This is a genomic window from Burkholderia sp. F1 (genome assembly GCF_050813845.1).
Taxonomy (GTDB): domain Bacteria; phylum Pseudomonadota; class Gammaproteobacteria; order Burkholderiales; family Burkholderiaceae; genus Burkholderia; species Burkholderia ubonensis.
On the sequence record NZ_CP172422.1, the window covers coordinates 905,263 to 1,127,825 of the forward strand.

Annotated in this window: 218 protein-coding genes and 3 pseudogenes (1 of these 221 running past the window's edge); 109 read left to right on the forward strand and 112 right to left on the reverse strand. The window is 67.4% G+C overall.

All coding sequences use genetic code 11. The features are described 5' to 3' along the window. Positions 1-87 precede the first annotated feature (87 nt). Positions 88-978: a beta-lactamase transcriptional regulator PenR gene (gene penR / locus ACFIMZ_RS23100; RefSeq protein ID WP_431824627.1), complete on the reverse strand. Its 891-nt coding sequence runs from the start codon at positions 976-978 to the stop codon at positions 88-90. Between the two features lie 114 nt (positions 979-1,092). On the opposite strand from penR, the gene blaPEN-bcc reads away from it, so the two are divergent. Beyond that, positions 1,093-1,986: a PEN family class A beta-lactamase, Bcc-type gene (gene blaPEN-bcc / locus ACFIMZ_RS23105; RefSeq protein WP_431824628.1), complete on the forward strand. Its 894-nt coding sequence runs from the start codon at positions 1,093-1,095 to the stop codon at positions 1,984-1,986. A gap of 748 nt (positions 1,987-2,734) precedes the next feature. Here the strand turns inward: blaPEN-bcc and ACFIMZ_RS23110 are convergent. The 4 genes from ACFIMZ_RS23110 to ACFIMZ_RS23125 all read right to left on the reverse strand — a co-directional run bounded on the left by ACFIMZ_RS23110 (position 2,735) and on the right by ACFIMZ_RS23125 (position 6,059). Beyond that, entirely contained in the window at positions 2,735-2,938 is a 204-nt protein-coding gene (locus tag ACFIMZ_RS23110) for a hypothetical protein (RefSeq protein WP_431824629.1), read from the reverse strand. Positions 2,939-3,417: 479 nt separating this feature from the next. Beyond that, positions 3,418-4,788, reverse strand: a complete 1,371-nt coding sequence (locus tag ACFIMZ_RS23115) for an ATP-binding protein (protein WP_431824630.1) — start codon at positions 4,786-4,788, stop codon at positions 3,418-3,420. Beyond that, positions 4,785-5,447 carry a response regulator gene (locus ACFIMZ_RS23120; protein WP_431824631.1) on the reverse strand — a complete coding sequence of 221 codons (663 nt, stop codon included), beginning with the start codon at positions 5,445-5,447 and terminating at the stop codon, positions 4,785-4,787. The genes ACFIMZ_RS23115 and ACFIMZ_RS23120 overlap by 4 nt, the downstream gene beginning before the upstream one ends. Before the next feature lie 93 nt (positions 5,448-5,540). After that, positions 5,541-6,059: a PDDEXK nuclease domain-containing protein gene (locus tag ACFIMZ_RS23125; RefSeq protein ID WP_431824632.1), complete on the reverse strand. Its 519-nt coding sequence runs from the start codon at positions 6,057-6,059 to the stop codon at positions 5,541-5,543. Positions 6,060-6,149: 90 nt separating this feature from the next. On the opposite strand from ACFIMZ_RS23125, the gene ACFIMZ_RS23130 reads away from it, so the two are divergent. The 5 genes from ACFIMZ_RS23130 (at position 6,150) to ACFIMZ_RS23150 (ending at position 10,288) form a co-directional block, all read left to right on the forward strand. Continuing rightward, a complete protein-coding gene (locus tag ACFIMZ_RS23130) occupies positions 6,150-6,503 on the forward strand; it encodes a NirD/YgiW/YdeI family stress tolerance protein (RefSeq protein WP_431824633.1) in 354 nt (117 codons plus the stop codon). Positions 6,504-6,558: 55 nt separating this feature from the next. Then, on the forward strand, positions 6,559-7,419 hold the full coding sequence (locus ACFIMZ_RS23135; RefSeq protein ID WP_431824634.1) for a MurR/RpiR family transcriptional regulator: 861 nt from the start codon (positions 6,559-6,561) through the stop codon (positions 7,417-7,419). A gap of 113 nt (positions 7,420-7,532) precedes the next feature. Then, positions 7,533-8,393, forward strand: coding sequence for an isocitrate lyase/PEP mutase family protein (locus ACFIMZ_RS23140; protein WP_431824635.1), 861 nt, complete (start codon positions 7,533-7,535; stop codon positions 8,391-8,393). Positions 8,394-8,727: 334 nt separating this feature from the next. Further along, positions 8,728-8,994 carry a YodC family protein gene (locus ACFIMZ_RS23145; protein WP_029226212.1) on the forward strand — a complete coding sequence of 89 codons (267 nt, stop codon included), beginning with the start codon at positions 8,728-8,730 and terminating at the stop codon, positions 8,992-8,994. A gap of 115 nt (positions 8,995-9,109) precedes the next feature. Beyond that, positions 9,110-10,288: a cytochrome P450 gene (locus ACFIMZ_RS23150; protein ID WP_431824636.1), complete on the forward strand. Its 1,179-nt coding sequence runs from the start codon at positions 9,110-9,112 to the stop codon at positions 10,286-10,288. A gap of 21 nt (positions 10,289-10,309) precedes the next feature. Here ACFIMZ_RS23150 and ACFIMZ_RS23155 read toward each other — a convergent pair whose 3' ends face one another. Next, positions 10,310-10,636 (reverse strand): superinfection immunity protein, encoded by a 327-nt coding sequence (locus ACFIMZ_RS23155; RefSeq protein ID WP_431824637.1) that lies wholly within the window; start codon positions 10,634-10,636, stop codon positions 10,310-10,312. 90 nt (positions 10,637-10,726) lie between these two features. Further along, the gene (locus ACFIMZ_RS23160; protein ID WP_431824638.1) at positions 10,727-11,146 is read right to left on the reverse strand and encodes a rhodanese-like domain-containing protein; all 420 of its coding nucleotides are present in this window, start codon (positions 11,144-11,146) and stop codon (positions 10,727-10,729) included. Between the two features lie 106 nt (positions 11,147-11,252). Here ACFIMZ_RS23160 and ftrA point away from each other — a divergent pair, with 106 nt between their 5' ends. Continuing rightward, positions 11,253-12,221, forward strand: a complete 969-nt coding sequence (gene ftrA, locus ACFIMZ_RS23165) for a transcriptional regulator FtrA (RefSeq protein WP_431824639.1) — start codon at positions 11,253-11,255, stop codon at positions 12,219-12,221. 4 nt (positions 12,222-12,225) lie between these two features. Here the strand turns inward: ftrA and ACFIMZ_RS23170 are convergent, their stop codons facing one another. After that, positions 12,226-13,086, reverse strand: a complete 861-nt coding sequence (locus ACFIMZ_RS23170) for a DUF1460 domain-containing protein (RefSeq protein ID WP_431824640.1) — start codon at positions 13,084-13,086, stop codon at positions 12,226-12,228. 325 nt (positions 13,087-13,411) lie between these two features. On the opposite strand from ACFIMZ_RS23170, the gene ACFIMZ_RS23175 reads away from it, so the two are divergent. From ACFIMZ_RS23175 to ACFIMZ_RS23195, 5 genes are all read left to right on the forward strand, one after another. After that, on the forward strand, positions 13,412-14,440 hold the full coding sequence (locus ACFIMZ_RS23175; protein ID WP_431825343.1) for an NAD(P)H-dependent flavin oxidoreductase: 1,029 nt from the start codon (positions 13,412-13,414) through the stop codon (positions 14,438-14,440). A gap of 78 nt (positions 14,441-14,518) precedes the next feature. Beyond that, positions 14,519-15,973: a M20 family metallopeptidase gene (locus tag ACFIMZ_RS23180; RefSeq protein ID WP_431824641.1), complete on the forward strand. Its 1,455-nt coding sequence runs from the start codon at positions 14,519-14,521 to the stop codon at positions 15,971-15,973. 21 nt (positions 15,974-15,994) lie between these two features. After that, positions 15,995-17,101 carry a malate/lactate/ureidoglycolate dehydrogenase gene (locus ACFIMZ_RS23185; protein ID WP_431825344.1) on the forward strand — a complete coding sequence of 369 codons (1,107 nt, stop codon included), beginning with the start codon at positions 15,995-15,997 and terminating at the stop codon, positions 17,099-17,101. Continuing rightward, positions 17,098-17,484: a TfoX/Sxy family protein gene (locus ACFIMZ_RS23190; RefSeq protein ID WP_431824642.1), complete on the forward strand. Its 387-nt coding sequence runs from the start codon at positions 17,098-17,100 to the stop codon at positions 17,482-17,484. The genes ACFIMZ_RS23185 and ACFIMZ_RS23190 overlap by 4 nt, the downstream gene beginning before the upstream one ends. A 173-nt stretch (positions 17,485-17,657) precedes the next feature. Then, positions 17,658-18,236, forward strand: coding sequence for an NnrU family protein (locus ACFIMZ_RS23195; RefSeq protein ID WP_431824643.1), 579 nt, complete (start codon positions 17,658-17,660; stop codon positions 18,234-18,236). Between the two features lie 45 nt (positions 18,237-18,281). Here ACFIMZ_RS23195 and ACFIMZ_RS23200 read toward each other — a convergent pair whose 3' ends face one another. From ACFIMZ_RS23200 to ACFIMZ_RS23215, 4 genes are all read right to left on the reverse strand, one after another. Continuing rightward, positions 18,282-19,019: a sulfite exporter TauE/SafE family protein gene (locus tag ACFIMZ_RS23200; protein WP_431824644.1), complete on the reverse strand. Its 738-nt coding sequence runs from the start codon at positions 19,017-19,019 to the stop codon at positions 18,282-18,284. A 150-nt stretch (positions 19,020-19,169) separates the two neighbouring features. Next, entirely contained in the window at positions 19,170-19,760 is a 591-nt protein-coding gene (locus ACFIMZ_RS23205) for a DUF488 family protein (RefSeq protein ID WP_431824645.1), read from the reverse strand. Between the two features lie 132 nt (positions 19,761-19,892). After that, positions 19,893-21,431 (reverse strand): FAD-dependent oxidoreductase, encoded by a 1,539-nt coding sequence (locus ACFIMZ_RS23210; protein ID WP_431824646.1) that lies wholly within the window; start codon positions 21,429-21,431, stop codon positions 19,893-19,895. A gap of 158 nt (positions 21,432-21,589) precedes the next feature. Then, complete coding sequence (locus ACFIMZ_RS23215) at positions 21,590-22,771, reverse strand: MFS transporter (protein WP_431824647.1); 1,182 nt, start codon at positions 22,769-22,771, stop codon at positions 21,590-21,592. Positions 22,772-22,872: 101 nt separating this feature from the next. Between ACFIMZ_RS23215 and ACFIMZ_RS23220 the strand changes: the two genes are divergently transcribed. Continuing rightward, a complete protein-coding gene (locus ACFIMZ_RS23220) occupies positions 22,873-23,796 on the forward strand; it encodes a LysR family transcriptional regulator (RefSeq protein ID WP_431824648.1) in 924 nt (307 codons plus the stop codon). 77 nt (positions 23,797-23,873) lie between these two features. Here the strand turns inward: ACFIMZ_RS23220 and ACFIMZ_RS23225 are convergent, their stop codons facing one another. Then, the gene (locus ACFIMZ_RS23225) at positions 23,874-26,003 is read right to left on the reverse strand and encodes a hypothetical protein (protein WP_431824649.1); all 2,130 of its coding nucleotides are present in this window, start codon (positions 26,001-26,003) and stop codon (positions 23,874-23,876) included. Between the two features lie 73 nt (positions 26,004-26,076). Next, the gene (locus tag ACFIMZ_RS23230; protein ID WP_431824650.1) at positions 26,077-26,331 is read right to left on the reverse strand and encodes a hypothetical protein; all 255 of its coding nucleotides are present in this window, start codon (positions 26,329-26,331) and stop codon (positions 26,077-26,079) included. 737 nt (positions 26,332-27,068) lie between these two features. On the opposite strand from ACFIMZ_RS23230, the gene ACFIMZ_RS23235 reads away from it, so the two are divergent. From ACFIMZ_RS23235 to ACFIMZ_RS23250, 4 genes are all read left to right on the forward strand, one after another. Further along, a complete protein-coding gene (locus ACFIMZ_RS23235; RefSeq protein WP_431825345.1) occupies positions 27,069-28,304 on the forward strand; it encodes a peptidoglycan DD-metalloendopeptidase family protein in 1,236 nt (411 codons plus the stop codon). 210 nt (positions 28,305-28,514) lie between these two features. Beyond that, positions 28,515-29,804 (forward strand): NAD(P)/FAD-dependent oxidoreductase, encoded by a 1,290-nt coding sequence (locus ACFIMZ_RS23240; RefSeq protein WP_431824651.1) that lies wholly within the window; start codon positions 28,515-28,517, stop codon positions 29,802-29,804. An 18-nt stretch (positions 29,805-29,822) separates the two neighbouring features. Continuing rightward, positions 29,823-30,380 carry a helix-turn-helix domain-containing protein gene (locus tag ACFIMZ_RS23245; protein WP_042588360.1) on the forward strand — a complete coding sequence of 186 codons (558 nt, stop codon included), beginning with the start codon at positions 29,823-29,825 and terminating at the stop codon, positions 30,378-30,380. 139 nt (positions 30,381-30,519) lie between these two features. After that, the gene (locus ACFIMZ_RS23250; protein ID WP_431824652.1) at positions 30,520-31,866 is read left to right on the forward strand and encodes a glutamine synthetase family protein; all 1,347 of its coding nucleotides are present in this window, start codon (positions 30,520-30,522) and stop codon (positions 31,864-31,866) included. 18 nt (positions 31,867-31,884) lie between these two features. On the opposite strand, the gene murI is transcribed toward ACFIMZ_RS23250, so the two are convergent. From murI to ACFIMZ_RS23275, 5 genes are all read right to left on the reverse strand, one after another. Further along, on the reverse strand, positions 31,885-32,718 hold the full coding sequence (gene murI, locus ACFIMZ_RS23255) for a glutamate racemase (protein WP_431824653.1): 834 nt from the start codon (positions 32,716-32,718) through the stop codon (positions 31,885-31,887). Positions 32,719-32,805: 87 nt separating this feature from the next. After that, a complete protein-coding gene (locus tag ACFIMZ_RS23260; protein WP_431824654.1) occupies positions 32,806-33,195 on the reverse strand; it encodes a lysozyme inhibitor LprI family protein in 390 nt (129 codons plus the stop codon). Positions 33,196-33,245: 50 nt separating this feature from the next. Continuing rightward, entirely contained in the window at positions 33,246-33,998 is a 753-nt protein-coding gene (locus ACFIMZ_RS23265; protein ID WP_431824655.1) for an N-acetylmuramoyl-L-alanine amidase family protein, read from the reverse strand. Positions 33,999-34,170: 172 nt separating this feature from the next. Beyond that, the gene (locus ACFIMZ_RS23270; RefSeq protein ID WP_431824656.1) at positions 34,171-35,787 is read right to left on the reverse strand and encodes an FAD-dependent oxidoreductase; all 1,617 of its coding nucleotides are present in this window, start codon (positions 35,785-35,787) and stop codon (positions 34,171-34,173) included. Then, positions 35,787-37,301 (reverse strand): polyamine aminopropyltransferase, encoded by a 1,515-nt coding sequence (locus ACFIMZ_RS23275; protein WP_431824657.1) that lies wholly within the window; start codon positions 37,299-37,301, stop codon positions 35,787-35,789. The genes ACFIMZ_RS23270 and ACFIMZ_RS23275 overlap by 1 nt, the downstream gene beginning before the upstream one ends. 121 nt (positions 37,302-37,422) lie before the next feature. Between ACFIMZ_RS23275 and ACFIMZ_RS23280 the strand changes: the two genes are divergently transcribed. The 5 genes from ACFIMZ_RS23280 to speD are packed head-to-tail and all read left to right on the forward strand — an operon-like array spanning position 37,423 to position 40,897. Continuing rightward, positions 37,423-37,809, forward strand: a complete 387-nt coding sequence (locus tag ACFIMZ_RS23280) for a DUF350 domain-containing protein (RefSeq protein ID WP_084909236.1) — start codon at positions 37,423-37,425, stop codon at positions 37,807-37,809. A gap of 27 nt (positions 37,810-37,836) precedes the next feature. After that, positions 37,837-38,856, forward strand: coding sequence for an SPFH domain-containing protein (locus tag ACFIMZ_RS23285; protein WP_431824658.1), 1,020 nt, complete (start codon positions 37,837-37,839; stop codon positions 38,854-38,856). 9 nt (positions 38,857-38,865) lie between these two features. After that, a complete protein-coding gene (locus ACFIMZ_RS23290; RefSeq protein ID WP_431824659.1) occupies positions 38,866-40,380 on the forward strand; it encodes a DUF4178 domain-containing protein in 1,515 nt (504 codons plus the stop codon). Beyond that, the gene (locus ACFIMZ_RS23295; protein WP_231716738.1) at positions 40,377-40,523 is read left to right on the forward strand and encodes a hypothetical protein; all 147 of its coding nucleotides are present in this window, start codon (positions 40,377-40,379) and stop codon (positions 40,521-40,523) included. Before ACFIMZ_RS23290 ends, ACFIMZ_RS23295 begins: the two co-directional genes overlap by 4 nt. After that, on the forward strand, positions 40,520-40,897 hold the full coding sequence (speD, locus tag ACFIMZ_RS23300) for an adenosylmethionine decarboxylase (protein ID WP_431824660.1): 378 nt from the start codon (positions 40,520-40,522) through the stop codon (positions 40,895-40,897). Before ACFIMZ_RS23295 ends, speD begins: the two co-directional genes overlap by 4 nt. Before the next feature lie 25 nt (positions 40,898-40,922). On the opposite strand, the gene ACFIMZ_RS23305 is transcribed toward speD, so the two are convergent. Together ACFIMZ_RS23305 and ACFIMZ_RS23310 are read right to left on the reverse strand one after the other, a co-directional pair. Further along, a complete protein-coding gene (locus tag ACFIMZ_RS23305) occupies positions 40,923-41,714 on the reverse strand; it encodes a lysozyme inhibitor LprI family protein (protein WP_431824661.1) in 792 nt (263 codons plus the stop codon). 71 nt (positions 41,715-41,785) lie between these two features. Next, complete coding sequence (locus ACFIMZ_RS23310; RefSeq protein WP_431824662.1) at positions 41,786-42,238, reverse strand: type II toxin-antitoxin system RatA family toxin; 453 nt, start codon at positions 42,236-42,238, stop codon at positions 41,786-41,788. Between the two features lie 184 nt (positions 42,239-42,422). Between ACFIMZ_RS23310 and ACFIMZ_RS23315 the strand changes: the two genes are divergently transcribed. Together ACFIMZ_RS23315 and ACFIMZ_RS23320 are read left to right on the forward strand one after the other, a co-directional pair. Continuing rightward, the gene (locus tag ACFIMZ_RS23315; protein ID WP_431824663.1) at positions 42,423-43,463 is read left to right on the forward strand and encodes a bifunctional nicotinamide-nucleotide adenylyltransferase/Nudix hydroxylase; all 1,041 of its coding nucleotides are present in this window, start codon (positions 42,423-42,425) and stop codon (positions 43,461-43,463) included. A gap of 74 nt (positions 43,464-43,537) precedes the next feature. Further along, positions 43,538-44,971, forward strand: coding sequence for a nicotinate phosphoribosyltransferase (locus tag ACFIMZ_RS23320; RefSeq protein ID WP_431824664.1), 1,434 nt, complete (start codon positions 43,538-43,540; stop codon positions 44,969-44,971). 558 nt (positions 44,972-45,529) lie between these two features. Here the strand turns inward: ACFIMZ_RS23320 and ACFIMZ_RS23325 are convergent. Continuing rightward, positions 45,530-45,694: a hypothetical protein gene (locus ACFIMZ_RS23325; protein ID WP_431824665.1), complete on the reverse strand. Its 165-nt coding sequence runs from the start codon at positions 45,692-45,694 to the stop codon at positions 45,530-45,532. A gap of 820 nt (positions 45,695-46,514) precedes the next feature. Between ACFIMZ_RS23325 and ACFIMZ_RS23330 the strand changes: the two genes are divergently transcribed. Beyond that, on the forward strand, positions 46,515-46,874 hold the full coding sequence (locus ACFIMZ_RS23330) for a glyoxalase superfamily protein (RefSeq protein ID WP_431824666.1): 360 nt from the start codon (positions 46,515-46,517) through the stop codon (positions 46,872-46,874). A 1-nt stretch (position 46,875) separates the two neighbouring features. Here the strand turns inward: ACFIMZ_RS23330 and ACFIMZ_RS23335 are convergent, their stop codons facing one another. Further along, positions 46,876-48,351, reverse strand: coding sequence for a PLP-dependent aminotransferase family protein (locus ACFIMZ_RS23335; RefSeq protein ID WP_431824667.1), 1,476 nt, complete (start codon positions 48,349-48,351; stop codon positions 46,876-46,878). 125 nt (positions 48,352-48,476) lie between these two features. Here ACFIMZ_RS23335 and ACFIMZ_RS23340 point away from each other — a divergent pair, with 125 nt between their 5' ends. Then, a complete protein-coding gene (locus tag ACFIMZ_RS23340; protein ID WP_431824668.1) occupies positions 48,477-49,364 on the forward strand; it encodes a DMT family transporter in 888 nt (295 codons plus the stop codon). A 103-nt stretch (positions 49,365-49,467) separates the two neighbouring features. Here ACFIMZ_RS23340 and ACFIMZ_RS23345 read toward each other — a convergent pair whose 3' ends face one another. The 13 genes from ACFIMZ_RS23345 to ACFIMZ_RS23405 all read right to left on the reverse strand — a co-directional run bounded on the left by ACFIMZ_RS23345 (position 49,468) and on the right by ACFIMZ_RS23405 (position 60,016). Further along, a complete protein-coding gene (locus tag ACFIMZ_RS23345; protein WP_431824669.1) occupies positions 49,468-49,812 on the reverse strand; it encodes a DUF3088 domain-containing protein in 345 nt (114 codons plus the stop codon). A gap of 87 nt (positions 49,813-49,899) precedes the next feature. Further along, entirely contained in the window at positions 49,900-51,081 is a 1,182-nt protein-coding gene (gene metC / locus ACFIMZ_RS23350) for a cystathionine beta-lyase (RefSeq protein ID WP_431824670.1), read from the reverse strand. Positions 51,082-51,142: 61 nt separating this feature from the next. Further along, positions 51,143-51,868 (reverse strand): amino acid ABC transporter ATP-binding protein, encoded by a 726-nt coding sequence (locus tag ACFIMZ_RS23355; RefSeq protein WP_174960902.1) that lies wholly within the window; start codon positions 51,866-51,868, stop codon positions 51,143-51,145. Positions 51,869-51,908: 40 nt separating this feature from the next. Further along, a complete protein-coding gene (locus ACFIMZ_RS23360; protein WP_431824671.1) occupies positions 51,909-52,568 on the reverse strand; it encodes an amino acid ABC transporter permease in 660 nt (219 codons plus the stop codon). Between the two features lie 70 nt (positions 52,569-52,638). Continuing rightward, on the reverse strand, positions 52,639-53,445 hold the full coding sequence (locus tag ACFIMZ_RS23365; protein ID WP_431824672.1) for a transporter substrate-binding domain-containing protein: 807 nt from the start codon (positions 53,443-53,445) through the stop codon (positions 52,639-52,641). Between the two features lie 612 nt (positions 53,446-54,057). Then, positions 54,058-54,675, reverse strand: a complete 618-nt coding sequence (locus ACFIMZ_RS23370; protein WP_431824673.1) for a hypothetical protein — start codon at positions 54,673-54,675, stop codon at positions 54,058-54,060. 65 nt (positions 54,676-54,740) lie between these two features. Further along, on the reverse strand, positions 54,741-55,358 hold the full coding sequence (locus ACFIMZ_RS23375) for a hypothetical protein (RefSeq protein WP_431824674.1): 618 nt from the start codon (positions 55,356-55,358) through the stop codon (positions 54,741-54,743). A 128-nt stretch (positions 55,359-55,486) separates the two neighbouring features. Continuing rightward, a complete protein-coding gene (locus ACFIMZ_RS23380; RefSeq protein WP_431824675.1) occupies positions 55,487-56,107 on the reverse strand; it encodes a hypothetical protein in 621 nt (206 codons plus the stop codon). Beyond that, positions 56,104-56,646: a hypothetical protein gene (locus tag ACFIMZ_RS23385; protein WP_431824676.1), complete on the reverse strand. Its 543-nt coding sequence runs from the start codon at positions 56,644-56,646 to the stop codon at positions 56,104-56,106. Before ACFIMZ_RS23385 ends, ACFIMZ_RS23380 begins: the two co-directional genes overlap by 4 nt. A gap of 65 nt (positions 56,647-56,711) precedes the next feature. Beyond that, positions 56,712-57,830 carry an extracellular catalytic domain type 2 short-chain-length polyhydroxyalkanoate depolymerase gene (locus ACFIMZ_RS23390; RefSeq protein ID WP_431824677.1) on the reverse strand — a complete coding sequence of 373 codons (1,119 nt, stop codon included), beginning with the start codon at positions 57,828-57,830 and terminating at the stop codon, positions 56,712-56,714. Positions 57,831-57,980: 150 nt separating this feature from the next. Further along, positions 57,981-58,427, reverse strand: coding sequence for a lysozyme (locus ACFIMZ_RS23395; protein ID WP_431824678.1), 447 nt, complete (start codon positions 58,425-58,427; stop codon positions 57,981-57,983). Further along, complete coding sequence (locus ACFIMZ_RS23400) at positions 58,411-58,896, reverse strand: DUF2589 domain-containing protein (RefSeq protein WP_431824679.1); 486 nt, start codon at positions 58,894-58,896, stop codon at positions 58,411-58,413. The genes ACFIMZ_RS23395 and ACFIMZ_RS23400 overlap by 17 nt, the downstream gene beginning before the upstream one ends. 427 nt (positions 58,897-59,323) lie before the next feature. Next, positions 59,324-60,016, reverse strand: a complete 693-nt coding sequence (locus ACFIMZ_RS23405; RefSeq protein WP_431824680.1) for a DUF2589 domain-containing protein — start codon at positions 60,014-60,016, stop codon at positions 59,324-59,326. A 267-nt stretch (positions 60,017-60,283) separates the two neighbouring features. Between ACFIMZ_RS23405 and ACFIMZ_RS23410 the strand changes: the two genes are divergently transcribed. Then, positions 60,284-60,970 (forward strand): response regulator transcription factor, encoded by a 687-nt coding sequence (locus ACFIMZ_RS23410; protein WP_431824681.1) that lies wholly within the window; start codon positions 60,284-60,286, stop codon positions 60,968-60,970. A gap of 120 nt (positions 60,971-61,090) precedes the next feature. Here the strand turns inward: ACFIMZ_RS23410 and ACFIMZ_RS23415 are convergent, their stop codons facing one another. Then, positions 61,091-62,143 carry a hypothetical protein gene (locus ACFIMZ_RS23415; protein WP_431824682.1) on the reverse strand — a complete coding sequence of 351 codons (1,053 nt, stop codon included), beginning with the start codon at positions 62,141-62,143 and terminating at the stop codon, positions 61,091-61,093. 1 nt (position 62,144) lies between these two features. Further along, positions 62,145-63,233 (reverse strand): hypothetical protein, encoded by a 1,089-nt coding sequence (locus ACFIMZ_RS23420; protein WP_431824683.1) that lies wholly within the window; start codon positions 63,231-63,233, stop codon positions 62,145-62,147. Between the two features lie 214 nt (positions 63,234-63,447). Between ACFIMZ_RS23420 and ACFIMZ_RS23425 the strand changes: the two genes are divergently transcribed. Continuing rightward, positions 63,448-63,894 (forward strand): hypothetical protein, encoded by a 447-nt coding sequence (locus ACFIMZ_RS23425; RefSeq protein WP_431824684.1) that lies wholly within the window; start codon positions 63,448-63,450, stop codon positions 63,892-63,894. 80 nt (positions 63,895-63,974) lie between these two features. Here the strand turns inward: ACFIMZ_RS23425 and lysA are convergent, their stop codons facing one another. Continuing rightward, positions 63,975-65,213, reverse strand: a complete 1,239-nt coding sequence (gene lysA, locus ACFIMZ_RS23430; protein ID WP_431824685.1) for a diaminopimelate decarboxylase — start codon at positions 65,211-65,213, stop codon at positions 63,975-63,977. 102 nt (positions 65,214-65,315) lie between these two features. Between lysA and ACFIMZ_RS23435 the strand changes: the two genes are divergently transcribed. Further along, on the forward strand, positions 65,316-66,251 hold the full coding sequence (locus ACFIMZ_RS23435) for a LysR family transcriptional regulator (RefSeq protein ID WP_431824686.1): 936 nt from the start codon (positions 65,316-65,318) through the stop codon (positions 66,249-66,251). Positions 66,252-66,298: 47 nt separating this feature from the next. Continuing rightward, positions 66,299-66,898 carry a GNAT family N-acetyltransferase gene (locus ACFIMZ_RS23440; protein WP_431824687.1) on the forward strand — a complete coding sequence of 200 codons (600 nt, stop codon included), beginning with the start codon at positions 66,299-66,301 and terminating at the stop codon, positions 66,896-66,898. A 100-nt stretch (positions 66,899-66,998) separates the two neighbouring features. Here the strand turns inward: ACFIMZ_RS23440 and ACFIMZ_RS23445 are convergent, their stop codons facing one another. Both ACFIMZ_RS23445 and ACFIMZ_RS23450 read right to left on the reverse strand, forming a co-directional pair. Next, the gene (locus ACFIMZ_RS23445) at positions 66,999-67,577 is read right to left on the reverse strand and encodes a DUF4142 domain-containing protein (protein ID WP_431824688.1); all 579 of its coding nucleotides are present in this window, start codon (positions 67,575-67,577) and stop codon (positions 66,999-67,001) included. Between the two features lie 224 nt (positions 67,578-67,801). Then, positions 67,802-68,425 carry an HAD hydrolase-like protein gene (locus tag ACFIMZ_RS23450; protein WP_431824689.1) on the reverse strand — a complete coding sequence of 208 codons (624 nt, stop codon included), beginning with the start codon at positions 68,423-68,425 and terminating at the stop codon, positions 67,802-67,804. A gap of 187 nt (positions 68,426-68,612) precedes the next feature. Here ACFIMZ_RS23450 and ACFIMZ_RS23455 point away from each other — a divergent pair, with 187 nt between their 5' ends. The 7 genes from ACFIMZ_RS23455 (at position 68,613) to arsH (ending at position 74,708) form a co-directional block, all read left to right on the forward strand. Beyond that, entirely contained in the window at positions 68,613-69,560 is a 948-nt protein-coding gene (locus ACFIMZ_RS23455; RefSeq protein WP_431824690.1) for an aldo/keto reductase, read from the forward strand. Between the two features lie 164 nt (positions 69,561-69,724). Continuing rightward, entirely contained in the window at positions 69,725-70,657 is a 933-nt protein-coding gene (locus ACFIMZ_RS23460) for a LysR family transcriptional regulator (protein WP_431824691.1), read from the forward strand. After that, on the forward strand, positions 70,654-71,934 hold the full coding sequence (gene dctA / locus ACFIMZ_RS23465) for a C4-dicarboxylate transporter DctA (RefSeq protein WP_431824692.1): 1,281 nt from the start codon (positions 70,654-70,656) through the stop codon (positions 71,932-71,934). The genes ACFIMZ_RS23460 and dctA overlap by 4 nt, the downstream gene beginning before the upstream one ends. A gap of 74 nt (positions 71,935-72,008) precedes the next feature. Then, on the forward strand, positions 72,009-72,344 hold the full coding sequence (locus ACFIMZ_RS23470) for an ArsR/SmtB family transcription factor (RefSeq protein WP_431825346.1): 336 nt from the start codon (positions 72,009-72,011) through the stop codon (positions 72,342-72,344). Beyond that, positions 72,341-72,835 (forward strand): arsenate reductase ArsC, encoded by a 495-nt coding sequence (locus ACFIMZ_RS23475; RefSeq protein WP_431824693.1) that lies wholly within the window; start codon positions 72,341-72,343, stop codon positions 72,833-72,835. Before ACFIMZ_RS23470 ends, ACFIMZ_RS23475 begins: the two co-directional genes overlap by 4 nt. 27 nt (positions 72,836-72,862) lie before the next feature. Further along, entirely contained in the window at positions 72,863-73,933 is a 1,071-nt protein-coding gene (gene arsB / locus ACFIMZ_RS23480; protein ID WP_431824694.1) for an ACR3 family arsenite efflux transporter, read from the forward strand. Between the two features lie 52 nt (positions 73,934-73,985). Continuing rightward, complete coding sequence (arsH, locus tag ACFIMZ_RS23485) at positions 73,986-74,708, forward strand: arsenical resistance protein ArsH (protein ID WP_431824695.1); 723 nt, start codon at positions 73,986-73,988, stop codon at positions 74,706-74,708. A gap of 36 nt (positions 74,709-74,744) precedes the next feature. Here arsH and ACFIMZ_RS23490 read toward each other — a convergent pair whose 3' ends face one another. Next, on the reverse strand, positions 74,745-75,536 hold the full coding sequence (locus tag ACFIMZ_RS23490) for a substrate-binding domain-containing protein (RefSeq protein WP_431824696.1): 792 nt from the start codon (positions 75,534-75,536) through the stop codon (positions 74,745-74,747). A gap of 70 nt (positions 75,537-75,606) precedes the next feature. Beyond that, positions 75,607-76,896, reverse strand: coding sequence for an MFS transporter (locus ACFIMZ_RS23495; protein WP_431824697.1), 1,290 nt, complete (start codon positions 76,894-76,896; stop codon positions 75,607-75,609). Between the two features lie 219 nt (positions 76,897-77,115). Between ACFIMZ_RS23495 and ACFIMZ_RS23500 the strand changes: the two genes are divergently transcribed. The 8 genes from ACFIMZ_RS23500 to ACFIMZ_RS23535 all read left to right on the forward strand — a co-directional run bounded on the left by ACFIMZ_RS23500 (position 77,116) and on the right by ACFIMZ_RS23535 (position 83,740). Further along, a complete protein-coding gene (locus tag ACFIMZ_RS23500; protein WP_431824698.1) occupies positions 77,116-78,093 on the forward strand; it encodes a chromate resistance protein ChrB domain-containing protein in 978 nt (325 codons plus the stop codon). After that, complete coding sequence (locus ACFIMZ_RS23505; protein ID WP_431824699.1) at positions 78,090-79,268, forward strand: chromate transporter; 1,179 nt, start codon at positions 78,090-78,092, stop codon at positions 79,266-79,268. Before ACFIMZ_RS23500 ends, ACFIMZ_RS23505 begins: the two co-directional genes overlap by 4 nt. Before the next feature lie 22 nt (positions 79,269-79,290). Further along, positions 79,291-79,617 (forward strand): chromate resistance protein ChrB domain-containing protein, encoded by a 327-nt coding sequence (locus tag ACFIMZ_RS23510; RefSeq protein ID WP_431824700.1) that lies wholly within the window; start codon positions 79,291-79,293, stop codon positions 79,615-79,617. Further along, positions 79,604-80,872 (forward strand): MFS transporter, encoded by a 1,269-nt coding sequence (locus ACFIMZ_RS23515; protein ID WP_431824701.1) that lies wholly within the window; start codon positions 79,604-79,606, stop codon positions 80,870-80,872. Before ACFIMZ_RS23510 ends, ACFIMZ_RS23515 begins: the two co-directional genes overlap by 14 nt. A gap of 179 nt (positions 80,873-81,051) precedes the next feature. Continuing rightward, positions 81,052-82,128, forward strand: a complete 1,077-nt coding sequence (locus ACFIMZ_RS23520; RefSeq protein ID WP_431824702.1) for a TIGR03118 family protein — start codon at positions 81,052-81,054, stop codon at positions 82,126-82,128. An 86-nt stretch (positions 82,129-82,214) separates the two neighbouring features. Next, positions 82,215-83,054 carry a Fic family protein gene (locus ACFIMZ_RS23525; RefSeq protein WP_431824703.1) on the forward strand — a complete coding sequence of 280 codons (840 nt, stop codon included), beginning with the start codon at positions 82,215-82,217 and terminating at the stop codon, positions 83,052-83,054. Next, entirely contained in the window at positions 83,027-83,470 is a 444-nt protein-coding gene (locus ACFIMZ_RS23530; RefSeq protein WP_431824704.1) for a GNAT family N-acetyltransferase, read from the forward strand. The genes ACFIMZ_RS23525 and ACFIMZ_RS23530 overlap by 28 nt, the downstream gene beginning before the upstream one ends. 51 nt (positions 83,471-83,521) lie before the next feature. Beyond that, a complete protein-coding gene (locus ACFIMZ_RS23535) occupies positions 83,522-83,740 on the forward strand; it encodes a DUF1653 domain-containing protein (RefSeq protein ID WP_084909184.1) in 219 nt (72 codons plus the stop codon). Between the two features lie 48 nt (positions 83,741-83,788). Here ACFIMZ_RS23535 and atpC read toward each other — a convergent pair whose 3' ends face one another. Both atpC and atpG read right to left on the reverse strand, forming a co-directional pair. Next, the gene (gene atpC, locus ACFIMZ_RS23540) at positions 83,789-84,253 is read right to left on the reverse strand and encodes an ATP synthase F1 subunit epsilon (RefSeq protein WP_431824705.1); all 465 of its coding nucleotides are present in this window, start codon (positions 84,251-84,253) and stop codon (positions 83,789-83,791) included. 12 nt (positions 84,254-84,265) lie between these two features. Next, entirely contained in the window at positions 84,266-85,132 is an 867-nt protein-coding gene (gene atpG, locus ACFIMZ_RS23545) for an ATP synthase F1 subunit gamma (RefSeq protein ID WP_431824706.1), read from the reverse strand. 181 nt (positions 85,133-85,313) lie between these two features. On the opposite strand from atpG, the gene ACFIMZ_RS23550 reads away from it, so the two are divergent. The 3 genes from ACFIMZ_RS23550 to ACFIMZ_RS23560 are packed head-to-tail and all read left to right on the forward strand — an operon-like array spanning position 85,314 to position 88,627. Next, a complete protein-coding gene (locus ACFIMZ_RS23550; protein ID WP_431824707.1) occupies positions 85,314-86,294 on the forward strand; it encodes a phosphate acetyltransferase in 981 nt (326 codons plus the stop codon). Further along, on the forward strand, positions 86,291-87,478 hold the full coding sequence (locus tag ACFIMZ_RS23555) for an acetate/propionate family kinase (protein ID WP_431824708.1): 1,188 nt from the start codon (positions 86,291-86,293) through the stop codon (positions 87,476-87,478). Before ACFIMZ_RS23550 ends, ACFIMZ_RS23555 begins: the two co-directional genes overlap by 4 nt. A gap of 27 nt (positions 87,479-87,505) precedes the next feature. Further along, positions 87,506-88,627: an alpha/beta fold hydrolase gene (locus tag ACFIMZ_RS23560; RefSeq protein ID WP_431824709.1), complete on the forward strand. Its 1,122-nt coding sequence runs from the start codon at positions 87,506-87,508 to the stop codon at positions 88,625-88,627. Between the two features lie 66 nt (positions 88,628-88,693). Here the strand turns inward: ACFIMZ_RS23560 and ACFIMZ_RS23565 are convergent, their stop codons facing one another. Both ACFIMZ_RS23565 and ACFIMZ_RS23570 read right to left on the reverse strand, forming a co-directional pair. Beyond that, complete coding sequence (locus ACFIMZ_RS23565; protein WP_431824710.1) at positions 88,694-89,905, reverse strand: winged helix-turn-helix domain-containing protein; 1,212 nt, start codon at positions 89,903-89,905, stop codon at positions 88,694-88,696. A gap of 358 nt (positions 89,906-90,263) precedes the next feature. Next, positions 90,264-91,652, reverse strand: coding sequence for an MFS transporter (locus ACFIMZ_RS23570; protein WP_431824711.1), 1,389 nt, complete (start codon positions 91,650-91,652; stop codon positions 90,264-90,266). A gap of 234 nt (positions 91,653-91,886) precedes the next feature. Here ACFIMZ_RS23570 and ACFIMZ_RS23575 point away from each other — a divergent pair, with 234 nt between their 5' ends. Continuing rightward, positions 91,887-92,534 (forward strand): TetR/AcrR family transcriptional regulator, encoded by a 648-nt coding sequence (locus ACFIMZ_RS23575; protein WP_431824712.1) that lies wholly within the window; start codon positions 91,887-91,889, stop codon positions 92,532-92,534. Positions 92,535-92,671: 137 nt separating this feature from the next. Further along, complete coding sequence (treA, locus tag ACFIMZ_RS23580) at positions 92,672-94,354, forward strand: alpha,alpha-trehalase TreA (protein WP_431824713.1); 1,683 nt, start codon at positions 92,672-92,674, stop codon at positions 94,352-94,354. A 59-nt stretch (positions 94,355-94,413) separates the two neighbouring features. Here the strand turns inward: treA and ACFIMZ_RS23585 are convergent, their stop codons facing one another. After that, positions 94,414-95,898, reverse strand: a complete 1,485-nt coding sequence (locus ACFIMZ_RS23585; RefSeq protein WP_431824714.1) for a carbohydrate porin — start codon at positions 95,896-95,898, stop codon at positions 94,414-94,416. Between the two features lie 105 nt (positions 95,899-96,003). Further along, positions 96,004-96,273 carry a hypothetical protein gene (locus ACFIMZ_RS23590; RefSeq protein ID WP_431824715.1) on the reverse strand — a complete coding sequence of 90 codons (270 nt, stop codon included), beginning with the start codon at positions 96,271-96,273 and terminating at the stop codon, positions 96,004-96,006. A gap of 1,070 nt (positions 96,274-97,343) precedes the next feature. On the opposite strand from ACFIMZ_RS23590, the gene ACFIMZ_RS23595 reads away from it, so the two are divergent. Both ACFIMZ_RS23595 and ACFIMZ_RS23600 read left to right on the forward strand, forming a co-directional pair. After that, entirely contained in the window at positions 97,344-97,481 is a 138-nt protein-coding gene (locus ACFIMZ_RS23595) for a hypothetical protein (protein WP_431824716.1), read from the forward strand. A gap of 110 nt (positions 97,482-97,591) precedes the next feature. Then, positions 97,592-99,238, forward strand: coding sequence for an NRAMP family divalent metal transporter (locus ACFIMZ_RS23600; RefSeq protein ID WP_431824717.1), 1,647 nt, complete (start codon positions 97,592-97,594; stop codon positions 99,236-99,238). A gap of 122 nt (positions 99,239-99,360) precedes the next feature. Here ACFIMZ_RS23600 and ACFIMZ_RS23605 read toward each other — a convergent pair whose 3' ends face one another. Beyond that, positions 99,361-100,257, reverse strand: coding sequence for a helix-turn-helix transcriptional regulator (locus ACFIMZ_RS23605; RefSeq protein WP_431824718.1), 897 nt, complete (start codon positions 100,255-100,257; stop codon positions 99,361-99,363). Positions 100,258-100,549: 292 nt separating this feature from the next. On the opposite strand from ACFIMZ_RS23605, the gene ACFIMZ_RS23610 reads away from it, so the two are divergent. Further along, positions 100,550-101,383, forward strand: a complete 834-nt coding sequence (locus ACFIMZ_RS23610) for an autoinducer binding domain-containing protein (RefSeq protein ID WP_431824719.1) — start codon at positions 100,550-100,552, stop codon at positions 101,381-101,383. 395 nt (positions 101,384-101,778) lie between these two features. Continuing rightward, positions 101,779-103,746 (forward strand): asparagine synthase (glutamine-hydrolyzing), encoded by a 1,968-nt coding sequence (gene asnB / locus ACFIMZ_RS23615; RefSeq protein ID WP_431824720.1) that lies wholly within the window; start codon positions 101,779-101,781, stop codon positions 103,744-103,746. A gap of 24 nt (positions 103,747-103,770) precedes the next feature. Here the strand turns inward: asnB and ACFIMZ_RS23620 are convergent, their stop codons facing one another. From ACFIMZ_RS23620 to ACFIMZ_RS23630, 3 genes are all read right to left on the reverse strand, one after another. Next, complete coding sequence (locus ACFIMZ_RS23620; protein ID WP_431824721.1) at positions 103,771-104,169, reverse strand: winged helix-turn-helix domain-containing protein; 399 nt, start codon at positions 104,167-104,169, stop codon at positions 103,771-103,773. A 355-nt stretch (positions 104,170-104,524) separates the two neighbouring features. After that, positions 104,525-106,732: a molybdopterin cofactor-binding domain-containing protein gene (locus tag ACFIMZ_RS23625; protein ID WP_431824722.1), complete on the reverse strand. Its 2,208-nt coding sequence runs from the start codon at positions 106,730-106,732 to the stop codon at positions 104,525-104,527. A 2-nt stretch (positions 106,733-106,734) separates the two neighbouring features. Further along, positions 106,735-107,196 (reverse strand): (2Fe-2S)-binding protein, encoded by a 462-nt coding sequence (locus tag ACFIMZ_RS23630; protein WP_431824723.1) that lies wholly within the window; start codon positions 107,194-107,196, stop codon positions 106,735-106,737. A 203-nt stretch (positions 107,197-107,399) separates the two neighbouring features. Between ACFIMZ_RS23630 and ACFIMZ_RS23635 the strand changes: the two genes are divergently transcribed. Then, positions 107,400-108,323, forward strand: coding sequence for an AraC family transcriptional regulator N-terminal domain-containing protein (locus ACFIMZ_RS23635; RefSeq protein ID WP_431824724.1), 924 nt, complete (start codon positions 107,400-107,402; stop codon positions 108,321-108,323). A 43-nt stretch (positions 108,324-108,366) separates the two neighbouring features. Here ACFIMZ_RS23635 and ACFIMZ_RS23640 read toward each other — a convergent pair whose 3' ends face one another. Next, the gene (locus ACFIMZ_RS23640; protein WP_431824725.1) at positions 108,367-108,567 is read right to left on the reverse strand and encodes a hypothetical protein; all 201 of its coding nucleotides are present in this window, start codon (positions 108,565-108,567) and stop codon (positions 108,367-108,369) included. Between the two features lie 98 nt (positions 108,568-108,665). On the opposite strand from ACFIMZ_RS23640, the pseudogene ACFIMZ_RS23645 reads away from it, so the two are divergent. After that, positions 108,666-108,857 (forward strand): annotated as a pseudogene (locus ACFIMZ_RS23645) (transposase); the annotation flags it as partial. Positions 108,858-108,990: 133 nt separating this feature from the next. Here ACFIMZ_RS23645 and ACFIMZ_RS23650 read toward each other — a convergent pair. Beyond that, a pseudogene (locus tag ACFIMZ_RS23650) lies at positions 108,991-109,788 on the reverse strand (alpha/beta fold hydrolase); the annotation flags it as partial. A 65-nt stretch (positions 109,789-109,853) separates the two neighbouring features. Beyond that, positions 109,854-111,740, reverse strand: coding sequence for an SAM-dependent methyltransferase (locus ACFIMZ_RS23655; RefSeq protein ID WP_431824726.1), 1,887 nt, complete (start codon positions 111,738-111,740; stop codon positions 109,854-109,856). 325 nt (positions 111,741-112,065) lie between these two features. On the opposite strand from ACFIMZ_RS23655, the gene ACFIMZ_RS23660 reads away from it, so the two are divergent. Continuing rightward, positions 112,066-112,587, forward strand: coding sequence for a hypothetical protein (locus tag ACFIMZ_RS23660; RefSeq protein WP_431824727.1), 522 nt, complete (start codon positions 112,066-112,068; stop codon positions 112,585-112,587). Positions 112,588-112,647: 60 nt separating this feature from the next. Here the strand turns inward: ACFIMZ_RS23660 and acs are convergent, their stop codons facing one another. The 4 genes from acs to ACFIMZ_RS23680 all read right to left on the reverse strand — a co-directional run bounded on the left by acs (position 112,648) and on the right by ACFIMZ_RS23680 (position 121,594). Continuing rightward, complete coding sequence (gene acs / locus ACFIMZ_RS23665; RefSeq protein WP_431824728.1) at positions 112,648-114,708, reverse strand: acetate--CoA ligase; 2,061 nt, start codon at positions 114,706-114,708, stop codon at positions 112,648-112,650. Positions 114,709-114,914: 206 nt separating this feature from the next. Further along, on the reverse strand, positions 114,915-115,493 hold the full coding sequence (locus ACFIMZ_RS23670; protein WP_431824729.1) for an acetate uptake transporter: 579 nt from the start codon (positions 115,491-115,493) through the stop codon (positions 114,915-114,917). A gap of 218 nt (positions 115,494-115,711) precedes the next feature. Next, on the reverse strand, positions 115,712-118,429 hold the full coding sequence (locus ACFIMZ_RS23675; protein WP_431824730.1) for an efflux transporter outer membrane subunit: 2,718 nt from the start codon (positions 118,427-118,429) through the stop codon (positions 115,712-115,714). Positions 118,430-118,447: 18 nt separating this feature from the next. Further along, on the reverse strand, positions 118,448-121,594 hold the full coding sequence (locus tag ACFIMZ_RS23680) for an efflux RND transporter permease subunit (protein ID WP_431824731.1): 3,147 nt from the start codon (positions 121,592-121,594) through the stop codon (positions 118,448-118,450). Between the two features lie 103 nt (positions 121,595-121,697). On the opposite strand from ACFIMZ_RS23680, the gene ACFIMZ_RS23685 reads away from it, so the two are divergent. Beyond that, on the forward strand, positions 121,698-122,348 hold the full coding sequence (locus ACFIMZ_RS23685) for a TetR/AcrR family transcriptional regulator (protein ID WP_431824732.1): 651 nt from the start codon (positions 121,698-121,700) through the stop codon (positions 122,346-122,348). Between the two features lie 29 nt (positions 122,349-122,377). Here the strand turns inward: ACFIMZ_RS23685 and ACFIMZ_RS23690 are convergent, their stop codons facing one another. After that, positions 122,378-122,866, reverse strand: a complete 489-nt coding sequence (locus ACFIMZ_RS23690; protein ID WP_431824733.1) for a hypothetical protein — start codon at positions 122,864-122,866, stop codon at positions 122,378-122,380. A gap of 254 nt (positions 122,867-123,120) precedes the next feature. On the opposite strand from ACFIMZ_RS23690, the gene ACFIMZ_RS23695 reads away from it, so the two are divergent. Continuing rightward, the gene (locus ACFIMZ_RS23695) at positions 123,121-124,005 is read left to right on the forward strand and encodes a patatin-like phospholipase family protein (protein WP_431824734.1); all 885 of its coding nucleotides are present in this window, start codon (positions 123,121-123,123) and stop codon (positions 124,003-124,005) included. Positions 124,006-124,260: 255 nt separating this feature from the next. Next, the gene (locus ACFIMZ_RS23700) at positions 124,261-124,953 is read left to right on the forward strand and encodes a LuxR C-terminal-related transcriptional regulator (protein WP_431824735.1); all 693 of its coding nucleotides are present in this window, start codon (positions 124,261-124,263) and stop codon (positions 124,951-124,953) included. A gap of 66 nt (positions 124,954-125,019) precedes the next feature. Here ACFIMZ_RS23700 and ACFIMZ_RS23705 read toward each other — a convergent pair whose 3' ends face one another. The 4 genes from ACFIMZ_RS23705 to ACFIMZ_RS23720 form a co-directional block, all read right to left on the reverse strand. Continuing rightward, positions 125,020-126,573, reverse strand: a complete 1,554-nt coding sequence (locus tag ACFIMZ_RS23705; RefSeq protein ID WP_431824736.1) for a methyl-accepting chemotaxis protein — start codon at positions 126,571-126,573, stop codon at positions 125,020-125,022. Positions 126,574-126,945: 372 nt separating this feature from the next. Further along, complete coding sequence (locus ACFIMZ_RS23710; protein ID WP_010089444.1) at positions 126,946-127,095, reverse strand: hypothetical protein; 150 nt, start codon at positions 127,093-127,095, stop codon at positions 126,946-126,948. Between the two features lie 92 nt (positions 127,096-127,187). Next, positions 127,188-127,790: a nucleotidyltransferase family protein gene (locus tag ACFIMZ_RS23715; protein WP_431824737.1), complete on the reverse strand. Its 603-nt coding sequence runs from the start codon at positions 127,788-127,790 to the stop codon at positions 127,188-127,190. 139 nt (positions 127,791-127,929) lie between these two features. Further along, positions 127,930-128,610, reverse strand: coding sequence for a M15 family metallopeptidase (locus tag ACFIMZ_RS23720; RefSeq protein WP_431824738.1), 681 nt, complete (start codon positions 128,608-128,610; stop codon positions 127,930-127,932). 315 nt (positions 128,611-128,925) lie between these two features. On the opposite strand from ACFIMZ_RS23720, the gene ACFIMZ_RS23725 reads away from it, so the two are divergent. From ACFIMZ_RS23725 to ACFIMZ_RS23740, 4 genes are all read left to right on the forward strand, one after another. Continuing rightward, positions 128,926-129,348, forward strand: a complete 423-nt coding sequence (locus ACFIMZ_RS23725; RefSeq protein ID WP_431824739.1) for an ACT domain-containing protein — start codon at positions 128,926-128,928, stop codon at positions 129,346-129,348. 59 nt (positions 129,349-129,407) lie between these two features. Further along, on the forward strand, positions 129,408-130,052 hold the full coding sequence (locus tag ACFIMZ_RS23730) for a TetR/AcrR family transcriptional regulator (protein WP_431824740.1): 645 nt from the start codon (positions 129,408-129,410) through the stop codon (positions 130,050-130,052). A 98-nt stretch (positions 130,053-130,150) separates the two neighbouring features. Continuing rightward, positions 130,151-130,921, forward strand: coding sequence for an MBL fold metallo-hydrolase (locus ACFIMZ_RS23735; RefSeq protein ID WP_431824741.1), 771 nt, complete (start codon positions 130,151-130,153; stop codon positions 130,919-130,921). A 159-nt stretch (positions 130,922-131,080) separates the two neighbouring features. Next, positions 131,081-132,340: an IS256 family transposase gene (locus ACFIMZ_RS23740; protein ID WP_431822130.1), complete on the forward strand. Its 1,260-nt coding sequence runs from the start codon at positions 131,081-131,083 to the stop codon at positions 132,338-132,340. Positions 132,341-132,399: 59 nt separating this feature from the next. Here ACFIMZ_RS23740 and ACFIMZ_RS23745 read toward each other — a convergent pair whose 3' ends face one another. The 3 genes from ACFIMZ_RS23745 to ACFIMZ_RS23755 are packed head-to-tail and all read right to left on the reverse strand — an operon-like array spanning position 132,400 to position 136,076. Next, positions 132,400-133,083: a Fe2+-dependent dioxygenase gene (locus ACFIMZ_RS23745; protein WP_431824742.1), complete on the reverse strand. Its 684-nt coding sequence runs from the start codon at positions 133,081-133,083 to the stop codon at positions 132,400-132,402. Then, entirely contained in the window at positions 133,080-133,835 is a 756-nt protein-coding gene (locus tag ACFIMZ_RS23750) for a tetratricopeptide repeat protein (RefSeq protein WP_431824743.1), read from the reverse strand. Before ACFIMZ_RS23750 ends, ACFIMZ_RS23745 begins: the two co-directional genes overlap by 4 nt. A gap of 3 nt (positions 133,836-133,838) precedes the next feature. Then, entirely contained in the window at positions 133,839-136,076 is a 2,238-nt protein-coding gene (locus tag ACFIMZ_RS23755; protein WP_431824744.1) for a TonB-dependent receptor, read from the reverse strand. Positions 136,077-136,383: 307 nt separating this feature from the next. On the opposite strand from ACFIMZ_RS23755, the gene ACFIMZ_RS23760 reads away from it, so the two are divergent. Then, complete coding sequence (locus tag ACFIMZ_RS23760; protein ID WP_431824745.1) at positions 136,384-136,623, forward strand: FitA-like ribbon-helix-helix domain-containing protein; 240 nt, start codon at positions 136,384-136,386, stop codon at positions 136,621-136,623. After that, positions 136,620-137,033, forward strand: a pseudogene (locus tag ACFIMZ_RS23765) (type II toxin-antitoxin system VapC family toxin); the annotation flags it as partial. The gene ACFIMZ_RS23760 and the pseudogene ACFIMZ_RS23765, both read left to right, overlap by 4 nt. Positions 137,034-137,160: 127 nt before the next feature. Here ACFIMZ_RS23765 and ACFIMZ_RS23770 read toward each other — a convergent pair. Next, entirely contained in the window at positions 137,161-137,478 is a 318-nt protein-coding gene (locus ACFIMZ_RS23770; RefSeq protein WP_431824746.1) for a hypothetical protein, read from the reverse strand. Positions 137,479-137,655: 177 nt separating this feature from the next. Then, complete coding sequence (locus tag ACFIMZ_RS23775; protein WP_431824747.1) at positions 137,656-138,951, reverse strand: aspartate carbamoyltransferase; 1,296 nt, start codon at positions 138,949-138,951, stop codon at positions 137,656-137,658. 231 nt (positions 138,952-139,182) lie between these two features. Here ACFIMZ_RS23775 and ACFIMZ_RS23780 point away from each other — a divergent pair, with 231 nt between their 5' ends. Continuing rightward, entirely contained in the window at positions 139,183-139,317 is a 135-nt protein-coding gene (locus ACFIMZ_RS23780) for an entericidin A/B family lipoprotein (protein ID WP_029226154.1), read from the forward strand. Positions 139,318-139,419: 102 nt separating this feature from the next. Here ACFIMZ_RS23780 and ACFIMZ_RS23785 read toward each other — a convergent pair whose 3' ends face one another. The 3 genes from ACFIMZ_RS23785 to ACFIMZ_RS23795 all read right to left on the reverse strand — a co-directional run bounded on the left by ACFIMZ_RS23785 (position 139,420) and on the right by ACFIMZ_RS23795 (position 141,992). Then, positions 139,420-139,992, reverse strand: a complete 573-nt coding sequence (locus ACFIMZ_RS23785) for a permease (RefSeq protein WP_431824748.1) — start codon at positions 139,990-139,992, stop codon at positions 139,420-139,422. A 189-nt stretch (positions 139,993-140,181) separates the two neighbouring features. Beyond that, the gene (locus ACFIMZ_RS23790; RefSeq protein ID WP_431824749.1) at positions 140,182-141,105 is read right to left on the reverse strand and encodes a DMT family transporter; all 924 of its coding nucleotides are present in this window, start codon (positions 141,103-141,105) and stop codon (positions 140,182-140,184) included. An 86-nt stretch (positions 141,106-141,191) separates the two neighbouring features. Continuing rightward, positions 141,192-141,992 (reverse strand): AraC family ligand binding domain-containing protein, encoded by an 801-nt coding sequence (locus tag ACFIMZ_RS23795; protein WP_431824750.1) that lies wholly within the window; start codon positions 141,990-141,992, stop codon positions 141,192-141,194. Between the two features lie 169 nt (positions 141,993-142,161). Here ACFIMZ_RS23795 and ACFIMZ_RS23800 point away from each other — a divergent pair, with 169 nt between their 5' ends. Both ACFIMZ_RS23800 and ACFIMZ_RS23805 read left to right on the forward strand, forming a co-directional pair. Then, on the forward strand, positions 142,162-142,995 hold the full coding sequence (locus tag ACFIMZ_RS23800; protein ID WP_431824751.1) for a MoaF C-terminal domain-containing protein: 834 nt from the start codon (positions 142,162-142,164) through the stop codon (positions 142,993-142,995). Then, positions 142,992-143,795 (forward strand): SDR family oxidoreductase, encoded by an 804-nt coding sequence (locus ACFIMZ_RS23805; RefSeq protein ID WP_431824752.1) that lies wholly within the window; start codon positions 142,992-142,994, stop codon positions 143,793-143,795. The genes ACFIMZ_RS23800 and ACFIMZ_RS23805 overlap by 4 nt, the downstream gene beginning before the upstream one ends. A 20-nt stretch (positions 143,796-143,815) precedes the next feature. Here ACFIMZ_RS23805 and ACFIMZ_RS23810 read toward each other — a convergent pair whose 3' ends face one another. Beyond that, on the reverse strand, positions 143,816-144,490 hold the full coding sequence (locus tag ACFIMZ_RS23810) for a dihydrodipicolinate reductase (protein ID WP_431824753.1): 675 nt from the start codon (positions 144,488-144,490) through the stop codon (positions 143,816-143,818). Between the two features lie 218 nt (positions 144,491-144,708). Here ACFIMZ_RS23810 and ACFIMZ_RS23815 point away from each other — a divergent pair, with 218 nt between their 5' ends. Further along, positions 144,709-145,422, forward strand: a complete 714-nt coding sequence (locus tag ACFIMZ_RS23815; protein ID WP_431824754.1) for an SDR family NAD(P)-dependent oxidoreductase — start codon at positions 144,709-144,711, stop codon at positions 145,420-145,422. Between the two features lie 55 nt (positions 145,423-145,477). Here the strand turns inward: ACFIMZ_RS23815 and ACFIMZ_RS23820 are convergent, their stop codons facing one another. Continuing rightward, the gene (locus ACFIMZ_RS23820; protein WP_431824755.1) at positions 145,478-145,657 is read right to left on the reverse strand and encodes a hypothetical protein; all 180 of its coding nucleotides are present in this window, start codon (positions 145,655-145,657) and stop codon (positions 145,478-145,480) included. Between the two features lie 156 nt (positions 145,658-145,813). Here ACFIMZ_RS23820 and ACFIMZ_RS23825 point away from each other — a divergent pair, with 156 nt between their 5' ends. From ACFIMZ_RS23825 to ACFIMZ_RS23850, 6 genes are all read left to right on the forward strand, one after another. Next, positions 145,814-146,791 (forward strand): hypothetical protein, encoded by a 978-nt coding sequence (locus ACFIMZ_RS23825; protein ID WP_431824756.1) that lies wholly within the window; start codon positions 145,814-145,816, stop codon positions 146,789-146,791. Between the two features lie 120 nt (positions 146,792-146,911). After that, a complete protein-coding gene (gene creB, locus ACFIMZ_RS23830; protein ID WP_431824757.1) occupies positions 146,912-147,613 on the forward strand; it encodes a two-component system response regulator CreB in 702 nt (233 codons plus the stop codon). A gap of 16 nt (positions 147,614-147,629) precedes the next feature. Then, positions 147,630-149,084, forward strand: a complete 1,455-nt coding sequence (creC, locus tag ACFIMZ_RS23835) for a two-component system sensor histidine kinase CreC (protein WP_431824758.1) — start codon at positions 147,630-147,632, stop codon at positions 149,082-149,084. 111 nt (positions 149,085-149,195) lie between these two features. Beyond that, entirely contained in the window at positions 149,196-150,587 is a 1,392-nt protein-coding gene (gene creD / locus ACFIMZ_RS23840; RefSeq protein ID WP_431824759.1) for a cell envelope integrity protein CreD, read from the forward strand. Positions 150,588-150,794: 207 nt separating this feature from the next. Beyond that, the gene (locus ACFIMZ_RS23845; protein WP_431824760.1) at positions 150,795-151,232 is read left to right on the forward strand and encodes a hypothetical protein; all 438 of its coding nucleotides are present in this window, start codon (positions 150,795-150,797) and stop codon (positions 151,230-151,232) included. 71 nt (positions 151,233-151,303) lie between these two features. Beyond that, a complete protein-coding gene (locus tag ACFIMZ_RS23850) occupies positions 151,304-151,501 on the forward strand; it encodes an oxidoreductase-like domain-containing protein (RefSeq protein ID WP_232442680.1) in 198 nt (65 codons plus the stop codon). Between the two features lie 9 nt (positions 151,502-151,510). Here ACFIMZ_RS23850 and ACFIMZ_RS23855 read toward each other — a convergent pair whose 3' ends face one another. Beyond that, the gene (locus ACFIMZ_RS23855; RefSeq protein WP_431824761.1) at positions 151,511-152,971 is read right to left on the reverse strand and encodes an MFS transporter; all 1,461 of its coding nucleotides are present in this window, start codon (positions 152,969-152,971) and stop codon (positions 151,511-151,513) included. A gap of 116 nt (positions 152,972-153,087) precedes the next feature. Here ACFIMZ_RS23855 and ACFIMZ_RS23860 point away from each other — a divergent pair, with 116 nt between their 5' ends. Together ACFIMZ_RS23860 and ACFIMZ_RS23865 are read left to right on the forward strand one after the other, a co-directional pair. Further along, entirely contained in the window at positions 153,088-153,960 is an 873-nt protein-coding gene (locus ACFIMZ_RS23860; protein ID WP_431824762.1) for a LysR family transcriptional regulator, read from the forward strand. A 50-nt stretch (positions 153,961-154,010) separates the two neighbouring features. Beyond that, positions 154,011-154,331, forward strand: a complete 321-nt coding sequence (locus ACFIMZ_RS23865) for a DUF7660 family protein (RefSeq protein ID WP_431824763.1) — start codon at positions 154,011-154,013, stop codon at positions 154,329-154,331. Between the two features lie 152 nt (positions 154,332-154,483). On the opposite strand, the gene ACFIMZ_RS23870 is transcribed toward ACFIMZ_RS23865, so the two are convergent. Together ACFIMZ_RS23870 and ACFIMZ_RS23875 are read right to left on the reverse strand one after the other, a co-directional pair. Further along, on the reverse strand, positions 154,484-155,743 hold the full coding sequence (locus tag ACFIMZ_RS23870; protein ID WP_431819397.1) for an IS256 family transposase: 1,260 nt from the start codon (positions 155,741-155,743) through the stop codon (positions 154,484-154,486). Between the two features lie 76 nt (positions 155,744-155,819). Further along, a complete protein-coding gene (locus ACFIMZ_RS23875) occupies positions 155,820-156,719 on the reverse strand; it encodes a LysR family transcriptional regulator (protein ID WP_431824764.1) in 900 nt (299 codons plus the stop codon). A gap of 98 nt (positions 156,720-156,817) precedes the next feature. On the opposite strand from ACFIMZ_RS23875, the gene ACFIMZ_RS23880 reads away from it, so the two are divergent. Beyond that, positions 156,818-157,798, forward strand: coding sequence for an NAD-dependent epimerase/dehydratase family protein (locus ACFIMZ_RS23880; protein ID WP_431824765.1), 981 nt, complete (start codon positions 156,818-156,820; stop codon positions 157,796-157,798). Between the two features lie 208 nt (positions 157,799-158,006). Next, positions 158,007-159,398 (forward strand): RtcB family protein, encoded by a 1,392-nt coding sequence (locus tag ACFIMZ_RS23885; RefSeq protein WP_431824766.1) that lies wholly within the window; start codon positions 158,007-158,009, stop codon positions 159,396-159,398. A 27-nt stretch (positions 159,399-159,425) separates the two neighbouring features. Here ACFIMZ_RS23885 and ACFIMZ_RS23890 read toward each other — a convergent pair whose 3' ends face one another. The 12 genes from ACFIMZ_RS23890 to gspG all read right to left on the reverse strand — a co-directional run bounded on the left by ACFIMZ_RS23890 (position 159,426) and on the right by gspG (position 170,015). Continuing rightward, positions 159,426-160,217, reverse strand: coding sequence for an SDR family NAD(P)-dependent oxidoreductase (locus ACFIMZ_RS23890; RefSeq protein WP_431824767.1), 792 nt, complete (start codon positions 160,215-160,217; stop codon positions 159,426-159,428). A gap of 86 nt (positions 160,218-160,303) precedes the next feature. Continuing rightward, positions 160,304-160,798: a type II secretion system protein gene (locus tag ACFIMZ_RS23895; protein WP_431824768.1), complete on the reverse strand. Its 495-nt coding sequence runs from the start codon at positions 160,796-160,798 to the stop codon at positions 160,304-160,306. Further along, the gene (locus ACFIMZ_RS23900; RefSeq protein ID WP_431824769.1) at positions 160,792-161,175 is read right to left on the reverse strand and encodes a type II secretion system protein; all 384 of its coding nucleotides are present in this window, start codon (positions 161,173-161,175) and stop codon (positions 160,792-160,794) included. The genes ACFIMZ_RS23895 and ACFIMZ_RS23900 overlap by 7 nt, the downstream gene beginning before the upstream one ends. Further along, on the reverse strand, positions 161,175-161,654 hold the full coding sequence (locus ACFIMZ_RS23905; RefSeq protein ID WP_431824770.1) for a type II secretion system protein: 480 nt from the start codon (positions 161,652-161,654) through the stop codon (positions 161,175-161,177). Before ACFIMZ_RS23905 ends, ACFIMZ_RS23900 begins: the two co-directional genes overlap by 1 nt. 1 nt (position 161,655) lies before the next feature. Then, a complete protein-coding gene (locus tag ACFIMZ_RS23910) occupies positions 161,656-164,001 on the reverse strand; it encodes a hypothetical protein (RefSeq protein ID WP_431824771.1) in 2,346 nt (781 codons plus the stop codon). A gap of 10 nt (positions 164,002-164,011) precedes the next feature. Beyond that, positions 164,012-164,647 carry a hypothetical protein gene (locus ACFIMZ_RS23915; protein ID WP_431824772.1) on the reverse strand — a complete coding sequence of 212 codons (636 nt, stop codon included), beginning with the start codon at positions 164,645-164,647 and terminating at the stop codon, positions 164,012-164,014. Beyond that, positions 164,644-165,210: a hypothetical protein gene (locus ACFIMZ_RS23920; RefSeq protein WP_431824773.1), complete on the reverse strand. Its 567-nt coding sequence runs from the start codon at positions 165,208-165,210 to the stop codon at positions 164,644-164,646. The genes ACFIMZ_RS23915 and ACFIMZ_RS23920 overlap by 4 nt, the downstream gene beginning before the upstream one ends. Next, positions 165,207-165,776 carry a PilN domain-containing protein gene (locus tag ACFIMZ_RS23925; protein WP_431824774.1) on the reverse strand — a complete coding sequence of 190 codons (570 nt, stop codon included), beginning with the start codon at positions 165,774-165,776 and terminating at the stop codon, positions 165,207-165,209. The genes ACFIMZ_RS23920 and ACFIMZ_RS23925 overlap by 4 nt, the downstream gene beginning before the upstream one ends. A gap of 1 nt (position 165,777) precedes the next feature. Then, a complete protein-coding gene (locus ACFIMZ_RS23930; protein ID WP_431824775.1) occupies positions 165,778-166,650 on the reverse strand; it encodes a hypothetical protein in 873 nt (290 codons plus the stop codon). After that, the gene (locus ACFIMZ_RS23935) at positions 166,601-168,283 is read right to left on the reverse strand and encodes a GspE/PulE family protein (protein WP_431824776.1); all 1,683 of its coding nucleotides are present in this window, start codon (positions 168,281-168,283) and stop codon (positions 166,601-166,603) included. Before ACFIMZ_RS23935 ends, ACFIMZ_RS23930 begins: the two co-directional genes overlap by 50 nt. Further along, positions 168,280-169,536 (reverse strand): type II secretion system F family protein, encoded by a 1,257-nt coding sequence (locus tag ACFIMZ_RS23940; protein ID WP_431824777.1) that lies wholly within the window; start codon positions 169,534-169,536, stop codon positions 168,280-168,282. Before ACFIMZ_RS23940 ends, ACFIMZ_RS23935 begins: the two co-directional genes overlap by 4 nt. Before the next feature lie 50 nt (positions 169,537-169,586). Then, entirely contained in the window at positions 169,587-170,015 is a 429-nt protein-coding gene (gspG, locus tag ACFIMZ_RS23945; protein ID WP_431824778.1) for a type II secretion system major pseudopilin GspG, read from the reverse strand. Positions 170,016-170,293: 278 nt separating this feature from the next. On the opposite strand from gspG, the gene ACFIMZ_RS23950 reads away from it, so the two are divergent. The 6 genes from ACFIMZ_RS23950 (at position 170,294) to ACFIMZ_RS23975 (ending at position 178,997) form a co-directional block, all read left to right on the forward strand. Then, positions 170,294-170,566, forward strand: coding sequence for an RHS repeat domain-containing protein (locus ACFIMZ_RS23950; protein WP_431824779.1), 273 nt, complete (start codon positions 170,294-170,296; stop codon positions 170,564-170,566). Between the two features lie 210 nt (positions 170,567-170,776). Continuing rightward, on the forward strand, positions 170,777-177,049 hold the full coding sequence (locus tag ACFIMZ_RS23955) for an RHS repeat-associated core domain-containing protein (RefSeq protein WP_431824780.1): 6,273 nt from the start codon (positions 170,777-170,779) through the stop codon (positions 177,047-177,049). 17 nt (positions 177,050-177,066) lie between these two features. After that, the gene (locus ACFIMZ_RS23960; RefSeq protein WP_431824781.1) at positions 177,067-177,609 is read left to right on the forward strand and encodes a suppressor of fused domain protein; all 543 of its coding nucleotides are present in this window, start codon (positions 177,067-177,069) and stop codon (positions 177,607-177,609) included. Between the two features lie 145 nt (positions 177,610-177,754). Further along, positions 177,755-177,934, forward strand: coding sequence for a hypothetical protein (locus tag ACFIMZ_RS23965; RefSeq protein ID WP_431824782.1), 180 nt, complete (start codon positions 177,755-177,757; stop codon positions 177,932-177,934). 48 nt (positions 177,935-177,982) lie between these two features. Next, positions 177,983-178,267 (forward strand): DUF3144 domain-containing protein, encoded by a 285-nt coding sequence (locus ACFIMZ_RS23970; protein ID WP_431824783.1) that lies wholly within the window; start codon positions 177,983-177,985, stop codon positions 178,265-178,267. 457 nt (positions 178,268-178,724) lie between these two features. Further along, complete coding sequence (locus ACFIMZ_RS23975; protein ID WP_431824784.1) at positions 178,725-178,997, forward strand: hypothetical protein; 273 nt, start codon at positions 178,725-178,727, stop codon at positions 178,995-178,997. Between the two features lie 152 nt (positions 178,998-179,149). On the opposite strand, the gene ACFIMZ_RS23980 is transcribed toward ACFIMZ_RS23975, so the two are convergent. Further along, a complete protein-coding gene (locus ACFIMZ_RS23980; protein ID WP_431824785.1) occupies positions 179,150-179,482 on the reverse strand; it encodes a hypothetical protein in 333 nt (110 codons plus the stop codon). Positions 179,483-179,583: 101 nt separating this feature from the next. On the opposite strand from ACFIMZ_RS23980, the gene ypfJ reads away from it, so the two are divergent. After that, the gene (gene ypfJ, locus ACFIMZ_RS23985) at positions 179,584-180,459 is read left to right on the forward strand and encodes a KPN_02809 family neutral zinc metallopeptidase (RefSeq protein WP_431824786.1); all 876 of its coding nucleotides are present in this window, start codon (positions 179,584-179,586) and stop codon (positions 180,457-180,459) included. Between the two features lie 25 nt (positions 180,460-180,484). Here the strand turns inward: ypfJ and ACFIMZ_RS23990 are convergent, their stop codons facing one another. After that, on the reverse strand, positions 180,485-181,099 hold the full coding sequence (locus tag ACFIMZ_RS23990; protein WP_431824787.1) for a DJ-1/PfpI family protein: 615 nt from the start codon (positions 181,097-181,099) through the stop codon (positions 180,485-180,487). 178 nt (positions 181,100-181,277) lie between these two features. Between ACFIMZ_RS23990 and ACFIMZ_RS23995 the strand changes: the two genes are divergently transcribed. Continuing rightward, positions 181,278-182,021: a helix-turn-helix transcriptional regulator gene (locus tag ACFIMZ_RS23995; RefSeq protein ID WP_431824788.1), complete on the forward strand. Its 744-nt coding sequence runs from the start codon at positions 181,278-181,280 to the stop codon at positions 182,019-182,021. Positions 182,022-182,072: 51 nt separating this feature from the next. After that, the gene (locus ACFIMZ_RS24000) at positions 182,073-182,735 is read left to right on the forward strand and encodes a hypothetical protein (protein WP_431824789.1); all 663 of its coding nucleotides are present in this window, start codon (positions 182,073-182,075) and stop codon (positions 182,733-182,735) included. A 66-nt stretch (positions 182,736-182,801) separates the two neighbouring features. Here the strand turns inward: ACFIMZ_RS24000 and ACFIMZ_RS24005 are convergent, their stop codons facing one another. Next, positions 182,802-184,331 (reverse strand): PLP-dependent aminotransferase family protein, encoded by a 1,530-nt coding sequence (locus ACFIMZ_RS24005; protein WP_431824790.1) that lies wholly within the window; start codon positions 184,329-184,331, stop codon positions 182,802-182,804. A gap of 113 nt (positions 184,332-184,444) precedes the next feature. On the opposite strand from ACFIMZ_RS24005, the gene ACFIMZ_RS24010 reads away from it, so the two are divergent. The 10 genes from ACFIMZ_RS24010 (at position 184,445) to ACFIMZ_RS24055 (ending at position 196,689) form a co-directional block, all read left to right on the forward strand. Further along, on the forward strand, positions 184,445-185,869 hold the full coding sequence (locus ACFIMZ_RS24010; RefSeq protein WP_431824791.1) for an MFS transporter: 1,425 nt from the start codon (positions 184,445-184,447) through the stop codon (positions 185,867-185,869). A 180-nt stretch (positions 185,870-186,049) separates the two neighbouring features. Beyond that, on the forward strand, positions 186,050-187,552 hold the full coding sequence (locus ACFIMZ_RS24015) for an aldehyde dehydrogenase family protein (RefSeq protein ID WP_431824792.1): 1,503 nt from the start codon (positions 186,050-186,052) through the stop codon (positions 187,550-187,552). A 44-nt stretch (positions 187,553-187,596) separates the two neighbouring features. Beyond that, positions 187,597-188,937 carry an aspartate aminotransferase family protein gene (locus ACFIMZ_RS24020; protein ID WP_431824793.1) on the forward strand — a complete coding sequence of 447 codons (1,341 nt, stop codon included), beginning with the start codon at positions 187,597-187,599 and terminating at the stop codon, positions 188,935-188,937. A 121-nt stretch (positions 188,938-189,058) separates the two neighbouring features. Further along, positions 189,059-190,561 carry an APC family permease gene (locus ACFIMZ_RS24025; protein WP_431824794.1) on the forward strand — a complete coding sequence of 501 codons (1,503 nt, stop codon included), beginning with the start codon at positions 189,059-189,061 and terminating at the stop codon, positions 190,559-190,561. Then, positions 190,558-191,145 carry a DUF3156 family protein gene (locus ACFIMZ_RS24030; protein ID WP_431824795.1) on the forward strand — a complete coding sequence of 196 codons (588 nt, stop codon included), beginning with the start codon at positions 190,558-190,560 and terminating at the stop codon, positions 191,143-191,145. The genes ACFIMZ_RS24025 and ACFIMZ_RS24030 overlap by 4 nt, the downstream gene beginning before the upstream one ends. Positions 191,146-191,219: 74 nt before the next feature. Further along, on the forward strand, positions 191,220-192,188 hold the full coding sequence (locus ACFIMZ_RS24035; protein WP_431824796.1) for a helix-turn-helix domain-containing protein: 969 nt from the start codon (positions 191,220-191,222) through the stop codon (positions 192,186-192,188). Positions 192,189-192,315: 127 nt separating this feature from the next. Then, the gene (locus tag ACFIMZ_RS24040; RefSeq protein ID WP_431824797.1) at positions 192,316-193,527 is read left to right on the forward strand and encodes a porin; all 1,212 of its coding nucleotides are present in this window, start codon (positions 192,316-192,318) and stop codon (positions 193,525-193,527) included. A 156-nt stretch (positions 193,528-193,683) separates the two neighbouring features. Beyond that, entirely contained in the window at positions 193,684-194,922 is a 1,239-nt protein-coding gene (locus ACFIMZ_RS24045) for an ABC transporter substrate-binding protein (RefSeq protein WP_431824798.1), read from the forward strand. Positions 194,923-194,956: 34 nt separating this feature from the next. Continuing rightward, positions 194,957-195,826 (forward strand): carbohydrate ABC transporter permease, encoded by an 870-nt coding sequence (locus tag ACFIMZ_RS24050; RefSeq protein WP_431824799.1) that lies wholly within the window; start codon positions 194,957-194,959, stop codon positions 195,824-195,826. Next, on the forward strand, positions 195,796-196,689 hold the full coding sequence (locus tag ACFIMZ_RS24055; protein WP_431824800.1) for a carbohydrate ABC transporter permease: 894 nt from the start codon (positions 195,796-195,798) through the stop codon (positions 196,687-196,689). Before ACFIMZ_RS24050 ends, ACFIMZ_RS24055 begins: the two co-directional genes overlap by 31 nt. Positions 196,690-196,732: 43 nt before the next feature. On the opposite strand, the gene ACFIMZ_RS24060 is transcribed toward ACFIMZ_RS24055, so the two are convergent. Beyond that, positions 196,733-197,764 (reverse strand): LacI family DNA-binding transcriptional regulator, encoded by a 1,032-nt coding sequence (locus ACFIMZ_RS24060; RefSeq protein ID WP_431824801.1) that lies wholly within the window; start codon positions 197,762-197,764, stop codon positions 196,733-196,735. 7 nt (positions 197,765-197,771) lie between these two features. On the opposite strand from ACFIMZ_RS24060, the gene ACFIMZ_RS24065 reads away from it, so the two are divergent. Further along, positions 197,772-198,650 carry a phosphatidylinositol-specific phospholipase C gene (locus ACFIMZ_RS24065; protein ID WP_431824802.1) on the forward strand — a complete coding sequence of 293 codons (879 nt, stop codon included), beginning with the start codon at positions 197,772-197,774 and terminating at the stop codon, positions 198,648-198,650. Positions 198,651-198,672: 22 nt separating this feature from the next. Here ACFIMZ_RS24065 and ACFIMZ_RS24070 read toward each other — a convergent pair whose 3' ends face one another. Continuing rightward, positions 198,673-200,589 (reverse strand): potassium transporter Kup, encoded by a 1,917-nt coding sequence (locus tag ACFIMZ_RS24070; protein WP_431824803.1) that lies wholly within the window; start codon positions 200,587-200,589, stop codon positions 198,673-198,675. Positions 200,590-200,901: 312 nt separating this feature from the next. Here ACFIMZ_RS24070 and ACFIMZ_RS24075 point away from each other — a divergent pair, with 312 nt between their 5' ends. Next, entirely contained in the window at positions 200,902-201,474 is a 573-nt protein-coding gene (locus tag ACFIMZ_RS24075) for a GNAT family N-acetyltransferase (protein ID WP_431824804.1), read from the forward strand. Here the strand turns inward: ACFIMZ_RS24075 and ACFIMZ_RS24080 are convergent. From ACFIMZ_RS24080 to ACFIMZ_RS24120, 9 genes are all read right to left on the reverse strand, one after another. Then, positions 201,447-202,508: an alkene reductase gene (locus tag ACFIMZ_RS24080; RefSeq protein WP_431824805.1), complete on the reverse strand. Its 1,062-nt coding sequence runs from the start codon at positions 202,506-202,508 to the stop codon at positions 201,447-201,449. The genes ACFIMZ_RS24075 and ACFIMZ_RS24080 overlap by 28 nt on opposite strands. A 45-nt stretch (positions 202,509-202,553) precedes the next feature. Then, complete coding sequence (locus ACFIMZ_RS24085) at positions 202,554-202,862, reverse strand: ArsR/SmtB family transcription factor (protein WP_431824806.1); 309 nt, start codon at positions 202,860-202,862, stop codon at positions 202,554-202,556. Between the two features lie 151 nt (positions 202,863-203,013). Further along, complete coding sequence (locus ACFIMZ_RS24090) at positions 203,014-203,793, reverse strand: IclR family transcriptional regulator (RefSeq protein ID WP_431824807.1); 780 nt, start codon at positions 203,791-203,793, stop codon at positions 203,014-203,016. Positions 203,794-203,812: 19 nt separating this feature from the next. Further along, the gene (locus ACFIMZ_RS24095; protein ID WP_431824808.1) at positions 203,813-204,565 is read right to left on the reverse strand and encodes an IclR family transcriptional regulator; all 753 of its coding nucleotides are present in this window, start codon (positions 204,563-204,565) and stop codon (positions 203,813-203,815) included. Between the two features lie 288 nt (positions 204,566-204,853). Continuing rightward, positions 204,854-205,261: a UTRA domain-containing protein gene (locus ACFIMZ_RS24100; RefSeq protein ID WP_431825347.1), complete on the reverse strand. Its 408-nt coding sequence runs from the start codon at positions 205,259-205,261 to the stop codon at positions 204,854-204,856. Then, entirely contained in the window at positions 205,189-205,701 is a 513-nt protein-coding gene (locus ACFIMZ_RS24105; RefSeq protein WP_431824809.1) for a GntR family transcriptional regulator, read from the reverse strand. Before ACFIMZ_RS24105 ends, ACFIMZ_RS24100 begins: the two co-directional genes overlap by 73 nt. After that, complete coding sequence (gene murQ, locus ACFIMZ_RS24110; protein ID WP_431824810.1) at positions 205,667-206,590, reverse strand: N-acetylmuramic acid 6-phosphate etherase; 924 nt, start codon at positions 206,588-206,590, stop codon at positions 205,667-205,669. Before murQ ends, ACFIMZ_RS24105 begins: the two co-directional genes overlap by 35 nt. Beyond that, positions 206,503-206,895 carry a hypothetical protein gene (locus ACFIMZ_RS24115; RefSeq protein WP_431824811.1) on the reverse strand — a complete coding sequence of 131 codons (393 nt, stop codon included), beginning with the start codon at positions 206,893-206,895 and terminating at the stop codon, positions 206,503-206,505. The genes murQ and ACFIMZ_RS24115 overlap by 88 nt, the downstream gene beginning before the upstream one ends. A 12-nt stretch (positions 206,896-206,907) precedes the next feature. After that, positions 206,908-207,393, reverse strand: coding sequence for a GNAT family N-acetyltransferase (locus ACFIMZ_RS24120; RefSeq protein ID WP_431824812.1), 486 nt, complete (start codon positions 207,391-207,393; stop codon positions 206,908-206,910). Positions 207,394-207,532: 139 nt separating this feature from the next. Here ACFIMZ_RS24120 and ACFIMZ_RS24125 point away from each other — a divergent pair, with 139 nt between their 5' ends. Both ACFIMZ_RS24125 and ACFIMZ_RS24130 read left to right on the forward strand, forming a co-directional pair. After that, positions 207,533-208,183, forward strand: a complete 651-nt coding sequence (locus tag ACFIMZ_RS24125; RefSeq protein WP_431824813.1) for a GntR family transcriptional regulator — start codon at positions 207,533-207,535, stop codon at positions 208,181-208,183. Continuing rightward, a complete protein-coding gene (locus ACFIMZ_RS24130; protein WP_431824814.1) occupies positions 208,180-209,427 on the forward strand; it encodes a dicarboxylate/amino acid:cation symporter in 1,248 nt (415 codons plus the stop codon). Before ACFIMZ_RS24125 ends, ACFIMZ_RS24130 begins: the two co-directional genes overlap by 4 nt. A 496-nt stretch (positions 209,428-209,923) precedes the next feature. On the opposite strand, the gene ACFIMZ_RS24135 is transcribed toward ACFIMZ_RS24130, so the two are convergent. Beyond that, entirely contained in the window at positions 209,924-210,199 is a 276-nt protein-coding gene (locus ACFIMZ_RS24135) for a DUF4148 domain-containing protein (protein ID WP_431824815.1), read from the reverse strand. Positions 210,200-210,258: 59 nt separating this feature from the next. Further along, positions 210,259-210,603, reverse strand: a complete 345-nt coding sequence (locus ACFIMZ_RS24140; RefSeq protein ID WP_431824816.1) for a DUF4148 domain-containing protein — start codon at positions 210,601-210,603, stop codon at positions 210,259-210,261. A gap of 201 nt (positions 210,604-210,804) precedes the next feature. Here ACFIMZ_RS24140 and ACFIMZ_RS24145 point away from each other — a divergent pair, with 201 nt between their 5' ends. Both ACFIMZ_RS24145 and ACFIMZ_RS24150 read left to right on the forward strand, forming a co-directional pair. Then, the gene (locus ACFIMZ_RS24145) at positions 210,805-211,341 is read left to right on the forward strand and encodes a sigma-70 family RNA polymerase sigma factor (RefSeq protein WP_059612620.1); all 537 of its coding nucleotides are present in this window, start codon (positions 210,805-210,807) and stop codon (positions 211,339-211,341) included. Beyond that, on the forward strand, positions 211,341-212,126 hold the full coding sequence (locus ACFIMZ_RS24150) for an anti-sigma factor family protein (RefSeq protein WP_431824817.1): 786 nt from the start codon (positions 211,341-211,343) through the stop codon (positions 212,124-212,126). Before ACFIMZ_RS24145 ends, ACFIMZ_RS24150 begins: the two co-directional genes overlap by 1 nt. Before the next feature lie 74 nt (positions 212,127-212,200). On the opposite strand, the gene ACFIMZ_RS24155 is transcribed toward ACFIMZ_RS24150, so the two are convergent. The 3 genes from ACFIMZ_RS24155 to ACFIMZ_RS24165 form a co-directional block, all read right to left on the reverse strand. Then, a complete protein-coding gene (locus ACFIMZ_RS24155; protein ID WP_431824818.1) occupies positions 212,201-212,542 on the reverse strand; it encodes a cupredoxin domain-containing protein in 342 nt (113 codons plus the stop codon). A 17-nt stretch (positions 212,543-212,559) separates the two neighbouring features. After that, the gene (locus ACFIMZ_RS24160; protein ID WP_431824819.1) at positions 212,560-213,504 is read right to left on the reverse strand and encodes a metallophosphoesterase family protein; all 945 of its coding nucleotides are present in this window, start codon (positions 213,502-213,504) and stop codon (positions 212,560-212,562) included. 157 nt (positions 213,505-213,661) lie between these two features. Then, positions 213,662-214,540 carry a MurR/RpiR family transcriptional regulator gene (locus tag ACFIMZ_RS24165; protein ID WP_431824820.1) on the reverse strand — a complete coding sequence of 293 codons (879 nt, stop codon included), beginning with the start codon at positions 214,538-214,540 and terminating at the stop codon, positions 213,662-213,664. A gap of 363 nt (positions 214,541-214,903) precedes the next feature. Here ACFIMZ_RS24165 and ggt point away from each other — a divergent pair, with 363 nt between their 5' ends. Both ggt and ACFIMZ_RS24175 read left to right on the forward strand, forming a co-directional pair. Next, the gene (ggt, locus tag ACFIMZ_RS24170) at positions 214,904-216,655 is read left to right on the forward strand and encodes a gamma-glutamyltransferase (protein WP_431824821.1); all 1,752 of its coding nucleotides are present in this window, start codon (positions 214,904-214,906) and stop codon (positions 216,653-216,655) included. Between the two features lie 138 nt (positions 216,656-216,793). Then, a complete protein-coding gene (locus ACFIMZ_RS24175) occupies positions 216,794-218,128 on the forward strand; it encodes a dicarboxylate/amino acid:cation symporter (RefSeq protein ID WP_431824822.1) in 1,335 nt (444 codons plus the stop codon). 2 nt (positions 218,129-218,130) lie between these two features. Here the strand turns inward: ACFIMZ_RS24175 and ACFIMZ_RS24180 are convergent, their stop codons facing one another. Together ACFIMZ_RS24180 and ACFIMZ_RS24185 are read right to left on the reverse strand one after the other, a co-directional pair. After that, positions 218,131-218,517 (reverse strand): DUF3331 domain-containing protein, encoded by a 387-nt coding sequence (locus ACFIMZ_RS24180; protein WP_431824823.1) that lies wholly within the window; start codon positions 218,515-218,517, stop codon positions 218,131-218,133. 44 nt (positions 218,518-218,561) lie between these two features. After that, positions 218,562-219,863 (reverse strand): NAD(P)/FAD-dependent oxidoreductase, encoded by a 1,302-nt coding sequence (locus ACFIMZ_RS24185; RefSeq protein WP_431824824.1) that lies wholly within the window; start codon positions 219,861-219,863, stop codon positions 218,562-218,564. 145 nt (positions 219,864-220,008) lie between these two features. Here ACFIMZ_RS24185 and ACFIMZ_RS24190 point away from each other — a divergent pair, with 145 nt between their 5' ends. Further along, complete coding sequence (locus ACFIMZ_RS24190; RefSeq protein ID WP_431825348.1) at positions 220,009-220,680, forward strand: TetR/AcrR family transcriptional regulator; 672 nt, start codon at positions 220,009-220,011, stop codon at positions 220,678-220,680. 183 nt (positions 220,681-220,863) lie between these two features. Here the strand turns inward: ACFIMZ_RS24190 and soxR are convergent, their stop codons facing one another. Continuing rightward, positions 220,864-221,334, reverse strand: a complete 471-nt coding sequence (gene soxR, locus ACFIMZ_RS24195) for a redox-sensitive transcriptional activator SoxR (protein WP_431824825.1) — start codon at positions 221,332-221,334, stop codon at positions 220,864-220,866. 79 nt (positions 221,335-221,413) lie between these two features. On the opposite strand from soxR, the gene ACFIMZ_RS24200 reads away from it, so the two are divergent. Beyond that, a protein-coding gene (locus ACFIMZ_RS24200) for an efflux RND transporter periplasmic adaptor subunit (protein ID WP_431824826.1) crosses the window boundary here: on the forward strand, positions 221,414-222,563 show its 5' portion. The gene runs 44 nt beyond the window's last position; the window shows 1,150 of its 1,194 coding nt (coding positions 1-1,150); the start codon lies at positions 221,414-221,416; its stop codon lies off the right edge, out of view.

Below are 222,563 nucleotides of genomic sequence, written 5' to 3' on the forward strand. Positions count from 1 at the left end.
CAGGATATCCACATCCTTGCCAACACAAACTGTGGACAAGCGGGTGCGGATGCGGCCTCGCGGCGGCGCCATCGCGCCATCGCGCGATCACTCGACCGCCGCCGCGCCGGCCGCTTCGCTCGCGATCCAGTCGCGAAACAGCGTCATCGCCGGCGTGAGCGGCTTCGATTTCAGCGATGTGAGCCAGTAGCCGCCCGCCTGCACGTCGATGTCGAACGGTCGCGCGAGCAGGCCGAGCTGCAGCTCGCGCGCGAACATGCAGGCCGGCGCGAGCGCGACGCCCGCGCCCTGCATCGCCGCCTCGACCATCAGCCGCGACGAGTCGAACACGGGGCCGTTGACCGGCCACGGTTCGAGCTGCGCGGCCGCGAACCAGCCGAGCCATTCGTCGGTGCGGTACGAGCGCAGCTGCGTTTCGTGCGCGAGATCGCCGGGCTGCGCGACCCGCGTGGCGATCTCCGGCGTGCACAGCGCGGTGAGCGGCGCATCGAGCAGCCGTTCGTTGCGCGTCGCCGGCCAGTTGCCAACGCCAAAGCGGATCGCGAAATCGAGCCCCTCGGCCGCCAGGTCGACGACGTTGTTGTTGGTCCGCAGGCGCAGCTCGACGAACGGATGAACGTCGCCAAAGCGCTTCAGACGCGGCATTAGCCAACCTAGGGCAAACGTGCCGACGACCCCGATCGACAGCACCTCGTGGAAGCGCCCGCCGTCGAACTGCTTGAGCACCGTCTCGATGCGGCTGAACGCGTCGCTCAGCACGGGCAGCAGCGCGCGCCCTTCGTCGGTGAGCCCGAGCCCGCGCGGCAGGCGCGTGAACAGCATGCAGCCGAGCCGCTCCTCGAGCGCGCGAACTTGCTGGCTGACCGCGGCCTGGGTCACGCTCAGCTCGAGCCCGGCGCGCGTGAAGTTCAGGTGGCGCGCCGACGATTCGAAGGCGCGCAACGCATTCAGTGGAAGGTGGGGGCGGAGCTTTGTCATAAGAAATTCTTTCGTCAGCGCTCAATTATCATTGCTTGTCAGACAAACGTAAAGCCGGGATATTGCGTCTCGCCGGGCCGGCATCCTGATCCCATCCACCACGAGACAAACAACATGACCTACTCATCGCAACGTCGAACCCTGCTGCTGGCCGCCGCGACGGCGCCGCTCGCGCTGACCCTGAACGCGTGTGCGTCGCCGCGGGCGAATGCGTCCTCCGTGGGTTCGGCGACATCGCTCGCGGAACTCGAGCGCGCCGCGGGCGGGCGCCTCGGCGTGTACGCGCTCGACACCGCGACCGGCCGGCGCGTGCAGCATCGCGCCGACGAGCGGTTCCCGTTCTGCAGCACGTTCAAGGCCATCCTGATTGCGGCGGTGCTCGCGGAGTCCGTCGCGCGTCCGGCGCTGTTCACGCAGCGCGTGACGTATCGGCAGGCCGATCTCCTGGAGTGGTCGCCGGTGACGGAGAAGCACGTCGACGCGGGCATGACGGTCGGCGAGCTGTGCGAGGCGACGGCCCAGTACAGCGACAATGCGGCCGCGAACCTGCTGATGAAGCTGATCGGCGGGCCGGCGGCGGTGACCGCGTTCGCACGCTCGATCGGCGACGATACGTTCCGGCTCGACCGTTGGGAACCCGAACTGAATACCGCGCTGCCGGGCGACGCGCGCGATACGACGACGCCCGCCGCGATGGCGGCGAGCCTGCGCGCACTGGCGCTCGGCAATGCGTTGCCGGCGCCGCAGCGTGCGCAGTACGCGCAATGGCTGCGCGGCAACAAGACGGGCGACAAGCGGATTCGCGCGGGCGTGCCGACGGGATGGCAGGTCGGCGACAAGACCGGCACCGGCGACTACGGGACGGTCAACGACATCGGCGTGCTCTGGCCGCCCGCGCGCGGGCCGATCGTGCTGACCGTGTACTACACGCAGACGCGCGCCGATGCGAAGAGGAAGGACGACGTGATCGTGGCGGCGACGCGCATTGCGATCGCGGCGCTCGGTTGAGCGAAGCGTGACGCGGCGCAACGCCGTGCCGCATGTGTGGCGCGTGTGCCGAAGCGTTGTGAGATCAACCACTTGCGTCACGCATGCTCAGGATATCCACACGCTTGCCAACAAAATCTGTGGACAAGCGGCCGGCTTGCGCCGGCATGCGTGGCGTGGCGCGTGAACGGATGGCGGGCGCATCGCGTCGACACGCTGCGTGCCTCATTCGCGACGACGCGAGGAAAGTCTTTCGGATCAAGCGCTTGATCGGGGTATGCGCAGGCTATCCACATGCTTGCCAACAAAAACTGTGGACAAGCGGTCGGCTTGCGCCGGCATGCGTGGATTGTCGTATGAGCGGATGGCGAGCACGTCGCGTCGACACGCGGCGTGCCTCATTCGCAACCGTACGAGGAAAGCCTTTCGGATCAAGCGCTTGATTGCGGTATGCGCAGGCTGTCCACATGCTTGCCAACAAAATCTGTGGACAAAGGCGACCGGCCTGCGCCTGCCCGCGACGGGTTGCGTCTCGTGGATCGGCGGCGTATCGCCGCGTATCGACCTGCCGACTGCCTCATTCGCGACAACGCAAGGAAAGCCTTTCGGATCAAGCGCTTGACCGCGGTATGCGCAGGCTATCCACATCGTTGCCAACAAAATCTGGGGAAAAGTCGGGCCGCACGCGATCGTGCGATCGCGTGGCGGCGGACGGCGAGGGCGAGCGAAGCGCCGCGAACCGGGCGGCCGCTTCGCGATGCGGCGACGGTCAGTTGCTCCGCTGATCGTCGACGGCTGGCCAGCGCACGAACGCGAACACCCAGAGCATGACGAAGTTCAGGATCGGCACGATCATCGTCAGCACCCACCAGCCCGAGTGGCCGGTTCGGCGGACGATGCGGACATACGGATAGAAGCAGGCGGCGAAGACGACGAGTGCGGCGAGCAAATTCAGCGTGCTGAAATGATGCATGGCCTTCCCCTCGGACACGTTGATGGTCGTTGTGCTGCGCGGACAGGGTGCCGCTTTGCGTGTGTCGCGCGAAGCCGGCGCCCGCCGGTCTCATGCGGCACGCTCGATCTTGAGGCGTCGCGCGCGCGGGCGTCAAGCCGCCGGCGCGCCGCGGTGCCGCATCCGTGACGCGCAACGTGTTTCGCTGCGCGATCAAAGGGTTATCGCAGGCTTGCGCAGGATATCCACAAGCTTGCCAACAAAAACTGTGGGTAAATGGCGCGATGCGGCGCGCGCACCGGAAGCGGCATTGGCAGGCGGCGCGCGGAACGGGCATGGTGCGGGCGGCGAAACAATCGCACGCGGCGCGCCGCTTTCGCGCGCCCGCCCTGCATCACGCATGCCAAAGCCCGCCGGATCAAGGGCTTAGCGCGATGATGCGCAGGATATCCACAAGCTTGCCAACAAAATCTGTGGACAAGCCGGGCATCGCGACGGCTTCAGGCTGGTGCATTGAAGCGCACCGTAACGGTGAGCCCGTGGCCGCCCGCGCTCGTGCCGAGCGCGACCGTCGCGCGATGCTGCTCGGCGATCCGCTTGACGATCGACAGGCCGAGCCCGCTGCCCGACGACGTCGCCGCCTGCGCGCCGGCGCCGCGATAGAACCGCTCCCACACGTCCGCGCGCTCCGCTTCCGGAATGCCGGGGCCGTCGTCCGACACTTCGAGCACGGGCGTCGCGCCGTCGACGCGCGCGCTCACGTCGATGCACGCACCGTCGCCGGCATAGCGGATCGCGTTGTCGACGAGATTGTTCAGCAGCACGCGCAACGTATCGGCGTTGCCGGCGACCGTGACGGGCGACGTGCCGATCGCGCCGAGGTCGACGCGATGCGCGTCGGCGACGCGCGCGCGATCCGCGACCACGGCGCGGCATAGCGCGGCGAGATCGACCGGCGCGAGGGCCGCCGTCTGCGCGTCCGGCTCGAGGCGCGCGAGCGTGAGCAGCTGTTCGGCGAGATGGCCGAGCCGTGTCGTCCCGGCGTGGATCTGCGCGAGGATGCGCTCGCGTTCGTCGGGCGTCGCCGCGCGACGCAGCAACTGCGACTGGATCGACAGGCCCATGATCGGCGTGCGCAGCTCGTGCGCGGCGTCGGCGATGAAATGGCGCTGCAGCGTGAACGAGCGGTCGAGGCGGGCGAGCAGGTCGTTGATCGCTTCGGCGAGCGGACGCACTTCGTTCGGCATCGACGCGACGTCCACCGGTTCGAGATTGTTCGCATTGCGGCGCTTGAGGCCGGCGGCGATCAGGCGCAGCGGCCGCAGCCCCGCGCCGATGCCGAACCACAGCCCGATCGCCAGCACGGGCAGCATCGACAGCACCGGCCACAGCAGATGCACGGCGATGCCGGCGATCGCTTCCCAGCGCGCGTGGCGCGCCTGCGCGACGCGAATCGTCGTGCCGCCGCGTTCGGTCACGTAGGTGCGCCACGACTGGCCGCCGACGTCGACGCTCGCGATGCCCGTCTGCGCCGGCGGCGGCAGCGTCAAATCGCGGTCGGTCGAATAGACGAGCGCGCCGTTGCGCCACACCTGCAGCAGCACCGCGTCGGGATCGTCGACCTTGAAGCCGTGCTTGCCGCCGGCGTCGCTGCTGAACGACAGCTCGCCGCTCGGGCCGACGACGATTTGTTTCGTCATGCTGCGCATCTGGTCGTCGAGCAGGTCGTCGAGTTCGCGCAGCGCGCCCCAGTAGGTGCCCGCGCTCGCGAGCAGGCCGATCACGCAGGCGGCGGGCAGCAGCCAGAACAGCAGGCGCCGCCGCAGCGATGCGCCGCGCCAGCGCATGAGCGCGCGTCGCAGGCCCGTCATGCCGCGTCACCGATCCGGTAGCCGACGCCGCGCACCGTGCGGATCATGTCGTGACCGAGCTTCTTGCGCAGGTTGTGGATATGCACCTGCACCGCGTTGCTTTCGATTTCCTCGCCCCAGCTGTACAGGCGCTCCTCGAACTGCTCGCGGGAAATCACCGCGCCCGGCTCGCGCATCAGCTCGTGCAGCAGCACGAATTCCTTCGGCGACAGCGTCACTTCGGCGTCGTCGAGCCAGACCTGATGCTTGACGGGATCGAGCCGCAGCGGGCCGACCGCGAGCGTGGTCTGCGCGCGCCCGGCGTGACGCCGGTTGACCGCGCGGATGCGCGCGAGCAGCTCCTCGAGCGCGAACGGCTTCACGAGGTAATCGTCGGCGCCGCTGTCGAGTCCGGCGATGCGGTCGGACAGGCCGTCGCGCGCGGTGATGACGATCGCCGGCAGGTTCTCGTCGCGGCGGCGCAGCGCGGCGAGCACCGACAGGCCGTCGCGGTTGGGCAGGCCGAGGTCGAGCAGCAGCAGGCCGTAGCCGGTCGTGCGCAGTGCGAGCGACGCGGCGTCGCCGTCCTTCACCCAGTCGACCGCGAAGCCTTCCTGCTTCAGACCCTGTTCGAGCCCGCTGCCGATCAGCGGATCGTCTTCGACGAGCAGTACGCGCATGGGTTCGTGTTTCTCCGTGAGGGCGCAAGGCCGCGCCCGATGCGCCCATGATAAGCGCGTGCGGCTTAGGGGGAGCTTAAGCGGGGTGCGCCGTCATTCGGCGGCCGGCAGATCCGGGCCCGGTTCGGCCTCGATCCGGTCGATCGACGGCAAGCCCGATTCGAGCGATGCCGGGATTTGTCGGAGGCGTTGAGATTCGGCGACGCCCATCGGATTGGCCATGCCGCGCAGCGCATATTCGGCGACGGGGCGATTCTTTTCCCGGCAAGGCAGCAGGCCGATCGTCGGCTGATCTTGTGGCGCGCTCAACCGGGCATCGACCGCGGACAGATAGAAGTTGAGCTGGCCGGCATAGTCGGGCTGAAAGGGCGTCGCCTCGAGTTCGACCACGACGTAGCGGCGCGGCTTCAGGTGATGGAACAACAGGTCGATGAAGAATTCGTCGCCGCCGACCTCGAGCAGGAACCGCGTGATATTCCAGGATGTCGCAGACCGATCTGCCAGTACAGCGTGACAAGCTCGCGGTTCGCGCTTGCGGCGGCGCGTTGCCGTGCGTGCTCCGCGCGCGGCCCAGGAGATTCGTCCTCGTCCAATGCGACGCCACGCTTTCACAACCTTCAGCTTTGCTTAATCTTACGTTCCGTAATCTGCGGGCGTCGCGTTCATCGGGAACGTGGCGTCAACAAGAAGAGGAACGACATCATGAAGCAACTGGCCAGAATCCTGACGATCGCGCTCGCCGCACTGCCGGCCGCCGTTTACGCGCAGTACACGGGGCCGTCCGCACTGACGACCACCACCGTGAAAGACCTGCTCGCGAACGGCAAGGACGATCAGCACGTGCAGCTGCAGGGCCGCATCGTCAAGCACGCCGGCGGCGAGGACTACGAGTTCGCCGATGCGACCGGCACGATCCGCGTCGAGATCGACGACAAGCTGTGGGCCGGCGGCCAGCCCGTCAGCGACAAGAGCGAAGTGAAGCTGACCGGCGAATTCGAGCGCAAGTGGTCGGGCCGCGTGAAGGTCGACGCCGACCGGATCGACGTGGTGCGCTGACGGGCGCGTGCGGGGCCGGTGATACCATGAGCGACCGGTTCCCGCTCCCACCAAGATGGCCGCCAATTTCGACGAACTCGCGTCCCGGATCCGGACGCAATTTTCCGAGCTGAGCCCGCAATTCCAGGCGGGCGCGGCATTTCTGCTCGACCATCCCGACGAAGTCGCGGTGTCGTCGATGCGCAAGGTCGCGCAGCGCGCGCAGGTGCAGCCCGCGTCGCTCGTGCGGCTCGCGCAGCAATTCGGGTTTCCCGGCTGGAACGAGTTGCGCGACCTGTGCGTCGCGCGCGTGCGCACGCGCCCCGAGCCGCTGACGCAGCGCGCGCGCTCGCTCGTGCGGCCCGACGCGAAGGCGTCGCTCGCGCACGACCTGCTCGCCGCGCAGCAGCACAACCTCGCCGCGACCGCCGCGCAGAACGCGCAGGCGCTTGCCGAAGCGGCGAAGCTGATCCGCAAGGCGCCGCACGTGCACGTCGCGGGATTCCGCTCGTGCTATCCGGTCGCGTTCGGGCTCGTGTACGGCTACCGGCTGTTCCGGCCGACCGTGTCGCTGCTCGCCGGCGTCGCCGGCTCGCTCGAAATGGAACTGCGCTCGATCGCGAAGCACAGCGCGACCGTGATCGTCAGCTTCGCGCCGTACTCGGCGGAGGCGACGCGCGTCGCGCAGGCCGCGAAGGAGCAGGGCAGCCGGATCGTCGCGATCACCGACAGCGCGGTGTCGCCGATCGCGCTGCATGCCGATGCGCAACTGATCTTCACGCACGACAGCCCGTCGTTCTTCCCGTCGCTCGTCGCCGCCCATGCGCTCGCCGAAGCGCTCGTCGCGCAGCTGCTGGCGCTCGAAGGCAGCGACGCGATCGCCGCGCTCGAGCGCGCGGAAGCCGAACTGCACGCGAAGGGCGCCTACGTGGTCTGATGGATCGCGAAGCGCGGCCGCCCGCTTCGCGCACCCACATTTCAGCGCACGCCGTATCGTCGCTGCACGCCACGCGCGTATGCTGGGGCCTCCCCATTCCGACGGAGCCCGCGATGACCCATCCTGACCTTCAGTCCCGCCACGCGCACGCATTCCGCGCGCTGCATGCGCAGCCCGGCGCGTTCATCCTGCCGAATCCGTGGGACGCCGGCACCGCGCGCCTGCTCGCGATGGCCGGCTTCCGCGCGCTGGCGACGACGAGCGCCGGCTACGCCTATGCGCGCGGCCTGCCGGACAACGCGGTCGGCCGCGACGCGATGCTGGCGCATATCGCCGAGATCGCCGCGGCAGGCGGCTTGCCGGTGAGCGCCGACCTCGAGAACGGCTTCGGCGACGCGCCGGACACGGTCGCCGAGACGATCCGGCTCGCTGCCGGGGCCGGCGCGGTCGGCGGCTCGATCGAGGACGCGACGGGCCGTCCCGACGCGCCGATCTATCCGCACGACGCGGCGGTCGAGCGCATCGCGGCGGCGGTCGCCGCGGCGCGCGCGCTGCCGTTTCCGTTCACGCTGACCGCGCGTTGCGAGAACTACCTGCACGGCCGGCGCGACCTGGCCGACACGATCGCGCGCCTGGTCGCCTATCGCGACGCGGGCGCCGACGTGCTGTACGCGCCGGGCCTGACCGATCCCGACGAGATCGCCGAGCTCACGCGCGCGGTCGACGCGCCGGTCAACGTCGTGATGGGGCTGCAGGGCGTGTCGCTCAGCGTCGATGCGCTCGCGGCGCTCGGCGTGAAGCGCGTGAGCGTGGGCAGCGCGCTGGCGCGGGCCGCGCTCGGCGCCTTCCTGCGCGGCGCGACGGAAATGATGCGGGACGGCACGTTTTTGTTCGCGAATGCGGCGATACCGTCGCGCCAGCTCGATCATTGGTTCGCCGCGGAGAATAATCTGCCGCTATCGTTCGAAAACTGACGCCGAAATAAAGCCTGGGATCGTTTCCAGCCGAAATTCCGATTGACGTTAATCAATCGTGACGGATTTCGATTAAATTACCGTTCGCCAACAGGGGGGGATGCCGAAATCAAGACCCCCTGTCTTTTCGATCGCGATTTATAAGCGGATGCTGTAAATTCCCACCGATCATTCCGGGAAATCGTCCATCTGACGGGCGTTTGCGGGATGCATTTTGTATTTTTTTCGCACGTGGCAGTTGCCGGTTTTTATTGTGATTGATAGTCTTCATGGCGACGTAAAAATACCGGCGGAAGGGCGCCGGAAAATGAATATATAAATTTCTGAGAGAGCCATGACGATCCGAGATATGCACCGTACCCGGTTTCGCGTCGGCGATGTCGTGACGTTGAAAACCGGCGGGCCGCGCATGACGGTGATTTATGCAGGCCCGGTCGTGTTTGACGACGCCGACTGGTTGATTTGCCAGTGGTTCGACGACAGCGGGCACTTCCGGCAGGAGATGTTCCATCACGAGACGGTCGTGCCGGAGCCGCGCGCGATTTCGGCCGGCCGGGTGCGCGTGCGGATGCAGGCGCAGCGCTACCGGTCCGCCGCATAACGCGCACCAGGGCGGTTCGCGCAGTCGGCGGCCCGGCGAGGGAGCGTCGCCGGCTGCATCGACGTTTCACGCCGGCCGGAAACATGCGGCGCGCGGCCGGGCCGATACTGCGTGCATGAACCCGACCGATCCGATTGCCGCGGTCACGCACCGCGATCCCTATCCGTACTATGCAGCGCTCGTCGACGGGCCGCCGCTCGCGTTCGACGCCACGCTCGGCCTGTGGGTGGCGAGCCGCGCCGCGACCGTGAGCGCCGTGCTTGGCCACCCGGCGTGCCGGGTCCGGCCGCTCGCCGCGCCGGTGCCGCCCGCGTTGCGCGGCACGACGGCGGGCGAGCTGTTCGGCCAGCTGATCCGCATGAACGATGGCGCGCTGCGGCACGACGCGCCGAAACGGGCGATGCAGGCGGCGCTCGCGTCGGTCGACGCGGGCGCGTTGCGCCGCCGCACGGCCACGCTCGCCGCGCGGCGCTGGCCGGCGCACGCGGCGCCCGATGCGCTGAATGCGTGGTGCATGACGGTGCCGGTATGCGCGGTGGCCGATCTGCTCGGTTTCGACGACGCGCGGCTCGACGACGTTGCCGCGTGGGTGGCCGACTTCGTCGCCGCGCTGTCGCCGCTGTCGACGGCGGCGCAACTGGCCGGTGCAAGCGACGCGGCCGCGCGGCTGCTCGACCGGATGACGGCACTCGTCGCCGCGACGCGCGCGGACGACGGCAGCCTGGTTGCGGCGGTGCAATGCGCCGCAGGCGAGGCCGGCTGGCACGCGAGCGGCGCGCTGATTGCGAATCTGGTCGGGCTGCTGTCGCAGACGTGCGAGGCGACGGCCGCGTGGCTCGGCAACACGGTGGTCGCATGGCTCGATCCGGCCAAGCGTCCCGCCGGCGAACCTCCGGCGACGGACGACGCGACGCTCGATGCGTTTGTCGCGGAAGTCGCGCGCTTCGACGCGCCGGTGCAGAACACGCGCCGCTTCGTCGCGGCGCGCACGACGCTGGACGGCGTGACCGTCGACGCGGGCGACGCGATCCTGGTCGTGCTCGCGGCGGCGAACCGCGATCCGGCCGCGCAGCGCGATCCGCACCGTTTCGTGCCGGGCCGGCCGCCGGGGCCCGCGTTCGGCTTCGGCGCGGGGCCGCACGGCTGTCCCGGCGAGCGGATCGCGCGGGCGGTGACGGTGGGGGCGGTCGGGGCGCTGTTGCGCGGCGGCGGCTTGCCGCCGGGCGATGCGCCGGGCTGGCGCTACCGCGACTCGACCAACGTCAGGATGCCGAAGTTCGAGGCGGCGCGATGAGAAAACGACAGGGGATGAGGCTCAGCGGCAACCCTGCTTCTGCGCCCATTCCTCCTGGGCGGCGACGCGGCGCTGCACGCGTTCGATCAGGCCGGTCGAGAAGGTGCGCATGCTGATGCCGCGGCGCTGGGCGAGGATCGTCTGCGCGACGTCGGCCTTCGGATTCGGCTGGCAGGCCCAGTACAGGGTCATCAGCCAGCCGATGCCGGTCCACGCGAACAGCGCGTTGAACAGCGCGACCGTCAGCTTGTCGTGGCGGCGGCGCCGGTCGGCGATGATCGCCGGGAGAAAATAGAGCGCGATCGCGGCGACTGAGCCGGCGACTTGAATCAGGACTTCGGTCTGCATGTTGCTGCTCCATCCGGACTGCAATGGGACCGATTGTCGCGCTTTTCCCGTTGACGTGCAGACAATTGATTGTTGCGTTTTTGGATTCGATCAGGCGGCCGGATGGTCTGCCGGGCCGGCTTCGTTACACAACGCGAAACCTTCGTCGTGCCAGCCGGTGACGCCGCCGATCATCAGCTTGACCGGCCGGCCGAGCCGCGCGAGGCGGATCGCGGCGCGGGCGGCGCCGTTGCAGTGCGGCCCGGCGCAGTAGACGACGAACAGCGTCTCGGCCGGGTAGCCGGCGAGCTTGCCCGCGACGATCTTGCGATGCGGCAGGTTGCGGGCGCCGGGCACGTGGCCGGCGGCGAACAGGTCGGGACCGCGGACGTCGAGCAGCACGAAATCGGGCGCGCCGGACGCGAGCGCGTCGTGAACGTCCCAGCAATCGGTCTCGAAGCGCAGCGACGCTTCGAAATGTGCGAGGGCGGCAGGGCTGTCGGCGGCGGGAACGTCGGTGACGTAGGACATGCGAGGTTTCTCCAGGTGGCGATGCGCAATGAACGTGGGGCCAGTATCGCGGTTCGGCGCAGCGCGCGGCAGTGGCGCGATCGACAAGTTCCGGTAACATCGCGCCATGCAAAACCATCTCGTCGTCGCGCTCGCCTACGATCGCCTCTGCACATTCGAATTCGGCTGCGTGGTCGAACTGTTCGCGCTCGAACGCCCGGAGCTGGGCGTCGACTGGTATCGCTTCGCGGTGTGCGCGAGCGAGCCGGGCCCCGTGCGCGCGGCCGGCGGCATCACGGTCGCCGCGCCGTACCGGCTCGCGATGCTCGATCGCGCGGACACGATCGTGATCCCCGGCTGGCGCGATCCGGACGAACTGCCGCCCGAACCGCTGCTGAAGAAACTGCGCGCCGCGCATCGGCGCGGCGCGCGCCTCTGCTCGATCTGTTCCGGCGTGTTCGTGCTGGCCGCGGCGGGCGTGCTCGACGGCCTGACCGCGACCACCCACTGGCGCTACGCGGAGCGCCTGCAGGCGCGCTATCCGGCGTTGCGCGTGAATCCGGACGCGCTGTACGTCGACGAAGGGCAGGTCATCACGTCGGCCGGATCGGCGGCGGGGCTCGACATGCTGCTGCATCTCGTGCGCCGCGACCACGGCGGCGCGATCGCCAATCGCGTCGCGCAGCGTCTCGTGCTGCCGCCGCATCGCGACGGCGGGCAGGCGCAGTTCGTGCCGCGTCCGGTGGCGCCGGGCGGCAGCGACCGGCTCGCCAGGCTGATCGACTGGATGCGCGCGCACGCGGCGCAGCCGCATACGCTCGCGTCGCTCGCCGCGCAGGCCGCGATGAGCCCGCGCACGCTGCAGCGGCAGTTCGCCGATGCGACCGGGATGTCGCCGGTCGCGTGGCTGGTCCGCGAGCGCGTGAACGTCGCGAAGGACCTGCTCGAGGCGAATCCGGCGCTGCCGCTCGCGCAGGTCGCGGCGCGCGCGGGCTTCGGGTCGGAGGAGTCGCTGCGCCGGCATTTCCGGCGCATCGCGGCGACGAGTCCCGCCGCGTACCGGCGCAGCATGGATCGTGGCGTGACGGCGCGCTGACGTCTCACGCGCGCGGTCGCAGCACCACGATGCCCGGCGTGTTCTTCACGTACGCGAGAAACGGCGAATCGACGACTTTCATGTTGGCCCTTTTCGACGACGCATTGCGCAGCATCGGCCCGTCGCGCGTTTCGACGAAGAAGCCGACGTGCGTGACGTCGAGGCCGTCCGCCTTCGCGTAGATGCCGATGAAGTCGCCGGTCCGAAGCCGGCTGACGACGTAGTCGTCGACGAATTCGCTCGGGATATGCACGACGTCGCGCCGGACGACCGGCAATCCCGGCAGGTACGCGCCGCCGTCGGCTTTCCGGTTGAGCTGCTTCGTGACCGTGGCGGCGCGAGCGCTGATCGACGCGGTCACGTCGTCGGCCAGCACCTGCGGCGTGGCGGCCCAGTCCGTGAAGAAATGACGGCGGTGCCGGAAGCCGATGTCGCCGTTCACGTAGCGCGTGCGCACGAGCCGGCTCGCGTAATCGGTTCTCGTCGTCGCCGTCCTCGCGGCCTCGACATAGTCGAGATAGGTGAAGCAATCGAGTCCGCTGAAGTCGATCACCAGGCGTTCCGGCGTGGTTGCCGATCCCTCGAGCATGCCGTCGCGATAAGGTGTGCCAATGAATTCGCGGGAAAGCGCTTCGACGAGCCGGCCGGCATCGCCGTCCCGATGCGCCGTGCGTATCGCCAGCAACGCGTCGAGCTTGCCCGAGGTCGCTTCGTTCAGGTTCGCCAGCGCGGCTTGTTGCCGCGTCGTCGTTTCATCCGGCTGCGGCAAGGACGAAACGGACGGGTCTGGGCCGCAGCCGGCCAAGGCCAGGGTCAGCGCCAACACGAGCGGCGCCAGTTTTCCGAGCGTCATTTCAATCGTCATGAGCGGGTTCGTTCCGAAAGGTGCGGTTCATCGGGGGCGGTCGCCGGATGCGGCCGCGCTGCACGATATTGAATGGACGAACGAGCCGCGAGAATTCTCAAGAAAATTTGAATTCACCCGGGTGCCGCGCCGGCTTTGCGGGCTGCGCAAACACCGCCAGCGCCGAATTGCCCCGCGGCGTATCATCGTGCGTTCCTTGACCGCGATTCCGATTTCACCCATGAACATCGTCGATTCCGCTGCTCCCGGCCACGACACGCGCACCGCGTTCGGCGCGCCGCTGCCTTCCCCGCTGCCTTCGCGCTTGCCGCTGGTTCAGGCGCCGATGGTCGGTTCCTTCAGCCCGCTCGCGATCGCCGTCTGCGAAGCGGGCGGGCTCGGCTCGCTGGCCTGCGCGGCGCTCGGCCCGCAGCAGCTGCGCGACGAGATCGCGGCGATCCGCGCGCACACGCCGGCGCCGTTCAACGTCAATTTCTTCTGTCATACGCCGCCCGCGCCGGATGACGCGGTGGACGCGCGCTGGCGCGCGGCGCTCGCGGGCTACTACGCCGAGGCAGGACTCGATCCGTCAACGGGGAAGGGCGGGCCCGGGCGCGCGCCGTTCGACGATGCGATGTGCGCGGTCGTCGAGGACTTGCGGCCGGCCGTCGTGAGCTTCCATTTCGGCCTGCCGGAGGCGACGCTGCTCGAGCGGGTGCGGCGCACGGGCGCGCGGGTCGTCTCGTCCGCGACGACCGTCGAGGAAGCGCGCTGGCTCGACGCGCGCGGCGTCGACGCGATCATCGCGCAAGGCGCCGAGGCGGGCGGCCATCGCGGGATGTTCCTGACCGATGACATCCACGGGCAGCCGGGCCTGTTCGCGTTGCTGCCGCAGATCGTCGATGCGGTGCGCGCGCCGGTGATCGCGGCGGGTGCGGTCGCCGACGGCCGCGGCATCGCGGCCGCGTTCGCGCTCGGCGCGCGCGCGGTGCAGATCGGCACCGGCTACCTGCTGACGGCGCAGGCCGGCCGCTCGGCGCAGCATCGCGCGGCGGTGCGCGCGGCGCGCGACGACGGCACGCGCATGACCAACCTGTATACCGGCCGCCCCGCGCGCGGCCTGCTGACCCGCTTCATGCGCGAGCAGGGGCCGATGAGCGCGCTCGCGCCCGCGTTTCCGCTCGCGACGGCCGCCGTCGATCCGCTGCGCCAGGCGTTCGAGCGGCAGGGCCGCGACGACTTCTCGCTGCTGTGGGCGGGCGAGGCCGCGGCGCTTGCGCGCGACGAGGACGCGGGTGGGCTGACGCGCCGCCTGTGGGACGATGCGCTGGCCTGCGCGGCGGGGCTTCGCGCCGCGTTTCCGCAGACCGACTGAGCGGCGCGGAAAGGGGCGCGGGCAGGAGGTCATCGGCGTATCATCTGGGTTTTCGTCAGCCCGATCCAGGCACCCGCCATGACCTCCGTCGACACTACCCCCGTCCTCGACCATGACAAGCTCGTCACCTTCATCGAGCGCAAGTGGAACGATGAAATCCTCCATGCGCTGACCGACTACATCGCGATTCCCGCGAAAAGTCCCGCATTCGATCCCGACTGGGCAACGCGCGGCTATCTCGAGCGCGTCGTCACCGATGCCGCCCAATGGGCCGAGCGCCAGCCGGTCAAGGGCCTGAAGCTCGAGATCGTGCGCCTGCCCGGCCGCACGCCGGTGATCTTCTTCGAGACGCCCGCGACGCGCTCGGGCAGCACCGACACGATCCTGTTGTACGGCCACCTCGACAAGCAGCCCGAATTCGACGGCTGGCGCGCGGATCTCGGCCCGTGGACGCCGAAGCTCGAGAACGGCAAGTTGTACGGCCGCGGCGGCGCGGACGACGGCTATGCGATCTACGCGAGCCTCGCGGCGCTCGGCGCGCTCGACGAGCAGGGCGTCGAGCGGCCGCGCTGCGTCGGCCTGATCGAGACCTGCGAGGAGTCGGGCAGCTACGACCTGCTGCCGTACGTCGACGCGCTGCGCGACCGGCTTGGGCAGGTGTCGCTCGTCGTGTGCCTCGATTCCGGCGCCGGCAACTACGACCAGATGTGGCTCACGACGTCGCTGCGCGGGCTCGTGTCCGGCGACCTGCAGGTCGAGGTGCTCGAAGAGGGCGTGCATTCGGGCGTGTTCGGCGGCATCGCGCCGTCGAGCTTCCGCGTGATGCGCCAGCTGTTCGAACGGCTCGAGGACGCGAAGAACGGCAACCTGCTGCCGGGCGCGTTCCATTGCGAGATTCCCGCGAGCCGCCTGCGCGAAGCGGAGGCGACCGCCGCGATTCTCGGCGACACGGTGTGGAAGGGGCTGCCGTGGGCGTGCGGCGCGGACGGCAAGCCGGTGCTGCCGACCACGACCGACCCGCGCGAGGCGCTGCTCAACTCGACGTGGCGGCCGTCGCTGTCGGTGACGGGCGCAGCGGGCATGCCGGCGCTCGCCGACGCGGGCAACGTGCTGCGCCCGCGCACCGCGTTCAAGCTGTCGCTGCGCCTGCCGCCGCTCGTCGATGCCGCGCAGGCCGTGCAGCAGCTGAAGGAGCTGCTCGAAGTCGACCCGCCGTACAACGCGAAGGTCACGTTCAAGCCCGACGCGGGCGCGGCGACCGGCTGGGCGGCGCCCGATGTCGCGCCGTGGCTGGCGGCGTCGCTCGACGCCGCGTCGCGCCGCCACTTCGGCGCGGACTGCGCGTACATGGGCCTCGGCGGCACGATCCCGCTGATGAACGTGCTGCAGGAAGGCTTCCCGGCCGCGCAGTTCATGGTGTGCGGCGTGCTCGGGCCGAAGTCGAACGCACATGGCCCGAACGAGTTCCTGCACGTGCCGTACGCGAAGAAGCTGACCGCGGCGGTGGCCGACGTGATCGCCACCGCGCGCTGACCACGAGGAGACGCGCCGATGATCGAGCCGCTGCCGCCCGAAACCGACCGGCTGCGCGTGCGCGCCGAACCGCTGCACGCGTTCGTCGCCGCGATCTGGGCGCGGGCGGGCAGCAGCGAGCGCGAGGCGCGTCTCGTCGCCGATCACCTGGTCGGCGCGAACCTCGCGGGCCACGATTCGCACGGGGTCGGCATGATCCCGAACTACGTCGCGTCGTGGCGCGAAGGGCAGCTGCAGTTGAACCGCCATGCGGCGCTCGTCCGCGACGCGGGCGCGGTGCTGACGCTCGACGGCGGACGCGGCTTCGGCCAGGTGATCGCGTTCGAAGCGATGGTCGAAGGGATCGAGCGCGCGCGGCGGATGGGCATCTGCGCGGTCGGCCTGCGCGACGTCCATCACCTCGGCCGCATCGGCCACTGGGCCGAGCAGTGCGCGCGCGCGGGCCTCGTGTCGTTCCACTTCGTCAACGTGCCGGGCGACCTGCTGGTCGCGCCGCTGCATGGCGCCGATCCGCGCTTCGGCACGAATCCGTTCTGCGCCGCGTATCCGCGCACCGGCAAGCCGCCGCTCGTGCTCGATTTCGCGACGAGCGCGATCGCGTACGGCAAGACGCGCGTCGCCTACAACCAGCGCAAGCGCGTGCCCGCCGGTTCGCTGATCGACCATCGCGGCCGGCCGACCGACGATCCGGCCGTGATGCACGAGCAGCCGTTCGGCGCGCTGCTGCCGTTCGGCCTGCACAAGGGCTATGCGCTCGCGGCGATGTGCGAGATCTTCGGCGGCGCGCTCGTCGGCGGGCATACGACGCACGACGGCACGCTGCAGAAGACGAGTGCGATCGTCAACGGCATGCTGTCGGTGCTGATCGATCCGAACGCGTTCGATGCGGCCGACGCCGAGCGCGAGGCCGACGCGTTCGTCGCGTGGGCGAAGGCGTCGCCGCAGGCGGGCGGCGAGCCGGTGCGGATGCCCGGCGAACCGGAAGAGGCGAGCCGCGCCGCGCGCGGCGCCGACGGCATTCCGGTCGATCGCGCGACGTGGCGGCAGATTCGCGACAGCGCGGCGGCGGTCGGGTTCGCCGACGCGGAGCTCGACGCGTGGACGCGGCGCTGCACGGAGCACGCGTGAGCTGGCAGGCGGAGAAGGCGCACGGCGACGAGATCGCCTGTCGGCTCGGAGCGCTCGGCGCGGTCGAGGTCGCGCGATTCTTCAGCGGCGCGGCGTTGCGGATCGACGGCGTGATGGTCGGGTTCATGTCGCGCGGGTCGCTGTTCCTGCGCGTCGACGACGTGAGCCGGCCCGCCTTCGTCGCGGCCGGGATGAGGCCGTTTTCCTATTCGGGACGCACGCGCACGGTCAATCTCGAGGGGTATTACGAAACGCCGGCCGACGTGCTCGAGGATGCGGGCGCGCTGTTCGACTGGTGCCGCGGCGCGTATCGGGCCGCGTTGCTGGCGGGGCCGCCGAAGCGCATGACGAAGCGCGGCGCGGCGGCGTCGCGCGCGCGGTAGTTATTCTCCTGTCACTTTCCTGTCTCCAACCGGCGAACGGTGTTGCCGTGACGACGGACAGGGGTGGTAGCTTGCCGCACCGCGCACGCTTCACAACGGCCGGCCCGGCGTTTATGATCGGCGCGTTTGTCCTGACGCACGCTTCCCCACTCACGTCCAGACGGAGACAGCCGATGCTCGTCCTGATTCTCGGTTTAGTGATCTTTCTTGGTGTGCATTCGATCCGCATCGTCGCGGACGGCTGGCGGTCCGCGCAGATCGCGCGGCTTGGCGAAAAAGGCTGGAAAGGAGGCTATGCGATCGCGTCGATCGTCGGCTTCGTGCTGATCGTCTGGGGCTACGGGCTCGCGCGCGCCGGCGCCAGCTTCCTGTGGGTGCCGCCGGTCGGCGTGCGGCACCTGACCGGCGTGCTGACCGCGCTCGCGTTCGTGCTGATCGCGGCGGCGTATGTGCCGGGCAACCGCATCAAGGGGCTCGTGGGGCACCCGATGCTGGCCGGCGTGATGGTGTGGGCCATCGCGCACCTGCTCGCGAACGGCACGCTGCACGCGGTCGTGCTGTTCGGCGCGTTCTTCGCCTGGTCGCTGGTCGACTTCCTCGCATCGCGTGCGCGCGATCGCCGCGACGGCGTGCGCTATCCGGCGGGCAACACGCCCCGCAACGTGGTCACCGTTGCCGCCGGGCTCGTGGCCTGGGCCGTGTTCGCGCTGTTCCTGCACGGCTGGCTGATCGGCGTGCGGCCGTTCGGCTGACCGGGCGGGGCGCGGCATACGCGGCGCGCGTCGCGCCAGCGGCCGTCACAGCGGCCTGACGAACAGCCCGATGGTCAGCGCGACGCCGATGCACACGATGCCGATCCGCAGCACCCGCTCGTTGACGCGGTGCAGCGCCCACGACCCGCACAGCCCGCCGACGACGGCGCCGCCGCCGAGCGCGAGCGCGGCGGGCCAGTGCAGGTGCGGCGAGGTCAGGAACAGCACGACCGCCGACGCGTTCATCACGCCCGCGAGCGCGTTCTTGGTCGAGGCCGCGTGACGCGGCGACAGGCCCGCCATCGTCAGCGCCGCCATCATCAGGAAGCCGATGCCCCCGCCGAAATAGCCGCCATAGATCGCGATCGCGAACTGCGCGACGGCGGTCGTGACGGGGCCGAGATGGACCGTCTCCTCGCTCGGCTTGCGCAGGAAGCTGCCCCACGCGAACACGGCTGTCGCGAACAGTACGAGCCACGGCACGAGCCGCGAGAAGATCGACGACGGCGTCTTCAGCAGCAGCAGGCCGCCGAGCGCGCCGCCGACGATGCTGATCAGGAACAGCGCGCGAAACGGCAACTGGCCCGCGCCGCGCACGTGGTGGCGGCTGGCCCAGCCGGTCGTCACCTGCGCGGGAAAGAGCGCGACCGTCGACGTGATGTTGGCGGAGAGCGGCGACAGGCCCGACACGATCAGCGCGGGCAGCGTGACGAACGAGCCGCCGCCCGCGAGGGAGTTCTGCAGGCCGGCCCAGAGGCCGGCGAGGATGACGAGGGTGAGCATCGGTGCGGGAGCGGAAGGTTGGCCTGGGTGTCGGCTGCGATGCGGGGCCGGGCGCAGCGGACGCGAGATGGTAATGCAGGACCGCGGGCGCCGGAAGCCCCGGCTGCGGCGGGTTGGCGCGCGCGTCGTGCGGCCGGACGCGCGCCGGATTCATTCGGTCCGGCGCGCATCCGCGTCCGGCGCTTCGACGTCGATATCGGCGCTGGCGTCGGTGCGTGGATAGACGATCGTTCCGTCCGGTTGAACGGCGGCGCCCGGCGTGAGGCGCGCGGGCTCGATCCGGTTCGGCCCGATGATGTGGAAGACCGTCTCGCCGCGCGCGATCAGGTAGTCGGCGACGATGCGCCGGTGACAGCGCCACCACACGGCTTCCGCGCACATGACGGCGCAGCGCCGCCGATGTCCCTGTTCGACCAGGTGATCGAGGCCCGCGCGAAATGCCGCGGACAGCGCGTAATCGGCGTAGCGATGGAAGCTGTCGTTGGTCCAGAAGCCGTTGACGTCGTCCGGCACGGCCCGCGATGGGCCGCGCAGGCCGCCGAGCGCGGCGACGTGTTCATAGGCGATGTCGAACGGCGCCAGCGCGACCGGCAGCGTCGCTTCGTTGAACTGCGGATTGGTGCGCGACCTCGGCATCTTCCTGACGTCCGCGAGCAGCGCGATGTCGGCGTCGTTCAGCAGGCCGATGAAGTCTTCGAGCGAGCGGTCGGAATGGCCGACCGTGAAGAACGGGAGCTTCATGCGTCGTCCTCGCCGGCGATGCGCGCGAGCGCGCGGCCCCGATGCGCGGCAACGTGATCGGCCCGGCGGGCCAGGTCCCGCAGCTTGAACCGCGTCGTCATCATGCGCGTCCTCCTGTCGTCCATGTCGCGATCATGCCGGCGTCGCCTGCTCGAACGCGGCTTCCGCTTCGAGACTCGCCCGATCGCGTCCGACGGTGGCGACCGCGAGCCGCCTGCCGTTGCGCCAGTAGGTGACCGTGCAGTCGTGCGCGGCCGGATCGCCGTCGACGTCGACGCGATCCCAATGCTCCGCGTGGCCGACGTAGTTGATCGCCACGTCGTAGTGCTGGCTCCAGAAGAACGGCACCGCCGCGAAGCGCTGCCGCTCGCCGAGGATGTTCCGCGCGGCCGCCGCGCCCTGGCGCTCGGCGACCACCCAGTGTTCGACGCGGATGCGCTCGCCGGTGCGCGGGTCCGGCCAGCGGGCGATGTCGCCCGCGGCGTAGATGCCCGGTACGCTGGTCTGAAGGAATTCGTCGACCGTCACGCCGCGATCCGTCGCAAGGCCGGCATCCTCGGCGAGCGCGAGGTCGGGGCGCACGCCGATTCCGGCCACGACCAGGTCGGCGGGCAGCGCGACGCCGGTCGACAAGGTCACGCGATCCACTTCGATGGCGGCGACCGTTGCCCCCAGATGGAACACGACGCCGTGCGCTTCATGCAGCGCCCTGACCATGTCGCCGAGCGCCGCGCCGAGGATCCGCTCCATCGGACGCGCTTCAGGGGCGACCACATGCACGTCGAGCCCGCGGGTCCGCAACGCGAACGCGACCTCGAGCCCGATGAAGCTCGCGCCCACCACCACGCATCGGCGTGCAGCGCCAACCTGCGCGATCAGCGCATTGCAGTCGGCCAGCGTGCGGAGCATCGCGACGTGCGCCAGCGTGGCGCCGGGGACCGTGAGGTGCACCGGTTCGGCGCCGGTGGCGAGCAGCAACGCGCCGTACTCGACCTCGCTGCCGTCCGACAACGCGAGGGTTTTCCGGCTGGGCTCGAGACTGACCGCGCGCAGGCCGCAGTGCACGGAGATGTCGTGATCCGCGTAGAACGCCGGAGGATGCAGCGGCAGCCAGTCGGGCTGCGCGGTGCCGGCGAGATAGTCTTTCGACAGGTTCGGCCGGTCGTACGGCAACGCGCGATCGGCGCTCAGCAGCGTAATGGGGCCCTGATACCCTTGCCGCCGCAACGTGCTGGCCGCCGAGTTGCCGGCCGCACCGCCGCCGACGATCACCACCGATTTGGGGTGCGCCGCGGCCGACGCTGCCGACGGGATCGGCGCCTGCGCCGCCGGCAGCGCGTCGCGCACGAACACCTTGCCGTTTTGCTGCTCGACGCGCCAGCATGTCAGGTCGGTCAGCGCTGGCGCGCCGAGCACCTCGCCGGTGCGAACGCTGAAGCACGCGTGATGCCACGGGCAGCGGAGCGTGTCGCCGACCAGCAGGCCGTCGGCGAGCGGGGCGCCGTAATGCGTGCAGGTTGCGCCGACCGCGAAGCATGCGTTCGCCTGCCTCACGAGCAGCACCGGTTTATCGCCGACATGGCCCGCGATCATGCCGCCTTCGGGAACATCGGCCAACGGCACGCCCTGGGCAAGATCGGGGTCGTCGGGGGACGGAGCGCGCTCGGTCATGGCGTCTCTCCTGGCTGGTCAGGAACAGCATCATTATCGACCTCGATTTCGCCGGAGGAAAGGTACAGTCGGCGGGGCCGTCGGGACGGGCTTCGGCCTGCGATCCGGTGCCGGCGCCGTCGAAACGGCACCGGCTGCCGCGCCGCCGCCGTGCGCCTTCACGCGTGTCCGCCACGCAGCAAGCGGAGATAGGCCGGCAGCGCCAGCGACCCGATCAGGCTGGCCCACAGAAGCGGCGCGATGCCGGCGAGCGTGACCGTGTGGCCGCCGAGCAACCACGCGCTCAGCGCGAACGCGACGGTCGTGCCGAAATGGGTCGCCGCCGTTTGCAGCGCGCTGAACCCGGCGCGGCGCTCCGGCGCGGGAAAGGCCGCACTCACGCTCGAGGTCGCGACGAGGCGCACGTAGGTCGATGCCATGAACGCGATCATGAAACCCTCCGCGCCGACTGCGTGACACATCAGCAGCACGATGTCGATCGCGATTGCGGCCGTTGCGAGCCACGCGAGCCGCCGTTCGCCGAGCCGGCGCGTCAGGCGGCCGGCCGCAAGCGACGCGACGAAGCCGGCGACGCCGCCCGCGAAGAAGAGCCGCGGCAGGCTGCCCGGATCGTCGGAAAGCAGCGCGAGCAGCGGCGCCAGCACGGGCACGATCAGCAGCGACGGCAATTGCGAGACGGCGTTCGCGGCGGCATGCAGGACCGTCCCGGCGTCGAGGTCGAGCGTGCGCGGCCGGATGGCCGGCGGCGCGATCGCGGGTATCCTCGTCGCCGCGACGAGCGCGCATCCGGCGCAGCATGCGGCGATCAGCCGGAACGCCGCCGGCCAGCCGGCCCGTTCGGCCGCATGCAGCACCATCGGGATGCCGACGATGCTGACGAGCGAAAACGACGCGACGACCGTCGCGAGCAGGCGCGGCCGTTCGGCAGCGGATGCGCTGGCCAGCAACACGCCGAGCGCGGAGCCCATCGTGATGCCGCCGGCGATGCCGGCCAGCGCGCGCAGCACGAGCAGCCATGCGAAGCTGTGCGTTTCGGCGATGGCGAGCGTCGTCACGGCGAGCGTCGACAGCGTGACGATCAGCATGCGTCGCGGATCATGGCGGTTCAGCCGGAAATACGCGGCGAGCCCCGACAGGATCGCCGTCAGCGTATAGATGCCCGTGGCGTAGCCCGCGTACGAGTCGGGTACGCCGAAGTCGGGCGCCATCCGCCGGAACAGCGGGCCGACTGCCATGTATTCGAGCGCGTTGGTGAACTGGATCGCCGCGACGACGACGGCGATGCCGCGTGCGGAAGGGGGCGGACGGTGCGGTCCGGTTGACGGATTCGGTGCGGCCATGGGTGTCTCTCGTGCGCAAAAGCCGCGATGGTCGCCTCGGGCGACGCGCGTCGCCTAGTCGCTGAAATGGAACACGCGATGATCAAAAGGAGAACGTTGGAATGGCGCGGTTGAATCTCAATGCGGTTCGGGTCTTTGCGACGGTGGCGGCGAAAGGCAGCTTCACCGCGGCCGGGCGGGAATTGCAGATCCCGACTTCCAACGTGAGCCGGCATGTCGCGCAACTGGAGGCGAGCCTGCAGACGCGCCTGATCGAGCGGCACGCGCGCCGCCTGACGTTGACCGACGCGGGCCGGCTGCTGTTCGAGCGCTGCTGGCCGATGTTCGATGCGCTCGACGACACCCTCGACGAACTTGCATCCGGGCAGACCCGCCTGCAGGGCCGGCTGCGCGTGAGCCTGCCGAGCGAGGTCGGCCCGCAGCTGTTCGGCGCGGCCGTGGCCGATTTCGCGTGCCGTCATCCGGCCGTGGACCTGCGCTGCTCGACGAGTCTCGCCGGGCTCGAGACGGGGCTCGAGGATCTCGATCTGGCGGTCATCATCGGCCGCGGGGAGTTGCCGGACAGTTCGTGCGTCGTGAAGCCGATGCTGAGCTGGCCGAGCGTGGTCGTCGCGGCGCCGTCGGTGATCGATGCGCATGGCTGCCCGGAACGCATCGAGTCGCTCGAGGCGTTGCCGTGCATCACGACCGTGGGCGCGCTGGACGGCAGGCCATGGCGTTTCCTGGGCGCGGGCGGGCGCGTGATCACCCTGCGTGTGCAGGAGCGGCTGCGTGTCGACAGCGGTACGCTTGCAGTGGCGGCCGCGCTGCGCGGCGTCGGCTTTGCGATCGTCGTCGAGGTCGCGTGCCGCGACCTGATCGAGCGCGGGGAGCTGGTGCCGATCGCGCTCGACAAGCCGGCCGCGCCGCTGGAGCTGTATGTCGCCTATCCGCAGCGCAGGCACCTGCCCGCGACGGTGCGGGCGTTCATCGATCATCTGACGGAGGCGGCGGGTGCGCTCCACGACGCGCGATCAGGCCGATAGCAAGCAAAACGCCCGCCTTGCGGCGGGCGTCCATCCTGCGAAGCGCCTTCGCGGGTCGCGTTCGCAGGGGCGACAGATTACTGCCACGCCGGCGCCGGCGTGATCTGCGTCGTATAGGCGGTTGCCGGCAGCAGCGTGAGGTTGGAAATCCTCTGCCCGCCGTAGGTTTCGGTCGACGAGCCGAACGTGACGCCCGTCACCGGCACGGCGACCGACTGCCCGTCGGAGCGCGACGCGCTGACGACGATCGACTTGCCGGGCGTGAGCGTCGCCGCGACGTTCGACGCGTTGTACACCATCCGCTGGTTCGCGAGCGTGCCGATCGTCGACAGGTAAGGACTCTGGATCGGCAGGTTCCTGTAGTACGTGTTGTACTTCCTGAACGTCGCGTTCAGCAGGTCGCCCAGCAGCGTGCTCGTGCCGCTGTACGCACGCAGGTTCGTCTGGTGGAACATCAGCGGCCGGTTGTCGAACGTGAGCAGGTAGACGACGAGCTGGTCGGACACCTTGTCGAGCACCTGCGCGTAGGTCAGGTCATAGCCCCAGCGGGTCGGGTCGATCCCGTTCGCGCCATAGAAGTAGTTGTATTCGGCGACCCACTCCGCCGGCTGCGACACGTTGTAGAACAGCGCGGTCGCATAGCGCGGCACTTCGAAGATGCCCTGGTTCACGCAGTTGTACTTGCCCGCGTTGAACGCCGGCAGCGGCCAGGCCACGCCGTTGTTGTTCGTCGGGCAGCCGGTCGTGCCGACGGGCGGCGTCGGCTTCGAGCTGTCGGATACGAGCACCTGCGTGCCGAACGCGACGAGCGCGCCGAGCGTCGTCGGGTTGTACAGCCCCGAGATTTCCGGCGTCACGAGCGTCCACCTGTTGAAGGTCGTGAACCTGAACTTGTTCGCGACCTTCACGTTGTTCTGCATCTCGGCCTGGACTTGCGCAGCGGTCGTCGTATACGGCGGATCCAGCAGTTCGTGGTCGTAGGTGTGGCTGATCCATTTGAAACTGCCCTGCAGCAAGGCCGTCTGCAGCGACAGCGAGTCGATGCCGTTCGGCGGGTAGAGACCCTGGCCGCCATACGCCGTGCTGTAGCCGGAGCCGTTGAACGCCAGCGAGAGCTTGACCGCGGACGCGTTCGGGGTTGTCGTGTTCACGAGCGACTGCCAGGTCACGGCGTTGCTGAAGTCCGCGCCGGTGGTCCGGTATTCGCACGCGGTGAGGCCCGTCAACGGGTTCGTCGAACCGAGCGGACACTGGCCGGGCGGGGTGGTACTGGTCGTGGCGCCGGTCCTCACGTCGTACCACAGGCCGGTGGATTCGGCTTGCGCGTACGGGAAGATTTCGTCGGGAATGCCGTTGTCGTCGACCTGCGGATCGATGTACGCATGACGGCTGCCGAGGAACAGGCCGCGCGTGAGCCAGTTCGCGATCCCGTAGGACAGCGTGATCGAGTGCGTCAGGTACTGGCTGTTGTCGAACATCAGCGACATCGTCTCGCGCGACGTGCTGTCGCCGGTCAGCGGCGTCGTGTTCGCGAACAGGCAGGTGGCGCCGACCGAGTACGGCGTGTTGCCCGGGCCGGTGGCCTGCACGATCGGCGTGACGGTCGTGCCGGTCGGCAGCGGGCTGGCCGGCGACGCGAAATACGTCCACGCGTTCGCGATCGTCAGCGGGTTGCCCGAGGACGTGCCCGCGTTCATGTACGGGAACAGGCTCTGCCCCGTCGACGTCAGCAGCGACGACAGCGGCGTCGCGGTCGTGTCCTGGTAGTTGACGTACTGCAGGCAGCCGCTGTCGCTCGGCCACGTGTAGAAGCTCGCGAGCCGCACGTTGTACTTGAACTGGTAGCGCGCGAGCGTCTGCGCGAGCGCGCCGCCGGCGAACGGGTTCATGTAGCGGTAGTCGCTGATCGGCAGGATGATCCCCTGGTACAGCGCGTGGTCGCCGTTTTCCAGCGGCGGCAGGGTCGGGTTGCTGGTGTCGTACGAGTAGACCGTGTACGGGATGCCCACGCGATCGAGGATCGACCGGGCGGCGGCCAGCTCGGGCGAGCTGCCTGCCTGCTGGCTCGCGACGATCAGGATCTTCAGGTCGATCTGGGCATCGCCCGGCACTGCATGGCAGACGCCGGCCGCCGCAAGAAGTCCTGCCGCGGCTGCGCAGCGCGACAGCAGCCCGAACCGGCGGGATAGGGTTCGCAAAACGCTCATGTCAATCCTCACGCATCGTGTCCGAAGGTTCGGACGAGTCCCCCGACATTCGAGAAAGGTGTGGCGTCTGTCGTTATTGATTCGAAGTCCGATTCTTCGTCGTCGACTGGTTGACGGTGTCGTTCGGATGCGGGCCCGAGGGCGGATAGGCCGGCTTGCCCCAGGCTTCCTTGCCCGATGGAGGCTGGCCGTGACCGTGCGGTGGGGACTTGCCGTCCGCGTATGCGTGCGGCGGCGCGATCGCGGCTGCCGCGACCAGCCCCGAGAAAACGCCGCAGAGCACGACGCTCGGCCAGCGAGGCGGACGTTTCGGTCCAAGGGTTTGCATGGTGTCCTCCGGACGCCGCCGGTGTCATGCGGCGCGTTTCAGAAATGATCAGGCGGGCGGCGCGGACGGGCCGGCATGTCGGGCCGGGCCGTAGCCGCGAACGCCAGGGCGTTCGAATCCGAGCGCTTCCGTACAGGTCAGGTCTTTCGATCGGGCCTGACGGACCTGAACGGGAACGGGCGACTGCGGACCGATTGCGCATGAAGGCGGGGATGACCGCCCTGCATGCGTTCGCATCCGGTTGATCTGGAAAGCGAACTATGTGCCAATGGCCGGAGATCCTTCATTCCGTTGAGGTAACGTTACGTAATGAAAGCTGACCGGCCGAAAATGTTTCATCCATGATCGATTGCGCGGCGATCCGCTCGAAAGACGTTTCGTCTCTGCAACAAGGGGGAGGCGGTTCAGCGGCCAAGGGGGTGACCCGCTCCGGCTCCGAGCGTCAAGACGGCCTGCGCTGGACGGTTGCGTTGAGCCAACCGGCCTCCACGATTGTCGGTGCGATCCAATTCAGGAAAGATTAATGGAAGACGTGTTTGTGAATAATTAGGTAAATATAGAATTGCAATGGAGTTATTTTCCAGAAAAATCCACAATGACCTTTCAATTTGATTTCGCCCGGGTTAGGCTGGTGGTGCTATGCGCGGCAAAAAAAGAGAATTGCCAATCGAGAATGGATTTTAATTTTATTTCAATTTATTGATTGTCTGAGGGGCGTCGATATGGGGGATTTGCATATGCGTAATTTCGCCGGTCGTCATGCATCGAAATCGATCAAATGCCTCATCGGAATTCAGCTCGTCGCAGCCTGCCTCGTCAAAATCGTCCATGCGGCGCCCATCGATGCGTCGTTGCAACGCTCGATCGAGCAGGCGCTTGAATCCCGATCGGGTGGAAAGTTGATGCTGCCGGCCCAGTCGGGCAGCAACCTGGTTGAGGCATTGAAAACAGATGAAGTTTCCGGGTGGGTATTTGGCGCTGCTACCCAAATCCTGCGCGAAGACGAATCCGTCGATCCCGTCACGAAGCTATTCCTTGCGCGCAACGTGAGTGGCCGATGGATCGCCGGTGTCGAGGGCGGCAGCAAGTTTGGAGAATTACTCAACTCGGCGCCATCAACGCTGCTCGCTGCCGAGGAACGGAAAAACCTGGCGGTAAGACGCTCGTTTGCACCACGGCCGGCGGCATTGCCGCAACCGGGCCTTGCGTTGCCGTGGCAACTGAATGCCGGATGGTATTGGACGGGCGGAGCGCACGGCTGGTCCGGACAAAGCAGGCCGTATAACTCCCTCGATTTCTCGGGAGGCAACGGTCGCGTGCTGGCGTCTCGGGACGGCTATCTTTACAAGAGCTGCGAGCGAAACGGGAGTGCAATTGTCAAGCTGGTTCACGACAATGGATATGCGACCACCTATTACCACATGGTCCAGCTGACGTCGCTCAATAGCGGCACGCGTGTCCGTCAGGGCGATTATCTCGGCAGCGTCGGAAACGGGCTGCCATGTGGCGGACAAACGACGGGGCCGCATGTTCACTTCTCGGTGAGCAAGGATGGCAATGACGTTCCGATCAATGGGATGACGATCGGGGGCTGGCAATTTTTCGCGGGCGCCGAACCGTACTCCGGATACGCCGTTCGCAATCAGCGGCGCGTCTCCCCGCAGGCATGGCTTGTCAACTACGGAGGCGAAGATTCCGGCGGTCCGGTCGACCCGTCACCGCCCGTCAGTGCACGTGTACAGGCACCGAATCAGGCGAATCTGCGCAGCGCGCCTTCTTTGTCGGCAGCGATTGTCGGTTCGATCGAGAATGGGCGCACCGTGCAGCTCGCTTGCTACAAGTACGGTGACCCGGTGGATGGCAACTGGGGCGTCACCCGGCTTTGGTATCGACTCGAATCGAATCAATGGATATCGGACGGATTTGTCTACACGGGTAGCGACGGCCCGGTGGTGTCGGAATGCGCGAGCTAGCAAGGGTGCGCCGTCACGCATGAATGCGTGCACGGCCGCCATTGTGCGTGCAGGTTTCCGGTGCGGTTCACTCCCGCTGAAACCACACGAACGGAGCGCAACTTCAGCTCGTCGGGCTACAAGGACCACAACAACCGCGCGCTTGCTCCCGTGAAATTGTCATGCTAGTTTTTCATGAAATTTCTCAACGGAAATTTCATGGGAGCGCGCATGTTCCTGCAATCGGACCGCCACGTCGCAAGCTACTACGCCGGCACGCACCCGGCGCCGATCCCGGTTCGCCCGGTGCTGGATACGCGTGTCGACGCCGACGTGCTGGTCGTCGGCGCCGGCTTCAGCGGGCTGCACACGGCGCTGCGCCTGGCGCTCGCGGGCAAGCGCGTCGTGATGCTCGAAGCGAGCCGGGTCGGGTGGGCGGCGTCGGGCCGCAACGGCGGGCAGGCGCTGCTCGGCTGGTCGTGCGACATGCCGCCGCTCGAGGATGCGCTCGGCCGCGACGGCGCACGCGCGCTGTGGGACAGCATGCGCTGGGCCGCGGCCGAGGTGCGCGACTTGCCGGCGCGCCACGGCTTCGACATCGATTACCGGCCGGGCAGCCTGTGGGCGGCGGTGCGGCCGCGCCGCGTCGCGATGCTCGCGCAGGCGCGCGACGAAGCGGCCGAGCGCTGGGGCTACGACCGGCTGCGCGTGATTCCGCAAGCCGAGATGCCCGAATGGATCGGCAGCGCGCGCTATCTGGCGGCGCTCTACGACCCCGAGGCCGGGCACCTGAATCCGCTGAAACTCGCGCTCGGTCTCGCGCAGACGATCGAGCGAGCCGGCGGGCGCATCTTCGAGCAGAGCCGCGTGCTCGACTTGAGCGAGACGGCCGGCGGCTACGTCGCGCGCACCGCCGCCGGCGAAGCGCGCGCGGATGTGCTGGTGCTCGCGTGCAACGCGTACGTCGACCGGCTCGATGGCGATCTGTCGCGCCGGCTGCTGCCGGTCGGCACCTACCAGGTCGCGACCGCGCCGCTCGATCCGGAGCTTGCGCGCTCGCTGCTGCCGCGCCACAGCTGCGTGATCGACAACCAGTTCGTGCCCGACTACTTCCGCCTGAGCCCCGACGCACGCCTGCTGTTCGGCGGCGGCTGCACCTATCTCGGCGGCATCCCCGCGGACATCGCGGCGGCGACGCGACCGCACCTCGAACGCGTGTTTCCGCTGCTGCGCGGCGTGCCGCTCGACTACGCCTGGGGCGGCCACATCGACATCAGCATGCGCCGCACGCCGGACCTCGGCCGGCGCGGGCAGCGCTACTGGCTGCAGGGGTTTTCCGGCCACGGCGTGCTGCCGACGCTCGCGGGCGCGCGCGCCGTCGCCGACGCGGTGCTCGGCGACGACCGGCTCCTCGCGCTGTACCAGCGCATCCGCAACCCGCGCTTTCCCGGCGGCGGCCGGTTCGCCGCGCCGCTGGAGGCGATCGGCAAGGCCTGGTACCGGCTGCGCGACACCGTCTGACTTTCTCCGGAACCCACGATGAACGAACAGGAAGAAATCGAAAGCCTCGCGATCCTGATCCGCGATCTGCGCAAGCACCGCAAGGTCACGCTGAACGAGCTGGCCGACCGGATCGGCCGCTCGGTCGGCTTCCTGTCGCAGGTCGAGCGAGGGCTGTCGCGTCCGACCGTCGCGGACCTGACGGCGATCGGCGAGGCGCTCGGCGTGCCGACCACGTACTTCTACAGCCTGGACAAGCCGCGCTCCGTGCCGTGGGTTACGCGGCCCGGCGAGCGCCGCACGGTGTACTACGCGGCCGGCATCACGGACATCCTCGTGTCGCCGAGCATGCGCGCGCGCTTCTCGGTGCTCGAGAGCCATCTCGCGCCGGGCGCGAGCAGCGGCGACCGGCCCGTCGACGACAGCGACGAGCAGGGCGGCTTCGTGCTCGAAGGCGAACTGACGATCTGGCTCGACGGCGACGACACGCCCGTCACGCTCGGCCCGAACGATGCGTTCCAGCTGCCGGCCCACAAGCGGTTCCGCTACGCGAACCTGACTGACCAGCCCACGCGGGTCATCTGGGTGTTCACCTGAGCCGTCGTCGCGGCGGCATGCCGCGTTCGAAGCACATTGTTTGACGTACTGATCGATGGGGGCGTGCGGCGCTGCGCAGGCCGTTCGACCCCGGTTCGCCGCAACGCGGCATCGTCACACTCGAACGAAAGGATGAATCATGGCTGACGTCGTTTCCGCGCTGGTCGATGAAGTCCGTGCATTCCGCCACGCGCACCCCGAGATCCGCTATGTCGACCTGATCTGCCTGGACCTGCCCGGCCACTTCTACGGCAAGCGCTATCCGATCGACGCGCTCGAGAAGGTCGCATCGGGCTCGCTGCTGAAGCTGCCGCAGAACTGCGTGCTGCTCGGCACCCAGGGCGGCCTGTACAAGATCGGCGACTACTGCTTCAACGACGGCGACCCGGACGCGCCGCGCCGGCTGATTCCCGGCACGCTGAAGCGGGTGCGCTGGGAAAGCCAGCCGCTCGCGCAGATGCTGATCAGCTCCGACGGCACCGACGCGCCGATCGAGTTCGAGCCGCGCGAAGTGCTCGCGCGCGTGCTGCGGCGCTTCGCGAAGCGGGGGATTCGCCCGGTCGTCGCGTTCGAGCTCGAGTTCTACCTGTTCGCCGCGCAGCTCGAGGACGGCCTGCCGCAGTATCCGCGCGACCGCCTGAGCGACGACCGCGACGATCAGCCGAACATGCATATCGAGCGGCTGTCGCGGTTCTCCGACGTGCTGCACGAGATGGTCGAGGCGGCGTGCGAGCAGGGCGTCGATGCGACGGTGATCACCGCCGAGCTCGGGCCCGGCCAGTTCGAGATCAACTTCGGCCACACCGACGACGCGCTGTGCGCGGCGGACTGGTCGGCGCTGTTCTGCCGCAGCACGCGCGGCGTCGCGCTGCGGCACGGCTATCGTGCGAGCTTCATGGGCAAGCCGTACCTGCATGCGCCGGGCAGCGGCATGCACGTGCACGTGAGCCTGTACGACGAAGCGGGGCGCAACCTGCTAGCGGCGCACGGGCAGCGCGCGCTGCGCCATGCGGTCGCGGGCTGCCTCGCGCTGCTGCCGCACTGCATGCCGGTGTTCGCGCCGAACCACAACGCGTTCCGGCGCTACGGGTCGATGGTGAACGCGGCGAGCCGCGCGAGCTGGGGATTCGAGGATCGCGACGCGTGCATCCGGATTCCCGAATCGGATGCGGACAACCTGCGGATCGAGCATCGCCTCGCGAGCGCGGACGCGAATCCGTATCTCGTGCTGGCGGCCATCCTGGCCGGGATGGAATACGGGCTCGACGCGGGCAAGGAGCCGATCGCGCCGCTCAACGACGATCGCGGCAGCGGCATCGATTTCCCGAAGGGCATGCTGTCGGCGGTCGCCGCGATGCAGGCGCATTCCGCCGTGCGTGAAGGGCTCGGCGGCGAGTTCGTGATGGTTTACTGCGAGAACAAGCGGCAGGAGCAGATCGATTTCATGAACGAGATCGGGGCGCGGGAGTATCGGTGGTTTCTGTGACGCGGGCCGGATGATCGCTCAGCTTGTCTCGATGTCGATGGCGGCCACCCGGTGGCCGGCCAGCGCAAGCCCCTGAGCGAGTTTGGCCAAGGGCGCCCGTTGCTCTGCCGAGGTTGCGGTCGAGCACAATTGCAGGGGCGCGTTGGCGGGATTCGCATCGTCGTGCAGCCGGAACTCGGCAAGCTGATGGTCGACCCGCCGTGCGATTGCGGTCGCGGTCTCGATCAAGCGGAATTGGGAGCCAAAGACCCGTCGAATGCCCGGTATGAGCAACGCATAGTGCGTCGAGCCCAGCACGAGCGTATCCGCGCCTGCGTCGATCATCGGCGTCAGGTATTCCTCGAGCAGCGCCTCGACGGTCGATCCCGTGGCTTCGCCTTGTTCAATGCGTTCCACGAGGCCATGCCCCGCCCGACACACAAAACGGCAAGCGTGATCGTTTTCCGACAGCAGCGCCTGCATTCTTTGGCTGCGCAGCGTTGCGGCTGTCGCGAGCACGCCGACGACTTTGGATGCCGAGGTCTGCACGGCCGGCTTGATCCCGGGCTCCACGCCGATGATCGGGATCGCGAACTGACTTCGGAGATCCGAGATTGCGTGTGTCGTTGCCGTGTTGCATGCAATCACCAGCATTTTCGCGCCGTTTTGCACCAGCCATTCTGCGAGCGCCCGGCTGCGCGCCCGGATGAACGCATCGGACTTTGGGCCATAGGGTGCGTACCTGGAGTCCGCGATATACAGGATGGCTTCGCCTGGAAGCCGCTGACGGATCGCCTCGACAACCGACAATCCGCCCAGGCCCGAATCGAACACGCCGATGGGGGCGGCGCCGTTGTGCATGAGTGTGTGCATTGGCCTTGGATCGTGCGTTTGGAGCGCGCAAGGGATACCGGAATCGCTGGCGTGCGGACTCCGGTCCCGAGGATTGCGCTAAAAGTCTTACTGCCCGATCTTCGACGCCACGCACCCCGTGCTCGAACATTCGCGATCGCGCTCGCGCAGGAACGACAGGCGCGACTGCGTCATGTCGATCGCGCACTCGAGGTTCACGTAATACCCGTCGTCGCGCGTCGTGCTGCACTTGTCGTCGCGCTGCTTCAGCCACGCGAGCTGGCCCGACTTCAACGACGCCTGCTGGTCGCCGCTCAACTGCTTGCGCAGGCGGCCGTACTGGTCGTTCAGCTCGCGGTCGAGCTGCGAGAACTGCGTGCTGCTGCAGTACACCTGGTCGAATGCGCCGCGCGGCTTCGCGCAGCCGGCCGCGTGCGCGGCGAACGGGACGGCAAGCGCGAACAGCGCGCAGGATGCGGCGAGCAGATTCTTGTTCATGTTGATGCTCCTGGCTGGGTAAAAACCGGTGACGCACGCGCGCCGCGTCGTCATTCGGGCGCGGTGCACGCCTCGATGCCGCCCGCGATCGCGGCGGACAGGCGCTGGATCGTGTCGTGCTGCGCGAGCCGCTTCTCTTCGTCGGGATTGACGATCACGCCGGCTTCGACGAGCACGGCCGGAATCGGCGCGGTGCGCAGCACGACGAGATCGTCGAAGCGGTGGATGCCGAGCCGCGGGTCGATCAGCGGGCGGTTCTCGCCGCGGATCGGCTGCGCGTGATAGAGCGACGGCGTCTCGCCTGCCGCGACGAGCTTCCCGGCAATCGCCTTCGCGCAGCGCAGGCTCTGTTCGTAATGCGGATTGCGCTCCGACACGAACACCGAGAAGCCGCGGAATTCGCGCTGCCGGCCGGCGTCGATGAATTGCTGCTGCATCGAGTCGTGATGGATCGACACGAACAGGTTGGCATCGGGCGCCTGTGTCGAGCGCTGGTCCAGCTTGATCTCGCGGCCGTCCGCGGCCGTGCGCAGCACGCGGTCGCCGTCGTCGCCCAGCCGCTTGGCAATGGCGCTCGACAGGTCGAGGTTGTACAGGTATTCGACGCGGCCGCTCGCGCCGGTCGAGCCGGGGCGCGCCAGCGTGTGGCCGGTGTCGATCACGATATACGGAGCGTGTGCGTTGGCGGCCGGCGCGGCGCCTGCGGCGCGCAGCGCGAGCGGCATGCCGAGCAGGGCCGCGCAGGCGAGCGCGCGCGCGGCGGCGCCCGCGAACGGGCGAAGGCGTTGGACGGTTCGGTTCATTGTTGTTGTCGCGTGAATGCGGCTGCGCTCGACGAAGCGGCGCGCTGCCGTCGGCCTGCATGATGCAGTCGGAATGTGGCGCGATTATAGCGGCTGCCGGCCGCCCCGCGATGATAAAACCGCGGGTGCCGGGCCGGTTGAAAGCGGGTTGTAAAGCACGCGGCGGCGTCCGTTACGCGAGCACGCGCTGCGCGGCGCGCATGCCCCAGTACGATGCCTCCTCGAACAGCGACATCCCCGACAGGTCCGCATGCGCGAACACGACCGGCCCGTCGGCGTCGCGCAGCGCGAGCAGCCCCGGCCGGCTCAGGAACCCGACGTCGGGCGTCGCCATCGCGTGGCCGCGCACGGTGATCTCGAGCGCGCTCGCGTGCTTCCACAGCGCGCGCCCGTACACCGCGCGCAGGTCGGTCGCCGCCTGGTCGCGCAGCTCGTCCGGCTTCGCCGCGGCGAGCCAGCGGCGCGTGTCGTCGGGCGTGCGCGTGCTCAGCGCCTGGTATGCGGAAAACACCGAGCGCGTCGGCGGCGACAGCCGGATCAACTGATGCGTCGATACGACGTAGCCGAGCCCCGCGCCGCCATAGACGACGTTGTCCCACGCGAGCGGCACGCCGGCGGCCTCGTCCGGCATCCCGTCGAGCAGGAAGTTGGACACGAGCCACGGCGCGCGCGGCGGCAGGTCGCGCGCGGGCTCGAAGCCGTATTCGCGCAGCTGCGGGAACACGCGCGCGGCGACGAACAGCGGCATCGCGCAGACGACGCGCCGCGCCCTCAGCGTGAAGGTGGTCAGCGCGCCGTCGTCGACGCGCGCGCACAGCACGTCGACGCCGCCCGCGCGCTCGGTCGCGCGGACCGCGAAGCCGGCCTGCGACCAGTCGTGCGAGCCGGTGCGCGCGGCGATCGAATCGGACAGCTTCGTCACCATCGTGTGCAGTCCGTCGGGCCAGGTCAGCACCGCGCCGTCGCCGGCATCGCTCGCATGGCCGGCGCGTGACGAGAAGTAATGCAGCCCGGCCCACGCGGACACGTGCTCGTAGCCCGCGCCGTAGTCGTCGCGGCAGCAGTAGTTCAGATACCAGTGCAGCGAGCGCGCCGTATAGCCTTCGTCGAGCAGCCACTGCCGGAACGAACGCGTGTCGAGCGCGCGCCAGCGCGGATCGCGCGACGATTCGGCGAGCGGAATGCAGAACGCCTTGCGGCCGTCGTTGCCGCGCGCGGTGCGCAGCGTGTCGGTGTACGCGAAGAAGCGCGCCTGCTGCGCGAGTTCGTCCTGGCCGATGCCGATGGTCGGCACGAGCCCGTCCTGCCACTGGCCCGCGATGTAGAGCCGCTCGTCGGGCGCGTGCACGATCGCGCGTTCGTCGTAGTCCGGCCGCGCGGCGAACGGCGCGGCTTCGATCACGCCGAGATCGGCGAGCATGTCGCGCAGATGCGTGGATTCGCGCGACGGCAGCGGCAGGTAGTGCGCGCCCTTCGGATAGCCGAGCTCGCCGAAGCGGCCGCCGGCCGCATTGCCGCCGAATTCCGGGCCGGCGAGCACCGTGAAGCGGCGATGCCCGGCGCGCGCGAGCTGCCATGCGCACGACAGGCCGGCCGCGCCCGCGCCGAGGATCGCGACGTCGGTGTCGAGCGTGCCGGATGGCGGCGGCAGCGCCGCATGATCGCGCAGCGCGTGGCCTTCGCGCATGCCCGGATGGTCGATGCGCGGCGTCGTCTCGATCCAGCCGAGCCGGCCGCAGGCCGCAAGCGACGCGGCGGCCGACGCGGCGACGAACGTGCGGCGGTCCATCAGCGCAGCACGTGTTTCCAGTCGTCGTCGAAGCGGCGCACGAGCGGCTGGTCGTTGAGTTCGTTCGGCGACATCGGCAGCGCCGGCATGTCGGCCGGGAAGTGGAACATCTCGGCGGCCGTCTGCGCGTCGAGCCAGCGCGTCGGCACCGAGTAGTGCGTCGGCACCGTGAAGTCGCGGCGCTTGCCGGCGATCACGAAGCCCCAGTCGCCGAACGACGGCACGTAGCAGTGGTATGGCCACGTATTGAGGCCCGCCTCGTGCAGCGTCGCGATGATCGTCCAGTACGCGTGCGGCGCGAAATACGGCGACGTCGACTGGATCACCGCATAGCCGTTCTCGGACAGGTGCCGCGCGAGCAGCCGGAACACCGGCACCGAATAGAGGCGGCCGAGGCCGAAGTTGGTCGGGTCGGGGAAGTCGACGACGATCGCGTCGTATACGTCGGCGCTCGCTTCGAGCCAGCGCACCGCGTCGTCGTTGATCACGTGCACGCGCGGGTCCTTCAGCGAACCCTGGTTCAGCTTCACGAGCGGCGCGGACGTCGCGAACAGCCGCGTCATCGCCGGGTCGAGGTCGACGAGGGTGATCTGCTCGAGGTTGCGGTGCTTGAGCAGCTCGCGCACCGCGAGACCGTCGCCGCCGCCGAGCACGAGCACGCGCTTCGCCCACGGCAGCGCGTCGAGTGTCGGGTGGATCAGCGCCTCGTGATAGCGATGCTCGTCGCGCGACGAGAACTGCAGATTGCCGTTCAGGTAGAGCCGCATGTCGTCGCGCCATTGCGTCAGCACGATCCGCTGGTACGGCGTGGTTTCCGCGTAGATCGTCTCGTCGCCGTACACGCCGTGCTCGGCCCAGTGCGTGATTTGTCCCGACAGCGCGAAGCCGGCGGCGAGCAGCCCGATCACGAGCGACGCGCGCATCTGCTTGGCGCGCACCCGGCGGATCTCGTCGCGGAACAGGTGCATCGTCCACAGCGCGACGAGCGCGTTCAGGATCCCGAACAGGAAGCTCGTGCGCAGCAGGCCGAGGCGCGGCGCGAGCACGAGCGGGAAGATCAGCGACACCGCGAGCGAGCCGAGATAGTCGAAGCTGAGCACTTCGCTGACGGTATGGCGGAATGCCTGGCGCCGCTGCTGGAACGCGCGCATCACGAGCGGGATCTCCATCCCGATCAGCACGCCGAGCGCGAACACGAGCGCGTAGAGCGCCGCGCGGAACGGCGCCGCGAGCCATGCGAACACCGCGAACAGCAGCGCGGCCGACACGCCGCCGAGCAGGCCGACGAGCAGCTCGATGTCGACGAAGCGGTCGAGCACGTCGTCGTCGTCGACGAACTTCGCGAGCCACGAGCCGACGCCCATCGCGAACAGGTAGCAGCCGATCACCGACGAGAACTGCAGGATCGAGTCGCCGAGCAGGTAGCTCGACAGCGCGCTGCTGATCAGTTCGTAGCCGAGCCCGCACGACGCGAGCACCAGGATCGACAGGACGAGCGCGCGCTTATGCAGCATGGGACGTCCGTTGTGTCGGGGTCGGCAATGTGGATATACTGGCGCGGATTTTTGTGGGGCGGCCATTCGCGGGGCGGCCACCCGCCGGCAGGCGAACCGAGCACACAATCCGAGGGAAAGAATGAATAGTGCCTTTTCTTATGCGGTTCATTTGCTGTCGGCGTTCGTGCTGCTCCTGGCGTTCGCGGCAGTGTACCTGAAGGTCACCCCGTTCGACGAACTGGCGCTGATCCGCGACGGCAACGTCGCCGCGACGCTGTCGTTCGGCGGCGCGCTGGTCGGCTTCTGCCTCACGCTCGCGTCCAGCATCGCGCACAACTCGACGCTCGGCGCGGTCGTGCTGTGGGCGATCGGCGCGATGCTCGTGCAACTGCTGACCTACGTGGCGCTGACCCGCCTGATGCCCGGCATGAACCACGCGATCGAGGACCGCAACGCCGCGATGGGCGGCCTGATGGGCACCGCGTCGCTGGTCGTCGGCATCATCAATGCCGCCTGCCTGACCTGACGCCGCGCGCGTTTCGAGGAGACCCTGATGAGTTTCGGTTCGTTCATCCGCAAGCAATTCATCGACGTCCTGCAATGGACGGAAGACACGGACGGCGTGCTCGCATGGCGCTATCCGATGCAGGACATGGAAATCCGCTACGGCGGGCAGCTGACCGTGCGCGAGTCGCAGGTCGCGGTGTTCGTCAACGAAGGGAAGGTCGCCGACGTGTTCCAGCCGGGCCTCCATACGCTGACGACCCAGACGCTGCCGGTGCTCACGTACCTGCAGAACTGGGACAAGCTCTTTCAGTCGCCTTTCAAGTCCGACGTCTATTTCTTCAGCACGCGGCTGCAGCTCGGCCGCCGCTGGGGCACCGCGCAACCGGTGACGATCCGCGACCGCGAATTCGGCATCGTGCAGCTGCGCGCGTTCGGCATCTACTCGTACCGGATCGTCGACCCGCTCGCGTTCCACCGCGAGATCAGCGGCACGCGCGCGCAATTCACGGTCGACGATCTCGAGCAGCAATTGCGCAACCTCGTCGTGACCGCGATGAGCACCGCGTTCGGCTCGGCGGACGTCGCGTTCGTCGACATGGCCGCGAACCAGATGCAGCTGTCGCACCGGGTTGCCGAAGCGCTGGTGCTGGCGTTCACGCGCTACGGTCTCGCGCTCGACGCGTTCGTGGTCGAGAGCGTGTCGCTGCCGGCCGAGCTGCAGAAGGCGCTCGACCTGCGGATCGGCGCGAGCGTGGCGGGCGACCTCGGCCGCGCGACGCAATACCAGACCGCGCAGGCGATTCCGCTCGCCGCGCAGAACCCCGGCGGCATCGCCGGCGTCGGCGCGGGCCTCGCGGCCGGCGCGGCGATCGGGCAGGCAATGGCAGGCCAGATCGCCGGCAGCGCGCAACCGGCCGCCGCCGCCCAACCGCCGGCCGGTGTCGCGGCCGGTGTCGATTACGTGCAGCGTCTCGAGCAGCTCAAGGCGCTGCACGACAAGGGGCTCGTGACCGACGACGAATACGCGCGCGCGAAGGCGGAGATCCTCGCGAAACTCACTCAATAAGCGTCCCGCATGTTCAGCACTTCGTGCCCCCAGTGCGGCGCGCCGGTCACGTTCCGCTCGGCGGCGGCGGTGATGGCCGTCTGCGCGTTCTGCCGCAGCACGCTGCTCAAGCGCGGCGCCGACGTCGAGCGGATCGGCGAGCTGGCCGCGGTGGTCGACGACGCGTCGCCGGTGCAGATCGGCGCCGCCGGCCGTTACGGCAAGCGCGCGTTCACCGTGCTCGGCCGGATCGAGCTGACCTACGACGCCGGCGCGTGGAGCGAATGGTATGTCGTGTTCGACGACGGCGCGTTCGGCTGGCTGTCGGATGCGTCCGGCCAGTATGCGATCACGGTCCGCCAGCCCGACGACGCACTCGGTTCCTGGCCCGCCTTCAATGCGTTGCAGCCGGGCATGCAGATCAATCACGGCGGCTTGCACTACCTGGTGTCGGACGTGCGCGCCGCGCGCTGCACGGGCGGCGACGGCGAGTTGCCGTTCCGCGTCGACGCCGGCTGGGAAGCGCGCGTCGCCGACCTGCGAACCGGCAGCGCGTTCGCGACGTTCGACTACTCGGACGCGGGCGGCGACGGCCGTCCGGCGCTGTACGCCGGCGAAGCGATGACGTTCGACGCGCTTGCGTTCACCGGGCTGCGCGAGGTCGAAGCCGACACGCGGGAGCCGCGCGGCGCGCAGATGCAGGCGTTCGCGTGCCCGAGCTGCGGCGCGCCGCTGTCGTATGCGCCGAACGTCGCCGACTACGTCGTGTGCGGCGCGTGCCATGCGGGCGTGCAGTGCACGGCCGAGCAGCAGACCGTGTTCGCGAAGCAGCGCGAGCTCGACGCGGTGAAGGGCGCGCTGGAGCTCGGTGCGGCCGGCACGTTCGACGGCGCGAAGTACACGGTGATCGGCATGATGCGCTGCAAGGTGCCGGGTGACAACGAAACGTGGGACGAGTACCTGCTGCTGCATCCGAAGCGCGGCCTTCTGTGGCTCGTGCAGAGCGAAGGGCGCTGGGAGCGCGTCAGCGTGCTCGACCACTGGCCGACGATCGGCGACGACACCGAAGTCACCGACGAAGGAAAGACCTACCGCAAGCGCGACGCGTATGCGTCGGAAGTCGTGTACGTGGTCGGCGCGTTCAACTGGCGCGTGCAGGTCGGCGATCGCACGTCGATCGTCGACTACGGCTGGCAGAACGACAAGCTGACGATGGAGCGCAGCGCGAACGAGATCGTCTGGTCGCGCGCGCAGCGGATTTCGGCCGGCAAGCTTGCCGAGCGCTTCGGCGTGCCGGCGCTCGCGGCCGGCGGCGCGACGGCTGCGAAGGCGGCCGCGAAGCGTGCGGATGCCGAAGCGAAAGGCAAGCGCCCGCATAGTTTCGCGCCGTTGCCGATCCTGTTCAGCGCGCTGCTCGTATTCCTCAACTTCGAGGCGCTGTTCGCGTTCAACGGCCGCACGGTGTACGTGCTGGTCGGCCTGTTCGTCCTGTGGCTGCCCGAATGGGTGTGGAGGGGATTCGCGTCGGATGGAGGCGAGTCGTGACCAAGTACATCCTGTACGGCATCTACGCGACGATTGTCGTGACCTTGTTCAGCTGCTCGCCGCCGGGCGGCGGCGGTGGAACGAGCGGGTGGGGCAGTTCGTCGGCCCGCAGCGGCTACTCGTCGTACGGGTCGCACAAATGACGGCGGGCGATGCAATCGCCGCGCCGCGCGCGACGCTCGGCTCGCACGTGCTGGCCGATCTCGGCGGCATCGATGCGACGCTGCTGCGCGACGCCGCGCGGCTCGAGGCGGTGCTGACCGACGCGGCGCGACGCGCGGGCGCGCGCGTGATCGGCGCGCATTTCCATCATTTCGGCGGCGAGCATGGCGTGACGGGCGTCGTGCTGCTCGCCGAATCGCACATCACGATTCATACGTGGCCCGAGCACGGGTTTGCCGCGGTCGACGCGTTCATGTGCGGCGCGGCGCGCGCGGCCGATGCGGTCGATGCGATCGCGGCCGCGCTCGGCGCGCGGGCGGAGGTCCGGCAGCAGGTGGCGCGCGGCGGGGAATGAGCGGCGCGTCGCCCTGCGGTTCGCGTCAGCGGTCGAACCGGAACGTCGAGACGCTATGCAGCGTCGCGTCGTCCGTACCGACGATTCCTTGCGTATTCGCGACGGCCGCGCGCTTGCCGTTGCTCAGCACGGCCCAGTAGCATTCGCCGCCCGCCGCATGGAAGCCGGTTTCCGGATCGCTGATGCCGCACGTGATCGTCGCGCGCATGCCGCGCCAGCCCGGGCCCGAGAAGCGCTCGACTTCCTGGGGGATGCCGCGGCCGAACGTCGACATCCATTTGCCGTCGTCCTGCCGCTCGAACCCGGCTTCCTTTTCCGCGACCGGCTCGAGCGCGCCGTCGACCATCTCGAACGCGATGAAATAGTCGCTGTTCGTCATGTTGCGGCCGACGATCGCGACGCAGCGCTCGCCGCCGAGCACCGGGCAAGGTTTCTTCACCTGCCGGTTCGCGAGGTACTCGAACGAGATTCCGAGCGCCGGATCGCGATAGGTTTTCCAGCCCGCCGGCTTTACCTGTTTCAGCGCGGCCACGCGGTCGCGATACGCGGCGGCAATGCACGCCGCGTCGCCGCACGCATCGCGCTGCTTGAGCCACGCGCGCTGCGACTGGATCACTGCGCGCGGGTCGGCGGCGGCGTCGACGGTTGCGTCGTAGGCGCTCGCCAGTGCGCTGTCAGCCGACACGAGCGCCTTGTCGCCGCAGATCAGGCGGTCGGTGCGCGTCTTCGCGGCGGAACAGTCGATGCCGGCGGCATGCGCGGACAGCGCGAGGCTCATCGCGACAACCGCGAGATAAAGGTAACGGAAGCTGAACACGTACTCGTCCTCGTCATGGGGAAATCGGCGAACCGGATGGCGTTGAAGTGTCCGGCCGGTTTCCGCCGCTGTCAACGCGGCGCGGCCTCCGCCTCGGCCCAGCGCTTGAACGCATCGAGCCGCCTGCGCGTCTGCACGAGATAGAACGCGCCGATCAGCGGCTCGACGAGCCAGCGCAGCCAGGCCGGCCGCGCGCGGAAGTGGTACGTGAACTTCACGTCGGTCGTGCCCGGCGTACGCTCGGTGAAGTTCCAGCTGCCGCTGAAGCGCGCGAGCACCTTCGGGCCGTCGACCATCTCGGCCGCCACGACCTGCGGCGGCTGGTACGAGATGTAGCGCGACACCATCGTCGCGCCCGTGGTGCTGCGGTAGAACGCGTCGATGCCGACGTCGGCCGTCATGTCGTCGAGCAGGTACGCGTCGGTGAGGAAGCTGTCCCACACGAGCCGCCGCCCGTAATCCTGCGACCACGTGAAGAGGCGTCTGCGATCGACGCCGACGGTGCGGCTGACTGAGATCCGCATGATAGGGGCGCGTCCTCGCAGGTTCGGATGAAGTCGCACGAGTGTAGCGCGCCAGTCTCGCGATTTCCGTCTCGTATCGTCAAGTCGAGCATGCGTTCGATTGACGCATCTCAAAAAAAAGCCTACGATCCGTTCCATGCCTTCGGGACAGACCCGAAGCGTTTCAATCTCTTGAGGGAGCCTCATGAGTACGCAACACACCAGGCGCTTCGACGCGCTTGTCTTCATTGGTCGTTTCCAGCCTCCGCATCGTGGCCACCTGAACGTGCTGAAGTCGGCACTGAGCCGGGCCGAGCGCGTCTGCGTGCTGATCGGGTCGACCGACAAGCCCCGCACCATCAAGGATCCGTTCTCGTTCGACGAGCGCCGCCAGATGCTGGCCTCGCTGCTCGACGCGTCCGAGCGCGACCGCGTGACGGTCGCCCCCGTGCAGGACTCGACGTACAACGACGGCGACTGGGTGCGCTGGGTGCAGGATGCCGTCGCGTCCGCGCTCGGCGACGTCGCGCACAAGAAGGTCGGGCTGATCGGCCACGAGAAGGACGCCACGTCGTATTACCTGCGGATGTTCCCGCAATGGGAGCTGGTCGAGGCCGATGCGACGGAAGACATCTCCGCCACCGAAATCCGCGACCAGTATTTCGCGGAACGCCCCAACAGCTTCGTGCAATGGGCTGTGCCCGAGCCCGTGTTCGGCTGGCTCGAGCGGTTCCGCACGCAGCCGGAATTCGCGCAACTGAAGGCGGAAGCCGAGTTCATTGCCGCGTATCGCAAGGCGTGGGCGGCGGCGCCGTATCCGGTCACGTTCGTGACCGTCGACGCGGTCGTCGTGCATTCCGGCCACATCCTGCTCGTGCGCCGGCGCAGCGAGCCCGGCCGCGGCCTGTGGGCGCTGCCGGGCGGCTTCGTGAACCAGGACGAACGGCTCGATACCGCGTGCATCCGCGAGCTGCGCGAGGAAACCGGCCTGAAGCTGCCCGAGCCCGTGCTGCGCGGCTCGCTGAAGGATCGCCAGGTGTTCGATCATCCGACCCGCTCGCTGCGCGGCCGCACGATCACGCACGCATGCCTGTTCAACTTCCCGACCGGCGAGCTGCCGCGCGTGAAGGGCAGCGACGACGCCGACAAGGCGCGCTGGGTGCCGCTCAACGAGTTCGCGCAGATGCGCAGCGTGATGTTCGAGGATCACTTCGATATCGCCTATCACTTCCTGGGGAAGCTGTGATCCGCTGATTCCCCGCATTCCGGTCCGTCGCGACAGACGCGGCGGCATCTCAACGGCCTAGAGGAGCTCTAGCCATGCAAAACGATCTCGGCGGCTTTGCCGCGGTTCTCGCCAATCCGATCCTCAACACGGATTCGTACAAGGCATCCCACTTCCTGCAATACCCGGCCGACGCGACCGCGATGTTCTCGTACGTCGAATCGCGCGGCGGCCGCTATGAGCGCACGCTGTTCTTCGGCCTGCAGATGCTGCTGAAGGAATATCTGTGCATGCCGGTCACGCACGCGATGATCGACGACGCGCGCGATTTCTTCACGGTGCACGGCGAGCCGTTCAACGAAGCCGGCTGGCGCTACATCGTCGAGCGCTACGACGGCTACCTGCCGGTGAAGATCCGCGCGGTGCCGGAGGGCTCGGTCGTGCCGACGCACAACGTGCTGATGACCGTCGAATGCGACGACCCGCAGGTGTTCTGGCTCGCGTCGTACCTGGAGACGATGCTGCTGCGCGTGTGGTATCCGGTGACGGTCGCGACGCAGAGCTGGCACCTGCGGCAGACGATCCGCCGCTTCCTCGAGAAGACCGACGACGATCTCGCGCAACTGCCGTTCAAGCTGCACGACTTCGGCGCGCGTGGCGTGTCGAGCGCGGAATCGGCGGCGATCGGCGGCGCCGCGCACCTCGTCAGCTTCATGGGCTCGGATACGGTGCTCGGCGTGCTCGCCGCGAACCGCTTCTACCGCGAGCCGATGGCCGCCTATTCGGTGCCGGCGGCCGAGCACAGCACGATCACGTCGTGGGGTCGCGAAGGCGAGGCCGATGCGTACCGGAACATGCTGCGCCGCTTCGGCCTGCCGGGCGCGATCGTGTCGGTCGTATCGGATTCCTACGATTTGTTCGCCGCGCTCGACCTGTGGGGCGGCGAGCTGAAGCAGGCCGTGACCGACTCGGGCGCGACGCTCGTCGTGCGGCCCGATTCCGGCGACCCGGTGACGATCGTCCTGCAGACCGTGCGCGCGCTCGACGCGTCGTTCGGCTCGACGCTCAACGGCAAGGGCCGGCGCGTGCTGAACCACGTGCGCGTGATCCAGGGCGACGGCGTCGACGCGAATTCGATCGAGGCGATCCTGACCGCGCTCGACGACGCGGGCTATGCGGCCGGCAACGTCGTGTTCGGGATGGGCGGCGCGCTGCTGCAGCAGGTGAACCGCGACACGCAGCGCTTCGCGATGAAGTGCTCGGCGATCCGGCGCGGCGGCGTGTGGCGCGAGGTCTGCAAGGATCCCGTCACCGATCAGGGCAAGCGGTCGAAGAAGGGGCGGCTCACGCTGCTGCGCAATCGCCGTACCGGCGAGTACCGGAGCGCGACGCTGCCGCTCGCGTGGGATGATCGTGCGATCGAAAGCGAATGGGACGACGCGCTCGAGACGGTGTTCGATACGGGACGGTTGCTGGTCGATGTGTCGCTGGCCGAGGTGCGGGAGAGGGCGCACGCGGGGGAGGTGTGACGTGAAGGGCGGGGCGGCGTGGTTTTTTGCGCCGCCTCGCCAATTGCGGTTCCGGATGACTGCCTGACCGGATGGCGGGCCGTGTCACTGAATTGCCTCGGATGCGGGTGTGACGCGGGGATCGTCGCAAAGGCGTTTGCATCCCCCCTTCGCAAATCGGAACAGGCGTCAGTCCGATTTGAAGGTAGCCTTCGTACCCCGCGCTGTCTCTCGGGTAGGACTTGGAAATAGTGCGGGTATCCGACCAGATGTTTTTCTCTTTGATCCCGAGTTGGATCAGGTAGTCCTTCAAGCGCGCTGCACGTTCTCGCGCGAGTGCCTGCGGATTCTTCTCGCCAATGTATGCCCCTGCGGAGATGATGCCGCGAATCTCCGCGTCGGGCCATTGACGGGCTCTTATGACCATTTCCGCGATCTTTATGCGATCTGCGTTCGGTATCTCGACGGAATCGAGTGGAACACTGTCCAGCAGATCTTCCGAAATGGTGCATGCGATGGACATCGGCGGAAACGCGAGGCACAGACAAAGTGTCGCGCCGGCAAGGATTGAGCGAGGTTTCACCACAGGACCCTGTCGTCAAAGAACGAAACATGGCAGGCGAGACTGTCTGCGTTGCCGATTGCCAGGTCTTGATGTTCCAGCGCCCAGTATTTCAGCCCGGTGCCGAAACCATAGACTTCGTCGTTCGAAGTCGAAAGTGTCGACATGGTGCGTACATTCATGGATCAACACTTTCAACTTGCAATTGGTGGACAGTCGCGCATCCGGGAGCGTGCAGAAATGCGGATAGATGGCGATGATTCGCCTGTGTGAATCCGGCTTGCATACCGAGGCATCCGTGATCCCGTTGCCGGGAAAGACGGTGCACGTGATGTTCCTTTGCTTCTGTTCACCCCACCTGATGACGTTCTCCGGCTTCAACTCCTGCATGACCTGAAGAAGCTTGGGCAATCCGGCCATCAGCGTATGTCGTACGGTATCGTCAGATCGCCCGAACCACGTCTTGACTCGTTCTTGTTCATCCTGATCCTACGCTGCAAGGCCGCGAATTCGATCCTGAATCAGTGGTGTCGCGGCATCGCGTAGCCGCACGATCAATTTCCGAAACGCTCGATTCGACCTGTTTGGGCAAATAGGCGCCAGGTCGAGTGCGATTTCGTGTATCGATCCCGGGATCGTGTTCGTATACCCGGTTCCTGCGAGGATCCAGTCTTCATCCTCATGTGCGCCGGCGCTACTTGAATTCAAGATGTCATCCCCGTTTCATCAGGCTTGTAGAGCTTCTGCCATAAGCCGGACTGTTTCGGAGGCGGAAATGAGGAATGCTTCCATTCATCGGCTCGGCAGTTTTCGAATGAATCGATTTCGAGAGCTGTCCATCGACGACCGCCTAGCTGTCCATGGGATGAGTATGATTTTTCGTGTGGTCAAAACTGAATGCGGCATCAGGCTCGGGAGAACCGGCTGAACCGGCACCCCGGCGCGTTATCATGGCCACCCATGCCGCCGCCGGCCCGACCCTCCCATCACGAGGCCCGAACGATGCCGTTGATTCACGCCATTCCCATCCTGCGCATCTTCTCGATCGAGAAGGCGTACAGCTTCTATCTGGACTACCTCGGTTTCACGCTCGACTGGGAGCATCGCTTCGAACCGGGGCTGCCGCTCTACGCGCAGATCAAGCGCGATTCGGTGCTGCTCCACCTGAGCGAGCACCACGGCGACAGCACGCCCGGCTCGGCGACCTTCGTGCCGGTCAACGACATCGACGCGCTGCATCGGGAGCTGCTCGCGAAAAACTACGCGTACGCGCGGCCCGGCGTCGAGACGCTCGACTGGGGCCGGCAGATGCAGATCACCGATCCGTTCGGCAACCGGCTCCGTTTCTGCGAGCTGTCATAGGTCACTGGTCGCGCACCAGCGCGCGATCCCTGGCGTCCGGCGCCGCCGCGCATTCATCGCGCCGCGTCGCCTCCATCGCGCGCGCCAGCGCATCGAACACCGCCGGCCCCTTGCAGCGCGACACGTTGAAGCGCAGGAACGACGTCGCGCTGCGCGACGCGCTGAACACGTTGCCGGGGGCGAGCACGACGTCGTGGTCGAGCGCGTGGCGCGCGACGCGCGCGGCGTCGAGTCCGTCCGGCAACTGCGCCCACACGAACAGGCCGCCGCGCGGCTCCGTCCAGATCCCGAGCCCGGCGCGCGCGAGGCGCCGGATCGTGTCGCCCATCGCGTCCGCGAGGCGCGCGCGCAGGCCGTCCAGATGGCGCCGGTACGTGCCGTCGACGAGCAGCCGGTGCACGACGTTCGCGCCGATCTGCGCATTGCCGAACGATGTCGCGAGCTTCAGGTCGACGAGCGCGTCGATCCATTCGGGGCGCGCGGCGACGTAGCCGCAGCGGATCGCGGCCGACAGCGTCTTCGAGAAACTGCCGATCGACACGACGCGCGACAGCCCGTCGAACGCCGCGAGCCGCGGCGCGGGCGTGCTCTCGAAGTCCGCGAAGATGTCGTCCTCGACGATCAGCAGGTCGTGCTCGGTCGCGAGCGTCAGCAGCCGGTGCGCGACGGGCGGCGCGAGCGTCGCGCCGGTCGGGTTGTGCAGCGCCGCGTTCGTGATGTAAAGGCGCGGCCGTTGCTCGACGAGCGTCTGCTCGAAACGCGCGAGATCGGGGCCGTTCGGCGTGTACGGGACGCTGACGATCCGCGCGCGGTGCGCGCGCAGCAGCGCCTGGAAGTTGAAGTAGCACGGATCGTCGAGCACGACCGTGTCGCCCGGCTCCAGCAGCAGGCGGCACACGAGATCGAGCGCGTGCGTGCCGCCGTCGGTCAGCATGATCTGCGCGGGTTCCGCATGGACCCCGTGCTGCGCGAGCCGCCACGCGAGCTGCTGGCGCAGCGCGGGCAGGCCGAGCGGCGTCGCGTAGTCGGTGAGCGCGTCGGGCTCGTCGCGCGACACGGCGCGCAGCGCGCGGCGCAGGCTCTCGTCCGGCAGCCACGACGACGGCAGCCAGCCGCAGCCGGGCTTCACGGTCGTCGGGGCCGCTTCGAGCGACTGGCGCGACAGCCACAGCGGATCGAGCTCGCGATCGAGGCGCGGCCCGAGATCCGCGAGCGCAAGCGGCGGCGCGTGGCCCGACACGTAGAAGCCCGACCCGCGCCGCGCGACCAGCACGCCTTCGCCGGCGAGCCGCTCGTACGCGTCGACGACAGTCGACTTCGACACCTGCAGCGAGTCGGCCATCATCCGGATCGACGGCACCCGCGCGCCGGGCATCAGCGCGCGGCTCGCAATCCGCGCGCGCAGCGTGTCCATCACGGTTTCCACGCGCGTGCGCGACGGCGCGGGCGGGGCCTGGTCCCGATCGATGAGGTTCATAGCGGAAGGCATGAACTGTACGGACGTTTGTCCAGTACAGTTTGGTGGAATTGTATTGCGCTGTAGCTTACGCGCTTTTGGCGGCGGGCGGATCATCGGGCATTCACCTTCGATCAGGAAACTCCGTGCAAAAGTCCACCGACGGCTGGCTCAGCGGCCTGCTGGGCGTCATCATCTTCAGCGGCTCGCTGCCCGCGACGCGGGTCGCGGTGCAGGGGCTCGATCCGATGTTCCTGACGTTCGCGCGCGCGACGATCGCCGGGGCGCTCGGCCTGCTGCTGCTCGTCGCGTTGAAGCAGCGGCGGCCGACGCGCGGCGAAGCCGTGTCGCTGGCGGTCGTCGCGCTTGGCGTGGTGGTCGGCTTCCCGCTGCTGACGGCGCTCGCGCTGCGGCACGTGACATCGGCCCACGCGATCGTGTTCGTCGGGCTGCTGCCGCTCGCGACCGCGCTGTTCGGCGTGTGGCGCGGCGGCGAGCGGCCGCGGCTGCCGTTCTGGGTTTTCTCGCTCATCGGCAGCGGCGCGGTTGCCGCGTTCGCGCTGCGCAACGGCGGCGAGGCATCGCCGGTCGGCGACGCGCTGATGTTCGCGTCGATCGTCGCGTGCGGGCTCGGCTATGCGGAAGGGGCGCGCCTGTCGCGGCATCTCGGCGGCTGGCAGGTGATCTCGTGGGCGCTCGTGCTGTCGCTGCCGGTGATGCTGCCGCTCGCGTGGATCACGCGGCCCGCGTCGTTCGACGGCGTCGATGCCGGTGCGCTGTGGGGGCTCGCGTACGTGTCGCTGTTCAGCATGCTGATCGGCTTCGTGTTCTGGTATCGCGGGCTCGCGCTCGGCGGCATCGCGGGCGTCGGCCAGTTGCAGCTGCTGCAGCCGTTCTTCGGACTCGTGCTCGCTGCCGGGTTGCTGCACGAACCGGTGCCGACGGCGATGATCGCGGTGACCGTGATCGTCGTCGGGTGCGTGGCCGGGGCGAAGTATTTCTCGCGAGGGATGCCGGTGCGCCGGGCGGGGTGACGCATGCACCGATGCCGACCGCACGGACTCCGCGAACCTTGCGGCGCGCGAAGCCCGTGACCGTGTACATCGGTCAGCGCGTCATGACGCGATGCGCGCCGTGTCACGCGACATGCGCGACCCCGTACTGCGACGACAGATACCGCCGAATCTCCGCCGGCGCGTCGATGAAGCGCCGGCCGTTGCTTTCCTTCACCTCGATCGCGTCATCCTTCGGCGCCCGGGCCTGCCCGAGCACGAGCACGGGCGCCGACTGGTTGTCCTCGCCGATCAGCGCGACGATCGGCTGGCGCGGCCGCGGCGCGTCGACGTACTCGACGTCGACCGCGTCGCGCAATTGCGGGAAGAAACTCAGCAGCCCTTCGACGGCAACGGAATCGCCGCAGTAGAACGGGCCGCAGGTGTCCTTGAAGAAACCGGGACGCAGGATGAACAGCGTGTCTTTCATGCTTGCCTCGCTAAGGTTGGGGTCGAACGTTGAAGAAACTCCGATGCGCTGCGGCCCGTGCGACGCGCGTGCCGCAGCGCGGCTACGTCAGGCTTCCGCGAGCGCGGCCGCGCGCAGGCGCGCGAAGGCCGCGTCGAGATCCGCGATCAGGTCGTCGGGATGCTCGAGGCCCGCGTGAATCCGCAGCAGCGGGCCGTCCCACGGCCAGCGCGTCGCCGTGCGGTGGCGAGCCGGGCTGGCCGGGATGATCAGGCTCTCGAAGCCGCCCCAGCTGTAGCCCATGCCGAAGCAGGTCATCCCGTCGAGCATCGCGCGCATCGCGTCGGCGGCCTGCGGATGCAGCACCACGCCGAACAGCCCGCATGCGCCCGTGAAATCGCGCTGCCAGAGCGCATGGCCCGAATCGCCCGGCCGTGCCGGATAGAGGATCGTTGCGACTTCGGGCTGCTTCGCGAGCCACGCGGTCAGCGCGTGCGCAGTGCGTTGATGCCGCTCGAGCCGCACCGACAGCGTGCGCAGGCCGCGCAGCGCGAGATACGCGTCGTCGCCGCTGACGGTCATGCCGAGCTGCCGGTAGCAGCGCGTGATCTTCGGCGCCAGCGCCTCGGTCGCGAGGATCGCGCCCATCAGCACGTCGGAATGCCCGGCGATGTATTTCGTCGCCGCGTGGATCGACACGTCGACGCCATGCGCGAACGAGCGGAAATTCAGCGGCGTGCCCCAGGTGTTGTCGAGCAGCACCACCGCGCCGTGCCGGTGCGCGACGCGGCTGATCGCCGGGATGTCCTGCACCTCGAAGGTCAGCGAGCCGGGCGATTCGGTGAAGACCGCGCGCGTGTTCGGCCGCATCAGCGACGCGATGTCCGCGCCGAGCCGCGGGTCGTAGAAGGTCGTCCCGATGCCGAGGCGCGCAAGCGTTTCGTCGCAGAACGAACGGGTCGGGTCGTAGACGGAGTCCGTCATCAGCAGATGGTCGCCCGGGTTCAGCACGGCGAGCAGCGCGGTGGTGATCGCGCTGAGCCCGCTCGGCGTGAGCAATGCGGCATGCGCGCCTTCGAGACGCGCGAGCGCCTTCTCGAGCGCGCGCGTGGTCGGGCTGCCGTGGCGGCCGTACGCGAGCGGCGTGCCGCGCACGGCGTCGAGCGCATCGGTGTCATGGAACAGCAGCGTGGACTGCCGGTACACGGGCGGGTTCACGGGCGCACCGGGCTGGCCGTGCGAGCGGCCTTCATGGGCGAGTACGGTGTCGGTCGAATGCAGGGTCGTCAAGGCGTCGTCCTTTTTGTGATTGGGTCGATCGGTTCGCAGCGGCGGCGCAGCCGCCGCGCGGTCAGTGCAGGATCTTGTCGAGGAAGTCGCGTGCGCGTTCCGAGCGCGGCGCATGGAAGAACGCGTCGCTGGCCGCGTCCTCGACGACCGCGCCCTGGTCCATGAAGATCACGCGATGCGCGACCTTCCTTGCGAAACCCATCTCGTGCGTGACGCACACCATCGTCATGCCGTCGCGCGCGAGCTCGACCATCACGTCGAGCACTTCGTTGATCATCTCGGGGTCGAGCGCGGAGGTCGGCTCGTCGAACAGCATCGCGACCGGGTTCATCGACAGCGCCCGGGCGATCGCGACGCGCTGCTGCTGTCCGCCGGAGAGTTGCCCCGGATACTTGTGCGCGTGCGCCTTCAGGCCGACGCGGTCGAGCAGCTTCACGCCGTTGTCGGTCGCTTCGTCCTTGCGGCGGCCGAGCACCTTGACCTGCGCGAGTGTCAGGTTGTCGATGATCGACAGGTGCGGAAACAGCTCGAAGTGCTGGAACACCATGCCGACCCGCGCGCGCAGCTGCGCGAGCTTCACCGCCGGATCGCCGAGCCGCGTGCCGTCGACGGTGATGCTGCCTTGCTGGAACGGCTCGAGGCCGTTGATCGTCTTGATCAGCGTCGACTTGCCGGAGCCCGACGGCCCGCACACGACGACCACTTCGCCTTTCGATACCGCCGCGCTGCAATCCGCGAGCACCTGATGCTTGCCGTACCACTTTGAAACGTTGTCGAGCGTAATCATGTTCTGTCCGTCGTTCTGGTCGAGGGAAGGGCCCGCGCGCTCAATGCGCGGTCGGCAGCGCGAGACGGGTTTCGACGCGGATCTGCAGCCGCGTGAGCAGCGTGCTCAGCACCCAGTAGATCGCGGCGGCCGCGAGATAGAGCGGCAGCGGCTGGAACGTCGCGGCGATCGCTTCCTGCGTCGAGCGCAGCAGTTCGGTCACGGTGATCACGGAGACGAGCGACGTGTCCTTGATCAGGCTGATCAGCGTGTTGCCCAGGCTCGGCACCGCAAGGCGCAGCGCCTGCGGGCAGATCACGTGGCGCAGCGTCTGCACGTGCGTGAGGCCGAGGCTGTGCGCAGCCGCCCATTGCCCGCGGCCGATGCCGAGGATCGCGCCGCGCATGCTCTCCGACAGGTACGCGGCCGCATTGAGCGTCAGCGTGAAGATGCCGGCCGACGTCGGGTCGAGCGTGATGCCGAGGTCGGGCAGCCCGTAGTAGACGACGAACATCTGCACGAGCAGGGGCGTGCCGCGCATCACGCTCACGTAGCCCTGCGCGAGGCCGGCCGCGAGCCGGTTGCTGCCGATGCGCATCACCGCGATCGCGAGCCCCGCGAGCAGGCCGAGCGCCATCGACGCCACCGCGAACTTCAGAGTGAGGGCCGCGCCTATTGCCATCGCGGGCAGGGTGCGGACGACCAGGTCGAATGCTTCCATCACGTGTCTCCTGAGTGTTGGCCGCACGCGCCGCGCGACCGTGCGCGCGGCGCGTGCCGGTGGGGCTGCGTCATTGCATGACGGGTTTCGTCGTATCGGCGCCGAACCACTGCATCGACAGCTTCTTCAGCGTGCCGTCCTGCTGCAGCGACGCGAGTGCGTCGTCGATGGCCTTCGCGAACTTCGGGTTGCCCTTGCGGAACGGGATGCCCATCTGGTCCTCGGCGCCCGCGAGCACGGAGCCGGGGCGCAGCGGCAGGTGCGAGTTCTTGATCAGGTAGCCGAGCATCAGCCGGTCGTTGACCGCCGCGTCGATGCGGCCGGCCGCGAGATCGCGCAGGTTCTCCGGCGTGCCGGGATACACCTGCAGGTCGATCGCGGGCACGGTTTTCACGAGGTCGACGTAGTTGCTGCCCATCGTCACGCCGACCTTCCTGCCCTTCAGCTCATCGAGCGACTTGAACGCGCGCGTGTCGTTCTGCCGCTGCAGCAGCTGCGCGGACGAATACACGTATGGCTGGCTGAAATCGAGCGCCTGCTTGCGCGCGGACGTGATCGCGACCTGGTTGACGATCACGTCGAACTTGCCGGCCTGCAGCCCGGCGAGGATGCCGCTCCATTCGGTCGTGACGAACTGCGGCTTCACGCCGAGGCGCGCGGCGACCGCCTTGGCTACGTCGACGTCGAAACCTTCGAGCTGGCCGTCGGCGTTGCGGTAGTCGAATGGCGGGTAGGTGCCTTCGAGCGCGATCTTCAGCACGCCGGCCTGCTTGACGGTGTCGAGCAGGTCGGCCGCGTGCGACGTCGCGGCGGCGGCGCACAGCAGTACGGCGGCGAAACCTTGCTTGAACTTGAATGTCGGGGCGAGGCGCTTCATGGTTATCTCCTGGGCTGTCGTTGAAAAATTCAGGGTGAGCGCGTCCGCGGCGACGGGCGGCGTCGCCGTGGGCGGGCAGGGGGCCGTGTGTCACACGGCGCGGAAAACGCGGCGGGCCGGCGCGGACCGGCCGCATGCGTGCGTTATGGGGTCCGTTGTGGCGTGCGATCGCGCGCGGGCGCGGCACGGCTCAGGCGCCGGCGCGGGGTGGCGAAGCGAAGGAGGGCGGCGAAGAGTTCAAGCATGGTGTTCATGATTGCCCGTGCGGCTTGTGAGTGTTGTAGACCGGATGCATCGGCGCTGCGTATCCGGCGACCACGACTGCTGAACGACTGAGGGCAATCTTAGTTTTGTCAAAAAGGAAAGTGCTTCCAAAAACGCACGGACTTTCTTCGTTGCGTGGAATGTTTTTCTCTCGTTGGCAACGGTGACACACACGATCTGCTGAGGTTGCACGTACTGCGCAGCATCAGGTGCTACGACGCGAGGTGAGGGTTCACCCGACCCCGTGCGTCGCGCCGGTTCGTTGACGAACGGGCATTCGAGCGCCTCGTCGAAATCGATCGGCCGGTGCGGCGCGCGTGGCGCGCGCGCCGGCCGGCGTCGCCAGGCTCAGCCCATCACGACGTTCGCGAGCTTGAACTGGTACGGCGTCGCGGTCGTGCCGCCGCCGCCGCCCGTCATCACGATGTCGGCGCTCTTGATGCCGAGCAGCGACAGCTCGGTGTTGATGTCGGAGATCACCGCCGAGTTCATCACCGCGCCCTGCTCGATCTGCGACGCGGTGCCGATCCACAGCGTCGGCTTGAACTCGAACACCGCCTTCTGCCCCGGCACGATGCCGGTCTTGCGCGCGAGCAGGCGGCTGTCCTTGAAGACCGACGCGGTGATCGCACCCTGGCGCAGGTCATTGCGCAGCTGGATCTCGCGCGACGTCGGCGCCGGGCCGGCGAGCGCCAGCACGTTGCCCGACGTCGCGCGCGCCACGCTGAACAGCTGACCGTTGTCCGCGCGCTTCGGCGGCATGAAGTTGCCGTCCGCGTCGCTCGCGGAAACGGTCGTCACCAGCGGAAAGACGAACGGATGATTGTCGCCGCGCCCGCAGTTCGTGATCACCTTCCACGCGATCGCGAGCTCGTCGAAGTCGGTCGACACGTTCTTCTGGAAGATCACCACCTGGCTGTTGTTGACGTCGTTCGACAGATTGACGAAATTGAGCTTGATGTCCATGAGTCACCTTGATTCGGATGCCTGAATGAAAGCGGCCGGCGGAGGCCGCCGGCGCGCGTCGGGTGTTACGCCATCACGACGTTTTCGAGGAGGAACGTGAACGGCTGCGAGCGCGGGCCCGGGCCGCCGCCGGTCATCACGATGTCGGCGCTCGCGATGCCGAGCAGCGACAGTTCAGTGTTGATGTCGGAGATCACGGCCGAGTTCATCAGCGCGCCTTGCTCGATCTGCGACGCGACGCCGATCCACAGCGTCGGCTTGAACTGGAACACCGCCTTCTGGCCCGGCGCGATCGACGTCTTGCGCGCGAGCGCGCTGCCGTCCTTGTAGATCGTCGCGTTCACCGCGCCCGCCGGCAGGTCGTTGCGGACCTGCACCTCGCTGCTGGCGCCGGGGTCGCCGCCGAGCTGCAGCACGTCGCCCGAGCTGGAGCGCACGACCTGGAACACCTGGCCGTTGCTCGCGTTCTGCTGCGGCATGTGGTTGCCGTAGGCGTCGCTCGCGCTCACGCTCATCGTCATCGGGAACTTGAACGGATGGTTGTCGCCCTGTCCGCAATTGCGGATCACCTTCCACGCGATCGCGAGCTCGTCGAAATCGGTCGCGACGTTCTTCTGGAAAATCACGATGCTGGAGTTGTTCGCATCGTTCGAGCGGTTGATCAGGTTCAGTTGAATATCCACGTCGTTGCTCCTTGAGTTGAAAGACGGCAATCGGTTTGCCGCGCACCTTCCCACCGGCCTGGCCATGAAGCCAGGCCGCAAAATCTGGTCAACCAGGTAAAACGGATCGAAGAAAAACGCGCCGGACGCTACCGTCGCTCGACCTGCTCGAGCGCGAAGCTGAACGGCTGGGCATCGGCGCCGGTGCCGCCGCCCGTCATCACGACGTCCGCGGCGGCGACGCCCGCGAGCGGCAGCAGCGTGTTGGCGCTCGACAGCACCGCGGCGTTCAGCGCGTGGCTCTCCTGCACCTGCGACGCGACGGCGATCCACAGCGCGGGCGTGAAGCGGAACACGGCCTTCTGGCCCGGCGCGACCGCGTGCTTCGCGGCGATCAGCCGACCCGCGCAGAACGCGTTGACGTTCACCGCGCCGCGCGTCAGGCGGTTCACGACTTCGACGTCGCCGCCCGCGGCGTCCGGCGCGTCCGGCGCGAGCTGTCCGCGGCCGCTCGCCAGCGGGTCGATCGCGAAGCGCGCGCCCGCCGGCGCGGCGAAGCGCGGCGAGAAGTTGCCGTGCTCGTCGCCGAGCGCGATCTCGATGTCGGTCGCGTACTCGAACGGATGGACGCAGTCGCGCCCGCAATAGCGGATCACCTTCCACGCGATCGCGAGTTCGTTGAAATCGGGCATGACATCGCGCTGGAACAGCACCACCTCGCTGTTGCCGCAATCGTTCGAGCGGTTGACGAACCGGAGCCGGATGTTCATGACGTTTGCTCCGTCGCGCTCGCGTCGGGGGCGTCGAGCAGGTTGCGGTCGGCCCATTGCGCGAGCGCCGGCGCGATTCCCGCGGTCAGCGACGACACGTGCAGCGCCTGCGCGCGGGTCTGCGCGTGCAGGTCGCCGGCGAAGCGCCCGAGCGCCATCGCGGCGTCGCCGGGGCCGCGCGTGCGGCCGAGATCGTCGAGGCATTGCGCGGCGGCATCGGCGAGCGCGCCGGCGTGCTGCAGATGGCTCTGCATGAAACGCGTCGCGAGGTCGGCGTTCAGCGCGGCCAGCTCCTTGATCGCGGCGGCGGATTGCTTCAGCCCGACGCGCTCGACCTGGTCGCGCCACAGCGTGTTGGTGGCGGCCTGGCAGGCGTCGAGATAGTGATGTCCGGTCAGCAGCGCGGTATGCGCGAACGCGCGCCACGCGGGGCCGCGGGGCGCGCTGCCGGCGCCGGTCGTCTGCGCGACGACCTTGCCGAACAGCTCGAGCGCGCCGAGGTTCGCGCTTTCCCATTGGGCGATCAGCGAAGAAAACATGACGGATCCTTGTCGAGTGAATCGTGCGAGGTTCGTGGAAGCGGCGGGCCGTGACGGCATGCGGTTCACGGGCGCGCGGCGCCGAGGCGCTGCACCATCTGCATCACGGCGGCCATCTGCGGCGCGTCGCGGCGATAGAAGCCGGGCCGGGTCGGCTCGGTGTTCGTATAGCCCCAGAAGTCCCAGCAGCCGAGCGGGTTCGCCACCGACTTCGCGACCTGCGGATAGAGCACGATCAGCCGGTTCGTGTCGGCGATCTCGTTGTAGCCGGCGCCGCGGATCATCCGCTCGCCGAGCGTCGCGACGTTCTGCACGCAGCCGTGGAACACCACGTGCACCGCGCACGTCTCGCGCTCGCACGCTGCCGGGACATAGGCGTAGCCGGTGTCGTCGAGCGACGCGCGCCGCTGCGGGTCGAACGCGCGCTGGTCGAACGCGAGCAGCTTGCCGCCGGCCTGCGCGGCGGGCGGGTTGAGCGGCTTGCCGGGCGTCGCGTAGATCCAGCGGACGATGTCGTGCGCCTGCTCGAAGCCGCAGTTGTCGATGTACGGGCTCGCGTTCGCGCTGCACGCGGCGTCGCCGGGGCGGTTCGTGACGAACGCGTGGCCGGCGTCCGGATGGCGCCGGTACTGGAGGTTCGCGGCGCTTACCTGCGCGAGCTCGTAGAAGCGCGTGGTCTGGTCGACGACGCGCGTCAGCACGACCGTGTCCTTCGCGCCGCTGAACACGTAGATGCGCTGGCGGCGCAGGTTCGCCGGATCGTCGATCTCGCCGCGCTGCGCGAACGTTCGCGCGTTGCGCCACGCGTCGTTCGCGGACGGCGCCGGGCCGACCGGCTGCATGCACAGCGTCGCCGCGGCGACCGCCGGCTCGATCAGCTCGTTCGCGCCCGCGCAGTAGAACGGCCCGCCGGCGACGATGCCCGCGCCGATCAGCCGGCTCGAATACGCGACGTCGAACTGCGCCGCCATGAAGCCGCCGGACGACAGGCCGGACACCGACGTGCGCGCCAGGTCGGCGGCGTAAGCGGGCAGCGGCGCCGCGCCGGCGGCGCAAGCGGCTTGCGGCGCGACTGCCGCGATGGTGAGCGCGGCTGCGGCAACGGCGGCGCGCGCGGCGCGAGGCAGGCGCGGGAGGGCGACGCGGGGCGGCGTCGGGCGGCCGGGCCGGGGAATAGCGTTCATGCGGGGCTCCTGTGGTGACGAATCGTTGAGGTGCGGGGATGCGGCTTCGTAAGACGACGGCTTCAGCTTAGGTGCGGCGCGCGGCGTGGTGAATGGCGCGAACGGCAGGGTCGGCGACCCGTGACGATCGTTGCGCGCCGCGTGCGCCGTTCACGACAGGAACAGCGCGCGTTCGGCCTGGCGGCGCCGCGTGAGGCCCGCGAGCGGCCGCCCGCCCGCCTTGTTCCAGACCAGGAACTGGTCGGCCGCGCGCGCCGGCGCACCGGCGTTCAGGTAGCGCAGCAGCGTCGACGAGCGCAGGCGGCCCGAGCCGAGATTGAAGACGAACGACATCAGCGCGTCGAACTGCGGCTGCGTGACCGGCACGCACAGCAGCTTGCGCAGGTTCAGCTCGGCGCTGCGCAGGTCCTGCCGCAGCAGCGCGTCGGCTTCGGCCGGCGTGAGCGGGCGGGTGAAGCGCTCGTGCGGCAGGATCAGGTGGCCGTAGCCGATGGTCGGCTTGCCGACCGCATCGAGATACCGCGCGAGCCGCAGGCCCTCGAACTGCTTGATCAGCTCGATGCCTTGCGTGCCGGTGCGTTCAGGCTGGTTCGCCATCGTGGTGCTCCTCGTTGCCGTGCCGTGCGCGCGGCACCAGGCGATTCGTGTATTCGTCGATCACGCGCATGATCGCTTCGGGCGGCGCGAGCGCCGCGAACTGCATTTCGATGTCGATGTGCTCGGTGTCGCGGCGCCCCGCGTTGCCTTGCGCATCCTTCTTCGCCGAGCGTGGCGCGAGCGTCACGTAGAAGCGCCCGCGCTGGTCGTCGCCCGCGAAGCCGCCGGCCGGATGCGCCTCGGTGAAATCGCCGCGCACCGTCAGGTGCACGACCATCCGCTCGAGCGCGAGGCCGCGCGGCGTCGCGAGCGCGACGAGCGGCACCGGCATCGTGTGCTCGGCGTCGAGCGCGACCTGGACTTCGCGCGGCGCGAGCAAGCCGTCGTCGCGCCGGTCGAAGAACTGGTCGAGCACGGCCGTGTACTGATGCGCGAGCAGCTGATTCGCAGCCGCCGCGGCGTGCTGCATGCCGCGCGCGATCTCGTCGAGCGCGAGGCCGCGCGGCGGCGGGCGGTCGGCGTCCGTCGGCTCGCCGGGCGGCGAGCCGGCAGGGGCGCGGGCGGAGCGGGCGGCGGCGCGTCGGGCGGCGGGCGGACGCGTGGCCGTCCGACGCGTCTGACGCCGGACCGGCGGACGTCCCCGGTGCCGCGTCGGGCAACGCGCCGGAGGCCGCGTCGGACGACGACGCTTCGCCGGCGGGCGCGGCCTCCGGCGCGGCGAACGGGGCGGCCGTCGCGCCCGGCTGTCCGCCCTGAGCGGCGCTCGCCGGTGTCGCCGGCGGCTCGCCGGCGTCGGACGGCCCGCCGGCCGCCACGTCGGCGGCCGGCCGGTCGTCGCGCGCGGCCGCGTTGCGCCGCCGTTTGAAGAGCCTGAACATGGCCGGACCCGGGCGCGCTTACGCGTGCGCGTCGGCCTGCGCGGGCGCGTCCGCCGCCGGTGCGCCGCCGCCCGAGGCGCCCGCGCCCGACGTCTCGCCGATCAGCTTGCCGTCGGTCGGCGTCGCGGGCAGCGGCTTCACGTCCTGCGCCTTGTCCGCGGCGACGACCGGCTTGGTCGCCGCGTCGGTCAGGAAGTCGATCACGCGCATCAGCGCTTCGGGCGGCTGCTGGCGCTTGATCTGCGTGTGGATCGAGTATTTCGCGCGCGTGTCGGTGCTGCGCGTCTGCTCCGACTTGTGCGACACGCGGCCGGACAGGTTGACGCTGGCGGAGCCCCAGCCGATCTTCGCCTTGAGCTCGCCGCCGGCCTCGGTCGACGACGACGCCTTCTCCGACTGCGTGACCTCCATCTCGAAGTCGATCGTGCCTTCCTCGATCGCGATGATCGGGTGGACGATCGCGGCGAGCAGCGGGATGCGCATGGTCTTCTGCACGACACCCTTCGATACGCCGCTTTCGTCGACGAGCGTCTCGTCGTAGTCGAACTGCACGGCCACCGCCTTGCCACCCTGGATGCAGACCTGCATCAGGAAATCCGCATAACTCCTGGCGGCTTGCGTCTGCGCGCTGATCATCGCCTTTAATGGTCCGGCGATCATTTGGTCCATCGGTAAAGCGTTAATCACCGAACCAATGAAATTAGCGTCCATGAATAAACTCCTCTGCCTGTTGAAGACAACGGACATTCGCTGTCGTTAATCAAGTTAGGCAATTGGAAGCGTCCGGAGAAGATGACGGTCGTCACGCTCGATGCCCGGGGAAGGCCGTTGTAACGGAATGAAATGTCGGCACCGGGCCGAATTAGGACATTCTTCCCGGAGCGACGAGCCTAGTGCGCGGTGAAACAAACAGCGGTAAAAAGCCGGCGGAAGGGAAGTAAAAAAAACCTAAATCCCGCTTTCGAGGAAACCGCGCAAATGAACGTCCTGATGATCGACAGCCCGCCGTTATTCGTTGCAGGCGTGGCAGACGTAATGTGTAAACGCGACATGAGCTGGCATGTGTGGTCCGCCCAGCGCCCCGAGGACGTTCATCGCTTGCGCGACGCGCTGCTGCCCGACACGGTCGGCGCAGTCACGATCGAATGCGACGACCACGCGCCGCCCACGATCTGGCCGAACGTGCTGCACGAGACGTTCGGCGCGACGCCGTGGCTGTGCGTCGTCGGCGGCGTGTGCCGCCGGACGATCGCCGACGCGCTGCTGGCCGGCGCCGCCGGCATCATCGACCGGCGCGCGAGCGCGGACGAGTTCGCGGACGCGCTCGCCCGGGTCGCGGCCGGCGCGATCTACGTGCCGGCGGGGGAAGGCGGGGCGGGGCACGCGCGCGCGTCCGGCGCGCCGGCCGGCGACGAGCGCGCGTTCGAGCGGCTGACGCCGAGGCAGCGCGAGGTGCTGCGGCTGCTGGCCGAAGGCAAGTCGAACAAGCAGATCTGCCGCGTGCTGAACGTCGCGGAAGGCACGATCAAGAACCATCTGTATGCGCTGTTCCGGCAGATCGGCGTGAGCAACCGGACGGAGGCGGCCTTGTGGTTGTCGCGTCACGTGCCGGCCGATCCGCCGCCCGGCTACCTGTTCATGCCCGCGTGCAACCCGCCAGGCTGATGTGCGCCGCCGGCCCCGTGCCGGCCGGCGCGGCTTTGGTGCCGCTGCCGGCGACTTGGAAGGAACGCGGCATCGCCGAGCGTCGCGGCGACGGGGATGGTGTGGAGAAACAGCAGGGCGCTACGCCTGAGGGTCGTTGGGCGGCGTGGGGGAAAGCGGCGCGCCGCGCTGCGCGAGCGCCGGATCGGCGGCGAGCATCGCGCGCGTGAACGCGGCAAGGCGCGCGCGGATCGCGTCGGCGGACGCGGACGTATCGAGCGACTGCTGCAGGTCGAGCAGGCTCGCCGCGAGCTCGCCTTGCCACTGCGCGCGCTCGCTGGCGGCGCGGGCGCGGGCGGCGACGAGCGTTGCGTCGACGTCGGCCGAGCGGTCGCCCTGCACGAGGGTCTCGAGCGTGTCGACGAGCCGCTGCAGCACGCGGTGCACGGCCGTCGCGGAGAAGCCGCCGAGCATCGCGAGCGCGGGCCGGCCGAAGCTGTGCATGCTGCCCTGCGCGAAAAGCTGGGCCGGCAGCATCTCGACGAGGATCAGCCCGGCGATCACGCCGAGGATCAGCCGCGCGCCGTACGACGCGTCGTACTTCGGGTCGTAGGTCGACGCGGCGACATAGCGGTGCGCCTGGAACAGCGTCGCGAACGACGCGCCGAGCCCCGCGCAGCACAGCAGGAACAGCGTGTTCCACAGCAGCAGCGTGCCGTTGGACTGCAGGAAGCCGCGGTCGATGTTCTCGCTCGACACGTGCGGCGACAGGCTCGTCGCGATCACCGCGAACAGGAAGCCGAGCGCGGAAAAGGTCAGCAGCCGGATCAGCGGCACCGGGCCGAGCCATGCGAGCGGATGCGCGTTGCGGCGATGCAGGTCGAGCAGCGTCACGGCCTGCGGCGTGGCGGGCGCGACGAGCGCGGCGAGCTTGCGGTGGAGCGTCGCGAGCAGGCGCTGCTGCGCGGGGGCGAGCGGCGGGCCGGCCGGCGAGCGGCCCGCCGCGATCAGTGTCGCGAGCTGCGCGACGATGTCCGGCTCGACGGGCAGCCCGTGATGCAGCGCGAAGCGCGCCATCGCTTCGCATTCGTCGCAAAGCTGCGCGGCGAGCCCGTCCGCCGTGCGTGGCGCCGCCGGCGGCACGGGGGTGCGGCGCCGGCCGTCGAGCCAGCGCGCGAAGCGGAACGTGTCCATTTCATTGCGCTCCGCCCGCGACCGGCACGTCGACCGTGAATTCGTGGATCGCGACCCGCTCGCCGGCATCCGCGCCCAGATGACGCATGCAGGCGGCCGGCGCGACGCGCGTCCAGCGCAGCCGCGTGCGGTCCACTTCGAACACCGCGACCTGCCTGGCGGCGCGGCCGTCGTTGTGCGCGATGTATTGCAGCGACCGCGGCACGGGGAAGGCGACGTCGGTGACGGTTGCGCCGTACGACGGCACGAAGTCGATCACGTAGCGCGGCGCGTCGGGATGCGCCGCGTTGGCGTCGAGCGGCGGCTCGCCGCGCCGCTGAAGGAAGTCGCGGCAGAGGTCGATGCCGAACGCGGGCACGTCGCCGAGCCGGTCGGGCAGGTGCGTGCCGCGCGCGTGCATGGCGGTCGAGCCTTGTAGTACAGCATCGCTTTCCTTCAGCACTTCGATGCAGCTGCCGTCGGCAAGCTCGAAGGTGCGCGAATAGGGTGTTTCGAGCGCGTGCTTGTGCTGGCCGTAGTCGATGCGCGACGTATGGCGCTTCGGCCATGCGAGCGCGCGCCGCGGTTCCGCGTCGGCGCCCGACGCGAACGGCGGCAGGAAGTTGGCCGTCGCATACAGGCAGTTCAGCGATTCGAGCAGCGCGCCGCCGTGCGCGGCGACCGCCGCGCTCGCGCGCCGGCCGGGCGGGCGCGGCACGTCGATCAGCAGCGCCGCGGTGCCGGGCAGGAACACGATGCGCCCGACATGCTCGACCGGAAACCGCGCGGCGACTTCCGCGATCGCTTCGCATACCGGATCGATCTGCAGTGCGGGCAACTGGCGCACCTCGCGCAGGTCGCGCAGCGCGCGCCACGGCACGCTCCAGTAGAACTCCGGCGCGGTCACGAACGTGACGGGCTGGCGGCGCGCGTCCAGTTCGCCGTGCTCCGCCCGGACGGCGTACAGCGCGACGGAGACCGCCTCGTGCAGATGTTCGAGCAGATGGTTCTGCAAGCGTGCCGCATAGGCCGCGAGTGGTTCGCGCGGATGACGCGCGGGCTTGGCCGCGCAGTCGTAGCGCACGGAGATGACGCGGACGAACTGTTTCATGACGGGGGTCCCCTTGACCGGGTGTCGCGCGACGTGCGCGGACCCGTGGCGGCACTTTGCGTGGCGCGCGGCGCGCGGACAATGCGGCAGTCGTCATGACGCGCGGCGTGACGAACGGCCTATGGTGCTGTTCGGGATGCGCGGTTAGCGTGGATGGACCGCGATGCAGGTGCGCAGCGGATATCCAAAAGTGAAATGAAGAGGAGTGCGACCAATGAGGCTGATCGGTTACCATGCGGCGCGGTCCGGGCATCGCGCGTCGCTGTCGGCGGGCGTGAAGCAGGTGACGCCGGGCTGGAACCCGGCGTCGGGCGGCGCGCTCGGCTACGGCTTCTACGTGATCGCCGACCTGTCGAAGCCGAGGGCGCTGTACCTGACCGGCTACGGCGTCGCGACCGCCGTGCATCCGCCGGAAAGCGTCGACATCTGGGAAGTGTGGTGCGACACGGATCTGGACAGGCTGGCCGCCTGCGCGGTGCCGACCGGGCGGCAATGGGCCCGGATCACGTCCGACTTGTGCGAGGACTACGACTGGCTCAGCAAGGCGAACGAGCGTCCGGCGGTGCGGATCAAGTTCAATCCGCGCGCGTATTCGCGCCTGATGGTCCGGTTGAATGAAACGCTGTGCGTGGCCGAAGCCGAGCACCGTGCGTTCGAATAGCGGTCGGGGGGAGAGACCGGCCGCCGCATGCGTGCGGCGACCGTTGCGATGCGATCCTGCGACGAGATGGAGCGATCCGCTTACGCGTCCAACTCCAGCGCGAGCAGCTCGGCGATCGTCTGCCGGCGCCGGATCAGGCGCGGCGCGCCGCGATCGACGAGCACTTCCGGCGCGAGCGGCCGGCTGTTGTAGTTCGACGACATCGACGAGCCGTATGCGCCCGCGTCGTGCAGGAACAGCAGGTCGCCGATCTGCGGCTGCGGCAGATGACGGTGCGTGACCACGCCGCCCGCGTCCTGCGTGAACACGTCGCCGGATTCGCACAGCGGCCCCGCGATCGCGACGTGCGCGAGCGGCCGGCCGCAGGGTTCCGCGCCGTCGGGCGTGTGCACGGTGACACCGTGATAGCTGCCGTACATCGCCGGGCGCATCAGGTCGTTGAAGCCCGCGTCGATCAGCACGAAGTCGTGCTTCGGCCGGCGGTTGACCGCCTGCACTTCGGCGACGAGCGTGCCGGACTCGGCGACGAGGAAGCGGCCCGGCTCGATCTCGATGCGCACCGCGTGGCCGAGATGCTGCTCGATCCGCTTGCGCGCGGCGTCCCACTGGCTGAAATAGTGATCGACGTCGACGCGCGGCTCGCCGTCTCGGTACGGGATCGACAGGCCGCCGCCCGCCGAGATCGCGTCGATGTCGTGGCCGAGCGACGTGACGAGGTCGACCATCGCGTCGCACACCTGCGACAGGTGGCCGTAGTCGACGCCCGAGCCGATGTGCATGTGGATGCCGACGAGCTTCAGCCCGTACTGGCGCACGATCTCGATCGCGCGCGGCACGTCGTCGATCCAGATGCCGTGCTTGCTCTGCGGGCCGCCGGTGTTGGTCTTGTTGCTGTGGCCGTGGCCGAAGCCCGGGTTGATGCGCAGCCACACGCGATGGCCGGGCGCGTGCTCGCCGACGCGCGCGAGCATGTCGAGCGAGCCCGCGTTCACGGTCACGCCGTGCTTCAGCACCGCCGCGAGCGTCGGGCGGTCGATCAGGTCGGCCGTGAACACGACGCCTTCGGGATCGCCGTCAGGCTGGAACCCCGCCGCGAGGCTGCGCTCGATCTCGCCGAGCGACACCGCATCGACGAGCACGCCTTCGTCGCGCATCAGCTTCAGGATATGGACGTTGGAGCAGGCTTTCTGCGCGTAGCGGATCACGTCGAACCGGCGCAGCTGCGCGATGCGGTCGCGGATGACGTCGGCGTCGTAGACCCACAGCGGGGTGCCGTATTGTTGCGCGAGCGTCGCGAGCTGGCGGGAATCGAGGGACATGAGGATTGAATCGGGTCGAATGAACGGACAGGGGCATGATGCGCCCGAACGGTCATCCAGTAAAATGCCGTTTTATCGCTATTCGATTCATTCTGGATATATATGGCTACGCTCACGCATCGCCACATCGAGGTGTTCCGCGCGCTGATGGTCACCGGCAGCGCGACCCGCGCGGCCGAGATGCTCTACACGTCGCAGCCGACGATCAGCCGCGAGCTCGGGCGGATGGAGCAGATCGTCGGCTTCGCGCTGTTCGAGCGCGCGCACGGGCGGCTGCGGCCGACGATGGCCGCGCTCACGCTGTTCGACGACGTGCGGCTCGCGTATGTGGGGCTGGAGCGCGTCGCGGCGACGGCCGCGCGGCTGCGCGAGTTTCGCGACGGCCAGCTGTCGGTGATCGCGCTGCCGGCGTTCTCGCACGCGATCCTGCCGGGCGCGTGCCGGCGCTTTCATGCGGCGCATGCGGGCGTCAGCGTATCGGTGGCGACGCAGGAGTCGCCGGTGCTCGAGGAGTGGCTGACCGCGCAGCGCTACGACGTCGGCCTCACCGAGCACGACGTCGCGCCGGCCGGCACCGTCCTCACGCCGCTGTTCGAGGCCGACGAGGTGTGCGTGCTGCCGGACGGCCATCCGCTGCTCGCGAAGGGGACGATCGAACTCGCGGATCTCGCGGATCGCCCGTTCGTCAGCCTGTCGCTGAACGACCCGTACCGGATCATGATCGACGAAGCGTTCGCGCAGCTCGGCGTCGCGCCGCGCTCGGTCGTCGAGACGCCGTCGGCCGTGTCGGTGTGCGCGTTCGTGCGCCAGGGGCTCGGCGCGGCGATCGTCAATCCGCTGACCGCGCTCGACTTCGCGGGACGCGACTTGCAGATCCGGCCGCTCGCGCGTTCGTTCCCTTACCGGGTCAGCGTGATCGTGCCCGAGCACCGGCCGAAGAGCCTGCTCGTCGATGCGTTCACCGCCGCGCTGCGCGACGAGGCGGATGCGATCCGCGGCCGGCTCGCCGCGCATCTCGGCAGGCGCGCGGCCGTATGATGGACGCTTCGCGCCATTCCCCTCTGTCACCCGACCCCGGAAGTCTCATGACCGCTTCGCCTGTCCTGCCGGAACAGCCGACCCTCATCGGCGAGCACGTCGAATTGCAGCCGCTGCGCACGTCGCATGCGCCAGCGCTGCTGGCGGCCGCCGCCGACGGGCAGCTATGGACCCTGCGGACCACCGTCGTGCCGGGGCCCGACACGATCGACGCGTATCTCGCGACTGCATTGCAGGGGCGCGCGGACGGCACCATGATGCCGTTCGCGATCGTCGAGCGCGCGACCGGCCGGGTCGTCGGCAGCACGCGCTTCTGGAAGATCGACCGCAAGAACCGCAAGCTCGAAATCGGCCACACGTGGCTCGGCGAATCGGTGCAGCGCTCGCGCGTGAACACCGAGGCGAAATGGCTGCTGCTCACGTACGCGTTCGAGAGGCTGCGGTGCGTGCGCGTGCAGTTCACGACGGACGAGCTCAACGAGAAATCGCGCGCGGCGATCCTGAGGATCGGCGCGAAACAGGAGGGCATCGTGCGTCACGAGCGGATCATGCCGGACGGCCGCAAACGCAACTCGGTGCGCTTCAGCATCATCGACGACGAATGGCCCGACGTGAAGGCGCGGCTGCGGGAGAAGCTCGCCCGGTAGCGGGTGGCGCGGCCGGCGGTCGGGCCGCCGCCGGGAGAGGGACCGGCGGCGGGACGGCGGGAAGCCGTCATGCCGCGCCACGCGCGGCGCGGTGGGCGCGTTACTGCGCCGATGCGAGGTGATGACGCTGCGCGAGCTTCTGCGCTTCCGCGTAGTGCGCCTGCAGGATCGGCAGCGACTGGCGCGCGACTTCCTTCAGCTTCGTGTCGCGGCCCGACGCGATCTCGGCCTGGAATACCGAAATCGTCTTCTGCTCGCCGGTCAATGCGACCTGTTCGAGGTAGGCCTTGTCGAATTCGGGGCCGCGCAGGTTCTTGATGCCGTCGAGCGCCGCCACGTCCGGATCGTTGTGCGGCACGTCGACGCCGCGCGGGCTGGCGGCGCGCGTGGCCTGGGAAATTTTTTCGTAGTCGGCTGCCGCGCGTGCCGAAAATGCCTTGACCTGGCTGTCCGACGTGCGCGAATTGGCAATTCTTGCCGCATCGCGTTGCGTCGACACGGCTTTCGTACCGTCGGCGATGAATGCCTGGTCGGCTTCATGGAGCCGGGTCGCGGTGGCCGACGGGGCCGGCTGGCCGGGTTGAGCCGGTTGGGCGGTTTGCGCGGTCGCCGTCACGGCGACGAGGAGCAGACCGGCGGCAGACAGCGCAAGGCGCGAAGCGTTCGGAAAGCGGTTCATGGGACCTCCTTTCAATCGGGGCTCGAGTTGACGGACGGATGGTGTGATCCGTAGCTGTGCGAGAGACCGGGCGTGTGCCCGGGCCGGGTTCGACCGCCGCTCTGCCGCGGCGCCGGTCGAAGCGAGTGCCGGCCCGATTGATTCTAGGAGAGGGGTTTTCCCGTAGGTGAAACCGCGCTGTCGCTTGTGTAACGGTTGGTAAGACGAATGGACGCGTGCGCCGGTCACACGACGTCGAGCAGCGCGTCGAAGCGGGTCAGCAGCGGGGCCGCGCAGTGCTTCTGCAACGTGTCGGGCGCGGTGTAGCCCCACGCGACGCCCTGGAACGCGACGTTCGCGCGGCGTGCGGCGTCTGCGTCGCGGATCTCGTCGCCGACGTACAGCACGTCGGTGGTGCGCAGCCCCGTGTCGCGCGCGAGCGCGCGCAGCCGCCGCGACTTGCCGAACAGCGGAATGCCGCACGCGAAGTGCGCGACGTGGCGGCACGCATGCGCGCCGAGCCGGTCGCGCACGACCACCTCGCTGTTCGACGTCGCGATCGCGATCCGCACGCCGCGCGCCGCGAGCGCGTCGAAGGTTTCGGCGACGCCCGGAAACAGCGTCACGTCGGCGATGCGCTGCTGCATCAGCCGGCGCATGTCGAGCGTCACGCGCGGCACTTTCCACGGCGGCACCTCGAGCGCGCGGATGATGTCGCGCGCGGACAGGCCGCGCAGCGTGGCGACGAGCGTGTCGTCGACGTCGCGGAAGCCGTGCAGGCGCGACGCTTGCGACAGCGCCGCGAGGAAGCAGTCGAACGAGTCGGCGAGCGTGCCGTCGAAGTCGAACGCGATCAGTCGGTAGGTCATGGCTGGCAGTGCAACAGTGGCCGCGATTGTAATCGGTTCGTGATTCCGCGATGCGCATTGCGCGAATCATGAATACGTTATTGCGCGAAATCGCTTGGAGCCAGTGCCGCGCGTCCTCTAGCATGACCGCTCCGATCGCGGCGCGCCGCGCCGCGAGGTTTCCAACGCGTTTTCAAAGAGGCTCATCATGGCATTGCGTTCGCTCGGCACGTCTTCGATCCAGGTCTCGCCGCTGGTGTTCGGCGGCAACGTGTTCGGCTGGACGGCCGACGAATCCACGTCGTTCTCGCTGCTCGACGCGCTGGCCGATCACGGAATCAACTTCATCGACACGGCCGACATCTATTCGGCGTGGGCGCCCGGCAACCGCGGCGGCGAATCGGAGACGATCATCGGCAAGTGGCTGAAGCGCCGCGGCCGTCGCGACGACGTCGTGATCTCGACCAAGGTCGGCCTGCTCGAAGCGCGCGCGGGCCTGTCGCGCGACAACATCCTGAAGGCCGTCGACGAGTCGCTGGGCCGCCTGCAGACCGACTACATCGATCTTTATTTCTCGCACGCGGACCTCCCGGATTCCGCGTCGCTCGAGGAAACGCTCGGCGCTTACCGGACGCTGGTCGATGCAGGCAAGGTGCGGATCATCGGCGCGTCGAACATCAGCGGCGCGCGCCTGCGCGAGGCGGCCGAGATCAGCCGCCGCGACGGCCTGCCCGCGTATCAGGTCGTGCAGCCCGAATACAACCTCTACGACCGCGCCGAATACGAACGCGACATCGAGCCCGTCGCAACGGAGCTGAAGCTCGGCGTCGTCAATTACTACGCGCTCGCGAGCGGCTTCCTGTCGGGCAAGTACCGGTCGACCGACGACCTGACGAAGAGCACGCGCGGCGAGCACGTCGCGCGCTATCTCGATGCGCGCGGGCTGCGGATCCTCGCCGCGCTCGACGCGGTCGCGGACAAGCACCGCGCGACGCCGGCGGCCGTCGCGCTTGCGTGGCAGATCGCGCGGCCGAGCATCACCGCGCCGATCGCGAGCGCGACGTCGCTCGAGCAACTGCGCGATCTCGGCGCGGCGATCCGGCTCGCGCTCGACGCGGACGACGTGAAGCAGCTCGACGAAGCCAGCGCGTACTGACCGACGCGCGAGGCATCCCGTCTCGGCTGTAATCGTTTCGTCAGCTTGCATCGCGCCGGCGCGCGGATGAGCCCGCGCGATCCGGCGCGCGCATTTGCAGCGCCCGCGCGCAGGCCCCAGAATAGCCGCACCAATCGGCATTCAGACCAGCATACGGGCAGCGCGTGGGCATCAACTTCGATCTCGCCGACTTGCAGGCTTTCCGGGCGGTGGTTCAGCTCGGCAGCTTCCGCAAGGCGGCGGACGCCATCAACATTTCGCAGCCGGCATTGAGCCGGCGCATCGAGAAGCTCGAGGAGGCGCTGGGCGTGCGGCTGTTCGAGCGCACGACGCGCAGCGTCACGCTGACGACGGTCGGGCGTGTGTTCGCGCCGAGCGCCGAGCAGGTGCTCGACGATCTCGACGCCGCGCTGCTCGGCATCCGCGACGTGTCGTCGAGCCGGCTCGGGCACGTGACGATCGCATGCGTGCCGTCGGTCGCGTATTACTTCCTGCCGAACACGATCGCGCGTTTCCGCACCCGCTATCCGAAGATCCGCATCAAGCTGATCGATGCGAGCGCGAACGAGGTGCTCGACGCGGTGATGAGCGGCGAGGCCGACTTCGGCGTCGGCTTCATGGGCAGCCAGGAGGCCGACGTCGAGTTCACGACGCTGCTCGAGGAGCGCTTCGTCGCCGCGTGCCGGCGCGACCATCCGCTCGCCGCGAAGAAGCGCGTGACGTGGCGCGAGCTGTACGAGTACGACTACGTGTCCGTCGACAAGACTTCCGGCAACCGGCTGCTGCTCGACCAGGCGCTGGCGGGCGTCGCGCCGCGCGCGCCGAGCGTCTGCGAGACGCGGCACGTGACGACGATGCTCGGGCTCGTCGAGGCGGGCCTCGGCGTCGCGGCGGTGCCGTCGATGGCGATGCCGCTGCCGACGCATCCGATCCTGACGAGCGTGCCGCTCGTCGAGCCGGTCGTCACGCGGCGCGTCGGCATCGTGCGGCGGCGCGGCCGCACGCTGACGCCGGCCGCGCAGGAGTTTCTCCAGCACGTGGTCGAGGACCGCAAGCCGGCCGCGGGCCCCAAGCGCGCGGCGGGGAAGCGCGCATGACGCTGCCGCGGCCGCTGAGGCTGCTGTACGTGCAGGTGCTGGTCGGGATGGCGCTCGGCGTCGCGCTCGGGCATCTGTTTCCGCATGCGGGCGTCGCGCTCAAGCCGCTCGGCGATGCGTTCGTCGCGCTCGTGCGGATGATGGTCGCGCCGATCGTGTTCTGCACGATCGTGACGGGCATCAATGCGCTCGGCGACGGCGCGCGCATCGGCCGCACGATCGTCAAGGCGCTCGCGCTGTTCTACGCGCTCACCGCGGCCGCGCTCGTCGTGGGGCTCGCGATTGCTTATGCCGCGCGGCCGGGCGACGGCCTGCATGTCGCGGCACGCCATCTCGATGCGTCGGCGCTCGCATCGTTCACGGCACGCGCGCCGGCGACGGGCATCGCGTCGTTCCTGCTGCAGATCATCCCCGATACGCTCGTCGGCGCGTTCGCCGCCGGCGAGGTGCTGCCGGTGCTGCTGGTCGGCCTGCTGTTCGGCTTCGCGCTCGCCGCGACCGAAGGGCGCGACGGCATCGTGCATGCGTTCGTCGAAGGGCTCGCGCGCGTGCTGTTCCGCGTGCTCGCGCTCGTGATGCGGCTCGCGCCGCTCGGCGCGTTCGGCGCGATCGCGTTCGCGGTCGGGCGCTTCGGCATCGATTCGCTCGGCTCGCTCGGCAAGCTGATCGTCGCGATGTATCTCGCGTGCGCGCTGTTCGTGATGCTCGTGCTCGCGCCGCTCGCGCGCCTGCACGGCTTCTCGCTGTGGCGGCTGCTGCGCTATCTGCGCGACGAGCTGCTGATCGTGCTCGCGACGTCGTCGACGGAGCCGGTGCTGCCGCGCCTGCTCGTCAAGCTCGAGGCGCTCGGCTGCGACAAGGGCGTGGTCGGGCTCGTGCTGCCCGCCGGGTATTCGTTCAATCTCGACGGCACCGCGATCTACCTGACGCTCGCCGCGCTGTTCATCGCGCAGGCGTGCGACGTGCCGCTGTCCGCCGCGCAGGTCGCGACGCTGCTCGCGGTGATGCTGATCACGTCGAAGGGCGCGGCGGGCGTGTCGGGCAGCGGGCTCGTCGCGCTGATCGCGACGCTGACGGTGGTGCCCGACCTGCCGGTCGCGGGCGTCGCGCTGCTGGTCGGCATCGACCGCTTCATGTCGGAGGCGCGCGCGTTGACGAGCGTGATCAGCAATGCGTGCGCGGTCGTCGTCGTGTCGATCTGGCAGCGAGGCTGCGATCGCGCGCGGCTGCGCGACGTGCTCGACGCGGGGAGGCGGGAGCCGGTTCGGGGCGTTTAGCGGTTCGGGCAGGGCAGCGCGCACTGCCGTCGAAACGGCTTCTCATGATTCGATATTTCGACTATTATCGAAAAATGGAAACGAACCAGACCATTGCCGCGCTCGCGGCGCTTGCGCACGAGTCCCGGCTCGCCATCTTCCGCGCGTTGGTGCAAGCGGGGCCGCAAGGGCTGCCGGCCGGCCAGATTGCGTCGTTGCTGGACGTGCCCCCGTCATCGCTCTCGTTCCACTTGAAGGAACTGGCGCATGCGCAGCTCGTCACCAGTCGCCAGGAGGGCCGCTTCGTGTTCTATTGCGCGAACTTCGCGACGATGAACGGCCTGCTGGCGTACCTCACGGAAAACTGCTGCGGCGGCAATCCCTGCTCGCCAGCGGCCGCGTGTTCCACGACCAGCGAGCCTCGCCCATGACCACGAACGTACTGATCCTCTGCACCCACAACTCGGCGCGCAGCGTGCTGGCGGAAGGGATGCTCAATCATTGGGCCGCGAAGCTCGGCAAGGACGTGCGCGCGTACAGCGCCGGCAGCGCGCCGAGCGGGCGGCTCAATCCGTTCGCGCTCGACGCGCTGACGGGCGCGGGCGTCGACGTCAGCGGTTGCCGCAGCAAGAGCTGGGACGAATTCGTCGGCGACGGCGCGCCTGAGATGCGCATCGTCATCACGGTGTGCGACAGCGCGGCGGCGGAGACCTGCCCGTACTGGCCCGGCAGTCCGGTCAACGTGCATTGGGGCTACGCCGATCCGTCGAACGCGCCGGGCGGCGACGACGGCAAGCGGCTCGCGTTCGAGCTCACCCGCCAGGCGATCGGCTATCGCATGCTGCAGATGCTGATGCTGCCGCTCGATCGGATGGGCAACGCCGAGCTTCAGGCGGCCCTGGCCGACATGTCGCAAAACTGATCGGATACCTGAGCATCGAGCCGTCCAATGAACACGTCCAACCTCGCCACGCCGGAAAAGCTTGTCGCAAAGCCCGCCATCAACTTCTTCGAACGCTACCTGACCGTGTGGGTCGCACTGTGCATCGTCGCCGGCATCGCGCTCGGCCAGGCGCTGCCCGACCTGTTCCAGCGCATCGGGCGCATGGAGTACGCGCAGGTCAACTTGCCGGTGGGGCTGCTGATCTGGGTGATGATCATCCCGATGCTCGTCAAGGTCGACTTCGGCGCGCTGCATGAAGTCCGCCAGCACATCAAGGGAATCGGCGTCACGCTCGTGGTCAACTGGCTCGTCAAGCCGTTCTCGATGGCGTTTCTCGGCTGGCTGTTCATCCGGCAGCTCTTTGCGCCGATGCTGCCCGCCGATCAGCTCGACAGCTACATCGCCGGCCTGATCCTGCTGGCCGCCGCGCCCTGCACGGCGATGGTGTTCGTCTGGAGCCGGCTGACCGGCGGCGATCCGTTGTTCACGCTGTCGCAGGTGGCGTTGAACGACAGCATCATGGTGATCGCCTTCGCGCCGCTGGTCGGCCTGCTGCTGGGCATTTCCGCGATTACGGTGCCGTGGGCCACGCTGCTCACGTCGGTCGCGCTCTACATCGTCATTCCGGTGATCCTCGCGCAGATCTGGCGCACGCTGCTGCTCGCAAAGGGGCAGGCGGCGTTCGACGCCGCGATGGCGAAGATCGGCCCGTGGTCCATCACCGCGCTGCTGGCCACGCTGGTGCTGCTGTTCGCGTTCCAGGGCGCGGCGATCCTGAAGCAACCCCTGGTGATCGCCCTGCTCGCGGTGCCGATCCTGATCCAGGTGTTCTTCAACTCGGCGCTCGCGTACTGGCTCAATCGCGCCGTCGGCGAGAAGCACACTATCGCGTGCCCGTCGGCACTGATCGGCGCATCCAATTTCTTCGAGCTGGCGGTCGCGGCCGCGATCAGCCTGTTCGGCTTCCATTCCGGCGCAGCGCTGGCAACCGTCGTGGGCGTGCTGATCGAAGTGCCGGTCATGCTGCTGGTGGTGCGCATCGTCAACCGTTCCAAAGGCTGGTACGAGCGGGCTTGAGCACACCCGAGAACCAACCCGTGACTGACTCGCATCGATACGGAGGGCAAGCGTGCCTGATCGCCTGAATGACCTGCCGCAGCTCGACGCCGCACTGTTCCGCGCGCCGGACGCCAGCCGGTTGCGGCCGGCGTCGCCGTCAACCCATCCGCCGCGATTCCTGCTCCTGTACGGGTCGCTGCGGGAGCGTTCGTTCAGCCGCCTGCTGACCGAAGAAGCCGCACGGCTGCTGACGGCGATGGGCGCCGAGGCGCGCGTGTTCAATCCGAGCGGCTTGCCGTTGCCCGACGACGCGCCCGAGCGTCACCCCAAGGTCGTCGAACTTCGCGAGCTGGTGCAATGGTCGGAAGGCATGGTGTGGTGCTCGCCCGAACGGCACGGCGCGATGACCGGCATCATGAAGTCGCAGATCGACTGGATTCCGCTGTCGGTCGGCGCCATCCGGCCGACCCAGGGAAAGACGCTCGCCGTCATGCAGGTGAGCGGCGGCTCGCAGTCGTTCAACGCCGTGAACCAGATGCGCGTGCTGGGCCGCTGGATGCGCATGCTGACCATCCCGAACCAGTCGTCGGTGGCGAAGGCGTTCATGGAATTCGACGAAGCGGGGCGGATGAAGCCGTCCGCCTATTTCGATCGCGTCGTGGACGTCATGGAGGAACTGGTCAAGTTCACGCTGCTGACCCGCGACATCGGCCCTTGCCTCGTCGACCGGTACAGCGAACGCAAGGAAAGCGCCGAGGCGCTGTCGAAGCGCGTGAACCAGGCCGGCATCTGAAGGGCTCGGGCGCCGTGGTCATGCGCGTCCGGCACTTCAGCGCGTCGTCACCGAATCGAGCCCGGTCGCCCGCACGACCGGTTGCGCCTGCGGCGACGCGAGATAGTCGAGCAGCTTCCTCGCGTTCTCCGGATGCGCGGCGCCGACCGGTATGGCGCCCGCGAAGCGCGTGACCGACTGCACCGCTTCGGGCACCTTGCCGACGTACGTGACGCCCTGCACCGGCAGCAGTTCGCTGACCTGCTGGAAGCCGATCTCGTAGTCGCCGTTCGCGACGACCGACGCGACCGGGATCTTCGGCACCATCGACGCCTTCGGGCGAACCTGCGCGTCGATGCCGAGCTTCCTGAACATTTCCTGCTCGATGTAGACGCCGCTCGCGCTGTCCGAGTACGCGACCGACTTCGCGCGCAGCAGCGCGTCCTTCAGCCCGTCGACGGTGCCGATGTCCGGTTTCGGCGCGCCCGCGCGTACGACCATGCCGATCCGCGAATCGGCGAGCTCGACGCGCGACGCGGGAATCACCTTGCCTTCCTGGATCAGCTTGTCGAGCGCGTAGCCGACCATGATCAGCACGTCGGCCTGCTCGCCGTGCGCGAGGCGGTTCGGAATCGCCTCGTTCGACTGGCCCATCGACGGGCCGCGGATCGTGTCGAGCGTGTCGCCGGTCGCGGTGGTGAAGCCGGGGCCGAGCTGCTGGTAGGCGGCGGTGAAGCCGCCGGAAATCATCACGCGCAGTTCGGCGGCGCGGGCCTGGAGCGCGACGGCGGCGAGCGCGGCGGCGGCGAGCCAGATTGCCGCGCGGCGGGCGAGCGGTCGGTTGTTCATCGTGCGGGGTCCGGAAGTCGGGGAAAAGCGCGGCGCGCCGGCGCCGCGCGTGAGTGAGCAGCCGGGCCGATCATGCGGCGCGCAGCGCGTCGCGGCGGCGGCTGTACAGCAACACCGTCGCGCCGAACGCGCACGCGGCGGCGAAGCTCATCCAGAAGCCGGGCGCGGCCTTGTCGCCGGTCGAGTGGATCAGCGCGGTCGAGATCGCGGGCGTGAAGCCGCCGAACACCGCGGTCGCGAGGCTGTACGCGAGCGAGAAGCCGGCGACGCGCACGTCGGCGGGCATCACCTCGGTCAGCGCGGCGACCATCGCGCCGTTGTACAGGCCGTACATGAACGACAGCCACAGCAGCACCAGCAGCATGTTGACGAAGCTCGGCGCGTGCGCGAGCAGCGACAGCGCCGGGTACGCGGTCAGCACGTTCAGCGCGGTCATCGCGAGCAGCACCGGGCGGCGGCCGAAGCGGTCGGACAGCGCGCCGCCGATCGGCAGCCAGATGAAGTTCGACACGGCGACGCACAGCGTCACGAGCAGGCTGTCCGCGGTGCTCAGGTGCAGCACGGTCTTGCCGAAGGTCGGCGCGTAGACGGTGATCAGATAGAAGCTCGTCGTCGTCATCGCGACGAGCAGCATGCCGCCGAGCACGACGGTCCAGTTGCGCGCGAGCGTCGCGAACACCTCGCGCATCGACGGGCGATGGCGGCGCTGCGCATATTCTTCGGTTTCCTGCAGATTGCGGCGCAGCATGAAGATCGCCGGCACGATCAGGCAGCCGACGAGGAACGGCACGCGCCAGCCCCACGCGGCGATCTGCGCGGCGCTCAGCCACTCGTTCAGCGCGAAGCCGAGCGCGGCCGCGACGACGATCGACACCTGCTGGCTGGCCGACTGCCAGCTCGTGTAGAAGCCCTTGCGGCCGGGCGTCGCCATCTCCGCGAGATAGACGGACACGCCGCCCAGCTCCGCGCCGGCCGAGAAGCCCTGCAGCAGGCGGCCGGCGAGCACGGCCGCCGGCGCGAGCAGGCCGATCGACGCGTAGCCGGGCACGAACGCGATCAGGATCGTGCCGCTCGCCATGATCGACAGCGTGACGATCAGCCCCTTGCGGCGGCCGACCTCGTCGATGTACGCGCCGAGCACGATCGCGCCGAGCGGGCGCATCAGGAAGCCCGCGCCGAACACCGCGAAGGTCATCATCAGCGACGCGAATTCGCTGCTCGACGGGAAGAACACCGACGCGATCTGCGTCGCATAGAAACCGAACAGGAAGAAGTCGAACTGCTCGAGGAAATTGCCGGCGGTGACGCGGAATACGGCCGCGGCCCTGGACGGGGAGGGGGTGGCCACGGAATGTGACATCGGGTTGTCTCCGGATATTTCATTGGATGACGTCCGGGCGGGGCCGGATCGAAGCGCACATGGTGGTCCGGATCGGCGGCTGCGTGAAGTGCATTTTTTCGAAGGATTGATGCGCGTGGGCTATCAATCGACCGGGGCGGCCCCAAGCGCGACGTTACGCGGCATGCCTACGCCAAAATAAATTTGTAGATATCGTAACGTGTTAGTAGCATTGCCTACATGAACGCAATGTCGACCTGGTCGCTTCTTGTTCTGACCCTGCCTACGGAAAACGCGACGGCGCGCATGCGCTTCTGGCGCGCCCTGAAGGCAAAGGGCTGCGCGGTGTTGCGCGACGGCATTTATGTGCTGCCGTACACGGAAGCGCGCGAAAGCGTGCTGCGCGAACTTGCGGGCGCGATCGCCGAAAGCGGCGGCGCGGCCCACCTGTTGCGTGCGCCGAGCCTCGACGCGTCGCAGGAAGGGGAGTTCCGCGCGCTGTTCGATCGCGGCGAGGATTACGCCGCCTTCGCCCAGGCGCTCGCGGAAGCTCGCAAGACGCTGGCCGGCCAGTCCGCCACCGAACTGGCGCGTCTGCTGCGCCGCCAGCGCAAAGACTTCGACACCATCCGGGCGATCGACTACTTCCCGGGCGACGCGGCAACCCGCGCCGAAGTTGCGTTGGAGGATTTCATCGCGCTCGTCGACACCGTGCTGTCGCCGGGCGAGCCGCACGCCGCGGAGCGCGCGATCCGCCTGCTCGCGATCGACGAGTACCAGGGACGCACCTGGGCGACGCGGCAGCGCATGTGGGTCGATCGCGCCGCCAGCGCGTGGCTGATCCAGCGCTTCATCGACGTGCGGGCGCGCTTCATCTGGCTTGCGTCTCCGGCAGCGTGCCCGCCTGAGGCGCTGGGCTTCGATTTCGACGGCGCCGCATTCACGCACGTCGGCGAGCGCGTGACGTTCGAGGTATTGCTCGCGAGCTTCGGGCTCGACAAGGATCCGGCGCTGATGCGGCTCGGCGAGATCGTGCACGCGCTCGACGTGGGTGGCCCGGCCGCGCCCGAAGCGGCGGGCTTCGAGGCGGTGATGGCCGGCACGCGTCAACGCGCCGAGAACGACGATCAGTTGCTGGAGCAGATGGGCGCGGTGCTCGACGCGCTGTACATGCACTTCGCATCGAACGGAAAGCGCGACACCGGGGGACGTTCATGACCACGACGATCGCCACGAACACGCCGACCTACTCGCTGGGCCAACTGGTCGGATACATGCTGCGGCTCGGCACGTTCGGCTTCGGTGGGCCGGTCGCGCTCGCAGGCTACATGCGCCGCGATCTGGTCGAACGGCACGGCTGGATCACGGAGGCCGATTACAAGGAAGGGCTGACGCTCGCGCAGCTCGCACCGGGGCCGATGGCCGCCCAGCTCGCGATCTATCTCGGCTTCGTCCACTACCGGATCCTCGGCGCGACCCTCGTCGGGCTCGCGTTCGTGCTGCCGTCGTTCCTGATGGTCCTCGGGCTCGGGTTCGCCTATGCGCACTTCGGCGGACTGTCATGGATGCAGGCGGTCTTCTACGGCGTCGGGGCCGCCGTGGTCGGCATCATCGCGATGAGCGCCTGCAAGCTCACCGTCAAGACCGTCGGCCACGACAAGCTGCTTTGGGCGATCTTCCTGACGCTCGCCGCCGTGACGTTCATCACCGAATCGGAAATCGCGTGGCTCTTCATCGTCGCCGGGCTGATCGGCTGGTTCTGGCGCGCCCCGCCGAAATGGCTGCACAAGGGCGGGCTGAGCGCGCTCGCCGGCGCCAACCTGCCGGCGGCCAGCGGCCTGCTGAGCGGCATCGACCTGCCGCTGCTCGCGCAGATCGGCGCGTTCTTCGCCAAGGCGGGCGCGTTCGTGTTCGGATCGGGGCTCGCGATCGTGCCGTTCCTGTACGGCGGCGTCGTGACCGAACATCACTGGCTGAACGACAAGCAGTTCGTCGACGCGGTCGCGGTCGCGATGATCACGCCGGGCCCGGTCGTGATCACCGTCGGCTTCATCGGCTATCTCGTGGCGGGCCTGCCCGGCGCGTGCGTGGCCGCGCTCGGCACGTTCCTGCCTTGCTATCTGTTCACCGTCATTCCTGCGCCTTACGTGAAGAAATACGGCCATCGGCCCGACGTCAAGGCGTTCGTCGACGGCATCACGGCGGCGGCGGTCGGGGCGATCACGGGCTCCGTGCTGGTCATCGCGAAGCGCTCGATCGTCGACTTGCCGACCGCTGTTCTTGCCGTTGCGACGGTTCTGCTGCTGTGGCGGTTCAAGAAGCTCCCGGAACCGGTGGTCGTGACCGCGGCGGCACTCTTCGGGCTGGTGGCTTACCCGCTGCTCCATCGATGACTCGCATGGTCGGGAGACGAGCATGACGTACCGGATGAAAGCCGTTCCGCGCATTCGGACCGGACCTTGCGACGTGCCCGACGTCGAACTCGGACGCCACGACGGACGTTGCAGCTTCGATGCGCTTCTCGACAAGTACCGGCTGCATGCCTCGGCCTTGCCCAGGCTTGCCGGGATCGTGCGCGGCGCGGATACCGGGCGGCTCGGTCTCGCGCCGGAAGCGAGCGGCCTGCATGCGATCCCGGTCGGGCTGTCGAGGAACTTCACCGACGGCCACGAGCAACGCCGGCACGGGATCGTGGTGGTCGACGCGCGCCACGCGCGGCGCCGGCGCGATGCGCGAGCCTAGCGGCCGCGCGGCCGTCCCGTTCGCGTTGCGACTCTCGCGCTGGTTCCTCCCGGCCGGGGTGGAGCATGCCGCGTGGCTCATCCTCGCGAGCCGCGGCTTGCGCGGCTTTTGCGACGGCTTCATCGCGGTGCTGCTTCCCGCGTACCTGCTGTCGCTGGGCCTCGCACAGGTCCATGTGGGCTTGATCAGCACCGCGACGTTGATCGGTTCGGCCGTCGCGACGATCGCGGTCGGCACGGTGGCCAGCCGCTTCCCGCACCGCCGGATGCTGACGCTCGCAGCTGTCCTGATGGCCGCGACCGGCATCGGCTTCGCCAGCCTGTCGACCTTGTGGCCGCTGCTCGTGGTGGCCTTCGTCGGCACGCTCAACCCGAGTTCCGGCGACGTCAGCCTGTTCCTGCCGCTCGAACAGGCGCGTCTTGCCGAATCGGCAAGCGGCGACGCGCGGACCGCGCTGTTTGCCCGCTACAGCCTGGTCGGCGCGGTTTCGGCCGCATTGGGCGCGCTCGCGGCGGGCCTGCCGCCTTGGCTTGCGTCGCATGCCGGGATTCCGCTGCTCGCCGCGATGCGCGCGATGTTCGTCGTTTACGCGCTGGCCGGCGTGACGGTGTGCGTGCTGTACGGCAGGTTGCCCCGTGCCGGATCGCGCCAGGCGACGGCCGCGCCTCCGCTCGGGCCATCCCGACGCATCGTTGCGCGGCTTGCGCTGCTGTTCAGCGTCGATGCGTTCGCGGGCGGTCTTGTCGTCAACTCGCTGCTGTCGCTATGGCTGATGCTGCGTTTCGGTCTTTCGCCCGGTGCGGCGGGCCGGTTCTTCTTCTGCGCGGGACTGCTCGCCGCAGGCTCGCAACTTCTGGCGGCGCCGCTCTCGCGCAGGATCGGCCTGCTCAACACGATGGTGTTCACGCACATTCCGTCGAGCGTCTGCCTGATCGGCGCGGCCCTGGCGCCGACGCTGCCGCTGACGTTGACGCTCCTGCTGATGCGCAGCGCCATGTCGCAGATGGACGTGCCGACCCGAACCGCCTACGTGATGGCCGTCGTCACGCCGGCGGAGCGCCCGGCGGCTGCCAGCTTTACCTCCGTGCCGCGCAGCCTCGCAGCGGCGATCGCGCCGACGCTGGCCGGCGGCCTGTTCGGCCTCGGCTGGCTCGGCGCGCCGCTGGTCGCGTGCGGTGCGTTGAAGATCGCCTATGACCTTTCGTTGCTCGCCGCTTTTCGCCATATCGGGCCCCACGAAGGAGGGCGGCGATAGCGGCGTGGTCGCAGGACGAAATCGTGAAACTCATCCGAAACCGGTGCGCGGTGCGGCGGATTTCCTCTGCGGTTACGGCCGGCACCGTTGCAACGAACGAGTGAAGCGGCCCGACCGGACGGAATAATCACGACCGCCCGTCCGTTTACTAGCGGTGCTTCCGCGTTCGGAGCGCAATCATGAAACGGGTCCATGCGGTGCTCGGCGCTGCGTTGGCGGCTGTCGTGCTGGCGAGCGTCGTCGCGTGCGGCGGCGGTTCCTCCCCTGTCAGGCAGTTCCAGGTCAGTGCGCTGGTCTCCGACGGCGCGCTTCCGGCTGCTCACGTGGATGCCAACCTGAGGAATCCGTGGGGCATTGCCTTCAATCCCAAGGGCTTCGCATGGGTCGCGGATAACGGCACGCAGCGCGCGACGCTCTACGACGGCAACGGCGTGCCGCAGCCGCTCGTCGTGACGATCCCGCCGGGCAAGAGCGGCGCCCCCGACCCGACCGGCATCGTGTTCAACGGCACGACCGACTTCATGGTGACCCAGGGCACCAAAGCGGGGCCCGCAGCCTTCATCTTCGTGGGAGAGGGCGGGACCATGACCGCATGGTCGCCCGCGGTCAACCCGACATCGGCGGTGACGGTGTTCGATAGCGGCGGCGCCGCCGTCTACAAGGGGCTCGCGATGGCCAGCAACAATGGCGCGAATTTCCTGTACGCGACGGACTTCCACAACAACCGGATCGACGTGTTCGACCGGACCTTCGCCAAGGTCACGCCGGCCAACGCGTTTCAGGATCCTTCCTTGCCTGCGGGATTCGCGCCGTTCGGCATCCAGGCGATCGGCTCGAAGCTGTTCGTCAGTTATGCGAAGCAGGACGCGGCGGCACGCGATGACGTGGCCGGCGCGGGCTTCGGCGTGATCGACGTGTTCAGCCCGTCGGGACAATTCCTGCAGCGCTTCGCCACGGGCGGGCCGCTGAATGCGCCGTGGGGCATGGCATTGGCGCCCGCGGACTTTGGCCGCTTCGGCAATGCCGTCCTGATCGGCAACTTCGGCGACGGCATGATCCACGCGTTCGATGCGATTTCCGGGATCATGCTCGGAACCCTCGAGAAAGGTGATGGCAGCGCGATCGTCGAGCCGGGGCTGCGGGGCATGGCGTTCGGCAATGGCCTCGACAGTCAACCCGTCAACACGCTGTTCTTCGCCGCGGGACCCAACGGCAAAGCCGAAGGCCTCTATGGCCGTATCGACGTCGGGCCGTGATTGAGGGGGGCGGCGTCCGAGCGCAGATCGGGCGCGCCCGCCGGGCGATATACTGGCTGACATCCAACGCGGTTCCGGAACGCCTGATGTCCAGCCAGCTCGCCACGCTCCTGAAATCGATCGACGCCGACAAGGCGACGCTCGATGCCGCGCGTCCGCTGTCGCGGCCGGTGGTCTCGTCGTTGCGCGAGCGGCTGGCGCGGGAATGGGCCCGTCAGGCAAGCGCGAGCGCGATCGAGGACGACAACCCGACGCTGCGCGAGACCCGGGTCGTGCTCGAATGCATCACGGTCGACGGGACGCCCCTGCGCGAACATCTCGACGCGACGCATCATCGCGACGCAATCGGCTATGTCGAAGACATCGTGTCGAAGCGCGAGGCGCTGTCCGAGCGGCAGATCCGCAACCTTCACCGGCTGGCGCTGAACCGGGTCGGCGACGGCGAAGTGCGGCGCTACCGCCAGGAGAACGTCGCGATCGCGGGCGCGAGCGCGATGCCGCCCGGCTTCCTGGACCTGCCCGCCGACATGGCGGCGCTGATCGACTGGTACCGCGAAGCCGGCGCGATGAGCCCGATCGCGCGAGCGGCCGAACTGCATGCGCGGCTCCTGAAGATCCATCCGTTCGTCGACGGCAACGGCCGGACCGCGCGGCTGCTGCTCGCGTTCGAGCTGATGAAGGACGGCTATCCGCCCGCGATCATTCGCGACGAAGACCGGCCCGCCTACCATGACGCGCTCGACCGCGCGTGCGCCGGCGGCGAGTTCGGCGACATCACGCGCGTGGTCGCGGAAGCGGTGCAGCGCGCGCTTCACCTGTATCTCGACGTGCTCGGGCTGCGTCATCCCGCGCAGCCCGGCGCCGATCATTTTCCCAACCGTTCCAACGGAGAGCCCACGTGTCCGCTGCCACCCCCGCCACGCTGAGATTTTCGACCGACAAGCACGAACTCGACGTCGACGCGATCTACGACTTCCTGCATCGCGAAGCGTACTGGTCGAAAGGGATTCCGCGCGACGTGTTCGACCGCTCGATCGACGGCTCGCTGTGCTTCGGCGCGTATGTCGGCGCGCGGCAGGTCGGGTTCGCGCGGCTCGTCACCGATCACGCGACCTTCGCGTACCTGTGCGACGTGTTCGTGCTGCCGGCCGAACGCGGCAAGGGTTACGGCCGCGCTCTGATCGACCACGTGTTCGCGCAGGACATGGTGCAGGGGCTGCGCCGCATCATGCTCGTGACGACCGATGCGCACGCGCTGTACCGGCCGGTCGGCTTCGTGCCGCCGTCGCATCCCGAGCGGATGATGGAATTGCGGCGCCCCGACATCTACACGGCGCGCTGACCGGCGGCGCGCATACAATACGCGCTTTTGCCACGCTGAAGGAAGCGCACCATGACCGAACAGGAAGCCGAACAACTCGCGACCCACCGCCATTACAAGGGCGGCCTGTACCGCATGATCGGCGTCGCCCGCCATTCCGAAACGGAAGAATCGCTCGTCGTCTACGAGCACCTGTGGCCGCATGCGCGCGGGCTGTGGGTGCGCCCGGAAGCGATGTTCAACGAAACCCGCGAGGACGGCACGCCGCGCTTTCGCAAGCTGCGCGACTGACCGTCGCGCGCGCGGGCAGCATGCGCCCGCGACGGGCGCGGGCGGCCCTCAGCCTGCGCCGCCCGTCCGTTCTCCCGGCGCGCCTTGCCGCAGCGCCAGCAGGAAGAACCGCCGGATCTCGTCCATCAGTTCCGCGCGCGCGGCCGCGAAATCGAACGTGCGCCGGCTTTCCTGCGCGTAGCGCCGGCGCCAGTCGTTCGCCGCGTCGCGCGCCTCGCGGGCCCGCAACGCGTCGAGTTCGGGCGTGCGCAGCGCGTGATCGGCGATCAGCGTCACGCCGTCCCGGCTCACCTCCAGCACGCCGCCCGCGACGAGAATGCGGCGGTGCGCGCCGGTCTTCGCGTCGGTGACCGTCACGACGCCGGGCCGCAGCCGCGTGAACAGCGGCGCGTGCCGCGGATGGATGCCGAGTTCGCCGCTCTCGCCGGGAACGATCACGGAGCGTGCGACGCCCGAAAACAGCACTTCCTCGATGCTCAGGATGTCGAGCTGCAGCACGGGGACGGGTTCCACGATGTGCCTCCTTCAGACGGCCGCCGCGCCGGCGACGATCTCGCACAGCTCGGTGGTGATCTGCGCCTGCCGGGTCTTCTGGTACAGGTTGCGCAGGTCGCGCAACACGCGGTCCGCGTTGTCGGTCGCGGTCTGCATGCTGAACATCCGCGCGCATTGCTCGCACGCGTAGTTCTCGACGACGGCCTGATAGAGCACTGCCTCGACATGGCGCAGCAGGATGGTGTCCGCGACGGGGCGCGGACCCGGCTCGTACAGGTAGTCGGATGACATGCCGCCGGCGTCCGGCGCGTCGTCGAGGCCGACGACCGGCAGCACCGTGTCGATCCGCGGTTCGTAGGTCAGCGCGCTCGTCAGCCGGTTGTACGCGACGCGCACTTCGTCGAGCTCGCCGTTGATGAACGCGGTCAGCGGCACGAGCAACGCGCCGAGCAGCGCGTCGAAACGCGGCTCGCCGGCAAGACTGCCGGTGCGGGCGGTGATGTGCGCGCCGTAGCGCGACAGCGGCGCGACGCCGCGCGCGCCGATCACGCTCAGTTCGAACCGGATGCCGGCCTGGTCCCATTGCTCGAGCGCGTCGACGCAGTGGACGAGGAGCCGGGCGTTGAGCGGGCCGCACAGCCCGCGATCGGTGCTGACGACGATCAGGCCGATGCGGCGCACCGGGTCGCGCCGCGCCATCAGCGCCGACATGTAGTCGGGCCGGTCGCGGATCAGGCGCTCGGCCATCGCCTTCACCTTGGCGGCGTAGGGCCGGAAATCGCGCGCACGCTTCTGCGCGCTCGCCATCTTGGTGCGCGCCATCATCTCCATCGCACGCGTGATCTTGCGCGTGGACGAGGTGCTGGCGATCTTCGAGCGGATTTCACGGATATGCATGAGTGTCCCGTCGGAAAGGGCGCGGCGGTTGCGGTGCGCGTGCCGTCGCGGACGAATCGATGCTATCGGGACTTCTCCTGACATATCTGACCAATGTCAAAAAACCGTCGCGGAATTCGCACAAGAATGCGTTGCAGCATGCAGCACGTTCCCCGCCCACCTGACAAGGGAGCCTTGCCCGATGTCCGATTCCCCCGATTCCCGCCTGCACCAGAAATACGACGCGCTGATCGCGCGTTGCCGTGCGCTTCCCCCGGTCAAGGTCGCGGTCGCGCATCCGTGCGACGACGTATCGCTGCGCGCGGCCGTCGATGCCGCGCGCGCCGGCATCATCGAGCCCGTGCTCGTCGGCCCCGAGGCACGCATCACGGCGCTCGCCGCGTCGCTCGGCATCGGCCTGTCCGGCTACCGTCTCGTCGATGCGCCGCACAGCCATGCGGCGGCGGCGCGCGCGGTCGAGCTGGTGCGCGCGGGCGAAGCCGACGCGCTGATGAAGGGCAGCCTGCACACCGACGAGCTGCTCGCCGAGGTCGTGCGCGACGGCGCCGGCCTGCGCACCGAGCGTCGTCTCAGCCACGTGTTCATCATGGACGTGCCGACTTATCCGAAGCCGCTGTTCATCACCGATGCGGCGGTCAACATCCGTCCGACGCTCGAGCAGAAGGCCGAAATCGCGCAGAACGCGATCGATCTCGCGCGCGTGCTCGGCGTCGACCGGCCGAAGGTCGCGATCCTGTCGGCGGTCGAGACGGTCACGTCGAAGCTGCCGTCGACGATCGACGCCGCGGCGCTCTGCAAGATGGCCGAGCGCGGCCAGATCACGGGCGCGGCGCTCGACGGCCCGCTCGCGCTCGACAACGCGATCAACCTGGAGGCCGCGCGGCTCAAGCATCTCGGCTCGACCGTCGCGGGCGATGCGGACATCCTGCTCGCGCCCGATCTCGAAGCCGGCAACATGCTCGCGAAGGAGCTGACGTTCCTCGCGAACGCCGATGCGGCCGGCATCGTGCTCGGCGCACGCGTGCCGATCATCCTGACGAGCCGCGCCGACAACGAGCGCACGCGGATGGCGAGCTGCGCGGTCGCGGCGCTCTACGCGCAGGCGACGCGCGCGCCGGCCGGCCGCGCCGGCGTCGCCGGGGTTGGCGAGGCGTCGCGATGAAACATCCCGTTCTCGTCCTGAATGCCGGCTCGTCGAGCCTCAAGTTCTCCGTCTACGACACGCTGGAGGACCGCTCGCTCGGCGCGGGCGTCCACGGCCAGATCGACAGCCTGCACGACGCGCCGCACCTCGTCGTCAAGGACGCGCGCGGCGCGACGCTGGCCGACCACCCGGTCGCGCGCACGGGCCACCACGGCGCGATCGAGGCGCTGCATGAGTGGTTCGCGCGCCATGTCGGCGACGACGCGGCGTTCGACGGCGTCGGGCACCGGGTCGTGCACGGCGGCCGGTATTTTTCCGCGCCGGTGCGGATCGACGACGACGTGCTTGCGAAGATCGCGTCGCTGTCGCCGCTCGCGCCGCTGCACCAGCCGCACCACGTCGATGCGATCCGCGCGGTGAGCGCGCTCGCGCCGCACCTGCCGCAGGTTGCCTGCTTCGACACGTCGTTCCATCACACGCTGCCGGCGCTCGAACGCGAATTCGCGCTGCCGCGCGCGCTGACGGAGCAGGGCATCATGCGCTACGGGTTTCACGGGCTGTCGTACGAATACATCGCGACGGCGCTCGCCGCGCTCGATGCGTCGTGGACGCAGCGCCGCACGATCGTCGCGCATCTCGGCAACGGCGCGAGCCTGTGCGCGCTTGCGGAGGGGCGCAGCGTCGCGACGACGATGGGATTCACCGCGGTCGACGGGCTGCCGATGGGCACGCGCACGGGCACGCTGGACCCGGGCGCGATCCTGTATTTGCTGCGCCACGACGGGCGCACGATCGACGAGGTCGAACGCCTGATCTACGAGGAATCCGGCCTGCTCGGCGTGTCGGGCCTGTCGAGCGACATGCGCACGCTGCTCGCGAGCGACTCGGCGTCGGCCGCGCATGCGGTCGACCTGTTCGCGTATCGCGCGGCGCGCGAGCTCGCCGCGCTGGCCGGCGTGCTGGGCGGCCTCGATACGCTGGTCTTCACCGCCGGCATCGGCGAGAACGCGCCCGCGGTGCGCGAGCGCATCTGCCGCGCGGCGGGCTGGCTCGGCATCGAGCTCGACGCCGCCGCGAACGCCGGCAACCGGCCGGTGATTTCGGGCGGCGCATCGCGCGTGACGGTGCGCGTGATCCCGACCGACGAGAACCTGATGATCGCGCGGCACACGCGCGGCCTGCTGGACCGCCTGTCCATTTGAACCGCCCGTTCCGCTCCCGGAGAAACCATGACCCAAACCCCGCCCGCCGGCGCGCCGTTCCCGATTCCCGCGCTGCCGATCTTCTGGCCGATGGCCGCCGCCACCGCGATGTTCAAGGCCGGCACGGAACTGACGGCGCGCAACCTGCGCTTCCTGGCTGAAGAGGAAAAGCTGCATTTCGAGATGCATCCCGCACTGGCGTCCGCGAACCGGCCGCTGCTCGAACTGCGCACGATGATCTTTCGCGACTATTCGGACGGCGCGGCGCGCGGGCTGCCGACGATCGTCGATGCGCCGTTTGCCGGGCACAGCGCGATGATCGCCGACTACCAGCCGGGCCAGAGCCTGATGCAGACGCTGCGCGAGCACGGCGTGAGCCGCCTGTACCTGACCGACTGGCGATCGGCGACCGAGGACATGAAGGATCTCGAGATCGACCAGTACCTGGCGGAGCTGAACGTCTGCGTCGACGAGCTCGGCGGCCGCGTCAACCTCGTCGGGCTGTGCCAGGGCGGCTGGATGTCGGCGATGTATGCGGCGCGCTTTCCGCACAAGGTCGCGAGCCTCGTGCTCGCGGGTTCGCCGATCGACACCGACGCGGGCAACGGCCCGATCCGGCAGATGGTGCACACGTATCCGACGTCGTTCTACGAGGAGCTCGTGGAAATGGGCGGCGGGCTGATGCGCGGGCGCTTCATGCTGCGCGGCTGGAAGAACATGCATCCGGACCAGCACTACCTGGCCGAGCACGTCGACCTGTACGAGCACATCGACGATCCGGACTACCTGCGCAAGCAGGAGGCGTTCGCGAGCTGGTACGAAAGCCCGATCGACCTGCCCGGGCGCTGGTACCTGCAGGCGATCGTGCAGCTCTTCAAGGAGAACCGGCTCGCGAAGGGCAGGTTCGTCGCGCTCGGCCGCACGCTGAACCTGAAGGACGTGACCTGTCCCGTCTACCTGCTCGCCGGCGAGGCCGACGACATCACGACGCCGGAGCAGGTGTTCGATGCGGTCAAGTATCTCGGCACGCCCGCGGCGCAGGTGACGAGCCGGCTCGTGCCCGGCGGGCACATTGGCCTCTTCATGGGTTCGCGCACGCTCAAGGACGCGTGGCCGGACATCGCCGCGTGGATCGCGGCGCAGGCGTAGCCCGGGCGAAGCGTCGTTGCGGCGGCGCAATGGCCGCTGCGCCGCCGCCGCCGGCGCGGCTGCGCGTCAGCCGGCCGCCAGCGCGCGCGCCAGTTCCGGCGGCGCGCTGCCGATCCGGACGTCCGGCGTGCCGTGCCACGCCGCGAGTTTCTTCACCGCCTTCGCTACGTCGCTCGCAAGCCCCGAACCGATTCGCACGCCCGGCTCGACGTGCACGGTCTTCAGCTCGAACACCTGTTGCGCGCGATGCGCCTTTGCGTCGATCCGGCCGACCAGGCGGCCGCGATGCAGCACCGGCAGGCAGAAATAGCCGTAGCGCCGCTTGTGCGCGGGCGTATAGCACTCGATCGTGTAGTCGAAATCGAACAGCGCGGACGCGCGCCGCCGGTCCCACACCACCGGGTCGAACGGCGACAGCAGCGTCGTGACGGTCGAGCGCAGCGTGTCGGCCGCGGCGGCCGGCAGCAGCGCGTTCAGCGAATGATGCGCATACGCCGGCTCCTTCCAGCCGTCGACGGCGACCGGGATCAGTTCGCCCGCATCGGCGAGCGCGTCGAGCTCCGCGCGGTACGAACGGCGCGGCAGCCGGTAGTAGTCGGCGACCCAGTCGGCACGCACGATGCCGAGCGCGCGGCACGTGTGGTCGAGCAGCGCCGGCAGCACGGCTTCGCGCGGCGGCAGGTCGCGCGCGTCGTCCCAGCCGGGCAGGATCCGCTCGCGCACGTCGTACACGCGCTGGAAGTTGCGGCGCTCGGCCACCATCAGCTCGCCGGTCGTGAACAGCACTTCCAGGTGACGCTTCTCCGGCTTGCGGTCCCACCAGCCGTTGCCCTTCACGCCGTCCTCGCGCACGAAGTCCGCCGAGCGCACGGGCCCGTCCGCGTGAATCCGCGTGAGCAGCCGGTCGATGTCGGCGCGGTGGCGCGCATGCCAGTCGGCCGCGTATTTCCATCCCATCCCCGACGGATCGAGCATCTTGTAGCGCATCAGGCCGAACTGCTCGATCGGCAGGAAGCACGCCTCGTGCGACCAGTATTCGAACAGCTGCGCGTCGGCGAGGTGCTCGTCGAGCCATTGCGGCGCATACGCGCCGAGCCGGCTGTACAGCACGAGATACGGGCTGCGCGCGACGACGTGAATCGTATCGATCTGCAGCTGCGCCATGCGGCGGATCGTGTCGAGCACGTCGGCCTTGGTCGCCTTGCGGCGCGGCGGCGTCAGCAGGCCCTGCGCGGCGAGATGCAGCGCGCGGGCGGCGGCGGGCGAGAGCGTAAGCATCGGATGGGCGGGGGAGGGTGGCGGTCGGGCACCACTTTAGCGCGAAAGCGGCGCGCGCGCTCGAGTCGCGGCCGCGCCGCATCTGACAATCGTTGACAGATGCGGCGCCGAAGATTCCTTATAGTGCATTCCAGAGCGCGCTGCAGTGTGCGCGCCGATTCTGCTTCCGACGCACATACGTCCATGGCACGCAGGAAGCGAATCCGGAGTGCTTGCCCCCATTAAGCGCTCCGTGGCCCTGAGCGGACATCCATGCGGCTGTGCACCGGCCCCGAGTGGATGTCCGCTAATTTTTTTGCCGCGGCGGTTCTGCCGCGCGTCTGCCGAGTCTCTTTCGCCGTTTCCCGACCGTTGTGCCCTACTGGCGCCTGCCGCGCGCGATTTCGTCACCGGCGTTCAGCGGCAGCCTGCGCGTGATCGGGATCGACGCGAACGAGCACAGCCCGACCACGACGAACGCCGGCCAGAAGTCGGACCAGACCATCTTCGCGTGCCCCTGCGCCCAATGCGACAGGTGCAGCACGAGCCCCGCGACGGTGACGCCCAGGCCAAGCGACATCTGCTGGACGACGCTGCCGAGGCTCGTCGCGCGGCCCGCGTCGCGCGGCGAGATGTCCGCGTAGATCATCGAGTTGAGGCTCGTGAACTGCAGCGCGGGGAAGATCCCGCCGACCAGCACGATCAGCCAGATCGCCCAGGTCGGCATGCCTGGATGGAACACGCCGTAGGCGGCGATCGCGAGCCCCGCGAACGCCGCGTTGTAGATCAGCACTGTGCGAAAGCCGAAGCGGCGCAGCGTGCGGGTGGCCGTCGAGCGGCTCATCGCGCCGCCGAGCGCCGATGCGCAGGTGATCAGCCCCGAGTGGAACGCGGACATGCCGAGGCCCTCCTGCAGCGTGAGCGGCAGCAGGAACGGCACCGCGCCGAGGCCGATGCGGAACAGCGAGCCGCCGACGACGCTCGCGTGATAGGTCGGGATGCGCAGGAACGTCAGGTCGAGCACCGGCCGCTCCTTGCGGCGCGCGTACGGCACGTAGAGCGCGAGCAGCGCGGCGCCCGCGCCGCACATCGCCAGCGCGTTGCCGCGCGAGGTCAGCGCGCCGTCGATCAGCGTGAGCCCCATCAGCAGCAGCGCGGCGCCGCTCGCCGACAGCAGGAAGCCGAACCAGTCGAGCGGGCCCGGGTCGGGCTCGTGCGTGTTCGCGATGTGCTTGCTCGCGAGATAGATGCCGTACAGGCCGATCGGCACGTTGATGAAGAAGATCATCCGCCAGTGCAGGTACGTCGTGATGAAGCCGCCGACGAGCGGCCCGACCGTCGGGCCGAACAGCGCGGGGATCGCGAGATAGTTCATCGCGCGCACGAGGTCCGCGCGCGGCACGGCGCGGAAGATGATGATGCGCCCGACGGGCACCATCATCGCGCCGCCGACGCCTTGCACGAAGCGCGCGAACGTCAGCAGGCCGAGGGAATTGGATGCGGCGCACAGCAGCGAGCCGACGACGAAGATGCCGATCGCGGTGCGGAACACGGCGCGTGCGCTGAAGCGGTCGGCAAGCCAGCCGCAGATCGGGATGAACACGCCGAGCCCGACGACGTACGCGGTGATCGCGATGTTCAGCGTGACGGGGCTGTGCCCGAAGTCGCGCGCTATCGCGGGCAGGGCCGTGACGATGATGTTCCCGTCGACGCTTTCCATGAACAACGCACAGGCAACGATGAGCGGTGCAAGAAAGACGGGCGACATGGGCGGGGCGCGCGTAAAGACGCCATTATGCACCGTTTGCTCTCGGCGCGTCACGCGCGGCAACGGTTGTTCCGAATGTTGCGACAGTTGTTCTTTCGGCGCGGCGCGCGGAAGAGACGACTTCGGCGCGCGCGGCCGATGGTTGCGCGGTCATCGAATGTCCCGTTTGACGGTGTGGAAACCGCGTTCCTAGAATGTGAGCATCGACTCGCTTTCTCGACCCGTCTCCGCGCCATGTCACGCACGCCTGCCCGAACGCCGCTCGCCCCTCGCAAATCGCCACGCCAGCAGCGCTCGGCGGCCACCGTCGACGCGATCGTCGAAGCGGCCGCGCGCATTCTCGAGCGCGACGGCTTCGACGGCTACACGACCAACGCGGTCGCTGCGCATGCGGGCGTCAGCATCGGCTCGCTCTATCAGTACTTCCCGAATCGCGACGCGTTGACCGCCGCGCTGGCCGAACGCGAAAGCGCGGCGCTGCTCGACGACGTCGCGCGCGCGGCGTCGTTGCCGTCGTGCGATGCGATCCTGCGTGCGCTGGTGCGCGCGGCGGTCGCGCATCAGTTGCGCCGTCCGGCGCTCGCGCGGCTGATCGACTTCGAGGAGGCGCGCCTGCCGCTCGGCGCGCAGGCGCAGCGGGTCACGGATCGCATCCATGCGGCGGTGCTGCTCGCGTTCGGCCGGGACGACGCGCCGCGGCTCGCGGCGCCGGATGTCGTCGCGCACGATCTGCTGGCGATGATCAAGGGCCTCGTCGACGCGGCGGGCCAGCGCGGCGAGACTGATGCGGTCGCGCTCGACGCGCGCGTGTGGCACGCGGTGCGCGGCTATCTGCGCGAATCGCATGAATCGCCGGAATGGGGTGACGCGTCGCTTGCGTGACGCGCGCGTTTCGTGCGAAAGTCGGGCGGCTTGCCGCACATAACGACGCGCATCGATCGACGGCCATCGAATCGGGCGCACCGCGCGAATCGAGACCTCGTGCCGATCCACTCACCATCGCAAGGAGGGGATACGTCATGACGTCACGTCGTGCCGCATCGATCGCATCATCGCCGCTCGCGCCGCCAGTGCGGCGCATCCGCTGGGCCACCGCGCTGGCCGTTACGTATCTCGCCGTCGCGGGCTGCGCCGCGCAGGCGGACAGCGCAAACCAGGCCACGACCCGCGCCGCCGTCCAGTCCGCATTGCCGGCAGCGAATGCGGTGCTGCCGCCGCCGAGCCAGCTGTACGGCGACCTGTTCGTCGCGGTGCAGACCGCGCAGCTCTATCCCGACCAGAAGACCTTCGTCGACGCGACGCCGGACACCGATCCCGCGACGATCGTCCGGTTGTATCAGCAACAGCAAGCGCAACCGGGTTTTTCACTGAAGGCGTTCGCCGACCGGCATTTCACGCCGCCCGTCGACACGGGCGTCACGCCGCCGCCGAACCAGACGCTGCGCGAGCACATCGACTGGCTGTGGCCGAAGCTCACGCGCACGAGCGCGACGGTCCCGCCGTACAGCTCGCTGATTCCGCTGCCGAAGCCGTACGTGGTGCCGGGCGGGCGGTTCCGGGAGGGCTATTACTGGGACACCTATTTCACGATGCTCGGCCTGCAGGTGTCCGGACGCGAGGATCTCGTCGACGCCATGCTCGACAATTTCGCTCACCTGATCGATGCGGCAGGCCACGTGCCGAACGGCAACCGCACGTATTACGCGAGCCGTTCGCAGCCGCCGTTCTTCGCGTACATGGTGACGCTCGCCGCGCAGGGGGAAGGCGACAAGGTCTACCGGAAGTATCTGCCCGCGCTGCGCAGCGAGCATGCGTACTGGATGCAGGGCGAGCGCACGACGCCGCGCGGCGGCGCGACGCGCCACGTGGTCGCGATGCCCGACGGCGCGATCCTGAACCGCTACTGGGATGCGAGCGACATGCCGCGCGACGAGTCGTATCTGGAGGACGTGAAGACCGCGCAGGCGGCGTCCGGCCGCCCGGCGAACCAGGTGTGGCGCGACCTGCGCGCGGGCGCCGAAAGCGGCTGGGACTACAGCTCGCGCTGGTTCGGCGACGGCAAGACGCTCGCGACGATCCGCACGACGTCGATCGTGCCCGTCGACCTCAACAGCCTGATGTTCCATCTCGAGACGACGATCGTGAAGGGCTGCACGCTCGCGCGCGACGTCGCGTGCGTCGCCGATTTCACCGCGCGCGCGGAGCAGCGCGCGAAGGCGATCAATCATTACCTGTGGAACCGCCGCGGCCATTACGGCGACTACGACTGGCAACTGCGCCAGCCGCGCGATGCGGTCACCGCGGCCGCGCTGTATCCGCTGTTCGCGGGCGTCGCGTGGCCGGAGCGCGCGAAGGCGACGGCCCGCGAGGTGCGCGACACGCTGCTGCAGCCCGGCGGACTCGCGACGACGACCGCGACGACCGGCCAGCAGTGGGATGCGCCGAACGGCTGGGCGCCGCTGCAGTGGATCGCGGTCGACGGGCTGCGCCGCTACGGCGAGCCCGCACTCGCGAAGGAGATCGGCACGCGCTTCCTGGCGAGCGTGAAGCACGTGTATGCGACCGAGGGCAAGCTCGTCGAGAAGTATGTGGTCGAGGGCGCCGGCGCGGGCGGTGGGGGCGGCGGCGAGTATCCGCTGCAGGACGGCTTTGGCTGGACCAATGGCGTCACGCTGAAGCTGCTTGGGTTGTATGGCGAGTGACGCGCTCGCCGTGAGCGGACGGAGGCCCGGCGGCGTGCATGCCGCCGGGCCTCCCCGCATCAGAACGTGATCGTCGTGCGCACGCCGACGACCGTCTCGTCGCCGATGCGCGCGCCCGACGCGTTCGGATTCGGGATGCCGCCCGACGGACGGAAGAAGTGCTGCAGGTCCGCCTGCAGTTGCCACCACGGCGTGACCTGGTACTGATAGGTTGCTTCGACGACCGTCTCCGCACGGCGCACCGGGTAGCCGGGCGTCGTGTATACGCCGGTGTCGCCGTCGAGCGCGCGCGCGTGCGAGCCGATCTTCGCGTAGCCGATCGCGAGACCGGCGACGTCGTTGTCGCGGCCCGCGAACGGCGCCTTCAGCGTGACGCCCGCGTTGACCGCGAGATCGACGACGTTGCGGTCGCCCGGCGCGCCCATCACGCGCGCGAACACACCCAACGAGCGCGGGCTGTCCGGCGCCTGACGCCACACCATCTGGTCCGCGACCGCATAGAACCCGTAGTTGCCGTGATGGCTCGCCGGGATGCCGTTGCTCGCCGGATTCGCGAGCGACAGGCCGTCCGTGCCGGTGCGCAGGTCGTCGAAATGCTGCGACTGATACCAGACGCCGAGCTTGTAGGTGCCCGGCAGGCCGGCCGGCTGCGGCGCCTTCGGATCGGCCGGCGGCGCGTTGAGCGCGTACTGCACCTCGCCGATCAGCAGCGCGCCGCTGCGCAGGTTGAAGTTGGTGCCGTGCGCGTTGAGCTGTTGCGCATCGCCGCCGAACCGGCCGGCCGGGTTGCCGTCGAACACGCCGCCCAGCACGGTCCACGAATCGGTCGGCTTCACGCGCAGCCGCACGCCGAGCGACGACAGCGGATATGCGGGGCCGCCCGCGGGCAGGTCGGCGGACGGCAGCACCGGCCAGCCGAACGTCGCGTTCATGAACGACGCTGCGTACTGGCTCACCATGAATTCCTGGTCGAGGCTCTGCTGGCCGACCTTCACGTCGGCCTTGCCGTCGAGGAACGCCTGCTGGTACCACAGCTCCCACAGGCGGGTGGTCGAATTCGCTTCGATGCCGGTCGCGGTCTGCAGCGTCTGCAGGTTGCGCTGCGTGAGGTTGGTGCCGTGGATCTGCAGCCCGGACACGTTGAACGTGCCGCCCGGCAGGCCGATCGCCTTGGCCGTGTCGACGTTCAGGCCGAACTGCGTGAGGCCCTGGTATGCGCCGCCGCGCGCCGTGCCGCCCGACGTGTTGTACAGGTATTCGCTGGTTTCCTGCAGGTTCAGCGTGACGCCATGATCGCCGAGCACGTCGCGCAGGCCGCCCATATTGCCGAGCAGGTTCGAACGCTCCCAGAAGCCGGTGGGCGCCGGCGCGGCGGCATCGGCGGCCGGCGCTTGCACGGTGGCGGCATCGCTGGCGCCCGCGGCCGGTTCGGGCGCGGGCGACGCGGATTGCGCGAACGCGGGCGCGGCGGCGAGCGACAGCAGCAGTGTCGCGCATGCATGGAGACGGGTCTTGCGCAGGGTGGGCTCGAAGTGGTTTTTCATGCGAGTTCCATTGACGGATTGATTAGTGTGACTAATGGAATGAACCGGTGATGCAAATGGGGCGCGGACGGTGCATGGCACGCGGCCCGTCCGCGCGACGATGCGTTATGGCAGCCAGCCGCCGACGCGCCAGACCTGCGCGAAATCCAGGCGCGACGCGGCCGAGCATAGCAGCGCGACCAGCGCCACGGCGGCGGCCATTGCGCCGAGCACCGCGCAGTCGGGGGCGCGAGTCGGGAGCAGCGCGTCCACCAGCGCGGCGCCGCGCCAGTGGCTGGCGGCATGCGCGAGCGGCGACAGCGCCGAGACGAGCGAGCGATTGCAAGCGACGTGCACGTATCGCTTGAGTCTGACCGCGAACGATTGAAAGAACATGACGTTGCCTCCGTCCGGTCCGGCGGCGAAGCCGGACGACGTGATGGATCCCGGGCGCGCGCGGTGCGGCCTGAGATCGGCGTTTGAAACGGTACGGAGCGTGCGACGGATGAGCCGGCAAGAACCGGCTCGGGAGGAAGCGCGCTAACCCGACGAATGCGAGCTAGCGGCGAAGGACATGCCCTGGGCTGCTGCTATCTCGCGATGGCTTGGCCGGCGTGAACCGGCATCGAACTGCAACTAGAGCATGTGTCCACGAATGGACTCCTTTGTTGAATTGCGGCGGATTGTAGTCGCGTCGTTTGCTGCAGCGCAAGTAAAAATCGCACAAAAATTTGCGCATGTTGCACATACATCGAGTTGACGCACCGCGATCGTTGCAGCTCGCGCAATCGGCCTGCGCGGTTGCCCGGACCGTTGCGCATGCGCACCGCCCCGGGCGTGGATGCGTACACGCTGAAAGGTTCGGGCGCGTGATTTCGAGGGCGAATCTTTCAGTGCCGGAGCCCGGAAAATATTTTTGCGATAACGGGGATTCAAGGGGTTGACTTCGGTTTCGTGCGGTCCCTAGAATCCGCCATCTTCACTCTTGGGGCGAACGCCTTGGACGCTTGCAGTAGTCGATCTTCGAACGAGTTTTCCGCCTGAGCGACCAACGTCCGCGCCTTTCCAACGCCGCCGTTTGTCACTGAGGCAAACGGTGCGCGCAGCAGTACTTCGCAGTAACTCCCTACGTGCACCCTGATTCGCGCCAGAAACGCGTCATGCCGTCGCGCATGCGCCGTCTGGATTCGCCGCCGCCCGGCATGCGGCCGCGTTCGCGCACGCCTTTCGCAGGCATGCGCACGCGGTGTCCCGCATGCAGGATGGCGGTCAACCGTGTTCTTCCGGAACACCGCACAGGAGCCGCCATGAACGACAGTGACAGTTGTCCCTTATGCCGCCAGACCCTTTTCAATCCGGGTCGCAGGGACACTCCGGCCGAATAGCCTGAATTCGCTCAGGCGCCGGACTGGCCCCGCGCCCACGACGCGGCCGGCACGCACGCTGCCGCCGCACGGAGCCAGATCATGAACTTCGGCCTTCTGCTGTCGCAACTCCCGCACGTGAACGAATCGCGCCCGCACTACGACGCGATGCTGTCGCTCGAAAACCGTCAGCCGGTATTCGTCCGCCTGCTGAACCACCTGAAATCGTTAGTCCACTAATAGCCGAGCGCGCCTCGGCATGCGCATGCGCGGCTGCCGCCACGCGGCTGCGCACGCTCATGCCAAGGTTACACGCTTGACAGATAACCATTAGACGTACGGAACACATCATGTCCACGCCATCCAACGTTTCTCCACCGATCGCCGTCGAACGCAGCGCCGTGCTCGACGAAGCCCATCTGGGCGACATCCGCGGCGCGCTCGGCACCATCGCGCATCACGACACCGCGGCGCGCGGCACGTGGTGGGCACGCCTGCGCACGCTGCTCGCGATCCTCGGGCCGGGCCTCATCGTGATGGTCGGCGACAATGACGCGGGTGCGTTCGGCACCTACACGCAAGCGGGCCAGAACTACGGCACGACGCTGCTGTGGACGCTGCTGCTGCTCGTTCCCGTGCTGTACGTGAACCAGGAAATGGTGCTGCGCCTCGGCGCGGTAACGGGCGTCGGCCATGCACGGCTGATCTTCGAGCGCTTCGGCAAGTTCTGGGGCGCGTTCAGCGTGATCGACCTGTTCCTGCTCAACGCGCTGACGATCGTGACCGAGTTCATCGGCATTACGTTCGTGCTCGACTTCTTCGGGCTGCCGAAGGTCGCCGGCGTGTGCGTGGCCGCCGCGCTGACGATGGCGGCGGTCAGTACCGGCGACTTCAGGCGCTTCGAGCGGTTCGCGGTGGTGCTCTGCCTGCTGAGCCTGCTGCTGGTGCCGGTGCTGGTGACGATCCATCCGCCGGTCGCGCAGATGTCGCGCGATTTCTTCGTGCCGAACTGGCCCGCGCACGCGAAGCTTTCCGACGTGATGCTGCTCGTGATCGGCATCGTCGGCACGACGGTCGCGCCGTGGCAGCTGTTCTTCCAGCAGAGCTACGTGATCGACAAGCGCATCACGCCGCGCTTCATGAAGTACGAGAAGGCCGACCTGTGGATCGGGATCATGTTCGTGCTGATCGGCGCGGTCGCGATGATCGGCTTCAGCTCGGCGCTGTTCGGCGGACGCCCCGAGTTCGGCAATTTCACCGACGCGGGCGGCATCATCGCCGGCCTCGAGAAGTACGCGGGCCGGACGAGCGCGACGCTGTTCGCGGTCGCGCTGCTCGACGCGTGCATCATCGGCGCGGCGGCCGTGTCGCTGTCGACCGCGTACGCGATCGGCGACGTGTTCAAGATCCGCCATTCGCTGCATCGCAACGTGTCGGACGCGAAGGGCTTCTATCTCGTCTACTTCGGCATCGTGGCCGCCGCTGCGGCGATCGTGCTGATCCCGGGCAGCCCGCTCGGCCTGCTGACGGAAGCGGTGCAGACGCTCGCGGGCGTGCTGCTGCCGAGCGCGACCGTGTTCCTGCTGCTGCTCTGCAACGACAAGCAGGTGCTTGGCCCCTGGGTCAACTCGACGAAGCTCAACATCTTCACGGGCGCGGTGATCTGGGTGCTGGTGATGCTGTCGATCATCCTGACCGCATCCGTGATGTATCCGGACATCAGCGGCGAGGCGATCGTCGACGTGCTGGTCGGCGGCAGCGTGTTCGCGATCGTCGGCTATCTCGCGACGGTGCTGATCCGCCGCAACAAGCGCGTGATCGAGCCGGGCGTCGACCGCTCGCTGCGCGACACGTGGCGCATGCCGCCGCTCGACGCGCTCGAGCCGCAGTCGATGACGCTGACGACGCGGATCTGGATGGGCGTGCTGCGCGGCTACCTCGTGATCGCGGTCGGTCTCGTGATCGTCAAGGTCGTGCAGATGATGCTGCTCAAGTAACACCGCCTGATGGACGCGGCGCCGGACCCGGCACCGCGCCGCTTCCCGTGCATGCCGGCCTTCGTGGCCGGCATGCGCGTTTACGGCGTGCGAAACGGTGCGAATCGCACGCGGTGTCCGGCTCAGATCAGTTCGAGCTTCGACGTCAGGTAGGTGAGCTGGATCCGGTTCGCGACGCCGAAGCGCTTGCGCAACTTGCGCAGGTGATAGTCGACGTTGTGCGCGCTGGTGTCGAGGCGCCGGCCGATCTCCTTGTCCGATGCACCTTCGGCGATGCCGATCAGCAGTTCCTGCTCGAACGGCGTGAGGTCGTTGACCATGCGCTCGCGCGACGCCGCGATCAGTTGCGGCGACGCGAACTGGTGCACCGACAGCCCGATCGACAGCGCCTGCTCGACCGTCGCCGGCGTGATCCAGTCGCGCGCGCGGCGCGGCGCGGTGAAGCTCATGAACGCATTGAGCCGCGTGCCGGGCACGGCCATCGAATACATGATGCCGCTGCACATTCCGTCGTCCTCCAACGTCTGCAGGAAACCGTCGAGCGCGGCGGACGACACGAGCGCGCCTTCGTCGCGCTGCCGGCGCATCTGCTGCAGGTCCCACACGATCGGCATGTTGCACACGCGCGCGTCGAGTGTGCGGGGATCGACGTCGTAGTGGCCGTGCCGCACATAGTCGCCCCGATAGGTCGCGGGCGTGAACGCTTCGTGAAGATAGACGCGCTCGACGCGCTCCTGCGCGAATTCGAGCGCGAAATACGCGAACGTCGAGAAACCGGTCAGATGCAGCAGGCTCGTCACGATGCGATGGCGCTCGGCGGTGCTCTGCGCGCGGGCGAGCGTGTCCGCGACGCCGAGCCGCGGCGCGTGCGGCTGCTCGACGCCGCCGCGCTTCACGTCGTCGCACCAGACGATCTGCACCGGGCGCGCGCGCGGCGCGTCGGCGCGATACGTGGCGTCGCCCGAAGGAAATTGAAAGCCTGGGGCGGCCGCTTCTTCATGCAAGGAAATATCGGACATGAGTCATCCCTCGGAATCGACGCGCACCGTCGCGGCGGGCCATATCGTGAACGGCCGGCCGCGGCGGTGCGATCGAAGCATCATGTTTATATGCGCCGATCATCATCCTGACAAAACGCGAGGGCATTGTACAAAAATGGTGGCGTACGCGTAATATGCCGTAATACTAATCGCGCTGAAAGTTTCATGCAGGCGTACGAATAGAAATGTAAGAAACGTAATAGAAAAAGAAAAGACCAAGTCGTGTCGGGGCTTCTGGATTCACATCATTGGGACAGGGGACGGGCTCTTCATGACACGTGTTGACGGTACGCCACTCGTCGAGTGGTTCTCGCAGGCCGACCTGACGGTCGCTGCCGCGGGTTCGACCGAATGGCAGACGATGAACCGGGATGTTTTTCCCATCACGCAATCCGTGGCCGGTAAAACCGAACCGGGCGCATTCGATTTCGCGCTATGCCATGCGCGCTTGCGTCAGATCGGCTTCAGCACGCTCGGTTACGGCGCCTATGAAATGATCGGGCGGCGCATGCTGTGCGCGCATGTGCTGCGCGATCTCGCGCCGGCGACCTTCATGCAGCCGTATATCGAAGGCATGCTCTACGAAGCCGATCCGCGTTTCGCGCAAGCGCGCCAGAGCGGCTTTCCGGTTGCGTGGCGGCTCGACGAGATCGAGGCGGTCGCCCAGCGCGGCGGCGATCGCAAGGTGCTTGCGCTCGCGGGCCACCTGCGCGCGCATGCGATGAACAGCGGCGTGATCTTCAGCCTGTCGGCGCCGCGGCTCGACCTGCGGGTCGCGGTCAACGTGACGTCCGAGACGCACGGCACCGACTGGATCGACGATCGCGTGATCGGCGGCGCGCTGTCGGTCAGCCTCGCGGTGCATCGCGTCGCGCTGCCGTTTCTCGAGGCGCGCGTCGCGCGTGCGCGCGGCTTCGCGCTCGGCCAGGAACAGCAGGCGGTGCTCGACCGGCTCGTGCACGGGCTGTCGGACCAGGAGATCGCGAGCGCGCTGCGCACGTCGCTGCACAAGGTCGGCCTTCACATTCGTTCGCTCGAGAAACTGTTCAACGTGCAGAACCGCGCGCAGCTCGCGTATCTCGCCGCGCGCCGGCTGCGCACGTAGGCGCGTTCCGAATGTAAGCGACCCCGGTGGTTTCGCGGCTGGATTCGTTCGTCCAGATCGTTTCGGCATCCGATTTTGTTTCGGATTCCGCACTCGTTACGGCCATTGTTTCGATGTTCGCTTTCGTCCGACGATACAGCAGCGAAAACGCTGCGATTCGCGTCGAGTGCGGACGTCTTCGCGCACGCGCCATACGGTTCGGGACGCCATCCGGCGCGCTCCTGTTCCGCTCATTCGAATACACCGCGCTTGACGTCGATTTTTTTAGCTGTCCATGACGCGGTGCGTCGATTTATTGATGAATTATTTCTTCGTAAGATGGCCCGACCGTCGTGCCTGACGGCGCGCAGCAAGGCGCCGCGCGAGACGGGATCGGTCAACAGACAGGCAAGAACATGTGCGGAATCGACGGCTTTCTGAACAGCGCCGCGTTCGATGAGGAGACAGCGCGCGCGACGCTCGCGCGGATGACGGCGAGCCTCGCGCATCGCGGGCCCGATGCGCAGGGAACCTGGCTCGATGCGGAAGCCGGGATTGCGCTCGGCCACCGGCGGCTCGCGATCGTCGACCTGTCGGTGCACGGCCGCCAGCCAATGGCGTCTGCGTGCGGACGCTTCGTCCTCGTCTTCAACGGCGAAATCTACAACTACCGGGCGCTGCGCGCGGAGCTGGAGCGTACCGGCCGCGCGCCGGCGTGGCGCGGACACTCGGACAGCGAAGTGCTGCTCGCGGCGATCGCCGCGTGGGGCGTCGAGGCGGCGTTGCGCCGCGCGACCGGCATGTTCGCGTTCGCGCTCTGGAACCGCGAGTCGCGCGTGCTGACGCTCGCGCGCGACCGGATCGGCGAGAAGCCGCTCTATTACGGACGGATCGGCGACACGCTGGTGTTCGCGTCCGAGCTGAAGGCGCTGCGCAGCTATCCGGGCTTCGACGGCGCGATCGACCGCGACGCGCTGTGCCTGTACCTGCGGCAGTCGAGCGTGCCCGCGCCGTACACGATCTATCGCGGCATCCGCAAGCTGCCGCCCGGGACGTTCGTCCAGTTCGAGCATGCGCGCGACACGCCGCGCGTGCGTGCGTACTGGACGCTCGAACACGCGATCGAGGCCGGGCGGGCGGAGCCGTTCGAGGGCAACGAGCAGGAGGCGGTCAGCCAGCTCGACGCGATCCTGCGCAAGGCCGTTGCGCAGCAGATGGAGGCCGACGTGCCGCTCGGCGCGTTCCTGTCGGGCGGCGTCGATTCGTCGGCGATCGTCGCGCTGATGCAGGCGCAATCGGCGGCGCCGGTCGACACGTTCACGATCGGATTCCACGAGGCCGGCTACGACGAGGCCGGCTATGCGAAGGCGGTTGCGCGCCATCTCGGCACGCGCCATACCGAGCTGTACGTGACCGCGGATCACGCGCTCGCGGTCGTGCCGAGGCTGCCGTCGATCTACGACGAGCCGTTTTCCGACGCGTCGCAGATTCCGACCTTCCTCGTCGCCGAGCTGACGCGCCGCCATGTGAAGGTGAGCCTGTCCGGCGACGGCGGCGACGAGCTGTTCGGCGGCTACACGCGCTATTTCCTGACGCCGCGCCTGTGGCGCAAGCTGCATCGCGTGCCGGCGGCCGTGCGCGCGCGGATCGCCGCCGCGTTGCATGCGCTGCGGCCCGATCACGCCGACCAGCTCGCGGCGGTTGCGCAGAGCGCGTGGAGCGGCGCCGAAGCGCGCGAGACCCCGCCGCGCATCGGCGACCGGCTGCACAAGCTCGGCCATGTGATGACCGCCGACAGCCGCATCGGGCTGTACCGGCTGCTGATGTCGGCGGTGCATCATCCGGAGCGCATCGCGCTCGCCGGGCAGGAGCCGCCGACGCCGCTCGACACCACGAGCGCGTGGCCCCCGGATTTGACCTTCGCCGAGCAGGCGATGGCGATCGACACGCTCACGTACTTGCCGACCGACATCCTGACCAAGGTCGATCGCGCGGCGATGGCCGTCAGCCTCGAGACGCGGATGCCGTTCCTCGATCACCACGTCGTCGAATTCGCGTGGCGGCTGCCCGCGTCGGTGCGGTTGCCGGACGGCCAGTCGAAGGTGCTGCTGCGCCGCCTGCTCGATGCGTACGTGCCGGCGTCGCTGATCGACCGGCCGAAGCAGGGCTTCTGCGCGCCGATCGACCACTGGCTGCGCGGCTCGCTGCGCGACTGGGCGGAGACGCTGTTGCATCCCGCGCGGCTGCGCGAGGAGGGCTTCTTCGACGCGGCGGCGGTCGAGCGCCTGTGGCGGCAGCACCAGACCGGCCGGATGAACTGGCAGCACCAGCTGTGGACGGTGCTGATGTTCCAGGCGTGGCTCGAGGCGCAGCGCGCGGCGTGACGCGGCGCGCGCTGCGGGGAACGCTCAAACGTAGTCGGCGACCATGTCGTGCTGCGACACGGCGCGCACGGCGGGCGCCGGGTCGTGACGCTCGGCGTGCGTCATCGCCGCGCCGAACAGCACGAGCCGATAGCCGACCGCGTAGATCGGGATGATCCGCAGGTTCTTGTCATGGTCGAGGCGCAGCTTCGCGCGGATGCGCGAGACGTGCGTGTCGAGCGTGCGCGACGACACGCCGAGTTCGCGGCCCCAGACCGCTTCCTGGATAGCCTGGCGCGGCACGATCTTGTTCATGTTGTCGAGCAGGAACTCGACGACGTCGAATTCGCGCGGCGTCACGTCGACCCGCTTGTCGTCGATCTCGATCGTGCGGCGCACGAAGTTGATCTTGATGTTGTCGATGTACAGGTATTTGCAATCCATGTCGGCCCTCGCATGTCCGTTGAAGGAGTGTTTCCCGACCGATTCCAGCAAATTCCGGGCCATGCCGGACAACGCGAGCGGCGCGACGTCGCGCCGGGCGGCGCGAAGGCGCGCGGGCGTTGAATCTCAAAGAATTTTTAACGCGGCCGGACGGGCGGGGCGCGACGCGTAACTGAAGGATTGTTACGTAGCATCGGCGGGGGACGTTACGGGTGTTACGTCAGACGTAACGTGGGGCGAGGCGATGACGGGCCGTTGACGCAGGCCGCGCCGCAGCCGATCGGCGCGCATGCCGGAGCAGCGCGCCGGTCCGCCCCGCGCGAGACGCGTGGGGGGGAGCCGGCGCGCCGCGCCGTCACGCCTTCGCCGTATCCCCCGAATCGAACGGCAGCGTGTAATGCCGCTTGCCCGTCGCCGCGAAGATCGCGTTCGCGACGGCCGGCCCGACCGGCGCGACGCCGGGCTCGCCGACGCCGGTCGGCGCGTCGGCCGACGGCACGATGTAGACCTCGACCTTCGGCATCTCGGCGATGCGCAGCACCTGGTAGCCGTCGAAGTTGCGCTGCTCGACCTGGCCGTCCTTCAGCGTGATCGCGCCGTGCATCACCGCGCCGAGCCCGAAGCCGATGCCGCCTTCCATCTGCGCGGCGACGATGTCGGGGTTGATCGCGATCCCGCAGTCGACCGCGCAGACGATGCGCTCCACCTTCACCTTGCCGTCCGCGCCGACCGATACCTCGGCGACCTGCGCGACATGGCTGTTGAACGCCTCGGCCACCGCGATCCCGCGCCCGCGCCCCTTCGGCAGCGGCTTCGCCGGATCCCAGCCGGCCTTCTCGGCCGCGAGCGCGAGCACCGCGCGCATGCGCGGCTCCTTCGCGAGCAGGTCGCGGCGGAACGCGTACGGGTCCTTGCCCGCCGCGTGCGCGGCTTCGTCGATGAACGCCTCGACCGCATACGCCGTGTGCGAGCTGCCGACGACGCGCCACCACAGCACCGGCACGCCGGCCTTCGTGGTGGTCAGCTCGACCGATACGTTCGGCACCGCGTACGGCAGGTTCGCCGCGCCCTCGACCGACGTCGCGTCGATCCCGTTCTTGACCATCACCGCCTCGAACGGCGTGCCGGCGAGGATCGACTGGCCGACGATCCGGTGCCGCCAGCCGACCAGCTTGCCGTCCGCCGTCAGCCCCGCGTCGAGCTTGTGGACGTACATCGGGCGATAGAGGCCGCCCTGGATGTCGTCCTCGCGCGTCCACTGCAGCTTGACCGGCTTGCCGTTCGCGCCGAGCGCCTTCGCGATCGACACGGCCTCGACCACGTAGTCCGACCACGCGTTCGCGCGCCGGCCGAAGCTGCCGCCCGCGTACAACGTGTGGATCTTCACCTGCTCGGGCTTCAGGCCCGCGACCTGCGCGGCGTTGGCCTGGTCGACGGTCTGGAACTGGTCGCCGGCCCAGATCTCGCAGCCGTCGGGCGTCAGCCTGACCACTGCGTCGAGCGGCTCCATCGGCGCGTGCGCGAGGTACGGGAATTCGTACGTCGCGCTGAGCTTGCGCGCCGCGCCGGCGATCGCGGCGTTGGCGTCGCCGTCCTTGCGGGCCGACACGCCCGGCTGGTTCGCGAGCTGGCGGTATTCGCGCAGGATCGCGTCCGAGCCGCGCTTCTCGGCGTGCGTGTCGTCCCATTCGACCTTCAGCGCGTCGCGGCCCTGTTTCGCGGCCCAGAAGCCCGTCGCGACGACTGCGACGCCGCGCGGCACCTGCACGACCGACACGACGCCCGGCACCGCCTTCGCGTCCGACGCGTCGAACGACTTGACGGTGGCGCCGAAGCGCGGCGGCCGCTGCAGCAGCGCGACCAGCATCCCCGGAAGCGCGACGTCGAGCGTGAACTGCGCGGTGCCGTTCGACTTCGGCGCGGCATCGACACGCGGAATCCGTTGGCCGATCAGGCGAAACTCCGCGGGCTGCTTCAGCGTCACGCTCGCCGGCACCGGCAGCTTCGCGGCTTGCGCGACGAGTGTGCCGTAGCCGGCCTGTTTGCCGGTCTTCGCGTGCATGACGAAGCCGTCCTTCGTCGTCAGCTCGCCGGCCGGCACTTTCCAGCGGGCCGCGGCGGCCGACACGAGCATCGCGCGGGCCTTCCCGCCGGCTTCGCGCAGCTGCTGCCACGAGTTCGCCATCGCCGAGCTGCCGCCCGTGCCCTGCATCGTGCCGAACGCAAGGTTCGCGTAGCGTTTCGCGTCGGCGGGCGCGCTCTCGACGCGCACGCTCGACCAGTCGGCGTCCAGTTCCTCGGCGACGATCGTCGCGATGCCGGTGTATGCGCCCTGGCCCATCTCGACGTGCTTGGCGACGACGGTGACGATGCCGTCGGGCGTGATGCGCAGGAACGCGTTCGGCGCGAACCCGGCGGCGCTCGGCGTCGCGGCGAGCGCACGGCGGCCCAGGCCGAGCCATTCGAAGCCGACGGTCAGGCTGACGGCCGCGGCGCCGGCGGCCTTCAGGAACGTGCGGCGCGCGGGGCGGGTTGCGTTCGGGGAATCGATTCCGGTCGTCATGATCATGCCCCCAGGGTTGCGGCGGCGTCGTGGATCGCGGCGCGGATGCGGGCATAGGTCGCGCAGCGGCAGATGTTGCCGTTCATCGCGGCATCGATGTCGGCGTCGGTCGGCTTCGGGTTCTGTTCGAGGAGGGCGGTTGCGGACATGATCTGGCCGGACTGACAATAGCCGCATTGCGGCACCTGCAGCTTGACCCACGCGGCCTGCACGGCCCGGGCGGGCTTGCTCTGGAGTCCTTCGATCGTCGTGACGCGCTTGCCTGCGATGCCGGCGAGCGGCAGCACGCACGAGCGCACGGCCTGGCCTTCGAGATGGATCGTGCACGCGCCGCACTGCGCCATTCCGCAGCCGAACTTGGTGCCCGTGAGGCCGGCGTGTTCGCGGATCGCCCAGAGGACGGGCGTCGTCGGATCGACATCGAGCGTGACATTCTTGCCGTTGAGGACAAACGATGTGGACATGGGGTGTATCTCCGTGGGGAAAACCCGGTGCGGAGCCGGGATAGCGGGATAGCGAGATAGGCGGCAGTGTGCGCGACGGCGCGGTTTTTTCGGCTACCTGATTCTGCAAATTTCTTGAACAATCCTGCAAATCCCCTTCGCGACCGCGCGGGCTTCGCTAAGCTCCCGCGACACGGGGCAATGGACGAATCGAGGGAATCCTGATGGACATGACCGATATTGCCGCGTCGCGCGAATCCGGGCGGCGCGAACTGGCGGCGCTGATCAGCCGCTTTGCGCCGGTCGACGGCTCGCATGCGACGGCGATCCCGGCGCTGGCGTTTCACAAGCATACCTATCCGGTCGACCTCGGCTGCGGCGTGTCGCGCGCCGCCTTCGTGCTCGCCGCGCAGGGCGCGAAGCGGGTGGTGGTCGCCGATCAGGCCTACGAATACGACACGCAGCATTGCCTGATCACGTCGATCGACTTGCCGTTCCTGTCGCGGGTGACGAAGGCGTCGCCGGACGCGCCGTACCTGTGCCTGTCGTTCGCGCTCGATCCGCAGCGGATCGTCGAGCTGGCGGCGGAGATGCGGCTGCCCGACGCGGAGCCCGGCCCGGAAGGCGAGGGGATCGCGCTGGCCGAGCTGACGCCGCCGTTGCTCGACGTCGCGTTGCGGCTGGTGCGGCTGCTCGATGCGCCGGCCGACATCCCGGTGATGGCGCCGCTGATCGAGAAGGAGCTGATCTACCGGCTGATGACGAGCGAGCAGGGCGCGCGGCTGCGCCACATGGCGATGGCCGGGAGCCAGACGCACCGGATCGTGCGGGCGATCGAGTGGCTCCGCGATCATTTCGCGGAGCCGATGCGGGTGGAGGCGCTCGCGCAGGTCGTCAACATGAGCGTGTCGTCGCTGCATCATCATTTCAAGAACGTGACGACGCTGAGCCCGCTGCAGTATCAGAAGCAGCTTCGGCTGCACGAGGCGCGCAGGCTGCTGCTGCGGCAGGGCGGGGACGTCGGGTCGGTGGCCGCGAGCGTCGGGTATGAGAGCGCTTCGCAGTTCAGCCGCGAATACAGCCGGCTGTTCGGCGCGCCGCCGATGCGGGATGTCGTGCAGTTGAGGCGGAAGGAGTGGTTGGGGTGAGAGCGGGCAGTCGACGCGTCGCGGATGGTCGCCAGACCCTCGCTCAGAATCCCGGCGCCGGTCGCCAGCGGACGACGTGCGGAAACGGCGCGTTCGCATGAAACGCGAGAAACAGCTCGATGACCTGATCGGCCATGAACCATTCGTCCGATTGCATCGGTACCTCGCCCGCGCCGAACGCCAGGAGGGTGCCGTCGGGAACGGCGGCATTGGGTTTGTCTTGGGATGCCCGCGAGCGTTTCATCGTACGGCTCCTTTCATACTGAAAAAGTCCGCCGAAAACTCGCTTACATCATGGCACTGTTTACTGGGGGCCGCTCATTTTCGGAGAAGAAGACGAACATGAAGAAGCGCTTTACGGAAGAGCAAATCATCGGTTTTCTGAAGGAAGCCGAGGCCGGTGTACCGGTCAAGGCGCTGTGCAGAAAGCACGGCTTCAGTGACGCGTCGTTCTACACGTGGCGCGCGAAGTTCGGCGGCATGGAGGTGTCGGAAGCGCGTCGGCTAAAGGACCTGGAGGCCGAGAACGCGAGGCAGTCGCGGCGATTCGGGAGACGGTCGACATCTCCGAGCGTCCGGCTCGACGGGCGGTCCGGTCAATCCCGTCCGCCACTGCCTGATAGAACGCCGGCGGCAGATCATGGCCCATACCGTCGATCAGCATGAACTCCGCCCCCGGGATGGACGAGGTCGTGTCCCTGCCGCAATCGGGAAGGAACAGCGGATCGTCCGCGCCATGGATGACCAGCGTCGGCACCTTGATGGCGGCAAGCTTCGGCCGGCGGTCTCCGGCCACGGCGATTGCCGCGAGTTGCCGGTCGAAGCCGCCTGGATTGTAGGCGCGCCTGACCTCTTCCAGAATGAGCGCACGATGGGCCACTTCATCGAACGCAGCGCCGGTCCCGGCAATGCTGCGCGCAAACGCGAGGCTGTGCGCCACAAAGCCCGATTGGTCGTCGAAGGGGTTCGGCGTCCGCTTCATCATCAGTGCCATGACGCCCGCATCTGCGGGGGGAAGCTCCGGATTGCCGGAACTGGACATGATGAATGTCAGAGACAGGACGCGATCGGGATGCTCGCTTGCCGCGACCTGCGCAATCATCCCGCCCATTGATCGGCCAACCCAATGCGCCTTCTCGATCGAAAGGGCATCAAGCAGACCGATGGCGTCGCTTGCCATGTCCTGGAGCGTATAGGGGACCACCGGCCGCTGGCCATTCGCCACCATGGCGGCCAGCGCGCCGAAATCCGGCGTGGGGTGATCGGCGAAATGCGTGGAGCAGCCTGCGTCGCGATTGTCGAAGCGGATGACGCGATAGCCTCTCTCCACCAATGCCTCGCAAAATGGAGCGGTCCAGCGGAGCATCTGCGTTCCAAGACCCGAGATCAGCAGGATCGTCTCATTGGTCTCGTTGCCGAAACTCTCGTAAGTCAGGTCGATATCGTTGGATTTCAGTGTTGCCATGGTTGCTTTTCTGTCGGTGTCGTGTTTCCTGAGATTCAGGGGGCTGTTCCAACCGCGGCGGTTGTTCAGACAATGGCGTGCATCAATCTCGTTGAGCCCCCCATCCGAAAGCCATCCTGGCGTCCCGTCAGGTAAATATCATTCAGGTTTTCCGGGCTGACGTTGTTTGCTTCGCCAAATCCAAGCGAGCGAATTTTGTCTGGCAGCGCTGCTGGATCAAAATGAGATTTCCACGGCTCTCCGCTTTCTGCGACTTTCGCGCGTATCAGTTCCATACCGAGTTGCTCCATCGGCGCGAGCAATGTCGGCGTTACAACATAATCGAAGACTACGGCGCTTCCAGCCGCGCACGACGCGATGAACCGCAAGGTCTCCAGGATCGCTTCTTCCTCGAGATACACCGAGACGCCTAGCCATGAGAAAAACGCGGGCGCGTCTTTCCTGAATCCGGCTTCGGATAGCGCTCGTGTCAAGGTATCGTGTTCAAAGTCCATCGGCACATACGTCAGGGATGCCGGAATTTCAATGTCGGCGGCACTCAAGCATTCCCGCTTCCATTGCTGGGTCGCAGGAAGATCGACCTCGAAGATGCGTCGGGCCTGATGGTCCTCGCGATAGGCATAAGTGTCCAGCCCCGCGCCCAGAATGACATATTGGCTGACGTCATTTCGCGCAGCCTTGCGCCACTCGTCTTCGGTATATCGGCTGCGCACCACGACGGACATCCTGAGTGCTTTGGATAACGGATCATCGTAGTGGTCCGGGGTGCTGCGGACGGCGGCTTCATTCGCGCTGCCCAGTATTTTCAGGGCAAGCCGGTCTTCCAGAATCAGCGGGTCGTCAAGGAGCTGATGTGCCGCCCTCAAGGTCGCGACGCGTTGCGCGCTTGGCTTGGGGCCGGCGTTGATCGATGTTTGTTTGGGCCCGTTCAAAAACAGGATCGCCTTTTGAATAAACAAAATCAACGGCATATCCAGGCCAATGCCGACCGACAGATCAGGTTCGCTTCGGAGCGCGAGATGAATCCTGCTTTCAAGCGCGACATCATCGCCGCAGTACGAGTCACGAAAAAGATCCTGCCATCGGCGGGCCAATGCCTGAACAGCCGGATCGGCGACCTCCGCACCTGCGTCCATCTGTGCTCGCACCTCCGCGAACAAGAGTGGCCAATCGTCTACGTGGGCAATCATGCGTCGCCGAACTTCTTCGAATTCAACGGGGGACAGGTGCTTGGCAAAGAGTTTTGCCCTGGCGTAGACATTCGATAGCGAAATCCAATGATGCATTTCTGGCGTGAAGCCAGTTATCTCCCAGACTCTTGGTTCCCGTTCCTGCATGGTCTTCAATTTGGATACCAGCTGAGCGTTATCTCCTGTCGCATCCTTCATGTGCTGAATCCAGCGCCACGCCAGTGCCTGCGCTTCCTGATCTTCCGGAAGCAACCCCCTGTCAATTGCGCGCCTCGTCTCGGCAATCAATTCGACTCTGCATGCGTCCAGGTGTGCGCCCAATTGCTGTTGCTGTGCCCGCAAATGATCAAGGTCTTCACTGGTGAGGTGTTTGTCGTACATGGTCATCATTTCCAATAGGTTTAACCAGTCTGCCATCCCGGCCTCACTGCCGCTGGCGAGCTTGCCGGCCAGATGCTGAAGACTGTCTCGCAGCGCCTGTGCGCGCCGAGCCTGTTCGTCGAGCACGCTGATTTGCCGATTGATGATTTCAAGCGGTGCAATTCCGGAATCGTCCAGATATGCCTTGATGTCCGGCAACGAGCAGCCAAAATGCTTGAGCGCCTGAATTCGGTGAAGGCGAATCACATCGTCATGGCTGTATTGCCGAGAACCGCCGTCCGCGCGGGCGGAAGGGGACAGCAACCCGATTGCGTCATAGTGGTGCAGCGCCCGAACGGTCAGCCCCGCCCGTTTTGCGAGCGCTCCGATTTTCAACGACATCGCCATTCCTCCGATTGAACGCACAATAAATCATGACGTAACGTCAGGTTCAAGCGAAAAAGCACGGATTTCTTCGAGGAACGTCATGGGGGGCCGCAGGTCCGGTTATCGAAAGGCTCGCCGCCCTGACAGGGATCCGCACCGCCCGACGGAACCTGTCATCAAAATGCCGCTCAAGACTCCCCGCCGCATGCCGATAAATCACGTGTCGATCCAGGTTCATCGCGAATCGACGGCTGCGGGCCGCACCGCCTGGCCTGCCGCTCGACGACGCCACCGGATCGACCCGACACGCACGACATAAGAAAACGCATCCGGGGGTAACGTGGCAGAGTGCAGCAACTGCGGCAAGACATTCTTCATCGGCGGCCAGACGATCGACCGTCACCGCTATTGCGGCGCGCAGTGCGCGCAAGCGCACTCGGTGCTCGTCATCGCCGAGCGCCTGCCTGCGGTCACGGTGCATCAATACGTCGACGACTGCCGGCACGGCCCGTGCCCGATCTGCAAGCGCGAGGATGGCCCCGTCGACGTCCACGCGGCCCATCGCGTGGTGTCGCTGGTGTTCGTCACGCAATGGGCGACGCGCCGTCATGTCTGCTGCCGGCGCTGCGGCCGCAAGAAGCAGGCGCTGGCGATTCTCATGTCCGCCGTATGCGGATGGTGGGGGCTGCCGTGGGGCGTTGTGTTTACGCCGATCCAGATCGTGCGCAACGTCCTCGGTTTCGCGCGACGCGAGCCCGCCACATCGACGGAGCAATTCGAGCAGGCGGTGCGGCGCAAGCTGGCCGCGCATCACCTGCGGCGCGCGCAGCATGCCGTCGAGCCGACGCCGGAGATGGCATGACGGCATCCCGTCGTGCTCGCACGACGAGATGCCGATCGATCGAAGTCCTCTCGATTTCCTTTACTTCACGAGCGTCCTCAGGCTGTCGACGATCTCCGGGTTGGCGAGCGTCGATACGTCGCCGGGGTCCTGATGGTTCGACAGCGCCGCGAGCACGCGCCGCATGATCTTGCCCGAGCGGGTTTTCGGCATGTCCGGAACGATCAGCACCCGGTGCGGCTTCGCGATCGGTCCGATTCGCCCGACCACCGATTCCGACACCTGCCTGGCGACCTGTTCCGACGCTTCCACGCCGGGCTTCAGCGACACATAGAGTTCGGGCACCTTGCCCTTGATCTCGTCGGCGACCGGCACGACCGCCGCCTCGACGACGTCGGGAACCAGCAGCGCCGCCGACTCGATCTCCTTGGTGCCGAGCCGGTGGCCCGCGACGTTGATCACGTCGTCGATGCGGCCGAGGATCCGGAAATAGCCGTCCGCGGCATCGACGGCGCCGTCGCCCGCCATGTACGGCCAGTCGCGCCAGTCCTTGCTCTTCGGGTCCCGGCAGTAGCGGCTGTAATACGTCGACACGAAGCGCTCGGGCGCTTTCCAGATGGTCTGGAACGCGCCCGGCCACGGGTTGCGGATGCAGATGTTGCCGGCCTTGCCGGACCCCTGCGGCAGCTCGTTGCCGTCGTCGTCGTAGATCACCGGATGAATGCCGGGAATCCCCGGGCCGGCGCTGCCCGGCTTCATCTTGTGCAGCGCCGGCACGGTGCTGCACAGGAAGCCGCCCGTTTCCGTCTGCCACCACGTATCGACGATCACGGCCTCGCCCTTGCCGACCGTCCGGTGATACCACTTCCACACTTCGGGCTCGATCGGCTCGCCGACGGTCGTCATGTGCTTGAAGCGATAGTGGTACTTCGCGGGCTCGTCCGGCCCGGCGCGCCGCAGTGCGCGGATCGCCGTCGGCGACGTGTGGAAGATGTTGACGCCGAGCTGCTCGGCAATGCGCCACGGCCGGCCGGGATCGGGGTAGACCGGCACGCCTTCGTAGATGACCGTCGAGGCCGCGAGCGCGAGCGGGCCATAGACGATGTACGAATGGCCGGTGATCCAGCCGATGTCGGCCATGCACCAGTACACGTCCTCGGGATGGATGTCCTGGATGTATTTCGAGGTCCACGCCACATACGACAGGAAGCCGCCGGTGGAGTGCTGGCAGCCCTTCGGGCGTCCGGTGGTGCCGCTCGAGTACATGAGGAACAGCGGCGCTTCCGCCGGCATCTCGACCGGGGCGACCGTCCTGCCGCGGAACGGCTTGAGGGCATCGTTGACGATCACGTCGCGGCCTTCGACGAGCGGCGTCGGGCTCGAGTACTTGCCCGGATAGCGCTGCCAGACCAGCACCTTCTCGGCCTTGTGGCCTTTCTCGGCCGCTTCGGCGAACGCGATGTCCGCCTTTTCCTTGTGGTCGAGCAGCTTGCCGCCGCGGTAATAGGCATCCATCGTGATCAGCAGGCGGCTTTCCGAATCCAGGATGCGGTCGGCGCACGCCGCGCCGCTGAAGCCGCTGAACACCTGCGAGTGAATCACCCCGAGCCGCGCGCAGGCGAGCATCGTGATCGGCAGTTCGGTCACCATCGGCATGTGCAGGGTCACGCGATCGCCGGCCTTCAGGCCGAAGACGTCACGCAACAGCGCGGCGAATTCGTTGACGCGGACATGGAGCTCCTGGTACGTGACGTGCTGGACCGCCTCGGATTCGAGTTCGGGCACGAAATGGATCGCGGTCTTGTTGCGGTACTTCGGCAGATGGCGATCCACGCAGTTGTGGCACGCGTTGAGCTTGCCGCCGACGAACCAGCGCCAGAACGGCGGATGGCTCGCGTCGAAGGTCGTCTCCCAATACTTGTACCAGTCGAGCAGGTCCGCGAACTCCTTGAAGCACTCGGGAAACCTGTCGAGGGAGAAGCGCTCGAACACGCCCGGGTCGGTCAGGTTGGCCTGGCCGATGAACGAGGCGGGCGGCAGGAAGTAATCCTCCTCGGGCCAGTGGACGGCGATTTGCGCCTCGGAAACGTCGGCCGCGTGCGATTCGGCGGCTGCGCGGTGCGACGACTTGTCTCGTGACATGACAGAACCTCCTTGCTCCCAGGTGCCCGGAGCACGAAGTGAACGTGCTGTCGGCGGCGGCGCGTCATGGGTCCGTCTTTCACGGGTCGAGGCACCAGGTGCGATGGTGTGCGTATGCGATATGACGAATTCCGGTTCGGGACCGATGCGATGGCCGGCGGCGCCGGCCGGCGCGTCCGATGCGCGCCCGCCGGCCTGCCGGTGGGTCACGCCGCTCGCGGATGGCCTTGCGACCAGTCGTGCGTCGGGAGCACGGTATGGCCGAAGGCTTCGTTGATGATCATGGCCGCCGATGCGTAGAACGCCAGCAGCGCGGTCGCGAGGCCCGTGTAGCCGCCGATCTGCGTGGCCAGGCTCGACCCGGTCCAGGCGCCGATCGCCAGCATCAGGAACGTGATCCACAAAGACAGGAACACCAGTTGCACGGACGTGCTCGTGTGCAGCGAGCCGATCCACATGTAGAACGTGAAGACGCCCCACGCCATCAGGTACCAGCCGACGAACGACTCCGGCACCTTCGTGCCCAGGAAGGCGACGAACAGCGCGAAGGACCACCAGAAGGCGCCATAACTGAGGAACGCCACCGTGCCCAGCGTGTTGCCGCGCGGGAATTCGAGCACGCCCGCGATCATTTGGGCGGTGCCGCCGAAAGCGAACGCGACCGCCAGCACGAGGCCCAGCGCGTCCGCGCTGTACCAGCCGGCGTTCACCATGCTGAGCATCCAGGTCGTGAGTGCAAACCCGGCCAGGCCGAGCGGCGCCGGGTTGGAAAGCTTACTGTTCATAAACCGCCTCCGTGGTGGTTTGCCCTCGAAGCAGATCCGGAGACGATACGAATTCCTCGGTCGCCGCCGAACGCGACCGTGCGGTGCTCGCTATCGATGGCTGCTGGCTCGGAAAATGTGCTTGACCCCTTTCGTGGCGCAGCCTCATGCCAGCCTGCGCGGTTCAACTTAAGTTTAGGCTGCATGGCGCAAAGCGGAGCCGGTTGGCATCGAATTCGCTAGGGGGCGACGGCGTTGCCGCCGTCTTCCCGCACGTCGCGCACGTCGGCGCGGTTCCACCATCCGCCGCCCAGCGCCTGAAAGAGCGCGACGACATCCGAGTAGCGCGTGATCCGCGCCTGGATCTCGCCAATGCGCGCCTGCTGGTAGGTCCGTTGCGCATCGAGCAGCGCAAGATGGCTGATCTGGCCGATGCGGAACTGGCGTTGCGACGCGGCGAGGCTGTCCGCGGCGGCGCGTTCGGCGGCCGCCTGGGCATCGACCGCGTTCGCGTCCGATTGCAGCGCCCGCAGCGCATCCGCGACGTTCTGGAATGCGGTGACGACCGTGACGCGATACTGCGCCGCCGCTGCATCGTAAGCGGCGCTCGCCGCGCGCCGGCGATGCAGCAGCGTGCCGCCTTCGAAGAGCGGTTGCAGCAGCCCGGCGCCGACATTCCAGACGGCCGTTCCCGGTCCGAACAGCGTCTGCGCGGTCTGGCTGCCGTAGGCCGCGCTGAGCGTCAGCTGCGGCAGCAGGTTGGCGGTGGCGACGCCGATTTCGGCGCTCGCGGCATGCAGCAGCGCCTCCGACGCGCGGATGTCGGGGCGCTGCGCGACGAGCTGCGACGGCAGGCTGACGGGCAGCGTAACGGGCAACTGCAACGATTCGAGCTCGAACGTTTCCGTCGGCGCGTCATTCGGGAAGCGGCCGAGATAGGCGGCGAGCTGGTTGCGCGTTTGCGCGAGCTGTTTCTGCAGCGGCGGCAGCGTGGCGCGCGCCTGGGCCAGCGCGGCGGCCTGCGCCAGCACCGCGGTATTGGCCGCGGCGCCGATCGCGAATTCGCGCGTCAGCCCGGCGAGCTGCTGCGTCTCGATGTCGACGATCTCCTGCGTCGCGGCGATCTGCGCGCGCAGCGACGCGTCCTGCAGCGCGGCCAGCACGACGTTCGAGATCAGCGTCAGGTAGCTGGCCTCGAGTTCGAAGCGCTGGAATTCGGCCTGCGCGGTCAGCGCTTCGACCTGCCTGCGCGTGCCGCCCCAGACGTCGAGCAGATAGGTGACGTTCACCGACGCGCTCTTGAGCGTGAAGGGCGGGATCGTGGCGCCGCTGCCGACCGACGCGGCCGAAGTCTTCTCGCGCGTCACCGACGCGCCGGCGCCGAGCGTCGGAAAGAGGGCGCCTTCGCCCGCGAGCCGCGTTTCGTTCGCCTCGCGCAGCGCCGCCTGCGCGGCTTGCAGGCTCGGGTTGGCCGCCAGCGCGCGCGCGATGATCGCGTCGAGGGCGGGCGAGCGGAACAGCGTCCACCAGTCGCCGGGCAGGTCGAGCCCCTGCACGAAGTGCTGCGCTTCGCCGCCGTGGATATCGGACGCGATGGTCTGCGCCGGCAGCGGCTCGCGCGCATAGCCGCCGGCCAGGGGCGACGCGGGCCGCACGAAGTCGGGCCCGACCGCGCAGCCGGCGAGCAATACCGCCGCGAGCGCGACGCAGGCGGGGCCGTGGCCGGGTCCGGCGCCGCCGGGTTCGAAGCCGACCAAGCGCGGGCGGGCGCGACGGGCGGTCATGGCGCGCGGCTCCCGGGGGCGCGGCGGGGAGACGGCTGGTGGCGTGCCGGCCGGCATCGGCCGCACCAGCGTGCCCGGGCCGAGCTTCAGCAGATTGCCGACGACGACCGTTTCCCCGTCGGCCACGCCCTGGCGTACCGCGACGAGCGGCGGGTAGTCTGCGCCGGGCGTGACGTAGCGCTGTTCGACATGGTTGCCGGGGCCGACGACATACACGTACTGGCCGAACTGGTTCGAGCCGACGGCGACCTGCGGCACCAGCAGGGTGGCGGGCTGGTCGGCGACGTGCAGGCGCACGTGGATGAACTGCCCCGGCAGCAGCGTATGGCCGGGGTTGTCGATCGTCGCGCGCGCGGTGATCGTGCCGGTGCCGCGCACGATGCTGTTGTCGAGCAGGGTCAGCCTGCCGTGGTATTGCGGCGCGCTCGCCTGGCCGACGGCGACCTCCGCCGGAATCGCGCCCTGCGACTGGCGCGCCTGGATCGTGGGCAGGTCGGTGTCCGGCGGATTGAAGGTCGCGTAGATCGGGTCGAGCTGCACGAGGGTGTTCAACTGCGTGCCCGCCGTGCTGATCAGCGCGCCCTCGTGGACGAGGCTCAGGCCGAGACGGCCGGCGAACGGCGCGCGGATTTCGGTGAACAGCAAATTGAGCCGCGCCGCTTCGATCTGCGCGCGGTCGGCCGCGACGGCCGCGCGGTCCTGGCGCTCGCTGCTTGCCGATTGCTGCAGCGTGTCGGTCGATACGTCGCCGCTCTGGTTCAGGACCGCATTGCGGTGATGGCTCGCACTCGCGTAGTCGAGCGCGGCCGCGTCCTTTGCCGCCTGCGCGGTCGCCGCGTCGAGCGTCGCCTGATAGGTGCGCGGGTCGATCCGGTACAGCAGCGCGTTGGCGGTCACGTCGGCGCCGTCCGGCGCGGCCTGCTTCAGCAGATAGCCGGTGACTTGCGCCTGGAGCGTGACGGCGCGAATCGCATCGGTGGAGCCGACGTACTCGAGATAGACCGGCACCGTTCGCGTGACGACCTGCGTCACGGGCACGTCGATCGCGACGGCGGGCCGGGCCGGCGGCGGGTCGACGGCGGCGCGCTGCGCGCCGCGCGGGACGAGCAGCGCCACGCCCAGTGCGACGGCAATCGCGGCGGCGGCAACCAGCGCGAATCGGTGGGCTTTCATCATCGTCTCGCGCGTCGGTCATGCCGCGGGCGGCGGGCCGTGCTGCCCGTGCGCGCGTGCGAGCTTCCCGCGCATCGTTTCGCGCAGCCGCTCGATCACCGCGTAGAAGATCGGCACGAAGCCGAGCGACAGCAGCGTCGCCGCGAGCATGCCGCCGACCACCGTGGTGCCGATCGATTGGCGGCTCGCGGCGCCGGCGCCCGTGGCGACCATCAGCGGGACCGCGCCGAAGATGAACGCGAACGCCGTCATCAGGATCGGACGCAGCCGCAGGCGCGCCGCCTCGGTCACCGCGTCGACGATGTCGAGGCCGGCCTCGCGGCGCCGCTTCGCGAACTCGACGATCAGGATCGCGTTCTTCGCCGCGAGCCCGATCAGCAGCACGAAGCCGATCTGCGCGTAGATGTCGACCTGCATGCGGCGCAGCCACAGCAGCCCCAGCGCGCCGAACAGCGCGAGCGGCACCGTGAGGATGATCGTGAACGGCAGCGACCAGCTTTCGTATTGCGCCGCGAGGAACAGGAACACGAACACGATCGCGAGCGCGAACACGATGCCGGCGACCGAGCCGGCCTGCAGCTCCTGGTAGGTGATGCCGGTCCAGTCGTAGCCGAAATCCGCGGGCAGCACGCGGGCGGCGCGCTGCATCGCGGCGATCGCCTGGCCCGAGCTGTAGCCGGGCGCCGCGCTGCCGGTGATCTCGGCCGCGCCGTACACGTCGTAGCGCGGGACCGTCTCGGGGCCGACCATCGGCCGAAGCTGCCCGAGGGTCGCGAGCGGCACCATGCCGCCCGCGGCATTGCGCACGTAGAGGCGCGACAGGTCGTCCTTGCTGCCGCGCGCGCGGCTGTCCGCCTGCACGACGACCTGGAAATTGCGGCCGAACAGCGTGACGTTGTTGACGAACAGCGAGCCGAGATAGATCTGCATCGTGCGGAACACGTCGTCGATGTTCAGGCCCAGCAGCTTCGCCTTGTCGCGATCGAGCCGGAAATCGAACTGCGGCGTCGACGTGTTGAAGCTGGTGAGCAGCGTGCGCGCGTCGAGCTCCGGCTGCCGGTGCGCCTCCGCGAGAAACGCGTGCGTCGCCTCGTCGAGCGCGACGCTGCCGCGGCCCGTCAGGTCCTCGATCTCGAAATCGAAACCGCCGAAGGTGCCGAGCCCGGAAATGGCCGGCGGGTTCAGCGCGAGCGACAGGGCTTCGGGAATCCGCGCGAGCCTGGGCTGCACCTCGGCGATGAGGCGGGCGACGCTCTGTTGCTCGCCGCGCTCGTCCCACGGCTTCAGGATCACGAACTGGGCGGCGCTGTTCGGCGCGGTCGCGCGCGTCACGAAATTGAGGCCGCTGATCGACAGCACGTTGGCGACGCCCGGCGTCGCGCGCAGCAGCGCGCGGGTCTGCTCGATCACGGCTTCGGTGCGTTGCAGCGACGCGCCGTTCGGCAACTGCGTGATCACGTAGAAATAGCCCGGGTCCTCGACCGGCAGGAACGCGTGCGGAATCGTCGAATTCAGCAGCCAGGTGACGGCAAGGCCGCCCGCGAACAGCGCCAGCGCGAGCCAGCGCGCGCCGATCAGCCGGCGCACCGAACCGGCGTAGCGCTGCCGCGCCCAGTCGAAGCCGCGATTGAACGCGCGGAACAGCACGAACCGCCGCGCGTGCCCGTGGCGCAGCAGCACCGCGCACAGCGCCGGGCTGAGCGTCAGCGAATTGAAGGCCGACAGCATCACCGAGATCGCGATCGTCAGCGCGAACTGGTTGTAGAGGCGGCCCGTGATGCCCGGCAGGAACGCGATCGGCACGAACACCGCGCCGAGCACCGCCGAGGTCGCGACGATCGGCCCCGTCACTTCGCGCATCGCCTGCTTGGCGGCCGCCATCGGCGCCAGCCCGCTCTGGAGCTGGCGCTCGACGTTCTCGACCACGACGATCGCGTCGTCTACGACGAGGCCGGTCGCGAGCACCATGCCGAGCAGGCTGACCGTGTTCAGCGAGAAGCGCAGCACCAGCATGATCGCGAGGGTGCCGACGAGCGCCACCGGAATCGCGATCATCGGAATCACCGTCGTGCGCCAGCTCTGCAGGAACAGGTACACGACGCCGAGCACGAGCAGCAGCGCGAAGCCGAGCGTCTTCGCCACTTCGGTCATCGACGCGGAGACGAACATCGTGGTGTCGTAGGTGATGCCCCACGCCATGCCCTTCGGAAACCGCCGCGCGAGCGACTGCATCGTCGCCTTCACGCGCCGGTCGAGATCCAGCGCATTCGCGGTCGGCAGCTGGAACACGGCGATCAGCACCGCCGGGTTTTCGTTGACGGACGCGCTCGACGTGTATTGCTGCGCGCCGAGGTCGGTGCGCGCGACGTCGCGCAGGTGCACGGCGGCGTCGTTCGCGGTGCCGGCGCGCAGCACGATGCCGCCGAATTGCCGCGCGTCGGCGAGCTGGCCCTGCGTGTTGACCTGATACTGGAACGGCGTGCCGGGCGGCGACGGCGCTTCGCCGAACTTGCCGGCCGCGACCTGCACGTTCTGGTCGAGGATCGCGTTCTGGATGTCGGTGGCGGTCATGCCGAGCGCGGCGAGCTTGTCCGGGTCGAGCCAGATGCGCATCGAATAGCGGCGCTCGCCGAAGATCGTGACGTCGCTGACGCCGGGCAGGCGCTTGAGCGCATCGACGACCTGCAGATACGCGAAGTTGCTGAGCGTGACCGGATCGATCGAACGATCGGGCGAATAGAGGTTCACGGCCAGGACGAAATTCGGGTTCTGCTTCTGGATCGTGATGCCCGTCTGCGTGACGATGCCGGGCAGCTGCGCGGTCGCCTGCGACACGCGGTTCTGCACGTCGACCGCGCCGATGTTGATGTCGTAGCCGACGTCGAACGTGACCGTGATCGTCGAGCTGCCGTCGTTCGCGCTGACCGACGAGATGTAGCTCATGCCCTCGACGCCGTTGATCTGCGCTTCCAGCGGCGTGGTCACGGTGTCCGCGACGACCTGCGCGCTGGCGCCCGTGTAGGTCGACTTGACGAGCACCTGGGGCGGCGTGATCTGAGGAAAGCGCTCGACCGGGAGATTGAACCAGGCAACGAGACCCGCGAGCACCATGACGATGGCGATCGATGACGCGAAGACCGGACGCTCAATGAAGAAGTCGACCATTGACCGCGCCCCCGTGGGTCGGGTAGGTTTGCCGTGCGTGGAACAGGAAACGCAACGGTATAGTTTCCGCCGCGCATCCCGAATGTCAACAGGATTGATCGGAATGCGAACAGTCCAGGTTCCCAGGACGAAATCCGGCGGTCGCCCGACGCAGCAGGAATCGGCGGACCGCCTGCAACGCCTGCTCGACGTCGCCCGACGGCAATTCCTGAGCGCGGGCTATCGCGAGACGAGCATGGAAAGCCTCGCGCGCGAGGCGGGCGTCGCCAAGAAAACCCTCTATGGCCGATTCGGCAGCAAGGCCGGCCTGTTCGCCGCGATCTGCGACACGCTGCGGCGCAAGTGGGTCGAGGAACTGCGCGGCCTCGTGCTCGAATCGGATCGTCCCGAAACGGTGCTCGAGACGGTCGCGCTGCACCTCCTCGAAGTCGGCACGCGGGCCGACATGATCGAGCTGTACCGCCTGCTGCTGCTCGACGCGCATCGCGTTCCCGGGCTGATCCGCGGGTACTACGACCAGCAGGGCGGCCTGACCGGGATGGAGCCGCTCGCCGATTACCTGCGCGCGGCGGTCGACGCAGGCGAACTGGCGCTCGACGACGTGCCCGTTGCGACCGAGCAGTTCGTCTATCTGGTGCTCGGCGGCATCCGGACCCGAATGCTGCTCGGGGCCGCCCGACGCCCCAATGCGGCGGCGCGCGCCCGTCTCGCGCGGCAAGCGGTGCACATTTTCCTGGCCGGGTGCGCCAGGTAGCCGTGCCGGCAGCGAAGCGCGCGCGTCGCTCAGGCGGGCCGCCCGAACCCCGACTCGACCCAGCGCTCGGCGCTCGCCTTGTTGAGCTTGAACGCGGCCGACACCTTCGCTTCGCCGAGCAGCTCGCCGAAGCGGTCGAGCGCCTTGAGTTCCGCATAGGGCTCGAACTCGTCCGGCACGATATCGAGCGTCACCGACACTTCGTCCTCGCCGGCCCAGACCGTCACTTCCTTGTGCAGCATCGCGCGGCGCTGCTGCTCGTGTCGCATCAGCACCTCGGTCGCGGTCTTGACCAGCGTCCGGAACGCGTTCGCGTCCATCGGCTTCGGGTTCTTCTTGTCCCGCCCCATCGTCCAGGGCCCGACCAGCGCCGGCTCGGCTTCCCCGTCCTTGACCATCTCGACGGCCCAGCCGTCGTCGTCTTCGTTCTTGATGATGCGGGCCGTCCAGCCGCTGTCGCGCCAGAGGGTGTCTTCGTGGATCGTGTTGTCGTCGGCGTGGAGGTCGGAATCGGTCATGAATCGGTCGGAGAAATCAGGCGAGGGCGCATGCGGCACATGAACGGCGCGGCGCCCGGAGTGGCATTCGCAGGCCGCAATTTTACCCGCAGCGCCGCCCGCCGCATCGCGCCGGCCTTCACGTTGGCCGAACGGCCGGCCGCGCGCCCCGCCCGGCAGGGTTTTCAGCACCCCCCGATTCCGCCGGCCCGGTCCATCATCATGCATGAGAGAGCCGGCGCGCCGCGCCGCACCCACCCGCCCGGAGTCCGATCGTGCCGCCCGATCCCATCCCGTCAACCGCGTTCGTCTTCGCCGGCGGCGGCAGCCTCGGCGCGGTCGAAGTCGGCATGCTCCGCGAGCTGATCGCGAGCGGCGAGCGGCCCGATTGCGTGATCGGCGCGTCGGCGGGCGCGATCAACGCCGCGTATTTCGCGGGCCGTCCGGACGCGGAAGGCGTCGCGATGCTCGCCGCGCTCTGGTGCAGGATCCGGCGGCAGGACATCATGCCGCTGTCGATGCGCAGCCTGCTCGCGATGATCCTGCGCAGCCGGCCCCATCTCGTCGAAGCCGACGCGTTTCGCCTGCTGCTGGAAAAGCACCTGCCGTACCGCCGGATCGAGCAGGCCGCGCTGCCGCTGCACATCGTCGCGACCGACATGCTGAACGGCGCCGAAGTCGTGCTGTCCGCCGGACCGGTCGTGGACGCCGTGCAGGCCAGCGCGGCGATTCCCGGCGTGTTTCCGCCGGTGCGGATCGGCGGGGTGGCGCTCGTCGACGGCGGCGTCGCGAACAACACGCCGATCTCGGTGGCGGTCGCGCTCGGCGTCAAGCGCATCGTCGTCCTGCCGGCCGGGTTCGCGTGCGCGCTGCACGCCCCGCCGCGCAGCGCGATCGCCCACGCGACGCATGCGCTGACGCTCGTGATCGCCCGGCAGCTGGTGCGCGATCTGGAGCAGTACGCGACCCGCGCGCAGATCCACGTCGTGCCGCCGCTGTGTCCGCTCGACGTGTCGTCCTACGATTACACGCGGTGTGCGCAGCTGATCGACCAGGCCGCGCACCGGACGCGCGAATGGATCGACCATGGCGGGCTGTCGGACAGCGTGATCCCGGGCGCGCTGCGCGAACACGACCACGCGCCCGCGCCGGTGCATTGACGGACGACGCATCGAGCCGCCATGCGACCTCGCAAGCCGCGCGATCTCGTGCCGCGGTGTCACGCGCCCAGTCAAATATAAAACTCGTACCACCGCTCGGCGGTGCATTTAAGTTCCTGTCCGATATCTCCCGAGCCGCCGGATTCATAGAATGGCGATCGGGCTATAAATAGCCTGATCGGGATGGCCGAACCGGACCGGCGGAGGCGGCGCCGATGCAACTGGCCGAATCCGCCGGAACCGAGGGAAACGCGTATGGGGAAATTCAGTGTCCGTATCGTCTTCGCCTATGACTGGCCGCTGACGCTGGCCGGCATGGAACACATTGCGGGCAGCGCCAGCGCGATCGATCTGGTCGGCGTCTACGAGCGCACCGGGGACATGGTCGCATCGATCGGCGACATCGATTGCGACATTGCGCTCATCGATTATGCGATGCGCGGCGACGGGCAGATGGAGATGCTGAAGCTGCTCGACTTCCTGCGGGGCGCGCGCCCGGGCGTCGGCGTTGTCGTGCTGGTCACGCACGAGAGCCCGGTGATCATTCGCTCGATCCTCGCGCGGGGCGCGCAGAGCGTCGTCAGCAAGCTCGACGACGTCGGCCACATCGTGGCCGCGATCCATTCGAGCTACGGCGGCGGCAGCTACCTGTCGCCGGCGGTCAAGCACACGCTCGCTTCGGCCGACGGCGACGGCCAGGGTGCGCCGAAGCTGTCGCCGCGCGAGATCGAGGTGATCCGTCTCTACCTGTCGGGCGCGTCGATCAAGGCGATCGCCGAGCGCCTGAACAAGGGCAAGCAGACGGTCAGCGCGCAGAAGGTCAGCGCGATGAAGAAGCTCGGCGCGAAGAACGACATCGAGCTGATCCGGCGCGCGGCGATGCTCGGCCTGCGCCACGACGCGAGCGCAAATGCGAACGCGAACGCAAGCGGTGCGGCATCGGCGTGACCGCCGGACCGGGGCGGGGCGGCGCAGCGTGCGCCCGCCCGTCCGGAGGGGGCGACGTGAACCGCGTCAGGCCGGCAACGCGAAGCGCGTGACCGCGTCCCGCAGCGCTTCGGCCTGATCGCGCAGCGAATGCGCGGCGGCCGCCGCCTGTTCGACGAGCGCCGCGTTCTGCTGCGTCACCTGGTCCATCTCGCCGACCGCGCGATTGACCTGTTCGATCCCGGCGCTCTGTTCGCGCGACGCGTGGCTGATCTCGTCGAGGATCTCGTTCACGCGCCGCACCGATTGCACGATCTCGCCCATCGTCTCGCCCGCCTGCGTGACGAGCGCCGCGCCGTGGTCGACGGTTTCGTTCGACGACACGATCAGCGACTTGATCTCCTTCGCCGCGGTGGCCGAGCGTTGCGCGAGCGAGCGCACTTCGGCCGCGACGACCGCGAAGCCGCGGCCCTGTTCACCCGCGCGCGCGGCTTCGACGGCCGCGTTCAGCGCGAGGATGTTGGTCTGGAATGCAATGCCGTCGATCACGCCGATGATGTCGCCGATCTTGTGCGAGCGGTCGGTGATCTCGGCCATCGTGCGCACGACGTTGTCGACGACCTCGCTGCCGCGCGTCGCGACCTGCGCGGCCTGGTCGGCGAGCGTGGCGGCCTGCGCGGCGCTGTCCGCGTTCTGCTTTACGTTCGCGGTCATCTGGTCCATGCTCGACGCGGTCTGCACGAGCGCGGCCGCCTGTTCCTCGGTGCGCTGCGACAGGTCGGTGTTGCCGGCGGCGATTTCGCCCGCGCCGACGTTGATGTTCTCGGTGCCCATGCGCACGCGCGACACCATGTCGATCAGCCCGCCCTGCATCGTGTGCAGCGCGAGCAGCAGGCTGCCGCGATCGTTCGGCCGCAGGTCGACGCGCGCGGTCAGGTCGCCCTGCGCGATGCGCTGCGCGGCCTCCAGCGCGTCCTCGAGCGCGCCGCCGAGATTCGCGCGCACGCTCTTCAGCACGAGCACCATCACGAACGTGGCGATCGAGCCGAGCACGGTGGTCATCACGAGCCAGCGGCCGACGCTCGCGAGCACCGCCGTGCGCACGTCGTTCATGTACATGCCGGTCACGAGATACCAGTCCCACGGCGCGAAGTGCTGCACGACGCTCGTCTTGTCCTGCGGCTTGTCCGCGCCCGGCTTGGGCCACTTGTATTCCACGAAGCCCTTGCCGCCGCTCTGGTCCGCGGCCTTCACGATGTCGACGAACAGGTGCCTGCCGTTCGGATCGGTGAAGCCGGACATGTCCTTGCCGTTGATTTCAGGCTTGATCGGATGCATCACGATCACCGCCTTCGAGTCGTTGATCGAGACGTAGCCGTCGGCGCCGTAGCGCATCGCGGCGATCGCTTCCAGCGCCTTCTGCTTGGCATCGGCTTCCGGCATCGCGTTCTGCTGCGACAGCTTGTAGAAGTGATCGGCGACGCTCGCGGCCTGTGAAACCAGCGTCGAGAGCTGGTCGCGGCGGTCTTCGATCATCGACGCGCGCGTCTGCCACGCGCCGAGCCCTGCGATCACAAGCAGGCCGAGCCAAAGGATGGCGATCATCGAAGCGAGTTTCTGATTCAGGGAAAGGTTGCGCATGGTCGGTTCGGTCGGTCGATCGGGGAAACGCGCCGCTCGCGGCGTGACGGGATAACTTCTTGTCGGCGCAGATGGCCGGAGACCGTAGGCGGGAAATCCCTAGGAGACGAGGTCGATCAAGGTTTGCGCAACACGACGCGCGCGTGGTGCCGGTCGCGCTGCGCAAGGTTCGCGGTCGAACGGATCGTCGGTGGGGAGGATCGGGTGAGGCAGCAGGGCTATGTGACGGGCCGGTGTCACGGAGCGAAGCGGCGAAGCGAAGTGACGAGCCAATGCGTGAGGCCCGGCGATGCGGACCACCCGCGCGCCGCCCCGCACCAAGCCGGTGCGTCCGGCGACGCGTGCGTGAACTGGTCGCGCGTGGGTCGACACCTAGACCGGATCCTTGCTCGGCGGCCCCTCCGGCTGCTGCGGATTGTCCGGATGATGTCCGGGCGACGGCGGCACGAGCGGATCGCCTTCCGGATCGCGGGTCGGGTCTGCCGGGGGCTCGGGCAGCGGAGTCGTGTGATCGTCGGTCATGGAGCGCTCGCGAGTCGTGACGGCCGCCGCGCGGTGCGCCGGCGCCTCGTCTCCTTTATAGGCAATCGGGCACGCGTTTGCATCCGGATTCGTCAGCGGTCGCCGCGTCCGTGCGAGAGGTCCGCGGGCGTGTCGATGTCGCGCAGGATGGCCGGATCGTCGACGTCGAGCAGCGTGACCCGCTCGCGCGCGAACAGCGCGCGGGCGCCGGCGTCGCCGTCGAGCGCGGCGAGCGCGTCGTAATGGTGCGACGCGAACCCGACCGGATGGCCGCGCAGGCCGCGGTGGACGGGCGCGGCGATCGACGTATCGCCGGCGTCGAGCGTGCGGGTGACGATCTCATAGGTGGCTGGCGCGATCCACGGCATGTCGCCGAGCGCGACGAGCCAGCCGCTCGCATCGGCGCTCGCGCGCACGCCGGCGGCGAGGCTCGCGCCCATGCCGCGCACCGCGTCGGGCGCGAACACGACCCGGCAGCCGGCTTCGTTCAGCAGATAGGCGAGTTTTTCGGCGCCGGGGCGCACGACCGCGACCACGTCGGCGGTGGCCGTCGCGAGCCGGCGGGCGGCCGCGACCGCGACCGGCGTGCCGTCGGGCAGCAGCGCGAGCAGCTTGCTGTGCAGGCCGCTGGGATCGAAACGCTGGCCGAGGCCGGCGGACAGGAGAACGCCGGTGGCGAGCGACGCGTAGGACATCGGCGTAGCGGGAACGAGAAGCAGGTGCCGGGATTGTGCGGGAGCGGGCGGCGATGGGCAAGTGCGGATTCGCCCGTGTGCGCACAGCCTGCAGCGGGACAGTGCACCGGTTTCGTGCAGGCGGGGCGGGAGGTTCGCGTCAAGCGGTCCATTCCTGGACGACGTGCTCGTCGACGGGACCATAGATGGCGTTCGGCTGGCGTTGCATGACGGCCCAGTATTTGTCGCCGAACGACCAGTGCCACCATTCGGACGGATAGTTGACGAAGCCCGCGGTCGCCATCGCCGCCGACAGGAGGTGCCGATTGCGTAGCGCGTCGCGGCTGATGAACTGGCTGCCGGTGTAGCAGGCGCCCGACGATTCCTCGTCCGTCGCGTCGAGCACGCAGCCCATGTCCGCTTCGATTCCGTCAGCCGAGATCAACGTCAGGTCGACCGCCGCGCCCGTCGGATGCGCGGCGACGTCGGGCGGCGCGACGTAGCGGCTCGCCAGTTCGAACAGCATTTCCGCCGGGGTGTCGGACGGCAGCGTGCGGCGCAAATCGGCGAGATGCTTTTCGAAGTACGCGCGTTGCAGCGCGAGCGGCCGGTAGCCTTCCTTCACCAGCAGGCGCAAGTTGTCCGGAAGGGTGCTCGCGGCGACGACGAGCCGGTCGGCCACGCCGCGGCGGACCTTCAGGAAATGTTCGCTGTCGTCCGGCACGATGCTGCGGGTGAGATCGACCGCCACGCGATGATGGAAGGTCGCGAGGTCGACGAACCGTTCATGCGATTCGATCAGGGTGACCGCGCGAACGACGGGATCGGAAAGTGAGATCACGATGGCTGGAGGAAACGTGAAATGGAAAATCGTCGGTCGCGATCTGACAACGCGCACCGGCGCGACGCGTCGAGCCAAACGGAAAGCCACTGCCGGTACGCGGCATCGATTCGGCAATATGCCAGAGTTTCCAAGTGACGGTTGGGCGGCTTGGTGACGCTCCGGCCTTCCCATGTAACGGGCGCGTCGAACCCGGATGCCCGGCACGACGTCATTCGCGACGGCAGGTCCGATCGACGCGCCGGTCGCCTTGCCCGCGTGCCCTCGGTGAAGTAAATTTTTTTTATCGACGTGCATCAGGCAGGAGGGACTGCCATGGAACTGAGCGTAGAACGTGTCGATGTCTGGGCCGCCACCATCGAAGACAAACCGGGCGGCCTCGCGAACGTATTGGGCGCGCTGCGGGATGCCGGCGCGGACTTGCAGTTCATCGTCGCGCGCCGCACCTCGGAGGCGGTGGGCAAGGGCGTCGTGTTTGTCGCGCCGCTGGTGGGGGACGCGGTGATCCGCGCGGCCTCGCAGGTGGGGTTCAACGTTACCCCGAGCCTTCACTCCGTCCGTGTGATGGGTCTGGATCAAATGGGGATCATCGCGCAATTGACCCAGCTGCTCGCTGACGGGGGAATCAATCTCCGCGGCGTGTCGGCTGCCGTGCTGGGCACCCAGTTCATCGCATACATCGCGGTCGACTCGCTGGGCGACGCCGAAAAGGCGATCGACATCCTGCAGCGGGCCTGACGGGTACTCGCGGGAGGGGCCGGGGTCGCAGGCATCATGATTCGACCATATCGGCCCGGTTGACGTTTCGTACCGACCGTTTCATAATTGCCGCCACGGCTAATCCGGCCAAGTGGAGGGCGATGATGGCGCGGCCGCGGGAATTCGACGCCGCAGAGGTTTTGCACAAGGCGATGGAAGTCTTCTGGCGCAAGGGATACGAAGGCACGTCCGTTGTCGACCTGGTTGACGCGACGGGGCTGGGCAAGAGCAGCCTTTACGGTGCATTCGGCGGAAAGCGCGAGCTCTTTCTCGCGGCATTCGATGCGTACCGGAGCGATCGCGCGCACGACATGCACCAGATCCTCGACCACGGGCCGGCGCGCGACGCGATCGAGACATTTTTTCGCATGATCGTCAGGGATGCTCACGCGCCGAAGTTCGCGAACGGCTGCATGAGCATCAATCAGGCGGTTGAAATGGCGCCACACGACCCGGAGGTACGGGAGCGGGTGCAGGGCGACTTTCAATATATCGAGGACGCCCTGACGCGCGCGATCGAACGCGGGCAGGAAGACGGTTCGGTAAACGGCGCCCGGCCTGCGCGAGACGTTGCGAGGCTCCTGGTTGTCGCGTTCCCGGGGCTTCAGGTGATGGTTCGAGCCGGTTACGGCAACGATCGGCTCGATGACGCATTGCGACTGCTTTTCCTGAATCTCGATTGAAGAAGTTTGAAGACGTGCATGCAATTCGTGTGCACTTTTTTTACTCGATTCTGTAACGATCGGTACTTAATAATCCCCCGTGTAGAAGGAGTGTTCCCATGAAGGTCCAGCAAATCCGCAATGCAACCGTCATCGTCGAAATCGCCGGCACGAGGTTTCTCGTCGATCCCGTGCTCGCGCCGAAGGGCGCCTATCCCGGATTCGAAGGCACGGCGAACAGCCATCTGAAATGGCCGACCGTCGAGCTGCCGGTGCCGGTCGAGCAGATCCTCGATGTGAACGCCGTCATCGTGACCCACACCCATCTCGATCACTGGGACGATGCGGCCCGATCCCTGATCCCGAAAAGCCTGCCGGTCTTCGTCCAGCATGAACAGGATGCCGCGATCGTGAAGGCGGCGGGATTCACGGATGTGCGCGTGCTCACGGACAACACGTCATTCAACGGGCTGACGCTCGTCAGGACGCCCGGTCAGCACGGGTCGGACAAAGTCATGCACGCCATTGGCGACCTGATGGGCCAGGTGAGCGGCGTCGTGTTCAAGCACGCCGCGGAAAGGACGCTGTACCTTGCCGGCGATACGGTTTGGAACAGATTCGTGGAGGAGAGCCTGAAAACCCATCGGCCGGATGCCGTCATCCTGAATTGCGGCGATGCGCAGGTTCCTGGCCTGGGACCGATCATCATGGGCAAGGAGGATGTTCACAAGGTCTATCAGGCCGCGCCACAAGCCACGCTGGTTGCAAGCCATATGGAGGCGGTCAACCATGCAATGCTGACCAGGAACGAACTGCGTGAATTCTCGGCGGAGAAAGGGATGACGGATCGGCTGCTCGTTCCTGAGGATGGCGAAGTGTGCGTCCTCTAAAAGGGTGTCCGGTTTCCGTTCCAGGCTTTGCGCGCTGAAGGGAGCCGGGGCGTTGGCGCGCATGATTTGTCAGGGCGGGCGACCGGCAAGCCGGATGCGCGTCGAGCCTATCCGATCTTTTGTGTGTGAGGCATAAACTGATGGCCAAGGAGCCACTTTATGCCACGCAAACGCAAGGAAGAAGTGACGATAGAACCGGGCAAGGGCTTGAACCTTGACCCGGAACTGATCAAGCAACTGGTGCCCGGGACGCTGGACCGGGCGACGATCAACGAGCAGCTTGCCGCGCTCAAGAAGGCGATCTTCGAACGCGCACTGGGCGGTGAGTTGACCCACCACTTGGGCTACGAGAAGGGCGAAGTCAAGCCGGCTGGCAGCACGAATCACCGCAACGGCACGAGCCGCAAGCGCGTTGCAACTGACGACGACCTGCTCGACGTCGAGATTCCGCGCGACCGCGAAGGCACCTTCGATCCGGTATTGATTGCCAGGGGCGAGCGGCGCTTCACCGGGTTCGACGACAAGATCATCGCGATGTACGCGCGCGGCATGAGCGTGCGGGAGATTCAGGGCTTCCTGCTGGAGATGTACGGCATCGAGGTATCGCCGGACTTCATCAGCACGGTGACCGACGCGGTGATCGACGAAGTGCGTGAATGGCAGCAGCGCCCGCTCGAGCCGATGTATCCGGTCGTGTTTTTCGACGCCTTGCGCGTGAAGATCCGCGACGAAGGCGTGGTCCGCAACAAGGCGATCTACCTGGCGCTAGGCGTGCGCCGCGATGGCACACGCGACGTACTCGGTCTCTGGATCGAGCAGACCGAAGGCGCCAAGTTCTGGCTGCGGGTCGTCAACGACCTGAAACTGCGCGGCGTGCAGGACATTCTGATTGCCGTGGTCGACGGCCTGAAGGGCTTCCCGGAAGCGATCAATTCCGTGTTCCCTGAAACGACGGTTCAGACCTGCATCGTGCATTTGATCCGGAACTCGCTGGACTTCGTGAGCTGGAAAGATCGCAAGGCGGCCGCCGCCGCGCTCAAGGAGGTCTACCGGGCGCCGACGGCCGAGGCAGCCGCCGTGGCGCTGGATGCCTTCGACGCCGGCCCGTGGGGCACGAAATACCCGCCGATCGCCGCGCTCTGGCGCCGGGCCTGGGAACAGGTCATCCCCTTTTACGCGTTCGCGCCGGACATCCGGAAGATTATCTATACGACCAACGCGATCGAGTCATTGCACATGCAGCTTCGGAAGATCATCAAGGCACGCGGTCACTTCCCGTCAGACGAGGCCGCGCTTAAGCTGATCTGGCTGGCGCTGCGCAACGTCGTTGCCAAGTGGACTGGCTCCCGGCACGATTGGAAAAGCGCGATGACGCAGTTTGCGTTGCTTTACCCGGAACGGTTCAGCATCGGAATCTGAGTCTTAACCCGCCTCACACACGAAATTCCGGACACCTCCTGCGCGTCCCGCATCGACAGTCACGCATCCGCCCACCGCCGCAACAGGTTGTGATAGATCCCGGTGAGCGCGATCACGCCCGCGTCCTGCGCGCCTTTCTCCGCCGACAGCGTCTGGATCTGCGTATCGAGCTGAAACAGCAGCGTCCGATCCGCGTCATCGCGCACCATGCTCTGGATCCAGAAGAACGACGCCACCCGCGCGCCGCGCGTGACCGGCGTCACCTGATGCAGGCTCGACGCCGGATACAGCACGAGATCGCCGGCCGGCAGCTTCGCGCGATGCACGCCGAACGTGTCTTCGACGCACAGCTCGCCGCCGTCATACGCATCGGGCTCTTCGAGAAACAGCGTTGCCGACAGGTCGCTGCGCACCCGGAAGTCGGTGCCGCGCAGCAGGCGGATCGCGTTGTCGACGTGCGTGCCGAACGCTTCGCCGCCCTCGTAGCGGTTGAACAGCGGCGGAAACACCTTGAGCGGCAGCGCCGCCGAAAAGAACAGCGGGTTGCGCGCCAGCGCATCCTGGATCGCGTCGCCCACCGCGCGCGCCGCGGGCGAGCCTTCGGGCAGCTGTCGATTGCGTTTCGCGAGCGCGGACTGCGCGCCCGACGTCGCGTTGCCGTCGGCCCATTCGGCCCGGTCGAGCGCGTCGCGGCATTGCGCGACCTGCGCCTTGGTCAGCACCCCGGGAACATGCAGCATCATGATGCGAACTCCTGATCGTCCGGCTGCAGCCGCGCGGCTGCCTGCCGGAACGCGTCGAACGGCGACGCGGCGAGATACGCGCGCACCTTCGCGACGAACGCCGGCGTCGCGGTGGCCGGCACGCGCGCGAGCCACGCGAGCGCGTCGTCGATGCGGCCGCGCTCGGCGAGCAGCCGTGCATAGTTGAACTGGCCGCGGAAATCGCCGGCAACGGCGGCGCGGCGGTAGTGGTCGAACGCGAGGTCGGCGTCGGCGGCCACGACCCAGCCGTCCTCGTAGAACCCGCCGATCAGGTTGATCGATTTCGCATGACCGAGCGCGGCCGCGCGCCGGAACCAGTCGAGCGCGTCGGCGCGGTTCTCGTCGACGCCGTTGCCGAGCGCGAGCGCGGTCGCGTAGTTGTACATGCCCCAGTCGAGCCCCGCCTGCGCGGCGAGCCGGTACCAGTACACGGCGACCGGCGCGCACGCGGCGGTGCCCCAGCCGAACTCGTAGCAGCGGCCGAGCATGTTCATCGCCATCGGATGATTCGCGTGCGCGGCATGCCGGAACCACGTGAGCGCGGCGGCGGGATCGCGCGGCACGCCGTGGCCGTCGAGCAGGTACTGCCCGTAGACGGCCTGCGCATCGACGATGCCGTGGCCGGCCGCCGCCGCGACCCACGCGGCGGCGCGTTCGGCCGGCCCGGCCAGGATTTCGGCGAACTCGCGCGGCGACACCGACGCGAGCGCCTTCAGCGACACGGCCTCCATCGATCAGTAGCGCGCGTTCAGCGTGACGAACGCCGAGCGGCCCGGTGCGATCGACGCGTAGTGCGCCGGATACGCCTGATCGAAGTACGTGCGGTTGAACAGGTTGTTCACGTTCAGCTGCAGGTCGATCTTCTTGGTGATCCGGTACTGTGCCATCGCGTCGAAGCGCCAGTACGACGGCACCGCGCGCTGGTTCGCCGGGTCGCCGAACACTTCGGACATGTAGAACGCCCCGCCGCCGACGGTGAACTTCGGGGTCACGTCGTAGTTGGTCCACATCGTGAAGCTGTGCTTCGGCGTGTTCGGGAACCGGTTGCCGTTGTTCGCCGTGTCCTTGCCGTTGTCGCGCAGCTCGCTCTTCATGTACGTGTAGCCGCCGAACACCTGCCACTGCTTCGTGAGCTGGCCCGCGACGCCGAGCTCGAGGCCCTGCACGCGCTTGTTGCCGACCATCGCGTACTGGTTGTTCGGCAGCGTCACGCGCGCATTCGTCGTATCGATCTGGAACAGCGCGGCGGTGAGCGCGAGCTTGTCGTTCAGCACGTTCCACTTGGTGCCGAGCTCGATGCTGCGGTTTTTCTCGGGGGCAAGCTGGTCGGCGTTCGAGCCGACGCCGCCGCGGCCCGGCGTCAGCGATTGCGTTTCGCTGCCTTCGCCGAGCATCATCCCGGCCGGCGTCGACGACGTCGCATACGACGCGTAGATGCTGCCGTTTTGCGCGGGCTTGAACACGAGGCCGGCTTGCCAGTTCACGAGCGTGTCGTCGCGCGTGGTGGTCTTGCCGCCGTTCGCGCGGGTGTCGGTGAAGCGCGTCGAGTAGTCGTCGATGCGCAGCCCGCCGTTCACCTGCCAGCGCGGCGTCAGCTCGATCGTATCGAAGCCGTAGATCGACTTCGTCACGGTGCGTGCATGCGCGTAGTCGTTGTTGCGCGTGATCGACCCGGCCCACGGGTCGTTGGGGTTCGGCGACCAGAGGCTCGTGCAGTTGTAGCCCGACGCCGCGCCGATGCCGTTCTGGCAGATCTTGCCGTTCGCGGCGGCGACGTTGTAGGTGTCGCGCTTGCCCCATTCGCGCGACAGCTCGATGCCGGTCGTGAAGCTGTGCTTGAACGGGCCGGTGCGGAATTCGCCGACCAGCTCGGTCTGGTTCGCGATGCTGTTGATCGAGCTGTCGCGGGTGTTCGCGCGCCGCCAGACCTTGCCGTTGACCACGTTGCCCTGGCTGTCGTCGGGCTGCGTCCAGATGTAGTCCTGCGTGGACTCCGTGTAGCGCGTGGTGTTGCGGATCGTCAGCGACGGCGTGATGTCGTGCTCGATCTTCAGCGTGCTGATGTCCGACGTCGTCTTGCGGAAATCGCGGTCGCGCAGGCCGTAGAAGTTGTGGCGGTCGACGTTCGCCGGGCCGTCGGTCACGCCCTTCGGAATGTTGAAGCCGTAGACGTACGGGATGCCGCCGTCCGGCAGGTCGTCGGTGGACAGGTGGTAGTAGCTCGCGACGACGCGGGTCGGCGTGCCGAGGCCGAACGCGATCGACGGCGCGACGCCCCAGCGCCCGTTGTTGACGGCATCGCGGCCCGCGACGTCGTTGTTGTGGCTCATCAGGTTCAGGCGGAACGCGGCATGATCGGCGAACTGCCAGTTGCCGTCGGCGGTGAAGCGGCGGTAGCGGTCGGTGCCCAAGCCCGCGCTTGCGGCCGCCGTCGTGCCGAGGTGCGGCGCCTTCGTGATCAGGTTAATGCTGCCGCCCGCGCCGCCGCGGCCGCCGAATGCGCCGTCCGAGCCCTTGGTGATCTCGACGCGCTCGGTGTTGAAGATCTCGCGGGTGGTCGCGCCCGTGTCGCGCATGCCGTCGGCGAACATGCTGCCCTGCGTGTCGTAGCCGCGGAGGAACGGCCGGTCGCCGAGCGGGTTGCCGCCTTCGCCCGCGCCGAACGTGATGCCGGGCACGGTGCGCAACGCCTCGGTCAGCGTGGCCGCGCCGCTGTTCCGGATCAGTTCCTGCGGGATCACGGTGACCGATTTCGGCGTGTCGACAAGCGGCGCGGTGAATTTCGCGGAAGCGGAGAAGTCGGCCTTGTAGCTTTGCTCGGCCTTGCCCTTGATCTCGATCGGCGCGAGATGGCCGTCGGAGCCGGCCGGGGCGGGGGGCGGCGCGCCATCGGCGAACGCGGGGCCTGCCGCGAGCATGCTGCACAGGGTGGTGAATTTTCCGAGCTTCAGCTCGTCAGGGCGGGACTTCATCAACACAACGACCTCGACAGGTGTGGCCCCGGAAGCGACCGATGCGCAAGCATGAATGCCGCCGGGAATTATTACGATTTGTTTTCAGGCGGCATTCTATGTAATTTTCTATTGAATGAGAAGCGTTCTTGTTTGAGTTTGTGTCGGAGTGTTGACAAGTGTTGCGGGGGTGGGTTAAAGGCGGCTGTCCGGATGGCTAGCTGGGAAGGGGTGGGCGGCGACGGTAGATTCGTCATGTCGTGACATCCTTCCGTTGACAGCAAGATGCTAGGATGACTGCATTGAAATCAATGTATGGGAATGCATCATGCCCGTGATAACCGTTCGGAATTTGCCTGACGAAGTCCATCGCGCACTTCGGATTCGCGCGGCGCAGCATGGACGCAGCACTGAAGCGGAGGTGCGTGACATCCTCGAGAAAGCGGTTCAGCCGGAAGGGCGTCTCAAACTGGGAACGTTGCTGGCGGAAATCGGGCGGGAAATCGGGGGCGTCGATCTCGACATTCAGCGCGACACAACCCCAACCGAGCCGATGAACTTCGAATGATTCTTGTCGATACCAACGTCATATCCGAGCCGCTCCGGCCTGCGCCGAATGCGTCAGTGCTGGAGTGGCTCGATGCGCAGAATGTCGAAACGCTGTTTCTGGCGGCGATCAGTCTGGCCGAGATGAGATTCGGCGTCGCGGCAATGCCTGAAGGCAAGCGGCGAGACTGGTTGCATCGAAGCATCGAACAAAGAGTGGTGCCGGCATTTCGGGGCCGGATCTTGCCGTTCGATACGGCTGCGAGCGAGGCCTATGCGAAGTTGCGCGCACGCGCGCGGTCGGCCGGCAGCGCGATCGGGCCGGCCGACGGCTATATTGCCGCGACCGCCGAAGCAAATGGATTGATCGTCGCGACGCGCGACATCGCGCCATTCGAAGCGGCCGGCCTGCGGGTGATCGATCCGTGGGCGGTCTGTCTAGTCGGGGGGGGCTGGGCGGAACGCGTGAGTCATCGGTGCGGATGGCGCAGTTCGGCGTCGGACCATCCGCATGCGCGCCAACGGGCTTGCGCCGGCGCTTCGCAACACCGGTGCGCTGCTACCTCACGCCCGGAAAGCTGTTGACGAACTCCACTTTCAGATCCGGATAGTGGTCGACGAACTGGACCTTGAAATCGGGGTGCGTGTCGACGATCTGCCATTTGCCGCAACTGGTCGGATAGTGGTCGACGCGCTCGACCTTGAGGTCGGGATAGCTGCGGACGGCCTGCACCTTCAGGTCGGGGGACGAGGCCACGACCTTGACCTTGCCTTGCAGGCGAATTCCTTTGTACGTGCAGCTCGAGTCGAGCTTGCCCGCGCTGGCCAGGCACGGGGCCAGCAGCAGCGCGAGCGTCATCGCGGTTTTGAGTTTCATTTGGACGGAATCGGAATGGGTGGAGCGGCGTGCGCCGCAAGCAATACGTAAGCTGCGCCGGGCATTTTGCCTGATGATTCGAATGGCTGCCGGCGATTTGGTCAAGCGCGTGCATCGCCGTGGCGCGGCGGCGTCCGTCCCTTGCGCCGCCGTGCCCGTCCGTGTCGCCCGTTCTGCTCAATCGATCCCGTGAAACACCGCATCCTCCGGCCCGAGGTACGCGGGCGGGCGCCACGTCGCGTCGCGCATCGAATGCTGGACGAGGTTCTCCACGCCGAGCAGCACCGCGAAGATCGCCATCCGCACCGGAATCCCGTTGTCCGTCTGCCGGAAGATCGCGAGCCGCGGGTCGCGGTTCAGGTCGACCGCCAGGTCGTTCGCGCCGGGCCGGCTGTCGCGCGGCAGCGGGTGCATGATCAGCGTGTCGGGCCCGCAGACGGCGTCGACGAGCGCCTGGTTGATCTGGAAGTCCGGCGTGTAGCCCTCGAACGATTCGTCGGTGAAGCGCTCCTTCTGGATCCGCGTCGCATAGACGACGTCCGCGCCCTTCAGCCCCGCCGCGAGATCGTGCGTCTGCTCGATCACGTGGCCGTTCTTCGAGATCTGGTCGACGATGTACGCGGGCATCTCGAGCGTCGGCGGCGACACGAGCGTGAACTTGAGCCCGCGGTACAGCGCGAGCAGCTTGACGAGCGAATGCACGGTGCGGCCGTACTTGAGGTCGCCGACGAGCGCGACGTGCGCGCCGTCGACGATCTTGCCGAGCCGCGAGAATTCGCGCTGGATCGTGTACAGGTCGAGCAGCGCCTGGCTCGGGTGCTCGCCGGGGCCGTCGCCGCCGTTGATCACCGGCAGGTTGGTCGCGCGCGCGAATTCGGCGACCGAGCCTTTTTCCGGATGGCGGATCACGAGCGCGTCGACGTAGCCGGACATCACGCGGCTCGTGTCGTAGATCGACTCACCCTTCGCCATCGACGAGAACGTGAAGCCGGTCGTGTCGCACACCGAGCCGCCGAGCCGGCAGAACGCCGCGCCGAACGACACGCGGGTGCGCGTGCTTGCCTCGAAGAACAGGTTGCCGAGCACCGCGCCCTCGAGCACGCGCGAAATCTTGCGGCGGCGCGCGATCGGCTGCATCACGTCGGCGACGCGGAACAGCGCCTCGACCGAATCCCGCGAGAACTGGTCGACCGACAGCAGCTGCGGCTTGCCCTCGAACAGGAGCTGCTTCGCCAGCCCGTGGTTATCTACGCTTTGCGTATGGTTGCCGCTTTCCGGCGCGGCGCGGCCGACGATCTCCGACACGAAGCGCTCGACGATCTCCGGCATCCCGCGCGACTCCTGCGAATCGTCGGGCAACAGCCACGTATCAAGCGCGCGGCGGCTGACGCCGATGCGGTTCGCGAACGCTTCGCGGGTCATGTTGAGGCGGCGCATCGCGTCGCGGAGGAAGGCTTGCTGGGGAACGGTCATCGGCGGCACCCTACGAGAAAATATACGCGGTGCGTATATTAGTTCGGCGCCGGCTGAAGTCAAGGAAAACTTGCGCGAGGCTGTGCGAAGCTCGGGGCGGGGCCCGCTGGCGTGCGTCGGCGGGCCTCGTATAATCAGGTCAGGCCCCGCGTCCCGCGCGCCGCAGGACGCCGCGCCTTACACGATTCACGCTTCGCCCGCTCGGGCTTTTCGACTCGAAGGAGATTGAGAATGACGCGTACGATTGCTGCAATGCTGCTGGTGGTGACCGCCGCGCTCGCCGGTTGCAACACGATTGCCGGTGTGGGTCAGGATATTTCGAAGGGCGGGCAGGCGATCAGCGACACCGCGGAAAAGGCGAAGTAAGCCGCGAACCGCGTCGAGAAATGACGAGCGCCGTGCCGCTCCCGCGATGGCGGGGCGGCACGGCGCTTTTTGCTTGCGTCGGGGCGGGCGGGGGCGACGGCCTCAGGCGTGCTCGACGAACGCGTAGCGGTTGTCCACCTTGCGCGGCCGGAACCACACGTAATCGGGAAACAGCCGGTTGCGGACGGAACAGACGTAGGCCACGAGCGCGATCGAGATCGCCAGGCCGACCAGCGAAGGGCCGGGGGTGGTGGCCAGGCGCCCGATCTGCTTGGGTATCTGCACGATCAGCAGCGCGATGTACGCGTGATAGGCGCCGACCCGGTGCGTCGCGAATCCCCAGATGAACAGCAGGGAGATCGGCACCGTGATCGCGAGGAACAGCCCGATCGCCGCCCAGTCGCTCGCGGTCACCGCGCCGATCGTGGCGGCATCGGTCGCGAGCGTGACGGCAACCCACAGGCTGTACAGCAGTTGCAGGATGCCGAGCCCGACCAGGATGCGGACATGCAGCGTGTTGCGCCGGCAGCGTTCCGGGTCCGGGCGGGACGCGATCAGGCTCGCCAGCACGCGATCCTTGACCCCTTGTCCGGAGAGGGCGGCAAACACGTTGCTCTTCGTCGAGCCCGCCGACAGCATGGCCGCGATTTTCGTCCTGGCTTCTTTCCTGTTCATGGTTTCCGTTTTGTTTTTCGATGTGCGCGGAGACGCGAATATTGCATCTGGCGCGATGGCGCGCAACGGTTTTTGCGCCGGGCGGACACATTCCTGCAGGGCATGCGTGGGCGTGTCATGCCGCTTGGCGAGCGGCATGCGGACGAACAGGGATGCCGGTGCTTCATGCGATTGGGTGCGCGACGCGGCTCACGCGGATGACCGGATCGAGCGCCGCGTGCGCGCCGTCGTCGCCCGCCGCCGCATCGCGCCGACCAGCACGCCCGCGACGACCAGCGCGATGCCGGCAAGCCGCGCGGCGTTCAGCGTCTCGCCGAACAGCGTCACGGCGAACAGCACCGCCGATACCGGCGCGAAGGCGGTGAACAGCGCCGCTTCGGTGCCGCTCGTGCGTGCCGAGCCCGCGTACCAGCACAGGTAGCCGAGCACGGTCGGCACCAGCGCGTAGTAGACGACCGCCGCGATCGCGCCCGAGGTCCAGCCGGTCGTGGCCGCATGCCATTCGAATGCCGCCGGCACGAGCGCGAGCGCGAAGCCGAGCCCGGACATCGCCGTCGACAGCGTCAGCGGCGCGAGCGGAACCGCGAGCCGCCGGTTGAGCAGGATGAACACGGCTTCGCAGGCGACGGCCGCCAGCACCAGCGCGTCGCCGGCCAGCGCCCGCATCGACGGCGCCGCGTGGCCGGGCGTGAACGTGACGAGCAGCACGCCGGACGTTGCGAGCGCGGCGGCCGCCCAGTCGCGCGGCGTCTGCCGCTCGCGGAGCAGGACGGCCGCGATCAGCGTCGACATCGCCGGCAGCGTGCCGAGCATCACGCCCGCGTCGAGCGGCGACGACAGCCGCGTGCCGCAGATCAGCAGCACCGTGTAGCCGACGCCGCCCGCCGCCGCCTGCACCACGAGCAGCCCCACGTCGCGCCGCGACAGGCGCGGCCAGCGCAAGCGTTGCGCGCGCATCAACGCGAGCAGCAGCGGCGTCGCGATCAGGAAGCGCAGCGCGGTCGCGGTGAACGGCGGCAATCCGCCGGCGGCGAGGCGGCTCGCGATGACGGTGCTGCCGACGCCCGTCATCGCGGCGGCGAGATAGAGATAGCCGATCAGTCGTGTCTTCATGCGCCGCATCGTCGCGTGACGGGGCGGCGCGCGTCTTGAACGAAATTGCAGCGTGCCGGCGCGCGGCTCGCCACGCACCGCATCGCCTATCGCATCGCCTGCGCGAACTGTCCGGGCGTGATCCCGAACTGGCGCGCAAACGCGCGCGTCAGGTGGCTCTGGTCGGCGAATCCCGCTTCGGCCGCGGCGTCGGCGATCGGGTGGCCGCGCGCGAGCAGCGCACGGGCGAGGCGCGCACGCGACTGGATCAGGTATGCGTGCGGCGTAATGCCGAGTTCGCGCGCGAAGCCGCGCAGCAGCTGGAAGCGGCTGACGCCGCTCAAGCCCGCCAGTTCCGCGAGCGAGACCGGCGCGGCGGGCGCCGCATCGAGCCGTTCCCGCGCGGCGCGGATCGCGGGCGTGGCGCCGGGTGCGGGCGGCACGCGGTTCGCGTGCCGCGCGAGCAGCCCGGCGACGAGCATCACGAGCGCTTCGTCGCAGGCGAGCGACGCGCCGTCTTCGTCGCCGACGATGCGCGCGTAGAGCCGGCTCACGGCGGCGGCCAGCCGCGCGTCGCGCACCGCCGGATGCGTGAGTTCCACTTCGCCGAGCCCTTCCTCGGCCGCGGCTTGCGCGACGAGCGCGGGCGCGAGGTACAGCATCCGCCAGGTTCGGCGTGCGTCGCTGCCGAGCGGCGCGCCATCGTGCATCTCGCCCGGGTTGACCATGATCGCGTCGCCGGCCTGCGCGTCGACCTGCCCGCGGCCGCTCCACGACCGGTGCGCGCCGCTGACGATCACGCCGACGCCGAATTCGTCGTGCGCGTGACGCGGGAACGCGCGGTCGGAATCGAGGCTGATTGCCTCGACGCCTTCACAGGTGCGGCGGTAATGCGTGACACGATGCATTTGTGCTCCTCGCGCGCCGGCCCGGCGCGGATCAGACGCACTTTAGCGCGTTCGGGCGGCGCGCGCAGTTCATCCGTTTGGCCGATACCGCACGCCGCGCACTGCAAGCACCATGTCGGACGAGCAGCGTACACGGCCCGCCGGGCCTGAAGCTGCACGGGAGACGGCAGTGGAACGACAGGATCCGGTATTCATCCAGGTGGGCGCGCTCGCGGACGGCTTCGCGCCGGACGCGAACATTCTTGCACCCGCCGGCGCGCTCGCGGGACAGTCCCTCGCGCTCGGCGACGCATCCGGCGCATCGCGCGTCTATACGTTCGGGCCGCGCACGCTGCAGTGGCGCGACGCGGCAACCGGCGAGGAGGGCCATGAGCCGTGCCGCGTGACGCAGCTGCGCAGCGGGCTGGTCTTCGTCGACTATGTCGAGTCGGCCGCGCGCGCGACGTCGGTGAGCCTCGTGATCGACACGGACCGCGGCGTGTGGACGTCGGTGACCGGCACGCTGCCGACCGAGGCGGATACGCGCATCGACGCCTTCACGCGCGTCGCGCACGGATTGCCGCTGACCGGTGTCGATGTCGCATTCCGGCACGGCACGATCGGCGGCCATGCGCAGCCCGGGCCGCCGCATGCGGCGACCCGCGAGCTGGTCGGCAAGCGGACGATGTATCGCTACAGTCCGACCGAATGCTACGAGCACATCTACCTGAACGAGCACTTCTATGCGTGGCAATGCCTGGAAGGCGTCGAGCGCGGGCTGGCCGACGTGGACCGCTGCCACTATTTCAAGCTCGCGGACGCGCTGTACCTGTTCGTGTGGCGCGAGAAGGTGGTGCCGACGCTCGGTGTCGTGCTGATCGACCTCGCGCAGTGCAAGACGGACGGCAAGATCTTCGGCTATCAGGGGGGTGATTTCAGGTCGCTGTCGAATTTCCCGGTCGGTGCGCATGCGCGCGTGCTGAACGAAACCGTGCATCCGCGCGACGGCGAGGCCGGGCAATGAACGCCGCGCTCGGCAGCGGCCGGCTGAACGCGGATTTCGCCGGACGGGTCGTGCTGGTCACGGGCGCCGCGCAGGGCATCGGCGCGGCGATCGCGCGGCGCTTCGCGCAGGCCGGCGCGGCCGTGGCGCTGGCCGACCTGAAAGAGGAGGCCGCCGCCGCGCAGGCGGCGGCGATCGCCGAGGCGGGCGGAACGGCGCGCGCGTATCGCGTCGACGCGGCGAGCCGCGACGAACTGATCGCGCTCGTCGCGGCGGTCGAGCGGGACGGCGGGCGGCTCGACGTCGTCATCCACAACGCCGCGTACTTTCCGCTGATGCCGTTCGCAGGGATAGACGAAGCGCTGCTCGAGCGGACGCTGTCCGTCAACCTGTCCGCGCTGTTCTGGCTCGCGCAGGCGGCGCTGCCGGCGTTCGTCCGCGCGGGGGCGGGGCGGCTGCTCGTCACGTCGTCGGTCACGGGGCCGCGCGTCGCGTATCCGGGGCTCGCGCATTACGCGGCGTCGAAGGCGGGCGTGAACGGCTTCATCCGGGCGGCGGCGCTGGAACTCGCGCGCAGCAACGTGACGGTCAACGGCGTCGAGCCGGGGATGATCCGGACGCCGGCGGCGGACAATCTCGGCGGCGCGTCGGTCGCCGCGCAGATCGCGCGCGACATTCCGCTCGCGAGAATGGGCGAGCCGGAGGATGTCGCGCATGCGATGCTGTTTCTTGCGTCGGCGGATGCGTCGTATGTCACCGGGCAGACGATCGTCGTCGACGGCGGCGCGACGTTGCCGGAGAGCGGGGCGGTCCTCGCGTGACGGTCGCGGACGAGGCGCGGCTACAGCCAGCCGTTGCGCACGAACTCCATCACCGGATAGCGGCGCTTTTCGAGCGCATGGCGGCCCACCGCCTCGACGATGCGCGACACGCCGTCCGCATAGGGCGATGCGCCGTAGACGCGCGATTCGAACTGCAGGCTGCAGGCGCCGTCTTCGATGCGGATCCGGTGATACGCGTGGCGGCCGAGTTCGTCGTCGGGGATGTGCAGCTCGCGGCGCTGCACGTCGGGGTCCCGCACCGAGCGGATGTCCTGCGGCTGCAGGCCGAGCGATTTGCCGATGCCGACCGCGGTGCCGGGCACGGACGTCTTCGTTGCCTGGTGCGATTCGACGAGGCTGATATCGCAGTTGTGAAACAGATGGCCGCTCGTTTCCAGCATGCTCATGAACTTGAGCATCAGGATATTCGTGTTCGGACACAGCACGATCGGGAAATCGTGAGACCCGGTTTCGAGATCGGAGCCCGTGGAAAGCTCGACGAGCGGCGAACCCGTTGCGCGGCAGAAGGCGATCACGGCGGGGAGTTCCCGGCCGGACCCCGCGTGCACGACGATCGACGCGACGTCCGCCCGCGCGCTGTCCGACCACGATACAACCTGAAACGGGGTGCCCAGGTTGTGCGAGCGGAGCAGCTCGGTTGCGAGCTTGCCTGAACCAACGACGACTACTTGCATGTGATTGACTGGAGGAGATTCGATGAAACGAGCCGGACGTTTCGCGCACCGTTGCCTTCACGGATGAAACGGGTCGATGCGCAAGCGGCCCGATTTGCCCGGTGCATTATGCCCGGACATCGGCGGGCGCGCCGGCCGGCGGCGCGCCCGCATGCCAGAATGACCGGGGGCGGCGCGCGTATCGTGCACCGCAATCAACCAACCAGGAGGTGGAATCGATGGAAACCGGCATCAACGAATCGGTGGTGGCGATCACGGGCGGCTTCGGTCATCTCGGCCTCGCAACGGCGGCGTGGCTGGGCGCGCGAGGCGCGCGCATCGCGCTGATCGGGCGGGGCGCGGCGCCGGCCGCGGAAACGCTGCCGGCGGGGCTCGTCGGCGCGCGCTGCTTCGGCGGCGTCGACCTGGTCGACGCGCAGGCCGCCGTGCAGGCGCTCGATGCCGTGCAGCGCGAGTTCGGCCGGCTCGATGCGCTGCTCAACATCGCGGGCGCGTTCGCGTGGGAAACGGTGGCCGACGGCGACGTCGCCACCTGGGACCGGATGTATGCGCTCAACGTGAAGACGGCGCTGAACGCGTCGAAGGCGGCGCTGCCGCATCTGCTGCAGCGTCCGTCAGGCCGGATCGTCAACATCGGCGCGGGCGCGGCGCTCAAGGCCGGGCCCGGGATGGGCGCGTATGCGGCCGCGAAGTCCGGCGTTGCGCGGCTGACCGAAGCGCTCGCGGCGGAGCTGCGCGACACGGGCGTGACGGTCAACGCGATCGCGCCGAGCATTATCGACACGCCGCCGAACCGCGCGGACATGCCCGATGCGGACTTCACGCGCTGGGTCCAGCCGCGCGAGATCGCGGCGACGATCGGGTTCCTGTTGTCGGCGGATGCGCAGGCGATCCGCGGCGCGTGGATTCCGGTGACCGGCCGGGTCGAGTAGGCCGGTTCGAATCTGCAGAGCGCGCTGGCGTGCGTTGACTGCCCGTCATCGCGCATCATGACGGCCGCAGCATCAAGACGATCAGCACGCGGAAGCACAACGCGATGAGGAAACCGGGGATTTGCAGCGACGCGGGGCTGTATCGGTACATGCCCGGCAAACGGCCGGCGTGACGCGCAAATGGATCGACGACGAACGATGGAGGATGCAGTGCGATGGTGACGCTGGCAATCAAAGGCCGCCGCTTGCGGAACGGACAATCGAGTGACGCTCGCCCGGAGCCGGTCTGCCTGCACGCCGGGATTCCGACGGAGATTCGGTCGCACCGGTGGCGATTCGGCATGACGGGTTGGCTTCATATGCGTCGAGCATCCCGCGCCTGGGGAGCACGATGATGCGCACGGCATCGGACCTGTTCCGTTGGATCCCCGGCAATGGCTGCTCCGCCGACGCTTTGGCCAGGCTGAGGCGCGCGTTCCCGTGCCCGCCGAAGCCGATGGGCGAAGCTTGGTTCATGGGAGCGGACCGCAGGATGTTTGTCGAGCTCCAGCGCGATCTTCAAACGCTCGATGTCACCGAACTCGAGAGGCCGCTCGAGGAAATCGCCGTCGGCACGGGATCGTTCGGTCACAACGAGGAATGGGCGCAGTGGTGCCACTACCTGCTGGCCCAATTGACGCCGCGCGGCCACGAGAGAGGCGCAAGCGCGCTTGTGGAGCTGTTGGTGACGGGATTCATCTCGCAATATCCCGATGGAATATCCAGCGAGCCGTATCGAGGGTTTCGTCACGATGTGCTCGATACGCTGGGCCGATGCCTGATGGATTCCGTGTGCTGGCCGTCCGGGACGCTCGACATCGGCATGTGCCTCGACAAGCGCTACCACCCGCCAACCGGCATGTGGCGCTGGTTCGATGCCGGCGGAAAGCTGTCGTGCTTGATGTTCTTCTGCCTCAAGTACCTCGACGTGGCAGCCATCCGCCCGTGGCTGACATCGGCGCTGAGCATTGACGATCCCCACTGGCGCGCGCAAATCATGGTCTGGTTCGTCGGCGCGGACGACCTGCTGTCCGGTCGTATCCGGCACCCGTCCGAGTTACCGGAATCCGGCTATCCGCGGATCGATTGGAACGGGTCTCGCTACTTGTTCGGTTCGGACGGCAGCAGCGTCGCCACGAACGCGTTCATTCATGCGGCGAATCGGGCAGCGGCGGTGGACACGGTTCGCTCGTTCATGACTGAAGCCACGTTCCTCGCGTGGCTCCAGTCCATCTGCGTGCACGACGAACTGGAGGCCGAGCTGGCCGACCTTCCATTCCAGTTCCATGCGCTTTATGGGGCAGGCCGCGATGGCGCGGCGTCGGAATGACACGTATCCGTCATCCTGCTCGTCGAGCGCAGGAATAGCGAAGGTCCGTGATCGGGAAAGCCGACTGCCGGCCGTGGGTAAAATACCCCGCTGGATTGTGCGAGCGGACCTCCGAAAACAATGAATCAACCCAATATCCTGGTGGTCGAAGACGAAATGGCCATCGCGGACACGATCGTCTACGCGCTCGGCACGGACGGCATGCAGACCGTGCACTGCACGCTCGGACATGCCGCGCTGGAGCGCCTGCGCGAAGCGCGCTTCGATCTCGTCGTGCTCGATGTCGGGCTGCCCGACATCAGCGGCTTCGAAGTCTGCCGGACGCTGCGCACGTTCACGGACGTGCCGGTGATCTTCCTCACTGCAAGGCACGACGAGATCGACCGGATCGTCGGGCTGGAAATCGGCGCGGACGACTACGTGGTCAAGCCGTTTTCCCCGCGCGAACTGGCCGCGCGCGTGCGGGTCATCCTGCGCCGGCTCAACCGGCCGGCCGTGCAGCCGCGCGCGCAGGGGCCGGGCGCGCCGGACGTGGCGCCGGACTTCGAGCTGGATGCGGACGGCGCTCGGCTCGCGTGGCTCGGCCAGACGCTGAACCTGACGCGCTACGAATTCGGCTTGCTGGCGCTGCTCGTCCGGCATCCCGGGCGCATCTATTCGCGCGACCAGTTGATGGACCTCGTGTGGCGCGACGCGATCGACACGACCGACCGCACGGTCGACACCCATATCAAGACGCTGCGCGCGAAGCTGCGCGCGATCGATCCGGCGCGCGACCCCATCCGCACCCATCGCGGGATGGGCTATTCGCTGCAACCGTAACGCGGGCCATTGACTCATGCACATCGGACTGCGGATCTTTTTCGGCTTCTTCCTGATCGTCGGCCTCGCCGCGCTGATCACGCTGCGGGTGTTCGTCCAGGAAGTCAAACCCGGCGTCCGGGAGGCGATGGAGGACACGCTGGTCGACACGGCCCAGGTGCTCGCCACGCTCGCCGCCGACGACATGGCCAGCGGACACATCGGCGACGGCGCCTTTGCCCGGCAGCTCGAAAAGCTGCACGCGAGCCCGGTCCGCGCGGATGTCTGGGGCATGCGCAAGGACACGATCAGCTATCGCATCTACGTCACCGACGCGCACGGGATCGTGCGCTACGACTCCGCGGGCGAGGCGCTCGGCAAGGACTATTCGCGCTGGAACGACGTCTACCGGACGCTGCGCGGCGAGTACGGCGCGCGCAGCACGCGTGCGGACCCGAAGGACGAAAGCAGCACCGTGATGCACGTCGCCGCGCCGATCCGCAACGGCAACGCGATCATCGGCGTGCTGACCATCGCGAAGCCGAACCAGGCCGTCGCGCCGTTCATCGCGCGCAGCCAGCGCAAGATCATGCTGTACGGGGCACTGCTGATGGGCGGCGCGATCCTGATCGGCGTCGCGTGCACGTGGTGGCTGGTGCTCGGCCTGCGCCGGCTGCAGCGCTATGCGCGCACGATCGCGGCGGGCGAGCGCGCGGTCATGCCGCTGCAGGGCGCCAACGAGCTCGCGGAGCTCGGGCGCGCGGTGGAGAGCATGCACCGGCGCCTCGAGGACCGGCAGTACGTCGAGAACTACATCCACACGCTCACGCACGAGATGAAGAGCCCGCTCGCCGCCATCAGCGGCGCGGCCGAGCTGCTGCAGGAGGAGATGCCCGTCGCGAACCGCTGGCGCTTCACGGACAACATCCGTCACCAGGCCGGCCGCCTCGAGCACATGATCCGCAAGCTGCTGGCGCTGGCCGAGGTCGAGCAGAAGCAGCGCCTGTCGGTGCACGAAACGGTCGCGCTGACGCCGCTGCTCGAACAGCTGCTGGAAGATGCCGAGCCGCGCGCGCGCCAGCGCGGGGTGACGCTGCAACTGGAGCGGCCGTCGGCGAGGGGGGACGTCGCGGTCGTGACAGGCGATGCGTTCCTGCTGCGCCAGGCGCTCGGCAACCTGCTGGAGAACGCGCTGGATTTCGCGCCGCGCGGCAGCGTCGTCAAGGTCGCGGTGGAGCGGCAGGCGGCGGGCAGGGCGTACGTCATCGCGATCCGCGTGACGGATGACGGCCCGGGCATTCCCGACTACGCGATGGCGCGGGTGTTCGAGCGGTTCTACTCGCTGCCGCGACCGGACGGCCGCGACCGCAGCACGGGCCTCGGCCTGTGCTTCGTGCGCGAGGTCGCGATGCTGCACCACGGCAGCATCGCGCTCGCCAACCGTGCGGAGGGCGGCGCCTGCGCGACGCTGACGCTGCCGTCGGCGGGTTGAGCCCCGGAGCCCGCTTCACGTTCGCCACACATTCGCTTCACATCCGCTTCGGCGGCGCTTCACCCGGCACGATCATGCTTACCGGACTGTTCCACTCCGGTATCCGCTCACATGAATCGAGTCCTGTTGTTCAAGTCCCTGATCACGGCGTGCCTCGTGCTGCTCATCCTGATTCCGCTGCATCTGGTGAGCAACATCGTGCAGGAGCGCGCGTCGTACCGCGAAGACGCGTTGAGAAGCATCTGGTCCAGCTATGCCGGGCCGCAGACCATGACCGGGCCGATCCTGGTCGTGCCGTACACGGAAGTCACCCGCGTCCGGACCGAGGCGGCGCCCGGCCAGCCGGCGAGCGAGCGCCTGCAGACCCAAGCGAAACGCCTGCTGGTGTTCCCGAAGACCCTGAGCGTCAAGGGTGGCCTTGCGACCAGCGTCCGCTATCGCGGCATTCACAAGGCGCTGGTGTACGACCTGCAGAGCCGCTGGGAGGGCACGCTCGCGTTGCCGGACCTGAAGCAGCTGCAGCAGTCGGCCGGCCACGTGAGCTTCGCGATCGGCAATCCGTACCTCGCATTCGGCATCAGCGACATTCGCGGCCTGATGGCGCAGCCGGTGCTGGTTTTCGGCGGCAAGCGGCTGTCGATGGAGCAGGGCGCGCAACTCGCGAGCCTGCGTCAGGGCGTGCATGCGGACGTCGACCTCGGCGCGTTCGCCGCGGCGTCCTCCGGAAACGTCGTGCCGTTCAGCATCGAGCTGCCGCTGCTCGGCGCGCAGTCGGTCGCGTTCGCGCCGATCGCCGACCAGAACGACTTCTCGCTGAAATCCGCGTGGCCGCACCCGAGTTTTGACGGCGCGTTCCTGCCGCGCACCCGCACCGTCGATGCCGGCGGCTTCGTGAGCGCATGGAGCCTGACGTCCTTCAACACGAAGGTGCGCGAGCAGATTGCGGCCGACAACGAGGGCGATGCGTTCGAAGCCGCATCGGTCTCGCTGATCGAGCCGGTCAACGTCTATCTCGAAGCCGAGCGCGCGACGAAGTACGGGGCGCTGTTCGTGATGCTCACCTTCGCGAGCTTCTTCATGTTCGAGCTCGTGAAGCGGCTGCGCATTCACCCGATCCAGTACCTGCTGGTGGGCCTGTCGCTCGCGCTGTTCTTCCTGCTGCTGCTGAGCCTGTCCGAGCACATCGCGTTCGGCTACGCGTATCTCGCGGCAAGCGGCGCGTGCATCGGCCTGCTCGGCTTCTACCTGTCGTTCGTGCTGCACAGCGCGAAGCGCGGGGCCGCGTTCACGGGGCTGCTGGCGATGCTGTATGCGGCGCTCTACGGGCTGCTGCTGTCGGAAGACAATGCGCTGATGCTCGGTTCGCTGCTGCTGTTCGCGATCCTCGCCGGCATCATGACGCTCACCCGGCGCATCGACTGGTATTCGGTCGGCGCGGCGTGGCAGCCGCTGGCCGACAAGCCGGATACGGGCGCGGCGAAGCCGGACGCGCCGGCGCAGTGATCGTGCGCAATTGAGGGAAGCGGCCGGCCGGGATCGTCCCGGCCGGCGCGCGTCAGCGAGGGCACCCGGAGAAACGGGCGCGCGGGATTCCGGCGCTCGCCGCGATCTCGATCATCAGGCCGTCGACAGCGCTGCCCGATTCGCCGACAATCGCACCGTTATGGATGAATGCGCGACGACGCAGCGTCGTGGCGACAACGACAACACATGGACGATATCCGGATCATCAGGGATCTCTCGGAGCTCGACAGCACCGCGTACTTCGAGCTCATAGGCGGGCCGTATGCGCAGAAGAACTGGAATGCCGGCTCGCTGTTCTTCGAAGAGGAAGTCTTCGGCCTGCTCGAGCCGGCGATCGAGCGACAGATACCCGACTACGACCATTTCGCGTTCACCGGAATCGGCATGACCTACTGGCTGTTGATCGTCGCCGAACTGAACGACACGCGCCGGATGCTCGGCGACGCCGCGCAGCGAACCGCGGCGCTCGATCGGCTCGGTTTCGTCTTCCGCGGTTCGCGGCAAGCGTTCGTCGATCATCTGGACGCCTGCTGCGACGCGCTTGCGAACGTCATTGCCGAGATCGACGCATGGACGCGCGACATCAGCATGCGACACGACAGGGTGACGATACTCGGGATCTGACCTCACGGCGTTGCAGGCAGGTCGCGCGGCATCCACTTATACTGGGCGTTCCCCGTCACTCGATCCGCGCCGTGCCCAAGCCCGCCTCTCCGGAACCGTCTGCCGACGATCCGCGTCCGACCCCGCCTCAGCAACCGGAACTCGAAGACTGCTGCAACAGCGGCTGCTCGCCGTGCATCTTCGACCTGTACGAGGACGCGATGGAGCGCTATCGCGTCGAGCTGGCCGAATGGGAAGCGCGACAGGCGAAACGCAAGCGGCGCCGGTGAGCCGCCGGCTCACGCGGTCGCGTGCAGCCGCCGATGCAGCGGCCCGAGCGCGGTCGACAGCGCGATGCACACGAGCAGCACGGCCGTCAGCGCGAACATCGACGTCCTGAACCCCTGCACGTAGTCGAGCGCGGCCGGATGTGCGCCGAGCCGCGCGAAGAACGCGCCGCCGAGCGTCGCGGCGCCTACCGCCGCGCCGATCTGCATCGCCGCGTTGACCATGCCGGACGCGACTCCCGCGCGTGCCGGCTCCACTTCGGCCAGCACGATCCGCACGACGGACGGCAGCACGAGACCCTGGCCGATGCCCATCGCCGCGAGTCCCAGGTAGAACGCGAGCCCCGGCGCACGGGTGCCCGCCAGCGCGGCAGCCGTGGCGAGACCGATCGCCAGCGCCGCAAAGCCGAGCGTCAGCACGCGATGGCCGCCGAGCCGGTGGACGAGGCGCGGCATCAGCAGCGGGCTCGCCAGGAAGCCGAGCCCGAACGGCAGGATCGCGAGCCCGGACACGAGCGGCGACCATTGCAGGCAGCCTTGCAGATAGATCCCGTAGCTCAGGAAGAACGCGCTCATCGCGTAGAACAGGAACGCGAGCGCGAGCCCCAGCGCGACGACCGGGTTGCGGAACAGGCGCACGTCCAGCAGCGGATCGTGCCCGCCGGCGAGCCTGCGCCCCTCGACCTTGAGCAGCACGCCGAGCATCGGCAGCGCGCCGGCGAGGCAGGCCGTCATCCACAGCGGCCAGCCCGCCTCGTGGCCGCGTGTCAGCGGATAGATGAGCATCAGCAGGAACAGCGACAGCAGGATCGTGCCGGGCACATCAACGCGCTGGCCGCGCGGCGGCCGGCTCTCGGGAATGAAGCGCCGGCTGCCGACGAGCGCCAGCACGCCGATCGGCAGATTCACCAGGAAGATCGTGCGCCAGCCGAGCCCGAACGGATGCAGGCTGATCAGCGCGCCGCCGCCGATCTGGCCGATCACGGCCGCGAGGCCGAACACGAAACCGTAGAAGCCCATCACGCGCACCTGCTGGTGCGGCGTGAACGTGCTGCGGATCGTCGCCAGCACCTGCGGCGAGAGGATCGCGGCGAACAGGCCCTGCAGCGCGCGTCCGGCGACGAGCACCGGACCGTTGCCGGCCAGCCCGCACAGCGTCGACGCGACCACGAAGCCCGCCATCCCCAGCATGAAGAGGCGCTTGCGTCCGTACAGGTCGCCGAGGCGGCCGCCGCTGATCTGGAACACGGCGTTCGTGCACGCGTAGGCCGATATGACGAGCTGGAGTTCGGCGGGCTGTGCGCCGATGCCGTCGCGGATCGCGGGCAGCGCCAGGTTCACGATGAAGTAGTCGAGCGGCGGCAGGAGCGCGCCGACCAGCAGGACCACGAGCGCCCAACCGTGATGGCTGCGCGGGGTGGCCGTGGCCGCGTCCGTTGCCGCGGCGCATGGTGCGAGGGTGGTGTCCGTCATGAATGGGCGTCGCTGAATCGAGCAGTGGAGCCGACATTCTGGCGGCGGGGAGATGGTCCGGAAAAGCGGGAAAGAGTGGTAGCATCCATCGGGTTATTCGATGGATGGGCGGCGACATGCGCGGATTCGATCTGGACCAGTTGCGGACGTTTGCGGCGGTGGCGGACGCAGGCAGCCTGACGGCGGCGGCGCCACTGCTGCATCTGTCGCAGTCGACGGTCAGCGAGCAGGTACGCAAGCTCGAGGTGCGCGCGGGCGTGCCGCTGTTCGTCCGCAGCAAGCGCGGCGTCGTGCCGACGCCCGCGGGCATGCGATTGCTGGGGCATGCGCGCCGCATCGTCGCGCTCAACGAGGCCGCGTTCGACGAGCTGCGCGGGCACGCGATCAAGGGCGAATTGCGGGTCGCGATCACCGATTATTTCCGCACGAACGAGGTGGCCGGCATGCTGGCGCGGCTGCGCGAATGCTATCCGCAGCTGAGCCTGCACGTCAGCGCGATGAAGAGCGCCGACATCGAGTTCGCGCATGCGAAGGGGCAGATCGATCTGGGCGTGGTGATGAACCTGTCGAGCGGGCCGTTCCGGCCGGCTTCCGTCGATATGCGCTGGGTGTTGCGGCGCGAGCCGCTGTCGTGGGTCGCGGCGCCGGCGCTGGCCGAGCAGTTGCCCGCTCCGCTTCCGCTCGTGCTGCTGCCGGACCACTGCATGATGCATCAGATCGCGGTCCGCTTGCTCGACGAGCAGCGCATGCCCTATGTGCTCGTGCACAGCGCATCGGGCGTCGCGGGCTTGCAGTCGATGCTCGCGGCGGGGCTCGGCGTCGGCTGCCTGTGCGCGTCGGCGATCGGGGAAGGGCTCGTGCGGCTCGGCGCGAAGCATCATTTGCCGGCGTTGCCCGATGCGGTGTTCTCGCTGACGCCGCCGCTGCCTGGCGAACGGGAAGCGGTGACGCAGGAGCGGGAGGTGCTGGCGAGGCAGTTGCTGGTGTGACGCGCGGCATCGCGCGGATGATTTCGGCATGAGGCAAGGCGGGATGACGGATGGATGACGACCTGAAACGGAGCATGGCGGACACGTTGCGGGCCGCGCTGGAGCGCGTGGTCGACGAGCGGTCGTTCGTCGATTTCCTGAGTGCGCTTGGCCGCGACTGGAAAGCGGAACGCGAGATCGCGGGCAGGACGCCGGCGTTTGCGCATGACCGGGGCGCGCTGGGATGGGAAAACGACTCGATCGGGACGTTCCTGGAAGCGGCTGTCGACTGGGCTGATGCGTCGACGGATGGGCTTCGCTTCTATCAGGTCCCCGACAATCCGTGGCGGAGGGTGGCGGACATTCTCTTCGCCGGGAAATTCTACGAGTAGCGCGCTGCGCGCAGGCGGCCATATCAGGGCCACAGGCTCGGTGGTGTGCCGCCGCGACGGTTCGCGACAGTCACCGGAACCGTATCGCAAGCTTTACGGTGACGGCAGGTGGCGGAGGTGTCCGGAATTTCGTGTGTGAGGCGGGTTAAGACTCAGATTCCGATGCTGAACCGTTCCGGGTAAAGCAACGCAAACTGCGTCATCGCGCTTTTCCAATCGTGCCGGGAGCCGGTCCACTTGGCAACGACGTTGCGCAGCGCCAGCCAGATCAGCTTAAGCGCGGCCTCGTCTGACGGGAAGTGGCCGCGTGCCTTGATGATCTTCCGAAGCTGCATGTGCAATGACTCGATCGCGTTGGTCGTATAGATAATCTTCCGGATGTCCGGCGCGAACGCGTAAAAGGGGATGACCTGTTCCCAGGCCCGGCGCCAGAGCGCGGCGATCGGCGGGTATTTCGTGCCCCACGGGCCGGCGTCGAAGGCATCCAGCGCCACGGCGGCTGCCTCGGCCGTCGGCGCCCGGTAGACCTCCTTGAGCGCGGCGGCGGCCGCCTTGCGATCTTTCCAGCTCACGAAGTCCAGCGAGTTCCGGATCAAATGCACGATGCAGGTCTGAACCGTCGTTTCAGGGAACACGGAATTGATCGCTTCCGGGAAGCCCTTCAGGCCGTCGACCACGGCAATCAGAATGTCCTGCACGCCGCGCAGTTTCAGGTCGTTGACGACCCGCAGCCAGAACTTGGCGCCTTCGGTCTGCTCGATCCAGAGACCGAGTACGTCGCGTGTGCCATCGCGGCGCACGCCCAGCGCCAGGTAGATCGCCTTGTTGCGGACCACGCCTTCGTCGCGGATCTTCACGCGCAAGGCGTCGAAAAACACGACCGGATACATCGGCTCGAGCGGGCGCTGCTGCCATTCACGCACTTCGTCGATCACCGCGTCGGTCACCGTGCTGATGAAGTCCGGCGATACCTCGATGCCGTACATCTCCAGCAGGAAGCCCTGAATCTCCCGCACGCTCATGCCGCGCGCGTACATCGCGATGATCTTGTCGTCGAACCCGGTGAAGCGCCGCTCGCCCCTGGCAATCAATACCGGATCGAAGGTGCCTTCGCGGTCGCGCGGAATCTCGACGTCGAGCAGGTCGTCGTCGGTCGTAACGCGCTTGCGGCTCGTGCCGTTGCGGTGGTTCGTGCTGCCAGCCGGCTTGGCTTCGCCCTTCTCGTACCCCAGGTGGTGGGCCAACTCGCCGCCCAGTGCGCGCTCGAAGATCGCCTTCTTGAGCGCGGCAAGCTGCTCGTTGATCGTCGCCCGGTCCAGCGTCCCGGGCACCAGTTGCTTGATCAGTTCCGGGTCAAGGTTCAACCCCTTGCCCGGTTCTATCGTCACTTCTTCCTTGCGTTTGCGTGGCATAAAGTGGCTCCTTGGCCATCAGTTTATGCCTCACACACAAAAGATCGGATAGGCTCCAGGTGGCCGGGCGTCGCCGTCAATCCGGCTTCGCTCCGACATACGCCAGCAACCCCCGCACCAGCGCATCGAACGTCGCCCGGCAGCGCGGGCTGTTCCGCAGGTCTTCGTGCATGACGACCCACGTTTCCAGCGGCAGCGCGACCTGTTCCGGCAGCACGCGCACGAGCCGCGCATCGCGTTTCGCGAGCGCCGTCTGGCAGATGCCGATTCCATATCCCGCGCGGATCAGCGCCAGCTGCGCCAGGTTGTTGTCCGTCCGCAGCGCGAACGCGTCGCGGTTCCAGATGGGCAGCGCGTGCGTCGCCGCGCGCAAGAACGGCGTCATTGCGTCGAACCCGATCAGCGCATGTTGCGCGAGCTCGGCCAGCGTCGCCGGCGAGCCGTGCTCGGCGAGATAGTCGTCCCGCGCATACATGCCCAGCTCGATGTTCCCGATGCGCCGCGCGACGAGCGCATCCTGCGCGGGCGGCGCCATGCGGACCGCGATGTCGGCCTCACGGTTCAGTACATCCTGGATGCGGTCGGTCGGCGCCAGCTCCACGACGAGCCCGGGATGGTCGCGCCGCAACTGCGACAGCATCGGCGGCAGCACTTCGACGCCGATCACGTCGCTCGCCGAGATCCGCACGACGCCGCTGACGCCGGCGCCGTGACTCGCCGCCGCGCGTTCGAACGCGGCCGCCGCGCTGCGCAGCGTCTCGGCATGGCCGCGCAGCGCCCGCGCGGCCTCGGTCGGCAGCAGCCCGGACGGCGAGCGGGTGAACAGGGTCTGGCCGAACGCGGCTTCGAGCGCGGCGACGTGCCGGCCCGCCGTCGGCTGCGTGATGCCGAGCGCGCGCGCCGCGCCCGACAGCGACCCTTCGGTCAGCACCGCGAGGAAGGTTCGATACAGTTCCCAGTTGAGATCGGAGGTCATACGGAAATGTATAGCGGATCGATCACGTTCGCCAATTCCTTGCTATCCCAATGCGGCCCAGAATGCGCTCACGACGGATTCATTTCAGGAGAGCGGCAATGGCGGCGGAAGGTCAACGCACGGAACGGCAGGCGCTGGTGCTCGGTGCGACGGGCGGCATCGGCGGGGAAGTCGCGCGGCAGCTGCGTGACGCGGGCTGGCGCGTGCGGGCGCTGCGGCGCGGGCTGACGGACGCAACGGCGCAGCGCGACGGGCTGGCCTGGGTGCGCGGCGACGCGCTCGACCGCGATGCCGTGATGCAGGCGGCGCGCGGATGCGCGGTGATCGTGCATGCGGTCAATCCGCCCGGCTATCGCCGCTGGTCCGAATGGGTGCTGCCGATGATCGACAACACGATCGCGGCGGCCGCGGCGGCGGGCGCGACCGTCGTGCTGCCGGGCACGGTCTACAACTATGGCGCCGACGCGTTCCCGGTCCTGCATGAAGACGCGCCGCAGCATCCGTCCACCCGCAAGGGGGCGATCCGGGTCGAACTGGAGCGCCGGCTGCAGGACGCGGCCGCGCGCGGCGTGCGGACGATCGTCGTGCGCGCGGGCGATTTCTTCGGGCCGCGGGCCGGCAACAACTGGTTTTCGCAGGGGCTGGTGAAACCCGGGCAGCCGCTCGGGACCGTGAGCCTGCCGGGGCGGCGCGGCGTCGGTCATCAATGGGCGTACCTGCCGGACGTCGCCCGCGCGATGGTGGAGCTGATCGCGCGGCGGGAGACGCTGGCGCCGTTCGCGCGCTTCCACCTGGCCGGGCACTGGGACGCGGACGGCACGGAAATGGCGCAGGCGATCTGCCGCGTCGCGCAACGGCACGGGGTGCGTCCGGCAATGCGGCGCTTCCCGTGGTGGCTCGTGCGCGCGGCGTCGCCGTTCGTGCCGACGCTGCGCGAGCTGCTCGAGATGCGTTATTTGTGGCGCGAACCGGTCCGCCTGGACAACGCGCGGCTGGCCGCGGTGCTGGGGCGCGAACCGCATACGCCGCTCGACGCGGCTGTCGAGGCGACGCTGGTGGGGCTGGGGTGTTTGCGGTGAACGATGCGTCGACGACGTCCGGCATGCCGATCGGGAGAGGAAGCGCCGCAGTGTTGGCGGCTTGCGACAGCATGCTCGTCACCGTCTTCCCGTCTGCAATGCGCTTCTGCTATGATCCGCGCTCCCTTCCTTGACGCTGCTGCGGGAAGGTACTCAAGACCACCGGTTTGCCTGAGGTCGCGTCGTACCTTTTCCATTCCAAGCAGCGATGTCTACTTTTCCCCGCTTGAAAAAAGCCTTGCAACGGCAAGGCATCCGCGTCGACTACCAGGCCGGCGTCTACCACCTGCGCAACGAACAGTCGCAGGCCTCCGTGCTGTTGCCCGCCGCCTTGCCGCTCGAGGAGAAGGCGGTGCGGCAACTGCTGTCCTTCGCGGCGGTGCGTTCGCCCGATCATCGCCACGGCGTCTGCAAGGCATGCGCGACGCCGGACTTTCATCCGGGCGGAATCGCGCCCGTCGGATCGATCGTCGCGACCGACGACGCGTTCGTGATTCCCGCCGCGGTCGGCACCGACATCAACTGCGGGATGCGCCTGCTGACGACCGGACTCAAGCGGTCGTCGCTCGCGCCGCTCGAATCGCGCATCGTCGAGCGTCTGACCCGCGCGATCCTGGCGGATCACCGGGACGTGCCGGTCAACGGCGCCGCATTCCGCGCGCTGTTCGACACGGGCCCCGACGCGTTCATCGATCGTGTCGCGCCGCACGGCATCTGGCGGCAGGTCGATCGAGACCGGCTCGTGCGCGAGCTGTCCGCGTGCATCGGTCTCGACCGGTTCGACGGCAGTTCGAAGTATGCGCCGGACGCGCACGTCGGGGCCCGGGAAACGTTTCGTGATCCGTGCCTCGGCACGCCGGGTTCGGGCAATCATTTCGTCGAGCTGCAGGTCGTCGACGAAGTGCTCGACCGGCATGCGGCCTATCGCGCCGGGCTCGCGCGCGACGACGTCGTCGTGATGATCCACAGCGGCTCGCGCGATGTCGGCTTCTACGTCGGGCGGCGCTGGATGGATCGCGCGCGTGCAGCCTGGCCGGCGGGCTTGAAGCATCCGGAGAGCGGCCTGTATGGCCTCTCCGGGGAGCTGGCGCGCGAGTATCTGGCCGCCATGGGCACGGCCGCGCGCTATGCGTGGCTGAATCGCGTGGTGCTCGCCGAGATGGTGCGCAAGGAACTCGCCGAGCTGACGGGCGGGACGCATTCGGCGCTGGTCGTGGATGTGCCGCACAACGTCGTGCTTCAGGAAGACGGGATGAATATCCATCGCAAGGGCGCCACGCCGGCCCGCGAAGGCGACCTCGCGTTGATCCCGGGTTCGATGGGCGACGCGTCGTTCCTGGTGACGGGGCTCGGTCACCCGGACTGGCTGTGGTCCTGCAGCCACGGCGCCGGCCGGAGCGTGCGCCGGCAGGCCGTCAGGCGGCTTCGCACGGAGCGCGCGCCGGGCGCATGGACGTGCGTCACGCTTCGCGAGGAGCGTCGCATCGAGGAAGCGCCGGAAGCGTACAAGCCGATCGGCCCCGTGATCGACGCGCAGGAGCAGGCCGGCCTGATACGCGGCGCGGTGCGGCTCAAGCCGTGGATCACGTTCAAGGCATGACGGAGGCCGGCGTTGCACGTCACGACATCACAGGCCGTCGAACGCGAGCGTCGGCACGTCGACGACCATCGCGCCGCCATCGGCGACGAGCGTCGCGCCCGTCACGAACGACGCGTCCGGCGACGCGAGGAACGCGCACACCGCCGCGATTTCGTCCGGCTCGGCCGCGCGCCGCAGCGGCACGTCGGCGCTGACGCGCGCATAGGCCGCGTCGAGCGATTCGCGGTGCTGTGCCATCAAGGGTGCCATTTCCGCGTCGGCCATCGGCGTGCGCACCCATCCCGGACAGACCGCGTTCGCGCGCACGCCGTGCGGCCCGTAGTCACGCGCGAGCGAGCGCGCGAGCCCGAGCAGCGCATGCTTGCCGACCGTGTAGCCGCACACGCCGGGCCCGGCCGCGAGCGCCGCGATCGACGCGACCAGCACGATGCTGCCGCGTTGCGCGATCAGGTCGGGCAGGCACGCGCGGGCGCTGACGAACGCGGTGTCGAGGTTCGCGTGCAGCGCGTCGCGCCACTGCGCATCGTCGGTTTCGTCCGCGCGGCCCAGGCCGTGCCCGCCCGCGCAGGCGACGAGCGCGTCGATGCGGCCGAAGCGCTCGGCGATGCGGGGCATGAAGCGGAGCCAGTCGGCCGTGCTCGCGGCGTCGCCGGCGAGCGCGAGGCCACCGGTGTCGGCCGCCAGCGCGTCGAGCGGCGGCTGACGCCGGCCGATCAGCACGACCCGGTCGCCGTGGCCGGCGAAGCGTCGCGCGCACGCGGCGCCGATGCCGGTGCCCGCGCCGGTGATCACGATCGTGCGGGGAGGCGGGTGGGGCATGTCGTTCTCCGGTAGGGTGTCGATCCCGGTTACTGTAGGCGGCGCGAGGTCGCGCGGGTATCAGCCGAATGGGTGAATGAAATGGCTTACTTGGCAGGTGGATTCGCGATCTTCGGCACGTAGCTGAATTCCCACTGCCGATAGGTTGGCGCTGTTGCGAATACCGCCTGGTCTTCCGGGAAGCCTGCTGCTTTGAGCGGCTTTTTCGAGGATGTGCTGCGTACACCCATCACGCCTCCCTCGGGGGAGAGAATGGGCTCAAGGGGTTGCCCCGTGACCGGATCCGGGTAGAGACGACGCAAATACCGGCGCACGACCGGATAGCGCGGGTCGCGCAACAAATCCTCCAATTTGTCGGGATAGGGCCGAGTACCCGCCGGCGTGCTTTCCGAGTATTGCCGAATGGCATGGCGATAGAGATTGCCCACGTACAGCAGCTCGAGCTCGCGTGCACGCTGGTTGGTCTTTACCGCGTTGTCCAATAACTTGCCCAATCCGAGCGTGATCAACAGGATGACCAGCAACGCCCAGAAATAGGCGACGCCGCGCTGACGGCCGGGATGACCGTGACGTCTTACCATGCGTTGTAATCGGTTCCGTCGAGCGCTTTGCCCAGCGCGCCGCTTTTCACGTCCACGACGGTTTTATCTTCATTGTCGGTCCCGATGACCGGCACCCAGCTGTCGGATCGGCCGGTCACGGGATCGAGCGGCAGCGCGCGCAGATACTGGTGCTCAGTCAGCTCGGTCAGTTTTTCCGGGTACTTTCCCGTGTCGCTGTAGTACTCATCCAGCGCGCGGCGCATCACCACCAGATTTTCTCTGAGTGCCGCTTCTTTTGCCCGGTCGGTCTGATGGATGTAGCGTGGCGCGACGATCGACAGCAGGGTCGCGACGATTGCCAGGACGACCAGCAGTTCGATCAGCGTGAAGCCACGCGCGCGTCTTCGGCGAATCATTACCATTTCCGGTACGGAATGCCATTGATGCCTTTTCTGTCGCTCAACGAAAACACGTCGTACACGTCAACCCCTTCCTGCGGGCTGTCGGCATCGCTGGCATAGCTGCGCTTGCCCCAGCTATCCGCGGCCGAGGTTGGGGGCGACGGATTCATTGGATCGTACGGAATTCGGCGCAAGAAATGAATTTTGTGGCCTTTCGGATCGCGCTGATCAACCACTCCAGCGACCAGTTGATCGAGCGATTTCGGATAGCCGGTCGAATCGGCGGCGCGCGCGATCCGCCCCTCGTCACCCGCCAGCTTGTATGCATCGATCGCGGACCGGATTTCCCTTAGTGCGGCTTTGAGCTCACGCTCCTTCTCGCGCTGCTGCTGGATCTTGAAGAACGGTGTGGCGACGGACGCAATGATGGCCACGAGCGCGACCGTCACGATCATCTCGATCAGCGTGAAGCCGGATTCGCGGGGTCGTCTCATTTCAGTCGGACACAGTCAGTTGCTTCGGGAGCGCGACGGTGCTGGACAGTTGCGCGTCGTTATGGAGGACTTTCGTGTTTTGCAACGACAGAATGACCGGGACTTTCGATTTCTGCTTCGCCTGAAGTGTCAGCATCCCGAGCGACCCGTTGGCAGCCGCCCGACCGACCGTGATGTGAATCACATTGTTGTCCTGACGGGCTTCGAGCGCTATCCCATCGCGCGGCTCAACCTTGAGCAACTGAATGCCGGGCTGGTCCAGCACCAGATCGAGTTGAGCTTTTTCGAATCCTGGTCCATTCGCGAGCAGATTGACGGTGAATGCGGTATTGGGTGCGGCTTGTGACGGCGCTGCCAGATCGAAACGGATGGTTTCCGGCGAGTTTGATTGCGGGGAACCGGATGCCGATGAGGCGGACAATGACCCCATGGCAGCCTGGGTTCCCGACGCGGACGGGGTAGCAGTCGAATTGGCGGCCGAATTTCCTGCGCCGGGGGGCGGCAGGTTATCCGAATCGCTGTATCGAGCCGCCGGAGGGAGCCGCAACGGTCGGTTCGACACCTGTTCCGCCGTGCCGCTCGCGAACGTCTGTGCGTAGGCATTGGGCACCGCGAGTGACCGGGCAATATGCGGCGTAATCAGCAATACGATTTCGGAGCGCGTCGACGTATCGTTGTTGTTCGAGAACAACCGACCGAGCAACGGAATCTTTCCCAATCCGGGAATGTGGGTGCCCGATTCCTGGGTGTTGTTCTGAATCAGACCCGCCAGCACCTGAGTTTCGCCTTCGTGCAGCCTCAGCACCGTATTGGCGTTGCGCGTGCCGATCTGATAAGCGAGCAGACCGGTTGCCGACGAACGGACTTCCTTGACGATGTTGCTGACTTCGAGCGCCACTTTGATCGTCACGTCATTGTCGACGTGGACTTCCGGTTCGACATCCAGCTTCAAACCGACATCCAGATAGTTGACCGATTCGGTGATCGCGCTCGAGGTTTGATTGACGGTCGATGTGATGACCGGCACCTTGTCGCCGATCATCACGCTGGCCTTTTCACGATTGATCACGCGGATTCGCGGATTGGCCAGCGTACGCGTGCTGCTGCTTGTCTGGCGAAGGTTCAGCACGGCCAACGGATCGGGAAAGGTGAGCGGGAAACTGTTCCGGTTCAGGTGGGACAGATCGCCGAGCGTCAGCGCGCCGGCCACGCCCGTCGGCCCGACCAGTTTGGCGCTGACGGTGTCCGGAAACTGAATGCCCAGTTTGAGCAGATCGTTTGTATTGACCTCCAGCACCTCGACATCGAGGATGACTTCCGAATTCGCGATGTCGTACAGATTCAGCAGGCGAGCTATCGTCTCTTGCACCGTTTCGGTCTCGCGCACCACCAGCATCTTCAACCGGGCATCCACATACATCGACCTGGGGGCGACGATCGTGCGCAGCATGTCCTGGATTTTCTGGGGATCGGCGCTGTTCAGGTAGTAGGAGCGCACGATCAGATCGTCATAGCGTTTTTTCTTCTCCTCGGTCGACGGGTAGATCAACATCGTGGTGTCGTTCAGCACCTTCCTGTCGAGTTGCGAAGTCTGCAGAATCAGGTTCAGCGCGTCGATCACCGGCGTATCGCGCGCATAGATCGTCGTACGAAGACCAGGACTGACGTCTTTGTCCAATACGAAGCCGATACCCGACGTCTGGGTCAATATCGAGAGTACCGAACGGATGTCCACGTCCTTCAGTTCCAGCGTGACCGGCTTCTGCAGGGATTGATTGAGCGCAGGCAGCATCATCGTGGCGCGCGTGGATTGCGCATCGATTTGCTGAAGCAGCGCGCTGGCCTGACGATGGCCGGGATTTTCCGACAGGATCGTGTTCAGCAACTGTCGGGCCGTGGCGGTATCGCCTTTGGCGAGCATGGTGCGGGCCTCGTCCAGTTCGATCCGTTCGCGCTGTTCGCGCGCGATCAGGCTCACGCCGCGCAAGGCTTCGGTATGTTGCTGATCGTAGCGCAGCACTTGCTGATACGCGGCAAGCGCTTCGTCAGCCTGACCGTTCGCGCGCGCGGCCGCTGCCTTCTGCATCAGCAATTGCACTTGGCTATCGCGCTCGGCAATGAACTTCATCCGGTACCGCTCCGGATTTTCCTTCGACGCGCGCTGCAGTTGCTCCAACCCCTGGCTGATCTGGCCTTTCTCGATCAACTGGTTGCCCTGGCGCCAGTCGGTATAACCTGCACAGCCATAGAGGCCGGTGGCGAGCACGGCGAGACTCACGATCTTCAGCGAATTCCGAATCGGGTCGGCAAGGAAATTCGCTCGATAAGCAAAATGCACCGGATTCATCTCCTGCCTGTCAATTGACGGGGGTTACGTGTACGCCCGCCGGATTGCTGGCGAGAAAGCCTTGGCCCACCTGGGTGGATGTTCCGCCGTGAAGCGTGTCGCTGGCGGCGCCACCCATTGCGATCAGGCGGGTCTCACTCGAGCGAACATGTTGGAGCGTAACGGTTGTCGACGTAATCGATTGAATCTTCCAACTGTCATTCAGAACATCGCCGATATTCAACACGACCGGGTCGTTACCGTTCGAAGCAAAAAAGACCTGCGTTTTACCGTCCTGGATCATTCGACCCAGATACACGATGTCTTGCGCCGGAGACTGGGGAGATGCGGCGACCGATGGCAGCGGCGGCGGCTGGCTCGGACCGACGTGCACGCCGGCGGACGGCAGGGGCGGCAACTCGGATGGCGTTGCCTGGGACTTCGCCAAATCAGCCACCATCGGGTCGGGCAACTGGGGGCGCTGCCAAGGGGCCGTGGACGGCTCGATGTGCGTTGGCCCAGCCCCGTGACGCGCCACCGGGGAATTGCTTGCCCTCTCCACCAATATCGGGAGCTCGACCGAGTCCGGTTGAAGCAGGGAGACGGCCGAGCCGACCAGCGTGACGGCCAGGACGAGCTGTACAGGCGTGGACACGACGAGTTTCATCTGGCCGCCTTCGCCCGGTAATACAGATGAATATCCAGCTTCTGCTCGATCTTCAACGAATCATTCGGATTCTTCGAGTAGGCGAGGCGGGCAATCGACAAGTTCGGAAACGTGTTGAGCATCGCCTGCAGGAAGCGTCGCTGTTGCAGGTCGGTTCCCCTGATTGCCATGCGCATCACGAGCCGCTCGACGGGTAACGCCGTCAGCGTCACGTACTGATAGTCGACACGCGTGACGACAACACCGCTCTTGTCCGCGAGGACGTTCAAGTCGCGAAGCTGGTCCGGGTACGTGTCGTATTCGGGCAAGGCGACGATAAATTCCTTCGCCGAATAGCGCGGCACAGTGTCGAGCGCGGCAGGTCGTGCCCGTTTGGGCTCCGGTATGGATGCCAACTGCATCGTCATCCGCCGCGTTTCGCGGAGCAACGGATAATCGACTGTGATCACCAGTGACGCCCACAGGACGATCAAGCTCGCGGCGGCAATCTGGCCGGTCTCGAGTTGATTGAGCAGCCAGGAACAGCGCCAGGACGCCATTTGCAGCGCTTGCTGACGATTCATGGCCGTCTCCATTCCGCAATCAGCGAAAAAGATAACGTTGGCGACCCGGTACCCGGAAGTCCCGGCAGGCCTGGAAGGGGAGGCGCGGCGCTTTGGGCGGACGCCGGGCCGTTAACGTCGTTCTTCGTCTGACTGACCAATTGCACGGAAGACCAGGCGGGATCTTTCTGCAGCGCAGTGATGAGGTCGAGTACGCTTTGTGGCTGATTGGCGATGCCGCTGATACGAATGCGGCGCGTGACGCCGGCGTCGGGTTCCAGCGTAAGCAGTTCGACACCCGGCTGCGTCGCAAGACGCAAGCGATCCAGCATGTCGGTCCACGGATAGCGCATCTCGGCAAAAACGGAGTCGAGCGCAGCGGGGATGGCGGACGTGGTTGAAGGCTGTCTGACCACGGTTTTTCGGGACAGGCGATGGGCTCGCTCGACGATGCTGTCGCGCTGTACGAGCAGCGTGTCACGCCACCATAGCGCATGGAGGCACCCGACGAGCGCGATCGCGCTGACGGCGATCCATCGCCGATTCGAGAATGATTGGCGCGCGTAGTTCCAGTTCAGGCGCCCCATATCAGACGGCTCCACAGAGCGCGTAGGCGAGACGCACGTCGTCGTCCGGCTCGTGCCCGTCGACCGCCAGCATGTGACCGGCCGAAGTGGCCAGGTGATGCGCGGGGAACACCCAGGTTGCATCATCGGGTATCGCCGATGATCGGGAGTACGAATAGGGCTGAATCGAGAAGGCAGTGATGTGTCCGTGGTGGGCGGCAATGCGTAGCAAACGAGATCCCTCGATCAGCGCAAGCACGCCAGTGCCGAGTTTCACCTGTGCAAACAAGCGATTCCATGCGACGCTCAGAGCAGGGGCGATCCGGCGGACCCGGTACTTCCGCCGCTTGGAAAATGCGGTGAGCTCGCCGATAACGTCGTTTGCAATCAGCGCGGCCAGACGCGGATGCCCAAACGAGACGGGGGCGAACCGGAGCTGGTGGTCGGCAAACGGGATTGCGTCGGCCGCAACATGCTGGGCAAAGAGCGCAGCCGTCAGCGACCGGGAAAACGCATCGCTGACCAATCGAGGATTCCAGGGCAACAGCAGGTAGCGCACGTAATCGATGCCGATGATCCAGTCGATTGCGCCACGAACCCGATGCGCGTCCAGCCACGCGTCCAGCGCTGCCAGCCGGCCGGTCAAATCATGCACCCCGGCGTCCGTGAGCAAGACAGCCTTGTCCTGCACGATCGGCTTGAAGCGGCCGGTGACGCGGCACACGGCCAAGGCATCGTGTCCGAGATAGACGCACAGCCGTTCGGGCCGCGCGGCCTTCTCTGCCCAACCGACGATCATGTCGACAAGTTGGCGTGGTCGACCCGCGATCCTCCAGGCGGCTGGATTAATCGGCAAATGTGACACGATTGATTTCTTCCAAGGTCGTTTGTCCATGCTTCACGGCATCGATGGCCTGCTCGCGCATCATGCGCATCCCGCGCTGGCGCGCCATTTCCTTCAATTGGCTCGCCGGTGTCTGCTGCAGGATCGCTTCGCGCAGGTCGTCGTCCAGCACTAAAACTTCTGCAAGTGCGCGGCGACCTCGGTAGCCGCTGCCGCGACAATTTGCACAGCCCGCGCCCTTCATCAGTCGACTGTCGACCAGTTGTTCGCGCGTGACGCGCGAGTCATGCAGCAATGCGTCGTCCGGCATGAATGGCGCCGCGCAGTGCGTGCAGATCAGGCGGACCAGGCGTTGGGCGACGACGCCGTTCAGCGCCGTGACGAAACTGTACGGGTCGACCTGCATGTGCCGAAAGCGGCTCAGCACGTCGAACACGTTGTTGGCGTGAACGGTCGTGTAGACAAGGTGTCCGGTCAGCGCGGCCTGAATCGCGATTTCCGCGGTTTCGCGATCGCGAATTTCGCCGACCAGGATCCGGTCCGGGTCGTGCCGCAGAATCGAGCGCAACCCCCGGGCGAACGTCAGGCCTTTTTTCTCGTTGACCGGAATCTGCAGAATATCGTCGAGTTGATACTCGACCGGATCCTCGATCGTGATGATCTTGTCGTCGCCACGCTTGATCTCCGAGAGCGTGGCATAGAGCGTCGTTGTCTTGCCTGAGCCGGTGGGGCCGGTGACGAGCAGCATCCCGTACGGATGATTGGCGAGCCGGCGTATCGTCTGGCTCGTCGGCGTATCGATTCCGAGCGTATCCAGGGTCAACATTGCCTTGTCGGCGGTCAGCGATTGACGATCGAGAATCCGCAGCACCGCGTCTTCACCGAACAGGCCCGGCATGATCGAAACGCGGAAATCGACCTCGCGGGACTGGATCGAGACCGAAAACCGCCCGTCCTGCGGAATGCGCTTTTCGCCAATGTCCAGTTCGGCCATTACCTTCAAACGTGAAATGACCTGCTCCGACATGCTGGGGTCGGGCAATGTGCGCGCGGTCGAGATCACGCCGTCGATCCGGTATTTGATCGAGAGCCCGCGCAGCGTGTTCTCGAAATGAATGTCCGACACGCGATTGCGATGTGCGTCGTACAAGGTCGAATTCACGAGACGCACGACCTGGCTTTCATCGCTGGCGATCGAAACGAGCGAAATCTCCTCGGCATCGTTCGCGTCGCGATCCGTCTTGTCCAGCCTGATCAGTTGCGACAGCGCTTCCTGGTCGGCGCCAAACCGGGCCAGCAGCGCTTTCAGCTCGAGCGGATGCGTGAAGGCCAGCTCGAAAAAGCCGTGCAATCGGTAGCTCGCCATCGTAATCAGCGTGTCATTCCACGGGTCGTCGCAGACAAAAATCCGATTGCTGGCGCCGTCGTGCAACATCACGCAATTCTGCTGGAGACATTCGGCATAACTGAAGCCGGTGAAATCCGGCTTCATCGCGTCCATTTGCGCGAGCCGCAGCATGGCCATCCCGCTTTCTTGGGCGACGAACCGCAGCATGTCGTCGGCGGACAGATCGCCGGCCTTTTCCAGCGCGCACAAGACGGGTTCACCGTTGGTGAGCGCCAATGTCCGGGCCTGCGAGAGCAGGGCGTCGGGCCGCACCGCGGTCACGAGTGCATCAGTCATTGCAGATTCCCTGCCAGATCGAAAACCGGGAGATAGAGCAGCACGACGATCGTGCCGATCCCGAGCCCCATCACCAGCATCAGGATCGGCTCCACCAGCCGTGCGAACCGCTCGACCCATTGAGCAATTTCCCGTTCATGGAACATCGCCGCCTGTTCCAGCATGTTGGCAATCTGGCCGTTACGTTCCCCGGCGCGCAACAGACGCCGCGCAACCGTGGTCATCAGTTGTTCCTGCTCCAGGCTGTCGCTCATCTTCCTGCCTTGCGAGATGCTGCTCATGGACCGGGTCAGGCCGTCCTGGAGCGTTGGCGGGAGCAGTTCCCGAGTCATGTCGAGCGATGGCAGCAGGGCAACGCCGCCTTGCAGCAACATCCCGAGCGAGCGATAGAAACGGGCGAGTTGCAGCAGCTTCAGTTTTTCGCCGACCCAGCCAATCCGCCCGAGCAACACCAGACAGCGTTGCTGCACGGCGCGCCGCGTGAACAGTGCCGAGGCGCCGATCAGCATGGCAGACAGGCAGCTTAGCGAGGCGACTGCGTGCTCGCTGACGAACAGTCCCACCGCGAGCAGCCATCGTGACAGTAGCGGCAAGCCTGCCGCCGGCATGCCTTCGTAGACGTGAGCGAAGCGCGGCGCGAGAAACCAGACCAGGAAAAACGCAACCGCAGTTCCGGTGAGCATCAGCAATGCGGGATAGAGCGATGCAGCGATGAGTTTTTGCCGCACGACGCCGACCTGGGTGTGATAGTGCAGATAGCGCTCCAGCGCTTCGGTCATCCCGCCGGTCTGCTCGCTGGCGGCGATCATCGCGATGAACAAGGTGGAAAAGTGGTTGGGGTGGAGCGCCAGTGCAGTCGAAAACGATTTGCCTTGCTGCATCAGACGCACCAGTTCCGGCAGGACATAGTGTCCTTGTTCATCGGCCGTACCGGAACGGCTTTGGCGCCAGCGTTCGTCCAGCGTTTCGAGTGCTTCGGTGAGCGCCAGCCCCGCGCGAAGCAGTGTCAGTAGTTCGTACACGAACAGGGAAAGATCGAAGGCGCGACGCTGAAAAAGCCCCGTTTTCAATAGACGGAAGCGGGCCATCCCCATTCGGCCGCGATCGGCTGCGGTGATTTCGACAATCTGCACGCCTGCTTGTCGAGCACAGCGTATCGCCTCCTGCATTGCGTCGTCGTGATTCGTTGCGAGCAGGTCGAACGGTTGCAGTTCGCCTTGCGCATTCAGGCCAAGCAAGACAAATTTGGACACGATGCTGGATCGCTACTGAAACTGTCTGTTGAAAGGAGGGCGCCGGCGGATCAGTTATGAATGGCGTTGGCCGCCGACGCGTTCCTGGTCGGGCCGTACGACACGATGTCGTAATCGACATTGTGCGTACCAGGGGATGCGTACTGATACGGCGTGCCCCACGGATCAACGGGAACGGCTTTTTTCAGATAGGGGCCATTCCAGCCGGGCGTGCCGTCGGCCGGCGCCGTCATCAACAGCCCGAGCCCTTCCTGGGTGGTTGGATAACGACCGATATCGAGTCGGAGTTGATCGACGGCTTTGCTGAACACATCGATTTGCGCCTTGGCCGTGGTCTCTTTCGATTTATCGACGTTGGAAAATAGCCGAGGACCAACGATACCGGCAAGCAGGCCGATGATTACCAGCACCACTAGTAGTTCTAGCAGGGTAAATCCTTTCTGGAGATTGTTCTTTTGAATTGTTATGCATGGCGTCACTTCGGGCCTCGAATCGCATGACTGCGCGTCTGGTGAGGGTTGGAAACGATGGATCGATTCAGATCGATGCGCCCACAGCAATGCGGATTTAAAAGTGCCGAAGGCATGAATGCATCTTACACTAGACTTTCCTTCGGCAGGTGGATAGAATTTTTTCGAAAGGGAACCCCCTTTGTCCTAAAGCCTTATGGACACAATTACGTCACAGAGAATGGCGTGTCGGGTATACCCTTTGCGAGAGCCAACAAAGAAAGAGAAATACAACAAGGAGTTGGATAATGCTTGATGCTGTCGGGGTACCTGATGAAAATACCGGGGGAAGATTTCCTGGCGCGCGTTCTACGCTTGGGTTTAAGCGCGGATGTGCCGTGGGCGTGGCTTTGCTGACATTTTCAGTTTTTGCCCATTCGGCCAGCAGTGTCGACTACACCTATGATGCGCTGGGGCGTGTGGTGAAGGCTGTTTACAGCGACGGGACCAAGACGACAACCGTCACCTACAACTACGACGCCACCGGTAATCGGACTACCGTGACGTCGAGCAGCCCCTAGATTCATTTCAATTTCAGGAAATCGTCGATCCTGCTCGATTACTCGCGGTGAAAAACCGCTGATGTATCGACTGGGTGTGACTGGCTGAATATCGTTCATTCATCGGGCGTTTACCGAAAATCCTTCTTTCATGGTTGGAGGAGAGGTGGCGTTCGTGGATTTTGAATATCAAACGTATTCAAAAATATCCTTTGGTTAAGGAGCCCACCGATGCACACGCGCGCATCCGCAGGCAAGCACGCTTCGAATAATCCGAACGCTGCTCCGTTACGTCAATTCATTGCCCGGAAAATGCTGATGGCATTGGCGGGTACGTTGGCTTTATCTCTCGGCACGGCTCACGCCGGCAATATTCAGTTTTCCAGTTCGACGCCGGTTGTTCTCGAGAAGGATCCGGTGCTCCGGGCGCAAGCGGCTTCGGAGAAGGCGCCGCCGATTCGCCGAAGTCTCGAACCTGAGGGCAAGGCAAGAGCCCTCGCGGTGGGAGAAGAATTCCTGCCGCAGCCGAATGTGCTGCGGGCCGTGATGCCGCCCGTGACCCCCGGTGAGGCGCTCGAGCACGACACAAAAGTTGCGCGCGAGATGCCGCCCGGACTCAACGCGAATGGCGCAATCGAAACGCTGCCGAAGATGAATCCGAAGCGCGCGAAAGGCGCGCCGGAGGAGATTCACATTCAGAACTTCGCGGAGAAAAAACCGGCCGGGTCCGCCCGGGGTGCAATGATCGGCGGGGTGACGGGCGACAGCAATATCGTCACCAACATCGGGCCCGTCGGTCCGGCATCGCTCGACGAACTGGCTCGCGCGCTTCGCAATCACCCTGATCTGATTTACCAGTACGTTCGCAACAACATCGAACTCGATCCGGTGCGCGGCATGCACAAGGGGGCGCTGGGGGCGGTGCTCGACAACTACGGCAGCCCGTTGGATCAGGCCGCGCTGATGCAGTCGCTGCTGCGTCTGTCGGGGTACGACGCACGGATCGTGAGGGGCGTGATCAAGCTCAGCGCGCAACAGTTCTCGGACTGGTTTGGCGTGCCGACCAGCAATGTGTGCGCGGTCATGAATCTGATTAGTCAAGCGCAGATTCCGGTCTATGACCTCAACTCGACTCAAGCCGGAAGTTGTCCCGGCACGATTGCGGCGATGACGGACATCGCAATCGAGCATTTTTGGGTAAAGGTCAATATCGGCGGGACGTGGTACGCGTTCGATCCGAGCTACAAGCCGCACGTCGTGAAGCCCGGCATCGATCTGGGCGCGGCTACCGGATATAGCGCAGCGACGTTCCTGCAGAACGCTACGGCGGGGGCGACCATCACGCCTGATCTGGTTCGCGGGTTGAATCGCAATAACATTCGTTCCGGACTGGAGAGCGCGTCGAAAAATCTCGCCGACTGGATTCGCAAGAACAAGCCGACAGCGACGCTGGGCGACATCATCGGCGGCAAGGCAATCATACCGTTCTATGCAGGCGTGGTGCGGCAGGCACAGCACCCGTTACAGGACGCACGCTGGGCGCCGGTGGAGTGGACGGACGTGCCGCCCGAATTCAAGCCGACGGTGCGCGTGCGGTATCAGGGTATCGACCAGACATTCACTTCGGATGCGATTTATGGCAAGCGTCTGACGATCACGTTCAACTCGGCGAATCAGCCGATCCTCAAACTGGATGGCCAAGCGATCGGCGCGCCTGGCGGGTATGTCGCACCCGGCGCAGATAGCGTGGTGAGCTTTGGCGTAACGCACAATGCGTACACCAATCGATTTTCGGATCACGCATTCGACCAGCATATCAAAGGGGGCGGGAAGTACCTGATCGTGAACGGCTGGGGACCGACAGGGCGAGGGCTGTCACAACATTACCTGAAGAATCTGGAGGAGCTCCGCGCGGCAGGTAACGCGGACGATAGCGAGGCCATGCTTGGCGCAAGTCTCGGCGTGATGGGCGCGCAATGGGTTTCGCAGACGACGAACGGCGCTTCGATTACGGATCGCCTCGCAGGGACCTATACGGTTCACCAGCACCAGGTCGGGATCGCGGGCTACACTGACGGCCCGTACGTGGATTTGCCGAGCAACATGATTTCGAGCGTGCATCTGGCGGGTGACACGAATCTCGAACGGGCTGTCTTTGACAGCATCGGGGCACACAATTCGATACTCGAATCGACTGCGGTCAACCAGACTTCGGGCGTCTCGGCGGTTTCCACCGTGAAGCTGATGGATCTGGCGATGAGCCAGGGGCAAACGATTTACAGCGCAAAAAGTGCCAATTACGCCAGTGTCGTTAAACCTGCGCTGCAAAATTGTCAGGCGTACTTCACAAATTTCCAGACTAATCTGGATCAGGGATACCAGTTGCTTCTGCCGGGCAACTGCCAGCAGATCGAGAATCGCTGGACAGGTGTGGGCTACTTCGTGCGTGGCTTGCAAGCGAGCCGCCTGCTCGGGGCGATCATCACCGGTGGATATTCGGGCGGCTTCTTCACGTCCCCGGTTCCCGCGCCGACGTACAACAGCAATACCATCAACAATTCGAGGGCGCCATTTCAGCAAACCCAATATTTCGGGCCGCAAGTGGTGGCAGGCGATCCGATCGACATGGTGCACGGGAATTTCCTGTACGAGCATCAGGATCTCAAGACGGGCTATGGCGCGTCCCCCGGCAGTCTGAATTTCCAGCGCTTCTACAGTAGTGGCCAGAAAAACCAGAACGGTGTGCTGGGCAAGGGCTGGACGCATAACTACGATATCCGTATCCGTACCGCGTCCGACGGCTTCCTTGCCATGGGTGACCGGCTCGCACTGGATGCCGTGGGCACGATCGTCGAACACAAGGCATCGCTGGATTTATTGAACGATCCGACAGCGCCGGCAGAGAAATTCCTGAGTGCCGTAATCGCTCAGCGCTGGTTTGGCGATCAGTTGGTCAACAACTCACGGATAGTGTCGCTGGGCATCAATAGCGACGTGTTTTCTCGCATCAACGGAGAGTTCAGTGCGCCACCCGGGAAGGCCGTGCGATTGAGCGGTGACGATACGGTGGGCTGGACCTATGTGAATCTGCACGGAGACACGTACACGTTCAAAGACGGCAAGGTGGCGCGGTTCATCCAGGCGGATAGCAAGGCGATCGATTTCACCTGGAGTGGCGACTTGCTCACACGGGTCGAGAACAACATGGGCCGCAGCCTGACGTTGACCTACTCGAACGGGAAGCTGCAAGCCGTCGCGAGCCCGCAGAAGACGGTCAGCTTTGCCTATGACGGTAGCGACAATCTGGTCAGCACGACTGATCCGGACGGATTCGTGACGCGTCACGAGTACGACAAACCCGGCCGGATGACGAAGTTCTACGAGCCGGCTTTCCCGAGCACGCCTACCGTGACCAATGTCTACGACACGCTGGATCGGGTGAAAACGCAAACCAGCGCGGCGGGCAACCTGTTCAACTATTACTTCGCGGGATTCCGTTCCGAAGAGATCGGGCCGGGCGGTTCGACTCGCACGAACTATATCGATAGCGAGGGGAACCTGATACAGGTCGGGGACCCGATGGGGCGCTGGACGTTCAAGGACTATGACGGCCAGAACCGGTTGGTGCGGGAAACGCGTCCGGAGGGCAATCGCACGGAGTACGTGTATGACGACGCCACGTGTGTACCGGGGAGTGGTTACGTGCATGGCTGCTCGCACAATGTCGCCAGCGTCTCCCGTTATCCGCGTCCGGGTACCGGCGAGCCGGTGCTGACCGAGCGTTTCACCTACGAGCAGTTAAACGGAAAAGTCATCACGGCCATGGATGCACGGGGCGCTATCACGCGATATGAGTATAACGGCCAGGGTTTTCTGACGAAGCTCACAAAGCCTCAGGTGGACAACGTCGCACCGGTGAAAACGTTCACCTATGGGCTGTTTTTTATTTCGGGCAAGACCGGGGTCTTCCAGCTGACTCGGGTGGACGAGAAGATCGATGCCACCCGTACCACGGCGACAACGACCGACTATGGGGCGGACCTCCTGCCTGTGACCATCACGCAGGATGCGGATGGACAGAAGGTCAAGACGGTCACGACCTACGACAACGAGGGACGCTTGATTTCGAGCCAGCGCGATGGCGCACCGAAAATCACGTACACCTATGACAAGCGCGACAACGTCACGAGCACGAACGCGAGCCTGCTGGGCGCGGACGAGATCATCGGCTATGACGCGAGTAACCGGGAGGTCAGTCGTGGCGTAGCTATCCCGGGCGGCGCGATGGTTACCTGCAGGCGCTACAACGCAATGGGTAACGTGGTGCGCGTGTGGGGGCCGGCGAAAACGGCAGGGGTGTCGGTCTGCCCCGCGGAAGGCGCACCGACGCCGATCACGGATACGGCCTACGACGATCATCACCGTGTGAGCCGCGTGACGCAGTATCTGAGTGCGGGCGAGGGCGACAACCGTGTGACTGATATGGTGTACAACCCGGACGACACGGTGAAGAGCGTTCGTAAGGCAGTGGGTACGGGGCTGGAGCAGAACTACGTCAGCTATGTCTATAACCCGAACGGCACGGTAGCACTGACGACTGACGCGAGAGGCAATACGACGGTCAATCTATACGACGGGCATGACCGCTTGTATCGCACGCATTATCCGCTGGAGGGGCAGCCGGGGATGGGCGATGCGAACAACTTCGAGCAGTACGCGTGGGATGAGAACGGTAATCCGGTCGCGCTTCGCAAGCGTGACGGTCAGATCGTGACGCAAACCTTTGACCTTCTGAATCGTCTGGTCGCGCGGAACTTTCCAGGTAACGTGGGCAACGTGCAGTACGGCTACGACCTGCGGGGGCTGAAGACGACCTCGCAATACAGCGATGGCAGTCACACGATTACGAACAGTTATGACGGGCTGGGTCAACTGACGCAGACAAACTCGGCGGGCAAGCTTCTGCGGTACAGCTACGATGCGGCGGGGCGCGTGACCGATGTCGCGTGGCCGGACGGATTCCATGTCGCCTTCAACTACGACGCGTTCGGCCGGCCGTTGCAACTGCTGGAAAACGGCGCGGTGAGTCTGGCGAAATACAGCTACGACCCGCTGGGCCGCCGGGTGCAGGTGGATCTGGGCAACGGTACGCGAACGGAGTTCTCGTATGACAACCAGGGGGCATTGTCGGGCGAGAATCACCGCTTTACGAGCAGCAGCGAAGACTGGATCGCGACATTCGCGCGTAATCAGCTGGGCGACCTCAGGAAGCAAAGCGTGACGAACAACCGGTATGGCTGGACGCCGGCGGTGGGGACGAGCACGTACTCGGTGAATGCGTTGAATCAATACGCTGCGGTGTCCGGGAGTGCAGTCAAGCACGATTTGAACGGCAACCTGACGGGCGACGGGGTGTGGACGTATACGTACGATCTCGACAACCGGATGAAGACGGCGAGCCGTTCGGGCACGAGCGCGGCGCTTGTGTACGATCCGGAAGGTCGCCTGGCCAAGACGACCGTCAATAGCGTCGATACATTGCTGCTGTACAACGGTCAGAACCTCGCTGCCGAATACGACAGTACGGGGGCGGTGACGCGTCGCTATGTGTTCGGCCCGGGAGTAGACGAGCCGCTGGTGCAGTACGAAGGCGCGGGCACGGCGTCGAAGAGCTGGCTGTATGCGAACCAGCAGGGCAGTATCGTGGCGCAGGCGAACGGCAGTGGCGCGACGACGAGCAGTCAGGCATATGGGCCGTTTGGCGAGACCGATGGCACGCCGGCGTCGCGGTTCGGTTACACGGGGCAGCAGTATCTGGCGCCGTTGGGCCTGTACTACTACAAGGCGCGGATGTATTCGCCGACGCTCGGACGCTTCTTGCAGACCGATCCGATCGGGTACAAGGATGACCTGAACTGGTACGCGTACGTCGGGAACAATCCGGTCAACCTTGCAGATCCGGGTGGACTTGCGGCTGCTTCGGCCAGGGGGTTTAATAACTCGTCGCTTGGAAGTTCGGCAGGGTTCGAGTTCAATCGAACCGGAATGTCGAACGATTCAGGCTATCAGGTAGCCGGCGTCAATGTGTTCAGAAGGCCGCGCGATGAAATGATTCTGGAAGGAGGCGGTGGTGGCTCCTCGGTCGTAGGCGGGGGACCGACTACGTCGGGAAGCACGACGGTAACTGCCGCCGAATTGCGAGCAGCTGGTCGGGCAGACTTTAATACGTCGCGAACTGAGGCACTGAATGCAAGTGGCGGAAAGTGCACCTATTGCAAGAATGGCGTGGCGACCGCTGGGGATCATGTGAAGTCTCTGAAGTCGTATGCTGACGATGTCAACGCCGGGAAGATCACTAGGGAGGCCGCGATCAAGCAAGCAAATTCCCCCGGTAACATCACCGGTGCCTGCACGTCATGTAACAGCTCCAAGGGGGCTCGGGATCTGAGTCGGACTCCAGGTCCCGGAAAATGGGTGGCCCCGAATGGGTTTTATCCTGAATAACTTAGTGGATCGATGTGATGAAGCTTGAACAGTACCAAGCCGCTGTTTTGACATTTCTCTTTGACAGACTACCGATTGGTAACGATGTCGATTCGCTGGAGTTCTCTTTGTCCGGTGAGTTTGCCGGAAAGTACCGGGTGGCTCATTCATCCATTGAGTCGTCCGATCGGACAACGCGAGTGATCTTCACATTGCCGAGCTATTCTCGTAGTGTCTTTATCGCCCTGACGCGGACGAGGCTAAACGACACTGCGCGGATCTTGGCGAATCTGGAGGACTACGAGCGAGAGACATCCATGCCGCTTGGCCTCGGCGAAGTTGTTGTGGTGCCTGATCAAGCCCCGGAAGGCGCTGACATGCCGTACGCCGTGATCTTGCTGAGAACTGCTACTTCCCTTGACTGCGAGGGAGTACCGGATGGCTACACGATCGATGGGAAGCAAACGCGGTTCTATCTCGCGGTGCCGCTAACAAAGGACGAGTGGGAGCTTCGCCGGCAGCGTGGGCATGATGCGCTTATGGATCGGTTCCAAGATGAGGGGAAGGAACTCTTGTTCTGACGGGTTGTGCCGTACTCGGATGCCTCGGCGGGCGGCTATGGCCGCCCGCCGAGAATTGTCCCGCGTGTGAAGGTTTTTTCGACTTGAATTGGGCCCAGGTTTTCGTCCCGACCCCGCTGCATTTTTGAGCAGCGGGGTATCAGGAATGGTCACGATGGTCATGACTGGCAAGGTTCGGCGGATTTCGGGCGCGGCCGCGAAGAACTGGCTGTACGCGAACTCGCAGGGCAGCATCGTGGCGCAGGCGAACGGCAGCGGTGCGACGACGGGCAGTCAGGCATATGGGCCGTTTGAAGAGCCTCTGGCTAATGAGTGCGGCCTGTGATGACTTGCAATAATGTCATTTCGTGCAGCGGAGACTTTTGGGGGGGATATGGATGTTGATGAGGATTTCTACAATCGCGCCGATGCACACATTAACCTGTCAAACGAGCAACTCAAAACCGTAGATGGTCGTGGAAAAGTAAGTGCGTCAATGATGTATGCAGCCGCACGATTCAACGCTTGGGTTAGTGCATGCGGACACGCATCTGGCGCAGACATGGCGGCGATGCGTGAAGAAACAGTCCGATATTTCTGCGACGAATACAAGAAGGCGCTGGAGGTGCATCTTGACGACTACATCGAAAATTTCGATCGCTACATGAGACCAAACTGAAGTTGCCAATTCGTAAGCACGAGTTTCTCCGCACATGGCGCATGGGGCTGAAAAGCATCTCGCTTGCGTCCGCTATCCACGATTGCGGACGCAAGGATGCCGCTATCGCAGCCATTGATCCCCACGGCGACGAGACGACGGTTCAGGTTTCGCCGTGCTCTCCGAGTCGGCGCTACCCCGCGTGTGGCTCAGCGACTATGCATTCACAAGCGCGCGTCCGGATCGGGATCGAGAGGTATGAATCTACTCGCCGCGTCAATATATTTGGCCTAGCTGTTTGTGTATCAAACAGCAGAAGGAGCAGACTGGCGCCTGCTCGGAAAGGCGGCGGATGGGCGGTCAGGATCGCTTGCAGACGTCAGCAGCATGAGTACGCAGGGCGACGTGCATTCAATCTGGCTCCGGGCCGTGTATCGCGAACCTCAAACGGTCGCAGGCGTAACATTTCGGCAAACGCATGGCTCATGCGGAGATCAAGTGCCGCGACCGTGTTCCGGAAGCCCATACTCAACACGTAATCTTGCTGGACGAGCACATGACGGCAGTCGGGTACAGCGACTCCGGCACCGGTAAGCCGGCGAGGATCGACCTTGGGTCGCGCAATGCCAGGAAGCTCTACGGCATGATTTGCTTTGGTCAGGAAATGGATGCCCCGGAATTTGCAATTTCTGACCAAGGGATCGTCGAACGCGCTGCAAGACAGCTGATGCATGGTGATGCAGACGAGTAGCGCGCATCGCGCCGCGGTTCAGAACAGCGAGCGCTTTCACCTCTACGTCCAGGGCGCCCACTCCGGTCGATAGCTTTTCCAGCAGCCCAGTGCTTGAAGTGCCTTGGATCAAGCAATTCTGCCCCGTGACTTCCTTGAGGTCGGGCGTCAGGTTACGCAATCGCCGTCAAACCCTCCACGGTTTCCTGCGATGAATCCGTTTTTATAGCCGGATGCCGAACAAACCGCTCCTGTCGCAGCACGAACCCGAGATGGTGGCGCTCGAGAAACTCGTGCCGAAGGACCACCTGCCGAGCCAGATTTTGCAATAGCTGACGATCTCGCGCGGCGGATCGCTCTATGCTTGGTATTTTTGCGACAAGTCGTCGAAAGTCGGCAAAATTGTGCCGGCCGCGCATCTGCGCCAACGCAACGTGAGCATCGATGCGATGAATCAATGCGACGATTCGCCGGTCCGGTCGCCGCGCAGCGGCATGTTCGAGCAAGTGCACATGCCAGGCTGCCCGGCGCCGCATGCCACGATGGTTTTACTTGACCGGCGGATCCATCCATCCGGCCGGCATAACGACAGGGAAGGGAGCCGGCAATGAGGCTGGACGACGAAACCGAAAGCCAGAACGTCGAAGATCGCCGCGGCGGAGGCGGCTTCGGCGGCGGGCGGGCGACGATCGGCATCGGCACGATCGTCGTCGCGCTGGCTGCCTCGTATTTCTTCGGGGTCGATCCGCGCGTCGTCCTCGAAGGCGCATCGGCGCTGCAGGGCGGGCGGCAGCAGCAGGCCCAGTCGCCGGCGCAGCATCAGGGCGCGCCGGCGACCGACGCCGGCGCGGCGGTATTTACCCGCAAGGTGCTAGGCAATATCGAGCGGACCTGGACGATGATCTTCTCGACGCAACTGCACGAGCAGTACCAGCCGCCGAAGCTCGTGATGTTCACGAACGCGACGCCGACGGCCTGCGGCACCGGGCAAACCGCAATGGGCCCGTTCTACTGTCCGGGCGACCGGAAGGTGTATATCGATCTCGGGTTCTACGACGACCTGCGCCGGCGCTTCGGCGCGGGCGGCGATTTTGCGCAGGCGTACGTGATCGCGCACGAGGTCGGCCATCACGTGCAGAACCTGCTCGGCATTTCCGGCAAGGTCGACGCCGCGCGCCGCCGTTCGAGCGAAGCGCGCTCGAACGCGTTGTCGGTACGCATGGAACTGCAGGCCGACTGCTTCGCAGGCGTATGGGCGAACAATGCGCAGCGCGCGAACCAGCGGCTCATCGAGCCCGGCGATTTCGAGCAGGGCCTGAAGACGGCGGCGGCGATCGGCGACGATCGTTTGCAGCAGCAAGGGCAGGGTTACGTGGTGCCGGAGAGCTTCACGCACGGCAGCAGCGAACAGCGCGTCTACTGGCTCAGGCGCGGCCTCGAGTCGGGCGAATTGAGCGCGTGCGACACGTTCGCGGCGCGGTGACGGGCGGAGGCGGTTGGCATCGTCGTCAAGTCGCGGGCATTTCTCGCAGATACGGCAAGACGTGCCCCATTGCGCGCGTGACGTAGTCGTCCTTTTCCCCGACCGGCGCGACATAGCGAAGGGCATCCTGCGCGGCGTCGATGCTGTCGAGGCGGGCAATCATCCAGGCAGCGAGATAGTGCGACGCCAGGCACCCGCCGGCGGTCGCGACGTTCCCGCTGGCAAAGAACGGCTGATTCAACACGTCGACGCCGGCCTCCTGGACCCAGGGTTTCGTCGTCAGATCGGTGCATGCCGATACGCCGTCCAGCAGCCCGAGTTTGGCCAGCACGAGCGTGCCCGAACATTGCGCGCCCAGCATCTGCCTGGAAGGATCAAGCTGCAGCCGCGCCATCAACGCTTCGTCAGCGACGATGTCCCGCGTCCGTATGCCGCTGCCGACGATCACGCCATCGGCGGCATTCGCGTCGCTCAGGGACGCCTGTGATTCGAGCGCCACTCCGTTCATCGAGCGGACACGCTCTGTTGGGCTCGCAATGGAGACGCGCCAGCCTGGCTTCTTGACGCGATTGAGGATGCCGAACGCGATGAGCGAGTCGAGTTCGTTGAATCCGTCGAAGGTCAGTATCGCGATGTGCATGGCAGAGCCCCTCTGCTGGTAGCGATGGCAATCGTACGCCAAACAGAGAAATAACAGCGGACGTTTGTCGAATCAGGGCCGATGTCGGCCGCGCCGGCGATTTGCCGATTTGCGCTCACGCGTTGCTCCCCGCCGTCTGTAGTCTGCCCCGACATCCGACGCGTCTGCCCGCCTGCCGATGTCCATCACGCCGAGCACATCCGTTCCTTCCGACGCCGCCGCAGCCGACTGGCAGCGTGCGCTGCGCGCTTGCGTGGACGCGCTCGACGCATTCGCGAGCCCATCGGCGATCGTGTTTTACCGGCTCGACGCGAGCGGCGAGCCGGCGGATTTCGAGCTGTTCGGGATGCCGGAATCGATGCACCGCATTTATGTCGCCCGCTACCGGATGCTCGATCCGCTGCATCCGTCCCGCTGCGCGGCGGGCGAGGGCGCGGTCGTCACGCTCGCGTCGCAACTGCCTGACGAACGCCGCGAAGCATCCGCCTATTGGACCCGCTTCCTGCGCCGGCATGATGTCGCCGATGTGGTCGAAATCTGGCTGCGCGACGCCGGCGTTACGGTCGGCGCGTTCTCGCTGCTGCGCTTCGGTGCGACCGGCGAAGGTGCGGCCGGCGAAGGCGTGGCCGGCCGGTTCGCGCCGGGCGAGATCGACTCGCTCGCGCGTCTGCAACCGGTCGCCGAAGCCGCGCTGAGCCCGCTGCTGCGCGCGCGGCGCGGCATCCACCGGATCGGCTGCGAGGAACGGTTGACCTACCGCGAGGAACAGATCGCGCGCCTCGTGCGCGATGGCCGCTCGAACAAGGAGATTGCGCGCGATCTCGCGCTCGGCCAGCCGACGGTCAAGACCCACCTGATGCGGATGTACCGCAAGCTCGGCGTGTCGAACCGGACCGAGATGGTCGGGGCGCTGTTCCTGTGAATCGGCGGATAATCGCGATCCCGACATCGAACTCCTGGCGATTGCAGGTCCATGAACACCAAACCGCTGCTGGCTCTCCTGCTCGCCATGTCTTGTTCCTCCGCGGCCTTTGCTCAAGCGCGCGCCCTCGACACGTGCGTCGTGCTGCAGCCGACCCGGATCTCGGTTGACGACGTCGGCGATGCCCGCGACTATCCGCAGGACGGATGGCTCGGGCTCGCGCCGCACCGGAACAGTTGGGCGCTGTCGCCGGCACACATCCGGTTCGAACCGACGCAATGGAACGACCAAGTGGTCGACGTCACGTCCGATCTGGGCAAAGCCATTGCCCTGTTTCATTGCAAACCGCTCAAGGAAGGCAAGGTCGAAACGGCGAACATGGCGTTCTCGAACCAGGAGAGAACGATCGAACCTCACGCCAAACCGCTGCGCGTCGGGTTTCGCGGCCACCAATACGATCTGCGCTATACCCCATCCGGCTCCGTGGTCGTCGAAGGCAACGGCAAGCGGTCGATCCTGCATGACTTCGACGGGAGCACCCCGCCGTTTCGGGCCGTCCTGATATGGGCAGGCGACCTTGACCGGGACGGTGAACCGGATTTCCTGATGGCGTTCGAAAGCGAGATCAGCGCCAGTTTCTGCCTGTTCACATCGGGCAGGGCGACCGAAAAGGAATTGGTCGGCCTCGCCGGTTGCATGGACGCCAGTGACTGATTTTTCATCGCCGCCGCGGTGATCGCGCCGCGCCTGAACAGATGGCGCAGCGCGGCTGTCCGTCGATCAACCCGCCTGGGGACCCTGCGCCCGAATCGCGCGGCGCAGCCGTCTCGCTGCCTCTCGCATGTTGCCCGGCAGCGTGGCGCCAAAGCCGATCACGAGCCCGGCCTGGCCGTCGCAGCGGTAATGCGGCGAAAGCGGCGGAGTCTGAAGCCCGAGCGTCGTCGCGGTCTCCCATACGGCGAGATCGGCGTTCGCCGTGGTCGCGCGACGCAGCTTCGCGACGAGATGCAGGCCGGCGTCGGGCGCGCGGCTGCCCCAATCGAGATCATCCGCGCAATAGTGCCCGAGCGCGGTCAGCAGCGCGTCGCGGCGTTCCGCATAGAGCATCCTCATCCGGCGCAGATGTGACGCGAAATGCCCCTCGCCGATGAACTCGGCCAGCGTGATCTGCAGCGGCGTCGGCGACTGCCGGTCGATCAGCGCCCGGGCGCGCGCGAAGGCGTCGGCGAGCCCCGGCGGCGCGATCAGGAAGCCGATCCTGAGGCCAGGCGCAAGCATCTTCGCAAAACTGCCGACATAGACCACGCGACTCGCGGCCGACTGCCGGCCGAGCGCGCGCAGCGGATGCAGGGGGCGGCCGGCGTAGCGATAGTCGCCGTCGCAGTCGTCTTCGACGATCCAGGCGTCGGCGCGCTCGGCCCAGGCGAGCAGCGCAAGCCGGCGGCGCAGGCTCATCGTCACGCCGAGCGGGTATTGATGCGACGGCGTCACGACCGCGAGACGCGCGCGGGGTGCGAGCCGCTCGCCGGCGGCGACGTCGAGGCCCTCGGCATCGACCGGCACCGGCACGACGCGCGCGCCGGCGCCTTCAACCGCGCTGTGTCCCGCGACGTATCCCGGATTCTCGATCCAGGCGTCATCGCCCGCGTCGGTCAGCAGGCGTGCGGCCAGCTCGATCGCATGCTGCGAGCCGGAGGTGATCACGATGTCGTCGGCCGTGCACGGCATCCCGCGCGTCACGGCCAGATGTTCGGCGATTGCCTCCCTGAGCGGCCGATACCCGGCCGGATCGGCATAGCCCAGCTGGTCGGATGCCGGCCGGCTGCGCCAGAACCTGGCGGACAGCCGCGCCCACGTGTCGTACGGAAATGCGTCCAGCGCGGGGGTGCCCGGCGCAAGCAGGCCCGGCCCGCGCGGCACCGGCGTGACGGGCAGGCCGACGAGCCGGCGCCCGCGCGCGGAGAGCGCCGGGTACGCCGCGCGGCCCGACGGGGCGGCGCTCGCGCGCGGATCGGCCGCGGGCGGCGCCAGATCCTCGGGCAGCACGTCCGGCACGTAGATGCCCGAGCCTCGCCGCCCGTGCGCATAGCCCTCGGCGACGAGCCTGTCGTAAGCGAGCACGACCGTCTGGCGCGAGACGCCCAGCTCGGCGGCAAACGAACGCGTCGACGGCAAGCGCGCACCGGGACGCAGAAGGCCGCGCAGCACGGCGTCCCTCAGGTGCCCGGCAATCTGTTCCTGAAACGGCAGGGCCGACGCGGGGTCGAGGGCGAAGGCGCCCCAGACGGGCGGCGTGGCGCGTTTGCTCATGATCGGCAAAGTGGACTGAATCGGTTTTCAAAAGTGGCCATAGTGGATTGTGCCACCCGTCGTTATCGTGTGTGCGACGCCAACCCGATTTCAACCCGATTTCGACTACCCCCATGACACTCGAAGCATCGCCCCTCCGGCAGCGGCTCGCGCTCGCGTCGCTCTATGCCGGCGTGTTTCTTCCGCCGCTCGCCTACTTCATCGTCAACCTGGCGCTGCCCGCGATCCACATCGGCCTGAAGGCCAGCGACGCGCAGCTCCAGCTGACGGTCTCGGCCTACGCGCTGGCCTACGCGGTCGTGCTGATCACCGGCGGCAGGCTCGGGGATCTGTACGGCCGCAAGCGGATCTTCATGATCGGGATCGCGGCGTTCGTCGCCGCGTCGGCGCTCTGCGGCCTCGCGTCGAGCGGCGCGTGGCTGGTGGCGGGCCGCATCGTGCAGGGCGTCAGCGCCGCGCTGATCACGCCGCAAGTCCTCGCGTCGATACGCACCGTGTTCCCGCCGCGGATGCAGGCGCGGCTGATGGGCCTCTACGGATTCGTGTTCGGGCTCGCTTCGATCGCCGGCCAGATCGGTGGCGGCGCGCTGATCGAGCTTTATCCGTGGGGACTCGACTGGCGCGTGGTCTTTCTGGTGAACGTGCCGATCGGCCTGCTCGCGCTGGCGGGCACGTGGCGGTACTTGCCGGAGAGCCGCGCCGAGCGCGGGGCGCGCATCGACGTGCCGGGCATGATCTCGCTGACGGTCAGCCTGATGCTGCTGATCTATCTGCTGGCGGTCGGCCCCGGACTGCATTGGCCGGCGTGGACGTCATGCAGCCTCGGCCTGAGCGTGCCCGCGTTCGCGGCCTTCGTCCGGATCGAGCGCCGGACGGCGCAACATGCGCGCGATCCGCTCGTCGACATGTCGGTGCTGAGCCGTCCGGTCGTTTCGACCGGGCTGCTGCTGGCGTTTCTGTTCTATAGCATCGCCGCGTTCTTTCTCATGTATGGCCTCTATCTGCAGGAGGGCCTCGGATGGTCGCCGCTGCAGTCGGGTCTCGGCCTCGCGCCCTACGGCGCCGGCTATCTGCTCGGGCCGCTCGCGACGCCCTGGCTCGCGCGCCGCATCGGCGACGGCCTGATGCCGCTCGGGTTCGGCCTGCTCGCCGGCGGCTTCGCGATCGGCGCGACGCAACTCGGCGGCGGCGCGCCCGATCTTCCGTTTTACGTCGGCCTGCTGATAGCAGGCACCGGGCAGGGCATGGCGCTGCCGTCGCTGCAGCGGATCGTGCTCGCGGACGTCGACGCCGCGCAAGCGGGAATGGTCGCCGGCGCCATCGTCGCCACGCTCTACATCGGGGCGGCGTTCGCGGCGGCCTGCATCGGCGGCGCGTTCTTCAGCGCGCTGGGTGATAGCCATACGGCGGCCGCTCATGCGCGCGCGATGAAGATCGGGCTCGAATGGATGCTCGTACCGCTGACCGTGGGGCTCGTCGTCAGTATCCGGATGGCGATGCGTCACGCACGGCCGGGTGTTCACGCGATCGGAGAATAGCCCGGCACCGAAGCGGAATCTGCCGCGCCTGTCGTGTGCGCCGGCCGGGGCGCGGGGTGGCGATACGTCCGCCACGCGCTGCCAATTTGCGCTCACGGCATCCCCAACGCGCTCGATACAGTGGTCCGACGCCCGCGTGCCCCGTCACGCGGCCTCGCCAGGACCCTCATCGAGACACCCATGACCTCATCGACCTTCGTCGCCGTCAGCGACACCGTGCGCCGCTTCGTCGCGCGCGACTTCGGCCTCTTCATCGACGGCGACATGCAGCCCGCGCACGCATCGGCGCGGCTCGACGTGCACGACCCGGCGACCGGCGAACGGCTCGCGACGGTCGCGGATGCCGACGAACACGACGTCGAGCGCGCGGTTGCCAGCGCAAAACGCGCGTTCGACGCGCGCGTGTGGAGCGGCCTGCGCCCGGCGGACCGCGAACGCATCCTGCTGAAGCTCGCCGACCTGATCGAGCGCGACGCCGAAACGCTCGCGCAGCTCGAAACGCTGAACCAGGGCAAGTCGATCCACGTCGCGCGCGCGGTCGAGGTCGGCGCGAGCGTCGAATACGTGCGCTACATGGCCGGCTGGGCGACCAAGATCACCGGCCAGACGCTCGACGTGTCGATCCCGTTCCCGCCGGGCGCGCGCTACACGGCCTACACGCGCAAGGAGCCGGTCGGCGTGGTCGCCGCGATCGTGCCGTGGAATTTCCCGCTGATGATCGCCGTGTGGAAGCTCGTGCCCGCACTCGCGGCCGGCTGCACGATCGTGCTGAAGCCGTCGCCGGAAACGCCGCTCACCGCGTTGCGCCTCGCCGAGCTTGCATTGGAAGCGGGCGTGCCGCCGGGCGTGTTCAACGTCGTCACGGGCGGCCGCGTGTGCGGCGCGGCGCTCGCGAGCCATCCGTCGATCGCGAAGATCTCGTTCACCGGCTCGACCGCGACCGGCAAGCTGGTCGGCGCGGCGGCCGTGCAGAACATGACGCGCTTCTCGCTCGAGCTCGGCGGCAAGAACCCGATCGTGATGCTCGACGACGTCGACGTCATGCAGGCGCTCGACGGCGTCGCGGCCGGCGCGTTCTTCAACCAGGGGCAGGTGTGCGCGGCCGCGTCGCGGATCTACGTGCACCGCAGCAAGTTCGCGCAGCTCGCGGACGGCCTCGCGGGCATCGCGCGATCGATGAAGCTCGGGCCGGGGCTCGACACGGCCGCGCAGGTCAATCCGCTCGTGTCCGCGCACCACCGCGACAAGGTCGTCCGGCACATCGAACAGGCGCGCCGCGACGGCCTCACGTTCCTCGCCGGCGGCACGCCCGCCGATGGCCTGCCCGGCTATTTCGTGAAGCCGGCCGTGATCGCCGACCCGCGCCCCGACAGCGCGATCGTGCGCGACGAGGTGTTCGGCCCGGTGGTCGTCGTGCTGCCGTTCGACGACGCGGCCGACGCGGTGCGGCTCGCGAACGCGTCGCCGTACGGGCTTGCCGCGAGCATCTGGAGCAACGACCTGACGCGCGTGATGAACCTCGTGCCGCAAATCGAGGCCGGCACGGTCTGGGTGAACTGCCACATCCCGCTCGACCCGTCGATGCCGTTCGGCGGCTACAAGCAGTCGGGCATCGGCCGCGAGTTCGGCCAGTACGCGATCGACGGCTTCACCGAAACCAAATCCGTCTGCATCGCGCACTGACGCGCGGCGCGGCCCTGCACACCCATCCGAAAGCGGAGACTGCAATGAGCTACAACGAAGCCCGATTCTGGCACCCGATGCTGCACCCGAACGAAATGAAGCGGCGCGCGCCGATCCGCATCGTCCGCGGCGACGGCTGCTACGTCTATGACGAAACCGGCAAGCGCCTGGTCGACGGCGTCGCGGGCCTGTGGAACGTCAACGTCGGCCACAACCGCAAGGAAGTGAAGGACGCGATCGTGCGCCAGCTCGACGAGCTCGAATACTTCCAGCTGTTCGACGGAATCAGCCACCCGCGCGCGGAGGAGCTGTCGAAGCTGCTGATCGACATGCTCGAGCCGGAAGGGATGCGCCGCGTGCTGTACAGCTCGGGCGGCTCGGATTCGATCGAGACCGCGCTGAAGATCGCGCGCCAGTACTGGAAGGTGCGCGGCCAGGCGGACCGCACGAAGTTCATCTCGCTGAAGCAGGGCTACCACGGCACGCATTTCGGCGGCGCGTCGGTGAACGGCAACACGGTGTTCCGCCGCAACTACGAGCCGAACCTGCCGGGCTGCTTTCACGTCGAGACGCCGTGGCTGTACCGCAACCCGTTCACGCAGGACCCCGAAGCGCTCGGCCGGATCTGCGCGGAGCTGCTGGAGCGCGAGATCCTGTTCCAGAGCCCCGACACGGTCGCCGCGTTCATCGCCGAGCCTGTCCAGGGCGCGGGCGGCGTAATCGTGCCGCCGGCCAACTACTGGCCGCTCGTGCGCGAGGTGTGCGACCGCTACGGCGTGCTGCTGATCGCCGACGAAGTGGTGACCGGCTTCGGCCGCAGCGGCAGCCTGTTCGGCAGCCGGGGCTGGGGCGTGCGCCCGGACATCATGTGTCTCGCGAAGGGCATCTCGTCCGGCTACGTGCCGCTCGGCGCGACGGCCGTGAATGCGCGGATCGAGGACGCGTTCGCGGAGAACGCCGATTTCGGCGGCGCGATCATGCACGGCTACACGTACGCGGGCCATCCGGTCGCGTGCGCGGCCGCGATCGCGAGCCTCGACATCGTGCTGAAGGAGGACCTGCCGGCCAACGCGGCGAAGCAGGGCGCGTACCTGCTGGAAGCGTTGCAGCCGTTCGCCGGGCGCTTCGAGGCGGTCGGCGAGGTGCGCGGCAAGGGGCTGATGCTCGCGCTCGACCTCGTCGCGGACAAGCAGACCCGCGAGCCGATCGATCCGCTGTCCGGCTACGCGAACGCGGTCGCCGAAGTCGCGCGCGAGCACGGCGTGCTGGTGCGTCCGGTCGGCACGAAGATCATCCTGTCGCCGCCGCTCGTGATCCAGCGCGAGCAGCTCGACCGGATCGTCGACGCGCTCGCGGCCGGCTTCGAAACCGTGCCGTTCGCGTAACGGCGTCAGGCAGCGGGGCGGGCGGTGCGCGCGCGGCCCGCCGGTTTGCCGATTTGCGCTATCTCAAGGTTTTTTTGCCTGCGTATTTTTTCGACATCGAATGATCAAACCGGAGACTAGGATGTCGGGATCGTCAGGGTTTACCAGCGCGGCAACGGAGGCATCGGCCGGCGCGCCGGCGGCGGAGGCAGGCGGCACGGCGCTGAAGGCAGGCGCGGTCGGCTTCCCGACCGCGCTCGCAAGCGCCGTCGGGCTCATCATGGCGAGCCCGGTGATTCTCACCGCGACGTCGGGCTTCGGGATGGGCGGCTGGGCATTCGCGGTCGCGATGCTCATCGCGTTCGTGATGATGCAGGCGCAGGCGACGACGTTCTCCGAAGCCGCCGCGATGCTGCCGACCGCGGGCTCGGTTTACGATTACCTGTCATGCGGGCTCGGCCGCTTCTGGGCGATCACCGGCACGATCTCCGCGTACTTCCTCGTCCACGTGTTCGCCGGCACGGCGGAGACGATCCTGAGCGGCATCATGGCGCTCGTCAACTTCGAATCGCTGAACGCGGCGCTCGAGAAGCACAACAGTTCGTGGCTCGTCGGCGTCGGCCTCGTGATCACGTTCGCGATCACCAACATCATCGGCATCAAGGTGTTCAGCAAGCTGGAGATCGTGCTGACGGCCGGCATGTGGCTGTCGCTGATGATCTTCGGCATCCTCGGCATCGCGGCCGCGCCGGCCGTGCAGCTCGACGGCTGGTTCGGCCGCTCGGAGATCGGCACGTCGCTGCCGGCCGTGCTGTCGCTCGTCGGGATGGCGATGTTCATGTTCGTCGGCTGCGAGTTCGTCACGCCGCTCGCGCCGGAGATGAAGGCGCCGGGCCGCACGATCCCGCGCGCGATGGCGCTCGGCCTCGTCGGCGTCGCGATCTGCATGTTCCTTTACGGCGCGGCGATCCGCCGCCAGGTGCCGAACGTGCCGGTCGGCGCGGACGGCCTCACGCACCTGCTCGACACGCCGGGCGCGATTCCCGCGTTCGCGCTGCAGGTGCTCGGGCCGTTCGGCCGCGTGTGGTTCGGCGTCGCGTTCCTGTTTGCCGGCGCCGCGACGATCAACACGCTGATGGCCGGTCTGCCGCGCATCCTGTACGGGATGGCGATCGACGGCGCGCTGCCGCGCTGCTTCGCGTACCTGCATCCGCGCTTCAGGACGCCGGTGGTCGGCATCGTCGCGGCGGCGGTCGTGCCGATCTTCCATGCATGGCTGATCAACGGCAACCTCGACAGCATCCTGCACCTCGTGCTCGCGGCGACCTGCGCGTGGGGCACCGCGTACCTGCTCGTCACCGCGTCGGTCGTGATGCTGCGGATTCGCCGGCCGGACCTGCCGCGCCCGTACCGCTCGCCGTGGTTCCCGCTGCCGCAGATCGTGTCGAGCGTCGGCATCGTGCTCGCGATCTGGTACATCACGCCGCCTGGCATGAACCCGCGCGACATCTACGTGCCGTTCGGCGCGATGCTCGGGCTGACCGCGCTGTATGCGCTGTTCTGGACCGTCGTCGTGCAGCGCCGGCATCCGTTCAGGCCGGTGCCGGTCGAGGACGTGCTGCGCAACGAGCACGTCGCCGGATGAAGGCCGCGCTCGCCCGGTGGCGCGCCGCGCCCGCTGCGCCGCCGCCCGGCTACCGGCCCGGCGCGACTGCCGCGCGCGTGCTGGCCGACCTGCGCGCGGCGCGCGACGGCGACGGCGGGGCGAGTGGGGTGGCGAGGCTGCCGAACGGCGTGCGGGTGCGCGTCGCGGAGCAGGTCGCGCGGCAGTTCCTGATGCATACGGTCAGCCTGCGGGTTGCCGTGACCACGCGCGGCCCGGCCGCGCACGGCAGCGCGCGCGTCGCGCAGACCGGCTGGCTGCGGCGCACCGGCGTGCGGGCCGCGCTCCGGGATGGCTGCGACCCCGGTTTCGCGCGCACGGTCGCGGCGCTGATGGCCGAGCCGTCGCTCGCCGACGCGCTGCGGCCCCTGCATTTGACGGATTGCACGCTCGACGCGCATGACGGACGCTGGACGTTGACCGTCGTGCCGTTCGGCGGCAGCGAGGTCGTGAGCCGGATGCCGTCGTTTCGCCGCTACGTCCGGCTGACCGGCGAGCAGGCCGCCGCGTTGTCGGCGGCCGTGATGGCGTTCCAGCGCGCACTGCGCGGGTTTTTGCGCAGGTAAGCTGTGGCGTCGCGTGCCGCCGCTCGATGCCGGCGGCCGCGCGCAAAGGGATCAGGGTTCTAGCGGAGGCGCCGATGCAGTTCCAGTCAGGCTCACACGAAGACGTCCACGAGCACGGGCTTGCCATCGCGGGCTGGCGCCAGGTGTACCGCCAGATGACGCCGGGCCGGTTCAAGGGCACGGTCACGCAGGTGCTGTACGACGATTTCCACTTCTTCCGCGAGACGACCAACCGGCGCGTCGCGCAGACCGGCGTCGCGCCGGCCGGCCGCACGTCGCTCGCGGTGCCGCTGTCGGTGCCGCTCGTCGGCACCTTCCAGGGGCAGCCGGTCGACGGCTACGCGCTGCTCGCGCTGCGTGCCGACGAGGATTTCGAATTCCATACGCCGGAAGGGATGGGGCTCGTCGGCATCAGCGCCGCGTCGGACATGATCGACGAGCTGTGCGACGCGGAGTTCGGCGCGGCCGGCTCAGGCGCGGCCGGCCCGGGCGCGACCGGCGCGCGCAGGCTGCACCATGTGACGCGGCTGTCCGACGCGCAGGGCGTCGCGCTCGGCGAGCGGCTGTCGGCGCTGATCGACGCCGCGCAGCGCAACCCCGGCTGCCTCGAATACGCGGCGACGCGCCGGATGTTCCGCGACGCGATGCTCGGCATGTTCCTCGATGCGCTCGACCAGGGGATCGGCGCGGAGCGCCGCGACATCACGCACGCGACCTACAGCGACATCGTGCGCCGCTGCGAGAAGCACCTGCGCGAGCGGCCGGAAGAACCCGTCACCGTGCTCGAACTGTGCCGCGCGTTGCGCTGCAGCCGCCGCACGCTGCAGACGAGCTTCCAGCGCGTCGCCGACGTGACGCCCGTCGCCTACCTGCGCACGATCCGCCTGAACGCGGTACGGCGCCTGCTGCGCACGACCTCCGCGCAGCAGCTCGGCGTCGGCGAGGCGGCCGCAAGCTGGGGCTTCACGCACCTCGGCTATTTCGCGAGCGAGTACCGCGACCTGTTCGGCGAGCTGCCGTCGCAGACGCTGCGTCCCGCGTGAGCGCCATCCCCCGTCCGTTTGCCGATTTGCGATAGAGGTCCGGAATTTTCGCTGGATAGAGTCCCGTCACCACATCATCAACCCCATCGATTCGCAGAGCGAAGCGATGGACGACAGGGGACGGGACATGACGATTGGAACGAGACTGGCCGCCGCCGTGGCAGCAGCGGTTTCGTGCATGCACGCGCATGCGCAGACCTCGGGCAGCGTGACGCTCTACGGCACCGTGGACACCGGCATCATCTACTCGACGAACCAGCAGTTCACGCGCGCGGACGGCAGCGTCGGCGGCGGTCATGCGTGGCAGATGGGCGGCGGCAACCTCGTGCCGTCGCGGTTCGGCTTCCAGGGCGCGGAGCCGCTCGGCGGCGGGCTGAACGCGGTGTTCACGCTCGAACAGCAGTTCCTGTCCGCGAGCGGGCAGGCGCTGCAGGGCGGCGCGGTGTTCAGCCGGCAGGCGTGGGTCGGCCTGCGGCAGGACGGGCTCGGCACGCTCGGTCTCGGCCGGCAGTACGACTCGTATACGGACATGCTCGGCGCGTACGTGTCGAGCAACAACTGGGCGACGCCGTACGGCTCGCATCTCGGCGACGTCGACAACCTGAACGCCGCGTTCAACTTCAACAACGCGGTCAAGTTCACGAGCGCCGATTTCAACGGGCTCACGTTCGGCGGCACGTTCAGCTTCGGCGGGCAGGCGGGGGACTTCTCCGCGAAGCGCGGCTATGCGCTGGCCGTGTCGTACAATCGCGCGCCGGTGTCGCTCGCGCTCGGCTACCTGAACCTGCGCCAGCCGCTCGATGCGGCGCTCGGCGGCGCGAACGGCTATATCGGCGACTTCGCGTGCAGCAACCCTGGCGCGATGTACTGCCTGCTGCAGGACGCCGCGTCGATGCGCGCGTTCGGCGCGGGCGGGTCGGTGGCGCTCGGCAATGCGACCGTCGCGCTGACGTATACGCATACGCGCCTCGGCGACAGCCGCTATTTCTCGACGCCCGCGCAGCCGCGCGCGCAGGCGTTCACGTTCGACATCGGCGAGCTGAACGTGTCGTACATGTTCTCGCCGGCGTGGCAAGGCGCCGTCGCTTACATCTTCAACGCGGCGCATACCGATGGCCGCGGCACGACGCGTTTCCACCAGGTGAACCTCGGCGCCAACTACCAGCTCTCGAAGCGCACTGCGCTGTATGCGGTCGCGATTGGGCAGCTCGCGAGCGGCACGGGGCTCGGCACCGACGCGAACGGCAAGGCGGTGAACTACGCGCAGATTCCGGTGCTCGGCAACAGCAATTCGAACCGGCAGCTGGCGGTGATGGGCGGGATCCGCGTGAACTTCTGAACGGGTATGGATGCGGCGTGCGGCCGCCTGCCACAAATCCTTAACGATCGGCGTGAACAATGGCGTTCGCTTCAGGCGGCTCGATGCGCCGCCCGCGTTGCACACGTGTGCAACGGATTGCCGTTTCGCCACCACGCTGATCGTGAGAGAGACCCCATGACCCTGCTGAGCCGCCTGCGCGCGCTGTCCGCCGCCGTTGCGCTTTCCGTCTTCGCGTCGCATGCCGTCGCCGCGGACCTCGTCATCGCCGGCCGCGACGACATCTACGGCAAGGGGCTGGCCGACGCCGTCGCCGGCTTCACGAAGCTGCATCCCGGCGCCGACATCGAGCTGCTGAAGCTGCCGAACGCGAACCTCTACCAGAAGCTCAAGCTGTCGATGCGCGAGGGCACCGGCGCGTACGACCTCGTGATGATGGACGACACGTGGTCGCCGGAATTCATCGGCAACGGCTGGCTGAAGCCGCTGCCGGCGACGCTCGCCGATGCGGACCTGGTGCCGTCGACGGTCGCGCTAGGCCGCAACGCGGCGGGCGCGCTGTTTGCGCTGCCGGTGGTCGGCAACGTCGAAATGTTCGCGTACCGGAAGGATCTGCTCGCGAAGTACAAGCTGCAGCCGCCGCGCAACTGGGACGACGTGCTGAAGATCGCGCAGACCGTCGGCGGCGCGGACAAGAGCGTGTCCGGCGTCGTGTTCCGCGGCACCAAGGGCAATCCGGTCGTGACGGGCTTCCTGCCGATCCTGTGGGCGTACGGCGGCGACGTGCTCGACCGCGCGGGCAACGTGACGATCGATTCGCGCGAGGCGCAGGCGGCGCTCAAGACCTTCCTGGCGCTGAAGGCGTCCGCGCCGAAGGACGTTGACGTATACGGCGCGGCGGAAGTGCGCGATGCGCTGCAGCGCGGCGCCGCCGCGCAGGCGATCGAGGTGTGGCCGGCATGGATTCCGGCGCTCGACGATCCGAAGCAGTCGCGCGTGGCCGGCCAGATCGCGCTGCAGGCGCCGCCGGGGCAGACCGCCGGCCCCGCGCCGATGCTCGGCATCTGGCAGATGGCGATTCCGAAGGACGCGCCGCACGCGAAGCTCGCGCAGGATTTTCTCACGTACCTGAGCTCGCGCGACACGCAGGCGCGCCTCGCCGCGCTCGGCATTCCGCCGACCCGCCGCAGCGTGTTCGCGGACCCGGCGCTGGTGCGCCAGTACCGCTGGTATCCGGATCAGCTGAAGGCGCTCGAAGCGGGCCGCGCGCGGCCGCGCGTGAAGGACTGGCAGCAGATCGAGAGCATCCTCGGCGACCAGCTGCAGCTCGCGCTGACGGGGCAGGCCGCGCCCGACGCGGCGCTGCGCCAGGCGCAGCAGAAGATCGCGCAGGCAATCGCGGCGGCGGGCAAGTGACGGCCGCTGCCGACGCACCGGAGGCTCGCCGCGCATGAAGGGTTTCGGCCGCACGCTGCCGTTCGTCGCGCTGCTCGGGCCCGCGCTGCTGGTGCTGGCCGGCCTCGCGCTGTATCCGGTCGTGCAGGTGCTGATCGATTCGTTCTGCCATGTCGACTACACGGCGGGCCGCCGCGCGTTCGCGGGCCTCGCGAACTATCGCGCGGTGCTCGGCGACGACGCGTTCACGGCCGGCTTCGGCAACACGCTGCGCTTCACGATCGCGGCGTCGCTCGCCGAGGTCGCGCTCGGCTTCGGCCTTGCGCTGCTGTTCGTGCGCGCGTTTCCGGGCCGACGCATCGCGCTGCCGCTCGCGATCCTGCCGATGATGCTGTCGACGCTCGTCTGCTCGGCGATCTGGCGCAACTGGCTGAACTTCGACGGCTTCCTGAACGCGCTGCTCGCGGCGCTCGGCGTGGAAGGCGTGCGCTGGCTGTCGGATCCGCATCTGGCGCTGTGGTCGCTGATGCTCGTCGACGTGTGGCAGTGGACGCCGATGGCGTTCCTGATCGTGCTCGCCGGGCTGCAGTCGATTCCGCAGGAGCTGTACGAAGCCGCGCGGACCGACGGCGCGAGCGAGTGGCAATGCCTGCGCGACATCACGCTGCCGCTCGCCGCGCCGCAGATCGGGCTCGCGCTGCTGCTGCGCTCGATCGACACGTTCAAGCTGTTCGACAAGGTCTATGCGCTGACGGGCGGCGGCCCCGGCAACGCGACGCAGACGCTGTCGACCTACATCTACGACACGGGCTTCCGCTTCTTCAACGTCGGGCCGGCGAGCGCCGCGTCGGTGCTGATGCTCGCGGCGTCCGCGCTGCTGGTCTCGGGGTACGTATGGCAAACGGTTCGCAAGCGGCGCGCGTGACGGCGCACGCCGGACGCACGCAGCGCCGGCCCGCGCCCGGTCGCGCCGCATTCGCACGGTCGGTGCCGTGGGCGCTGCGCGCGCTCGCGCTCGCGGTGCTGCTGCTGCCGTGCCTGTGGATGGCGGGCGCGGCGTTCATGCCGGCGCTCGAACGGCTCGACCACCCGCTGCGGATCTGGCCGGCCGCGCCGACGCTCGAGCATTTCGCGTCGGTGTGGGCGAACGGCCTCGGCGGCCCGCTGCTGAACTCGCTGCTGGTCGGCTTCGGCACGACGCTGCTCGCGCTGGCGCTCGCGTTTCCGGCCGCCTATGCGCTCGTGCGCCTGCGCTTTCCCGCGCGGCTCGACCTGCTGTTCCTCGTGCTCGTGCTGGCGCTCAAGCTGATGCCGCCGATCACGATCGCGGTGCCGCTGTTCGCGCTCGCGAAGCGGCTGCATCTGCTCGATTCGTCGCTCGGGCTGATGCTCGCGTACCAGATCCATGCGCTGCCGATGGCGATCTGGATGCTGCTCGCGTTCGTGCGCGACGTCCCCATCGAATACGAGGAGGCCGCCTGCATCGACGGCGCGGGGCTCGCGCGGCGGCTCGTGCAGATCGTGCTGCCGCTGTGCGCGCCGGGGCTGATCGCGACCGCGATCTTCGTGTTCATCGCCGCCTGGAACGAATTCCTGCTCGCGCTGCTGTTCGTGTCGACGCCGAGCCGCTTCACGCTGCCGCTCGCGATCGCGGGCTACGTGACCGAGAACGGCATCGACTGGGGCGACCTGATGAGCGCGGGGCTGATCGCGTCGCTGCCGACGCTCGCGGTCGCGGGGTATGTGCAGCGCTATCTGCTGCGTGGCTTCGCGGGCGGGTTGAAGTGACGGGGACGGACGGTTCGGGCGCGTTGTGTCGCTGCGCCGGATCTCAACCGCAGCTGTGACGGATCACGGCCGCGACCGGCACGACGCGCGTGCGCGACGCGCCGGCGGGCGCCTGCATCCGCTCGGCGAGCATGTCGATCGCGGCGTTCGCGAGCCCCTGCGTGTCCTGCCGGAGCGTCGTCAGCGCATAGCCGTCGAACGCGGCGGCGGGAATGTCGTCGAAGCCGATTACGCGCAGGTCGTCCGGCACGCGCAGGCCGAAGCGCTGCCGCGCGGTGTCGATCACGCCGAGCGCGAGCAGGTCGGACGAGCAGAACACGCCGTCCGGACGATCGTCGCCGGCCAGCAGGCGTTGCGCGGCTTCGACGCCGCACGCATAGGTGTCGGACGACGTGCCGTGAATGCGCACGAGCGCGGGGCCGCCGGGTTCGCCGGGTTTGCCGCGTCGCAGCGCATCGGCGAAGGCGTCGGCGCGCGACTGCGCGCTGTAGCTCGTGTCGCGCGGCCCGACGAACGCGAGCCGGCGCGCGCCCGCCTGCGCGAAGAGACGCGCGGCGCGGCCGGCGCCGTCCGCGTTGTCGCTGACGACGACGTCCGCGCCGGGCAGGCTCGCCGCGCGGTTGATCATCACGACGGGAACCCGGTGCGCGAGGTACTGGCGCGCGACCGACAGCGGCGGCGACGCGGACGTCATCACGAGCCCGGCGATCCGGTAGCTGAGCAGCCGCTCGAGCGACTGGCGGATCTGGCGCGGATCCTCCGCGTTCGTGACGAGCGGCGTGAGCCCGCGATGCCCGAGCGCGGCCATCAGGTCCGACAGCAGCCGCGCGCGAAACGGATTCTCGAAGCCCGCGGTGACGACGCCGATCATGCTGCTGCGCTGCGTGATCATGTCGCGCGCGATCAGGTTGACCTGGTAGCCGAGCGCGCGCGCCGCGCTCATCACGCGCTCGCGCGTTTCCGGCGCGATGCTCGCGGTCGGCGAGAACGCGCGCGACACCGCCGAGCGCGATACGCCGGCCCGCGCCGCGACGTCGGACGCGGTGATCCACTGTTTTTTCTGTCTGTCTGCCATCGATTCAATGATCCATTCGCACCACGACCCACGCCTGCCGCTCGCCGACTGGATGTCGACGCTCGACGACGGGCGATCGCTGCATACCCTGACCGTACCGGGCAGTCATGACACCTGTGCGTATACCGTCGACGATGCGCTCGCCCGCACGCAATGCGCACCGCTCGACGCGCAGCTGATGCACGGCGTGCGGATGTTCGACATCCGCTGCCGGCATGTTCACGACGCGTTCGAGATCCATCACGGCGGCATCGCGCTCGGCATGACGTTCGACGACGTGCTCGCGACCTGCGGGGATTTTCTTGCCGCGCATCCGGGCGAATGCATCGTGATGTCGGTGAAGGACGAATGGCCGGCGCACGCGTGCCGGCGCGGCTTCGACGCGACGTTCGATGCGCATCGCGCGCGGCATCCGGCGTTGCGCTGGCATTCGGGCGGCGCCATTCCCGCGCTGGGCGACGTACGCGGTTCGGTCGTGCTGCTGCGGCGCTTCCGCAGCAGCCGTCCGCTCGGCATCGACCTGACCGCGTGGCCCGACAACCGGACGTTCACGATCGATCATCCCGACGCTGCGTTCGTGATCCAGGACGAATACCGGGTGCCGGTCGTGGCGTCGATCGAACACAAATGGCAGGCGATCGACGCGCTGCTCGCGCACATGCCGTCCGCCGACAGCGGGCGCTGGGCGATCAATTTTTGCAGCGGTACGGGGATGGGCGCGAATCCGTCGGTCGTCGCGCACGGCAGCGGCGTCGTGAAAGGCATCCACGCGCGGCTCGGGGAACGGCTGCGCACGCATCACGGGCCGTGCGGGATCGTGCTGCTCGATTTCTGCGACGACGACGACTGGGCGCTCGTGCGCGCGCTGGCCGCCCGGAACGGGTAGCCGCGCCCGGTGCGCACGCGTGCTAGATCTCGACCCGCGCGCCGACTTCGATCACGCGGTTGGCCGGCAGCTTGAAGAATGCGGCGATATTGCCGACGTTGTGCAGCATCACCGCGAACAGGCGTTCGCGCCATAGCGCCATCCCATGGCCGGGTGTCGGCACGACCGACGCGCGGCTCAGGAACCACGAGGTCTCCGCCGGCACGAATGTCAGCCCTGCTGCCTTGCTCTCGCTGAGCGCCTTCGGCAGATCGACTTCGTCCTTGAATCCGTACGTGATCGTCACCTGATGGCAGCCGGGGCAGAGCAACTGCATCCGCACGCGCTCGCTGTCGGGCACCCATGGCACCTCCGCGGTGATCACCGTCACGAACACCACGCGTTCATGCAGCACCCGGTTATGGATCAGGTTGTTGACCAGCGCATGCGGTACCGCCTCCGGGGTCGGCGTCAGGAAAATCGCGGTGCCGCCCACGCGAGCCGGCGAGCGCGCGAGCAGCGCGCTCAGGTAGGGCTTGAGCGGCGTCGTGCCGGCGCGCACGCGCGCTTCGGCCAGCAGCATTTCCCAGCCGCGGCCCCAGGTCGCCATGATCGTGAACACCACCGTGCCGATCGCGAGCGGGAACCAGCCGCCCTCGACGATCTTCAGCAGGTTCGCGGAGAAGAACATCGCGTCGATCGCGAAGAAGAACGCGGTCGCGAGCACGCAGAGCAGCCAGTTGTAATGCCATGCGTAGCGGACGACGAAGAACGTCAGGAACGTCGTGATCAGCATCGTGCCGGTGACCGCGATGCCGTAGGCGGAGCCGAGCGCGGTGGACGAGCCGAAGCCGAGCACCGCCGCGACCACCGCGGCGAGCAGTGTCCAGTTGATGCCGGGCACGTAGATCTGGCCCATTTCCTGCCCCGACGTGTAGACGATGTTCATCCGCGGCAGGAAGCCGAGCTGCATCGCCTGCTTCGTCATCGAATAGGTGCCGGAGATCACGGCCTGCGATGCGATGACCGTCGAGATGGTTGCAAGCACGATCATCGGGAGGAGTGCCCATTGCGGAAAGAGCAGATAGAACGGGTTCTTCAGCGCGCCGGGATGGGCGAGCAGGAGCGCACCCTGGCCGAGGTAATTGAGCGCGAGTGCGGGGAACACGACGCCGAACCACGTGACGCGAATCGGCCGCTTGCCGAAATGGCCCATGTCCGCATACAGCGCTTCGGCTCCCGTCAGCGACAGCACGACGGCGCCGAGCGCGACGAACGCGAGCCAGCGGTGATGCAGGCAGAAGCCGAGGCCGCGCAGCGGATCGAGCGCGGCCAGGATGGCCGGCGCGTCGGTGATATTGACGAGGCCCGCGATGCCGATCACGACGAACCATGCCACCATCACCGGCCCGAACACGGCGCCGATCCCGCTCGTGCCATGCTTCTGCATGATGAAGAGCGCGATGAGCGCCGCCAGCGTGACCGGAATCACGTAGGTCTTCAGCACCGGCGCCACGACTTCGAGGCCTTCGACGGCGCTCAGCACCGAGATGGCCGGCGTGATCACGCTGTCGCCGAAAAAGAGCGAGGCGCCCATCACGCCGACGACGAGCAGCGCGCGGCGCAGCCGCGGACGCGTCGCGACCGACGACGCGGCGAGTGCGAGCAGCGCCATGATGCCGCCTTCGCCATGGTTGTTCGCGCGCAGGATCAGCGCCACGTACTTGAGCGAGACGACCACCATCAGCGACCAGAAGATCAACGACACGATCCCGACGAGATTGAAGGCGTTGAGCGCCAGTCCGTTGACCGGATCGAACACGGTCGACAGCGTGTAGAGCGGGCTCGTGCCGATGTCGCCGTAGACGACGCCGAGCGCGGCAAGCGCGAGCGCCGGGAGGGCCGGCTTGTGTGGGCCGGGCATGCCGAGCCGGTCGGCGTCGGACGCAGAATGTTCCATCTGTCCCTCCGGATTCTGTCGCGCGGCAGCGAAACGGCTGCACGGGCCGTTGTGCATCGTCGCTTGCGTCTTTATCGGAGCGCGATCCGAATGCCGACCACGTCGTCGGTCGCGTCTCCGGGCGCTGCGGTTACAGAAAGTATAGGAACTGCCGGCAGAACATTGAAAACGGGGGGCAATGCGGCGGGAGGGGCAGCGTGACCGACGAACCGATGCACGCGTGTCTCGCGAACATCCTCGCGCGCCGGGCGTTCGAAACATATGAAGTTTCGATTATAGTGAGGTCCCTTCGAACCTGTCCGCCCCGAACTCATGACCGTTCCCGTCAGGATCCGCGTCGCGACGCGCGACGATGCCGCCGCGATGGCCGCGGTGGAAGTCGCCGCCGCGCAGCGCTTTCGCGACATCGGCATGGCGCACATCGCCGACGCCGAACCTACCGCCACGGCCGACGTGCTCGTGCGCATCGACGCGGGGCGTGCGTACGTCGCGATCGACGCGCACGGCGCGTGCGTCGGCTTCGCGTTCTACCGGCTGCTGGATGCGCACCGGCTGTATCTCGAGGAACTGGACGTCGCGCCGTCGCACGCGGGGCAGCGAATCGGCGTGCGGCTGATCGAACAGGTGACGGCGCGCGCGGTCGCGGACGGCGTCGCGCAGATCGTGCTGTCGACGTTCCGCGCGCCGCCGTGGAATGCGCCGTATTACCGGCGCCTCGGCTTCGCGGACATCGACGATGCCGCGCTCGACGAGACGCTGCGCCGGATTCGCGCGCACCACGTCGCGCTTGGCCTCGACGAGACGCAGCGCGTGTTCATGCGCCGCGACCTGCGCGATGAACACGCGGCGGGCGGCCGTCAGGCCGCGTCGCTGAGCGCCGGATAGTCGGTGTAGCCCGTTTCGCCTTCCGCGTAGTACGTTTCCGGCACCGGCTTGTTGAGCGGCGCGTCGAGTTCGAACCGGCGCGGCAGGTCGGGGTTCGCGATGAACAGCTGGCCCCATGCGATCGCATCGGCGTCGCCGCGTTCGAGCACCTGTTGCGCCGTGTCGAGCGTGAATTTCTCGTTCGCGATCAGCGGGCCGCCGAACGCTTTCTTCAGTTGCGGACTCAGGTGGTCGCCCGTGTACGACTCCCGCGTGAAGATGAACGCGATCCTGCGGCGGCCGAGCTCGCGCGCGACATGGCCGAACGTCGCGGCCGGGTCGGAGTCGCCCATCGTGTGCGCGTCGCCGCGCGGCGCGAGGTGCACGCCGACGCGTCCGGCGCCCCACACGTCGATCGCCGCGTCGACCACTTCGAGCAGCAGGCGCGCACGGTTCTCGATCGGGCCGCCGTATGCATCGGTGCGGCGGTTGGTGCTGTCCTGCAGGAACTGGTCGAGCAGGTAGCCGTTCGCGCCGTGGATCTCGACGCCGTCGAAGCCGGCCGCCTTCGCGTTTTCCGCGCCCTTGCGGTACGCGGCGACGATGCCCGGGATCTCGTCGAGCTCGAGCGCGCGCGGCGTCACGAACGGACGCTGCGGCCGCACGAGGCTCACGTGGCCGCCCGCGGCGATCGCGCTCGGCGCGACCGGCAGCGCGCCGTCGAGGAAGACCGGATCGGAGATCCGGCCGACGTGCCAGAGCTGCAGGACGATGCGGCCGCCCGCGTCGTGCACGGCGCGCGTCACGCGCTTCCAGCCCTCGACCTGCTCGTCGGACCAGATGCCCGGCGTGTCGGCATAGCCGACGCCTTGCGGCGTGACGGACGTCGCTTCGCTGATGATCAGGCCGGCCGACGCGCGTTCGGCGTAGTAGCGGGCCATCAGGTCGTTGGGGACGCGCACGTCGCCCGCGCGGGCGCGGGTGAGCGGCGCCATCACGATGCGGTTCGGCAGGGTCAGGTCGCCGAGGGTGACGGGGTCGAACAGGGTGGGCATGGCGATTTCCTTTTCACGGAAGGCGGGGCGGGGGCCGGCGCGCGCTTAGAGTTCGCGGCGCATGGCGTCGAGAAAAGCGTCGATGACCGCATCGTTGCGCTTGAAGAACGCCCACTGGCCGATCCGGGTCGACGTCACGAGCCCCGCGCGCTGCAGCGTCGCCAGGTGCGCGGAGACCGTGGATTGCGACAGGCCGCAGCGCGCGTCGATCTGCCCCGCGCAGACGCCGTGGTCGTACGGCAGCGTCTGGTTCGGAAAATGCGCGGCCGGCGTTTTCAGCCAGTCGAGGATTTCCCGGCGGACGGGGTTGGCGAGCGCCTTGAGGATCGCGTCGATGTCGAGGTCGGTCGGCATGGGTGAGGTTTGTTCAGGCAAATGAGCATCGTCGATGGCCGAATCTTATATCGGAATTTGGCGATATGAGTGAAGACACTAGTCTCAATGGGGGTGATAGTTTTCCGCAGGGGAGAGCGATGGCCGCCGTGGGGCGCGGCTCGCGTCGCGATTACGGCCCGGGGCGAACGTCGCGCAGCAGCGTGGTCAGCTCGATCGCGGCCTGCTTGAGCGCCGGCTCGATGCGGCGCCGGATCGCGGCGACATCCGGTTCCGGTTCGATCGCGCCGCAGCTCAGCGCCATCAGCGTCTTCGACACCCCGACGCGGACCGGCAACGCAATGCTCCACGCATCACGCTGATGGTCGCCGAGCGACATGCAGACGCCGGTCGCGCGCAGATCCGCGAAGGCCGCGTCGATGCCGGCCGCGAGCGCGTCGGCCTGCGGGCCGGCCGCCTCGGTCAATTGCGCGAACTGGCGGCGTCGCAACGGGTCGGGCAGTCCCCACAGCCACGCGCGCCCGATCGCCGTCGCGCCCATCGGCGCCAGCGAGCCGACGCCCATCCGCGGCGCGGCGATCCGCGCGCCGGACCGGTGCGCGACGTACAGCATGTCCAGGTGATCGGGCACGGCGAGCGCGACCGAGACGTCGAGCCGGTCGGCCAGTTGCTGCATGAACGGATGGGCGAGCGGCGTGACCGGATTGGTCGCGAGGTATGCCTGCCCGATGCCGACCACGCCCGGGCACAGCTCGAAACGCGAGCCGCCCGCGACGCGGTGGATGAAGCCGAGGTCGATCAGCGTCGACGTCAGGCCCGATACGGCCGATGCCGGCAAGCCGGTCCGTGACGCCAGCTCGCCGTTCGTCAGCGGCGCGCGGTCGGCACGAAACGCGCGCAGCACCTGAAGCCCGCGATCGAGGGTCAGCGTGACCGGACTGGATTGGGACATGGCGATTCCTGGCTGGCGTTCAATCGCCTGTCGCAAGGCGCGCCTGCAGCGCCTGCGCGATCGCGACGAGCCGGGGCCCGAGTTCCTGCTCGATGCGGGCCTGCGCGATGTCGACGGCGCGGCCGACGCAGCCGAGCACCAGTGGCGGCCGGCCGGGGATCGGGAGCGGCGCGGCGACGCATGCGAGCTCCGGCCCCCACTCGCCGTGCAGCGTGCCGAAACCGAGTTCGTGCACCTGCGCGATCTGTTCGGTCATGCGATGCCGAATCGACGGCCATTCGCCGCTTGCGTTCCGTTCGATCTCGCGCTGCAGATCACCGCGCTCCGATTCCGGAAGGGACGCCAGCAGCGTCCATCCCATCAGCGAATGCGCGAGCGGCATGCGCATCCCCGACAGCCGCCGCAAGTCGGGCGCCGCGCGGCTGCCGGCCTGCGTATCCAGGACGAGCACGTCGAGCCGGTCCCGCGTGCCGAGCAGCACGCACGTATCGGTCGCGTCGGCGAGCTTGCGCATTTCGTCGCGGGCGACCTGCTGGATGCCGGGATCGGCGATGGCTGCGTAGCCGAGCGACAGCGCGGCGGGCGCGAGCGCGTACTTTCGGCTCGCGTCGTCGTGATGCACGTAGCCGAGCGCGACCAGCGACTGCAGCAGCCGCGACACGGTCGGCGCGGGAATGCCGGTCTCCAGCGCGATTTCCCGGTTTCCGATCCAGCCCTGGTCCGGACCGAACGCGCACAGGATCGCGAGGCCGCGCGCCAGCGGTGTCGCCATCGCGTCATTTTTCGTGCGTTTGCGCCGGGGTGGTGTCGGCCGTGCAGCGTCGATGCCGTGCGGACCGTTGCGTAACCGCGTGCCGGCGTCGTGCGACAAGGGCCTGTCGGAATGCATTGCGGTCTCCGTGTTCTCCGTCCGGGCCGGACCGTGAGGCTGGTGCGGCGCTTGGTGCGGGTTAGGCTCAAATCCTACTATGGTGTCGGCGGAATGGGCCGCGTGCTAGGGCATGTCCCATCAGGGTTCGCTCGCGCATCGCGTGCGTCGCGATGGCTGCGCCGCTCGCGCTCAACCCTGGTCGAGCACTGCGACGTAGTCGTAGCGGTCTCCGCGGTACAGCGAGCGCGTCAGTACGCGCGGGCATCCGTCGCTCGAGAACGAGCGGCGCTCGATGGACAGCACGGGGTCGCCCGCGCTGATGCCGAGCAGCTCGGCGTCGCGGGCCGACGCGAGTTCGGCGCGCAGCCGCTGGACCGCGCGCACCGGATGGACATTGGCATCCTGCAGCGCGCGGTACAGCGAGTCGCCGAAGTCGACGGCGTTGCTCAGCAGATTGGCGGGCAGCGTCGCGCGCTCGATGGCCATCGGCACCGCGTCGGCCGTCCTGACGCGTTCCAGTCGGATCACGCGCGCGCGCGGCGCGAGCCCGAGCGCGAGCAGTTCGTCGGGCGACGGCCGGTCGAGCTCTCGGCGCAGCCACTGCGAACCGGGAGGCCGCGCCGCTGCATGTCGTCCGAGAAACGGGTGACCAGCGATAGCGGCTGCTCGACCCGCGCGGCGACGAACGTGCCGGCGCCGCGCCGGGATTCGATCAGGCCCTGTCGCGTCAGCTTGTCGATCGCGCGCCGGACCGTGTCCCGCGACACCTGGAGGCGCTCGGCGAGGTCGCGTTCCGGCGGCAGACCCTCGCCGGCCTTCAGCTTGCCGTCGACGATGGCGGCGCGCAGCAGGCGGGCCAGCCGCGTCGATATCGACGATCCGGTTCCGCTGCCGTTGCCGGGCGCGCGGAGCGCCGCCACCTGCCCGGCATCGAACAGGTCGGCGCGGTCGGTCGCTCGCGCGCGCGGTCGGCTGCGCGGATTCCGATTCGAAGGTTTCATGTCAGCGTCGGGGGCCGGGTGGGCGGCGCGCGTCATGCGGGAGCGACGCGAGCGCGTTGCGGATCGAGCCGCCGGCCGCGCCGGCGAGCCGCTCGGCGCTGGCGCGGTCGATGCCGGCGACGAGCATCAGGATCGCGATGCGCGGACGGTTGCCCGCCTGTTCGAGCGCATGCTCCGCCGCGTCCGGCGGCACGCGGGCCGCCTGCGACACGATGCGGATCGCGCGTTGCCGGAGCTTGTGGTTGTGCGCCTGGACGTCGACCATCAGGTTGCCGTAGGTCTTGCCGAGCGCGACCATCGAGATCGTCGACAGCATGTTGCAGATCATCTTCTGCGCGGTGCCGGCCTTCAGGCGCGTCGAGCCCGTCAGCACTTCCGGGCCGCAGTCCACCTCGATCGCGACGTCGGACAGTTTGCCCGCCTCGCTGCCGACGTTGCACGCGACGCAGACGGTGCGGCATCCGGTGTCCCGCGCATGGCGGAGCGCGCCGATCACGTAGGGCGTGCGGCCGCTCGCGGTCAGCCCCACGACCACGTCGTTCCGCGTGAGGCCGATCGCTTCGAGATCGCGGCGCCCGAGTGCGTCCGAATCCTCGGCGGATTCGGTGATGCCCGCGCAGCCGCCCGCGACGATGCCGACGATGTCGCCGGGCCGCGTGCCGAACGTGGGCTGGCACTCGAGCGCATCGAGATAGCCGATGCGCCCGCTGTTGCCGGCCCCGATGTAGATCAGCCTGCCGCCCGTCCGCAGCGCGTCGGCGATCGCGGCCACGCCGGACGCAATCGCGGGCAGCGCATGCGCGACGCACGACGCGACGCGCGCGTCCTCCCGGTTCATCAGCGCGAGCGCTTCGCCGATGCCGAGCGCATCGAGATTCGCGCTTTGCCCGTTGGGCTGTTCTGTGACGAGGTGCTCGAGACGCATGGCGCTGTGCTCTTCCTGAAGCGATCCGTCAAATGATAATTGGTATGGTCGGGATTGAAAACAGGCATGACGACGGCGGCGCGTTCGGCAATGGCGCGAAACGATGCCGAGAGCCCCATCAAATCAGGCCCCGATACGTATTCATGAAACAGTCCGTCGACTGCTTCATGGACATGCGAGAAGACGGATTTCGCAAGCGTGTCGATATTTGGTACGGTCCAATTTTGACGATTGCGACCCTTTCGGCGGAACCTGCCGGCGCCGGCGTGGCGACGCGGATCGACGCGGATCGACGCACGCGCCACGTCGTCTCGGTGTCAACGCGCCAACGGATACTTCATCAGATAGAACTTCAGGTCCGGGCGAGTCGGCATCGAGAACGACGGCGAATCCGTGACGAAGCCCAGCGCCCGGTAGAAGTCGCGCGCGGATTCGCGCGCCGTGCACCATACCAGCTCCGCGCCGGCCTGCCGGGCCCGGCGGATGCTCAGGCGCACGAGGAGCTGGCCGAAGCCGAGCCCGCGCATCGGCGGGGTGACCGCCATCCCGCGAAGGCGCCACGCGCGCGGCGCCGGGTCGTCCTTCAGGCGCTCCTCGCAGATCGATGCGACCGCAACGATGCTCGCGTCATCGCGGACGGCGAAATGCACGGTCGTCGGATCGTGATCTCCCGGTAACGCGCATGCTTGCTCGTCTCCGACCAGCAAAACCGCAGCCCGAAGCGGGTAGGTCTGTTCCGCCAGAATCTCTGCAATAGTGAACAACACTCCTTTTGGGGGCATGGGTTTTTCCTTTTTCGGCACTGGTTTTAACCACACTACGAAATTCAAGCTACGAAATTTACCGCACTCGCATAAATTACAGTTGCCGGAATTCGAGCGGAAGGATAATCTCACACCCGGCCGATTTCATTTAAAACAACCAGTGAAACTGTGATCGCAGATGGCGGGGAAAATATTGACCAATGCCGAGAGCGCCTACGAGGAGATTCGCACGCGAATCTTTGACGGCCGGCTCACGCCTGGACAAAAGATCTCTCATCGCGGCCTTGCGGACGAACTCGGTTTCGGTCAGATGCCGGTTCGCAGCGCGCTTCATCTGCTTGAGGCGGAAGGGCTCGTCACGGTCGTGGGAAAGAGCGGGACGTACGTCACGTCGCCCACCAACGACGACCTCCGGGAAATCTACGAAATGCGGCTGGCGCTCGAGAGCACCGCGGCCTATCTGGCGGCCCAGCGCGGGGCGACCGACGGGCTCAGCGAGTCGGCCGAGCGAATGAGCCGGATTCTCGAGGCGGATGGCGGCGACATCATGCTCGAGCAGCGCGTGGGATGGGTATTCCATCAGGAGCTGTTCGCGGCGGCGAAGAACCCGCGAATCTCGACGGCATACGAATTATTGCGCGGGCAGACCCTCGCCCTCAATGAATTGCCGCGCGGCGATGCCGAAACGGTGCGTCGCGGCACGATCGAGCATCTCAGGATTTATCAGGCGATCGTCGATAAAGACTGCGAACTCGCGCGGCGGCATATGTGGAATCACATCATCGACGGAACGCCTGCGCGAATCAAACTAATCCGGGCACAACAATGAATAACGAGACCAATAAATCCTTGCTTCCGATCAAGATGTTCGCCGGCCTGGTGCTCGGGGGCGCATGCGGCGTATTCCTGCCGGACGTGGGTTCGAAGCTGGGATTCGTCACCGCGATTTTCGGGCATGCGATCAAGATGGTCGTCATGCCGCTGATCTTCCTGTCGGTGACGGTCGGCGTGTTTCGCGCGAGGCAGCAGCGCGGCCGGCTCGGCACCGTCGCGACGCTCAGCGTCGTGTTCTTCGTCGTGATGACCGTGCTGGCGGCGGCGCTCGGGCTGCTGCTCAACTGGGCGTTCCGGCCCGGGCTCGGCGCGAGCCTGACCCAGACGGGCACGATGCCGGCGCATCTCGCGTCGTCGATCGACTGGATGCAATTCGTGGTCGACCTGATTCCCGCCAACATCGTCGCCGCGCTTGCCGCGGGCAACTCGCTGCCGGTGCTGGTGTTCGGGGTGCTGCTCGGCTCCGCGCTGGCCGCGGTCGCGGATCGCGCGGAACCGGCGATCGCGGTGTTCGAGGCGTTGCTGGCCGGCCTGTTCAAGCTGGTCGAGTGGGTGATCGCGTGGTCGCCGCTCGCGATCTTCGCGGCGCTCGCGCTGCTGTTCTCGACCAAGGGAATCGCCGCGCTCCATCCGCTCGTCAAGCTGCTGGGCGTCGCGTACCTCGGCATGGCGATCCTCGCGATCATCCTGACGGCGGTCATCAAGGCCACGGGCCATTCGCCGCTCGCCGTGCTCAGGAAGGTGCGCGAGCCGCTGATCCTGGGCTTCACGACACGTTCGTCGGAGATCACGTTCCCGCTCCACCTGAAGAAGCTGACCGAGATGGGCGTGCCGCGCGGCGTCGCGTCGACGATCCTGCCGCTCGCGTACATCTTCAACCGCGACGGCGCGGTGCTCTATACGGCGCTCGCGGTCGCTTACCTCGGGGACGCGTATCACATCGTCTGGACGTGGCCGGTCGTGCTGATGATCGTGATCCTGACGATCGTCACGATCGACGGCGCGGCCAACGTGCCGTCCGGCGCGATCGTCGCGATCACCGTGATCCTCACGTCGATCGGCCTGCCGGCGGACGCGGTGCTGCTGATCCTCGGCGTCGATGCGTTCTTCGACATGGGGCGCACGGCGCTGAACGTCTATGCGAGCACCACGGCCGCGACCGTCGCCGTGCGGCTCGCGGGCCCGGACCACGCGCAGGGCGAGGCCGAGCTGCGGCAGCCGAATCGCCAGCATGCGTGACGTCGGCGTCATGATGGACAAGCTGATGCAGGAAGCAGGAAGGATGTAGAGAGGCAGGGCGGTCATCGCCTGCGCTCACGTTGCGAGCGCAGGCGATGACCGGAAATGAAGCGGCCGACGGACATGCGTCTGTCGGGCGGCTGCTCCCGGATCATTGAGGATTGTCGGGAGCGCGTGCACCAGCCGTATCGAAGCGGCCGCGACATTGCTATCTGTGATCACAGTTTTTCAGGAAGTTGCAACGGTTCTCACTCGGCACGGGTTCCATGTCTCGTGTCCCGCCTGACGGCGTTTACTGCCTGGTTGGCGCCTCGGATTCGTCAGGCGGCTTTACCGCGCGCTTCTTCTCCTCGGGAGAAGCGCGCGTCTTTTATACCGATCTCTTCGAGCGCTGCCGTAGTGCGGCTGCTCGGGGAGACACCTCAGTGAGCAGGCATCGACCCGGCGGAATGACCGGGCCGGACCTGTGAATCTCCGTCGCCGGCGTCGCGTGCCGCTACCGGCCGGTTTGCACGGGCAGGCCGGCTGACGACGCACCTGCGTCGGCCGCCGCCGATCTCGCTGCCCGCTGCGCGGCGACTTTCGCTTCCGCCGCCTGAATGTCCGCGGGGTACGTGCCCTGGTCGCCGGCGGACGGATCGTAGCCGGCGGCCTCCAGTTCGTAGAGTTCCTCCAGCACCTGCGCGTGCGTGAGCGGCGCGGGTGTCTGGGCCGATGCCGCATCGCCGGCAAACAGCGCGGCGACGATCAGCAAGCCGATCGGGTGTTTCATGATGATGCTCCGGAAACCGTGAATGCAATGGCGAGCAGGCGACGGACGACGCGCGCGTCTCAGCTGCCGAAATACAGCGTGCAGAAGCTGACGGGCCCGACGCATGCCGCGTCGCCCGGCGTCGCGGGCGCGAGCGCGCGTTTGCCCGCATCGGCCGAACCCGCGGCCTGACTGCCGGTTCCGCTGCGCTCGGGTGCGGCCTGCATTGGGTCCACCTGCGTTTGGTACAGCGGGCTCACATCGGGGTACGACGTATCGGTCACGAAACGCAGGCCGTGATGTTCCGCGTCGATCAGCTCCTGGCGGACTTCCGCGCGCGTCCTGCCTTGCGCCGAAGCCTGCGTGGCAAAACCGGCGGAGCAAAGCATCGCGATGGAAACGCCGACCAGCAGAGGCTTGTTCATGTCCAGCTCCTTCGAAAGTGAAAACGGTGCGTGCTGCAATCGTTCCAACTTCGCGGCGGGCGCGTTTATTCCGCTCGTACGGCATCCTTGAAAAAAATCGTCCGCATCCGCGCGGCATGCGGACGACGGGAATAGAAACCGCGTATCGGGAGTTATCACTTGTGCGGTGTGGTTTCGATCAAGTGACGATCCGGGTGCGGAATGGACGAGCAGACTTCTGTCAGGCGCTTCGATGCGCTGATGTCGCCTCACATGCATGCCGCGTACAACGTCGCCCGATGGCTTGCCCGCAACGACCAGGATGCGCAGGACATCGTTCAGGAAGCGTATGTCCGCGCATTCAGGTTCATCGACAGGTTCGACGGCGACGATGCGCGCGCGTGGTTGCTGAGCATTGTCCGCAATGTGTTCTTCACGTGGTATCGGCAGAACCGGCGCCGTACGGCCGAATCGCTGTCGCTCGACGATGACGACGCCGCGCCGGAATTGAGCGACGAAGGCTGCCTCAGTCCCGAGACCCTGCTGATGCGCGCTCAGGACCGCAGGCAGGTCGTCAAGGCGCTGGAGAGCCTGAGCGTCGAGCACCGCGAGGTCGTCGTGTTGAGGGAGATCGAAGGGTTCTCGTACAAGGAAATCGCGAGCATCGTCGGCGTGCCGATCGGCACGGTGATGTCCCGCCTCGGGCGCGGGCGCCGGCAGCTCGCCGCGATTCTCGTGAACATGGGCCAGGAGGCGTGATGGATCATCAGCAAGCATGCGACGTGCTCGCGGCGTACGTCGACAACGAGTTGAGTCTCACCGAGAGCGCGGCGCTCGAGCGCCACCTGGCCCGCTGCAACGCATGCCGGAGCGCGCTCGAGATCCAGCAGCGGGTGAGTGTGCTGCTGAGGTCGGCCGACCTTCGGTTCGTCGCGCCTGATGCACTGCGCGTGCGGATCGCGGCGGATCCGCGTTCCCGTCGATCCTTCCGCCAGCGCCTGTCAGATTGGCTGAGGCCGCGGAGGACGACCGGCATGCCGCTCTGGGCGCCGGCCGGCGCGCTGGCCGTCAGCGCGCTGGCGCTGACGTGGAGCGGCGTGCTCTGGCTGTCGGTTCCGACGGCCGAACAGCAGCTCCGGACGGAACTCGTCGACAGTCATGTGCGCTCGCTTCAGCTGGATCATCTGACCGACGTCGTATCGACCGACCGGCATACGGTCAAGCCGTGGTTCGACGGGAAGATCGATTTTGCGCCGCCGGTGCGGGATCTGGCGCAGGACGGCTATCCGCTCGTCGGCGGGCGGCTCGATTACGTGGGCGGACGGACCGTTGCGGTGCTCGTGTATCGGTACAAGCGCCATCCGATCAACGTGTACGTGTGGCCGGGGAATGGCGCCGCCGGGCAGCCGCGCATCGACGAGCAGCAGGGTTATCACGTCGCGCGCTGGTCGGCCGGGCGAATGAACTACTGGGCCGTCACCGATGCGGGCGCCGCCGAGCTCGGCGGGTTTGTCGAACGGTTGCGCGCGGCGGCCGGTTCGTAGGCGCAAGAGACGTGCGCCGCGACGCATGCCCGATTGCGGCATGCGTCGTCCGGCATCGATCGCGGCGAAGCGGCTTACTGCACCGTGATCGTTTCCTTCATGAACGGGTGAATCCCGCAGAAGACGTTGTAGACCCCTGGCTTGTCGAATGTGTAGGAGTACGTCTCGTCCTGGTCGAGCGCTTTCGAATGAAAGATGCCGGCGTCGTTGACGATGGTGTGCGGTTCCGCATCGAGGTTCTTCCATGTGAGCGTCGTGCCGGCCTTGATCGTGGTCGACATCGGCGAAAACATGAAGTTCTTGATGGTCACGAGCGGACCGCCCGCGCTCTGCGCGAACGCCGCGCCGGGCGACACGGACGCGGCCACGCAGAGCGCGAGTGCGACGAGGGCGCCGGGCAATGCACGATTCTTCATGATGGTCTCCTTGCCGCCTAGGCGAGCGTGGCGTCGTGCAGCGCCGACACCGTGGGATGGCCGGCGAACTCGACGGTCGTCACGCCCAGCATCTTCGCGAGCTGATCGTGCGGCACGGTGAGCGGCACCGGGCCGGGGCCGTTGCCGGCGGTCGGCTGCGGGAATGCGGTGGAGCGCGCGGTATGGAACGTGATGTTGCCTTCAACCTTGGAGACGATCTGATGGATATGTCCGTTCAGCACGGTGACCGAACCGAAGCGCCGCAGCAAGCCGATGACTTGCGGCGCGTCGCCGGTTCCCCAGCCCCACGGTTCGTAGATCGTCCACATCGGCATGTGCGAGAACACCACGATCGGCGTGCTCGACGATTTGCCCTTGAGATCCTTTTCCAGCCACGCGAGCTGATCCTCGCCGAAGCTGCCGAGCCCGTTGGGCTTGAAATGCATCACGTTGACGAGCCCGACGAAATGCACGCCGTCATGATCGAAGCTGTAATAGCCGCGATTGTCCGACGCCTTGCCGAACCGGCTGAAATATTCCGCGCCGGAGCCGTCGGTGACGTCGTGCTCGCCCGGAACCGTATGAAGTTCGGGGATGGACAGGCCGGACAGGAGCTGGGACGCGAGATCGAATTCGGACGCCTTGGACAGGTGGGTGATGTCGCCCGTGTGAATGGCGAGCGCGGGTTTCGCGGGCATCCCGTTGACGAGCGCGATCGTCTGCCTGAGCGTGCTGGCGACGTCGGGATTGGCTTCCTTGTTGAACCCGATGTGCGTGTCGCTGATCTGCAGGAACAGCGGCCGCCCAGCATTGGCCGGGCTGGCGCCGCTGTCCTGCGCGAGCGCGAGGTCGAACGGCGTCAGGATGCCGCCCGACAGTGTGAACAGCGTGCCGAGACCGCCGAAGGCCATGCACTGCAGGGCCTTGCGACGCGACGGACGGGTGGGGGTCGATGAAGACATGTCATCCTCGCAATCGTATGACGAAACCGGACGGCCGGATCGTCCGGGAATAAACCGGCGCTTTCGCGTGAGATACCGGCGAAGCGACGAATTTATTCCCGCGAATGGCGAGGTGAGCCGGCGGCCTGCGAGGCGCTGCAATCGCTTCGGTTGACGATCACTCGGGCAAATCCCGCTGGTTCGTATCCTGTTCGATTCCCCCCGTGTTGAGATATTCGATCTTCTCCATCCGCTGCCTCGCCAGTTCCGGATGCTGGTTCGTCACGCCGATCACGAGTGCTTCGGCGAGCGCAAGCGCGGGCACGTTGGTCTGCAGCATTGCGAAAGGGCGCCCCTGGATCCGGAGCACGATCTCGGCGAACTCGCTGATCGGCGAGTTCCATTCGTCGGTGATCAGCAGGATCCGGGTGCCGAGCCGGTGCGCGGCTTGCGCGAACCGGATGCTGTCTTTCTGGTAACGGCGAAAATCGAAGATGACGAGCACGTCGCTGGCGCCCATGTCCGCCAGGGCGACCGACGCCAGGTTGACGTTCGGTTCGACATGCTGAACATGCGGGCGTGCATAGGCGAGGGTAAAGGAGAACAGCGAAGCGAGCGGCGCCGTGTAGCGCCCGCCGCCGCAGAAGATGCGGCTGTCCGGCTGCGCCAGCAGCGTCACCGCTTCGTCGAAGGCGGCTGCGTCGAGCCCTTCGATCGTGGTGGCCAGCGACCGGGAGAGCCGTTGAAAGATCGCCGCATGACTGTCGCGCATGCCGGATGCGGAATGGAACGCATCCATCCGCGCGAGCGGCGAGTTCATCGCGGTGTCGATTTCGTCGTACAGCGCCTGCTGGAACGACGAGTAATTGGCAAAGCCGATTCTGACGACGAAGCGAAACACGGTCGGGTCGCTGACCTCGGCCTGCTTCGCAAAGTGCGCGATGGGCCCCAGCCCGAGGCTGGGATAGCGATCCAGCAGCGCGTGCGCGACCTTCTGTTCCGACGGCGTGAAGCTATCCATCTGGGATAGCAGCAACGCCCTGATGCTCGTCCCCATCGGGCACTCCAGCTTTTCAGATCCGAATGACAAACGGCAGACCTGCGTCCGCCGGCGAACCCACGCATGTTAGCCCATCGGCGGACCGGTATCGGGCCGCCGGCCAATATTTGAGGGACGCATCGACTGGCGGCGTCTTCATTCGAGCGTGTAATGAATCAAACATTTCGAATAGCGCTCTTTGTCGTCAATTTCGCCGATATTCAGTGATAACCCTAGGTTTTTGATGTGAAATTCCGCGTGCTATGATCGCGCCCTCGCTGGTTTGTACTGTTTATTACACGAAATATTCGCAGCGTCGGCATGGCGGCCGGCAGCTGCGCATTCCGGTCTGGCCCGGTAATTTGTCTGGAGGATTCCGTCATGAGGCGGCTCGTTGTACTCACCCTGTTGTCGGCAATGCACTTGTGCGCGTTCGCCGCTTCGGAACCCGCGATCGAAGCGAAGAACGGCATGGTCGTCTCGTCGCAGCACCTCGCATCGCAAATCGGCGTCGACATCCTGAAGGCGGGCGGCAACGCGGTGGACGCCGCCGTGGCGGTCGGCTATGCGCAGGCGGTGACCAATTCGTGCTGCGGCAATATCGGCGGCGGTGGTTTCATGACCCTCCACCTGGCCGATGGCCGGGACCGGTTCATCAATTTCCGCGAGACCGCGCCGGCCGCGGCCTCCGCGAACATGTATCTCGATGCGTCGGGCAATGTCCGCCCGAACGAAAGCCTGTACGGCTATCGCGCCGTCGGCGTGCCGGGCACGGTCGCCGGCCTCGATCTCGCGCTGCGCAAATACGGGAAGCTGACCCGCAGGCAGGTGATGGCGCCCGCGATCCGGCTCGCGCGCGACGGGTTCATCCTGACGCGCGCCGATACGGACATCCTCGACACGACGATCCAGCGTTTCAAGGCGGACCCGGAAGCGGCCCGCATCTTCCTGCGCCCCGACGGCACGCCGTTGCAGCCGGGCGATCGCCTGGTACAGAAGGATCTGGCCCGCACGCTGGAGCGAATCGCGGAGCAGGGGCCCGATGCGTTCTATCACGGCGAGATTCCGAAGATCGTCGAGGCCGCGTCGAAGCGCGCCGGCGGCCTGATCGCGGCGAGCGATTTCGCGTCCTATCGCGCGGAAGACCTGGCGCCGCTGAAATGCACGTATCGCGGCTACGAGTTCGTGTCGGCGCCGCCCCCGAGTTCCGGCGGCGTGACGATGTGCGAGACGCTGAACATCCTCGAAGGGTATGACCTGCGCAAGCTGGGCTACCACTCGGCGGCGTCGATCCACTACATGACCGAAGCGATGCGGCATGCGTACGAGGATCGCAACACGCTGCTCGGCGATCCGAACTTCATCGACAATCCGGTCGCGAAGCTGACGAGCAAGGAATACGCGGCGGAAATCCGCAAGAGCATCCACGCCGACACGGCGACGCCGTCGGTCGACGTGCAGCCTGGCGTCGGCGTGCACGAGAAGCCGGAGACCACGCACTATTCGATCATCGATCGGGCCGGCAACGCGGTGTCGACGACTTACACGGTGAACGGCCGCTTCGGCGCCGTGGTCATTCCGCCGGGGACGGGTTTCTTCCTGAATGACGAGATGGACGACTTCACCGTGAAGGTCGGCGCGCAGAACCTGTTCGGCCTGGTGCAGGGCACCCGCAATTCGATCGCGCCGGGCAAGCGCCCGCTGTCGTCGATGGCGCCGACCATCGTGACGAAGGACGGCAAGGTGTTCATGGTGGTCGGTTCGCCGGGCGGCTCGCGCATCATCACGATCACGCTGCAGACGGTGCTGAACGTGATCGACTACGGGATGGCGCCGCAGGATGCGGTCGATGCGCCCCGCATCCACCACCAGTGGCTGCCCGACGAGGTCTATTACGAAACCTATGGCCTGTCGCCCGATACGCTCGCGATCCTGCGCAACATGGGCTACAAGATGGTCGAGCAGACGCCGTGGGGCGCGGCCGAGCTGATCCTGGTCGGCCTGCCCGGCACCGAAGCGGCGAGCCGGCAGAGCTCCGGGAACGACTCGTCGGTGTCCGGCAACGTCCGGGCCGGCTTCGTCTACGGCTCCAACGACCCGCGCCGCCCGGCCGGATCGGCGATCGGTTACTGACCCCGGCGCCGGGTGCGGCGCTCGACGTTCACGACGGCACGATCCGTTCGCAGCGCGCGTCCCATCGCAAGGCATGGGGCGCGCCATTTCATCTCCCTCTTCATTCTTCCGGCGCCGTCACGCGCGCCGAATCACGCCATGAACAAACGAATGTCCGCGGCAGGCTGGATCCTGCTCGCGATGGCGGCCGGCATCCTGATCGGCTACATGATCCATACGCAGTTCCCGGACACGCAGTCCGCGGCGGAGATCGCCGGCTACATCTCGCTGGTGTCCGACGTGTTCCTGCGCCTGATCAAGATGGTGATCGGTCCGCTGGTGTTCTCGACGCTGGTCGTCGGCATCGCGCACATGGGCGACGCGTCGTCCGTGGGGCGCGTGTTCGTGAAGGCGCTCGGCTGGTTCGTCACCGCGTCGCTGATTTCGCTGCTGCTCGGGCTGCTGATGGCGAACCTGCTGCGGCCCGGCGAGGCCCTGGGGCTGCCGCTGCCGGATATCGGCGCGTCCGCGCATCTCGCGACGTCCAAGTTCACGTTGAAGGATTTCGTCGGCCACATGGTGCCGAAGTCGTTCGCCGAGGCGATGACGAACAACGAGATCCTGCAGATCGTCGTGTTCTCGATGTTCTTCGGCGTCGCGCTCGCGGCGCTCGGCGAACGCGGCAAGATCCTCGTCGCGGCGATCGACCAGCTCGCGCACGTGATGCTCAAGGTTACCGGCTATGTGATGAAGCTTGCGCCGCTCGCGGTGCTGGCCGCGATGGCGTCGACCGTCGCGATCAACGGCCTGTCGATCCTGCTGAAATTCGCGGTGTTCATGGGTGATTTCTACGTGAGCCTGTTCCTGCTGTGGAGCGTGCTCGTCGTCGCCGGGCTGCTGTTCCTCGGCCGTCGCGTGTTCAGGCTGCTCGCGCTGATCAAGGAAGCGTTCATGCTGTCGTTCGCCACCGCGAGCTCGGAGGCCGCGTATCCGAAGATCCTCGACGCACTCGACCGTTTCGGCGTCCGGCGCAAGATCTCGAGCTTCGTGATGCCGATGGGCTATTCATTCAACCTCGATGGCTCGATGATGTACTGCACGTTCGCGTCGCTGTTCATCGCGCAGGCATACGGCATTCACCTGTCGCTCGGCACGCAGGTCACGATGCTGCTGATCCTGATGCTGACGTCGAAAGGGATGGCCGGCGTGCCGCGCGCGTCGCTCGTCGTGATCGCGGCGACCCTGCACCAGTTCAACATTCCGGAAGCGGGGCTGCTGCTGATCCTCGGCGTCGACACGTTCCTCGACATGGGGCGTTCGGCAACGAACGCGGTGGGCAACTCGATCGCCAGCGCGGTGGTCGCGAAGTGGGAAGGCGCGCTGATGTCGGAAGCGGAGGCTGAAGCGAACGCGGCGCGGCTCGATGCCGAAGCCGAAGCCGAAAGGCAGATGAGCGAGCCGGCCCGCGACGCCGATCGTGCAGCCGCTGCCTGAACTCAAGCCGCCTCGGCGGCCCGGGCCGCATCGATGCACGTCGCCAGCACCATCGCGGCGGCGTTGCCCGGCGTCGATCCCAGCAGTTGCGGCGAATATACGCTGTCGCCGATCTCGATCGGCCGCCCCGACAGCGCACAGGTGCCACACCGCCGCGTCGTGAGCAGCCGCCACTTCTGGTAGCCGTAATGCCCGGTGCACGCGTCGCACCACGAAATCATCACGGTGTCGGGCGTCGGGCGTTCGAGCACGCTGATCGTCGGCCGGCTCGCCGCGTCCCACGACGGAAGCCGGTCGCGCGCGATGCTGCGTCGCCGGGGCGCGCCCGGCATATCGAAGCTGCCGATCGCGGCGACGGTCCTGAGCCAGGGCGCTGCACTGTCGTTCATGTCTGATTTCCTCGAAACGTTACGCGATGCCGCGACGCGCGGCATCACGACAGGCGGATGCGCGGCCGTACGCAGCCGTTGATCCGTTCCGCGAGCCACAGCAGCGTGGCCTTGGGGAAGCCGTGCAGCGCCTGCTGGTGCCGCCGGTACAGCATCAGGTGGCTGAACTGCGCGAAACGCCCCTGGATGAAGCCGCCGCGGAAGAAGCCGAATTGCCCGAGCGTGCCGAACGCGTCGTAGTCGCTGATCGACACGAGCGCACCGAAATCGTGGAACGCGAAGGCCGGCATCGGCTTGCCGTCGAGCCACGCGGGCAGGTGCTTCGCAAGATGCTCGGCCTGCTGCGTCGCGACCTGCGCGGTGGGCGGCAGCGGCCGCTCGTGGCCGTCGGGCAGCAGGCTCGCGCAATCGCCGATCGCGAACACGCGCTCGTCGCCCGTCGCCTGCAGCGTGGGCCCGATGACGATCTGGTTTGCGCGGTTCGTGTCGAGCCCGCCCAGCGCCTGCATGAAATCGGGCGCCTTCACGCCGGCCGCCCAGACCATCAGGTCCGCTTCAGCGAACGAGCCGTCGCCATAATGGAAGCCGTGCGCGTCGGCCGACGTCACGCGCGTCGACGTCAGCACTTGAAAGCCGATCTGTTCGAGCCGCCGCTGCGCGGACGCGGAAATCCTCGGCGGAAACGCGGCGAGGATGCGCGGGCCGCTTTCGAGCAGCGTGAGCTGCAGCCGCTCGCGCACCGTCGCGTCGCCGTAAGCTTGCGCGACTTCCAGAAGCCGGCTCAGCTCCGCCGCGAGTTCCACCCCGGTCGCACCCGCGCCGACGATCGCGACGCGCAACGGCTCGTCGCGCGCGACGCTGCGAAACACGCGCATCCGCAACGCTTCGTTGAAGGTCTCGGCCTGCCGCTGGCTGTCGATGAAGTAGCAGTGCCCGCGCACGCCCGGCACGCCGAAATCGTTGGCCTGGCTGCCGAGCGCGAGGACCAGCACGTCGTATTCGAGCTCGCGCGCTTCGAGCACCAGTTCGCCGTCCTGCGAGCGGATCTCGCCAAGCTGCACGCGCCGCCGTGCGCGATCGAGGCCCTGAAGTTCGCCGGGCTGGTATGTGTAGCCGTGCTCGCGCGCATGGGCGACGAAGATCACCTGCTGTTGCTGGATATCGCGCGTGCCGGCCGCGATCGTGTGCAGCGTGGGCTTCCACACGTGGGTCGGGCTGCGGTCGACGACCGTGACCTGCGCGCGGCCGGTCTTGCCGAGCCGCTCGCCCAGGCGGGTCGCAAGCTGCAATCCGGCGATGCCGCCGCCGACAATGACGATACGTACGGGCTCGGATGTCGCTGACATTGTTAAATCATCGAGTGATGAATAAGGTATGATCCTAGCGCTTCGCGACTTGGCGTGTCAACCGAGGCCGGAGAGAGTGCGGTCCCGGGAGCCGGGGCCGATGGATCGACTGGGCAATCGAAAAGTGGAAGGGGGCGAGGAAAACGTGGCTGATGTCTCTGGGCGATCGCCGTCGAGGCGGCGCACGCGCGGGCGGCCTTTGCCGGACGCGTCCGTCGGGCCGGACGTCATCCTGCGCGCGGCGCGGCGCACGTTCGCGAAGCGCGGCTACGACGCGACGAGCGTGCGGGAGATCGCGCGCGAACTGGAAGTGGATGCGGCGCTGATCGCGCATCATTTCGGAACCAAGGAGACGCTCTGGAGCGCGGTCGTCGAACAGATCTCGGAGCTGGTGGCGCCGTTGTTTGCCGAGGTGGGCGCGCTGAGAACGTCGTCGCTGTCGTACCGGGCGCGCGTCGAGCGCGCGCTTGCGGCGGGTGTCGACCTGGCCTTCGCCGAACCGGACATCGGCATGTTCTTCTCGACCGCGACGACGGAGCAGGGTGAACGGCTCAACCTGCTGCTGGAGCGGCTGGTGCGACCGTACCGCGCGGTGTTCATTCCGCTGCTGGTCGATGCGGCCGACGCCGGCGAGATCAGGATGGCGGATCCCGATGTGACGTTCTTCATGCTCGAGAACGCGATCAACATGACTGTGTCCTACAGTCACCTGGTGCGGGAGTTCACGCCGCTGCCGTCACGACCCGAGCAATTCAAGGCAGCCGTGCTCGCGACGGCATTCGACCTGCTGGGGCCCGGCGCGCCGGCGCCGCGATGACGGCCGGCGCCGCTTGAGCCGCCGTCGAGCCGGCGGCCATTCGCGATGGCGTTCGGCCGGGTGGGGGATGCCCCCGGCCGGCAACGGACGTCGCGGCGCGACGCCGCCCGTCGGTCTCCAGTGCCGCGCACGTCGTCCATTTGCACCTGTGTCGCCGCATCGTGTCCGGATGCCCGCGGACATTCAATCCGGCGGCGGATCCCCGAGCCACCGCCGCGCCCCGGGCCCGCGCCGGCCCGCGCGATCCTCGGGGTTCGTCAGCTTGCAGCGCTTCAGCGACAGGCAGCCGCAGCCGATGCACTCGTCGAGATTGATGTAGAGCCGCTGCAATTCCTCGATCCGGTCGGCGACGCGCTTCTTCCATCCCTGCGACAGCCGCTGCCAGTCCTTGTTGGTCGGCAGCGTGTCGACCGGCAGGCTCACGAGTTGTTCGGCGATCTCGTCGAGCGAGTAGCCGATCTTCTGCGCGAACACGATGAACGCGATCAGGCGCAGCACCGAGCGCGAATACTGGCGATGGCTCGAACCGCTGCGATGCGACTTGATGAGGCCGCGCGATTCGTAGAAGCGCAGCGACGACGCCGGCACGCCGCTGCGCGCCGCGACTTCGCGGATCGACAGCAACGGCCCTTTCGACTCTTCCGCAGTACCCATGACGTCCTCCTGGAAAACTTGACTTAAAGTTAACTTCAACTTTTAAGCTACGCGGCAGTTTAACGTACCGCGAGGCTCCATGCTCTCTCTTCCCGTTCACAGGACGGCGCCGCTGGGCGCCGTCTGCGTGCTGCTGCTTGCGTTGTCCGGCTGTCATGACGGCAACGGCGACCCGCCGGCCCAACCTCCCCCCGAAGTCGGCGTCGCGACGATCGCGCCGCGCACGGTGCGTCTTGCCGACACGTTCAACGGCCGCGTCGAAGCGGTCGACGCGGTCGAGCTGCGGCCGCGCGTGAGCGGCTACCTGCAGCGCGTCGCCTACAAGGAGGGCGACCTCGTGCCGCAAGGCGCGGTGCTGTTCGTGATCGATCCGCGCCCGTACCGGATCGCGCTCGACCGTGCGATCGCGCAGCGGCAGCGCGCCCGCGCGGCGGCCGGTCTCGCGCAGGTACAGCTCAAGCGCGTGCAGACGCTGATCGATTCGCACGCGACGTCGCAGGAGGAGCTCGACAACGCGCGCGCCGCCGATGCGCAGGCGCGTGCCGACCTGCAGGCGGCCGACGCCGCCGTCGCCGACGCGCAACTGAATCTCGGCTTCACCGAGGTGCGCGCGCCGATCGCCGGCCGCGTCGGCCGCGCGATGGCGACGGTCGGCAACCTCGCCCGCGCCGACGACACGCTGCTCACGACGGTCGTATCGCAGGATCCCGTCTATGTGTACTTCGACTGCGACGAGCAGAGCTACCTGCGCTACAACGCGCGGCGCGCCGATCCGCAGCATCGTGCGATCGGCGCCGATCCGGTGCGCGTCGGGCTCGCGAACGAGACGGGCTTCCCGCACGCGGGCACGGTCGACTTCCTCGACAACCGGCTCGACCCGGCGACCGGCACGATCCGCGCGCGCGTGCGGCTGGCCAACGCCGACCGCACGTTCACGCCGGGCCTCTATGCGCGCGTGCAGCTCGTCAGCGGCCGCGACGAAGACGCGCTGCTGGTCGACGACAAGGCGGTGCTGACCGACCAGGACCGCAAGTACGTATACGTGATCGGCCCGGGCGACAAGGCGCTGCGCCGCGACGTGACGATCGGCCGCGTGCTGGACGGCGAGCGGATCGTCGAGAAGGGGCTGAAGGCGGGCGATCGCGTGATCGTCGACGGCGTGCAGCGGGTCTACTATCCGGGCGCGCCGGTGAAGCCGAAGACGCTGGCCGCGCGGCCCGTCGCCGGCA

Bases quoted from the DNA above. Each gene is read 5' to 3' on its own strand.
- penR (WP_431824627.1), bottom strand. From the start codon at position 978: ATGACAAAGCTCCGCCCCCACCTTCCACTGAATGCGTTGCGCGCCTTC.
- blaPEN-bcc (WP_431824628.1), top strand. From the start codon at position 1,093: ATGACCTACTCATCGCAACGTCGAACCCTGCTGCTGGCCGCCGCGACG.
- ACFIMZ_RS23110 (WP_431824629.1), bottom strand. From the start codon at position 2,938: ATGCATCATTTCAGCACGCTGAATTTGCTCGCCGCACTCGTCGTCTTC.
- ACFIMZ_RS23115 (WP_431824630.1), bottom strand. From the start codon at position 4,788: ATGACGGGCCTGCGACGCGCGCTCATGCGCTGGCGCGGCGCATCGCTG.
- ACFIMZ_RS23120 (WP_431824631.1), bottom strand. From the start codon at position 5,447: ATGCGCGTACTGCTCGTCGAAGACGATCCGCTGATCGGCAGCGGGCTC.
- ACFIMZ_RS23130 (WP_431824633.1), top strand. From the start codon at position 6,150: ATGAAGCAACTGGCCAGAATCCTGACGATCGCGCTCGCCGCACTGCCG.
- ACFIMZ_RS23135 (WP_431824634.1), top strand. From the start codon at position 6,559: ATGGCCGCCAATTTCGACGAACTCGCGTCCCGGATCCGGACGCAATTT.
- ACFIMZ_RS23140 (WP_431824635.1), top strand. From the start codon at position 7,533: ATGACCCATCCTGACCTTCAGTCCCGCCACGCGCACGCATTCCGCGCG.
- ACFIMZ_RS23145 (WP_029226212.1), top strand. From the start codon at position 8,728: ATGACGATCCGAGATATGCACCGTACCCGGTTTCGCGTCGGCGATGTC.
- ACFIMZ_RS23150 (WP_431824636.1), top strand. From the start codon at position 9,110: ATGAACCCGACCGATCCGATTGCCGCGGTCACGCACCGCGATCCCTAT.
- ACFIMZ_RS23155 (WP_431824637.1), bottom strand. From the start codon at position 10,636: ATGCAGACCGAAGTCCTGATTCAAGTCGCCGGCTCAGTCGCCGCGATC.
- ACFIMZ_RS23160 (WP_431824638.1), bottom strand. From the start codon at position 11,146: ATGTCCTACGTCACCGACGTTCCCGCCGCCGACAGCCCTGCCGCCCTC.
- ftrA (WP_431824639.1), top strand. From the start codon at position 11,253: ATGCAAAACCATCTCGTCGTCGCGCTCGCCTACGATCGCCTCTGCACA.
- ACFIMZ_RS23170 (WP_431824640.1), bottom strand. From the start codon at position 13,086: ATGACGATTGAAATGACGCTCGGAAAACTGGCGCCGCTCGTGTTGGCG.
- ACFIMZ_RS23175 (WP_431825343.1), top strand. From the start codon at position 13,412: ATGGTCGGTTCCTTCAGCCCGCTCGCGATCGCCGTCTGCGAAGCGGGC.
- ACFIMZ_RS23180 (WP_431824641.1), top strand. From the start codon at position 14,519: ATGACCTCCGTCGACACTACCCCCGTCCTCGACCATGACAAGCTCGTC.
- ACFIMZ_RS23195 (WP_431824643.1), top strand. From the start codon at position 17,658: ATGCTCGTCCTGATTCTCGGTTTAGTGATCTTTCTTGGTGTGCATTCG.
- ACFIMZ_RS23200 (WP_431824644.1), bottom strand. From the start codon at position 19,019: ATGCTCACCCTCGTCATCCTCGCCGGCCTCTGGGCCGGCCTGCAGAAC.
- ACFIMZ_RS23205 (WP_431824645.1), bottom strand. From the start codon at position 19,760: ATGAAGCTCCCGTTCTTCACGGTCGGCCATTCCGACCGCTCGCTCGAA.
- ACFIMZ_RS23210 (WP_431824646.1), bottom strand. From the start codon at position 21,431: ATGACCGAGCGCGCTCCGTCCCCCGACGACCCCGATCTTGCCCAGGGC.
- ACFIMZ_RS23215 (WP_431824647.1), bottom strand. From the start codon at position 22,771: ATGGCCGCACCGAATCCGTCAACCGGACCGCACCGTCCGCCCCCTTCC.
- ACFIMZ_RS23220 (WP_431824648.1), top strand. From the start codon at position 22,873: ATGGCGCGGTTGAATCTCAATGCGGTTCGGGTCTTTGCGACGGTGGCG.
- ACFIMZ_RS23225 (WP_431824649.1), bottom strand. From the start codon at position 26,003: ATGAGCGTTTTGCGAACCCTATCCCGCCGGTTCGGGCTGCTGTCGCGC.
- ACFIMZ_RS23230 (WP_431824650.1), bottom strand. From the start codon at position 26,331: ATGCAAACCCTTGGACCGAAACGTCCGCCTCGCTGGCCGAGCGTCGTG.
- ACFIMZ_RS23235 (WP_431825345.1), top strand. From the start codon at position 27,069: ATGCGTAATTTCGCCGGTCGTCATGCATCGAAATCGATCAAATGCCTC.
- ACFIMZ_RS23240 (WP_431824651.1), top strand. From the start codon at position 28,515: ATGTTCCTGCAATCGGACCGCCACGTCGCAAGCTACTACGCCGGCACG.
- ACFIMZ_RS23245 (WP_042588360.1), top strand. From the start codon at position 29,823: ATGAACGAACAGGAAGAAATCGAAAGCCTCGCGATCCTGATCCGCGAT.
- ACFIMZ_RS23250 (WP_431824652.1), top strand. From the start codon at position 30,520: ATGGCTGACGTCGTTTCCGCGCTGGTCGATGAAGTCCGTGCATTCCGC.
- murI (WP_431824653.1), bottom strand. From the start codon at position 32,718: ATGCACACACTCATGCACAACGGCGCCGCCCCCATCGGCGTGTTCGAT.
- ACFIMZ_RS23260 (WP_431824654.1), bottom strand. From the start codon at position 33,195: ATGAACAAGAATCTGCTCGCCGCATCCTGCGCGCTGTTCGCGCTTGCC.
- ACFIMZ_RS23265 (WP_431824655.1), bottom strand. From the start codon at position 33,998: ATGAACCGAACCGTCCAACGCCTTCGCCCGTTCGCGGGCGCCGCCGCG.
- ACFIMZ_RS23270 (WP_431824656.1), bottom strand. From the start codon at position 35,787: ATGGACCGCCGCACGTTCGTCGCCGCGTCGGCCGCCGCGTCGCTTGCG.
- ACFIMZ_RS23275 (WP_431824657.1), bottom strand. From the start codon at position 37,301: ATGCTGCATAAGCGCGCGCTCGTCCTGTCGATCCTGGTGCTCGCGTCG.
- ACFIMZ_RS23280 (WP_084909236.1), top strand. From the start codon at position 37,423: ATGAATAGTGCCTTTTCTTATGCGGTTCATTTGCTGTCGGCGTTCGTG.
- ACFIMZ_RS23285 (WP_431824658.1), top strand. From the start codon at position 37,837: ATGAGTTTCGGTTCGTTCATCCGCAAGCAATTCATCGACGTCCTGCAA.
- ACFIMZ_RS23290 (WP_431824659.1), top strand. From the start codon at position 38,866: ATGTTCAGCACTTCGTGCCCCCAGTGCGGCGCGCCGGTCACGTTCCGC.
- speD (WP_431824660.1), top strand. From the start codon at position 40,520: ATGACGGCGGGCGATGCAATCGCCGCGCCGCGCGCGACGCTCGGCTCG.
- ACFIMZ_RS23310 (WP_431824662.1), bottom strand. From the start codon at position 42,238: ATGCGGATCTCAGTCAGCCGCACCGTCGGCGTCGATCGCAGACGCCTC.
- ACFIMZ_RS23315 (WP_431824663.1), top strand. From the start codon at position 42,423: ATGAGTACGCAACACACCAGGCGCTTCGACGCGCTTGTCTTCATTGGT.
- ACFIMZ_RS23320 (WP_431824664.1), top strand. From the start codon at position 43,538: ATGCAAAACGATCTCGGCGGCTTTGCCGCGGTTCTCGCCAATCCGATC.
- ACFIMZ_RS23325 (WP_431824665.1), bottom strand. From the start codon at position 45,694: ATGAATGTACGCACCATGTCGACACTTTCGACTTCGAACGACGAAGTC.
- ACFIMZ_RS23330 (WP_431824666.1), top strand. From the start codon at position 46,515: ATGCCGTTGATTCACGCCATTCCCATCCTGCGCATCTTCTCGATCGAG.
- ACFIMZ_RS23335 (WP_431824667.1), bottom strand. From the start codon at position 48,351: ATGAACCTCATCGATCGGGACCAGGCCCCGCCCGCGCCGTCGCGCACG.
- ACFIMZ_RS23345 (WP_431824669.1), bottom strand. From the start codon at position 49,812: ATGAAAGACACGCTGTTCATCCTGCGTCCCGGTTTCTTCAAGGACACC.
- ACFIMZ_RS23355 (WP_174960902.1), bottom strand. From the start codon at position 51,868: ATGATTACGCTCGACAACGTTTCAAAGTGGTACGGCAAGCATCAGGTG.
- ACFIMZ_RS23360 (WP_431824671.1), bottom strand. From the start codon at position 52,568: ATGGAAGCATTCGACCTGGTCGTCCGCACCCTGCCCGCGATGGCAATA.
- ACFIMZ_RS23365 (WP_431824672.1), bottom strand. From the start codon at position 53,445: ATGAAGCGCCTCGCCCCGACATTCAAGTTCAAGCAAGGTTTCGCCGCC.
- ACFIMZ_RS23370 (WP_431824673.1), bottom strand. From the start codon at position 54,675: ATGGACATCAAGCTCAATTTCGTCAATCTGTCGAACGACGTCAACAAC.
- ACFIMZ_RS23380 (WP_431824675.1), bottom strand. From the start codon at position 56,107: ATGAACATCCGGCTCCGGTTCGTCAACCGCTCGAACGATTGCGGCAAC.
- ACFIMZ_RS23385 (WP_431824676.1), bottom strand. From the start codon at position 56,646: ATGTTTTCTTCGCTGATCGCCCAATGGGAAAGCGCGAACCTCGGCGCG.
- ACFIMZ_RS23390 (WP_431824677.1), bottom strand. From the start codon at position 57,830: ATGAACGCTATTCCCCGGCCCGGCCGCCCGACGCCGCCCCGCGTCGCC.
- ACFIMZ_RS23395 (WP_431824678.1), bottom strand. From the start codon at position 58,427: ATGGCGAACCAGCCTGAACGCACCGGCACGCAAGGCATCGAGCTGATC.
- ACFIMZ_RS23400 (WP_431824679.1), bottom strand. From the start codon at position 58,896: ATGCAGCACGCCGCGGCGGCTGCGAATCAGCTGCTCGCGCATCAGTAC.
- ACFIMZ_RS23405 (WP_431824680.1), bottom strand. From the start codon at position 60,016: ATGGACGCTAATTTCATTGGTTCGGTGATTAACGCTTTACCGATGGAC.
- ACFIMZ_RS23410 (WP_431824681.1), top strand. From the start codon at position 60,284: ATGAACGTCCTGATGATCGACAGCCCGCCGTTATTCGTTGCAGGCGTG.
- ACFIMZ_RS23415 (WP_431824682.1), bottom strand. From the start codon at position 62,143: ATGGACACGTTCCGCTTCGCGCGCTGGCTCGACGGCCGGCGCCGCACC.
- ACFIMZ_RS23420 (WP_431824683.1), bottom strand. From the start codon at position 63,233: ATGAAACAGTTCGTCCGCGTCATCTCCGTGCGCTACGACTGCGCGGCC.
- ACFIMZ_RS23425 (WP_431824684.1), top strand. From the start codon at position 63,448: ATGAGGCTGATCGGTTACCATGCGGCGCGGTCCGGGCATCGCGCGTCG.
- lysA (WP_431824685.1), bottom strand. From the start codon at position 65,213: ATGTCCCTCGATTCCCGCCAGCTCGCGACGCTCGCGCAACAATACGGC.
- ACFIMZ_RS23435 (WP_431824686.1), top strand. From the start codon at position 65,316: ATGGCTACGCTCACGCATCGCCACATCGAGGTGTTCCGCGCGCTGATG.
- ACFIMZ_RS23440 (WP_431824687.1), top strand. From the start codon at position 66,299: ATGACCGCTTCGCCTGTCCTGCCGGAACAGCCGACCCTCATCGGCGAG.
- ACFIMZ_RS23445 (WP_431824688.1), bottom strand. From the start codon at position 67,577: ATGAACCGCTTTCCGAACGCTTCGCGCCTTGCGCTGTCTGCCGCCGGT.
- ACFIMZ_RS23450 (WP_431824689.1), bottom strand. From the start codon at position 68,425: ATGACCTACCGACTGATCGCGTTCGACTTCGACGGCACGCTCGCCGAC.
- ACFIMZ_RS23455 (WP_431824690.1), top strand. From the start codon at position 68,613: ATGGCATTGCGTTCGCTCGGCACGTCTTCGATCCAGGTCTCGCCGCTG.
- dctA (WP_431824692.1), top strand. From the start codon at position 70,654: ATGACGCTGCCGCGGCCGCTGAGGCTGCTGTACGTGCAGGTGCTGGTC.
- ACFIMZ_RS23470 (WP_431825346.1), top strand. From the start codon at position 72,009: ATGGAAACGAACCAGACCATTGCCGCGCTCGCGGCGCTTGCGCACGAG.
- ACFIMZ_RS23475 (WP_431824693.1), top strand. From the start codon at position 72,341: ATGACCACGAACGTACTGATCCTCTGCACCCACAACTCGGCGCGCAGC.
- arsB (WP_431824694.1), top strand. From the start codon at position 72,863: ATGAACACGTCCAACCTCGCCACGCCGGAAAAGCTTGTCGCAAAGCCC.
- ACFIMZ_RS23490 (WP_431824696.1), bottom strand. From the start codon at position 75,536: ATGAACAACCGACCGCTCGCCCGCCGCGCGGCAATCTGGCTCGCCGCC.
- ACFIMZ_RS23495 (WP_431824697.1), bottom strand. From the start codon at position 76,896: ATGTCACATTCCGTGGCCACCCCCTCCCCGTCCAGGGCCGCGGCCGTA.
- ACFIMZ_RS23500 (WP_431824698.1), top strand. From the start codon at position 77,116: ATGAACGCAATGTCGACCTGGTCGCTTCTTGTTCTGACCCTGCCTACG.
- ACFIMZ_RS23505 (WP_431824699.1), top strand. From the start codon at position 78,090: ATGACCACGACGATCGCCACGAACACGCCGACCTACTCGCTGGGCCAA.
- ACFIMZ_RS23510 (WP_431824700.1), top strand. From the start codon at position 79,291: ATGACGTACCGGATGAAAGCCGTTCCGCGCATTCGGACCGGACCTTGC.
- ACFIMZ_RS23515 (WP_431824701.1), top strand. From the start codon at position 79,604: ATGCGCGAGCCTAGCGGCCGCGCGGCCGTCCCGTTCGCGTTGCGACTC.
- ACFIMZ_RS23520 (WP_431824702.1), top strand. From the start codon at position 81,052: ATGAAACGGGTCCATGCGGTGCTCGGCGCTGCGTTGGCGGCTGTCGTG.
- ACFIMZ_RS23525 (WP_431824703.1), top strand. From the start codon at position 82,215: ATGTCCAGCCAGCTCGCCACGCTCCTGAAATCGATCGACGCCGACAAG.
- ACFIMZ_RS23535 (WP_084909184.1), top strand. From the start codon at position 83,522: ATGACCGAACAGGAAGCCGAACAACTCGCGACCCACCGCCATTACAAG.
- atpG (WP_431824706.1), bottom strand. From the start codon at position 85,132: ATGCATATCCGTGAAATCCGCTCGAAGATCGCCAGCACCTCGTCCACG.
- ACFIMZ_RS23550 (WP_431824707.1), top strand. From the start codon at position 85,314: ATGTCCGATTCCCCCGATTCCCGCCTGCACCAGAAATACGACGCGCTG.
- ACFIMZ_RS23555 (WP_431824708.1), top strand. From the start codon at position 86,291: ATGAAACATCCCGTTCTCGTCCTGAATGCCGGCTCGTCGAGCCTCAAG.
- ACFIMZ_RS23560 (WP_431824709.1), top strand. From the start codon at position 87,506: ATGACCCAAACCCCGCCCGCCGGCGCGCCGTTCCCGATTCCCGCGCTG.
- ACFIMZ_RS23565 (WP_431824710.1), bottom strand. From the start codon at position 89,905: ATGCTTACGCTCTCGCCCGCCGCCGCCCGCGCGCTGCATCTCGCCGCG.
- ACFIMZ_RS23570 (WP_431824711.1), bottom strand. From the start codon at position 91,652: ATGTCGCCCGTCTTTCTTGCACCGCTCATCGTTGCCTGTGCGTTGTTC.
- ACFIMZ_RS23575 (WP_431824712.1), top strand. From the start codon at position 91,887: ATGTCACGCACGCCTGCCCGAACGCCGCTCGCCCCTCGCAAATCGCCA.
- treA (WP_431824713.1), top strand. From the start codon at position 92,672: ATGACGTCACGTCGTGCCGCATCGATCGCATCATCGCCGCTCGCGCCG.
- ACFIMZ_RS23585 (WP_431824714.1), bottom strand. From the start codon at position 95,898: ATGAAAAACCACTTCGAGCCCACCCTGCGCAAGACCCGTCTCCATGCA.
- ACFIMZ_RS23590 (WP_431824715.1), bottom strand. From the start codon at position 96,273: ATGTTCTTTCAATCGTTCGCGGTCAGACTCAAGCGATACGTGCACGTC.
- ACFIMZ_RS23595 (WP_431824716.1), top strand. From the start codon at position 97,344: ATGAACTTCGGCCTTCTGCTGTCGCAACTCCCGCACGTGAACGAATCG.
- ACFIMZ_RS23600 (WP_431824717.1), top strand. From the start codon at position 97,592: ATGTCCACGCCATCCAACGTTTCTCCACCGATCGCCGTCGAACGCAGC.
- ACFIMZ_RS23605 (WP_431824718.1), bottom strand. From the start codon at position 100,257: ATGTCCGATATTTCCTTGCATGAAGAAGCGGCCGCCCCAGGCTTTCAA.
- ACFIMZ_RS23610 (WP_431824719.1), top strand. From the start codon at position 100,550: ATGACACGTGTTGACGGTACGCCACTCGTCGAGTGGTTCTCGCAGGCC.
- asnB (WP_431824720.1), top strand. From the start codon at position 101,779: ATGTGCGGAATCGACGGCTTTCTGAACAGCGCCGCGTTCGATGAGGAG.
- ACFIMZ_RS23620 (WP_431824721.1), bottom strand. From the start codon at position 104,169: ATGGATTGCAAATACCTGTACATCGACAACATCAAGATCAACTTCGTG.
- ACFIMZ_RS23625 (WP_431824722.1), bottom strand. From the start codon at position 106,732: ATGACGACCGGAATCGATTCCCCGAACGCAACCCGCCCCGCGCGCCGC.
- ACFIMZ_RS23630 (WP_431824723.1), bottom strand. From the start codon at position 107,196: ATGTCCACATCGTTTGTCCTCAACGGCAAGAATGTCACGCTCGATGTC.
- ACFIMZ_RS23635 (WP_431824724.1), top strand. From the start codon at position 107,400: ATGGACATGACCGATATTGCCGCGTCGCGCGAATCCGGGCGGCGCGAA.
- ACFIMZ_RS23640 (WP_431824725.1), bottom strand. From the start codon at position 108,567: ATGAAACGCTCGCGGGCATCCCAAGACAAACCCAATGCCGCCGTTCCC.
- ACFIMZ_RS23655 (WP_431824726.1), bottom strand. From the start codon at position 111,740: ATGTCGTTGAAAATCGGAGCGCTCGCAAAACGGGCGGGGCTGACCGTT.
- acs (WP_431824728.1), bottom strand. From the start codon at position 114,708: ATGTCACGAGACAAGTCGTCGCACCGCGCAGCCGCCGAATCGCACGCG.
- ACFIMZ_RS23670 (WP_431824729.1), bottom strand. From the start codon at position 115,493: ATGAACAGTAAGCTTTCCAACCCGGCGCCGCTCGGCCTGGCCGGGTTT.
- ACFIMZ_RS23675 (WP_431824730.1), bottom strand. From the start codon at position 118,429: ATGAAAGCCCACCGATTCGCGCTGGTTGCCGCCGCCGCGATTGCCGTC.
- ACFIMZ_RS23680 (WP_431824731.1), bottom strand. From the start codon at position 121,594: ATGGTCGACTTCTTCATTGAGCGTCCGGTCTTCGCGTCATCGATCGCC.
- ACFIMZ_RS23685 (WP_431824732.1), top strand. From the start codon at position 121,698: ATGCGAACAGTCCAGGTTCCCAGGACGAAATCCGGCGGTCGCCCGACG.
- ACFIMZ_RS23690 (WP_431824733.1), bottom strand. From the start codon at position 122,866: ATGACCGATTCCGACCTCCACGCCGACGACAACACGATCCACGAAGAC.
- ACFIMZ_RS23700 (WP_431824735.1), top strand. From the start codon at position 124,261: ATGGGGAAATTCAGTGTCCGTATCGTCTTCGCCTATGACTGGCCGCTG.
- ACFIMZ_RS23705 (WP_431824736.1), bottom strand. From the start codon at position 126,573: ATGCGCAACCTTTCCCTGAATCAGAAACTCGCTTCGATGATCGCCATC.
- ACFIMZ_RS23710 (WP_010089444.1), bottom strand. From the start codon at position 127,095: ATGACCGACGATCACACGACTCCGCTGCCCGAGCCCCCGGCAGACCCG.
- ACFIMZ_RS23715 (WP_431824737.1), bottom strand. From the start codon at position 127,790: ATGTCCTACGCGTCGCTCGCCACCGGCGTTCTCCTGTCCGCCGGCCTC.
- ACFIMZ_RS23725 (WP_431824739.1), top strand. From the start codon at position 128,926: ATGGAACTGAGCGTAGAACGTGTCGATGTCTGGGCCGCCACCATCGAA.
- ACFIMZ_RS23735 (WP_431824741.1), top strand. From the start codon at position 130,151: ATGAAGGTCCAGCAAATCCGCAATGCAACCGTCATCGTCGAAATCGCC.
- ACFIMZ_RS23740 (WP_431822130.1), top strand. From the start codon at position 131,081: ATGCCACGCAAACGCAAGGAAGAAGTGACGATAGAACCGGGCAAGGGC.
- ACFIMZ_RS23745 (WP_431824742.1), bottom strand. From the start codon at position 133,083: ATGATGCTGCATGTTCCCGGGGTGCTGACCAAGGCGCAGGTCGCGCAA.
- ACFIMZ_RS23750 (WP_431824743.1), bottom strand. From the start codon at position 133,835: ATGGAGGCCGTGTCGCTGAAGGCGCTCGCGTCGGTGTCGCCGCGCGAG.
- ACFIMZ_RS23755 (WP_431824744.1), bottom strand. From the start codon at position 136,076: ATGAAGTCCCGCCCTGACGAGCTGAAGCTCGGAAAATTCACCACCCTG.
- ACFIMZ_RS23760 (WP_431824745.1), top strand. From the start codon at position 136,384: ATGCCCGTGATAACCGTTCGGAATTTGCCTGACGAAGTCCATCGCGCA.
- ACFIMZ_RS23770 (WP_431824746.1), bottom strand. From the start codon at position 137,478: ATGAAACTCAAAACCGCGATGACGCTCGCGCTGCTGCTGGCCCCGTGC.
- ACFIMZ_RS23775 (WP_431824747.1), bottom strand. From the start codon at position 138,951: ATGACCGTTCCCCAGCAAGCCTTCCTCCGCGACGCGATGCGCCGCCTC.
- ACFIMZ_RS23780 (WP_029226154.1), top strand. From the start codon at position 139,183: ATGACGCGTACGATTGCTGCAATGCTGCTGGTGGTGACCGCCGCGCTC.
- ACFIMZ_RS23785 (WP_431824748.1), bottom strand. From the start codon at position 139,992: ATGAACAGGAAAGAAGCCAGGACGAAAATCGCGGCCATGCTGTCGGCG.
- ACFIMZ_RS23790 (WP_431824749.1), bottom strand. From the start codon at position 141,105: ATGAAGACACGACTGATCGGCTATCTCTATCTCGCCGCCGCGATGACG.
- ACFIMZ_RS23795 (WP_431824750.1), bottom strand. From the start codon at position 141,992: ATGCATCGTGTCACGCATTACCGCCGCACCTGTGAAGGCGTCGAGGCA.
- ACFIMZ_RS23805 (WP_431824752.1), top strand. From the start codon at position 142,992: ATGAACGCCGCGCTCGGCAGCGGCCGGCTGAACGCGGATTTCGCCGGA.
- ACFIMZ_RS23810 (WP_431824753.1), bottom strand. From the start codon at position 144,490: ATGCAAGTAGTCGTCGTTGGTTCAGGCAAGCTCGCAACCGAGCTGCTC.
- ACFIMZ_RS23815 (WP_431824754.1), top strand. From the start codon at position 144,709: ATGGAAACCGGCATCAACGAATCGGTGGTGGCGATCACGGGCGGCTTC.
- ACFIMZ_RS23825 (WP_431824756.1), top strand. From the start codon at position 145,814: ATGATGCGCACGGCATCGGACCTGTTCCGTTGGATCCCCGGCAATGGC.
- creB (WP_431824757.1), top strand. From the start codon at position 146,912: ATGAATCAACCCAATATCCTGGTGGTCGAAGACGAAATGGCCATCGCG.
- creC (WP_431824758.1), top strand. From the start codon at position 147,630: ATGCACATCGGACTGCGGATCTTTTTCGGCTTCTTCCTGATCGTCGGC.
- creD (WP_431824759.1), top strand. From the start codon at position 149,196: ATGAATCGAGTCCTGTTGTTCAAGTCCCTGATCACGGCGTGCCTCGTG.
- ACFIMZ_RS23845 (WP_431824760.1), top strand. From the start codon at position 150,795: ATGGACGATATCCGGATCATCAGGGATCTCTCGGAGCTCGACAGCACC.
- ACFIMZ_RS23855 (WP_431824761.1), bottom strand. From the start codon at position 152,971: ATGACGGACACCACCCTCGCACCATGCGCCGCGGCAACGGACGCGGCC.
- ACFIMZ_RS23860 (WP_431824762.1), top strand. From the start codon at position 153,088: ATGCGCGGATTCGATCTGGACCAGTTGCGGACGTTTGCGGCGGTGGCG.
- ACFIMZ_RS23865 (WP_431824763.1), top strand. From the start codon at position 154,011: ATGGATGACGACCTGAAACGGAGCATGGCGGACACGTTGCGGGCCGCG.
- ACFIMZ_RS23870 (WP_431819397.1), bottom strand. From the start codon at position 155,743: ATGCCACGCAAACGCAAGGAAGAAGTGACGATAGAACCGGGCAAGGGG.
- ACFIMZ_RS23875 (WP_431824764.1), bottom strand. From the start codon at position 156,719: ATGACCTCCGATCTCAACTGGGAACTGTATCGAACCTTCCTCGCGGTG.
- ACFIMZ_RS23880 (WP_431824765.1), top strand. From the start codon at position 156,818: ATGGCGGCGGAAGGTCAACGCACGGAACGGCAGGCGCTGGTGCTCGGT.
- ACFIMZ_RS23885 (WP_431824766.1), top strand. From the start codon at position 158,007: ATGTCTACTTTTCCCCGCTTGAAAAAAGCCTTGCAACGGCAAGGCATC.
- ACFIMZ_RS23890 (WP_431824767.1), bottom strand. From the start codon at position 160,217: ATGCCCCACCCGCCTCCCCGCACGATCGTGATCACCGGCGCGGGCACC.
- ACFIMZ_RS23895 (WP_431824768.1), bottom strand. From the start codon at position 160,798: ATGGTAAGACGTCACGGTCATCCCGGCCGTCAGCGCGGCGTCGCCTAT.
- ACFIMZ_RS23900 (WP_431824769.1), bottom strand. From the start codon at position 161,175: ATGATTCGCCGAAGACGCGCGCGTGGCTTCACGCTGATCGAACTGCTG.
- ACFIMZ_RS23905 (WP_431824770.1), bottom strand. From the start codon at position 161,654: ATGAGACGACCCCGCGAATCCGGCTTCACGCTGATCGAGATGATCGTG.
- ACFIMZ_RS23910 (WP_431824771.1), bottom strand. From the start codon at position 164,001: ATGAATCCGGTGCATTTTGCTTATCGAGCGAATTTCCTTGCCGACCCG.
- ACFIMZ_RS23915 (WP_431824772.1), bottom strand. From the start codon at position 164,647: ATGAAACTCGTCGTGTCCACGCCTGTACAGCTCGTCCTGGCCGTCACG.
- ACFIMZ_RS23920 (WP_431824773.1), bottom strand. From the start codon at position 165,210: ATGAATCGTCAGCAAGCGCTGCAAATGGCGTCCTGGCGCTGTTCCTGG.
- ACFIMZ_RS23925 (WP_431824774.1), bottom strand. From the start codon at position 165,776: ATGGGGCGCCTGAACTGGAACTACGCGCGCCAATCATTCTCGAATCGG.
- ACFIMZ_RS23930 (WP_431824775.1), bottom strand. From the start codon at position 166,650: ATGGACAAACGACCTTGGAAGAAATCAATCGTGTCACATTTGCCGATT.
- ACFIMZ_RS23935 (WP_431824776.1), bottom strand. From the start codon at position 168,283: ATGACTGATGCACTCGTGACCGCGGTGCGGCCCGACGCCCTGCTCTCG.
- ACFIMZ_RS23950 (WP_431824779.1), top strand. From the start codon at position 170,294: ATGCTTGATGCTGTCGGGGTACCTGATGAAAATACCGGGGGAAGATTT.
- ACFIMZ_RS23955 (WP_431824780.1), top strand. From the start codon at position 170,777: ATGCACACGCGCGCATCCGCAGGCAAGCACGCTTCGAATAATCCGAAC.
- ACFIMZ_RS23960 (WP_431824781.1), top strand. From the start codon at position 177,067: ATGAAGCTTGAACAGTACCAAGCCGCTGTTTTGACATTTCTCTTTGAC.
- ACFIMZ_RS23965 (WP_431824782.1), top strand. From the start codon at position 177,755: ATGGTCACGATGGTCATGACTGGCAAGGTTCGGCGGATTTCGGGCGCG.
- ACFIMZ_RS23970 (WP_431824783.1), top strand. From the start codon at position 177,983: ATGGATGTTGATGAGGATTTCTACAATCGCGCCGATGCACACATTAAC.
- ACFIMZ_RS23975 (WP_431824784.1), top strand. From the start codon at position 178,725: ATGGCTCATGCGGAGATCAAGTGCCGCGACCGTGTTCCGGAAGCCCAT.
- ypfJ (WP_431824786.1), top strand. From the start codon at position 179,584: ATGAGGCTGGACGACGAAACCGAAAGCCAGAACGTCGAAGATCGCCGC.
- ACFIMZ_RS23990 (WP_431824787.1), bottom strand. From the start codon at position 181,099: ATGCACATCGCGATACTGACCTTCGACGGATTCAACGAACTCGACTCG.
- ACFIMZ_RS23995 (WP_431824788.1), top strand. From the start codon at position 181,278: ATGTCCATCACGCCGAGCACATCCGTTCCTTCCGACGCCGCCGCAGCC.
- ACFIMZ_RS24000 (WP_431824789.1), top strand. From the start codon at position 182,073: ATGAACACCAAACCGCTGCTGGCTCTCCTGCTCGCCATGTCTTGTTCC.
- ACFIMZ_RS24005 (WP_431824790.1), bottom strand. From the start codon at position 184,331: ATGAGCAAACGCGCCACGCCGCCCGTCTGGGGCGCCTTCGCCCTCGAC.
- ACFIMZ_RS24010 (WP_431824791.1), top strand. From the start codon at position 184,445: ATGACACTCGAAGCATCGCCCCTCCGGCAGCGGCTCGCGCTCGCGTCG.
- ACFIMZ_RS24015 (WP_431824792.1), top strand. From the start codon at position 186,050: ATGACCTCATCGACCTTCGTCGCCGTCAGCGACACCGTGCGCCGCTTC.
- ACFIMZ_RS24020 (WP_431824793.1), top strand. From the start codon at position 187,597: ATGAGCTACAACGAAGCCCGATTCTGGCACCCGATGCTGCACCCGAAC.
- ACFIMZ_RS24025 (WP_431824794.1), top strand. From the start codon at position 189,059: ATGTCGGGATCGTCAGGGTTTACCAGCGCGGCAACGGAGGCATCGGCC.
- ACFIMZ_RS24030 (WP_431824795.1), top strand. From the start codon at position 190,558: ATGAAGGCCGCGCTCGCCCGGTGGCGCGCCGCGCCCGCTGCGCCGCCG.
- ACFIMZ_RS24035 (WP_431824796.1), top strand. From the start codon at position 191,220: ATGCAGTTCCAGTCAGGCTCACACGAAGACGTCCACGAGCACGGGCTT.
- ACFIMZ_RS24040 (WP_431824797.1), top strand. From the start codon at position 192,316: ATGACGATTGGAACGAGACTGGCCGCCGCCGTGGCAGCAGCGGTTTCG.
- ACFIMZ_RS24045 (WP_431824798.1), top strand. From the start codon at position 193,684: ATGACCCTGCTGAGCCGCCTGCGCGCGCTGTCCGCCGCCGTTGCGCTT.
- ACFIMZ_RS24050 (WP_431824799.1), top strand. From the start codon at position 194,957: ATGAAGGGTTTCGGCCGCACGCTGCCGTTCGTCGCGCTGCTCGGGCCC.
- ACFIMZ_RS24055 (WP_431824800.1), top strand. From the start codon at position 195,796: ATGGCAAACGGTTCGCAAGCGGCGCGCGTGACGGCGCACGCCGGACGC.
- ACFIMZ_RS24060 (WP_431824801.1), bottom strand. From the start codon at position 197,764: ATGGCAGACAGACAGAAAAAACAGTGGATCACCGCGTCCGACGTCGCG.
- ACFIMZ_RS24065 (WP_431824802.1), top strand. From the start codon at position 197,772: ATGATCCATTCGCACCACGACCCACGCCTGCCGCTCGCCGACTGGATG.
- ACFIMZ_RS24070 (WP_431824803.1), bottom strand. From the start codon at position 200,589: ATGGAACATTCTGCGTCCGACGCCGACCGGCTCGGCATGCCCGGCCCA.
- ACFIMZ_RS24075 (WP_431824804.1), top strand. From the start codon at position 200,902: ATGACCGTTCCCGTCAGGATCCGCGTCGCGACGCGCGACGATGCCGCC.
- ACFIMZ_RS24080 (WP_431824805.1), bottom strand. From the start codon at position 202,508: ATGCCCACCCTGTTCGACCCCGTCACCCTCGGCGACCTGACCCTGCCG.
- ACFIMZ_RS24085 (WP_431824806.1), bottom strand. From the start codon at position 202,862: ATGCCGACCGACCTCGACATCGACGCGATCCTCAAGGCGCTCGCCAAC.
- ACFIMZ_RS24090 (WP_431824807.1), bottom strand. From the start codon at position 203,793: ATGTCCCAATCCAGTCCGGTCACGCTGACCCTCGATCGCGGGCTTCAG.
- ACFIMZ_RS24095 (WP_431824808.1), bottom strand. From the start codon at position 204,565: ATGGCGACACCGCTGGCGCGCGGCCTCGCGATCCTGTGCGCGTTCGGT.
- ACFIMZ_RS24105 (WP_431824809.1), bottom strand. From the start codon at position 205,701: ATGACGCGCGCCGCCCACCCGGCCCCCGACGCTGACATGAAACCTTCG.
- murQ (WP_431824810.1), bottom strand. From the start codon at position 206,590: ATGCGTCTCGAGCACCTCGTCACAGAACAGCCCAACGGGCAAAGCGCG.
- ACFIMZ_RS24125 (WP_431824813.1), top strand. From the start codon at position 207,533: ATGGCGGGGAAAATATTGACCAATGCCGAGAGCGCCTACGAGGAGATT.
- ACFIMZ_RS24130 (WP_431824814.1), top strand. From the start codon at position 208,180: ATGAATAACGAGACCAATAAATCCTTGCTTCCGATCAAGATGTTCGCC.
- ACFIMZ_RS24135 (WP_431824815.1), bottom strand. From the start codon at position 210,199: ATGAAACACCCGATCGGCTTGCTGATCGTCGCCGCGCTGTTTGCCGGC.
- ACFIMZ_RS24140 (WP_431824816.1), bottom strand. From the start codon at position 210,603: ATGAACAAGCCTCTGCTGGTCGGCGTTTCCATCGCGATGCTTTGCTCC.
- ACFIMZ_RS24145 (WP_059612620.1), top strand. From the start codon at position 210,805: ATGGACGAGCAGACTTCTGTCAGGCGCTTCGATGCGCTGATGTCGCCT.
- ACFIMZ_RS24150 (WP_431824817.1), top strand. From the start codon at position 211,341: ATGGATCATCAGCAAGCATGCGACGTGCTCGCGGCGTACGTCGACAAC.
- ACFIMZ_RS24155 (WP_431824818.1), bottom strand. From the start codon at position 212,542: ATGAAGAATCGTGCATTGCCCGGCGCCCTCGTCGCACTCGCGCTCTGC.
- ACFIMZ_RS24160 (WP_431824819.1), bottom strand. From the start codon at position 213,504: ATGTCTTCATCGACCCCCACCCGTCCGTCGCGTCGCAAGGCCCTGCAG.
- ACFIMZ_RS24165 (WP_431824820.1), bottom strand. From the start codon at position 214,540: ATGGGGACGAGCATCAGGGCGTTGCTGCTATCCCAGATGGATAGCTTC.
- ggt (WP_431824821.1), top strand. From the start codon at position 214,904: ATGAGGCGGCTCGTTGTACTCACCCTGTTGTCGGCAATGCACTTGTGC.
- ACFIMZ_RS24175 (WP_431824822.1), top strand. From the start codon at position 216,794: ATGAACAAACGAATGTCCGCGGCAGGCTGGATCCTGCTCGCGATGGCG.
- ACFIMZ_RS24180 (WP_431824823.1), bottom strand. From the start codon at position 218,517: ATGAACGACAGTGCAGCGCCCTGGCTCAGGACCGTCGCCGCGATCGGC.
- ACFIMZ_RS24185 (WP_431824824.1), bottom strand. From the start codon at position 219,863: ATGTCAGCGACATCCGAGCCCGTACGTATCGTCATTGTCGGCGGCGGC.
- soxR (WP_431824825.1), bottom strand. From the start codon at position 221,334: ATGGGTACTGCGGAAGAGTCGAAAGGGCCGTTGCTGTCGATCCGCGAA.